210 protein-coding genes, 2 tRNA genes, 1 other RNA gene and 1 pseudogene are annotated in these 226393 nt (G+C 63.8%); 115 read left to right on the top strand and 99 right to left on the bottom strand.

Translation table 11 applies throughout. From position 1 onward, the window contains the following. Positions 1–117: 117 nt before the first annotated feature. A complete protein-coding gene (locus tag AC07Y0_RS18905) occupies positions 118–627 on the top strand; it encodes a hypothetical protein (RefSeq protein ID WP_498679238.1) in 510 nt (169 codons plus the stop codon). A 28-nt stretch (positions 628–655) separates the two neighbouring features. Next, positions 656–1815 (top strand): IS3 family transposase gene (locus AC07Y0_RS18900; protein WP_498679237.1). Its coding sequence is split into 2 segments (ribosomal slippage): positions 656–935 and positions 935–1815, totalling 1161 coding nucleotides; the frame shifts between segments, so codons are not numbered across the junction. Positions 1816–1873: 58 nt separating this feature from the next. Here the strand turns inward: AC07Y0_RS18900 and AC07Y0_RS18895 are convergent. After that, positions 1874–2134 (bottom strand): annotated as a pseudogene (locus tag AC07Y0_RS18895) (IS3 family transposase); the annotation flags it as partial. Between the two features lie 255 nt (positions 2135–2389). On the opposite strand from AC07Y0_RS18895, the gene AC07Y0_RS18890 reads away from it, so the two are divergent. Then, positions 2390–3568, top strand: coding sequence for a TMEM43 family protein (locus AC07Y0_RS18890; RefSeq protein WP_498679236.1), 1179 nt, complete (start codon positions 2390–2392; stop codon positions 3566–3568). On the opposite strand, the gene AC07Y0_RS18885 is transcribed toward AC07Y0_RS18890, so the two are convergent. Beyond that, positions 3562–3756 carry a hypothetical protein gene (locus AC07Y0_RS18885; RefSeq protein ID WP_028737461.1) on the bottom strand — a complete coding sequence of 65 codons (195 nt, stop codon included), beginning with the start codon at positions 3754–3756 and terminating at the stop codon, positions 3562–3564. The genes AC07Y0_RS18890 and AC07Y0_RS18885 overlap by 7 nt on opposite strands. A 152-nt stretch (positions 3757–3908) precedes the next feature. Here AC07Y0_RS18885 and AC07Y0_RS18880 point away from each other — a divergent pair, with 152 nt between their 5' ends. Then, entirely contained in the window at positions 3909–4700 is a 792-nt protein-coding gene (locus AC07Y0_RS18880; protein ID WP_498679235.1) for a YdcF family protein, read from the top strand. A gap of 20 nt (positions 4701–4720) precedes the next feature. Here AC07Y0_RS18880 and AC07Y0_RS18875 read toward each other — a convergent pair whose 3' ends face one another. Beyond that, a complete protein-coding gene (locus AC07Y0_RS18875; RefSeq protein WP_498679234.1) occupies positions 4721–5194 on the bottom strand; it encodes a hypothetical protein in 474 nt (157 codons plus the stop codon). A 109-nt stretch (positions 5195–5303) separates the two neighbouring features. Here AC07Y0_RS18875 and AC07Y0_RS18870 point away from each other — a divergent pair, with 109 nt between their 5' ends. Beyond that, positions 5304–5939, top strand: a complete 636-nt coding sequence (locus AC07Y0_RS18870; protein WP_498679233.1) for a trimeric intracellular cation channel family protein — start codon at positions 5304–5306, stop codon at positions 5937–5939. A gap of 16 nt (positions 5940–5955) precedes the next feature. On the opposite strand, the gene irrA is transcribed toward AC07Y0_RS18870, so the two are convergent. After that, positions 5956–6381 (bottom strand): iron response transcriptional regulator IrrA, encoded by a 426-nt coding sequence (gene irrA, locus AC07Y0_RS18865; protein ID WP_498679232.1) that lies wholly within the window; start codon positions 6379–6381, stop codon positions 5956–5958. Between the two features lie 306 nt (positions 6382–6687). Here irrA and fabA point away from each other — a divergent pair, with 306 nt between their 5' ends. The 3 genes from fabA to fabI are packed head-to-tail and all read left to right on the top strand — an operon-like array spanning position 6688 to position 9279. Further along, complete coding sequence (gene fabA / locus AC07Y0_RS18860; RefSeq protein ID WP_498679231.1) at positions 6688–7203, top strand: 3-hydroxyacyl-[acyl-carrier-protein] dehydratase FabA; 516 nt, start codon at positions 6688–6690, stop codon at positions 7201–7203. A gap of 41 nt (positions 7204–7244) precedes the next feature. After that, positions 7245–8468, top strand: coding sequence for a beta-ketoacyl-ACP synthase I (fabB, locus tag AC07Y0_RS18855; protein ID WP_498679230.1), 1224 nt, complete (start codon positions 7245–7247; stop codon positions 8466–8468). 4 nt (positions 8469–8472) lie between these two features. Further along, complete coding sequence (gene fabI / locus AC07Y0_RS18850; protein WP_498679229.1) at positions 8473–9279, top strand: enoyl-ACP reductase FabI; 807 nt, start codon at positions 8473–8475, stop codon at positions 9277–9279. Between the two features lie 98 nt (positions 9280–9377). On the opposite strand, the gene AC07Y0_RS18845 is transcribed toward fabI, so the two are convergent. The 11 genes from AC07Y0_RS18845 to rimP form a co-directional block, all read right to left on the bottom strand. Beyond that, on the bottom strand, positions 9378–9590 hold the full coding sequence (locus tag AC07Y0_RS18845; protein WP_498679228.1) for a LuxR C-terminal-related transcriptional regulator: 213 nt from the start codon (positions 9588–9590) through the stop codon (positions 9378–9380). A gap of 305 nt (positions 9591–9895) precedes the next feature. Next, positions 9896–10924, bottom strand: a complete 1029-nt coding sequence (locus AC07Y0_RS18840; RefSeq protein ID WP_498679227.1) for an AraC family transcriptional regulator — start codon at positions 10922–10924, stop codon at positions 9896–9898. A gap of 137 nt (positions 10925–11061) precedes the next feature. Next, positions 11062–12078 (bottom strand): class I SAM-dependent methyltransferase, encoded by a 1017-nt coding sequence (locus AC07Y0_RS18835; RefSeq protein ID WP_498679226.1) that lies wholly within the window; start codon positions 12076–12078, stop codon positions 11062–11064. A gap of 72 nt (positions 12079–12150) precedes the next feature. Further along, positions 12151–14295, bottom strand: a complete 2145-nt coding sequence (gene pnp / locus AC07Y0_RS18830) for a polyribonucleotide nucleotidyltransferase (RefSeq protein ID WP_454748461.1) — start codon at positions 14293–14295, stop codon at positions 12151–12153. Between the two features lie 381 nt (positions 14296–14676). After that, positions 14677–14946, bottom strand: coding sequence for a 30S ribosomal protein S15 (rpsO, locus tag AC07Y0_RS18825; protein WP_028737450.1), 270 nt, complete (start codon positions 14944–14946; stop codon positions 14677–14679). Between the two features lie 152 nt (positions 14947–15098). Next, the gene (truB, locus tag AC07Y0_RS18820; RefSeq protein WP_498679225.1) at positions 15099–16031 is read right to left on the bottom strand and encodes a tRNA pseudouridine(55) synthase TruB; all 933 of its coding nucleotides are present in this window, start codon (positions 16029–16031) and stop codon (positions 15099–15101) included. A 6-nt stretch (positions 16032–16037) separates the two neighbouring features. Continuing rightward, the gene (gene rbfA, locus AC07Y0_RS18815; RefSeq protein ID WP_498679224.1) at positions 16038–16451 is read right to left on the bottom strand and encodes a 30S ribosome-binding factor RbfA; all 414 of its coding nucleotides are present in this window, start codon (positions 16449–16451) and stop codon (positions 16038–16040) included. Between the two features lie 72 nt (positions 16452–16523). After that, positions 16524–19193 carry a translation initiation factor IF-2 gene (gene infB / locus AC07Y0_RS18810; RefSeq protein ID WP_498679223.1) on the bottom strand — a complete coding sequence of 890 codons (2670 nt, stop codon included), beginning with the start codon at positions 19191–19193 and terminating at the stop codon, positions 16524–16526. 99 nt (positions 19194–19292) lie between these two features. Continuing rightward, a complete protein-coding gene (locus AC07Y0_RS18805; RefSeq protein WP_498679222.1) occupies positions 19293–19982 on the bottom strand; it encodes an RNA-binding protein in 690 nt (229 codons plus the stop codon). After that, complete coding sequence (gene nusA / locus AC07Y0_RS18800; protein WP_498679221.1) at positions 19979–21583, bottom strand: transcription termination factor NusA; 1605 nt, start codon at positions 21581–21583, stop codon at positions 19979–19981. The genes AC07Y0_RS18805 and nusA overlap by 4 nt, the downstream gene beginning before the upstream one ends. 58 nt (positions 21584–21641) lie before the next feature. Beyond that, positions 21642–22238: a ribosome maturation factor RimP gene (gene rimP, locus AC07Y0_RS18795; RefSeq protein WP_498680280.1), complete on the bottom strand. Its 597-nt coding sequence runs from the start codon at positions 22236–22238 to the stop codon at positions 21642–21644. Between the two features lie 258 nt (positions 22239–22496). Between rimP and AC07Y0_RS18790 the strand changes: the two genes are divergently transcribed. Continuing rightward, positions 22497–24125: an MFS transporter gene (locus AC07Y0_RS18790; protein ID WP_498679220.1), complete on the top strand. Its 1629-nt coding sequence runs from the start codon at positions 22497–22499 to the stop codon at positions 24123–24125. A gap of 33 nt (positions 24126–24158) precedes the next feature. On the opposite strand, the gene AC07Y0_RS18785 is transcribed toward AC07Y0_RS18790, so the two are convergent. Both AC07Y0_RS18785 and recR read right to left on the bottom strand, forming a co-directional pair. Continuing rightward, positions 24159–25457 (bottom strand): lytic murein transglycosylase, encoded by a 1299-nt coding sequence (locus AC07Y0_RS18785; RefSeq protein WP_498679219.1) that lies wholly within the window; start codon positions 25455–25457, stop codon positions 24159–24161. A gap of 28 nt (positions 25458–25485) precedes the next feature. Further along, positions 25486–26091 (bottom strand): recombination mediator RecR, encoded by a 606-nt coding sequence (recR, locus tag AC07Y0_RS18780; protein ID WP_498679218.1) that lies wholly within the window; start codon positions 26089–26091, stop codon positions 25486–25488. Between the two features lie 57 nt (positions 26092–26148). Here recR and AC07Y0_RS18775 point away from each other — a divergent pair, with 57 nt between their 5' ends. Continuing rightward, complete coding sequence (locus AC07Y0_RS18775; protein ID WP_498679217.1) at positions 26149–26760, top strand: MOSC domain-containing protein; 612 nt, start codon at positions 26149–26151, stop codon at positions 26758–26760. Between the two features lie 55 nt (positions 26761–26815). On the opposite strand, the gene AC07Y0_RS18770 is transcribed toward AC07Y0_RS18775, so the two are convergent. From AC07Y0_RS18770 to ffs, 3 genes are all read right to left on the bottom strand, one after another. Beyond that, on the bottom strand, positions 26816–27139 hold the full coding sequence (locus AC07Y0_RS18770) for a YbaB/EbfC family nucleoid-associated protein (protein ID WP_028737439.1): 324 nt from the start codon (positions 27137–27139) through the stop codon (positions 26816–26818). A 40-nt stretch (positions 27140–27179) separates the two neighbouring features. After that, positions 27180–29054 (bottom strand): DNA polymerase III subunit gamma/tau, encoded by a 1875-nt coding sequence (locus tag AC07Y0_RS18765; protein ID WP_498679216.1) that lies wholly within the window; start codon positions 29052–29054, stop codon positions 27180–27182. Positions 29055–29133: 79 nt separating this feature from the next. Further along, an RNA gene (ffs, locus tag AC07Y0_RS18760) (signal recognition particle sRNA small type) lies at positions 29134–29230 on the bottom strand. Between the two features lie 87 nt (positions 29231–29317). Here ffs and AC07Y0_RS18755 point away from each other — a divergent pair. Beyond that, a complete protein-coding gene (locus AC07Y0_RS18755; protein WP_498679215.1) occupies positions 29318–29728 on the top strand; it encodes an HIT family protein in 411 nt (136 codons plus the stop codon). Further along, on the top strand, positions 29725–30684 hold the full coding sequence (gene nudC, locus AC07Y0_RS18750) for an NAD(+) diphosphatase (protein ID WP_498679214.1): 960 nt from the start codon (positions 29725–29727) through the stop codon (positions 30682–30684). Before AC07Y0_RS18755 ends, nudC begins: the two co-directional genes overlap by 4 nt. Before the next feature lie 11 nt (positions 30685–30695). Here nudC and AC07Y0_RS18745 read toward each other — a convergent pair whose 3' ends face one another. Both AC07Y0_RS18745 and AC07Y0_RS18740 read right to left on the bottom strand, forming a co-directional pair. Beyond that, complete coding sequence (locus AC07Y0_RS18745) at positions 30696–31556, bottom strand: prephenate dehydratase (RefSeq protein ID WP_498679213.1); 861 nt, start codon at positions 31554–31556, stop codon at positions 30696–30698. A gap of 14 nt (positions 31557–31570) precedes the next feature. Then, entirely contained in the window at positions 31571–32326 is a 756-nt protein-coding gene (locus tag AC07Y0_RS18740) for a 3-deoxy-manno-octulosonate cytidylyltransferase (protein WP_498680279.1), read from the bottom strand. Positions 32327–32479: 153 nt separating this feature from the next. On the opposite strand from AC07Y0_RS18740, the gene AC07Y0_RS18735 reads away from it, so the two are divergent. Then, the gene (locus AC07Y0_RS18735) at positions 32480–33184 is read left to right on the top strand and encodes a c-type cytochrome (protein WP_498679212.1); all 705 of its coding nucleotides are present in this window, start codon (positions 32480–32482) and stop codon (positions 33182–33184) included. 78 nt (positions 33185–33262) lie between these two features. Here AC07Y0_RS18735 and AC07Y0_RS18730 read toward each other — a convergent pair whose 3' ends face one another. Further along, on the bottom strand, positions 33263–34207 hold the full coding sequence (locus AC07Y0_RS18730) for an AEC family transporter (protein ID WP_498679211.1): 945 nt from the start codon (positions 34205–34207) through the stop codon (positions 33263–33265). A 406-nt stretch (positions 34208–34613) separates the two neighbouring features. Here AC07Y0_RS18730 and AC07Y0_RS18725 point away from each other — a divergent pair, with 406 nt between their 5' ends. After that, positions 34614–35606, top strand: coding sequence for an adenosine kinase (locus AC07Y0_RS18725; RefSeq protein ID WP_498679210.1), 993 nt, complete (start codon positions 34614–34616; stop codon positions 35604–35606). On the opposite strand, the gene AC07Y0_RS18720 is transcribed toward AC07Y0_RS18725, so the two are convergent. Further along, on the bottom strand, positions 35599–36135 hold the full coding sequence (locus tag AC07Y0_RS18720; protein WP_454748481.1) for an SH3 domain-containing protein: 537 nt from the start codon (positions 36133–36135) through the stop codon (positions 35599–35601). The two genes, AC07Y0_RS18725 and AC07Y0_RS18720, sit on opposite strands and share 8 nt — an antisense overlap. A 197-nt stretch (positions 36136–36332) precedes the next feature. Here AC07Y0_RS18720 and AC07Y0_RS18715 point away from each other — a divergent pair, with 197 nt between their 5' ends. After that, positions 36333–37337, top strand: a complete 1005-nt coding sequence (locus AC07Y0_RS18715; protein WP_028737430.1) for a 2-hydroxyacid dehydrogenase — start codon at positions 36333–36335, stop codon at positions 37335–37337. Between the two features lie 10 nt (positions 37338–37347). On the opposite strand, the gene AC07Y0_RS18710 is transcribed toward AC07Y0_RS18715, so the two are convergent. From AC07Y0_RS18710 to recF, 3 genes are read right to left on the bottom strand one after another with little or no spacing between them, the layout of a single operon-like run. Continuing rightward, positions 37348–37818 (bottom strand): GNAT family N-acetyltransferase, encoded by a 471-nt coding sequence (locus AC07Y0_RS18710; protein ID WP_498680278.1) that lies wholly within the window; start codon positions 37816–37818, stop codon positions 37348–37350. Between the two features lie 2 nt (positions 37819–37820). Beyond that, complete coding sequence (locus AC07Y0_RS18705; protein ID WP_498679209.1) at positions 37821–38588, bottom strand: molybdopterin-synthase adenylyltransferase MoeB; 768 nt, start codon at positions 38586–38588, stop codon at positions 37821–37823. A 41-nt stretch (positions 38589–38629) separates the two neighbouring features. Continuing rightward, the gene (gene recF, locus AC07Y0_RS18700; protein WP_498679208.1) at positions 38630–39751 is read right to left on the bottom strand and encodes a DNA replication/repair protein RecF; all 1122 of its coding nucleotides are present in this window, start codon (positions 39749–39751) and stop codon (positions 38630–38632) included. Positions 39752–39929: 178 nt separating this feature from the next. On the opposite strand from recF, the gene AC07Y0_RS18695 reads away from it, so the two are divergent. Both AC07Y0_RS18695 and AC07Y0_RS18690 read left to right on the top strand, forming a co-directional pair. Further along, entirely contained in the window at positions 39930–40217 is a 288-nt protein-coding gene (locus AC07Y0_RS18695; RefSeq protein ID WP_498679207.1) for a hypothetical protein, read from the top strand. An 83-nt stretch (positions 40218–40300) separates the two neighbouring features. Next, the gene (locus AC07Y0_RS18690) at positions 40301–40510 is read left to right on the top strand and encodes a SlyX family protein (protein ID WP_498679206.1); all 210 of its coding nucleotides are present in this window, start codon (positions 40301–40303) and stop codon (positions 40508–40510) included. A gap of 4 nt (positions 40511–40514) precedes the next feature. On the opposite strand, the gene AC07Y0_RS18685 is transcribed toward AC07Y0_RS18690, so the two are convergent. Then, positions 40515–41144: a TetR/AcrR family transcriptional regulator gene (locus AC07Y0_RS18685; protein WP_498679205.1), complete on the bottom strand. Its 630-nt coding sequence runs from the start codon at positions 41142–41144 to the stop codon at positions 40515–40517. A 73-nt stretch (positions 41145–41217) separates the two neighbouring features. Between AC07Y0_RS18685 and AC07Y0_RS18680 the strand changes: the two genes are divergently transcribed. Continuing rightward, positions 41218–41472, top strand: a complete 255-nt coding sequence (locus AC07Y0_RS18680) for a putative antibiotic biosynthesis monooxygenase (protein ID WP_498679204.1) — start codon at positions 41218–41220, stop codon at positions 41470–41472. 75 nt (positions 41473–41547) lie between these two features. Here AC07Y0_RS18680 and dnaJ read toward each other — a convergent pair whose 3' ends face one another. From dnaJ to AC07Y0_RS18645, 7 genes are all read right to left on the bottom strand, one after another. Further along, a complete protein-coding gene (dnaJ, locus tag AC07Y0_RS18675; protein WP_454748488.1) occupies positions 41548–42696 on the bottom strand; it encodes a molecular chaperone DnaJ in 1149 nt (382 codons plus the stop codon). A gap of 4 nt (positions 42697–42700) precedes the next feature. After that, positions 42701–43174: a hypothetical protein gene (locus AC07Y0_RS18670; protein ID WP_454748489.1), complete on the bottom strand. Its 474-nt coding sequence runs from the start codon at positions 43172–43174 to the stop codon at positions 42701–42703. After that, a complete protein-coding gene (gene dnaK / locus AC07Y0_RS18665; RefSeq protein ID WP_498679203.1) occupies positions 43174–45087 on the bottom strand; it encodes a molecular chaperone DnaK in 1914 nt (637 codons plus the stop codon). The genes AC07Y0_RS18670 and dnaK overlap by 1 nt, the downstream gene beginning before the upstream one ends. A 312-nt stretch (positions 45088–45399) precedes the next feature. Then, positions 45400–47679 (bottom strand): transglycosylase domain-containing protein, encoded by a 2280-nt coding sequence (locus tag AC07Y0_RS18660; RefSeq protein WP_498679202.1) that lies wholly within the window; start codon positions 47677–47679, stop codon positions 45400–45402. 231 nt (positions 47680–47910) lie between these two features. Continuing rightward, positions 47911–48369, bottom strand: coding sequence for a YbaK/EbsC family protein (locus AC07Y0_RS18655; protein ID WP_498679201.1), 459 nt, complete (start codon positions 48367–48369; stop codon positions 47911–47913). Between the two features lie 382 nt (positions 48370–48751). After that, positions 48752–50143: a M20/M25/M40 family metallo-hydrolase gene (locus AC07Y0_RS18650; protein WP_498679200.1), complete on the bottom strand. Its 1392-nt coding sequence runs from the start codon at positions 50141–50143 to the stop codon at positions 48752–48754. A gap of 108 nt (positions 50144–50251) precedes the next feature. Beyond that, positions 50252–50683 carry a MarR family winged helix-turn-helix transcriptional regulator gene (locus AC07Y0_RS18645; protein ID WP_498679199.1) on the bottom strand — a complete coding sequence of 144 codons (432 nt, stop codon included), beginning with the start codon at positions 50681–50683 and terminating at the stop codon, positions 50252–50254. 393 nt (positions 50684–51076) lie between these two features. Between AC07Y0_RS18645 and polA the strand changes: the two genes are divergently transcribed. After that, complete coding sequence (polA, locus tag AC07Y0_RS18640) at positions 51077–54070, top strand: DNA polymerase I (protein WP_498679198.1); 2994 nt, start codon at positions 51077–51079, stop codon at positions 54068–54070. A gap of 8 nt (positions 54071–54078) precedes the next feature. On the opposite strand, the gene pcaQ is transcribed toward polA, so the two are convergent. After that, entirely contained in the window at positions 54079–55005 is a 927-nt protein-coding gene (gene pcaQ, locus AC07Y0_RS18635; protein ID WP_498680277.1) for a pca operon transcription factor PcaQ, read from the bottom strand. Positions 55006–55094: 89 nt separating this feature from the next. Here pcaQ and pcaD point away from each other — a divergent pair, with 89 nt between their 5' ends. The 4 genes from pcaD to pcaG are packed head-to-tail and all read left to right on the top strand — an operon-like array spanning position 55095 to position 57665. Beyond that, positions 55095–55883, top strand: coding sequence for a 3-oxoadipate enol-lactonase (gene pcaD, locus AC07Y0_RS18630; protein ID WP_498679197.1), 789 nt, complete (start codon positions 55095–55097; stop codon positions 55881–55883). A 9-nt stretch (positions 55884–55892) separates the two neighbouring features. Continuing rightward, complete coding sequence (gene pcaC, locus AC07Y0_RS18625) at positions 55893–56309, top strand: 4-carboxymuconolactone decarboxylase (protein ID WP_498679196.1); 417 nt, start codon at positions 55893–55895, stop codon at positions 56307–56309. Beyond that, a complete protein-coding gene (pcaH, locus tag AC07Y0_RS18620) occupies positions 56306–57046 on the top strand; it encodes a protocatechuate 3,4-dioxygenase subunit beta (RefSeq protein WP_498679195.1) in 741 nt (246 codons plus the stop codon). Before pcaC ends, pcaH begins: the two co-directional genes overlap by 4 nt. A gap of 1 nt (position 57047) precedes the next feature. Further along, a complete protein-coding gene (gene pcaG, locus AC07Y0_RS18615) occupies positions 57048–57665 on the top strand; it encodes a protocatechuate 3,4-dioxygenase subunit alpha (protein WP_498679194.1) in 618 nt (205 codons plus the stop codon). A 125-nt stretch (positions 57666–57790) separates the two neighbouring features. On the opposite strand, the gene AC07Y0_RS18610 is transcribed toward pcaG, so the two are convergent. Next, positions 57791–58549 carry an IclR family transcriptional regulator domain-containing protein gene (locus AC07Y0_RS18610; protein WP_498679193.1) on the bottom strand — a complete coding sequence of 253 codons (759 nt, stop codon included), beginning with the start codon at positions 58547–58549 and terminating at the stop codon, positions 57791–57793. 150 nt (positions 58550–58699) lie between these two features. On the opposite strand from AC07Y0_RS18610, the gene AC07Y0_RS18605 reads away from it, so the two are divergent. The 4 genes from AC07Y0_RS18605 to AC07Y0_RS18590 are packed head-to-tail and all read left to right on the top strand — an operon-like array spanning position 58700 to position 62371. Further along, on the top strand, positions 58700–59407 hold the full coding sequence (locus AC07Y0_RS18605) for a 3-oxoacid CoA-transferase subunit A (protein WP_498679192.1): 708 nt from the start codon (positions 58700–58702) through the stop codon (positions 59405–59407). Further along, positions 59404–60099, top strand: coding sequence for a CoA transferase subunit B (locus AC07Y0_RS18600; protein ID WP_498679191.1), 696 nt, complete (start codon positions 59404–59406; stop codon positions 60097–60099). The genes AC07Y0_RS18605 and AC07Y0_RS18600 overlap by 4 nt, the downstream gene beginning before the upstream one ends. Positions 60100–60103: 4 nt before the next feature. Beyond that, the gene (gene pcaF / locus AC07Y0_RS18595) at positions 60104–61309 is read left to right on the top strand and encodes a 3-oxoadipyl-CoA thiolase (protein ID WP_498679190.1); all 1206 of its coding nucleotides are present in this window, start codon (positions 60104–60106) and stop codon (positions 61307–61309) included. A 3-nt stretch (positions 61310–61312) separates the two neighbouring features. Beyond that, on the top strand, positions 61313–62371 hold the full coding sequence (locus tag AC07Y0_RS18590; protein ID WP_498679189.1) for a 3-carboxy-cis,cis-muconate cycloisomerase: 1059 nt from the start codon (positions 61313–61315) through the stop codon (positions 62369–62371). Between the two features lie 10 nt (positions 62372–62381). On the opposite strand, the gene phnN is transcribed toward AC07Y0_RS18590, so the two are convergent. The 14 genes from phnN to phnG all read right to left on the bottom strand — a co-directional run bounded on the left by phnN (position 62382) and on the right by phnG (position 74857). Then, a complete protein-coding gene (gene phnN / locus AC07Y0_RS18585; RefSeq protein ID WP_498679188.1) occupies positions 62382–62984 on the bottom strand; it encodes a phosphonate metabolism protein/1,5-bisphosphokinase (PRPP-forming) PhnN in 603 nt (200 codons plus the stop codon). Beyond that, positions 62984–64123 carry an alpha-D-ribose 1-methylphosphonate 5-triphosphate diphosphatase gene (locus tag AC07Y0_RS18580; protein WP_498679187.1) on the bottom strand — a complete coding sequence of 380 codons (1140 nt, stop codon included), beginning with the start codon at positions 64121–64123 and terminating at the stop codon, positions 62984–62986. The genes phnN and AC07Y0_RS18580 overlap by 1 nt, the downstream gene beginning before the upstream one ends. A 19-nt stretch (positions 64124–64142) precedes the next feature. Continuing rightward, complete coding sequence (locus AC07Y0_RS18575; protein ID WP_498679186.1) at positions 64143–64832, bottom strand: DUF1045 domain-containing protein; 690 nt, start codon at positions 64830–64832, stop codon at positions 64143–64145. 125 nt (positions 64833–64957) lie between these two features. Next, positions 64958–66472 (bottom strand): phosphonate ABC transporter, permease protein PhnE, encoded by a 1515-nt coding sequence (gene phnE, locus AC07Y0_RS18570; RefSeq protein ID WP_498679185.1) that lies wholly within the window; start codon positions 66470–66472, stop codon positions 64958–64960. Positions 66473–66483: 11 nt separating this feature from the next. Continuing rightward, positions 66484–67443 carry a phosphonate ABC transporter, permease protein PhnE gene (gene phnE, locus AC07Y0_RS18565; protein WP_498679184.1) on the bottom strand — a complete coding sequence of 320 codons (960 nt, stop codon included), beginning with the start codon at positions 67441–67443 and terminating at the stop codon, positions 66484–66486. 94 nt (positions 67444–67537) lie between these two features. Continuing rightward, the gene (phnD, locus tag AC07Y0_RS18560) at positions 67538–68443 is read right to left on the bottom strand and encodes a phosphonate ABC transporter substrate-binding protein (RefSeq protein ID WP_498679183.1); all 906 of its coding nucleotides are present in this window, start codon (positions 68441–68443) and stop codon (positions 67538–67540) included. 85 nt (positions 68444–68528) lie between these two features. Further along, positions 68529–69386: a phosphonate ABC transporter ATP-binding protein gene (gene phnC / locus AC07Y0_RS18555; protein ID WP_498679182.1), complete on the bottom strand. Its 858-nt coding sequence runs from the start codon at positions 69384–69386 to the stop codon at positions 68529–68531. Positions 69387–69509: 123 nt separating this feature from the next. Further along, positions 69510–70124, bottom strand: a complete 615-nt coding sequence (locus tag AC07Y0_RS18550) for a DapH/DapD/GlmU-related protein (RefSeq protein WP_498679181.1) — start codon at positions 70122–70124, stop codon at positions 69510–69512. Beyond that, the gene (gene phnL / locus AC07Y0_RS18545; protein ID WP_498679180.1) at positions 70121–70828 is read right to left on the bottom strand and encodes a phosphonate C-P lyase system protein PhnL; all 708 of its coding nucleotides are present in this window, start codon (positions 70826–70828) and stop codon (positions 70121–70123) included. Before phnL ends, AC07Y0_RS18550 begins: the two co-directional genes overlap by 4 nt. A 21-nt stretch (positions 70829–70849) precedes the next feature. Further along, the gene (phnK, locus tag AC07Y0_RS18540; protein WP_498679179.1) at positions 70850–71626 is read right to left on the bottom strand and encodes a phosphonate C-P lyase system protein PhnK; all 777 of its coding nucleotides are present in this window, start codon (positions 71624–71626) and stop codon (positions 70850–70852) included. Then, positions 71623–72522 carry an alpha-D-ribose 1-methylphosphonate 5-phosphate C-P-lyase PhnJ gene (locus AC07Y0_RS18535; RefSeq protein WP_498679178.1) on the bottom strand — a complete coding sequence of 300 codons (900 nt, stop codon included), beginning with the start codon at positions 72520–72522 and terminating at the stop codon, positions 71623–71625. Before AC07Y0_RS18535 ends, phnK begins: the two co-directional genes overlap by 4 nt. 142 nt (positions 72523–72664) lie before the next feature. Continuing rightward, the gene (locus tag AC07Y0_RS18530; RefSeq protein WP_498679177.1) at positions 72665–73774 is read right to left on the bottom strand and encodes a carbon-phosphorus lyase complex subunit; all 1110 of its coding nucleotides are present in this window, start codon (positions 73772–73774) and stop codon (positions 72665–72667) included. A 4-nt stretch (positions 73775–73778) separates the two neighbouring features. Beyond that, positions 73779–74387, bottom strand: coding sequence for a phosphonate C-P lyase system protein PhnH (phnH, locus tag AC07Y0_RS18525; RefSeq protein WP_498679176.1), 609 nt, complete (start codon positions 74385–74387; stop codon positions 73779–73781). After that, positions 74387–74857 carry a phosphonate C-P lyase system protein PhnG gene (phnG, locus tag AC07Y0_RS18520; protein WP_498679175.1) on the bottom strand — a complete coding sequence of 157 codons (471 nt, stop codon included), beginning with the start codon at positions 74855–74857 and terminating at the stop codon, positions 74387–74389. The genes phnH and phnG overlap by 1 nt, the downstream gene beginning before the upstream one ends. A gap of 83 nt (positions 74858–74940) precedes the next feature. Here phnG and phnF point away from each other — a divergent pair, with 83 nt between their 5' ends. Then, positions 74941–75678 carry a phosphonate metabolism transcriptional regulator PhnF gene (phnF, locus tag AC07Y0_RS18515; RefSeq protein WP_498679174.1) on the top strand — a complete coding sequence of 246 codons (738 nt, stop codon included), beginning with the start codon at positions 74941–74943 and terminating at the stop codon, positions 75676–75678. A 15-nt stretch (positions 75679–75693) separates the two neighbouring features. Here phnF and AC07Y0_RS18510 read toward each other — a convergent pair whose 3' ends face one another. The 6 genes from AC07Y0_RS18510 to mepA all read right to left on the bottom strand — a co-directional run bounded on the left by AC07Y0_RS18510 (position 75694) and on the right by mepA (position 81695). Next, on the bottom strand, positions 75694–76329 hold the full coding sequence (locus AC07Y0_RS18510) for a 2,3-bisphosphoglycerate-dependent phosphoglycerate mutase (RefSeq protein ID WP_498679173.1): 636 nt from the start codon (positions 76327–76329) through the stop codon (positions 75694–75696). Between the two features lie 22 nt (positions 76330–76351). Beyond that, positions 76352–77176: a 4-hydroxy-tetrahydrodipicolinate reductase gene (gene dapB, locus AC07Y0_RS18505; RefSeq protein ID WP_498679172.1), complete on the bottom strand. Its 825-nt coding sequence runs from the start codon at positions 77174–77176 to the stop codon at positions 76352–76354. Between the two features lie 15 nt (positions 77177–77191). Continuing rightward, a complete protein-coding gene (locus AC07Y0_RS18500) occupies positions 77192–79027 on the bottom strand; it encodes an ABC transporter ATP-binding protein (RefSeq protein WP_498679171.1) in 1836 nt (611 codons plus the stop codon). 74 nt (positions 79028–79101) lie between these two features. Then, positions 79102–80124, bottom strand: coding sequence for a glucokinase (locus tag AC07Y0_RS18495; protein WP_498679170.1), 1023 nt, complete (start codon positions 80122–80124; stop codon positions 79102–79104). Positions 80125–80164: 40 nt separating this feature from the next. Continuing rightward, on the bottom strand, positions 80165–80539 hold the full coding sequence (locus AC07Y0_RS18490) for a methylglyoxal synthase (RefSeq protein ID WP_498679169.1): 375 nt from the start codon (positions 80537–80539) through the stop codon (positions 80165–80167). 91 nt (positions 80540–80630) lie between these two features. After that, a complete protein-coding gene (gene mepA / locus AC07Y0_RS18485; protein WP_498680276.1) occupies positions 80631–81695 on the bottom strand; it encodes a penicillin-insensitive murein endopeptidase in 1065 nt (354 codons plus the stop codon). A 194-nt stretch (positions 81696–81889) separates the two neighbouring features. Between mepA and AC07Y0_RS18480 the strand changes: the two genes are divergently transcribed. The 9 genes from AC07Y0_RS18480 (at position 81890) to AC07Y0_RS18440 (ending at position 91347) form a co-directional block, all read left to right on the top strand. After that, complete coding sequence (locus AC07Y0_RS18480) at positions 81890–83722, top strand: extracellular solute-binding protein (RefSeq protein ID WP_498679168.1); 1833 nt, start codon at positions 81890–81892, stop codon at positions 83720–83722. A gap of 139 nt (positions 83723–83861) precedes the next feature. Then, positions 83862–84956: a microcin C ABC transporter permease YejB gene (locus AC07Y0_RS18475; protein ID WP_498679167.1), complete on the top strand. Its 1095-nt coding sequence runs from the start codon at positions 83862–83864 to the stop codon at positions 84954–84956. A 1-nt stretch (position 84957) separates the two neighbouring features. Continuing rightward, a complete protein-coding gene (locus tag AC07Y0_RS18470; RefSeq protein WP_498680275.1) occupies positions 84958–86103 on the top strand; it encodes an ABC transporter permease in 1146 nt (381 codons plus the stop codon). After that, entirely contained in the window at positions 86100–87728 is a 1629-nt protein-coding gene (locus tag AC07Y0_RS18465; RefSeq protein WP_498679166.1) for an ABC transporter ATP-binding protein, read from the top strand. Before AC07Y0_RS18470 ends, AC07Y0_RS18465 begins: the two co-directional genes overlap by 4 nt. A 13-nt stretch (positions 87729–87741) precedes the next feature. Then, positions 87742–88704: a 2-hydroxyacid dehydrogenase gene (locus tag AC07Y0_RS18460; protein WP_498679165.1), complete on the top strand. Its 963-nt coding sequence runs from the start codon at positions 87742–87744 to the stop codon at positions 88702–88704. Positions 88705–88806: 102 nt separating this feature from the next. Then, entirely contained in the window at positions 88807–89070 is a 264-nt protein-coding gene (locus AC07Y0_RS18455; protein ID WP_498679164.1) for a hypothetical protein, read from the top strand. A gap of 111 nt (positions 89071–89181) precedes the next feature. Next, entirely contained in the window at positions 89182–90486 is a 1305-nt protein-coding gene (pncB, locus tag AC07Y0_RS18450; RefSeq protein WP_498679163.1) for a nicotinate phosphoribosyltransferase, read from the top strand. 125 nt (positions 90487–90611) lie between these two features. After that, a complete protein-coding gene (locus AC07Y0_RS18445) occupies positions 90612–91076 on the top strand; it encodes an SRPBCC family protein (RefSeq protein WP_498679162.1) in 465 nt (154 codons plus the stop codon). A gap of 112 nt (positions 91077–91188) precedes the next feature. Next, the gene (locus tag AC07Y0_RS18440) at positions 91189–91347 is read left to right on the top strand and encodes a hypothetical protein (protein ID WP_454748530.1); all 159 of its coding nucleotides are present in this window, start codon (positions 91189–91191) and stop codon (positions 91345–91347) included. Positions 91348–91359: 12 nt separating this feature from the next. Here the strand turns inward: AC07Y0_RS18440 and AC07Y0_RS18435 are convergent, their stop codons facing one another. Further along, a complete protein-coding gene (locus AC07Y0_RS18435; protein ID WP_498679161.1) occupies positions 91360–91962 on the bottom strand; it encodes an IMPACT family protein in 603 nt (200 codons plus the stop codon). A 150-nt stretch (positions 91963–92112) separates the two neighbouring features. After that, on the bottom strand, positions 92113–93012 hold the full coding sequence (locus AC07Y0_RS18430) for a LysR family transcriptional regulator (RefSeq protein WP_498679160.1): 900 nt from the start codon (positions 93010–93012) through the stop codon (positions 92113–92115). A 256-nt stretch (positions 93013–93268) separates the two neighbouring features. On the opposite strand from AC07Y0_RS18430, the gene AC07Y0_RS18425 reads away from it, so the two are divergent. The 8 genes from AC07Y0_RS18425 to AC07Y0_RS18390 all read left to right on the top strand — a co-directional run bounded on the left by AC07Y0_RS18425 (position 93269) and on the right by AC07Y0_RS18390 (position 101268). Continuing rightward, on the top strand, positions 93269–94069 hold the full coding sequence (locus AC07Y0_RS18425; RefSeq protein WP_498679159.1) for a 5-oxoprolinase subunit PxpA: 801 nt from the start codon (positions 93269–93271) through the stop codon (positions 94067–94069). 12 nt (positions 94070–94081) lie between these two features. Then, complete coding sequence (locus AC07Y0_RS18420; protein WP_498679158.1) at positions 94082–94321, top strand: acetyl-CoA carboxylase; 240 nt, start codon at positions 94082–94084, stop codon at positions 94319–94321. Beyond that, entirely contained in the window at positions 94318–95700 is a 1383-nt protein-coding gene (locus AC07Y0_RS18415) for an acetyl-CoA carboxylase biotin carboxylase subunit (RefSeq protein ID WP_498679157.1), read from the top strand. The genes AC07Y0_RS18420 and AC07Y0_RS18415 overlap by 4 nt, the downstream gene beginning before the upstream one ends. Then, positions 95700–96575: a 5-oxoprolinase subunit B family protein gene (locus tag AC07Y0_RS18410; RefSeq protein WP_498679156.1), complete on the top strand. Its 876-nt coding sequence runs from the start codon at positions 95700–95702 to the stop codon at positions 96573–96575. The genes AC07Y0_RS18415 and AC07Y0_RS18410 overlap by 1 nt, the downstream gene beginning before the upstream one ends. Further along, positions 96565–97533: a 5-oxoprolinase subunit C family protein gene (locus tag AC07Y0_RS18405; protein ID WP_498679155.1), complete on the top strand. Its 969-nt coding sequence runs from the start codon at positions 96565–96567 to the stop codon at positions 97531–97533. The genes AC07Y0_RS18410 and AC07Y0_RS18405 overlap by 11 nt, the downstream gene beginning before the upstream one ends. Positions 97534–97568: 35 nt before the next feature. After that, a complete protein-coding gene (torT, locus tag AC07Y0_RS18400) occupies positions 97569–98642 on the top strand; it encodes a TMAO reductase system periplasmic protein TorT (RefSeq protein ID WP_498679154.1) in 1074 nt (357 codons plus the stop codon). A 77-nt stretch (positions 98643–98719) separates the two neighbouring features. Beyond that, positions 98720–100234: a sugar ABC transporter ATP-binding protein gene (locus AC07Y0_RS18395; protein WP_498679153.1), complete on the top strand. Its 1515-nt coding sequence runs from the start codon at positions 98720–98722 to the stop codon at positions 100232–100234. Then, positions 100231–101268 (top strand): ABC transporter permease, encoded by a 1038-nt coding sequence (locus AC07Y0_RS18390; protein WP_498679152.1) that lies wholly within the window; start codon positions 100231–100233, stop codon positions 101266–101268. Before AC07Y0_RS18395 ends, AC07Y0_RS18390 begins: the two co-directional genes overlap by 4 nt. Here AC07Y0_RS18390 and AC07Y0_RS18385 read toward each other — a convergent pair. The 3 genes from AC07Y0_RS18385 to AC07Y0_RS18375 form a co-directional block, all read right to left on the bottom strand. Beyond that, the gene (locus AC07Y0_RS18385; protein WP_498679151.1) at positions 101252–101812 is read right to left on the bottom strand and encodes an NADPH-dependent FMN reductase; all 561 of its coding nucleotides are present in this window, start codon (positions 101810–101812) and stop codon (positions 101252–101254) included. The genes AC07Y0_RS18390 and AC07Y0_RS18385 overlap by 17 nt on opposite strands. A gap of 138 nt (positions 101813–101950) precedes the next feature. Continuing rightward, complete coding sequence (locus tag AC07Y0_RS18380; protein WP_498679150.1) at positions 101951–102556, bottom strand: alpha/beta hydrolase; 606 nt, start codon at positions 102554–102556, stop codon at positions 101951–101953. A gap of 63 nt (positions 102557–102619) precedes the next feature. Next, positions 102620–103552, bottom strand: coding sequence for a VOC family protein (locus tag AC07Y0_RS18375; protein ID WP_498679149.1), 933 nt, complete (start codon positions 103550–103552; stop codon positions 102620–102622). 125 nt (positions 103553–103677) lie between these two features. Here AC07Y0_RS18375 and AC07Y0_RS18370 point away from each other — a divergent pair, with 125 nt between their 5' ends. Both AC07Y0_RS18370 and AC07Y0_RS18365 read left to right on the top strand, forming a co-directional pair. Next, on the top strand, positions 103678–104589 hold the full coding sequence (locus AC07Y0_RS18370; protein WP_498679148.1) for a LysR family transcriptional regulator: 912 nt from the start codon (positions 103678–103680) through the stop codon (positions 104587–104589). Positions 104590–104753: 164 nt separating this feature from the next. Then, the gene (locus AC07Y0_RS18365; RefSeq protein ID WP_498679147.1) at positions 104754–106454 is read left to right on the top strand and encodes an O-linked N-acetylglucosamine transferase, SPINDLY family protein; all 1701 of its coding nucleotides are present in this window, start codon (positions 104754–104756) and stop codon (positions 106452–106454) included. Between the two features lie 125 nt (positions 106455–106579). Here AC07Y0_RS18365 and AC07Y0_RS18360 read toward each other — a convergent pair whose 3' ends face one another. After that, complete coding sequence (locus tag AC07Y0_RS18360) at positions 106580–106843, bottom strand: hypothetical protein (protein WP_498679146.1); 264 nt, start codon at positions 106841–106843, stop codon at positions 106580–106582. Between the two features lie 439 nt (positions 106844–107282). On the opposite strand from AC07Y0_RS18360, the gene AC07Y0_RS18355 reads away from it, so the two are divergent. Together AC07Y0_RS18355 and AC07Y0_RS18350 are read left to right on the top strand one after the other, a co-directional pair. Further along, positions 107283–108476 (top strand): DegT/DnrJ/EryC1/StrS family aminotransferase, encoded by a 1194-nt coding sequence (locus AC07Y0_RS18355; RefSeq protein WP_498679145.1) that lies wholly within the window; start codon positions 107283–107285, stop codon positions 108474–108476. Positions 108477–108479: 3 nt separating this feature from the next. Beyond that, positions 108480–109298: a 4'-phosphopantetheinyl transferase family protein gene (locus tag AC07Y0_RS18350; protein ID WP_498679144.1), complete on the top strand. Its 819-nt coding sequence runs from the start codon at positions 108480–108482 to the stop codon at positions 109296–109298. On the opposite strand, the gene AC07Y0_RS18345 is transcribed toward AC07Y0_RS18350, so the two are convergent. The 5 genes from AC07Y0_RS18345 to AC07Y0_RS18325 form a co-directional block, all read right to left on the bottom strand. Continuing rightward, positions 109219–110736, bottom strand: coding sequence for a glucosamine inositolphosphorylceramide transferase family protein (locus tag AC07Y0_RS18345; protein WP_498679143.1), 1518 nt, complete (start codon positions 110734–110736; stop codon positions 109219–109221). The two genes, AC07Y0_RS18350 and AC07Y0_RS18345, sit on opposite strands and share 80 nt — an antisense overlap. A 127-nt stretch (positions 110737–110863) precedes the next feature. Beyond that, positions 110864–113407: a condensation domain-containing protein gene (locus AC07Y0_RS18340; RefSeq protein ID WP_498679142.1), complete on the bottom strand. Its 2544-nt coding sequence runs from the start codon at positions 113405–113407 to the stop codon at positions 110864–110866. Next, the gene (locus AC07Y0_RS18335; RefSeq protein ID WP_498679141.1) at positions 113404–121491 is read right to left on the bottom strand and encodes an amino acid adenylation domain-containing protein; all 8088 of its coding nucleotides are present in this window, start codon (positions 121489–121491) and stop codon (positions 113404–113406) included. The genes AC07Y0_RS18340 and AC07Y0_RS18335 overlap by 4 nt, the downstream gene beginning before the upstream one ends. Beyond that, entirely contained in the window at positions 121488–123407 is a 1920-nt protein-coding gene (locus tag AC07Y0_RS18330) for an amino acid adenylation domain-containing protein (protein ID WP_498679140.1), read from the bottom strand. The genes AC07Y0_RS18335 and AC07Y0_RS18330 overlap by 4 nt, the downstream gene beginning before the upstream one ends. Before the next feature lie 304 nt (positions 123408–123711). Continuing rightward, entirely contained in the window at positions 123712–124569 is an 858-nt protein-coding gene (locus tag AC07Y0_RS18325) for a glycoside hydrolase family 16 protein (RefSeq protein ID WP_498679139.1), read from the bottom strand. Between the two features lie 212 nt (positions 124570–124781). Here AC07Y0_RS18325 and AC07Y0_RS18320 point away from each other — a divergent pair, with 212 nt between their 5' ends. From AC07Y0_RS18320 to AC07Y0_RS18305, 4 genes are all read left to right on the top strand, one after another. Next, complete coding sequence (locus AC07Y0_RS18320) at positions 124782–126221, top strand: hypothetical protein (RefSeq protein WP_498679138.1); 1440 nt, start codon at positions 124782–124784, stop codon at positions 126219–126221. Next, positions 126218–127462, top strand: a complete 1245-nt coding sequence (locus AC07Y0_RS18315; protein WP_498679137.1) for a polysaccharide pyruvyl transferase family protein — start codon at positions 126218–126220, stop codon at positions 127460–127462. The genes AC07Y0_RS18320 and AC07Y0_RS18315 overlap by 4 nt, the downstream gene beginning before the upstream one ends. Positions 127463–127679: 217 nt before the next feature. Beyond that, positions 127680–128384 (top strand): Crp/Fnr family transcriptional regulator, encoded by a 705-nt coding sequence (locus tag AC07Y0_RS18310; RefSeq protein WP_498679136.1) that lies wholly within the window; start codon positions 127680–127682, stop codon positions 128382–128384. A 425-nt stretch (positions 128385–128809) separates the two neighbouring features. Next, complete coding sequence (locus AC07Y0_RS18305; RefSeq protein WP_498679135.1) at positions 128810–129562, top strand: response regulator transcription factor; 753 nt, start codon at positions 128810–128812, stop codon at positions 129560–129562. Positions 129563–130057: 495 nt separating this feature from the next. On the opposite strand, the gene AC07Y0_RS18300 is transcribed toward AC07Y0_RS18305, so the two are convergent. Then, positions 130058–131233 (bottom strand): glycosyltransferase, encoded by a 1176-nt coding sequence (locus AC07Y0_RS18300; protein WP_498679134.1) that lies wholly within the window; start codon positions 131231–131233, stop codon positions 130058–130060. A 408-nt stretch (positions 131234–131641) separates the two neighbouring features. Between AC07Y0_RS18300 and AC07Y0_RS18295 the strand changes: the two genes are divergently transcribed. The 4 genes from AC07Y0_RS18295 to AC07Y0_RS18280 are packed head-to-tail and all read left to right on the top strand — an operon-like array spanning position 131642 to position 137480. Continuing rightward, positions 131642–132904 carry a polysaccharide biosynthesis/export family protein gene (locus AC07Y0_RS18295; protein WP_498679133.1) on the top strand — a complete coding sequence of 421 codons (1263 nt, stop codon included), beginning with the start codon at positions 131642–131644 and terminating at the stop codon, positions 132902–132904. 38 nt (positions 132905–132942) lie between these two features. Beyond that, positions 132943–135282, top strand: a complete 2340-nt coding sequence (locus tag AC07Y0_RS18290) for a GumC family protein (RefSeq protein ID WP_498679132.1) — start codon at positions 132943–132945, stop codon at positions 135280–135282. Further along, positions 135279–136223 (top strand): glycosyltransferase family 2 protein, encoded by a 945-nt coding sequence (locus AC07Y0_RS18285; protein ID WP_498679131.1) that lies wholly within the window; start codon positions 135279–135281, stop codon positions 136221–136223. Before AC07Y0_RS18290 ends, AC07Y0_RS18285 begins: the two co-directional genes overlap by 4 nt. A gap of 3 nt (positions 136224–136226) precedes the next feature. After that, positions 136227–137480 (top strand): glycosyltransferase family 4 protein, encoded by a 1254-nt coding sequence (locus AC07Y0_RS18280; protein ID WP_498679130.1) that lies wholly within the window; start codon positions 136227–136229, stop codon positions 137478–137480. Between the two features lie 43 nt (positions 137481–137523). Here the strand turns inward: AC07Y0_RS18280 and AC07Y0_RS18275 are convergent, their stop codons facing one another. The 5 genes from AC07Y0_RS18275 to AC07Y0_RS18255 all read right to left on the bottom strand — a co-directional run bounded on the left by AC07Y0_RS18275 (position 137524) and on the right by AC07Y0_RS18255 (position 142514). Then, complete coding sequence (locus AC07Y0_RS18275) at positions 137524–138372, bottom strand: methyltransferase, TIGR04325 family (RefSeq protein WP_498679128.1); 849 nt, start codon at positions 138370–138372, stop codon at positions 137524–137526. A 38-nt stretch (positions 138373–138410) separates the two neighbouring features. Beyond that, positions 138411–140108, bottom strand: coding sequence for an oligosaccharide flippase family protein (locus AC07Y0_RS18270; RefSeq protein WP_498679127.1), 1698 nt, complete (start codon positions 140106–140108; stop codon positions 138411–138413). 186 nt (positions 140109–140294) lie between these two features. Beyond that, the gene (locus AC07Y0_RS18265; protein ID WP_498679126.1) at positions 140295–140969 is read right to left on the bottom strand and encodes a sugar transferase; all 675 of its coding nucleotides are present in this window, start codon (positions 140967–140969) and stop codon (positions 140295–140297) included. A gap of 251 nt (positions 140970–141220) precedes the next feature. Next, on the bottom strand, positions 141221–141703 hold the full coding sequence (locus AC07Y0_RS18260) for a hypothetical protein (protein ID WP_498679125.1): 483 nt from the start codon (positions 141701–141703) through the stop codon (positions 141221–141223). After that, positions 141696–142514 (bottom strand): helix-turn-helix transcriptional regulator, encoded by an 819-nt coding sequence (locus AC07Y0_RS18255; protein ID WP_498679124.1) that lies wholly within the window; start codon positions 142512–142514, stop codon positions 141696–141698. The genes AC07Y0_RS18260 and AC07Y0_RS18255 overlap by 8 nt, the downstream gene beginning before the upstream one ends. 749 nt (positions 142515–143263) lie before the next feature. Here AC07Y0_RS18255 and AC07Y0_RS18250 point away from each other — a divergent pair. The 6 genes from AC07Y0_RS18250 (at position 143264) to galE (ending at position 154052) form a co-directional block, all read left to right on the top strand. Next, positions 143264–145057: a hypothetical protein gene (locus tag AC07Y0_RS18250; protein WP_498679123.1), complete on the top strand. Its 1794-nt coding sequence runs from the start codon at positions 143264–143266 to the stop codon at positions 145055–145057. A 127-nt stretch (positions 145058–145184) separates the two neighbouring features. Continuing rightward, positions 145185–147161, top strand: coding sequence for a hypothetical protein (locus AC07Y0_RS18245; protein WP_498679122.1), 1977 nt, complete (start codon positions 145185–145187; stop codon positions 147159–147161). Positions 147162–147171: 10 nt separating this feature from the next. Then, positions 147172–149355 (top strand): type I secretion system permease/ATPase, encoded by a 2184-nt coding sequence (locus tag AC07Y0_RS18240; protein WP_498679121.1) that lies wholly within the window; start codon positions 147172–147174, stop codon positions 149353–149355. A gap of 11 nt (positions 149356–149366) precedes the next feature. Next, on the top strand, positions 149367–150707 hold the full coding sequence (locus AC07Y0_RS18235; protein WP_498679120.1) for an HlyD family type I secretion periplasmic adaptor subunit: 1341 nt from the start codon (positions 149367–149369) through the stop codon (positions 150705–150707). A 446-nt stretch (positions 150708–151153) separates the two neighbouring features. Further along, positions 151154–152869 carry a GMC oxidoreductase gene (locus AC07Y0_RS18230; RefSeq protein WP_498679119.1) on the top strand — a complete coding sequence of 572 codons (1716 nt, stop codon included), beginning with the start codon at positions 151154–151156 and terminating at the stop codon, positions 152867–152869. 202 nt (positions 152870–153071) lie between these two features. Beyond that, the gene (gene galE / locus AC07Y0_RS18225; protein WP_498679118.1) at positions 153072–154052 is read left to right on the top strand and encodes a UDP-glucose 4-epimerase GalE; all 981 of its coding nucleotides are present in this window, start codon (positions 153072–153074) and stop codon (positions 154050–154052) included. A gap of 196 nt (positions 154053–154248) precedes the next feature. Here the strand turns inward: galE and AC07Y0_RS18220 are convergent. After that, positions 154249–154338, bottom strand: a tRNA-Ser gene (locus tag AC07Y0_RS18220). Between the two features lie 200 nt (positions 154339–154538). Here AC07Y0_RS18220 and AC07Y0_RS18215 point away from each other — a divergent pair. From AC07Y0_RS18215 to deoA, 10 genes are all read left to right on the top strand, one after another. Continuing rightward, the gene (locus AC07Y0_RS18215) at positions 154539–154856 is read left to right on the top strand and encodes a hypothetical protein (RefSeq protein ID WP_498680274.1); all 318 of its coding nucleotides are present in this window, start codon (positions 154539–154541) and stop codon (positions 154854–154856) included. A gap of 55 nt (positions 154857–154911) precedes the next feature. After that, a complete protein-coding gene (msrA, locus tag AC07Y0_RS18210) occupies positions 154912–155571 on the top strand; it encodes a peptide-methionine (S)-S-oxide reductase MsrA (protein ID WP_498679117.1) in 660 nt (219 codons plus the stop codon). A 248-nt stretch (positions 155572–155819) separates the two neighbouring features. Beyond that, positions 155820–156812 (top strand): BMP family lipoprotein, encoded by a 993-nt coding sequence (locus AC07Y0_RS18205; RefSeq protein WP_498679116.1) that lies wholly within the window; start codon positions 155820–155822, stop codon positions 156810–156812. A gap of 74 nt (positions 156813–156886) precedes the next feature. Continuing rightward, the gene (locus tag AC07Y0_RS18200; protein WP_498680273.1) at positions 156887–158398 is read left to right on the top strand and encodes an ABC transporter ATP-binding protein; all 1512 of its coding nucleotides are present in this window, start codon (positions 156887–156889) and stop codon (positions 158396–158398) included. Positions 158399–158405: 7 nt separating this feature from the next. After that, positions 158406–159509: an ABC transporter permease gene (locus AC07Y0_RS18195; RefSeq protein WP_028738420.1), complete on the top strand. Its 1104-nt coding sequence runs from the start codon at positions 158406–158408 to the stop codon at positions 159507–159509. A gap of 10 nt (positions 159510–159519) precedes the next feature. Continuing rightward, on the top strand, positions 159520–160491 hold the full coding sequence (locus tag AC07Y0_RS18190; protein WP_498679115.1) for an ABC transporter permease: 972 nt from the start codon (positions 159520–159522) through the stop codon (positions 160489–160491). 5 nt (positions 160492–160496) lie between these two features. After that, on the top strand, positions 160497–160889 hold the full coding sequence (locus tag AC07Y0_RS18185; RefSeq protein WP_498679114.1) for a cytidine deaminase: 393 nt from the start codon (positions 160497–160499) through the stop codon (positions 160887–160889). Then, a complete protein-coding gene (locus tag AC07Y0_RS18180) occupies positions 160886–161695 on the top strand; it encodes a purine-nucleoside phosphorylase (RefSeq protein ID WP_498679113.1) in 810 nt (269 codons plus the stop codon). The genes AC07Y0_RS18185 and AC07Y0_RS18180 overlap by 4 nt, the downstream gene beginning before the upstream one ends. Beyond that, the gene (gene deoC, locus AC07Y0_RS18175) at positions 161688–162461 is read left to right on the top strand and encodes a deoxyribose-phosphate aldolase (protein WP_498679112.1); all 774 of its coding nucleotides are present in this window, start codon (positions 161688–161690) and stop codon (positions 162459–162461) included. The genes AC07Y0_RS18180 and deoC overlap by 8 nt, the downstream gene beginning before the upstream one ends. A gap of 3 nt (positions 162462–162464) precedes the next feature. Further along, complete coding sequence (gene deoA / locus AC07Y0_RS18170) at positions 162465–163775, top strand: thymidine phosphorylase (RefSeq protein ID WP_498679111.1); 1311 nt, start codon at positions 162465–162467, stop codon at positions 163773–163775. Between the two features lie 32 nt (positions 163776–163807). Here deoA and AC07Y0_RS18165 read toward each other — a convergent pair whose 3' ends face one another. The 7 genes from AC07Y0_RS18165 to AC07Y0_RS18135 form a co-directional block, all read right to left on the bottom strand. Next, entirely contained in the window at positions 163808–164323 is a 516-nt protein-coding gene (locus AC07Y0_RS18165) for a TIGR02281 family clan AA aspartic protease (RefSeq protein WP_498679110.1), read from the bottom strand. A gap of 131 nt (positions 164324–164454) precedes the next feature. Continuing rightward, positions 164455–165084 carry a uracil phosphoribosyltransferase gene (upp, locus tag AC07Y0_RS18160; protein WP_028738427.1) on the bottom strand — a complete coding sequence of 210 codons (630 nt, stop codon included), beginning with the start codon at positions 165082–165084 and terminating at the stop codon, positions 164455–164457. Between the two features lie 109 nt (positions 165085–165193). Then, complete coding sequence (locus AC07Y0_RS18155; protein ID WP_498679109.1) at positions 165194–166162, bottom strand: adenosine deaminase; 969 nt, start codon at positions 166160–166162, stop codon at positions 165194–165196. Next, positions 166159–167379 (bottom strand): phosphopentomutase, encoded by a 1221-nt coding sequence (locus tag AC07Y0_RS18150; RefSeq protein ID WP_498679108.1) that lies wholly within the window; start codon positions 167377–167379, stop codon positions 166159–166161. The genes AC07Y0_RS18155 and AC07Y0_RS18150 overlap by 4 nt, the downstream gene beginning before the upstream one ends. Before the next feature lie 156 nt (positions 167380–167535). Beyond that, complete coding sequence (locus AC07Y0_RS18145) at positions 167536–168036, bottom strand: TadE/TadG family type IV pilus assembly protein (protein ID WP_498679107.1); 501 nt, start codon at positions 168034–168036, stop codon at positions 167536–167538. 119 nt (positions 168037–168155) lie between these two features. Continuing rightward, positions 168156–168785, bottom strand: a complete 630-nt coding sequence (locus tag AC07Y0_RS18140; protein WP_498679106.1) for a TadE/TadG family type IV pilus assembly protein — start codon at positions 168783–168785, stop codon at positions 168156–168158. Between the two features lie 130 nt (positions 168786–168915). Continuing rightward, complete coding sequence (locus tag AC07Y0_RS18135; RefSeq protein ID WP_498679105.1) at positions 168916–169329, bottom strand: pilus assembly protein N-terminal domain-containing protein; 414 nt, start codon at positions 169327–169329, stop codon at positions 168916–168918. 569 nt (positions 169330–169898) lie between these two features. On the opposite strand from AC07Y0_RS18135, the gene AC07Y0_RS18130 reads away from it, so the two are divergent. The 10 genes from AC07Y0_RS18130 (at position 169899) to AC07Y0_RS18085 (ending at position 179700) form a co-directional block, all read left to right on the top strand. Continuing rightward, a complete protein-coding gene (locus AC07Y0_RS18130; protein ID WP_498679104.1) occupies positions 169899–170069 on the top strand; it encodes a Flp family type IVb pilin in 171 nt (56 codons plus the stop codon). A 198-nt stretch (positions 170070–170267) separates the two neighbouring features. Then, on the top strand, positions 170268–170780 hold the full coding sequence (locus AC07Y0_RS18125) for an A24 family peptidase (protein WP_498679103.1): 513 nt from the start codon (positions 170268–170270) through the stop codon (positions 170778–170780). 125 nt (positions 170781–170905) lie between these two features. Further along, a complete protein-coding gene (gene cpaB, locus AC07Y0_RS18120) occupies positions 170906–171715 on the top strand; it encodes a Flp pilus assembly protein CpaB (RefSeq protein WP_498679102.1) in 810 nt (269 codons plus the stop codon). An 11-nt stretch (positions 171716–171726) separates the two neighbouring features. Then, entirely contained in the window at positions 171727–173301 is a 1575-nt protein-coding gene (locus tag AC07Y0_RS18115; RefSeq protein WP_498679101.1) for a type II and III secretion system protein family protein, read from the top strand. 62 nt (positions 173302–173363) lie between these two features. Further along, positions 173364–174056: a CpaD family pilus assembly protein gene (locus AC07Y0_RS18110; RefSeq protein WP_498680272.1), complete on the top strand. Its 693-nt coding sequence runs from the start codon at positions 173364–173366 to the stop codon at positions 174054–174056. 34 nt (positions 174057–174090) lie between these two features. Next, positions 174091–175380: a CtpF protein gene (locus AC07Y0_RS18105; RefSeq protein ID WP_498679100.1), complete on the top strand. Its 1290-nt coding sequence runs from the start codon at positions 174091–174093 to the stop codon at positions 175378–175380. 28 nt (positions 175381–175408) lie between these two features. Next, the gene (locus AC07Y0_RS18100) at positions 175409–176905 is read left to right on the top strand and encodes a TadA family conjugal transfer-associated ATPase (protein WP_498679099.1); all 1497 of its coding nucleotides are present in this window, start codon (positions 175409–175411) and stop codon (positions 176903–176905) included. Positions 176906–176910: 5 nt separating this feature from the next. Then, the gene (locus AC07Y0_RS18095; RefSeq protein ID WP_498679098.1) at positions 176911–177924 is read left to right on the top strand and encodes a type II secretion system F family protein; all 1014 of its coding nucleotides are present in this window, start codon (positions 176911–176913) and stop codon (positions 177922–177924) included. Positions 177925–177936: 12 nt separating this feature from the next. Then, on the top strand, positions 177937–178920 hold the full coding sequence (locus tag AC07Y0_RS18090) for a type II secretion system F family protein (protein ID WP_498679097.1): 984 nt from the start codon (positions 177937–177939) through the stop codon (positions 178918–178920). Positions 178921–179055: 135 nt separating this feature from the next. Beyond that, positions 179056–179700: a LysE family translocator gene (locus AC07Y0_RS18085; protein WP_498679096.1), complete on the top strand. Its 645-nt coding sequence runs from the start codon at positions 179056–179058 to the stop codon at positions 179698–179700. Positions 179701–179743: 43 nt separating this feature from the next. Here AC07Y0_RS18085 and AC07Y0_RS18080 read toward each other — a convergent pair whose 3' ends face one another. Continuing rightward, positions 179744–180514: a tetratricopeptide repeat protein gene (locus tag AC07Y0_RS18080; protein WP_498680271.1), complete on the bottom strand. Its 771-nt coding sequence runs from the start codon at positions 180512–180514 to the stop codon at positions 179744–179746. Positions 180515–180718: 204 nt separating this feature from the next. On the opposite strand from AC07Y0_RS18080, the gene AC07Y0_RS18075 reads away from it, so the two are divergent. From AC07Y0_RS18075 to AC07Y0_RS18060, 4 genes are all read left to right on the top strand, one after another. After that, entirely contained in the window at positions 180719–182110 is a 1392-nt protein-coding gene (locus tag AC07Y0_RS18075; protein WP_498679095.1) for a leucyl aminopeptidase family protein, read from the top strand. Between the two features lie 98 nt (positions 182111–182208). After that, positions 182209–182559, top strand: coding sequence for a MarR family transcriptional regulator (locus tag AC07Y0_RS18070; protein ID WP_498679094.1), 351 nt, complete (start codon positions 182209–182211; stop codon positions 182557–182559). Positions 182560–182671: 112 nt separating this feature from the next. Next, a complete protein-coding gene (locus AC07Y0_RS18065) occupies positions 182672–183526 on the top strand; it encodes a C40 family peptidase (RefSeq protein ID WP_498679093.1) in 855 nt (284 codons plus the stop codon). Positions 183527–183682: 156 nt separating this feature from the next. After that, on the top strand, positions 183683–184015 hold the full coding sequence (locus tag AC07Y0_RS18060; protein ID WP_498679092.1) for a hypothetical protein: 333 nt from the start codon (positions 183683–183685) through the stop codon (positions 184013–184015). A 124-nt stretch (positions 184016–184139) separates the two neighbouring features. On the opposite strand, the gene AC07Y0_RS18055 is transcribed toward AC07Y0_RS18060, so the two are convergent. After that, positions 184140–184226: transfer RNA gene (locus tag AC07Y0_RS18055), tRNA-Leu, on the bottom strand. Positions 184227–184555: 329 nt separating this feature from the next. Between AC07Y0_RS18055 and AC07Y0_RS18050 the strand changes: the two genes are divergently transcribed. Further along, positions 184556–185023: a BA14K family protein gene (locus AC07Y0_RS18050; protein ID WP_498679091.1), complete on the top strand. Its 468-nt coding sequence runs from the start codon at positions 184556–184558 to the stop codon at positions 185021–185023. Positions 185024–185074: 51 nt separating this feature from the next. Here the strand turns inward: AC07Y0_RS18050 and AC07Y0_RS18045 are convergent, their stop codons facing one another. Beyond that, entirely contained in the window at positions 185075–185380 is a 306-nt protein-coding gene (locus AC07Y0_RS18045; protein ID WP_498679090.1) for an Rdx family protein, read from the bottom strand. Positions 185381–185510: 130 nt separating this feature from the next. Here AC07Y0_RS18045 and AC07Y0_RS18040 point away from each other — a divergent pair, with 130 nt between their 5' ends. The 7 genes from AC07Y0_RS18040 (at position 185511) to AC07Y0_RS18010 (ending at position 190473) form a co-directional block, all read left to right on the top strand. Next, the gene (locus AC07Y0_RS18040) at positions 185511–185957 is read left to right on the top strand and encodes a DoxX family protein (protein ID WP_498679089.1); all 447 of its coding nucleotides are present in this window, start codon (positions 185511–185513) and stop codon (positions 185955–185957) included. A gap of 109 nt (positions 185958–186066) precedes the next feature. Continuing rightward, the gene (locus AC07Y0_RS18035; protein ID WP_498680270.1) at positions 186067–186768 is read left to right on the top strand and encodes a type 1 glutamine amidotransferase; all 702 of its coding nucleotides are present in this window, start codon (positions 186067–186069) and stop codon (positions 186766–186768) included. 50 nt (positions 186769–186818) lie between these two features. Then, a complete protein-coding gene (locus tag AC07Y0_RS18030; protein ID WP_498679088.1) occupies positions 186819–187376 on the top strand; it encodes a sugar O-acetyltransferase in 558 nt (185 codons plus the stop codon). Between the two features lie 88 nt (positions 187377–187464). Further along, positions 187465–188040, top strand: a complete 576-nt coding sequence (locus AC07Y0_RS18025) for a LysE family translocator (RefSeq protein ID WP_498679087.1) — start codon at positions 187465–187467, stop codon at positions 188038–188040. A 1076-nt stretch (positions 188041–189116) separates the two neighbouring features. After that, entirely contained in the window at positions 189117–189608 is a 492-nt protein-coding gene (locus AC07Y0_RS18020) for an acyl-CoA thioesterase (RefSeq protein ID WP_498679086.1), read from the top strand. Between the two features lie 47 nt (positions 189609–189655). Next, positions 189656–189856 carry a hypothetical protein gene (locus AC07Y0_RS18015; protein ID WP_498679085.1) on the top strand — a complete coding sequence of 67 codons (201 nt, stop codon included), beginning with the start codon at positions 189656–189658 and terminating at the stop codon, positions 189854–189856. Beyond that, positions 189856–190473, top strand: coding sequence for a hypothetical protein (locus AC07Y0_RS18010; RefSeq protein ID WP_498679084.1), 618 nt, complete (start codon positions 189856–189858; stop codon positions 190471–190473). The genes AC07Y0_RS18015 and AC07Y0_RS18010 overlap by 1 nt, the downstream gene beginning before the upstream one ends. Positions 190474–190556: 83 nt before the next feature. Here the strand turns inward: AC07Y0_RS18010 and lepA are convergent, their stop codons facing one another. The 3 genes from lepA to AC07Y0_RS17995 form a co-directional block, all read right to left on the bottom strand. Further along, positions 190557–192380, bottom strand: a complete 1824-nt coding sequence (gene lepA / locus AC07Y0_RS18005) for a translation elongation factor 4 (RefSeq protein WP_498679083.1) — start codon at positions 192378–192380, stop codon at positions 190557–190559. 94 nt (positions 192381–192474) lie between these two features. Next, positions 192475–193737 (bottom strand): MFS transporter, encoded by a 1263-nt coding sequence (locus AC07Y0_RS18000; RefSeq protein WP_498679082.1) that lies wholly within the window; start codon positions 193735–193737, stop codon positions 192475–192477. 245 nt (positions 193738–193982) lie between these two features. After that, entirely contained in the window at positions 193983–194546 is a 564-nt protein-coding gene (locus AC07Y0_RS17995; RefSeq protein WP_498679081.1) for a TetR/AcrR family transcriptional regulator, read from the bottom strand. Between the two features lie 51 nt (positions 194547–194597). Between AC07Y0_RS17995 and AC07Y0_RS17990 the strand changes: the two genes are divergently transcribed. The 7 genes from AC07Y0_RS17990 (at position 194598) to AC07Y0_RS17960 (ending at position 201814) form a co-directional block, all read left to right on the top strand. Next, positions 194598–195137, top strand: coding sequence for a dihydrofolate reductase family protein (locus AC07Y0_RS17990; RefSeq protein WP_498679080.1), 540 nt, complete (start codon positions 194598–194600; stop codon positions 195135–195137). Positions 195138–195177: 40 nt separating this feature from the next. Then, complete coding sequence (locus AC07Y0_RS17985; protein WP_498679079.1) at positions 195178–195747, top strand: helix-turn-helix domain-containing protein; 570 nt, start codon at positions 195178–195180, stop codon at positions 195745–195747. A 23-nt stretch (positions 195748–195770) separates the two neighbouring features. Beyond that, positions 195771–196304 carry a GNAT family N-acetyltransferase gene (locus AC07Y0_RS17980; protein WP_498679078.1) on the top strand — a complete coding sequence of 178 codons (534 nt, stop codon included), beginning with the start codon at positions 195771–195773 and terminating at the stop codon, positions 196302–196304. A gap of 136 nt (positions 196305–196440) precedes the next feature. Further along, positions 196441–196806, top strand: coding sequence for a hypothetical protein (locus AC07Y0_RS17975; protein WP_498680269.1), 366 nt, complete (start codon positions 196441–196443; stop codon positions 196804–196806). Positions 196807–196927: 121 nt separating this feature from the next. Further along, a complete protein-coding gene (locus AC07Y0_RS17970) occupies positions 196928–197953 on the top strand; it encodes a histone deacetylase family protein (RefSeq protein ID WP_498679077.1) in 1026 nt (341 codons plus the stop codon). Between the two features lie 208 nt (positions 197954–198161). Next, the gene (locus tag AC07Y0_RS17965) at positions 198162–200261 is read left to right on the top strand and encodes an SH3 domain-containing protein (RefSeq protein WP_498679076.1); all 2100 of its coding nucleotides are present in this window, start codon (positions 198162–198164) and stop codon (positions 200259–200261) included. After that, on the top strand, positions 200258–201814 hold the full coding sequence (locus AC07Y0_RS17960) for a hypothetical protein (protein ID WP_498679075.1): 1557 nt from the start codon (positions 200258–200260) through the stop codon (positions 201812–201814). The genes AC07Y0_RS17965 and AC07Y0_RS17960 overlap by 4 nt, the downstream gene beginning before the upstream one ends. Before the next feature lie 81 nt (positions 201815–201895). Here AC07Y0_RS17960 and AC07Y0_RS17955 read toward each other — a convergent pair whose 3' ends face one another. The 4 genes from AC07Y0_RS17955 to AC07Y0_RS17940 all read right to left on the bottom strand — a co-directional run bounded on the left by AC07Y0_RS17955 (position 201896) and on the right by AC07Y0_RS17940 (position 207793). Next, positions 201896–204706: an EAL domain-containing protein gene (locus tag AC07Y0_RS17955; protein ID WP_498679074.1), complete on the bottom strand. Its 2811-nt coding sequence runs from the start codon at positions 204704–204706 to the stop codon at positions 201896–201898. Between the two features lie 54 nt (positions 204707–204760). Beyond that, on the bottom strand, positions 204761–205831 hold the full coding sequence (locus tag AC07Y0_RS17950) for a FecR domain-containing protein (protein WP_498679073.1): 1071 nt from the start codon (positions 205829–205831) through the stop codon (positions 204761–204763). Positions 205832–206010: 179 nt separating this feature from the next. Beyond that, a complete protein-coding gene (locus AC07Y0_RS17945) occupies positions 206011–207117 on the bottom strand; it encodes a TRAP transporter substrate-binding protein (protein WP_498679072.1) in 1107 nt (368 codons plus the stop codon). Between the two features lie 199 nt (positions 207118–207316). After that, positions 207317–207793: a group III truncated hemoglobin gene (locus AC07Y0_RS17940; protein ID WP_498679070.1), complete on the bottom strand. Its 477-nt coding sequence runs from the start codon at positions 207791–207793 to the stop codon at positions 207317–207319. Between the two features lie 200 nt (positions 207794–207993). Here AC07Y0_RS17940 and mbfA point away from each other — a divergent pair, with 200 nt between their 5' ends. Together mbfA and AC07Y0_RS17930 are read left to right on the top strand one after the other, a co-directional pair. Next, complete coding sequence (mbfA, locus tag AC07Y0_RS17935; RefSeq protein ID WP_498679069.1) at positions 207994–208977, top strand: iron exporter MbfA; 984 nt, start codon at positions 207994–207996, stop codon at positions 208975–208977. Positions 208978–209021: 44 nt separating this feature from the next. Continuing rightward, entirely contained in the window at positions 209022–210230 is a 1209-nt protein-coding gene (locus AC07Y0_RS17930; protein WP_498679068.1) for an MFS transporter, read from the top strand. Positions 210231–210246: 16 nt separating this feature from the next. Here AC07Y0_RS17930 and AC07Y0_RS17925 read toward each other — a convergent pair whose 3' ends face one another. Together AC07Y0_RS17925 and AC07Y0_RS17920 are read right to left on the bottom strand one after the other, a co-directional pair. After that, complete coding sequence (locus AC07Y0_RS17925; RefSeq protein ID WP_498679067.1) at positions 210247–210864, bottom strand: transglutaminase-like cysteine peptidase; 618 nt, start codon at positions 210862–210864, stop codon at positions 210247–210249. Between the two features lie 105 nt (positions 210865–210969). Further along, on the bottom strand, positions 210970–211797 hold the full coding sequence (locus AC07Y0_RS17920) for an alpha/beta hydrolase (protein WP_498679066.1): 828 nt from the start codon (positions 211795–211797) through the stop codon (positions 210970–210972). A gap of 183 nt (positions 211798–211980) precedes the next feature. Here AC07Y0_RS17920 and infC point away from each other — a divergent pair, with 183 nt between their 5' ends. The 10 genes from infC to AC07Y0_RS17870 all read left to right on the top strand — a co-directional run bounded on the left by infC (position 211981) and on the right by AC07Y0_RS17870 (position 221985). Then, the gene (gene infC, locus AC07Y0_RS17915; RefSeq protein ID WP_454748901.1) at positions 211981–212517 is read left to right on the top strand and encodes a translation initiation factor IF-3; all 537 of its coding nucleotides are present in this window, start codon (positions 211981–211983) and stop codon (positions 212515–212517) included. An 83-nt stretch (positions 212518–212600) separates the two neighbouring features. Next, entirely contained in the window at positions 212601–213251 is a 651-nt protein-coding gene (locus tag AC07Y0_RS17910) for a hypothetical protein (RefSeq protein ID WP_498679065.1), read from the top strand. Positions 213252–213408: 157 nt separating this feature from the next. Then, positions 213409–213885: a PepSY domain-containing protein gene (locus AC07Y0_RS17905; protein ID WP_498679064.1), complete on the top strand. Its 477-nt coding sequence runs from the start codon at positions 213409–213411 to the stop codon at positions 213883–213885. Between the two features lie 4 nt (positions 213886–213889). Then, a complete protein-coding gene (locus AC07Y0_RS17900; RefSeq protein ID WP_498679063.1) occupies positions 213890–214555 on the top strand; it encodes a response regulator transcription factor in 666 nt (221 codons plus the stop codon). After that, positions 214552–215877 carry a sensor histidine kinase gene (locus tag AC07Y0_RS17895; RefSeq protein WP_498679062.1) on the top strand — a complete coding sequence of 442 codons (1326 nt, stop codon included), beginning with the start codon at positions 214552–214554 and terminating at the stop codon, positions 215875–215877. The genes AC07Y0_RS17900 and AC07Y0_RS17895 overlap by 4 nt, the downstream gene beginning before the upstream one ends. Before the next feature lie 177 nt (positions 215878–216054). Beyond that, the gene (gene rpmI / locus AC07Y0_RS17890) at positions 216055–216258 is read left to right on the top strand and encodes a 50S ribosomal protein L35 (protein WP_028738670.1); all 204 of its coding nucleotides are present in this window, start codon (positions 216055–216057) and stop codon (positions 216256–216258) included. Between the two features lie 38 nt (positions 216259–216296). Continuing rightward, positions 216297–216701 (top strand): 50S ribosomal protein L20, encoded by a 405-nt coding sequence (gene rplT, locus AC07Y0_RS17885; RefSeq protein ID WP_115668749.1) that lies wholly within the window; start codon positions 216297–216299, stop codon positions 216699–216701. Positions 216702–216835: 134 nt separating this feature from the next. Further along, positions 216836–217921: a phenylalanine--tRNA ligase subunit alpha gene (pheS, locus tag AC07Y0_RS17880; protein ID WP_498679061.1), complete on the top strand. Its 1086-nt coding sequence runs from the start codon at positions 216836–216838 to the stop codon at positions 217919–217921. A 13-nt stretch (positions 217922–217934) separates the two neighbouring features. Next, complete coding sequence (gene pheT, locus AC07Y0_RS17875) at positions 217935–220358, top strand: phenylalanine--tRNA ligase subunit beta (RefSeq protein ID WP_498679060.1); 2424 nt, start codon at positions 217935–217937, stop codon at positions 220356–220358. A 166-nt stretch (positions 220359–220524) separates the two neighbouring features. After that, the gene (locus AC07Y0_RS17870; RefSeq protein ID WP_498679059.1) at positions 220525–221985 is read left to right on the top strand and encodes a sensor domain-containing diguanylate cyclase; all 1461 of its coding nucleotides are present in this window, start codon (positions 220525–220527) and stop codon (positions 221983–221985) included. 25 nt (positions 221986–222010) lie between these two features. On the opposite strand, the gene AC07Y0_RS17865 is transcribed toward AC07Y0_RS17870, so the two are convergent. Beyond that, positions 222011–223009 carry an aldo/keto reductase gene (locus AC07Y0_RS17865; RefSeq protein WP_498679058.1) on the bottom strand — a complete coding sequence of 333 codons (999 nt, stop codon included), beginning with the start codon at positions 223007–223009 and terminating at the stop codon, positions 222011–222013. Positions 223010–223137: 128 nt separating this feature from the next. On the opposite strand from AC07Y0_RS17865, the gene AC07Y0_RS17860 reads away from it, so the two are divergent. Beyond that, positions 223138–224028 carry a LysR family transcriptional regulator gene (locus tag AC07Y0_RS17860; RefSeq protein WP_498679057.1) on the top strand — a complete coding sequence of 297 codons (891 nt, stop codon included), beginning with the start codon at positions 223138–223140 and terminating at the stop codon, positions 224026–224028. 39 nt (positions 224029–224067) lie between these two features. Here AC07Y0_RS17860 and AC07Y0_RS17855 read toward each other — a convergent pair whose 3' ends face one another. From AC07Y0_RS17855 to AC07Y0_RS17840, 4 genes are all read right to left on the bottom strand, one after another. Continuing rightward, entirely contained in the window at positions 224068–224412 is a 345-nt protein-coding gene (locus tag AC07Y0_RS17855) for a hypothetical protein (RefSeq protein WP_498679056.1), read from the bottom strand. Between the two features lie 167 nt (positions 224413–224579). Further along, positions 224580–224924, bottom strand: coding sequence for a hypothetical protein (locus AC07Y0_RS17850; RefSeq protein ID WP_498679055.1), 345 nt, complete (start codon positions 224922–224924; stop codon positions 224580–224582). A gap of 63 nt (positions 224925–224987) precedes the next feature. Then, positions 224988–225434: a GNAT family N-acetyltransferase gene (locus AC07Y0_RS17845; protein WP_498679054.1), complete on the bottom strand. Its 447-nt coding sequence runs from the start codon at positions 225432–225434 to the stop codon at positions 224988–224990. Positions 225435–225441: 7 nt separating this feature from the next. Continuing rightward, the gene (locus AC07Y0_RS17840) at positions 225442–226392 is read right to left on the bottom strand and encodes an aldo/keto reductase (RefSeq protein WP_498679053.1); all 951 of its coding nucleotides are present in this window, start codon (positions 226390–226392) and stop codon (positions 225442–225444) included. Position 226393 lies beyond the last annotated feature (1 nt).

Genomic DNA, 226393 nt, shown 5'->3' with positions numbered 1-226393 from the left:
CAACCCGACAGAAACATCAATACCGGAGACGTCAGCGCGGGCAGGGATGCGCGCTGACGGTGACGCCGGCGGCCCCGCATCTGGGCCCATCTCTCTTTAACCAAAAGGACATCAATCATGGATCGCGCGGTTTTCTTCGCGGCGTTGCGGCGTCGCGGATCGGGTGTCTTTGGAAGATCGATTTCACAGCAGCAGGTCAACGGCATCACGGGCATTCCTGATGGCTTTGCCACGCACGGCGATGGTCGAGACAAGACGCTCGCCTATGCTCTGGCAACCGCTTACCAAGAAACCGGGCGGTGGATGGTTCCGGTTCGCGAAGGCTTCGCCAAGGATGATGCGACCGCCCGCCGGATCGTCGCCAAGCGGGACTATGGCAAGCCGGCCGGCAAGTATGGCCATGTCCATTGCAGGCACGGGCAAGTGCAGATCACCTGGATCGACAACTACGATCGCTCCTCGGCCGACGCCGGCTACGACCTCGTCGCCTATCCCGACAAGATGCTCGATCCGGTGATCTCGGCGCGCGTGCTCTTAAGCGGTCTGCTGGACGGGCGCTGGAACGGCAAGGGGAAGGGGGTCGCCTTCTACAATAGCTGGCTCGGGAAAACTGCACAGCGAGGGTAAGTGGAATTTCTGCCTGACTTCGGCTCAGATGCCGGGAACAGGAGATACCCTGACGAGACGACCGCGCGGGAACCATAGCCCGGCTTTCAAGGCGAAAGTGGCACTTGCCGCCATCCGAGGCGAGCAGACGCTGGTGGAACTGTCCCAGCAGTTCGACGTGCACGCCAATCAGATCAAGCAGTGGAAAGACCAGCTCCTTGAGGGGGCCACAGGCGTTTTCGGCGATGAAGCGAAGGCGGAGCCGGCGGGGCCAACCGTCGATGTCAAAACGCTACACGCCAAAATCGGGGAGCTGACGTTGGAAAACGATTTTTTAGCCGGAGCGCTCGGCAAGGTGGGATTGCTGGGCGGAAAGAAATGATCGACCGCGCACACAAACTGTCGGTCGCACGCCAGGCGAAGCTCCTCGGCTTCAGCCGTGGCACTGTCTATTATCTGCCTCGTCCAGTGTCCGACGGCGATCTGGCCCTGATGCGCCGGATCGACGAGCTGCATCTCGACTACCCATTTGCCGGAAGTCGGATGTTGCAGGGGCTCTTGCGAGGAGAAGGGCCGGAAGCCGGGCGGATGCACGTCGCCACTCTGATGAAGAAGATGGGCATCGAGGCGATCTATCGCCGCCCGAACACATCCAAACCGGCACCAGGTCACAAAATCTATCCCTACCTCCTGCGCAAGCTGGCGGTCACCAGATCCAACCAGGTCTGGGCGATGGACCTGACATATATTCCGATGGCTCGCGGCTTTGTCTATCGCTGCGCCGTCGTGGACTGGTTCAGCCGGAGTGTTCTGTCGTGGCGGCTGTCTATCACAATGGAAGCCGCTTTCTGCATCGAAGCGGTCGAGGAGGCACTTGCCCGTCATGGCAAGCCTGACATCTTCAACACCGATCAGGGTTCGCAGTTCGCCTCCATGGACTTCATTGCCGTGCTGAAGAAGGCCGAAATCGCCATCTCCATGGATGGCAAGGGAGCCTGGCGGGACAACGTCTTCGTCGAGCGGCTTTGGCGGTCGATCAAATATGAGGAGGTTTACCTCCACGCCGACAAGACCGTGTCCGACGCCCGCGCCGGCATCAGCCGCTATCTGACCTTCTACAACACCAGACGCCCACATTCATCCCCTGACCGGCAGACGCCGGATCAGGCCTACTTCAACGCGCCGACACCTATGAGGGTGGAAGCATAATCGAGGCGGAAATCCACTGAGTAGAACGCCCGAAACTGTTCAGACAAACCGAGCCAGCTCTATCCTCTACGAAGTCGTCTGACCAGACATGGTTGGGGTATTCCGGCCGGAGCCGGACACACGAGCTATCGTTCAGCCACAGCCGGCCGCGCTTGGGTTGCTTGTGAGGTACTTTCAGCCCCTCCCGTCGCCAGATGCGTTCGATCCGCTTGACGGTCACAATCCAGCCCGCCTGATGCAGCATCGCCGTGATGCGGCGATAGCCATAGCGGCCGTACTGGAGAGCGAGCGCCGTGATGTCGACGGTCAACGCCGCTTCGTGATGATCTCTTCTGCCTTGTGTCTTTTCCCTGCCATTTCAATGTCCTTCCTCGGCTCATAAGCCATACTTCAAGAAGGATCACTTTTCAGGGGGCAGGCCATGGTCGACCGATCGACGTTTATCGGTCCGATCCATCGCTTTGCCAAAACAAGTCAGGCGGCGGGCCGTGCTGCCGCTTGATGCGCTCTCGCGATTCCCCTAGGGAATCGGACATGGGCAGGCCGGAACGTAAGGCTGAAGGGCGAGGGTGACATGAGCTTCACGGAAACGACACGGACATCGTGGCTGACGCGGTTGAAGAACGCATTGGTCGGCGCCGTCATCGGCATCGTCCTGGTCGTCGTGGCCATCTGGGCGCTTGTCTGGAACGAAGGCCGGTCGATCAAGGCCTATCGGGCGCTGACCGAAGGCGCCGGCGTCGTGGTCACGGTCAGTGCGGACGAGATCGCTCCTTTAAACGAAGGAAAGCTGATCCACATCATCGGCAAGGTGACGCCGGACGGCATCCCGACCGATACCGAATTCGGCATTTCCGCCGACGGCGCCGTGGCGATCCGGCGCGAGGTCGAAATGTACCAGTGGGTGGAGAAGAGCGAATCACGCTCCGAAACCAAGCTGGGCGGCAGCGAAGAAACCGTCACCACCTACACCTACACGAAGGAATGGAAGTCGGGCCGCGAAAACTCCGGCGAGTTCCGCCAGCCGGAGGGTCACGAGAATCCGGATCTGGTCGTCGACGACGGGTCCTTTGCGGTGGACAGCGCAAAGGTCGGGACCTTTGCCGTGTCGGGTGAAAACGTCGCCGGTCTCGGCAAGCAGACCGATCTGAAGCTGACGGAAGAGGACGCCGCCCGCGCCGAACAGGTTCTGTCCGGAACCGTGCAACTCGATCGTGGGGGCTTCTATGTCGGCTTGAGCCCGACCCAGCCGCTGGTCGGCGATCTCCGCATCCAATACAGCCGGGCCGACCTTTCCGAGGCGAGCTTCGTGGCGGCCCAGAGCGACGGCTGGCTGAAGCCCTTCACCGCGTCGAACGGCCGGGAGATCTTCCTCAGCGAATCCGGAAAGGCGAGTGCTGCGGAAATGTTTGATGCCGCGCAGGCGGAGAACACCATGATCATGTGGCTGATCCGCGTCGGCGGCATGATCGGCCTCATGGTCGGATTCAGCCTGTTCTTCTCGATCCTCGGCGTCATCGCCGATGTCGTTCCGATCGCCGGCTCGCTGGTGCGCTTCGGCACCGGGATGATCGCCTTCGTGCTGACCGTGCTGGTCGGGCCGCTGGTCATCGCCATCGGCTGGTTTGCCTATCGACCGCTTCTGTCGCTCGGTCTGCTTGTGGTGGGCGGGCTCATCGCCTTTGGCGTCGTCTGGTTCCGTCGGCGTTCGGTCGGCCGGGCAAGCCCGACCGCGCCGTCGACTGCTCAGTAGAACAGCTCGCCGCGATCCTGGCGTGACGTCTGGTCGATCTGGAACCAGTCCGTGATACGGTCGATGTCGAGTTCGGCTTCGCCGTTGCGGAGCTGGACGCGCAGTTTGTCGCCCGAACGGCCGAGAGGCACGCCGATATAGATCCGGCTGTTGCCAGCGTCGTCCAGAGTATCGATCGCGAAGCGCATAAGGCCCCCAAATACAAGCGCGTAAAATCTTTATTTTCGAGTGCTGGAGGCTTAAGGGACGTGCCTTGAGCGAAACTGTTGCGGAATGAACATCCCTCCTTTTCGCGGGGCGCTCCGGCTCTCCCGGGGCCATGCGAAGCGAGTGAAGAAGCATGTTCCTGGTCTCCAAGCTGTTCTGGATGTTTGCCCAGCCCTTGTCGCTGGCCTTCCTCGCCATCCTGATCGCCGTTGTCGCCCTGCTCGCCGGCCTGCGCCGTTGGGGTCTTGCGTTGAGTGCTCTTGGCGGTGCCATCCTGTTCGTGACGCTCTACACGACGACCGGCTCCTTCGTGCTGCAGGGGCTCGAGGCACGCTTTCCCAAGCCCGCGGCGGACCCGCAGACACTCTCCTGCATGATCGTGCTCGGTGGCGCGTTCGAGACCGAGGTCACGACGACACTCGGTGGCATCGAGATGAACCAGGCCGCCGATCGCTTCATCGAGGCTCTGCGACTGGCCCGGCGTTTCCCGCAGTCGGCGATCCTCGTCTCCGGTGGGGATGGATCGCTCAGCGGCGCCTACGAGGGTGATGCGGTCGCCTCCGAGCGGTTCTTCGAAACCTTCGGCATCCCGGCCGGCCGCCTCGTGCGCGAGACGCAATCGCGCACCACCTCCGAGAACGTCGCCAATAGCCGAACCATACTGGCCGAGAGAGGATTGGAGAATTGCCTGCTGATCACCTCGGCCTTTCACATGCCGCGGGCCGTGGGTCTGTTCCGGGAGGCCGGCATTCCGGTCACGCCCTGGCCGACGGATTTCCGCACCAGCGGAAAGGTGAAGTTCGGCCTGGATTTCACCCAGCCGACGCTGAACGCGCAGCAGACGGCGACGGCGGTGCGCGAGTGGATCGGGCTCGCCGCCTATTTCCTCACGGGCCGCATGGCAGCCCTCTATCCGGCGCCCTGAACGCGGCCTGTGCGGGGCGCCTACTTCTTCGAGATCGTCAGGAACTTGGTGCCGCGCACGCGCACGGTGATTTCGCAGGCGACCTCGTCGGTGCGTTCGCAGAAGCGCGGGTTCATCTTCATCACGAAGACCATGTTGCCGAAGCGCTTGATGAAGTCGTAGCCGTACATCTTGGCGGAGGCGATCATGAAATAACCGCCTTCCTTGACCTGCAGGTAGAAATTGTAGGGACAGCCGTCGTCGGTGCAATCGGGGCCGCGCATGCTGTCGCAGAGGATCTCGCCCTCGTTGACCACGGCATCGATGATGCCGTCATTGTTGATGTCGAGGCGGGTAATGAAGTTCGTGCCGAACTGAACGGTCTTGCAGCGCTTCTGGAAATGTTCCTTTTCGTATATCTCCGGATCGCTGATAAGCTGCTGCTGGCCAAAGGATGCTGAGGCGGGAGTGAGCAGAAACGCGATTTGCAGAAGGGCAAGGAGCAGGTATTTCACGGCGGTCTTCCCAGGAAAATGAAGTCTCTCCTTGCTATCATAGGTTCCACTGCTTGCGCGGCCCTGACGCCGTCACGGTTTCCAAAGGCTCTCGTCGGATGAGGTTGAAATGACACTGCTCGGATTTCTCGACTATGCGGGCGTTGCCGTGTTCGCTGCCACCGGCGCGCTCTCCGCCTCGCGCAAGGAGCTCGACGTGATCGGCTTCCTGTTTCTCGCCGCGGTCACCGGCATTGGGGGAGGAACGCTGAGGGACGTCGTTCTCGGCAGCCTGCCGGTCTTCTGGGTGCGCGATCCCGGCTATATCCTGGTCTGCGCCTCGGTCGGGGTTCTGGTCTTCTTCACCGCCCACCTGGTCGAGTCGCGCTACCGCCTGTTGATCTGGCTCGATGCCGTCGGGCTTGCGGCCTATTGCGTCATGGGGGCGGCCAAGGGCTATGCCGCGACCGGCTCGCCGACCGTGGCGATCGTCACCGGTACGCTGACGGCGGCCTGCGGCGGCATCCTGCGCGACATTATCGCCGGCGAGCCGTCGGTTCTTCTGCGTCCCGAGATCTACGTCACCGCAGCACTGGTCGGGGCCTGCGTTTTCACTGCGGCGACCGTATTCGGCCTTCCGCTCTATGCCGCCTCCGCATTCGGCGCGGCCACGGCCTTTGCCATCCGGGGCGGGGCGCTGCGTTTCGGCTGGAGTTTTCCGCGCTACAATTCTCGTCCGGGCAGGGCGCCCGACGACGTTCTCTGACCGTGTTGCGGCTGCCTCAGCCCTGACGCTTCTTCGGCCGCAGGCGAATTACCACGTCGACATGGGAGATTTCCAAGCCCTCGGGCGGGGTCGGAAGGTTGTCGATGACGATGTTGTTCAAGGGGATGTCGAGAACCTCGTTCTCGCCCTCGACAAAGAAATGGTGATGGTCCGACGTATTGGTGTCGAAATAGGTCTTGGCGCTTTCGACGGCAAGGACACGGATCAGGCCAGCCTCGGTGAACTGGTGCAGCGTGTTGTACACGGTTGCGAGAGACACCGGCACCTTGGCGGCGGTGGCTTCCTCGTGCAGTTCCTCCACTGTCAGGTGACGGTCGCCCTTGGCAAAAAGCAGGCTTGCGAGCGCGATGCGCTGACGCGTCGGACGAAGGCCCGACTGGCGCAATTTCAGTTCCGTACGTGAACGGTCTTCAGTCGTCATCAAGACGATCTCCGCTTTGCCTGTTGGTCGTTCGCAAACATCATCGGACGATATAACTTTTACGCGCTCCCCTTTCAATAGTTCCACCGGGCGGCGGCTCGACAAAGTGCCTAAAAAGCCGCGATTTGGCGGTTTTGGGTCTGGTCCTGACGGGGGGCTTCCTGTATGCGACGGCTAAAGTCACCGGATGGCGGCGGATCGGGAAGTCTCCCGCGATCTGATCTCGGCTATTGTGGGACTTCAATTTGTCCCTATCTTGCTCTAAGGGTCCGTGAACGCGAAGCCTGAGGGGGGAAGAAGAAGAAAATGGCACCAAGACAATCCAGCTATAACTATGAAGAGATCCTCGCCTGCGGTCGCGGCGAGCTGTTTGGCCCCGGCAATGCGCAGCTTCCCCTGCCGCCGATGCTGATGGTCCACCGGATCACGGACATTTCCGAGACGGGCGGCGCCTTCGACAAGGGTTACATTCGCGCAGAATACGACGTCCATCCGGATGACTGGTATTTTCCGTGCCACTTCCAGGGCAACCCGATCATGCCGGGATGTCTCGGCCTCGACGGCATGTGGCAACTGACCGGTTTCTTCCTCGGCTGGCTGGGCGAGCCCGGCCGCGGCATGGCTCTGTCCACGGGCGAAGTGAAGTTCAAGGGCATGGTTCGCCCGACCACCAAGCTGCTTGAGTACGGCATCGACTTCAAGCGCGTCATGCGCGGTCGTCTGGTGCTGGGTACCGCCGATGGCTGGCTGAAGGCCGACGGCGAAACCATTTATCAGGCAACCGACCTTCGCGTCGGTCTGTCCAAGGAAAAGACGGCCTGAACAGGGGCCGTCCAAACCACCATAATAAGAAGGTCTGAGAGATGAGACGGGTAGTTGTTACGGGACTTGGAATCGTGTCCTCCATCGGGAGCGACGCGGCAGAGGTGACGGCATCACTGCGCGAAGCGAAGTCGGGTATCCAGTTCTCGCCGGATTTCGCCGAATACGGCTTCCGCTGCCAGGTCTGGGGCAAACCTGCGCTCGATCCGACCGATCTCGTCGACCGTCGCGCCATGCGCTTCCTGTCGCAGGGCGGTGCCTGGAACCACGTCGCCATGAAGCAGGCGCTGGCGGATTCCGGTCTCGAGGAAAAAGACTACGCCCAGAACGAGCGGACCGGCATCATCATGGGCTCGGGCGGTCCGTCCACCCGCACCATCGTGGAAGCGGCCGACATCACCCGCAAGAACATGAGCCCGAAGCGCATCGGCCCGTTTGCCGTGCCGAAGGCGATGTCCTCCACCGCATCGGCAACGCTCGCCACCTGGTTCCAGATCCACGGCGTCAACTACTCGATCTCGTCGGCCTGCTCGACCTCGGCGCACTGCATCGGCAACGCGGCGGAGATGATCCAGTGGGGCAAGCAGGACGTGATGTTCGCCGGCGGCCACGAAGATCTCGACTGGTCGATGTCGAACCTGTTCGACGCCATGGGCGCCATGTCTTCCAAGTTCAACGATACGCCGGCAACCGCCTCGCGCGCCTATGACGTGTCGCGCGACGGTTTCGTCATCGCCGGCGGCGCGGGCGTGCTGGTGCTTGAGGAACTGGAACACGCCAAGGCCCGCGGCGCCAAGATCTATGCCGAACTCGTCGGCTACGGCGCGACCTCGGACGGCTACGACATGGTCGCCCCGTCGGGCGAAGGCGCCAAGCGGTGCATGCGCCAGGCGCTGTCGACCGTGAAGGGTGAGGTGGACTACATCAACACCCACGGCACATCGACGCCGGTCGGCGATTCGAAGGAGATCGGCGCGATCCGCGAAGTCTTCGGCGACAAGATCCCGCACATCCAGTCGACCAAGTCCCTGACCGGCCATTCGCTCGGCGCCGCCGGCGTGCAGGAATCGATCTACGCGCTGCTGATGATGCAGGAACGCTTCATCGGCGAAAGCGCACACATCACCGAACTCGACCCCGAGTTCGACGGCGTGCCGATCGTGCGCAAGCGCATCGACAATGCGAAGATGGACACCGTCCTATCCAATTCCTTTGGCTTCGGCGGCACCAACGCAACCCTCGTCTTCCAACGCCACAATGGATAGCCGCATGATCGCCTCTATGCAGGGAAAGCGCGGCCTCATCATGGGCGTCGCGAACAGTCACTCGATTGCCTGGGGGATCGCGCAGGCGCTGGCCGGCGCCGGCGCCGAGCTTGCCTTCACCTACCAGGGCGAGGCGCTCGGCAAGCGGGTGAAGCCGCTGGCGGCCGAACTCGGTTCGGACTTTCTCCTCCCCTGCGACGTGGAGGATATCGCCTCCGTCGATACAGTCATCGAGGCACTGAAGGAGCGCTGGGGCAAGCTCGATTTCATCGTGCATGCGATCGGCTTTTCCGACAAGAACGAGCTCAAGGGGCTCTACGCGGATACCACGCGCGACAACTTCACCCGCACCATGGTGATTTCGTGCTTCTCCTTCACCGAGATCGCCAAGCGGGCCGCAGAGCTGATGGTCGAAGGCGGTTCGATGCTGACGCTGACCTATGGCGGTTCGGTCCGCATCATGCCGAACTACAACGTCATGGGCGTCGCCAAGGCCGCCCTGGAGGCTTCGGTGCGGTATCTGGCGGGCGACTACGGTCCGCGGGGCATTCGCGTCAATGCCATCTCGGCCGGCCCGATCCGCACGCTCGCGGGCGCCGGAATCTCCGATGCGCGTGCCATGCTCTCTTGGCAGCAGAAGAACGCGCCCTTGCGCCGCACCGTGACGATCGAGGACGTCGGAAACTCGGCCCTCTACCTGCTCTCGGATCTTTCGCGCGGCGTCACGGGCGAAATCCACTACGTCGATTCCGGCTACAACATCACGTCCATGCCGACTCTCGACATGCTGCGCAGCTCCGACGCCGAGTAAGGCTCTCTTCTTGATGCCATGGACGAAAAATGCCTGGCGCGACCTCATATCGCGCCAGGCATGAACACGGAGTGGTCCGCAAGCCCGAAGCTTCGGGCTTACTCCGGTCTTTGGATGTGCTCGACCTCGATCGAGCCCATCAGCATCGCCATGCTGACCGCATGCAGCCGATTGCGCGCGCCGAGTTTGTTCTCGGCAGAGGACAGCAATCCCTCGACCTCGATCTCGGACAGTAGCAGGAGATTGCAGATGTCGAGCGGTCGCTTGCCCTCGGCGACCATCGTCAGGCACTTGACTTCCGCATCGGTCAATGCAGTTTTCGGGCCGGACGGCTGTCCGGCAGACTGATCGTTATTCGCCATGATGTTCTGAGATCGCCAAGATTAAATCTGTGCTTCGTCGCCGGTCATCTTTGACCGAGACGTCTGTCATCTCACATATATAAGGATCAGCGGAGCGATTGTAATTCGCGGCAGGCGCCAAAAGCTTAACATCGCCTACGAAAGGTTAACTTCCGCCTGCGTCGAGTGCCAGCAATATGTCAACATTTCTGCCTGTCGCGCGGAAATTGTCAATAGACAAAGTGCTGCGTGGATCTTGTCTGCCCGAACCGGTGTCAGGCGGACTTCCGTCGGCGCAGTTCGGTCGGCGTCTGGCCGAACCAGCGCGTGACGGATCGCGTAAAGGCGCTCGGTGCGGAATAGCCGAGCCGATAGCAGATCTCCGAGATTGCCAATTCGCTCTCGGTCAGCAGATTGAGGCTGAGTTCGCGCCTCAGGTTGTCACGGATCTCCGCCAGGCTCGTATGTTCCTCGGCGAGCCGGCGCTGGAAGGTTCGCTCCGATATGCCGAAATGCGGAGAGATGTCGCTCAGCGACGAGTTGGGCTCCGCCATGCGCAAGAGCAGGAACTTCCGCACCTGGTCGATGAAATTTCCCTCCTGATAGTCCGCATCGGGCCGCATGGACCGACACTGGATATCCATCAGCGAGAACAGCCTTGCGTCCGCCTTTGGGTTCTTCATGTCGAGGAGGCTGGCCGGGATACGCAAGCTATTCTCCCGGCAGCCGAAACGCAGCTTCTTCGTCAGGTAGTCGCGGAATACCTGCGGCGCCTTGGGGCGCGGCCGCTCGAGTTCGATCTCGACGAGATCCGTATGAATCCCGATGATGCCGCGCAACCGCTCCAGGGTGATGGCAATCCCCATGTCGACATACTGGTCGCGCTTGACGATCGCCGGGGCGAATGACCAGGAAATGGAAGCGCCGCGCTCGTCCATGGTGAAGCGCAGATTGCTGGCATAGGTGGCATATTGCATGTGAGCGGCAAGGAAGCGCACGAAGTCCCCCACGGTCGGCGCAGTCATCAGGCCGTATCCGAACGGTCCGGTCGAGCCGGCGATGAAGCGGTCGACGCATTTTAGTCCGAAGGCCTCGTCATCCGCCAGCAATGCGCAGGCTTCCAGCAGCCGGCAAAGCCGGTCGAGGCTGATGCGCGCCGTCAGGCTCTGGAATATGTCCGGGTCGATCTTGAGAGCGCTGCAAATGGGGCCGATGTCGATGCCATAGGACTTTGCATGCGCGGCGACTGCGGACGCGACGCCCGCAACGGCGGTCAGTTCGTCGGCAATCGATTTATTAGACATCGAATATATGGCGCCCAATGATAAGCCAGTGTCGTCGCAGGTTAAGTCCGATTGCGCGGCTTGTCGAGAGACCAGACATCCGGAAAATCCGGATGCCTTACACGAACCGATGCTGTTGGACGGTCGGCCCGCCTGACCTATTTCTTGGCCCAGAGAACCTTGAAGCGGGCGTTGCGGCAGGTCTCGCCGTGCTCGCGGAAGTCCTCGGCGAGGATCGCCTCGTAGGGCAGGCCGCGATTGGCCACCAGCAGCAGCTGGCCGCCGCTGCGCAGCGCGTGGGCTGCTGCCTTGATCATTGACTGGCCGAGGCCGGGTTCCGCCGCGTGGCCCTGGTGGAAGGGCGGGTTCATGATGACGAGATCGTATTTTTCCTTGGCCGGCTCGCGCGTCAGGTCCTGCCAGAAGAAGCGTGCCGTCAGGCTGGGGCAGTTCTCTGCTAGGTTCACCTTGGCATATTCCAGCGCGTCGAAATCGGCCTCGAACAGGTCGATGCGCGCGGTCCGCGGCGAGCGCGTGGCCAGCATGGTCGACAGATAGCCCCAGCCGGCGCCGAAGTCGGCGGCATTGCCGTCGAAATTCTCAGGCAGGCGGCTCGCCAGCAGCTCGGAGCCGTCGTCGATGCGGTCATGCGAAAACATGCCAGGACGGGTGTGGAAGCGCCCGTCCACCAGCGTCTCGCGCGCGGCAAGCTTGGCGACGGCCGCTCCGGCATCTTCCGGTGCGGTGAACCACAGGGCGACCCCGTGATATTTCGGCATGTGCTCGGCTTCGATCCCGAGCCCGGCCAGGCGCTTGCGCATCGGCTGCACGCCGTCTTCCTTGCCGCCGGCAACCACGATCAGGCCGCCCGCCTTCACCCGTCCAAGGGCTTCGGCGACGCGATTGTCGTTCTCGCCCCGGTGCTTGCCCAGCAGGATCAGCGCGCCGTCGAAACCCTCGCCCTCGATATGGGGGATCGGATTGAGGCGAGCAGCCTCGAGCTTCAGGAACTCGCCGCGATGGCCCTGTACGGGCACCAGCGAGGCGGTAAACTCGTCGGGCTTGGCAAAGCCCGCCTCGGCGCCGATGAACAGGAAGCGCTCGTCGGAGCGGGGAGCGGCAACCGTGCCGCTGGCAAAGGGATGGAACAGGGTCTTCAGCGTTTCGCGGCTCATGGCAGGGCTCTCCGGGCGAATAAAAAAGGCGCGGAAGGTTTCCGCGCCTCACTGTCAAAGGGAAGGGGCCGCTTATTCGGCGGCTTCGCCCTCGTCCTTCTTCTTCTCGGCGACGATTTCCTTGCCGGTCGTCTGGTCGACGGCCTTCATGGAGAGGCGAACCTTGCCGCGCTCGTCGAAGCCCATCAGCTTGACCCAGACCTTGTCGCCTTCCTTGACGACGTCCGAGGTCTTGGCAACGCGGTCCGAAGCGAGCTGCGAGATGTGGACGAGACCGTCGCGCGAACCGAAGAAGTTGACGAAGGCGCCGAAATCGGCGGTCTTCACAACGGTGCCTTCGTAGACCACGCCGACTTCCGGCTCGGCAACGATCGAGTGGATCCACTTGCGGGCCGCTTCGATTTCCTTGCCCGAGGACGAGGCGATCTTCACGGTGCCGTCGTCTTCGATGTTGATCTTCGCGCCGGTCTTTTCGACGATTTCGCGAATGACCTTGCCGCCGGAGCCGATGACTTCACGAATCTTGTCGACCGGGATGTTCATCACTTCGATGCGCGGGGCGAATTCGCCGAGCTGTCCGCGGCTTTCGGTGATGGCCTTGGCCATCTCGCCGAGGATGTGCTTGCGGCCGCCCTGTGCCTGGCTGAGCGCGACCTTCATGATCTCTTCGGTGATACCGGCGATCTTGATGTCCATCTGCAGCGAGGTGATGCCCTCGTTGGTGCCGGCAACCTTGAAGTCCATGTCGCCGAGGTGGTCTTCATCGCCGAGAATGTCGGAGAGAACGGCGAAGCGATCGCCTTCCAGGATCAGGCCCATGGCGATACCGGCAACGGGCTTGGCGAGCGGAACGCCGGCGTCCATCAGTGCGAGCGAGGTGCCGCAGACGGTTGCCATCGAGGACGAGCCGTTCGACTCGGTGATTTCCGATACGACGCGCAGCGTGTAGGGGAACTGTTCCGGGGTCGGCAGCATCGGGCGGATAGCGCGCCAGGCAAGTTTGCCATGGCCGATTTCGCGGCGGCCCGGGGAGCCCATGCGGCCCGTTTCACCGACCGAGTAGGGCGGGAAGTTATAGTGCAGCAGGAAGCGTTCCTTGTACATGCCGGTCAGCGAGTCGACATACTGCTCGTCTTCGCCGGTGCCGAGGGTCGCAACCACGATCGCCTGGGTCTCGCCGCGGGTGAACAGCGCCGAACCATGGGTGCGCGGCAGCAAGCCGACTTCCGAAACGATCGGGCGAACGGTTTCCAGGTCGCGGCCGTCGATGCGGCTCTTGGTGTCGAGGATGTTCCAGCGGACGATCTTCGCCTGCAGGGTCTTGAAGACCGAGCCGATGACTTCGGCCGTGTACTTGGCTTCGCCACCCTCGGGCAGGAAATGCGCCTTGACCTTCGCCTTCACAGCGTCGACGGCTGCGTAGCGTGCAGCCTTCTCGGTGATCTTGTAGGCGTTGCGCAGTTCGGTTTCGGCCATGGCCAGCATCTCGGCTTCGAGCGCGGAATAGTCTTCCGGATCGAAATCGCGCGGTTCCTTGGCGGCAACTTCGGCGAGCTTGATGATCGCGTCGATAACCGGCTGGAAGCCCTTGTGGCCGAACATGACGGCGCCGAGCATGATGTCTTCCGGAAGTTCCTTGGCTTCCGATTCAACCATCAGCACGGCGTCCTGGGTGCCGGCGACGACGAGGTCGAGAACCGACTCGTCCATCTCGTCGAGATGCGGGTTGAGGACGTATTCGCCGTTGATGTAGCCGACGCGTGCGCCGCCGACCGGGCCCATGAAGGGCACGCCCGACAACGTCAGGGCAGCCGAAGCGGCAACCATCGACAGGACGTCCGGATCGTTTTCAAGGTCATGCTGGATGACGGTGACGACGACCTGGGTGTCGTTCTTGTAGCCGTCCGGGAAGAGCGGGCGGATCGGGCGGTCGATCAGGCGGGAAACCAGCGTTTCCTTTTCCGACGGGCGGCCTTCGCGCTTGAAGTAGCCACCCGGGATCTTGCCGGCGGCATAGGTCTTTTCCTGGTAGTTGACGGTCAGCGGGAAGAAGTCCTGGCCCGGCTTCGGCGACTTGGCCGAGACGACGGTGGCGAGAACGACGGTTTCGCCGTAGGTGGCCATGACGGCGCCGTCGGCCTGACGGGCGACCTTGCCGGTTTCGAGCTTGAGCGGGCGGCCTGCCCACTCGATTTCCACGCTATGGATATCAAACATCTATCTTGTCCTTCTTCCACGACTGCCAGCCTTTGTGGCGGGACCCCGAAAGGGAGCCGGTGGCGGCCGTGGCTATGCTGACGCATCACGGGCAAGACAGCGGGAGGCTTTTCGTTTCGAGAGATATCCTCCGGTTCCGGAGGCTTAGGGCTTCTCGCGCAAGGGGAGGTGAGATCTCTTCCCTGCATGGCCGAATCCCTTCGGCGAAAGCATCCTGCAATCCTGCCCCATGACAGGTCATCGGTTGGTTTTGGCAGCGCCGGCCCATCCGGTCTGCCCTTCATTCGCGGCCAACGGATTTGATCGTCCGAATGGCCAGCCGGGACCTGGGTCCCGAAAGAGAGCCGGCGGACCTCGCGAGGATGGTCCGCCGGAAGATTTTTAGCGGCGAATGCCCAGGCTCGTGATGAGCTTGGTGTAACGGGCTTCGTCCTTCTTCTTGAGGTAGTCAAGAAGCGAGCGACGGCTCGACACCATCGTCAGCAGGCCACGGCGGGAATGGTTATCCTTCTTGTGGTCCTTGAAGTGTCCGGTGAGGTTGTTGATCCGCTCGGTCAGGATCGCAACCTGGACTTCCGGAGAACCGGTGTCGCCTTCGACGGTTGCGTATTCCTTGATGAGGGCAGCCTTGCGCTCTGCAGTGATCGACATCGGGAATCCTTTCTGAATATCAGGAGAAATAAGACGCCATATGCCGGGATGTCGTCCAGCAAAGGCCGTGAAAGCAGACGGCTAGCCGCCATGCTGGCGTGCCTATAGCTCATCCCGTGGCGAAATGGAAGCTTTGTTTGGGCGGCGCCCGCTCAGCCGAACACCCGTCTCGGGCGGAATTCGCCTTCGCCGATCTCGCCGATGGCGACCAGTTTGCCGAAGCAGGTGGCAAAGGCGTCCGCCTCGGCGACCGGCGCATTGCGGCCCCTCAGCAGGATCGGATTGCCCATCCGCAGGCGGTGTGCCTGGTCCTCGGTGATCGCGATGTGCGGCAGGCCGGAAAGCGCCTCTCCAGTATCGATCAGGAACGCATCGAGGGCGGCGAGCCGCTCCTGCTTGTCTTCGATCGCCTCCAGCGCGATGAGGTCGGCCAGCGGCACCATCGTTTCCTCGGCGAAAGGCGCGACGAAGGAGCGCCTGAGCGAGGAGATGTGGCCGTAGCAGCCGAGATCGCGGCCGAAATCGCGGGCAAGCGAGCGTACATAGGTACCCTTGCCGCATTCGACCTCGAAACGTGCGCTGTTCTCATCCGGGCAGCCGACCAGCGTCAGCCGGAAGATCTCGACCTCGCGGGACGGAATGTCGACGGTCTCGCCTTCGCGCGCCAGGTCGTAGGCACGCTCGCCGGCGATCTTGATCGCCGAGAACTGCGGCGGGATCTGCGAGATGACGCCGGCATAGGCCGGCAGCAGGGCGCGAATCTGTTCCTCGCTCGGGCGCTCCTGTGACGTCTGGGTCGCTTCGCCCTCGAGGTCGTCGGTCGTGCGCTCTTCACCCCAGGTCACGGTGAATTCGTAGATCTTGCGGCCGTCCATGACATAGGGAACGGTCTTGGTGGCGTCGCCGAGCGCGATCGGCAGCATGCCGGAGGCGAGCGGATCGAGCGTGCCGGCATGGCCGGCCTTCTGCGCGTCGAACAGCCACTTGATCTTGGAGACTGCCTCGGTCGAGCCGAAATCCACCGGCTTGTCGAGGATCAGCCAGCCGGAAACCGGCCGGCCCTTGGGTTTGCGGGGTTTGGACATGCGCCTCTATTCTTGTTCGTCGTCACTGTCGGTGTGACCCAGGTCGCGCTGGACCTCGGGCGAGCGCAACAGCGCGTCGATCTTCTGGTAATTGTCGAAACTGGTATCGTCGCGGAAGCGCACCTCGGGCATGTATTTCAGCTGCCGAAGCTGGGGGCCGAGCCGGCCGCGGATATATTTGGCATGGTGGTTCAGCGCGTCGATCACTGCCTGATGGTCGGCGACGCCGAGCGGCGTCACATAGGCGTTGGCGACCCTGAGGTCCGGCGACATGCGGACTTCGGAGATCGAGATCACCGTCTTTTCGATCAGTGGATTGCGCACTTCGCCACGCTGCAACACCTGCGAGATCGCGGCGCGCACCTGTTCGCCGACACGCAGCATGCGCTGGTTGGGCGCGGAAGTCGTTGGTCTGGTCATATCTTTTCGCCTCAAACGAAGCGAGCGCCGGATCGTCCGGCGCCCGTCCTGTTATCCCGTGCGGTGGTCGCCTCAGAGCGTGCGCGTGATATGTTCCACGCGGAAGCACTCGATCGTATCGCCGGCGCGGATGTCTTCGTAGTTCTCGAAGGCCATGCCACATTCCTGGCCCATCGGCACTTCTGCCACTTCGTCCTTGAAGCGCTTGAGTGTCTTGAGCTTGCCTTCGTGAATGACGACATTGTCGCGCACCAGGCGCACGCCGGCACCACGTTCGACCTTGCCTTCGATGACGCGGCAACCCGCGACCTTGCCGGTCTTGGTGATGTTGAACACCTCCAGGATTTCGGCATTGCCGAGGAAGGTTTCGCGACGCTCCGGAGAGAGCAGGCCCGACATCGCTGCCTTCACGTCATCCACCAGATCGTAGATGATGTTGTAGTAGCGGATCTCGGTTCCGGCGCGTTCGGCGGCGGCCCGAGCCTGGGCGTTGGCGCGAACGTTGAAGCCGATGATGGCGGCGTTCGACGCTTCGGCGAGCGAGATGTCCGACTCCGTGATGCCACCGGCACCCGAATGCACGATGCGGGCGCGAACCTCGTCCGTCCCCAGCTTGTCGAGAGCGCCGATGATGGCTTCGATCGAGCCCTGCACGTCGCCCTTGATCACCAGCGGGAATTCCTTGAAGCCGGTATTCTGCAGCTGGGTCATCATCTGTTCGAGCGAACCGCGCTGGCCAGACTGACGGGCAGCGGCCTTGTCGCGGGCCAGACGCTGGCGATATTCCGAGATCTCGCGCGCACGGGCTTCGTTCTCGACGACGGCGAACCGATCGCCGGCTGCCGGTGTGCCCGACAGGCCGAGCACTTCGACCGGCGTGGCAGGACCCGCTTCCTTGACATGGTCGCCCTTGTCGTTGACGAGCGCGCGTACACGGCCCCACTGGTCGCCGGCAACGATGATCTCGCCCGGACGAAGCGTACCCTTCTGGATCAGCACGGTGGCAACCGCGCCGCGACCGCGGTCGAGCTGCGCTTCGATGACCGTGCCTTCGGCGGTACGGCTCGGATCGGCCTTGAGGTCGAGAATCTCCGCCTGGAGCAGGACGGCTTCGAGCAGCTTGTCGAGGTTCAGCTTGTTCTTGGCAGAGACTTCGACGTCGAGCACTTCACCGCCCATGGATTCGACGAAGACCTCATGCTGCAGAAGCTGGTTGCGCACCTTCTGCGGGTCGGCCTCGTGCTTGTCGATCTTGTTGATCGCCACGATGATCGGCACGTTGGCGGCCTTGGCATGATTGATCGATTCGATCGTCTGCGGCATCACGCTGTCGTCGGCGGCGACCACCAGGATGGCGATGTCGGTTGCCTGCGCGCCGCGGGCACGCATGGCGGTGAACGCGGCGTGACCGGGCGTGTCGATGAAGGTGATCTTCTGGCCGTTGTGTTCGACCTGATACGCACCGATATGCTGGGTGATGCCGCCGGCTTCGCCGGAGACGACGCTGGTCTTGCGGATGGCGTCGAGAAGCGAGGTCTTGCCGTGGTCGACGTGGCCCATGATGGTGACGACCGGCGGACGGGAAACCAGTTCGCCCTCGTCGTCGGCGACGTTGAAGATGCCTTCTTCAACATCCGACTCGGAGACGCGCTTGACGGTGTGGCCGAATTCGGTGGCGATGAGTTCGGCGAGGTCGGCGTCGATGACGTCGCCCGGCTTCATCATCTGGCCTTCCTTCATCAGGTACTTGATGACGTCGACGGCGCGCTCGGACATGCGCTGCGACAGTTCCTGAATGGTGATGGTTTCCGGCAGGATGACTTCGCGCATGACCTTCTCGCGCGTTTCCTGCATCTGGCTGCGGCGGAACTTCTCCTGGCGACGGCGGGTCGCAGCCATCGAACGGCCACGGGCATTGCCGTCGTCGTCCGTGCTGACCGTGGTTACCGTCAGCTTGCCGCGGCGGCGTTCGTCTTCGGTCTTCGGGCGAGCCGGAACCTTGGCGGGAGCAGCGACGGGGACTCGGCCACGGCCGGGTGCGCCGCGGTTGACCGTGCGTTCTTCCTCTTCCTCGTCGCCGGCCTTGCGGCCGCGAACGAAGCCGGGTGCCACGGGAGCGGACGGAGCGGCGGCGGGCTTTGCCACCGTGCGTGCGTCGGCGGCCGCTGCCGCGGGCGCGGCTTCCGCCACGGGAGCCGGGGCCGGTTCTTCCGGCTGCGGCTCGTTGGCGCGGCGTTCGGCCTCCTCGGCGGCCAGACGGGCGCGTTCCGCGGCCTCGGCAACGCGACGGGCTTCGTCGATGACGCGCTGCTTGGCTTCCTCGACTTCACGGGCCTGGGCTTCGATCAGGGCGCGACGGCGCGCTTCCATCTCGCCGGCCGACAGGTCGTGCAGGACGGCGCCGCGCGGGCGTTCCTGGCGAACGGGCTGCTGCTGTGGCGGGCGCTGCGGCTGGGGAGTGGGCTGGTGCGTGCGGGTCTGCGGGGCAGGCGCTGCGGGACGAGCCTGGACAGCCGGGGCTGCCGCAGGTTCGGGCGCGCGCACGACAGGCGCTACCGGCGTTACGATCTTTTCGTCTTCGGGACGGGTCGGGCGGCGCTTGCGCGTCTCGACCACCACGGCCTTGGTCCGACCGCGACCCATGTCCTGGCGCACGGTACCCTGGGTCACGCCTGACGGTTTCAGGGTGAGGGTCTTCTTGCCCGGCGCACTGAGTGTCTTGTCGTCTTTGTTGTCGGTCATTCCGTTCCGTTCCTTGGACAAGGCCGGATGCGGAACATCAGACCTCGTCGTTCAATTCGTAAATTCCGATAATGCGTCCGGCTGAAGCCGTTGACCGCGTCATTGCTTCGGCATGTCTGCGACATCCTTTATCTGAGACAGCCCGCCTGTGCGGTACTGTTCAAGCAGGTTTGCGCGCTTCACTACACCTTCACCCGCCTGCCCTGCAAGCACTGCTGCATGGATAAACGCGTTCTGGCCCATCAGTTCGTCCATTTCTGCTCCGGAAAGCAGGTGGAACGCGGGAATCGCCGCGTCCGTTTCCATTCCGAGGTGCCAGGCCTTGCGGGCCTGGTCGATCTTTCTCACGCCGTCGGCCGCCGCATCCGTCGAATGGAAGACGGCAAGCGCCTCGCCACTGCGGACCGCCGCCTCGACCTTGGCCGATCCGGAGACGAACTGACCCGCCTTGCGGGCCAGGTTGATCATTCCGGCCAATTGCTGGGCCAGCAGCCGGTCGACCGTCTGGCCGAGCTCGGCATCCACCTTCACATCCCGCTTCAGGGCCCGGGCGAAGAGCTTCTTCGCCACGGCCTTGTCCACCAGATCACGACGCGGCGTCACCCAGCAGCCACGGCCGGGAAGCTGGCGCTTCAGGTCCGGCACGATGGTCCCGTCCGGGGCCGCGACGAAGCGGATCAGCGTCTCGGGCGAGCCGCCATCCCGCGTCACGATGCACATGCGGCCGTTCACTTCGCCCTCCGGACCATCGTCCTCGGGTTCATTTCCAGCCGCACCGGTCATTGTCATTCAGCCTGCCCGGCTTCTTCCGCCACTTCGTCTTCGGCAGGAGCCGCGAGGTCCTCTTCGGTGATCCAGCCGGCCGCAAGGCGGGCCTGGACGATCATGTTCTCGGCTTCGGCGCGCGAAACGTCGAACTTGCCGAAGAGACCTTCGAACTTCTTGGTCTCGCCGTCCTTGCGTTCGCTCCATCCGACCAGGTCGTCGGCGGCGCAGCCGGCAAAGTCCTCGATCGTCTTGATGCCGTCTTCGCCGAGCGCGACCATCATCTGCGAGGTCATGCCGTCGATCTGGCGCAGTTCGTCGGCCACGCCGAGCGCCTTGCGCTTGGCATCCATTTCCGCCTCGATCTTTTCCAGGTACTCGCGGGCGCGGGTCTGGATTTCCTGGGCAGTATCCTCGTCGAAGCCGTCGATCGAGGAAATTTCCTCGAGGTCGACGTAGGCGACTTCCTCGACCTGGGCGAAGCCTTCGGAGGCGAGCACCTGGCCGACCATCTCGTCGACGTCCAGCGCATCCATGAACAGGTTGGTGCGCTCGTTGAATTCCTTCTGGCGGCGCTCCGATTCCTCGGCTTCCGTCATGATGTCGATGTCCCAGCCGGTCAGCTGCGAGGCGAGACGCACGTTCTGGCCGCGACGGCCGATGGCGAGCGACAGCTGCTCGTCCGGAACGACCACTTCGATGCGTTCCGCATCTTCGTCGAGAACCACCTTGGCGACTTCAGCCGGCTGCAAGGCGTTGACGATGAAGGCGGCCGGATCGCTCGACCACGGAATGATGTCGATCTTTTCGCCCTGCAATTCGCCGACGACGGCCTGGACGCGCGAGCCGCGCATACCGACGCAGGCTCCGACCGGGTCGATCGAACTATCGTTCGAGATGACGGCGATCTTGGCGCGCGAACCCGGGTCGCGGGCGACCGACTTGATCTGGATGATGCCGTCGTAGATTTCCGGCACTTCCATGGTGAACAGCTTCACCATGAACTGCGGATGGGTGCGCGACAGGAAGATCTGCGGGCCGCGCTGCTCGCGGCGCACGTCGTAGACATAGGCGCGAACGCGGTCGCCGTAACGGAAGGCTTCGCGCGGGATCATCTCGTCGCGACGGATAATGCCTTCGCCGCGGCCGAGGTCGACGATGACGTTGCCGTATTCGACGCGCTTGACCGTGCCGTTGACGATTTCGCCGACGCGATCCTTGAACTCGTCATACTGGCGGTCACGCTCGGCTTCGCGCACCTTCTGCACGATGACCTGCTTGGCCGACTGCGCGGCGATGCGGCCGAAATCCATCGGCGGCAACGGATCGGCGATGAAGTCGCCGATCTTGGCTTCGATGTTGCGGTCGCGAGCGAGCTCGAGCGCGATCTGGGTCGAATAGTCCTCGACCTTCTCGACGACTTCCAGAAGACGCTGCAGGCGGATTTCGCCGGTCTTCGAGTTGATGTCGGCGCGGATGTTCGTTTCGGAGCCGTAGCGCGAGCGGGCGGCCTTCTGGATGGCGTCGGCCATCGCGGCAAGGACGATTTCGCGGTCGATGACTTTCTCACGGGCGACCGCATCAGCGATCTGCAAGAGCTCGAGCCGGTTAGCACTGACTGCCATTGTCTTAAGTCTCCGTCTTCCTGCCGGGGCCGCGGCCCACGAGGCGGTTAGTCAAACGTTATGCTTCGTCGCTGTCTTCGTCATTCTGGTTGGCGGCTTGCGCCTTGGCCAGCTTGTCGGCGCGCAGGGCGTCGCGAATGAGATCGTCGGTCAGGATCAGCTTCGCTTCGCTGAGCGCGTTGAACGGGATCTTGACCCGCGGCTCCTCGCCATAGGCGACCTGGTCGCGCTCGAGCGTGAAGCCTTCGCTGTCGACCTCGGTGATCTTGCCGCGAAAGCGCTTGCGGTTGTCGATCAGGATCGAGGTCTCGCACTTGACGATATGGCCGTTCCAGCGCTGGAAATCCGATTTGCGCACCATCGGCCGATCGATGCCCGGCGACGAAACTTCGAGGTGATAGGCCTTGTCGACCGGGTCTTCGACATCGAGGACCGGAGAGATCGCCATGGAGACCTCCTCGCAATCCGTCACGGTCATCGTTCCGTCGTTGCGTTCTGCCATCACCTGCAGCGTCAGGCCGTTCTGGTTCATCAACCGCGCCCGAACCAGCTTGAATCCCAACGCAACCAGAACCGGCTCGATAATCTCGGCGATGCGCCGGTCGAGACCCGTCTCGATGATGATACGCGCTTCGCCGTCCTGCGGCGTGGGCATGCTGTCAGACAATCGTAATACTCCCGGATGGACCCGATCGCCAACAAAAAAGAGCGGGTCCTTGCGGCCCCACCCTTCATCTGTCGATCAAGAATATGGGCGCTGTATACGCCTCGTCGGGCGCGATTGCAAGCTTTTCACGCTTCTCGGCCTGCTTATGCCTTCTGGCCATCCGATGTTAGTTCACGCGCAAGCTCATTGCTGCCACTGTATCGCGCAGAGTACCAGAGACGTGACCGCAGAAAAAGGTATGCCTGAATGCCCGAGCGCAGATCCTTCCTGTCCCCATTGAAGCATCCGGTCTATCGCAGCATATGGAGCGCCAGTATCGCCTCCAATCTCGGTGGGCTGATCCAGGGCGTCGGCGCGGCGTGGATGATGGCCTCGATCTCGCAGTCGGAGAATATGGTCGCGCTCGTCCAGGCTTCGACCACCCTGCCGCTGATGCTGTTCTCGCTGCTCTCGGGCGCCATCGCCGACAATTACGACCGCCGCCGCGTCATGCTGACGGCCCAGGTCTTCATGTTCTGCGTATCTGCGCTGCTGGCGCTTTTCGCCTATCTTGATCTCATCACGCCGTGGCTGCTGTTGCTCTTTACCTTCCTGCTCGGCAGCGGCACGGCCCTCAACAATCCGTCCTGGCAAGCATCGGTCGGCGACCTGGTGCCGCGCGAGGATCTCGCCGGCGCGGTCTCGCTGAACAGCGTCGGCTTCAACATCACCCGCAGTGTCGGCCCGGCGATCGGCGGCATGATCGTCGCCGGTGCCGGTGCGGCCGCTGCCTTCGCCGCCAATACGGTCAGCTATTTCACCCTGATCTTCGCCCTGTCCCGCTGGCAGCCGGACCTGCCGCAGCAGACGCTTCCGCGCGAGGCGCTCGGCCAGGCGATCGGCGCCGGGCTGCGCTATGTCGCCATGTCGCCGAACATCGGCAAGGTGCTGTTTCGCGGCTTTGTGTTCGGCCTGACCGCGAGCGCCGTGCTGGCGCTATTGCCGGTCGTCGTGCGCGATCTGGTTGGCGGCGGAGCTCTGACATACGGTGTGATGCTCGGCGCCTTCGGCGCAGGCGCAATCGCCGGGGCGCTGGCAAACTCCAGGCTGCGCGAAGTCCTGTCGAGCGAGGACATCGTGCGCTGCGCCTTCGCCGGTTTTGCGCTGAGCGCGACGATCATCGGCATCAGCCCCTATGCGGTCGTGACGAGCCTGGCCCTTCTGGTCGCCGGGGCCTGCTGGGTGCTGGCGCTGTCGCTCTTCAATACGGTCGTGCAACTGTCCACGCCGCGCTGGGTGGTGGGCCGCGCCCTGTCCCTCTACCAGACCGCCACCTTCGGCGGCATGGCGGGCGGCAGCTGGCTTTGGGGGCTGATGGCCGAGAGCCAGGGAGTCACCAATGCCTTTTTCGCCTCCAGCCTGTTGATGATCGTCGGCGTGGCGATCGGCCTTTGGCTGCCCATGCCGGCCTTCGCCTCCCTCGACCTCGATCCCCTGAACCGCTTCAACGAGCCGCCGCTGAAGCTGGACATCAGGCCGCGCAGCGGCCCGATCGTCGTCAACATCGACTATGAGATCGCCGACGAGGACCTTCAGGAATTCCTCGCGGTCATGGTCGAGCGCAGGCGCATCCGCATCCGCGACGGCGCGCGCAACTGGGCGCTGATGCGCGACCTGGAGAATCCGGACATCTGGACGGAAACCTATCACACGCCCACCTGGGTCGAATATGTCCGCCACAACCAGCGCCGCACCAAGGCGGACGCCGAGGCGACCGACCGGCTGCTCGCCCTGCACCGCGGAAAAGAGAAGCCGAGGGTGCACCGGATGATCGAGCGGCAGGCGATCCCGCCGGCCGGCGACATCTTCCACAAGACCCATATCGATCCCCACTGAACGTGAGGCCGTCGTGTTTTGGCAAGAAGCAGTCTAGCGCAGCTTGCCCTTCAGCGAGGCATCGGGAAAGCAGGTCGGCGCCAGCCCGTTCTTCTGCTGCCAGTCGCCGAGCGCGCGCCGGGTCTTGTAGCCGGGCAGGCCGTCGACATTGCCGACGTCGTAGCCCTTGGCGACCAGCGCCTTCTGCATGGCGAGCACATCCGAGCGCAGCATCTTGCCGACTTCGCCGAACGGCGCCTTGAACGCCCCGCCGCCATAGGCGATGCGGTCGGCGAGATTGCCGATGAAAAGGGCATAGAGGTCGGAATTGTTGTATTCCTTGAGCACGTAGAAGTTCGGGCTGACGAGGAATTCCGGTCCATGCGTGCCGGCCGGAACCAGCATCATCGTGGAGGCGGAAAGCTCCTTGGCCGGAAAGGCCTTGCCTGAGATGCGCTCTATGCCCTGTCCGGACCAGTCCGCCAGCGGTCTGGCCCTATCGGGACCTTCCTGCGCGCAGGAGACGCCGGCGGGAATGGAGACTTCGAAGCCCCAGCTGCGGCCGGCCTGCCAACCGCTCTTCTTCAGATAGTTGGCGATCGATGCGAGGCTGTCGGGGACCGAGTTCCAGATGTCGCGATGGCCGTCGCCGTCGAAGTCGACGGCATATTTCAGATAGCTGGTCGGCATGAATTGCGGCTGGCCGAGCGCGCCGGCCCAGGAGCCCTTCATCTGGCCCGCGCCGATATCGCCGCCCTCGATGATGTGCAGCGCCGAGATCAGTTCGCGGCGGAATAGATCCTTGCGGGTCGACATGAAGGCCTTGGTGGCCAGAACCTCGACGGCGGAATAGGGCAGCTTCGCACCGCCGAAGCCGGATTCCCGGCCCCAGATGGCGACGATGATCGAACCCGGAACGCCGTAGGCCGCCTCGACCTTCCGCAGCGTCGATGCATGGCGGTCGGCAAGGCTGCGGCCGGTCCCGGCCAGTCCCTGCAGCCGCTTCTCCGAGAAATAGGCGCCGGGCGAGGAAAACTCGGCCTGGCTCTGTTTCTGGTCCTTGGGCGGGGTGGTTCCCGGCGGTACCAGGTCCGGCAGGTCCCAGTTGAGCGTCAGGCCGGCGACGGCCTTGTCGAAGGCGGCGCGCGAGATGCCGGCACCCTTCGCCTCCGGCCACAGGTCGTTGGCAAGCCAGGCCTGGAACTGCTGTTCGACGGCGGCCTTGGACGGAGCGGCGAAGGTGGCAGGGACGCTCCACAGAAGGCAGGCCGACAGCGCCAACGCAAGCCTGCGGCGAATTCCCGTCTTTGGGATGGACTGCCCGACAGGGCGGAGGGGGCTAAGGCCGGTCATGACAGGTCTCCCGTCGTCGTGCAGAGAATCAGATGACTGTCCTGGCGCGCAAAGCGGCCGAAAGTGTGCCTTCGTCGAGATAATCCAGCTCGCCGCCGACGGGCACGCCATGCGCCAGCCGCGTGATCTTCACGTCCAGCCCGGCCAGGTGGTCGGTGATATAGTGTGCGGTGGTCTGCCCCTCGACGGTGGCGTTGACGGCGATGATGACCTCGCGGATCCCGCCCTTGGCGACGCGGTCGATCAGCCCCTTGATGTTGAGATCGTCCGGCCCAACGCCGTCCAATGGCGAGAGCGTTCCGCCGAGCACGTGATAGGCGGCGTTCATCGCGCCGGCCCGCTCCAGCGCCCACAGGTCGGACACGTCCTCGACGACGATGATCATCGACTGGTCGCGCCGCTCGTCGGTACAGACGGTGCAGGGATCGACGGTATCGACATTGCCGCAATGGGAGCAGATTTTCACCTTGTCGAAGGCGTCCCCCATGGCCTGCGCCAGGGGACCCATCAACTGGTCCTTCTTCTTGATCAGGTGCAGCGCGGCGCGGCGCGCCGAGCGGGGCCCGAGGCCCGGGACCTTTGCCAGCAACTGGATCAGTTTTTCGATTTCGGGACCGGTGACTCGCTTTGCCATTGGCCGCTTCTACCCCATATCCTCGTGGAACGGAATCGCCCAAAGGAGCGCTGCTGCATGAAAATCCTCGCCGTCTGCCGCGGCAGTGCCGAAACCCTGCCCGGCAAGAAATACAAGACCGGCATCAACAAGGTTCCGATCACCGGACCGGTCATGGTCGACGCCTACGGCATTGTCGGCGACGCGATCTGCAACGGCGACCATCATGGCGGCGAGGAGCAGGCGATCTATATCGAAGGTTCGGAGACGCTCGACTGGTGGGCGGAAGAGCTCGGCCATCCCCTGGAGCCCGGGGCCTTCGGGGAAAACCTGTTGATCTCAGGCATCGACAATCGCGGGATCGCCGTCGGCGATCGTTTCGTTGCCGCTGACGTGGTTCTGGAGGTGACCTCGACACGGATCCCCTGCGCCACCTTCGCGGCGAAGATGGGCGATCCGAAATTTCCCAGGCGCTACATGAAGGCCGGCCGCGCCGGCGCCTATGCGCGCGTCCTGGGGGGCGGCATGCTGGAGGCCGGACAGGCGGTCGAATACCGGCCCTTTACCGGGGACCGCATCACCATGCCCGACCTGATGGCGACCTACGGCCAGAAGCTTCACGGCACGGAGCGGGATCGCTATCTCGCCGCTCCCCTGCATGCCAAGCTCAGGGCGTTCCTGAGCGACTAGCGAAAACGGCCGCCAAAGGCGGCCGTCTTTGTCATTGTCGGATCAAGCCGAAACCTCAGAACGGCAGCTTCATGCCGGGCGGAATCGGCAGGCCGGCGGTCATTTCCTTGGTCTTCTCCGCCATCACCGCCTCGGCCTTGTCCTTGGCGTCCTTGTGGGCGGCGACGATCAGGTCCTCGAGGATTTCCACATCGTCTTCCTTGAAGAGCGACGGGTCGATCTTCAGGCCCTTGAGGTCGCCCTTGCCGGTCATGGTCACGGTCACCAGCCCGCCGCCGGACTTGCCTTCGACTTCGAGCGAGGCGATCTCCGCCTGCATCTTCTCCATCTTGGCCTGCATTTCCTTGACCTTGCCCATCATGCCCATGATGTCGCGCATCGTCGCTGTCTCCTTGGATCTCTGTGCTGAATCGGTTGCGTCAGAATTCGATGTCGTCGCCCGGCAGAATGTCGCCCTCGGAGGATTCCGCTGCGGCCGGCAGGCTCGGCGCGTCGTCCTCGACGACGGCCGTGCGGATGCGAACGTCGGTGATCTTGGCGCCCGGGAAACGCGAAAGGATCGCGGCCACATCCGGGTCCTGCCGGGCATCGACGAAACGCGCCTCGCGCGTCGAGGCATCCGCCTCGACCAGGGTCGGCTGTCCGGCCTCGCGGCTGAGGATGACCATCCAGCGGATCTCTGTCCATTCCTCCAGCCGCTTCTGCAGGTCGCTGACCAGCGACTTCGGCGCTTCCGCCGGCAGGTTGATTTCAAGCCGGCCCGGCTCGATGCGTACGAGGTGGACGAAATTGCGCAACAGGGCCCGCAGCTTCGGGTCGCGGTTCTTGGTGCAGAGTTCCGCAAGCTCTTCGAGCGAGTTGACGTGCACTTTCGGCTGCGGCTGCGCTTCGGCGGGCTTTGCCTCGGTGCGGCCCAAGGCGACCGGTGCATTCTCCGGCTGGGAAACACTGTGAAGCCGGGCGACCGGTTGGGCGGCCGAGGGCCGGGCCGAAGTCTCGACGGCCTGTTGCGAGACGACCGCCGTGCGATAGGCAGCGGACGCGCCGCCACCATTGCCGCCGCGCGGAGCGCTGCCGGCCTGCGCGCCTTCGCCGCCATTGCCAAGCTCGAGCAGCCGGCGCGCGGCGTCCTCGGGCGAGGGCAGGTGGGCGGCATGCGACAGGCGGATGATCACCATCTCGGCCGCCCCGGCGGGCCGCGAAGAGTTCTCCGCCTCGGGAATTCCCTTCAGAAGCATCTGCCACATCCGCGACAGGGTGGAAACCGATACGCTGTCGGCAAATTCCGCCCCGCGCACCCGCTCGACTTCGCTGAGCGAAGGGTCCTGGGAGGCGGACGGGATATATTTGAGCCGTGTCACGAGGTGGGTGAAGTCGGCGAGGTCGGTCAGTACGACGGTCGGATTGGCGCCCGCCTCGTACTGGCTGCCGAATTCGGCAAGGGCTGCCGCAACGTCGCCGCGCACGATATGGCCGAACAGGTCGACGATGCGGGCCCGGTCGGCAAGGCCGAGCATGCCGCGCACGGCGTCCGCCCGCACGATGCCGCCGCCATGGGCGATCGCCTGGTCCAGCAGCGACAGTCCGTCGCGCGCCGAGCCTTCTGCGGCCCGGGCGATCATGGCCAGCGCCTCCTCCTCGGCTTCGATGCCTTCCTTGGACGAAATCGTCGAGAACAGCCCGACCAGATCGCCGGCGCTGATGCGCCGCAGGTCGAAGCGCTGGCAACGCGACAGCACGGTGATCGGGACCTTGCGGATCTCCGTCGTGGCGAAGATGAACTTCACATGCTCGGGCGGTTCCTCGAGCGTCTTCAACAGGCCGTTGAAGGCCTGCGTCGACAGCATGTGCACTTCGTCGATGATGTAGACCTTGTAACGCGCCGAAACCGGGCGGTAGCGCACCTGCTCGATGATCTCGCGGATGTCGTCGATGCCGGTATGCGAGGCGGCGTCCATCTCGATCACGTCGACATGGCGGCCTTCCATGATCGCCTGGCAGTGCTCGCCGGGAATCTTGAGGTCGATCGTCGGCTTGTCGATCTCGGGCGTCTTGTAGTTCAGCGCGCGCGCCAGAATGCGGGCGGTCGTGGTCTTGCCCACGCCGCGGACCCCGGTCAGCATGTAGGCCTGCGCGATGCGTCCGGTCTCGAAGGCGTTGGTGAGGGTTCTCACCATCGGCTCCTGGCCGACCATCAGGTCGGTGAAATCCTTGGGGCGATATTTGCGGGCGAGAACCCGGTAGCCGGTGACGCTACCCTCGGAATTCGATGCTTTCGGCTCGAAATCGCTCATCGCCCTGCCAGCGTCTCTCGAAGACCCGATGCCCGGGCACGCACTGGCCAGCGTCGTGGCCGGCCAAATAAAACGGAAGGTGGGAGGCTGGCACGATGACCCGTGCCGCGCTCGTTAGGGCTGCTTCCTTCCGGACCTGACCCGGTTGGCGAGTGGCTCGTCCACCACCAACCTCCCGAGCCACATATCGGCAATTACGCGATCAAATGCAAGCCAAGCCCGCAAAAAACTGCTATGAAGGGAAAAAACGTCAGGAGGGACACTTGAGCAAATTCGTGCTGGACGAGCGGTTGGCGCGCGACAGTGGCCTCGTGGTCCATCTGGGCCTGTGCGAACTGCGCATGATGAACGACAGCCGGTGGCCCTGGCTCGTCCTGGTGCCCAAGCGTCCGGACATATCCGAAGTCTTCGACCTCACGCCGCTCGACCAGGCCGTGCTGACTTTCGAGCAGAACACCGTCGCCTCCGCCCTGAAAACCGTGACGGGCGCCACCAAGATCAATATCGCCGCGATCGGCAACATCGTCCGCCAGCTGCATGTCCATATCATCGCCCGCACCGAAGGCGATGCCAACTGGCCGGGTCCCGTCTGGGGCCATGGAATAGCCGTACCCTACGGCGAGGATGAACGCCGAACCCTCCAGCAGAAGATACTTGAAGCCATTCACTCATGAGAAAATCGATTTTCGACTTCAACGGCCCGCATCCCGAGCCAAGCGACCTGACCGCCTTTTCCCGCAATGCCCTGGCCCGCGACAGCGAGCACCGCGACGAGAACTCGCTTCAAAAAGCGCTCGCGGTGGAGGGAACCCACATCCTGGCCTTCTGCGATGCCAGGCTCGTGCTGAAGCACGACGGCGCCGTGCTCGATCCGCTCTTTGCACCGTATGAACTGGCGGAACTGGAACCCGACTTCGACAGTGCCGTGCTGCTCGGCTTCCAGCCGAGCGGCGAGCCGCGCATCGCCGTCCCGATCCAATGCCCGGCGGATGACCTTGCCGGCCAGTACAAGCCTGCGGATGCCCGCGCCCTGTTCCGCGACAGGCTGGTCGGCGAGGATTTGTTGGGGGAGGCGGCCCAGGCGCTGAGCCTTCTCCGCTGGAACGCCGACAACCGTTTCTGCGGTCGCTGCGGATCGGCGATGGAGAGCCGCATCGGCGGCTACAAGCGCGTCTGCTCCGGCTGCGGCCACGAGATCTTTCCGCGCACCGATCCGGTGGCGATCATGTTGGCGATCGACGAGAAGCGCGACCGCTGCCTGCTTGGCCGCAACCACCGTTTCCCCGACGGCATGTATTCCTCTCTCGCCGGTTTCGTCGAACCGGGCGAGACGATCGAGAATGCCGTGCGCCGCGAGACACGCGAGGAATCCGGCATCGAGATCGGCCGTGTGCGCTATCACGCATCGCAGCCCTGGCCGATGCCGCATCAGTTGATGATCGGCTGCTTTGCCGAGGCGATCTCGTTCGACATTCAAGCCGACGAGGCCGAGCTTGCCGATTGCCGCTGGTTCAGCCGCGACGAGACGGCGGAACTGATCGAACGGGGGCCGGTCAATGGCCGCAGCCTGCCGATCGAGGGGACGATCGCCCGGCGGCTGATCGTCGATTGGCTCGAATGGAAGCGCTGAGGCCCTGAGCCTCAGCCGCCGAGTTTGCCGCGCATCGGATGTCCCTTGTAGACGCCGAGGATGCGAACCTTTTCCGAGAAGAACCGCAGTTCCTCCAGTGCGCGTCGCACCGGCGCGTCCTCTGGATGGCCCTCGATGTCGGCGTAGAACTGGGTGGCCACGAACTTGCCGCCGATCTGGTAGCTCTCCAGCTTCGTCATGTTGATGCCGTTCGTGGCGAAGCCGCCCATCGCTTTGTAGAGCGCCGCCGGGATATTGCGGACGTTGAAGACGAAGGTGGTGACGAACAACTCGTCCGGGCTGGTGCGCTGGGCGATCGACTCCTCGCGCGACAGAACGACGAAACGCGTCACGTTGTTTTCGGTGTCCTCGACGTTTTCCGCGACGATGTCGAGGCCGTAGAGATCCGCCGCGAGGCGCGGCGCGAGCGCCGCCATCGTCCGGTCGCCGCGTTCGGCCACGAGCTTGGCGGCACCCGCCGTATCGCCGGCCACCACCGGCTTCCAGCCGTTGGCCCGCATGATCTTGCGGCACTGGCCGAGCGCATGGATGTGGCTGTGAACCGTGCGGATCTCGTCGATCGACACCCCCGGCAGCACCATCAGCTGGAAACGGATCGGCATGAAATACTCGCCGATGATGTGCAGCCGCGATTCCGGAAGCAGGTAGTGAATGTCGGCGACGCGTCCGGCGATGGTGTTCTCGATCGGGATCATGGCCAGGTCCGCCTCGCCGTTCTCCACCGCGACGAAGGCATCCTCGAAGGTCGGGCAGGGGAGCGGCTCCATCTGCGGGAACATGTCGCGGCAGGCCATGTCGGAATTCGCGCCGAACTCGCCCTGGAAGGCGATCCTGTTGGTTCTGGTCGTCATCGGATTTCCGTTCTTCACTTGGCCTGGAGGCTGAGGATCTGTCGTGCTTTATCGAGGTCGGCGGGGGTGTCGACCCCGAGCGGGATGGAATTGACGATCTCGACGTCGATGCGCATTCCGGCCTCGAGAGCGCGCAGCTGTTCCAGCGATTCCCGCTTTTCCAGGGGTGATGGCTGAAGGGCGACGAAGCGATCGAGGGCGGCACGGCGGTAGGCGTAAAGGCCGATGTGGTGGTAGAGCGGCCCCTTGCCGTGCGGTGCGGTCGCGCGGGTAAAATAGAGTGCCCGCAGCCGTGTGTCCGACAGGGGTGATCCGACGACCTTGACGACGTTCGGATTGGTCTTTTCTTCCTCGTCGGTGATCTCGACGGTCAGCGTCGCGATGTCGACCGCGGGATTTTCGAGCGGTCTCAACGCGGCGCGGATGGTTTCCGCCTCGATCGTCGGCAGGTCGCCCTGGACATTGATCACGGTCTCGACCACGCCGTTCGGGTCGGCCTTGGTCAAGGCCTCGTGGATGCGGTCCGAACCGGACTGGTGATCGACGCGCGTCATCACCACTTCGAAACCGGCGGCCGCCACCGCGTCGTAGACCCGCTGGTCGTCGACGGCGACAATGATTCGCCCGACATTCGCTTCGCGCGCCCGCATGGCGACCTGCACGATCATCGGCAGGCCGCAGATGTCGGCGAGCGGCTTTCCGGGCAGGCGGGTCGATGCCATTCGCGCCGGGATCAGCACGAGGGTCTTGCCCAATTCCTCATCGTTCATCATTAGCCCCTTCAAATCACGCCGGAAAAGTGTCAAAAAGTCCCGATTTGGGGATCACAATCGTGTTGCAACTGTCAAGCAAAAGACATAGGTTCCGCGCGATTTCAAGATCGTCCGGTTACTGATCCGCCGGCTGCATGGGAGCGTTTGCAGATGAACTCATATGTGAACATGGGCGTTGGTGCTCTACTTGGCACCGTTTTCGTCCTGATGACCGTATCCATCACGTCGGAAAGCATTTTCCATTCGGCGGTTCCGGAGAAGGAAGGTTACGCCATCGTCGCCGAGGCCGCGTCCGAAGGTGAAGCCGGCGCCGGTGCTGCAGCCGCCACGGAAACGCCGATTGCCACGCTCCTGGCAAGCGCCGACGCCGCTGCTGGCGAAGCCGTCTTCAAGAAGTGCACGAGCTGTCACACCGGGGACAAGGGCGGCGCCAACAAGGTTGGCCCGAACTTGTTCGGTGTCGTGGAACGTCCGATCGCATCGCATGAAGGCTTCGGCTATTCGGCTCCGATGAAGGACTTCTCGCAGGGCGGTTCCGTTACCTGGACCTTCGACAACCTCAACCACTTCCTCACCGCTCCGAAGAAGTTCATCGCCGGTACCGCCATGGGCTTCGCCGGCCTGAAGAAGGAAGAGGAACGCGCCAACCTGATCGCCTATCTGCGCTCGCTGGCCGATACGCCGGTTGCGCTTCCGGCTGCTGACGCCGCCGCCGCGCCTGCCGAGGCAGCTCCCGCGGCCGAGGCGGCTCCGGCCGCCGAAGCCGCACCTGCACCGGCCGCCGACGCGGCACCTGCAGATGCAGCCCCGGCTCCGGCAACCGATGCAGCTCCGGCTCCCGCCGCCAACAACTGATCCGACGGCTGATCAATTCCAGTTCATGAAAACGCCCGGCTCTGCCGGGCATTTTTCGTTTGGGGCTATGCTTGCCGGTTACTGCAGGATCCAGGCCCAGAGCGTGACGCTGAGCACGCCGACGGCGGTGCTGAGCGAGATCGCCGAGGCGGCGAGCCCGTGGCCGACGCCGAAGCGATTGGCGATCAGCCAGGCATTGATGCCGGTGGGGACGGAGGAGGTGAGCACAAGGGCCGCCGTCCAGTCTGCGCTCAATCCCAGAACGCGGCAGGCGAGCCAGACGCAGGCCGGCATCAGCAGCAGCTTGAGGGCTGAGATCACGGCCGCGATGCCGACATTCCCGTGGATGCCGTATTTGTTGAGCGCCATGCCGAGCGAGATCAGCGCGGCCGGTGCGGCCATCGAGGTGATCTGATCCACCACGCTTGCCAGCACGCCAGGGAGTGCAAGCCCGCTCATATGCAGGACAAGGCCCGCTGCAAGGCCGATGACCAGTGGATTGCGCATCAGATTGGCGCCCACCTGTCGTAGCACGTTCACCAGCCCCCGTGACTCGCCGCCATTGACCTTGTGCTCGGCGCGCTCCATCAGCACCGTCCCGATGACCATCATCAGCGGCAGGTGCACCGCAAGCAGGATCGACACGGCGACGATGCCGTCGCTGCCGACAGTACGTTCGACCAGCGGCAGGCCGATGAAGATGTTGTTGGCGAAGGCTGAGGACACCCCCGCCAGCACCCCGACCCGAGCATCTCGCCCAAAGATCCTCGTCGCCAGGATGTGTCCGACCGCCCAGGTGATCGCGACGCCGGAGAAATAGGCGATCCACAGCCGGAACGGCGACGCGCCGTGGAAGTCCGCCTGTGAGATCGTCCGGAAAAGCAGGACCGGAACCGCGACCTTGAACACGAATTCGCCCAATCCGTCGCCGATATCGGCATTCAGGATCCCGGTTTTGACCAGCCCCCAGCCGAACAGAATGAGGATGAAGATCGGAAAGACGTCCTGTGCAATGGCATACATCGGCGGAATGGCTCTCGGGAGGAGGAGAAGGCGAGCTCCCAAGGCTTATCGCGATGCGCCGGAATCGGCCAGAGCGGATTGATCATTGTCAGTACGCCAGCCGAAAAACGAAAAAAGCGGGGCCGCCCCCGCTTTCGCTGCCCGACGCGGGGTCGGGACCCGAAGCCGCATCGCCAGTACATCCGTGGTCGATGCGAGTTCTGATCGAGGACGGATCATGTCCTCCGCACGGATGGCGAGGCGCTGGAAGCGCTCCATGCCATCGTCACTTGAGGTCTGTGTAATCGGCCTGCGTGACAAACGAATGACGTCTACGCATTTCCTCCTAGGTCAGCGCTTTTTCCTTTTCTGCCGGCGAAAAACGGCTATGACCGGAAAAACCCAAACTATCGGAGATCCGGGATTTATGAGCAGGTTCGATGTTCTCACCGTCGGTAACGCCATCGTCGACATCATCTCGCGTTGCGAGGATGCCTTCCTCGTCGACAACGGCATCACCAAGGGCGCGATGAACCTGATCGATGCCGAACGCGCCGAGACGCTTTACGCCCTGATGGGTCCGGCGGTGGAAGCTTCCGGCGGCAGCGCCGGCAATACGGCCGCCGGCATCGCCAGCCTCGGCGGTAAGGCCGCCTATTTCGGCAAGGTGGCCGAGGACCAGCTCGGCAAGATCTTCGCCCACGACATCCGCGCCCAGGGCGTGCACTATGAGACCAGACCGGAAGGCACTTTCCCGCCGACAGCCCGCAGCATGATCTTCGTTACCGAGGACGGCGAGCGCTCGATGAACACCTATCTCGGTGCCTGCGTCGAGTTCGGCCCGGAGGACGTCGAGCCCGAGGTCGTCGCGCAGTCGAAGGTCACCTATTTCGAAGGCTATCTCTGGGATCCGCCGCGGGCCAAGCGGGCGATCCTCGACTGCGCCCGCATCGCCCACGAGAACGGCCGGGAAATGTCGATGACCCTGTCCGACAGCTTCTGCGTCGGCCGCTACCGCGACGAATTCCTCGATCTCATGCGCTCCGGCACGATAGACATCGTCTTTTCCAACAAACAGGAAGCGCTCTCCCTCTACGAGACCGAGGATTTCGATCTCGCGCTTACCAAGATGGCTGGCGACTGCAAGCTCGCCGCCGTGACGATGAGCGAGGAGGGGGCCGTGATCCTCAAGGGCGGGGAACGCATCCGCGTCGAAGCAACCGTCATCGGCCAGCTGGTCGACACGACGGGCGCCGGCGACCTGTTCGCTGCGGGCTTCCTCTATGGCTATACCCAGGGCCGCTCGCTCTACGACTGCGGCCGGATCGGCTGTCTCGCAGCCGGCATCGTCATCCAGCAGATCGGCCCGCGGCCGCTCGGTTCGCTGTCCAAGGCGGCAAGTGAGGCCGGGCTTATTTGAAGGCCTCGCCCGGATAGGCGCCCCAGATTTCGCTCTGCGCCACCCATCCGTTGACGCCGCCCGCTTCGGCCAGACACCAGTTGCCGGTGCACTCCTCTAGCCGCATGACCACGCCGGGCTCGAGCTTGGCGACGACGCTCGCCGTCGACTGCGAATCGGACCTGAGGTTCACATAGACGTCGTTGCCGCGCATCCACGGCGCGGCGACCGCGGTGCGCTCGCCGGACAACAGGGTCTGGCTCACCCACCCCTCCGTGCCGTCAGCGTCACGGATGCGCCGCCAGTTCTCGTATTCCTGGATGATCTCCACCGGCAGCCCGGATTTCAGGTAGAGCCAGGAGACGGCATAGTCGGTGCTCGGTCCGATCCTGAGATTGACCCGCTTGGCCTTCAGGCTGACGAAGCGCGGCAGCGGCAGACCGCTCGATCCCTTGGACACGCCCTGGGCCTCTGCTGCCGGCCCGCCCATTGCGCATAGCCCGAGGGCGATCCACGAAACGAGAGAGGCACGAAGCACGATGTGACGCATGGCGGTTCCGATCGCTCAAAGATTTCAAGGGTTTCTGCGCCATTCCGCCAATCGGTCCGCCGGTCTCGCCATAAAACGGGCGCCAACCTGCGAGGTTTTGTTTGTCTTCGCTGACGGGTTTGGTAGAAAATGCCCTGAACGGGGAAATTATCCCCCGTCTTGGTTAACGACCTCTGAACAAGGCATCGATTCTTCCCATGACGAACAGGAAAAGACCCAAGGTCTATATCACCCGGAAATTGCCGGACGCCGTGGAGACCCGCATGCGCGAACTGTTCGAGGCGGAGCTCAACATCGATGACAAGCCGCGCACCCAACCCGAACTCGTTGCTGCGATGAAAACGGCCGACGTTCTGGTGCCGACGGTGACGGACCGCATCGACGCGGCGCTGATCGAGCAGGCGGGACCCCAGCTGAAGCTGATCGCCAGCTTCTCCAACGGCATCGACCATATCGATGTCGACGCCGCGGCGAAGAAGGGCATCACGGTCACCAATACGCCCAACGTGCTGACCGAAGACACCGCCGACATGACCATGGCGCTCATTCTCGCCGTGCCGCGCCGCCTGGTCGAGGGCGCGCGCATCTTGATGGACAAGCCCGGCGAATGGACCGGCTGGTCGCCGACCTGGATGCTCGGTCGGCGCATCTGGGGCAAGCGGATCGGCATCATCGGCATGGGCCGCATCGGCACGGCCGTCGCCCGCCGCGCCAAGGCCTTCGGCCTGTCGATCCACTACCACAACCGCAAGCGCGTCAATCCGGCGACCGAGGACGAACTGGAGGCGACCTATTGGGACAGCCTCGACCAGATGCTCGCCCGCGTCGACATTGTCTCGGTCAACTGCCCGTCGACGCCGGCCACCTTCCATCTCCTGTCGGCGCGGCGTCTGGCGCTGATGCAGCCGAACAGCTACATCGTCAACACGGCGCGCGGCGACATCATCGACGAGGACGCCCTGATCCAGTGCCTGCGCGAAGGCCGGATCGCCGGTGCCGGGCTCGACGTGTTCGAGAAGGAGCCCGCGGTCAATCCCAAGCTGATCAAGCTCGCCAATGAGGGCAAGGTCGTGCTCCTGCCGCATACCGGTTCGGCCACCATCGAGGGCCGCATCGACATGGGCGACAAGGTGATCATCAACATCCGCACCTATTTCGACGGCCATCGTCCGCCGAACCGCGTGCTGCCGAGCCGGACCTGAGCAAGGTCGGTCAGGCGAGCGGCTTGCGCATCTCGATCGAGGTGGTTCGGTCATAACCGGCATGGCGGTTTTCCGCCGTCTTGCGAAAACCCCAAGCGGCAAAGAGCCGGTGGTTCTCGGTCAGTTCGACACGGGTCTCGAGCCGGAGACTGGAAAGCCCGAGTTCACGGGCCGTCGCTTCGGCGCGCGCCAGCAGCAAACGGCCTACGCCCTGACCTTGCGTTGCGGGATGGACGGCAAGCTTGCCGATATAGAGTGAGCTCTCCTCGGGCTTCAGGAAGACGCAGCCGACAATTCGTCCCTTGTCGATCGCGGCAAACGCGATCTCCTGTGCGGCCTTCTGCCGGAGCGTGGCCGGCGTCAGACGATGGGCGGAGGAGGGCGGGTCGATCCGCTCGTCCATGTACGCGAAGGCGGCCAGGATCACATCCAGCAGTTCCTCGTAGCGGTCGAAGCCCGCATCGATGCGCGGGACCTCGATCGTCATGACGAAGGCGAAGCCTTGCGCCGGCGGTAGCGGATCGTGTCGAACCGCGCCGAAAGAGCATCGTAGAGAAGCAGGCGGCCGACAAGGGGTTCGCCGACCCCGGTGATCAGCTTGATCGCCTCCATCGCCATCAGCGTGCCGATCACGCCGGTGAGAGCACCGACGATGCCGGCCTCGGCGCAGGCAGGCATCAGCCCGGCGGGCGGTGGCTCCGGAAAGAGGTCGCGATAGCGCGGATTGGGCTCTCCCTGCGCGTTGTCTTCATAGGGCTTCAAGACGGTCAGCGAGCCGTCGAACCGGCCGACGGCGCCCGTCACCAGCGGGACCTGCCGCGCTTCGGCGGCATCGGCCGCCGCATAGCGCGTGTCGAAATTGTCGGAACCGTCGATCAGCAGGTCGAAGCCGCGAAGATGGGAGGCGGCGAACGCTGTGTCGAAACGCTCCTCGAACCGCTTCACCCGGACATGCGGGTTGAGGCGGGCGATCGCGCGGGCAGCACTTTCCGTCTTCTCTTCGCCGATCGTGCCGCTGTCGTGGATCACCTGGCGCTGCAGGTTGGAGAGCGACACGCGATCGTCGTCGGCAATGCCGATCGTGCCGACGCCGGCGGCGGCGAGGTACATCAGGGTGGGCGCCCCAAGTCCCCCGGCACCGATCACCATGACGCGGGCGGCCTTCAGTTTCTGCTGGCCCTGCCCGCCGATCTCGGGGAGCAGGATATGCCGGTGATAGCGGGATATTTCGTCGGGGCTGAGCGGATCCATGGAGGCAATGATCGCACGGTTGGAGCGGTCGGGAAAGACCGTCAGGTGGAGAGCACGCTGTCGCGCACGGTGACGAACTGGGCACGCTCGCCGAGCGCCGAGAACATCGACCGGTCGGTGCCGGTCATGAAGGCCTGACCGCCGAGCGCATCGATCCGGTTGAACAGCGCGGCGCGCCGGCCCTCGTCGAAATGGGCGGCGATCTCGTCGAGCAGCAGGATGGGCGCATGCCCGGTCATGGTGGCGACGAGACTTGCATGGGCGAGCACCAGGCCGACGAGCAGGGCCTTCTGCTCGCCGGTCGAGCAACGCTCGGCCTCGATGTCCTTGTCGGCATGGCGAACCAGGAGATCGGCGCGGTGCGGCCCTTCCAGCGTCCGGCCGGCGGCCGCATCGCGATAGCGGCCACTGGCAAGCGCCGCGAGATATCGGTCCTCGATCTCGATGGCCGGCGCATCGCCTTCCTCGTCGAGAAAGCCGCTGAGGGCCAGTTGCGCCGAAGGGAAGCTCGAATCGTCCTGTCGGGCGGTCAGGCCGGCGAGCAGGCCGAGCATTTCGCGGCGCGCCAGCATCATCGCCACGCCGAGGCCGGCCATCTGCCGCTCGATGCCGGTCAGCCAGGCCGGATCGAACCGACCTTCCGACAAGAGCTTGTTGCGGCTGCGCATGGCGCGCTCGAAGTCGCTGGCGCGGCGTCCATGCGCCGGATCGAGCGACAGCACAAGCCGGTCGAGGAAGCGGCGGCGATCGGAGGCAGAGCCGGTGAAGAGGCCGTCCATGGCCGGCGTCAGCCAGAGAATGCGCAAATGGTCGGTGAGTTCGTCGACCGACTTGGCGGACGTGCCGTTGATCCGCAGGCGGCGGACCACGGCCTCGCCTTCGCCCTCCGAGCCCGTGCCGATCTCGACCTCGCCCTCCATCCCGTCGATCTCGGCAAAGACCGAGAAGCCGCCCGGCGCGCCAACGCGCGCCACGTCGGCCAGAACGGCCCGGCGTAGGCCCCGGCCCGGAGACAGGAAGGACACGGCCTCCATGAGATTGGTCTTGCCCGCGCCGTTCTCGCCCGTCAGCACGACGTGCCGCCCGTCGAGCGTCAATGCTGCGGTCGCGTAGTTGCGGAAATCCGTGAGCTTCAGCCGGTGGATCGAGGTCTTGTGCGTCATGGTGGTCCGGGTTCGGTGCATTCCTGAGCTAGGCTGAAAGGCCGCAGATGGCAAGGCGCGCTTGGGGTTTTCCCGGGCGAGCGCGGAACTGCCGGCGGACCCGGACGTTGCGACGCATGGACCGGCGCCCGGCGCGGGTGTATCTGGTCGTTCACGATGCGAATGCAGGGGTGCGCACATGAACTCCGATCGAGACGAACTGACGCCGGAAGAAGCCCGACGCGATCACTGGGAAATGCTGCGTTTCCTCGCGGTCAATGCGCTGTTCGGCATCGGCCTCGGCCTTGCCGTCGCTGCCACGCTGATCTGGCTCGATATCGGCGGGCTGGGTAGCCATCTTGCGCGCAGCCGTAATCCCTATCTGCCCGCGGCGATGATCGCCATCCCGCTGGCGCTCACGTTTGGCGCGGCCGTGGCGGCGTCTGCCATCATGCTGATGCCCTACAAGAAGAAGAAGCAGCGCTAGAAAGTGACAGAGCCGTTTCGTCGCCATTGACCGGGCGGCGGACATCCGCCAGAACCGCCTCGATCGAACAACGGGAGCAGATCATGACCGACCAGGAAGACCGTTTGCTGCGGCTCGAAGAGACGGTGGCACATCAGGCCCGTGTGATCGAGGAACTTTCCGACCAGCTCACCGAGCAGTGGAAGGTGGTCGAGCAGACGCGCGCCAAGCTCGATCGGCTGACTGAGCGTTTCCTGTCGCTGGAGGAACAGTCGCTGGAAGCGCCCGCCATCACCCGGCCGCCGCACTACTGAACGCCTATTTTCGAACGGCTACCCCGTCCACGACCGCCGAGACGATCTGCTCGATCTCCTCTTGGCTCACGTCCAGCCGGCTCGTCAGCAGCCGGTTCCAGGCAAAGCTCGAGAACAGCTCGATCAACAGTGCCGGATCGATATCCGCCCGAACTTCTCCACGCGCCTGTCCGCGCTGCAGGATAACCCCGCTCTGCCGGCATCTGGACATGGCATAGGCCTGCAGTGCCTGCAGCGCGGCGGGATCGTTCTGCGCCTCGGCGATGATCGAGCGGAAGATCGCCCCCCCGCCGTCGCGCCAGAAACCGAGGAGGCCGGCGAGGAACAGCGAGAGGTCCTTCCGGATATCCCCGGTGTCGGGATGGGGCACCCCGTCCTTCTGGCGATGATAGACATCCAGTAGCAGCGCGGCCTTGGACGGCCACCAGCGGTAGATGGTCGGCTTTCCGGCCTTGGCACGCCGGGCGACCGCCTCGATCGAAAAGGCGGGCAGGCCGCCTTCCAACAGAATGTCCTGCGCGGCCTTGAGGATGGCCTCCTCGCTTGCCGGGTTGCGCTGCGAGCCGATCGAGGTACGACGGTTCTCTGCCTTTTTCTCTACGATGACGCTGCCCTCCGCTTTTTTCATCGCCATAGCATGATTTCCTATTGAACGAAACGATCCGTTTCTATATAGAACGAAACGTACCGTTCTTATGGAGAAAATCATGCCCGATGCTTCCGCCCCCCGCCCCGTCCCCTCCAAGCTCCGGCTGTCGATGCTGATGCTCGCCGCCATCTACCCCTTTGTTACCGCAATCCTCTACGTGCTGATGCCGCTGACCGACGGCTGGCCGCTCTGGGAGCGCACGGCCATCCTGGCGCCCGTCATGGTGTTCAGCATCGTCTATGGGATCGCGCCGACCATTCAGCGCCGCTTTGCCTGGTTCATCCTTCGCCAGCCGCGTCCTGTCGCCGCCTGAGCCGAGAACGCAAAAAAGAAGCGAGCCGGAGAGGCCTCCGGCTCGCTCAATGTCCCTGGTATGCGACTGATCCGCTCAGTCGCTCAGCGTATCGAAGAAGTCCTTCATCCGGGCAAAGAAACCGGTCGATTCCGGGTTGTTTTCCTTCGACGAAAGCTGCTCGAACTCCTGCAGCAGCTCGCGCTGCCGCTTGGTGAGCTTCTGCGGCGTCTCGATCTGGATCTGGATGTAGAGATCGCCCGTCTGCGTCGAACGCAGGACCGGCATGCCCTTGCCCTTCAGGCGGAACTGCTTTCCGGGCTGGGTACCGTCCGGAACCGTCACGCGCGACTTGGCGCCGTCGAGCGTCACCACGTCGAAGGTCCCGCCAAGAGCCGCCGTCGTCATGGAGATCGGCACGGTGCAGTAGAGGTCCGCCCCGTCACGCTGGAAGAACTCGTGCGGCTTGACCGACAGGAAGATGTAGAGATCACCCGCCGGGCCGCCGCGCAGTCCGGCCTCGCCCTCTCCCTGAAGGCGGATACGGGTGCCGTCCTCGATGCCGGCCGGAATGTTGACCGAAAGTGAGCGCTCTTCGGTAACCCGGCCCTGGCCGTGGCACTTGCCGCAGGGGTCCGAGATCGTCTGGCCGCGACCGTGGCAGGTCGGGCAGGTCCGTTCGATCGAGAAGAAGCCCTGGGCGGCGCGGATGCGCCCCGTCCCCTGGCAAGTGGCGCAGGTGGTCGGCTTGGTGCCCGGCTTGGCGCCGGTCCCGGTGCAGACCTCGCAGGTGATCGAGGTCGGAACCCGGATCTGCGCGGTCTTGCCGGTGAAGGCTTCCTCGAGCGAGATTTCCATGTTGTAGCGCAGGTCGGCACCGCGTTCGCGACCACCGGTCGAACGCGCACGGCCTCCGCGGCCGCCGCCCATCATCTCGCCGAAGATGTCTTCGAAGATGTCGGAGAACCCGCCGCCGGCAAACCCGCCGCCGCCCGGATGGAAGCCGCCGCCACCGCCCTGTTCGAAGGCGGCATGGCCAAAACGGTCATAGGCCGCGCGCTTCTGCGGGTCCTTGAGCGTCTCATAGGCCTCGTTGATTTCCTTGAACTTCTTTTCGGCTTCCGCGTCGCCCGGGTTCTTGTCCGGGTGAAGTTTCATCGCCAGTTTGCGAAAGGCGCTTTTCAGCTCCTTTTCGTCGGCGGTCTTGGCGACCCCGAGGGTCTCGTAGAAATCTGCTTTTGCCATGGTCCTACAAAGCTCTCAAAGCTTTCTCCACGCTCGTGTGGCTGCCAGTCTTCTTGCCTGCCTGCTTTTCGCAGGCGGCCATGTCCTTCTGGAAGTCAGACGCCGCGGCGCGTGCATCTTCGATCAGCAGCTGGCGAGGCTCGCCTTTGTTGGCCAGTCCGTCCGCCGCCGAGACGGCGAGAAAGGCCAGCGAATGGGCCGCCATGTCGCAGGACGTCACGGTGCCGCCATCCTCGCGGCGCTTCAGCGCTGCCTCGATGATCCGGCCCAGTTCCGTGCCTGTCTTGGATAGCTGGCGGCTGTTGCCCGCACCGATCGCCTTGACGATGGTGACCTCGGCGGCGCTCACCTTGCGAAAGACCGCTTCCAGTTGACCATTGTCCTGCGCCGAAACGGCGCTCGCGCCAAGGGCCAATGAAAATGCGGCTGGCCCGAAGGCCAGCCTCTTGAAGGTGATACGTCGCTGCGGCCGCTGCATTAGGCCGACTTCTTCGCGTCGTCGTCCTTGACTTCCTCGTAATCGGCATCGACGACGTCGTCGTCCTTGCCGCCTTCCGAGGCACCAGCGCCCTCTTCGGCCTGCTGCGCTTCATAGATCGCCTGGCCGAGCTTCATGGAAACTTCCATGAGGGTCTGCGTCTTGGCCTGGATGTCCTCGGCGTTCGGCTCGGAGACGTCCATCGCGCCCTTCAGAGCGGCGATTGCGTCTTCGATGGCCTTGCGGTCGGTCTCCGAAACCTTGTCGCCATACTCCTTGAGAGACTTTTCCGTCGAATGGACGAGGCTCTCGGCATGGTTCTTGGCTTCGACCGCGGCGCGCCGCTTCTTGTCTTCCTCGGCATGCGCCTCGGCATCCTTGACCATCTTCTCGATGTCGGCGTCAGACAGACCACCGGAAGCCTGGATGCGAATCTGCTGCTCCTTGCCGGTACCCTTGTCCTTGGCCGAGACCTGGACGATGCCGTTGGCGTCGATGTCGAAGGTCACTTCGATCTGCGGGACGCCGCGGGGAGCCGGCGGCAGGCCGACGAGGTCGAACTGGCCGAGCAGCTTGTTGTCCTGCGCCATTTCGCGTTCGCCTTGGCTGACGCGGATGGTCACGGCATTCTGGTTGTCTTCGGCGGTCGAGAAGGTCTGGCTCTTCTTGGTCGGGATCGTCGTGTTGCGATCGATCAGACGGGTGAACACGCCACCGAGGGTCTCGATGCCGAGCGACAGCGGGGTCACGTCGAGCAGCAGGACGTCCTTGACGTCGCCCTGCAGAACGCCGGCCTGAATGGCGGCGCCCATGGCGACCACTTCATCCGGGTTGACGCCCTTGTGCGGTTCCTTGCCGAACAGCTGCTTGACGATTTCCTGTACCTTCGGCATGCGGCTCATGCCGCCGACCAGAACCACTTCCTCGATTTCCGAGGCGGTGAGGCCGGCATCCTTGAGGGCTGCCTTGCAAGGTGCCACGGTGCGCTGGACCAGGTCGTCGACCAGGCTTTCGAACTTGGCGCGCGTCAGCTTCATCGTCAGGTGCTTCGGACCGGAAGCGTCCGCCGTGATGAACGGTAGGTTGATTTCGGTCTGCTGCGAGGACGAGAGTTCGATCTTCGCCTTTTCCGCAGCTTCCTTGAGGCGCTGCAGGGCCAGCTTGTCGTTCTTCAGGTCGATACCGTTGTCCTTCTTGAACTCGGCTGCGAGATATTCGACGAGACGCATGTCGAAGTCTTCACCGCCGAGGAAGGTGTCGCCGTTGGTCGACTTCACTTCGAAGACGCCATCGCCGATTTCCAGGATCGAGATGTCGAAGGTACCGCCGCCAAGGTCGTAGACGGCGATGGTCTTGCCTTCCTTCTTGTCGAGACCGTAGGCAAGCGCTGCCGCCGTCGGCTCGTTGATGATGCGCAGGACTTCGAGGCCGGCGATGCGGCCTGCGTCCTTGGTGGCCTGACGCTGGGCGTCGTTGAAGTAGGCCGGAACGGTGATGACGGCCTTTTCGACCTTCTCGCCGAGATAGGCTTCCGCCGTTTCCTTCATCTTCTGAAGGATCATGGCCGAGATCTGGGCCGGAGAATAACCCTTGCCCTGGGCTTCGACCCAGGCGTCGCCGTTATCGCCCTTGATGATGTGGAACGGAACGAGGCCCTTGTCCTTCTCGACGGTCGGATCTTCGTAGCGGCGGCCGATGAGGCGCTTGACGGCGAAGAGGGTGTTGGTCGGGTTGGTGACCGCCTGGCGCTTGGCCGGCTGGCCGACGAGACGCTCGCCATCGTCGCTGAAGGCGACCATGGAAGGCGTGGTGCGTGCGCCTTCGGAATTCTCGATGACCTTCGCGTCCTTGCCGTCCATGACGGAAACGCAGGAGTTGGTCGTTCCAAGGTCGATACCGATTACTTTAGCCATGTCATTCTCTCCTTGAAGCAGGCCGTCGGAACCCCCGAAAGGCATTCCCCTGACGGCCCCTCGACGTGGATGGTCTGGGATCTCGCAGCCTTCGCTGCGGTTATGTCGCGTATATAAGAAGCGGTTTTTCTGACTGCAAGGCTGGAAACGGGGCGTAACCCTGTAAAAAGAACAGATTGGCGTCCATTTGCCGGCCTTTTTGCGGCCCGAAATCTGCGGCCTGACTGGGCAAGACCGATAGCGGTCAAGCCTTGCGCCGGGCTGCATCCGAAAAGATGGTTCCTGCCATGCGCCGATACAAGACGCAGACGCTCATTGACCCATGATGATGTCCATGAGCGTGGTGCGCCTAGCCGCCGGCTGGACCGGTGACGGAGCGCCGACATCGGCCGGCGGAATAGGCCCGCCCGCGCCCTGCTGATAGGGATCCGCCTGCGGGATCTCTGCCTGCGGCATGTCGGCCTGCGGAATATTGCCCTGCCTGCCGGCGGGGGTACCGGGCGCGGTCGGATAGCGCTTTTCGCCGCCGGAGAACACGTCGGAGAGAATGGTGCCGATGGTCATCGGCTGTGCCTGCGGTTCCACATAGCCTTCGCCGGCGAGCGGCACAGGCGTCAGCCCCGCATGGGCGGCCGTCATGAAGTCGTGCCAGGCCTTGGCGGGAAGCCCGCCGCCCGTCACCTTCTTCATCGACTGGCCGTCGTCATTGCCGAACCACACGCCGGTCGTCAGGTTGCTGGTGTAGCCGACGAACAGCGCGTCGCGGAAGGACTGGGTCGTACCGGACTTGCCCGCCGCTTCCCAGCGGTCGAGGCGCGCCTTCTTCCCGGTGCCGTCCGTGATGACGCCCTTCAACATGCGGTTCATGGCGGCGACCACCGGTTCGCCGAGAACGCGCGGTGGTTCGGCATAGTCGTTCTCGTAGAGCACCTTGCCCTCGGCGGTGGAGATGCGCCGGATGATGTGCGGCGTCGCCTTGTAGCCGCCGTTCATGAACGGAGCATAGGCGGCCGTCAGTTCGAGCAGCGAGACTTCCGACGTGCCGAGCGCGATCGAGGCATTGGATTGCAGCTCCGATTCGATGCCGAGCCGGTGGGCGAGCTTGATGACATGGTCCGGTCCGACCTCCATCACCAGCTGCGCGGCGATGGTGTTCAGCGAATTGGCCAGTGCATGGGAAATGGTCACTGGTCCGCGGTATTTTTCGTCGTAATTCTCCGGCGTCCAGTTGCCGATCCTGACCGGCGCGTCGTTGCGGGTCGAATCGGGGCGCACGCCCGTTTCCAGCGCCGCCGCGTAGACGAACGGCTTGAAGGCCGAGCCCGGCTGGCGCTTGGCCTTGACCGCGCGGTTGAACTGGCTCTCGGCATAGTCCTTACCGCCGACCAGCGCGCGGATCGCGCCCGTGCCGTCGATCGACACGAGAGCGGCCTGCGATGCCTTGAGCTTGTCGCCCTCGGCCTCGAGGCTATCGACGATCACCGCCTCGGCCTTCTTCTCCAGGGTCATGTCGATCGTCGTTTCGACGAGCAGGTCTTCGCTGATCGTGCCGATGAGCCGCTTGGTCTCGTCGAGCACCATGTCGGCCACGTATTGGCCGGCGCCGGTCCAATAGCGCTTGGCCGTGGTCGGGGGCTGCGACATCGCCGTCTTGATCTCGTCTTCGGAGATGAAGCCTTCCTCGCGCATAGTGCCGAGCACGACCTGCGCGCGGGCTTCCGCCGCCTGCGGGTCGCGCGCCGGGGAAAGGCGCGACGGCGCCTTCAGCAGGCCGGCCAGCAGCGCGGCCTCGCCGAGATTGACGTCGCGGGCCGACTTGGAGAAATAGCGCCGCGATGCCGCCTCCACGCCATAGGCGTTCGAGCCGAAATAGACGCGGTTGAGATACATGGCCAGGATCTGGTCCTTGGTGAACTTGTGTTCGAGCCAGAAGGACAGGAGCACTTCCTGGATCTTGCGTTCGACCGTGCGCTCGGGCGAGAGAAAGAGGTTCTTCGCCAACTGCTGCGTCAGCGTCGAGCCGCCCTGAACCGTGCGGCCGCTGACGATATTGGTGACCACCGCGCGGGCCAGGCCGAACGGATCCACGCCGAAATGCGAGTAGAAGCGCCGGTCCTCGATGGCGATGACAGCCTGCGGGATGAACGGCGACATGTCTTCGAGCGCCAGCGCCTCGCCGCCGGTTGCGCCGCGATTGGCGATGACCGTGCCTTCGACCGAAACGACCTTGAGATTCGGCGGCCGCTCGGGGATCGACCAGGAACTGGCGCTCGGCATGCGCGCGCCGTAATACATGACGATGCCGCCGACGCCGATGGCGCCCCAGATGCCGAGCACGATGCACCAGTAGATCAGCCGGCCGAGCAGGCCCGACAGCCCGCCGGAACTGCGCTTCGCCTTGCCCTTGCCGCGCCCCGACGAACGCGGCTTGGACGCGGCCTTTGCCGTCTTGCCGGTCTTTGCCTTGGCGCCGCGGCCCGTGCGCTTGCCGCCGATGCGGTCGCCGGCATCGACGCGAAATTCGTCATCGCGCTCCTCCTCCTCCTCGAAGGTCGGCTCGACGCGTTCACGGGATTTGCCTCTGCTTGCCATGGCCGGCGATCTAGCTCCAGAAACCTGTGCGCCTGCGTCCGGCCGTCGCCGGGACACGCTTTGCGCTGTGTGTTGCAGCCGCATGACAAGCAGGAAAGCGCGGCCGGAGGATTGGAGTCTAAATGCGGCGATTTAAGGGGGGGTTAACACGCGGTAAACATTCCCCTATCGCGTTGCCTCGGCGGCGCGGCGATGGCCCCGCGCCGCTCCGGCGCCTCGATGCATGTCGTCCTACTGGCAGAGATCGGCCCACTCGGCATTGGTCAGTTCCGCCATTCGCTCCGGCGTGATGTGAACCGCCGAATTGGTGGCACCCGCGGCCGGCACGACCTGGTCGAACGCCTTCAGCGATACGTCGCAATAGACCTTGAGGGGCGAGGGCAGGCCGAACGGGCAGACGCCGCCGACCGGATGGCTGGTGAGCTCGACCACCTCTTCAGGCCCCAGCATGCGCGGCTTGACGCCGAAGCGGTCCTTGAACTTGCGATTGTCGAGCCGCTTGGTGCCGGCGGTCACCACCAGCACGGCCTCGTCGCCGATCCTCAGGCAGATCGTCTTGGCAATCTGGTCCGGCTCGACCCCATGGGCTTCCGCCGCCAGCGCGACCGTCGCCGAACTCGCATCGGTGACGATGACCGCGATGTCGGGGGCATTTTCGGCGAAGAAGGTGCGGACGGACTGGAGGCTCATGGGTCTTTTCTATCCGCAGTTTTCGTCGTCAGGCAAGCCTCGTTCGAGGAAGTCCCTTGATATCGGCGACCGGGCTTCCCACTTAAGGTTCAACCAATGCAGCTTGCACCGCAAGATGCGTTGCAGCGTTTTGGATCAAGGAAGTTGCCGTCATTAACCACTGGTTAATCACTTGGCCGCATTCTTCTGATCACGGGACGAGGGCCAAGCCGAAAGGCAGACCCAGATCCGGAAATGCGCATTGCACGTTTCCGCCCCTGACCACGGATGTACTGGCACGGGCGTCGAAACGGCAGAGGAAAGGTCGGGTAACTCCCGGCCTTTTTGCGTTTTTGGCCTAGGCCACTTGGAATGGCGGTATCGCCAGGAGGCACCGGCTCCCTCAGGAGGAAGCCAGCGCGTCGAGAATGCGGATCCACGACCGGATGCCCTTGTGGAAGGAATTTAGGTCGTATTTCTCGTTCGGCGAATGAATGCGATCGTCGGTGAGGCCGAACCCCACCAACAGCGAATCCATGCCGAGCATCTTCTGGAAATCGCCGACGATCGGGATCGACCCGCCCATGCCGATGACGACGGCCGGCTTCGGCCATTCGTCCGACAGGGCGTTCTTGGCCTTGGTCAGCACCGGAGAATCATAAGACAGCTGGATTGCCGGCGAGCCGCCGTGTTCGTGGAAATCGACCGAGCAGTCGGCCGGAATCTTCGAGCGTACGTAGGCGCGGAAGCTCTCGCGGATCTGTGCCGGGTTCTGGTCGCCGACCAGGCGGAACGATACCTTGGCGGACGCCTTGGCGGCGATCACCGTCTTGAAACCTTCGCCGGTATAGCCGCCAGTGATGCCGTTGACCTCCGCCGTCGGCCGCGCCCAGGTGAGTTCGAGCACCGAGCGGCCCTTTTCACCGGACGGGATCGACAGACCGACCTCGCCGAGGAAGCTTTCCGCCGTACGGCCGAGCGTTTCCCAGGATGCCTTGATGTTGGCAGGTGTCTCCTCGACCCCGTCGTAGAAACCCGGCAGGGTGATGCGCCCGGCCTCGTCATGCAGGCCGGCCAGGATGTCGACCAGGATGTGGATCGGGTTGGCGGCGGCACCGCCGAACAGGCCCGAATGCAGGTCGCGGTCGGCGGCGGTGATGGTGATTTCCTCGCCGACCAGGCCGCGCAGCGCAGCTGCGATCGCCGGCGTTTCCGTGTTCCACATGCTGGTGTCGCAGACCAGCGCATAGTCGGCCTTCAGCTCTTCGGCATTGGCCGAGAGAAAGGGCTTCAGCGACGGCGAACCGGATTCTTCCTCGCCTTCGAACAGGATGGTGATCTCGATCGGCAGGCTGCCATGCACCGCCTTGTAGGCGCGGCAGGCTTCGACGAAGGTCAGCAGCTGGCCCTTGTCGTCGGACGTGCCGCGGCCGGTGATGACCTTGCGGCCGCCGTCGAGCTCCTTGATCGCCGGGGCGAAGGGATCGTTTTCCCAGAGGTTCAGCGGATCGACCGGCTGGACGTCGTAGTGGCCGTAGAAGAGCGCGTGCGGCGCGTTTGCGGTCGCGCCGGCGTGGTGGGCGACGACCATCGGGTGGCCGGGCGTGTCGCGCACCGAAGCCGTAAAGCCGAGCGCGGTCAACTCCTTGACCAGCCATTCGGCGGCCTTGCGGCACTCGGCCTTGTAGGCGGGATCGGTCGAGATCGAGCGGATACGGACGAGGTCGAACAGGCGGTCGAGGCTCTGTGGCAGGGCCTTGTCGGCGCTGTCGAGTACGGCGGAAATATCGGTCATGGCATCCATCCTGGACATTGCAAATCGCCGGGACGATAGACCAAAGGCTTTGAGGTTTCGAGGCCGGACGAAACTAAATTTCGTCAGTTGCGGAGATGAATGCTGTGCTCAGAGCTTACGGGCGTTGTCGATCGCCCAGCGGATATATTCGAGCATCAGCTCCTTCTCGAAGCGGCGAAAACCGGCGAAAAGCGCCTGGTCCGCGGCATCGGCCGCGGCAAGCGCCTCGTCCTTGAGGCCGCGGCCCTTCTCGGTCAGGAAGATGAGTTGCGCGCGCCGGTCGGAGGGATGCGGTCGGCGCTCGATCAGGCCGTCGCGCTCCATGCGCGACAGCGTATTGGCCATCGTCGCCTGTTCGATGTCGACCCGGTCGAGAAGCTGTTTCTGGGTCAGCCCCTCTTCATTCCAAAGCTCGATGAGAATGGGCAGCTGGCCGGCCGAAAACCCCAGTTTCGCCGCACGCACCTGCAGGGCGCGGGCAAATCCCTTGGCCAGTTGGCCGGCGAGATAGGTGGCGGAATCGGAACGATTTTGGGCCATGCCAATGGATAAGCCTGTTCAAGGCTTCTCTCAAGAATAAATCGCAGGCGATCCAGTTTCGGTTCGGGTCTTTTTGGGCTGTGGAGGCGGGCGAACCATGGCCCGGACATCAAGAAGCCGCCATGGCTTGGAGGCGGACGCCATGGCGGCTTCGAAATGGAGGACAAAGGCCCGGAGAGGGGGATAAGGCCTTTGTCCAGTCTGAAGCGGCGGGGGACGAGCCTCTTTCAGACTGCGGCGTGATCAGGCGCCGGTGACTATCAAATGTGCGGTGAAATATGGTTTTTCAAGGGAAGGCAGGATTACAAATTCGTAACGTTTTCGTGTTTGCGACCTGCCTCTTGTGGCAAGTTTGTATGGACGCCTCGAACGCCCCGCGCTATCCATGCCGACATGAAAAAAGGCGATCATCTCTTCCTCGTCGACGGCTCGGGCTTCATCTTTCGTGCCTTCCACGCTCTTCCTCCGCTGACCCGGAAGTCCGATGGGCTGCCGGTCGGCGCCGTCTCCGGATTCTGCAACATGCTGTGGAAGTTGCTGACGGAAGCGCGCGACACGAATGTCGGAGTGACGCCCACCCATTTCGCCGTCATCTTCGACTATTCGTCGAAGACCTTCCGCAAGGAGCTCTATCCGCTCTACAAGGCCAACCGTTCCGCACCGCCGGAGGAGCTGGTCCCGCAATTCGGCCTGATCCGCCAGGCGACCCGCGCCTTCAATCTTCCCTGCATCGAGACAGAAGGCTTCGAGGCCGACGACCTGATCGCGACCTATGCCCGCCAGGCCGAGGCGATCGGGGCCGACGTCACCATCATCTCGTCCGACAAGGACCTGATGCAGCTCGTCACCCCGATGGTCCACATGTATGACAGCATGAAGGACAAGCAGATCGGCATTCCCGACGTCATCGAGAAATGGGGCGTCCCGCCGGAAAAGATGATCGACCTGCAGTCGCTCACCGGCGATTCCACCGACAATGTCCCCGGCGTCCCGGGCATCGGCCCGAAAACGGCGGCGCAGCTGCTGGAGGAATTCGGCGATCTCGACACGCTGCTGGCGCGTGCCGGCGAGATCAAGCAGGTCAAGCGCCGCGAGAACATCGTGGCCAATGCGGATCTCGTCCGCCTGTCGCGCCAGCTTGTAACGCTGAAGACCGACGTGCCTGTCGACATGCCGCTCGATGCCCTGGTTCTGGAGCAGCAGGACGGGCCGAAGCTGATCGGCTTCTTGAAGACGATGGAATTCACCACGCTGACGCGCCGAGTCGCCGACGCCTGCGGTTGCGATGCCTCCGCCATCGAACCGGTTCCGGTGACCGTCGAGTGGGGGCCTGCCGCCCACGGACCGGACCTCGACGCCGCCGCACCGGCAAATGGTGAGGCCTCGGCATCGTCCGCCGCTCCGGCCGACAAGACAGCCCCGGCTTCCGCTGCTGCGACCGGTGATCCGACGCCGGCGGATCTCGCAGCCGCGCGCGCCGCCGCGTTCCACGGACAGAAGATCGACACGGTCGCCTACCAGACGATCCGCGACATCGACGCGCTCAACGCCTGGATCGATGCGGCGCGCGAGACGGGTCTCGTCGCCTTCGATACCGAGACGACCTCCATCGATCCGATGCTGGCCGAACTGGTCGGCTTCTCGCTGGCCATCGCCGACAATGGCCAGCAGTCCGGCTCGACCGACATTCGCGCCGCCTATGTGCCGCTCGGCCACAAGACCGGCCGCGACGACCTGTTCAGCGACGGTCTGAAGCTCGCCGAAGGGCAGATCCCCATGGACGCGGCGCTTGCGGCGCTGAAAGGCCTGCTGGAAGACCCGTCGATCCTCAAGGTCGCCCAGAACCTCAAATACGACTACCTGCTGATGAAGCGCTACGGCGTCGTCATCAAGGGCTTCGACGACACCATGCTGATGTCCTACGTGCTGGACGCCGGCAAGGGCAATCACGGTATGGACGGCCTCTCGGAGCGCTGGCTGGGGCACACGCCGATCGCCTACAAGGATGTCGCCGGCACCGGCAAGTCGTCGGTCACCTTCGACCATGTCGATATCGACAAGGCGACCGCCTATGCGGCGGAAGACGCCGATGTGACGCTGCGCCTGTGGATGGTGCTCAAGCCCCGCCTTGCGGCGGAAAACCTGACACGCATCTACGAGCGCCTGGAGCGTCCGCTGGTCCCGGTACTGGCCGACATGGAAGAGCGCGGCATCTCGATCGACCGCCAGATCCTGTCGCGCCTTTCCGGTGAACTCGGCCAGAAGGCCGCCGCCTTCGAGGACGAGATCTATGAACTCGCCGGCGAGCGCTTCAACATCGGCTCCCCCAAGCAGCTCGGCGACATCCTGTTCGGTCGCATGGGCCTTCCCGGCGGATCGAAGACCAAGACCGGCCAATGGTCGACCTCGGCCCAGGTGCTCGAGGATCTTGCCGCCGAAGGTGCGCCCCTGCCGCGCAAGATCGTCGACTGGCGACAGCTGACCAAGCTGAAATCCACCTATACGGATGCGTTGCCCAGCTTCGTCCACCCTGAGACCAAGCGGGTCCACACCAGCTATTCGCTCGCTTCCACCACGACCGGCCGCCTGTCGTCCTCCGAGCCGAACCTGCAGAACATTCCGGTGCGCACCGCCGAGGGCCGCAAGATCCGCACCGCCTTCGTCTCCACGCCCGGTCACAAACTCCTGTCGGCCGACTACAGCCAGATCGAACTGCGCGTGCTCGCCCATGTGGCCGAGATCCCGCAGCTACGCCAGGCCTTCGCCGACGGTATCGACATTCATGCGATGACCGCCTCGGAAATGTTCGGTGTTCCGGTCGAGGGGATGCCGTCGGAAGTCCGCCGCCGCGCCAAGGCGATCAACTTCGGCATCATCTACGGCATTTCCGCCTTCGGTCTCGCCAACCAGCTCGGCATCGAGCGGTCGGAGGCCGGCGACTATATCAAGAAGTATTTCGAGCGCTTCCCGGGTATCAAGGACTACATGGAGAGCACCAAGGCCTTCGCCCGCGAAAACGGCTATGTCGAAACGATCTTCGGCCGTCGCGCCCACTATCCGGAAATCAAGTCGTCCAACCCTTCGATGCGCGCCTTCAACGAGCGGGCCGCCATCAACGCTCCGATCCAGGGCTCGGCCGCCGACATCATCCGCCGGGCCATGATCAAGGTCGAGCCGGCGCTCGAAGTGGCTGGTCTTCGCGAAAAGGCGCGCATGCTTCTGCAGGTGCATGACGAATTGATCTTCGAGGTCGAAGACGAGGCGATCGACGCGGCCATGCCGATCATCGTCCGGACAATGGAGCATGCGGCCATGCCGGCCGTTTCCATGCGCGTGCCGCTCAAGGTCGATGCCCGCGCCGCCCACAACTGGGACGAGGCGCACTGAGTAGACGATCAGATCAGGGCGGTCCGTGCCGCCACATGATTGCGGATCGTCTGTTTGAGCAGCGTGAGTGCGGCACTCGGTTCGACACCGGCCTGGGTCGTCAACCCGACCGCGCCGCGTGTCTCGCTCATGTCGATTGCGAGCTCGGCCAGCCGGCCGCTCTGCAACTCTTCGGCGACAACGCCGCGCGAGATGAACCACACGGCCTGATGCCGGGTGACGAAGGCGCGTCCGAACGAGTCCGAAACGGTCTCCACGGTGTTCGGCAGGTCCGGAATGCCGTTGGTCAGCAGCAGCCGGTCGACATAGGGGCGGATGACCGAGCCCTTGTTCGGCATCAACACAGTGTAGTTGGCAAGCGAGCCGAGCGTGAAATTGCGCCGGGCCAGAAGCGGATGGTCGGGCGCCACGATGATCGCCACTTCCTCGCTATAGAGCGGCTCGAAGTACAGGCCGGTCATGCGCTCCGGTGCGGCCAGGCGCCCCACCACCAGGTCCAGTTCGCCGAGGCGCAGCGAATTCAGCAGCGCGCGGTTCTCGCCGCTTTCGATCGTCACCTGGCTGCCGGTGCCGCTCGCCAGGAAATCGGCCACCGCATCCGGCATGAAGGTCGCGGAGGCGGTGGGCAATGTGCCGATGCGGATCGGCGGCCCTTCCGACTTCATCGCCTGGGCAAGCGAGTCCATGCCCCGCTGCACCGCCGCCAGGCTCTCGGCCGCATGTTTCAGGAACACCTCGCCGAAATGGGAGATCCGGATGCCGCGACCATCCTTTTCAAGAAGCGCCACGCCGAGGATCTCCTCGAGCTCGCGCATCGTCCTCGTGACCGCTGGCTGGGTGATGGCCAGTGCGTCGGCGGCCTTGCCGACGCTGCGCTGGCGTGCGACCTCAAGAAAGGTCTGCAGGTGCCGAAACTTGATCCTCTGATCCATGATTCATGCCAATTTGGTTATGAATTTGAGAGGAAATATCATTTTACCCGCCAAAATGCATCGAATAACTTTCACCTCGTGAGGAGAATCCCATGGCTTTCGCCACCATCAACGGAATTACGGTCCACTACGAATTGCTCGGCGAGCCGGACGCGAAGAATCTCGTCGTCTTTTCCAACTCGCTCGGCACCGACTTCCGCATCTGGCTGCCGCTGTTCGACGAGATCAGCGACGACATCTCCGTCCTGCTCTACGACAGCCGCGGCCATGGCCTGACCGGTGGCGCCGACAAGCCCTTCGGCATGGCCGACCTCGTCGATGACCTGATCGCGCTCGTCGAGCATGTCGGCATCAAGCGGGCGGTGTTCTGCGGCCTCTCGGTCGGCGGCCTCATCTGTCAGGGCGTGTGGCTGAAGCGCCCGGAGCTCGTGAAGAAACTGGTACTGTGCGACACCGCGGCCAGGATCGGCACGGCCGACGTCTGGAACGCGCGCATCGACGCCATAGCCAAGGGTGGTCTGGAAAGCATCGCCGACAACGTCATGCAGCGCTGGTTTACGCCGGACTTCCATGGCGAGCGCGCTGAGGATCTCGCCGGCTACCGGACCATGATGTGCCGCCAGTCCGCCACCGGCTATGTCTCGACCTGTGAAGCGATCCGCGACGCGGACTTCACCGATGGACTGGCAACCATCTCGGTGCCCGTTCTCTGCGTCGTCGGCGACCAGGACGGCTCGACTCCGCCCGAACTGGTCGAGGCGATGGCTGCCGCAATCCCGAACGCCCGCTTCGAGATCATCGGGAACTGCGGCCATATTCCCTGCGTCGAGCAGCCGGAAGCGCTGGCCGAACTGCTGCAATCCTTTCTCAAGAAGGCATGAAATCTGGACATGAGTGAAGCCCCCGAAAAGTCTCCGCGTTACCATCAGGGCATGGCGACCCGCCGCAGCGTGTTGGGCGACAGCTATGTGGACCAGGCGCTGAAATCGAAGACCGCCTTCGACGAGCCGTTCCAGGACCTGATCACGGAGGCAGCCTGGGGCCATGTCTGGTCGCGGCCGAACTGGACCAAGCGCGAGCGTTCGATGGTGACCATCGCCTTGCTCGCGGCGCTTGGCCACCACGACGAGGTGGCCATGCACGTACGCGCGACGAAGAACACCGGAGCAACGCCCGATGACATCATGGAGGCGCTGCTTCATGTGGCGATCTATGCCGGGGTGCCGGCCGCGAACCATGCGATCAAGATTGCTAGGAGTGCGCTCCAGCAGATGGACGCCGACAGCGAGAGGGAGGAAGGACGATGATCAACACCAAGCCCGAGACGGGGGTATTCTTCCCCCGCGACCGTGACATGCATCCGCCCGCTTACACGCCCTGGTACAAGACCAGCGTGCTGCGCTCGCCGCAGCGCGCGCTTATCTCCCTCGAAGGAACAAAGAGCGAGATCACCGGCCCGGTATTCGGCCACAACATGCTGAACGAGTTCGACAACGACCTGATCGTCAACTACGCCAAGCCCGGCGAAAGCCCGATCGGCCAGCGCATTCTGGTGCATGGCCGCGTGGTGGACGAGCGCGGCAAGGGTGTCGCCGGCGCGCTGGTCGAGTTCTGGCAGGCCAATGCCGGCGGCCGCTATCGCCACAAGAAGGACACCTATCTCGCGCCGCTGGATCCGAATTTCGGCGGCGTTGGCCGGACCATTGCCGATGAGGACGGCTATTACTGGTTCAAGACCATCAAGCCGGGCCCCTATCCCTGGCCGAACGGCGTCAACGACTGGCGCCCCGCACACATCCATTTCTCGATCTTCGGCCACGGCTTCGCCCAGCGGTTGATCACCCAGATGTATTTCGAGGGTGATCCGCTGATCTGGATCTGCCCGATCGTCAAGACGATCCCCGACAAGGCGGCGATCGAGCGCCTCATAGCCCCGCTCGACATGAACGCGACCATGCCGCACGACATGCGGGCCTACAAGTTCGACATCGTGCTGCGCGGCCGCCGCTCGACGCTGTTCGAGAACCGGAAGGAGGGAAACTGACATGGTACAGCCGCTTAACTACCTGAAGGAATCCCCGTCGCAGACGGCCGGTCCCTATGTCCATATCGGTTGCACGCCGAACTTCACCGGCATTCACGGCGTCTATGAGAAGGACCTCGGCTCCGGCCCGCTCTACGACGACAAGACCCGCGGCGAGCGCATAACCATTCGTGGCCGTGTCATTGACGGCTCGGGCACGCCGCTCAAGGACGCCATGGTCGAGATCTGGCAGGCCGATGCCGATGGCTTCTACAACAGCCCGTCGGAGACGCGCGGCAAGGCCGATCCACACTTCCTCGGCTGGGGCCGCTGCCCGGCCGATATGGAGACCGGCGAATACGAATTTCACACGATCAAGCCGGGTCGCGTGCCATCCGCGGACGGTCGGCCTATGGCGCCGCACATCACCGTCTGGATCGTGGCGCGCGGCATCAATATCGGCCTGCATACCCGCCTGTACTTTGCCGACGAGGCGGAGGCCAATGCGGCCGATCCGGTGCTGGCGCGCATCGAGCACAAGGTGCGCGTGCCGACCCTGATCGCGGCGCGGGATGGCGATGCCTACAGGTTCGACATTCATCTGCAGGGCGAGAGCGAGACGGTGTTCTTTGACATCTGACGACAGTCTTTCAAGACCGCGGGGCGCCTTCTCCGGTGCACCGCGAGGCTCTTTCGACCTGTTCGTGTGGCCTCGCAGAGTTTGGCTGCCGGTCATTGCGGTCGCGAACGCCGCCCGCCCTTGAGTTAGGTTAGCACCTGAGAAAGCTCCGCCTGGACCTTGCGCAAGGCCGGCAGATAGCGCGCCGCGAGCGACGACATGGATTCGGCGCCGGCGCCAAGCCCGACGTTCAGCGCGGCCACGGTCTGGCCGCGTACCGTGGTCAGCGGCACGGCGATGGAGCGCAAGCCCAGTTCGACCTCCTGGTCGATCAGCGCATAGCCCTGCTTGCGCGTCTCCTCCAGTATGGCCATCAGCGCGTCGAGATTGGTCACCGTCCGCTCCGTCCGTGCTGTCCGGGTGGATGCCTGCAGCACCTGCCTTGCCTCCGCGGGATCCAGTGCCGCCAGCAGAACGCGGCCCATCGACGTGCAGTAGGCGGGCAGGCGCGAACCCGGCATCAGCGCGATCGACATCACCCGCCGCTGGGCGGCCCGCGCGACATAGACGATTTCGCTCTCGTCGAGGATCGAAACGGACGTGCTCTCGCCGATCTCCTGGGACAGGCGGTCGAGAACCGGCTGCACGATGCGCGGCAAGGGCATGGCGGCCAGGCAACCCGTTCCGAGTCTCAGAACGCGGGGCGTCAGCGTGAAGAACTTCCCGTCATAGGCCGCGTAGCCCATCTCTGACAACGTCAGCAGGCAGCGGCGCGTCGTGGCGCGATCGAGGCCCGCGGCTTCGGCGGCTTCGGTGATCGACAGCCGTGGTCGCTCGGCGCTGAAGGCCTCGATCACCTTGAGGCCCTTCATCAAGCCTCCCATGATGTCGCGCTCCTTGATCATTCCGCTTCCCTGTCTGTTCTTCTAAAGCGTGCGATATACGAACAAATGTCATATAACGCACAAACTGGTTGCCGTCGAGCCTTGGTCCGCTTACTTCTTTTGCCGATGTCGTCGGCGGGCATGGCTCGCCGAGCCGCTACGGAGGTGCACATGGACAAGACAGTTTCAGACGCGGCTGCGGCCGTGGCCGATATCGGCGATGGAGCGACCGTGATGATCGGCGGCTTCGGCGGGTCCGGCGCGCCGATCGAGCTGATCCATGCCCTGATCGACAAGGGGCCAAAGGATCTGACCGTCATCAACAACAATGCCGGCAACGGACGCATCGGCATCGCCGCGATGATCGATGCGGGCATGGTCCGCAAGATGGTCTGCTCGTTTCCGCGCTCGTCCGATCCGCGGGCATTCACCGACCGCTATCTCGTCGGCGAGATCGAACTCGAACTTGTCCCCCAGGGAACGCTCGCCGAGCGGATCAGGGCGGGTGGTGCCGGCATTCCGGCTTTCTATACGCCGACCGCCTACGGCACGGAGCTCGCCGAGGGCAAGCCGATCGCCGAGTTCGATGGCCGTCCCTATGTGCAGGAGCGCTGGCTGAAAGCCGACTTCGCCATCGTCAAGGGCGAGATCGGCGATACCCATGGCAACCTCACCTACAACAAGGCCGGTCGCAATTTCAATCCGCTGATGTGCATGGCCGCCGCCAGGACGATCGCCCAGGTATCGAGGCTGGTGCCCGCCGGAGGCATCGATCCGGAACATGTCATCACACCCGGGATCTTCGTGAATTCGGTCGTGGAGATCCCGCATCCGCAGCAGGAAGAAGAGCTCATTCGAGCCGGAGTGGCCTACGTATGACCGTCGACACGCGCGAAGACATCAAGCTCTCCAACGCCCAGATCGCCTGGCGTGCCGCCCAGGACATTGCCGACGGCGCCTATGTCAATCTCGGCATCGGATTTCCCGAAATGGTCGCCCGCTACCAGCCTCCGGGCCGCGAGGCGATCTTCCATACGGAAAACGGCATCCTCAATTTCGGCGAGCCGCCACCGCCCGGAGAAGAGGACTGGGACCTGATCAATGCCGGCAAGAAGGCCGTGACGCTGAAGCCCGGCGCCTCCTTCTTCCATCATGCCGACAGCTTCGCCATGGTCCGCGGCGGACACCTCGACGTCGCCATCCTCGGCGCCTACCAGGTGGCCCAGAACGGCGATCTGGCCAATTGGCGCGTCGGCTCCAAGGGTGTGCCCGCCGTCGGCGGAGCGATGGACCTCGTGCATGGCGCAAAGCAGGTCTTCGTCATCACCGAGCATGTCACGAAGAAGGGCGAACCCAAGCTCGTGGAGAAATGCGCCTTCCCGCTGACCGGTGTCGGCTGTATCACGCGTGTCTATACGAGCCACGCGGTCATCGATATCGTGAAGGGCCGCTTCGTGGTGCGCGAGAAGCTCGCCGGCATGTCGATGGAGGAGCTTCAGGCGATGACGGGCGCAGGGCTGCATGTCGACGGTCCGGTGGCCGAGCTCGTCGTACCCGAACTGCAAGGATGATCTGATGACCGAAGCCTTCATCTGCGATTATGTCCGCACCCCGATCGGCCGGTTCGGCGGTTCGCTCTCGTCGGTGCGCGCTGACGATCTCGGCGCGGTGCCGCTGAGAGCCTTGATGGCCCGGCATGGCGGCCTCGATTTCGAAGCCGTTGACGATGTCATCTTCGGCTGCGCCAACCAGGCAGGCGAGGACAATCGCAACGTCGCCCGCATGTCGCTGCTGCTCGCCGGGTTGCCGGTCAGTCTCGGCGGAACCACGATCAACCGCCTGTGCGGCTCGGGCATGGATGCCGTGATCACCGCAGCACGCGCCATCAAGGCGGGCGAGGCGGAGCTGATGATCGCCGGGGGCGTTGAAAGCATGTCGCGCGCGCCCTTCGTCATGCCCAAGGCCGAGACCGCCTTTTCACGCCATGCCGAGATCCACGACACGACCATCGGCTGGCGCTTCGTCAACCCTTTGATGAAGAAGCAGTACGGTGTCGACTCGATGCCCGAGACCGGCGAGAACGTTGCGGAAGACTATCATGTCAGCCGCGAGGACCAGGACGCCTTTGCCGTCCGCTCCCAGGCCAGGGCCTCGGCTGCCCAGCAGAACGGGCGGCTGGCAAAGGAGATAACCCCGGTGACCATTCCCCAGCGCAAGGGCGACGCCGTCGTCGTCGATCGCGATGAACATCCGCGCGCGACCACCATCGAGACGCTTGCCAAGCTCGGCACCCCGTTCAAGCGGGAAGGCGGCACGGTGACGGCCGGCAATGCCTCGGGCGTGAACGATGGCGCGGCTGCGCTGATCGTTGCATCGGAAGCAGCGGCGAAAAGGCATGGCCTGACCCCGATCGCCCGGGTTCTCGGCGGCGCCGTTGCCGGCGTCCCGCCGCGGATCATGGGCATCGGCCCGGCGCCGGCATCGCAGAAGCTGCTGGCCCGCCTCGGCCTGCGCCAAGAACAGTTCGACGTCATCGAACTCAACGAGGCCTTCGCCTCCCAGGGCCTGGCGACCCTGCGGCTGCTGGGCATCGCAGACGACGACCCGCGGGTTAACAGGAATGGTGGGGCGATCGCCCTTGGCCATCCGCTCGGCATGTCTGGCGCCCGCATCACCGGCACGGCGGCGCTCGAACTGTCGCTTACCGGCGGCCGCTATTCTCTGTCCACCATGTGCATCGGCGTCGGCCAGGGCATTGCCGTAGCGCTGGAGCGAGTCTGAGCCATGGCGCTGACATTCCTGCCTTACCATGCCCGTCTGCTCGGCGACGCCGAGATCGCCGACATACTCGGGGAGAAGGCGGATCTCGCCGCAATGCTCGCCTTCGAGGTGGCGCTCGCTCGTGTCGAAGCTTCTCATGGGTTGATCGATGCGAAGGACGCCGCCGCGATCGGCACGTCACTCGGGCAATTCGCGCCCGACATGGCGCGCCTGACCCAGGCGACGCTCAGGGACGGTGTCCCTGTCCCCGATCTGGTCGCGCAGATGCGCGAAGCGATCGGCGGCAACGCGGCATCCGCGCTCCACTTCGGCGCGACGACGCAGGATGTGATCGACACTGCCCTCGCATTGAAGCTGAAGCCGGTCTTCGCGATGCTGCAACGCCGGTTCGAACTGGTCGACAGCTGTCTCGCCGATCTCATCGAACGCTTCGGAGACCGGCCGCTGATGGCGCGGTCCCGTATGCAGGCGGCGATCGTGATCGACGTCGGCGACAGGCTCCTGGTCTGGCGCAAGGCCGTGGTGCAGCTTGCGGCGGCCCTTCCTGCCATGGCCGATCGGTTGCTCATCCTGTCTTTGGCGGGAGCTGCCGGCACGGCGGAAAAATTCGGTGACAGGATCGACCCGGTTCGGGCGAGCCTTGCGACGGAACTCGGGCTTGCGGTGCCGTCCTACGTGCCCCACACGGATCGCGACCGGATCGCCGACTTCGCATCCTTCCTGTCGCGCATCACCGGCGCACTCGGCAAGATGGGCATGGACATCGCCCTGATGGCTCAGAACGGTGTCGACCAGATCGAGCTGTCCGGCGGCGGCGGATCCTCGGCCATGCCGCACAAGCGCAATCCGGTTCTGGCCGAGGTGCTGGTGACGCTGGCGCGCTACAACGCCATCCAGGTCGCCTGCCTGCATCAGGCGCTGGTGCATGAGCAGGAGCGCTCCGGCAGCGCCTGGACGCTCGAATGGCTGATCCTGCCGCAGATGATCGAGGCGGCGACGACGGCCCTGTCGCATGCCGCCGCGCTGCTCGCCTCGGTCGAGCGCATCGGCGAAGCCGGCTGAGATTTTGGGATCAGGCGCTGGCGCGGCGCACCAGGGCTGCTTCGAGCGTCGAGATGAACCTCGCGCCTGCGTCTGCCAGTGAACCGCTATTGTCGATGTCGACCACGTCGTAGTCGCCCTCGACGGTCAGCGAACCGCGCTTCAGCCGCTCGAGGATCTCCTCGCGGCTTTCACGACCGCGGGCGACCAGCCGTTCGGCGAGCACTTCCGGCGACGCCGTGACGTTGATGACCAGCAACGAGGGAAAGGCCTTGGCCCAGTGCGGCAGCGCCGAACGCGAGCCGTTGGCGATCACCAGATGGCCGAGCGCCAGCTTCTCATGCACCGAGGCCGGAATGCCGTAGCTCAGCCCATGCGCGTCCCAATCCACCGAGAACGCGCCCTGCTCACGCATGGCCTTGAACTCCTCGGACGAGACGCCGAGGTGCTGCTCTCCGCCCGCGTCGGCGGGCCGGGTGATCACCCGCTGGACGAAGTCCACGTCGGGACGTCCGGCAAAATGCGTCATGGCGATATGGATGAGGCTGTCCTTGCCGGCGCCGCTTGGGCCGACGACCGCCACCATGGTGCCGGTCTTGCTCTTCTTTCGCGCTATTGCGGGATCGTTGTCCATCAGGCGACCCTGCGCCCTTCGCGCCAGACCGACCGCACCACCGGAACGCCGTCGTCGCGCCGCACGCGAACGAGGTCGGCGCGAAGGCCCGGGGCGATACGGCCGCGATCATTAAGGCCGACGGTCCGCGCCGGCGTCGAGGTGACCATGGCAAGCGCCTGCGGCAGGCTGATGCCGTCGAAATCATCCGCCAGCACGAAGGGTGCATGCAGCAGGCTGAGCGGCACGTAGTCGGAGGACAGCACGTCCAGCACGCCACGGCTGGCGAGATCGCGCGCGGCGATATTGCCGGAATGCGACTTGCCGCGCACCACGTTCGGCGCACCCATCAGCACGCTCATGCCGGCCTGGTGGGAGGCATCCGCCGCCTCGAGGCTGGTCGGGAACTCGGCGAGCCGCACCCCATAGCCCTTGGCCTCCTCGACATGGTCGAGTGTCGCGTCGTCATGGCTGGCGACCGTGATGCCGCGCGCGGCACAGACGCGTGCCAGGGCATCGCGGTGGGGGGCCGCGTATTTCGCCGAGGATTCCTGTCGGCGGGCGACGAAATGGGCGAAGGCCTCTTCCGACAGGCCGCGCTTCGTCTTGTAGTAGAGCGTGTACTGGTCCATCGTTTGGAACTGCCGCTGCCCCGGCGCATGGTCCATCAGCGAGACCAGTCGCACATAGGGATCGGTTTCGAAATCGGCGAAATGGTCGAGCACGTCGGCGGCCGAAACCTCGCAGCGCAGATGGATCAGATGTTCCGCCCTCAGGCGGTCCTCGCGCTCGGCCGCCTGGATGGCGTCGGCCATCTCGCGCATCTCGCCCTGGCTGAAGCCGCCGTCCTCGTCCGAGCCCATGCGCAGGCAGTCGAACACGGTGGTAATGCCGGCGGTGGCCACCTGGGCGTCATGCGCCTGGATCGCCGAGGTCTTGTTCCACCGCACGCCCGGGCGTGGCGAGTAGTGCGATTCGAGGTGGTCGGTGTGAAGCTCGACAAGACCGGCGATCAGGTAGTCGCCGCCGAAATCCTCGCCGGTGCGCATCGGGCCCTCCGAAATGTCGACGATCCGGCCGTCGCGGATCTGGACGGAGCCTTCGACGACTTGGTTTTCAAGAACGATGCGGGCATTGGAAAGAATGGTCTCGGCGGACATGCGATCGACTTTCGATGGTTCAGGCGCCGGTGAGCGGCTGCCAGGCGTGGACGGTGAAGGGCGCGCCCCGTTCCCGCTCAACGAAGAGCGCGAGGCCGGAAATGCGGAGCGGTTTGTCGGTGAAGGCGGCGAAGCGCGCGGTGGTCAGCTGGCGCATCGTCTCCGCCTGCGTGGGCTCGATCGGGCCGGTCAGCGTCATGTGGAAGCGGAATTCCTCCATGACGTAAGGATAGCCCCAGCGCAGCAGGTGCGCGCGCTGCGCCTCGCTGAGCCGCTCGGGCTTGCGCCGGGCAATGTCGGCCTCGCTGAGCGGCGCACGGAATGGTTCGAAGGCCTCGACCACGGCAGCGGCAAAGTCCTGCAGCGGCGGGTGCGTCTCGGCAGGGATCAGTGCAAAGAACGGACCGAGCTGACCGACCACGATCGAGGGTATGTCGAAGGCTGCACGGGAGGCGCAAAATTCATGGTAGCGTTCGATCAGCATGTCTTCGGTCTGGTCTTGGGCCAGTTCGAAGGGCGCCTTGATCGTCGCATGAAATCCGTAGCGCCGGGGATCCTCGGTCAGCGCGCCAAACGTCTCTGCCGGGAAGGGTCCCGTCTCCTCGACCGCGAGGGTCTCGCCGGAGAAGGCGTCGCGGCCGAGCCAGGCCGCAGCGCTTCGTGTCAGGAGATCACCGGCGGGGGGCGTGAAATAGAGCGCGTAGCGCAAGACGGCAAATCCTCGATTTTCTTGTTCGCCCCACCATGATGCGGCAGCGGGGCAAACTGCAAGTCGGTGTCGCTAGCCGAACACCATGACAGATTGATGATGCGGCTAGGCTGTGGCCTTCGAAATCAGTGCCGCGTCCCCATCAGGCGCGAGCGCAGCGCATTCGAGATGCCGTCGAAGACGAAGACGACGATCAGGATCAGGACGACCATATAGGCGACATTCTCCCAGTCGGAATTCGTCCGCATGGCTTCCCAGAGCTTCAGGCCGATACCGCCGGCGCCGACGGCGCCGATGATGGTGGCCGAGCGAGTGTTGGATTCCCAGAAATACAGTGCCTGCGATGCAAAGAGCGGCAGGACCTGCGGCAGAACGCCAAAGCGCTGCACGGCGAGCGGCGCCGCGCCGACGGACTTGACGCCTTCACGCTGCTTGTCGTCGATGTTCTCCAGCGCCTCCGAATAGAGTTTGCCGAGCGTCCCGGTGTCGGTGAAGAAGATCGCCGACATGCCGGCGAGCGGCCCCGGACCGAACGCGCGGGTGAAGAACAGCGCCCAGATCAGCATGTCGACCGAGCGCTGGAAGTCGAAGAACCGCTTGGTCAGCTGGTTCACGAAGCCGTTGCGCAGGATGTTGCGCGCGGCGATGAAGGACAGCGGAAAAGCGACGATCGAGGCGAAGAGCGTGCCGATGAACGCCATGACGATGGTCTGCAGCATCTTCGTCCAGACGTCGAGATGCTGCCACGACGGATTGTAGAGAATGTCGTTCCAGGCGAGCGAGAGATTGCTGCGTGCCGGATCGAGCCGTTCGCCGGAGAAGACCAATCCTGCGACTTCGCCGAGGCTCTTGTCGAAGAAGGCGGAGTTGGTGTCGAAGAAGAAATTCTCCCAGCCGAAGAAGCGCTTGCGGATCTTGACCTTGTCCGCCTGGATCTCGACCCAGCCTGACATGCCGAAGCTTGCGACCACCTTTGCCCCGGGCTGGCGCTGTTCGGCCCAGTCGGGAAGCGCCGCCGTGGCAACGACGGTATCGCGAGCTCCGTCGAGATCCAGCATGACGGTCTCGCCGTCCCGCACCAGCACGACCCGGTCGGGCATGATCTCGACCGTGCGGGCAGTGCCCATCTCCACCAGGGCCTGGGTGACGATCTCTTCCTGCCGGACTTGCGGAGCGATCGCTTCCTGTGCGTCCGCGTCGGCCTTGGCTGTGGTCGCCGCCGGCGCCATGAAGCTGAAACTCGAGGACTTTGCCGGTGCCGCGGCTGCGGCGCTGGGAGCCGCAGGTGCAGCCGCAGTGCGGCTCACGGTTTCCCGCGTGGCCTTCAGCCAGTCCGGATTGGCATTGGGGCCGAGCGGGTCGAAGCGGGGATAGGTGATCTCCATCGCCCCGTCTTCGGCGATCGAAATGTCCGGGCGGACCTCATAGGAAACCCAGTCGGCGAGGTAGGAGCCGGCGATCGACCAGTTGGCGTTGGAAACGACCTTGCCGATCGAAAAGAACCACCAGGCGAAGACGAGATAGAGAATGACGCCGCCGGCGATGAAGCCGATCTTGAAACGCTGCCAGACGGACCGCTGCAGGATGCCGGGATGGCGGGCGGCGATCGCCTCCAGGTCGTTCATGTTCATGGTTTGCATGGACGTGGCCCTCACTGGATGGTCTGGAAGGCCTGCTCGCCGACAAGCTTGCGGCGCAGCCAGGCGGAAAACTGGTCGACGGCGATGATGGTGCACAGAAGCAGCAGCACGATCGCCAGGGTCTTGGCTTCATGGCCCTGGCCGATCGAAAGCCGAAGCAGCTCGCCGATGCCGCCGCCGCCGACCGCGCCGATGATGGTCGAGGCGCGCACGTTGATCTCGAGCCGCAGCAGGAAATAGCTCATGAAGTTCGGCATGACCTGCGGCACCATGCCGAACCAGACGCGCTCGAACCAGTTGGCACCAACCGCCTTCAGCCCTTCATCCGGTTTCATGTCGGCATTCTCGATGACCTCGAAGAACATCTTGCCGAGCGCGCCGATCGTGTGGATCGACACGGCGATGATCGCCGGGATGGGCCCGAGCGAGAAGACGGCCAGGAAGAAGCCGGCGATGACGACCTCGGGAAAGGCGCGCAGCAGTTCCATGATGCGCCGGGCGGTGCCACGGATCCACGGGTTCGTCATCATGTTGCGGGCGGCGAGAAACGACAGGCAGAAACCGATCAGCAGGCCGATCAGGGTCGACAGGATGGCGATGTTGACCGTCTCGACCATCTTGTGAATGTATTCGGGTATGTAGAGGGCCTCGGTGATGTAGAGACGGCCCTCCGGATAGTTGTATTTCATGCTGCCGTCGTCATAGGGCGAGGGCAGGTCGAAAAGAGCGCGGAAAACCTCCATGCCGTCGCGCGGCAGGAGGTCTTCGATGAAATCGAAGAAATACGGGATACGGTCGAAAAACTTGCCGGAATTGGTCTCGTTGGCGAACCAGAGCGAGCCGCTGACCACGACAAGAAACAGCCCCAGGCCGAAGAGGGAATAGAGGCGACGCTTCGCCGCGAGCTGTTGCCAGTGGCGCTCGACGAGCGAACCGTTCTCGCCCAGCAAAGGCGTTGTCGAAAACGTCATGTCTTTCCCCTTGCGGCAGGACAGGCGAGCCGGCTCGCCCCAAGAAAAACGCCGGACGATCAGTCGTCCGGCGTTTCCCGTTCATGGATGCGGATCAGCCGCCGATGGTGGCCTTGCGGGCGTCGATGATGGGCTTGTAGAAGTCGACGTTGACTTCCGTGAAGCCGGTGAAGTCACCGCCCTGGATGGCCGAGAAGCAGGCCGGGTCGGACTTCGGCAGTTCCATCATGAAGGTCTTGAACTTGGTCTTCATGTCTTCGTTCATCGAAGCGCGGACGACGACCGGGCCGTTCGGGATCAGCGGGGACTTCCAGAGTTCGACGAGGTCGTCCATGTTCAGGATGCCCTTGTCGACCATCTTCTTCAGGTTGCCCGAGGTATAGCCGTCCTTGAACTCGCCAACGCCCGAACCCCAGGTGGTGCCGGCAACGAAGGTGCCCTTGAGCACTTCGAGGACGAGGTTCTCATGGCCGCCGCCGAAACCGGTCTCGCCGAAGAATTCCTTGACCGGGCCGCCGACGGCTTCGGGAAGGGTGACCAGCGGTACGAGGTAGCCGGAGGTGGAGTCCGGGTCGGCGAAGCCGAGCTTCTTGCCCTTCATGTCTTCGAGCTTGGTGATGCCCGAGTCCTTGCGGGCGACCATGATCGAGTAGTAGCCGGTCGAACCGTCGGTCTGAACCGTGGTCAGGATCGGCTCGACGGCGTCGGCCTTGGCGAGATAGACCTTGGCGAAAGCCGAGGCGCCGAGTTCGGCATAGTCGAGCGTGCCGCCAAGGAGGCCCTGGACGACGCCGTCATAGTCGGCGGCCGGGAACAGCGAGACCTTTTCGACGCCGAGAACCGACGGCAGCTTTTCGGTCATGCACTGGAAGTTGCGCAGGCGGTCGGCTTCGTTTTCGCCGCCCAGAATGCCGATGCGGAATTCCTTGAGGTCTTCGGCTGCGGCGACGCCGGCGAGCGACACGAGCGCCACGGCGGCAAGAAGGGTCTTCTTCAGCATGAGTTTCTCTCCTGTTGTCCGGGCGGGCCGGAACCTTTTCTGATCAATGAAGTGCCCTTCACGCGGGCGGTCGATCGTCGTGATCTCAGGCTTCGGCGACGGCCAGGGTCCTGAAACCGGGGGATGCGGGAACGCCGGACAGGGCCGCGGCGCTGGGGATTCGGATGCTCGTCGAGGTCATGCTCTCGTCGATGCCGGCGCCATGGCTGTCGGAGCCGTAGATTTCCTGGACCGTTTCGGCGGTCAGCCGGTCCGGCGTGCCGTCAAACACGACGCGGCCCTGTGCCATGCCGATGATGCGCGAGCAGTAGTTGCGCGCCGTGTCGAGCGTATGCAGGTTGGTGACGACGGTGATGCCGTCGCGCTCGTTGATGTCGCGCAGAGCGTCCATGACGATCTTGGCGTTGAGCGGATCGAGCGAGGCGATCGGCTCGTCGGCCAGCACGACCTTGGGGCCCTGCATCAGGGCGCGGGCGATCGCGACGCGCTGCTGCTGGCCGCCCGACAACGTGCCGGCCGGCTGAAGCGCCGTCTGCTCGATGCCGAGGCGCTCGAGCGCGGCGATCGCCATGATGCGCTCCTCGCGGGAGAAGATGTTGAGGATGCTGAGCGCGGTCGGGCGATGGTTGAGGCGGCCGAGCAGCACATTGGTCAGGACGTCGAGACGCGGCACAAGGTTGAACTGCTGGAAGATCATCGCGCAGTCGCGCTGCCAGTTGCGCAGGCCCGCACCCTTGAGGGCCGAGACCTCGACGTCGCCGAAATGGATCGAGCCGGATGTTGGATCGACAAGCCGGTTGATCATCCGCAGCAGGGTGGACTTGCCCGCGCCGGAGCGGCCGATGACGCCGACCATCTCGCCCCGTTCGATGTCGACATTCACGCCATCGACGGCGAGATGCTGGCCGAACTTGCGGGTGACATTCTTCAGCTGGAATTTCATGTCTGTTCTTTCGACGTCATGTCCGTGGGGTCGAAACAGGCTTTAGCGAGCACCCATGAAGCACGAATGTCAGATTTGTGTAGGAAATGTAAAATCGTGTAAGGCACTGAAGAGAAACGACGATCAGGAATATTTCTCGACGAACTCCTCCGCCTCCAAGGCACGGAAATCGGCGAGCGCGGCAAACAGCCGGTCGTGGTCCCAGTCCCACCAGGAGAGGCTTTCCATGCGGGCGGCCGTCTCCGCCGCAAAGCGTTCGCGGATCAGCCTAGCCGGAACCCCGCCGACGATCGTGTAGGGGGCGACGTCCTTCGACACGACGGCGCCGGCGCCGATCACCGCGCCGTTGCCGACCGCGACGCCGGGCAGCACCGTCGCGCCATGGCCGATCCACACGTCATGGCCGATCGTGACGCGGTTCTCCCGGCGCCATTCGAAGAAGTCGTGATCGTTCTCGGCGCCCTCGAAATAGTCCGCGGCGCGATAGGTGAAATGGTGCAGGGTCGCGCGCCAGGTCGGGTGGTTGGTGGCGTTGATGCGCACGGCCGCCGCGATATTGGCGAACTTACCGATCTGCGCGCACCACACCGAGCCGTCCTGCATGATGTAGGAATAGTCGCCCATGACGACCTCCTCGAGACGGCAGCGCTCGGAAACCTCGGTATAGCGGCCGAGCGTCGAATTCGACACGCTGGCGCTTTCGTGGATGTATGGCTCAAGCCCGAGTTTCCGGGTCATGCGGCAACCTTCCGGGGTGAGAACTGCGAGACGTCGAGAACGCGGTCGGCGACAGCCTCGCGCACTTCCTCGTCGTGGAAGATGCCGAGCAACGCCACGCCCGCCGCCTTCTTGGCGCGGATCATCTCGACCACGACGGCGCGGTTGGCGGCATCGAGCGAGGCTGTCGGTTCATCGAGCAGCAGGATGCGGTGATCGGTGATGAAGCCGCGGGCGATGTTGACGCGCTGCTGCTCGCCGCCGGAGAAGGTGGCGGGCGGCAGCTGCCAGAGATCACGCGGCAGATTGAGATTTTCCAGCAGTTCTGCGGCGCGCTCGCGCGCCTGTTCTGCTGCAATGCCGCGGGCGACCAGCGGCTCGGCAACCACGTCGATGGTGGCGACGCGCGGCACGGTGCGCAGGAACTGGCTGACATAACCGAGCGTGGCGCGGCGGACTTCCAGCACGGAGCGCGGGTCGGCGCTGGCAATGTCGATGATACGGTCCTTGTGCTCGATCAGGATCTGGCCGGCATCCACGGCATAGTTGCCGTAGAGCATTTTCAGGATCGAGCTCTTGCCGATGCCCGACGGACCGCCGAGCACGACGCATTCGCCCGAGGCGACCGAGAAGGAGACGTTGGCGACCACCGGAAGGCGGAGGCCGTCGCGCAGGTGCATGGTGAAGCTCTTGGAGACTTCCGAGACGACGAGGGGCGTGGCCATGGGGATTTCCTCTTGAAGGCTTCAGACTTGCAGGATCGAAGAGACGAGCAGCTGGGTATAGGGCTCGCGCGGGTCGTCGAGCACGCGGTCGGTCAGGCCCTGCTCGATCACGTAGCCATCCTTCATCACCATCATCCGGTGCGACAGTAGGCGTGCCACCGCGAGATCGTGGGTGACGACGATGGCCGACAGGCCAAGATCGTTGACAAGGCCGCGCACCAGGTCGAGCAGGCGCGCCTGCACCGAAACGTCGAGACCGCCGGTCGGCTCGTCCATGAAGACCAGGCGCGGGCCGGTCACCAGGTTGCGGGCGATCTGCAGGCGCTGGCGCATGCCGCCGGAAAAGGCGCGCGGCTGGTCGTCGATGCGGTCGGTGCTGATCTCCACCCGTTCCAGCCAGTCGCTGGCCGTGCGGCGGATATTGCCGTAGTGCCGGTTCCCGATGGCCATCAGCCGCTCGCCGACGTTGGCGCCGGCCGACACCGTCATGCGCAGGCCGTCGGCCGGGTTCTGGTGGACGAAGCCCCAGTCGGTGCGCATCAGGAAGCGCCGCTCGGCCTCGCTCATGTGATAGAGGTCGCGGTAGCCGCCGTCACGCATGTGGTATTCGACGCTGCCGGTGGTCGGCATCAGCCGGGTGGACAGGCAATTCAGCAGCGTCGTCTTGCCGGAGCCCGACTCGCCGACGATCGCCAGCACCTCGCCGGGCCAGAGTTCGAAGGCGACATTGCTGCAGCCGATGCGCTTGCCGTAGAATTTTGAAAGGTCGCGGACCTTGAGAAGCGGCGTGTCGCTCATTCGGCGGCCTCCTTTGCCACGCCCAGATGGCCCACATGGCCATGCTCGCGGCGTTCCTCGCAGTGATCGGTGTCGGAGCAGACGAACATGCGCCCGCCCTTGTCGTCGAGAATGACTTCGTCGAGATAGACCTGCTCGGCGCCGCAGAGCGCGCAGGGCTTGTCGAAGGTCTGGATCTCGAAGGGATGGTCTTCGAAATCGAGGCTCACCACTTCGGTGAAGGGCGGGACCGCGTAGATGCGCTTCTCGCGGCCCGCGCCGAACAGCTGCAGCGCCTCCGACATGTGCATCTTCGGATTGTCGAATTTCGGCGTCGGCGAGGGGTCCATGACGTAGCGGCCGGCGACCTTCACCGGATAGGCATAGGTCGTGGCGATGCGGCCGTTCTTGGCGATGTCCTCGTAGAGCTTGACGTGCATGAGGCCGTATTCCTCGAGCGCATGCATCTTGCGCGTCTCGGTCTCGCGCGGCTCCAGGAAGCGCAGGGGTTCCGGGATCGGCACCTGGTAGACCAGCACCTGGTTTTCCCTGAGCTTTTCTTCCGGGATGCGGTGGCGTGTCTGGATGATCGTCGCGTCCCGCGTGTGGGTGGTCACGGCGACGTTGGCGACCTTCTGGAAGAAAGCGCGGATGGAGACGGCATTGGTCGTGTCGTCGGCCCCCTGGTCGATCACCTTCAGCACGTCTTCCTGGCCGATGATCGAGGCGGTCACCTGCACACCGCCCGTACCCCAGCCATAGGGCATGGGCATTTCACGGGATGCGAAGGGCACCTGGTAGCCGGGAATGGCGATCGCCTTCAGGATCGCGCGGCGGATCATCCGCTTGGTCTGTTCGTCCAGATAGGCGAAATTATAGCTCGCCAGACCTGAATACTGCGAAACTTCCTGCGTCATCGGGCGTTGTCCTGGATCAGAAGGAGGTACTGGATATGGAAGTCAGTGTCATGCTCACGATCATCGTTACGGTCATGATCGCTTCGACCGTCGGCAGCGCTTACTGGTTCAGCGCGCAGCACCGCGATTGAGTGAAACCGTGTCATTCCGCCGCCTCGGCCTGGTTCATCTGGCCATTGCGACGGGACGTCTCGAATTCGCCGCGCATGCGGCGCACGAGATCGAGTTCGGCCTGGAAGTCGACATAGTGCGGAAGCTTCAGGTGCTCGACGAAGCCGGTCGCCTGCACGTTGTCGGAATGTGAAATGACGAACTCCTCGTCCTGTGCCGGGGCGACGATGTCCTCGCCGAACTCCGTGGCGCGCAGGGCCCGGTCGACCAGCGACATGGCCATCGCCTTGCGTTCGCTCTGCCCGAACACCAGGCCGTAGCCGCGCGTGAACTGCGGCGGCGCCTTGGCCGATCCCTTGAACTGGTTGACCATCTGGCATTCGGTGACGCGGATGTCGCCGAGAGAAACGGCAAACCCGAGTTCCGCAACCTCCAGTTCCACTTCGACTTCGCCGATGCGGATTTCGCCGACGAAGGGATGGGTCCGGCCATAGCCGCGCTGGGTCGAATAGGCGAGCGCCAGCAGAAAACCCTCGTCGCCGCGGGCAAGCGCCTGCAGCCGCGTGTCACGTTCCATCGGAAACTCAATCGGCTCGCGGGTGATGTCGCCGGCGAGGTGATCCTCGGGCATGTCGCCGTCCGCCTCGATCAAGCCTTCCTCGGCCAGAATCTCGGAGACGCGCATCACCGCCTCGCCGAGCGGCTCCTTATGTGCCGGCTGGGCAACCGCGCCGTCTTCGAGCAGCGACGTGTCGAGCAGACGGTGGGTATAGTCGAAGGTCGGCCCCAGCAGCTGGCCGCCGGGCAGGTCCTTGTAGGTCGCCGAAATCCGCCGGTCGATCTGCATGCGGCCGGTGTCGAGCGGCACGCTATAGCCGAAACGCGGCAGGGTGGTGCGATAGGCGCGCAGCAGGAAGATCGCCTCGATCATGTCGCCGCGCGCCTGCTTGACGGCGAGCGCTGCCAGCGCCCGGTCGAACAGCGAGGCTTCCGCCATGACGCGATCGACGGCGAGGCCGAGTTGTTCGACGATCTGGTCGATGGTCAGCGCCGGCAACGAACGGTCGCCGCGCCGACGGTCGGCCAGCAGTCGATGTGCATTGTCGATGGCGGCTTCCCCGCCCTTGACGGCAACATACATGGTCTCAAACCTCCTTGGGCGTGATCTTGCAGGTGCGCGGCAGGCCGAGCATCTGGTGCCCGGCCGTCAGCACGACGTCGACGCCGCGCGGAAAATGGGCGCGATTGTCGGCCCATTGCCTGAGAAACATCTCGGGCAGGCCGAGCGGTGCGATGGTCGCGCTGTGCCGGATGCCGGGACCGGAGAGTGTGAGAGCCTGCCCCTTTTCGAGGCTCGTCACCTCCAGCACGATGGTCGTCGAGCGGTCGGGATATTCCTGGGTGCCGGTGGCGAAAAGGCCGAAGGAGGAGAACGCCGCGCCGGCCTCGGCGAAGGCAAAGCGTGCTTCCGATTTCTCCCGGGTGAACGGGGCGCCGGTGTGGAAGCCGATCCACTCCGCCACTGCCGACTTGGCAAGGCCGGGCGTCAGCCAGACCGGAGTGTCGTGGTCAAGGAGCGTCAGCGCGATCGCACCGGCGGCGACGCCCAACGGCTTCGGCGGTTCGACTTCCGGCAGGATGGACTGGATTGTTCCTGGCCGCGACAGGCAGTCCATCATCATGCGGAACACGCTCTGGGCGTGACGCACGGGTTCGGCGAAACCGCCGGTCAGGGCTTCGATCTTCGGGTTCATCAGTCCTCTCCCCGCACCATGGTGAAGAAGTCGACGCGTGTCGCGGCCACTTCTTCCGATTTCTTCCGCTTCTCTTCGGCAATCCGTGCCGCAACCGGCTGCAGGAGCTGCGCCTCGATCAGGGGGCGATGCGCCGGGTCCTGCCAGAGCGCGTCGAAGACGGCCGCGAGTTTGGCGCGCTTGAGATTGGCGCCGAGCACATGGCCATGCCCCACCAGGCCATTGTCCAGCCGCACGGTCGCCCGGCTCACCGTGGCTTCGCCAAGGTTGAAGGGCGCGCCGCCGCCGCCGATCCGTCCGCGCACCATGACGAGCCCGATCTCCGGCCCGCGCAGCATCTGCATCTCGGGCTGTTGCGGCAGGCCGTCCCACACGCGGGTCAGGTCCTGGATTTCGGTGCGCGCCAGCAGGTCCACGACACGCTTGCGCTCGGGCTTCTGGATTTCTGCGTTTTCCCGTCTAGCTTCCATTGTCAGGCCTCAAAATGTCTAGTAATATAGACAACCATACAAGTTACTCTATGGCTAGCAATCGGGCGTGACAAGCGTGTGACATGACTGAGCAGAAATCGATGGAACGACAAAAGGGCGTGGCGCTGTGGCGGCAGATTGCCGACCGCATCCGTGCCTCCATTGCGCAAGGGGACTTTGACGCGACGGGCATGGTGCCGCCCGAGACGCAGCTTGCCGAGCAGTTCGGGGTCAACCGTCACACGGTGCGAAGCGCGCTCGCGGCGCTCGGCCAGGAAGGGATCGTACGCGCCGTGCAGGGGCGTGGCACGATGATCGACCGGAAGGACAAGTTCACCTTCCCGATCGCCAAGCGCACACGCTTCACCGAAGGCATCGGCGACCAGGCGAGGGGGCTGGAAGGGCTGCTGCTATCGTCGGCCCTCGAGGCGGCCGGAACCGAGGTGGCGAAACGGCTGGCGCTGGAGCCGCAGGCTCCGGTCATCCGGCTTGAGGTGCTGCGCAAGGCCGACGGGCGCGCGTTGTCGCGCTCGACCAGCTGGTTCCCCGCCGAACGGTTCGAGCGGATCGACGAGGCGTTTCGCCGGGCGGGCTCGGTCACCCGCGCATTGCGCGAATACGGCGTGGATGACTATCTGCGGGCGGTCACGGAAGTCTCGGCCACCCATGCAGAGCCCGACGACGTCGCGCAACTGGCGCTGACGCCGGGCGCGATCGTGCTCGTGACCCGCGCGCTCAATACCGACATGCAGGGTGTGCCGATACAATACGCGGTCACACGGTTTCCCGCGGACCGCGTCGAGTTCACCATCACGAACTGATGGAGTGAGGGCGCCTCAGTGCGCGCCGGACATGTCGCCCAACACTTCCTTCGACGCCACGGTGGAGTCGGCCTTGAGCTTGTAGACCATCGGCACGCCGGTTGCGAGGTTGAGCTTGAGGATCTCTTCCTTCGACAGGCGGTCGAGCACCATGACCAGCGCGCGCAGAGAATTGCCGTGCGCGGCGACCAGCACGGTTTCGCCCCTGAGCACGCGCGGCAGGATTTCGGTCATGTAATAGGGCCAGACGCGGGCGCCGGTGTCGCGCAGGCTTTCGCCGCCCGGCGGCGGAACGTCGTAGGAGCGGCGCCAGATATGCACCTGTTCCTCACCCCACTTGGCGCGGGCGTCGTCCTTGTTGAGGCCCGACAGATCGCCGTAGTCGCGCTCGTTGAGCGCTTCGTCGCGGATCGTCTCGAGGTTCGGCTGGCCGACATTGTCGAGCACGATCTGGCAGGTCTTCTGGGCCCGCGACAGCGCCGAGGTGAAAGCGATGTCGAACTTGATGCCGTAGTCGGCAAGCGCCTTGCCACCGGCATTGGCTTCCTGGACGCCGAGCTCGGTCAGACCGGGGTCCTTCCAGCCGGTGAACAGGTTCTTCAAATTCCATTCGCTCTGGCCGTGGCGCACGAGCACAAGGGTACCACTCATCGGAAAATCCTCCGCATTGATGTCAGATGGAAGAAGAGAGCCCGAGCACGTCGAGCATCGAATAGAGACCGGGTTTCTGGTCGCGCGCCCAGAGCGCAGCCTTGACCGCGCCGCGCGCGAAGATCGAGCGGTCGCCGGCGCTGTGGCTGAGCGTCACCAACTCGCCCTCGCCGGCGAGAATGATCGAGTGTTCGCCGACCACCGAGCCGCCGCGCAGCGTGGCAAAGCCGATCGAGCCGGGTTCGCGCGCTCCGGTGTGGCCGTCGCGTACCCGAACCGAATGGGAGGAGAGATCCACGCCGCGGCCGCGCGCGGCCGCCTCGCCGAGAAGAAGCGCCGTGCCGGAGGGCGCATCGACCTTGTGCTTATGATGCATCTCCAGCACCTCGATGTCCCAGCCCGCGGCATCGAGCGCGCGGGCGGCCTGCTGCACGAGCACGGAGAGCAGGTTGACGCCGAGGCTCATATTGCCGGATTTGACGATCCGCGCATGGCGGGAAGCCGCCTCGATCTTCGCATCGTGCTCCGGCAGGCAGCCGGTGGTACCGAGCACGTGGACGATGCGCGCCTGCGCCGCGAGCCCGGCATATTCCGTTGACGTCTGCGGCGAGGTGAAGTCGATGACGCCATCGGCATCGAGGAAGGCTGAAAGCGGGTCGTCGGTGATCGCAACCCCGATCGGGCCGAGGCCGGCGATCTCGCCGGCGTCGCGGCCGATCAGGTTCGAGCCCCGCCGCGCGACGGCAGCATGCAGGACGACGCCTTCGCTCGCATGGATGACGCGGGCGAGCGTCTGGCCCATTCGGCCCCCGGCTCCCACCACGACAAGTTTCATAGCATCCTGCATGGCGATCGGCTGTCCTTAGATGAAGTCGTCCGTGGTGGCGGTGGGTTGCAGCTGGTTCAGGCGAGCGTAAAGCCCGTCCGGACGCTGTGCAAGCTCGTCATGCGAGCCTTCTTCGGCGATCGTTCCGGCCTGCATGACGATGATCTTGTCGGCGCGTCGGATGGTCGACAGCCGGTGCGCGATGACGACCACGGTGCGGCCGGTCATGGCCTCGTCGAGCGCTTTCTGGACGGCGGCCTCGGATTCCGTGTCGAGCGCCGAGGTCGCTTCGTCGAGCAGCAGGATCGGCGCATTGCGCACCAGCGCGCGGGCGATCGACAGCCGCTGGCGCTGGCCGCCGGAGAGTGTCACGCCGTTCTCACCGACGGGGGTGTCGTAACCCATGGGCTGGGCGAGGATGAAGTCGTGGGCATAGGCGAGGCGGGCGGCTTCCTCGATCTCGGCGTCGGTCGCTTCCGGCCGGCCGTAGCGGATGTTGTCGCGGATCGTGCCTTCGAACAGATAGGGCTGCTGCGAGACATAGGCGAGGTGCTTGCGCAGCGACGCCTTGGTGACGTCGGCGATGTTCTGCCCGTCGATCAGGATCTCGCCCTCGAGAGGGTCGTAGAAGCGCGGGATGAGCGTGATCACCGTCGACTTGCCGGCGCCCGATGGCCCGACCAGCGCCGTCGTCTTGCCGCCCTCGGCGACGAAGTCGATGCCCTTGAGCACCGCCTCGCCATTGCCATAGGCGAACTTGACGCCGCGGAATTCGATACGCGCCTCGGTCACCTTGAGGTCGCCGGCGCCGGTCTTGTCGCGCTGGTGGGTCTGCATGTCGAGGATTTCGTAGATCATCCGCGCATTGACCACGGCGCGTTCCATCTGCACCTGCAACTTGGCAAGCCGCTTGGCCGGCTCGTAGGCCATGAGCAGCGCCGCCACGAAGGAGAAGAAGGCGCCCGGCAGCACGCCGCCATAGATCGAGCGGAAGGCGGCATAGGCCAGCACGCTGGAGATCGCCAGGCCGGCAAAGGTTTCCGTCAGCGGCGAGGTGCGTTCGCTGAGCCGCGCGATCCGGTTGGAGCGCTTTTCGGCAGCCGCGATCGTCGCCTGGACCTTGCGCTCCAGCTCCTCTTCCATGGTGAAGGCCTTGACGATGGCGATCCCCTGGACGGTCTCCTGCATGGCGCCCAGCACGTGGCTGTTGAAGATGACCGATTCCCGGGTGGCGCTGCGCAGCCGCTTCGACAGGTAGCGCAGGGCGTAGAGCAGGGGCGGGGCCACGACGAAGACGATCAGGGTGAGCACCGGATCCTTGAACAGCATGACCCCGACCAGCGCCACGAGCGTCAGCAGGTCGCGCGCCATCGAGGTGACGGTGAGGTTCAGAACGTCGCGGATACCGTTGATGTTCTGGCTGATCTGGGCAGCGAGGTGGGCCGAGCGCGATTCCGTGAAATAGCCGAGCGACAGCGTCATCAGGTGCGAGAACAGCCGGCGCTGGTAGCGCGCCACGATATTGTTGCCGATCTTCGACAGCGTGACGGCCTGGCCGTAGCCGGCAAATCCGCGCAGGATGAAGGCGGCGAGGATGGAGCCGCAGATCAGCAGGACGACGTCGGCCCGCTGCTTGGCGAAGGCCTCGTTGACCACCGCTTCCATGATCCAGGCGGTAAACGCGGTCGTCAGCGCAACCGTCGCCAGACAGAGGATGGCAAAGGCATAGCCGCGCACGTGATCGCGGCCGTTCTCCGCGATGATGCGTTTGAGTACCGATGTTACGCTTGTCGAGCTGACCGGTATCTTGTGGGTCCTGCTGGCGTTCAAGAAAGGACATTCCCCGTGGAAATGGGCCGTGGCGGGCGCCATTGGCCCGCGCTGGCCGCTCTATAGCCAGTCGGACGCCGTTTGGCCATAGTCAATGCGAGCGCGGGCGGCGGCCGTCAGCGGCGCCAGCGCCGTCCCTCGGTGGCGAGGCCGAAATTGCTCGGGGTCCGCGCAAAGGCGGCAAGGCCCGACAGGGCGGCGAGCGGGTGGGTGACGACAAAGGTCGGGATCGCCTTCATCAGTCCGTTATGGGGCGCCTTGTCCTCGAAGGCCTGGCGAAATTCCGGACGCTTCAGGGCAGGGATGATCTTCTGCGAAATGCCGCCGGAGAGGAAAACGCCGCCGCGCGCCATGAAGATCAGCGCGAGGTCGCCGGCAAGCCTGCCGAGATAGGTGACGAACAGGCTCATCGTCTGCTCGGCCTGGGTATCGGCCCCCGAAAGGCCGGTGGCGGTGATGTCGGCGGGGATGGTGAACTTCGGCTCGATACCGTCAGCGAGACAGACCGCGTGGTAGATGTTGACGATGCCGCGGCCGCACAGCAGCTGCTCGGCCGAGATGCGTCCCTCGATCGGCGTCAGGTGCGGGAAGATGGCGAAGTCGCGTTCGCTGCGCGGGCCGATATCGACATGGCCGCCTTCGCCGGGAACCGGAAACCAGGTATGCTGGGCGTGTACCAGGCCGGCGACACCGAGCCCGGTGCCGGGTCCGAGCACGACGCGCGATGCGATCGGGCTTGTCCTGCCGGCGCCGATCGGCTCGCGGTCCTCCTCGGAAAGCGATGCGACGGCCAGCGCCTGCGCCTCGAAGTCGTTGACCACCATGACGTCGCCGAAGCCGAGATCGGCGATCATCGCCTTCGGCCTGACCACCCAGTCGCAATTGGTGAGCGGGATCTCGTCGCCCTTGATCGGTCCGGCAATGGCGAGGATCGCCGAGCGCGGCTGTACCGAGGTCTTGTCGAGCACGGTCGTCTGGATCGCCTCGTCGATCGTGGCGAAATCGGCGGTATGCACGATCGGAAAGGCCTTCGGCTCGGCATAGGCGTCGATGAGGATCGAGAAACGGGCATTCGTGCCCCCGATGTCGCCGATCAGGATCGGAAAGGTCAGCTGGTCGTTGTCGTTGGGCTTGGGCATGTCCGGTTCCGTTCGAGGCCGCGGCGGTCGGGCGGTTCGCTCAGTTGGCGTGGGTGGTCATCAGGATTTCGGCCGTGGCACGGTTGAGCGCCATCGGTATGTCGTAGACTGTCGCCAGCCGCATCAGTGCTTTTACATCGACATCATGCGGCATGGATGTCAAAGGATCGACAAAGAAAATCAGCATGTCGACCTCGCCGGTGGCGATCATCGCACCGATCTGCTGGTCGCCGCCGAGCGGGCCGCTTTTCAGCCGGGTGACATCGAGATGGGGGCAGGCCGCCTGGATGCGGCCGCCGGTCGTGCCTGTGGCGACGATCCGCCACTGGGCCAGAACCGACTGGTGACGATCGGCGAAATCCGCCATGTCGTCCTTCTTCTGGTCATGCGCAATCAAGGCGATGCATCGGGTCATGGTCGGTACCGGCCTGATTTAAATCGATTTGATTGCCTTCTAACCCAGGACGCTTCGCTTGAAAAGCCTGTCGGCTGCGCGTTTGTCGGCCTCAGTAGCCGGCGGGACGCGGAAGCGGGATCGGCACGACGTCCGGCAGTTCGGGCATCTGCGCGGCGATGGCGGGAACGGCGTCGTTGGCGCTCGCCGGCATGGCGGCCAGGGCGGCCACGGCGGTCGTGTTGCCGAAGGTCGCGGCCATTTCGCTGTCGGGTGCCGGCGCCTGCAGCACTGCGGCGCAGGCCTTCGGCATGTCGGAGAGCTGCATGGGCCGTGGCGGCTTCGGCGGCTTGACGTTCGGGTCCTTCTTCGGCTTGGCCCAGGGTTCGTCGGTGAACCACCAGGCGAGCGACTTGTCGCAGCCGTCCCCGGCCCCGACGGCTGCCTGGGACTTGCAGCCAGTTGCTCCGTCCGGGCACCCCATGCGGATATGGAAATGCGCGTCGTGGCCATAGATCGGCCTGACCTTGCCGAGCGCCGAGCGGTCGCCGGTCCAGGTGTCGCATAGCTTCTTCTTGATCGCCGGATTGACGAAGATGCGCTCGACCTCAGGATAGCTCGCCGCCAGCATGATCAGCTTTGCATGGGCAGGCGTCCAGCGCTTGGTGTCGACGGTGAGAAACTTGTTCTCCTTCAGCATCGAGGTGAAGGGCATGTCCTCGCGCTCCTTGGCCGAGAGCCTGCGGTCGGGCATGGGCGTCAGCCAGATGTCGGCATCGAGGCCGATCTGGTGCGAGGCATGGCCGGTCAGCATCGGTCCGCCCCGCGGCTGTGACACGTCACCGATCAGGATGCCTGGCCATCCGACGCTCGGCGCATCCCTGGACAGTCGCTCGAGCAGCGAGATCATCTGCGGATGGCCCCACCGACGGTTGCGCGAAAGGCGCATCGCCTGCCAGGTGGGCCCGTCCACGGGAATGGCGACCGCACCGGCGATGCAGCCTTTGGAATAGAAACCGTAAGGCGTGGGCGCCGCGCGCGACGGCAGTTTCATGCCGCCGAACAGCTGCTTGGCCGCCGCGCCCTCCGCCGAGGCTCCCCCCGTCGTCGCCGCCACGAGCCCCGCCGTAAGCGCCAACCCCTGTGCCAGAGCCCTGAAACCTCTACCCATCATCATCGTCATGCCGTCTTCCGCCGCCTCGGGGATCGCCCGTCTCGTCCGGGTGATTTGCCGTAACGATACTCTGGAACGGGATTTTGGTGAATCCGTGTTTTCCGGCAACCTGATTGCGCCTTGCATGAGGCCGGTCTGTTTTTTGCCGCGGTTTGGCTTATGTTCTTCGTATCCATAAAAAAAGAGGGGTGATTTGCATGGGGTTGGCGAGAATGCGGGTTGGGATCCTTCTGTCATGTCTGGCTTTCATCATCGGCCAGCCGGCGCAATCCGCCGAGCCCTTGCGCCATGGGGTCGCCCTTTCCGGCGAGGTGAAGTATCCCGCCGGTTTCCCGCACTTCGATTATGTCAATCCGGCCGCGCCGAAGGGAGGCACCCTTAAGCTCGCCGCCACCGGCACCTACGACACCTTCAATCCGATCCTCGAAAAGGGAGAGGCCGCACCCGGGCTCGGCCTGGTGTTCGACACCCTGATGAAGGATGCGGACGACGAGATCTCGACCTCCTACGGCCTCCTGGCCGAAGGGGTCTCCTATCCGGAGGACGTGTCGTCGGCGACCTTCAGGCTGCGTGCCGAGGCAAAGTGGGCGGACGGAAAGGCGGTCAGGCCGGAAGACGTCATTTTCAGTTTCGAGAAATCGAAAGAGCTCAATCCCCTCTACATGAGCTACTATCGCCATGTGGTGGCGGTGGAGAAGACGGGGGAGCGCGACGTAACATTCCGCTTTGACGAGAAGAACAATCACGAGCTGCCTATGATCCTTGGCCAGTTCCTCATCCTGCCCAGGCACTGGTGGGAGGGCGCCGGCCCCGACGGCAAGCCGCGCGACATCAATCGCACGACGCTCGAACCTGTCATGGGATCGGGACCCTACAGGATCGCCGACTTCAAGGCTGGCGCGACCGTTCGCTACCAACTGCGCGACGACTATTGGGGCAAGGACCTCAACGTGAATGTCGGGCAGAACAATTTTTCCACGCTCAGCTACACCATGTTCGGCGACCTCGACGTGCAGTTCGAGGCTTTCCGCTCCGGCAATTTCGACTACTGGATGGAGACGAAAGCGGCGCGCTGGGCGACGGCCTATGATTTCCCAGCCGTCAAGGATGGCCGCGTCAAGCGGGAGGAACTGCCCAATCCCTACCGCGCCACCGGCATCATGCAAGCCTTGGTGCCCAACATGCGGCGCGAAATGTTCAAGGACCAGCGAGTGCGCGAGGCACTGAACTACGCGCTCGATTTCGAAGAGCTGAACCGCACTGCGTTCTACGGCGCCTACAAGCGGGTCGACAGTTTCTTCTTCGGTACGGAACTCGCCTCGAAGGATCTTCCGCAAGGCCGTGAGCTGGCGATTCTCGAAGAGATCAAGGACAAGGTGCCGGCCGAGGTCTTTGTCGCGCCTTACGCCAATCCCGTCGGTGGCAACCCACAAGCGCAGCGCGACAACCTGCGCAAGGCCGTCGCCCTGCTCAAGGAAGCCGGTTATGAGATCACAGGCGGGTGGATGGTCAATGCGGCAACCGGCACCCCGCTCGGCTTCGAGATCCTGCTGTCGAACCCGATGCTCGAGGTCGTGGCCGTGCCTTACAGCGAAGCGCTGCGCAAGATCGGCATCGACGCCCGCGTCCGTACCGTCGATGACTCGCAATATGCCAATCGCACCCGCAGCTTCGACTACGACATGACCTGGGTGGTCTGGGCCCAGACGCTCAATCCCGGCAACGAGCAGCGCGATTTCTGGGGCACCAGTGCGAAGGATCGCGAAGGCTCGCGCAACTATGCCGGCATCGCCGATCCCGGCGTCGATGCGCTGATCGACAAGGTGATCTTCTCCAAGGGGCGAGAGGATCTCGTGGCGGCGACCAAGGCGCTCGATCGCGTGCTGCTCGCCCACGACTACGTCATCCCGCTCTACTACGGCGGCACGGCGCGCATCGCCTATTGGGACAAGTTCGAGCATCCGGCAGAATTGCCGACTTATGCAATCGGCTTCCCGACCATCTGGTGGGCGAAAGCCGAAGCGAAATGAGCCCTGGGCTTTGCGCCCGGGCCTCGAACGGCTAGGAATACAGGAACGAATCGGTGACACCGGAAGGGATCGACGGATTGATCGAAGCTAGGACGACCATGCTTGGAGCACGCGCGCTTCTGGCGGGAGCGAATGCCTGATGGGCGCCTATATCCTCAGGCGCCTGCTGCTGATGATCCCGACCATTGTCGGCATCATGGCGATTTCCTTCCTTGTCATTCAGTTCGCGCCGGGCGGCCCGGTCGAGCAGGTGATCGCCCAGCTGACCGGCCAGGGCGACGGCGCCGACCAGCGGCTCTCCGGCGGCGGCGACATGCTCAACCAGCAATTCGCCGGCGACGAGATGAACGCCAAATATCGCGGCGCGCAGGGGCTCGATCCCGAACTGATCGCCAAGCTGGAAAAACAGTTCGGCTTCGACAAGCCGCCGCTCACCCGCTTCCTCGACATGATGTGGAACTATATCCGCTTCGATTTCGGCGAGAGCTTCTTCCGCAATACCAGCGTCATCGACCTGATCGTCGAGAAGATGCCGGTCTCGATCTCGCTCGGCGTGTGGATTCTCCTCATTTCCTATGCCATCTCCATTCCGCTCGGCATCAAGAAGGCGGTGGAGGACGGCTCCCCCTTCGACGTCTGGACGTCGGGCGTCATCGTCATCGGCTATGCCGTTCCGAGCTTCCTGTTCGGCATCCTGCTGATCGTGCTGTTTGCCGGCGGATCCTTCTTCGACTGGTTCCCGCTGCGCGGCCTGATCTCCGACAATTTCGCCGAGCTTACCTGGTGGGAGAAGATCCTCGACTACTTCTGGCATCTGGCGCTGCCGCTGACGGCGCTCTTGCTATCCGCCTTCGCCACCACCACGCTTCTCACCAAGAACTCCTTCATCGACGAGATCAAGAAACAGTATGTGGTCACCGCCCGCGCCAAGGGGCTGGGCGAGCGGCAGGTGCTGTACGGTCATGTCTTCCGCAACGCCATGCTGATCGTGATCGCCGGCATTCCGGGCGCCTTCATTTCCGCCTTCTTCACCGGCTCGCTGCTGATCGAGAACATCTTCTCGCTCGACGGCCTCGGCCGCCTCGGCTATCTCGCCGTCGTCAACCGCGACTATCCGATCGTCTTTGCCACGCTCTATATCTTCTCGCTCATGGGCCTTGTCGTCAGCCTGGTCTCCGACCTGATCTACACCTGGATCGATCCGCGCATCGATTTCGAGCGGAGGGATGTCTGACATGACCTCGCTCGACGTCACCCGCACCGAAACCGTCGCCCCGGTCAGGAAACCGTGGCTCTCGCCGACCAACAAGCGGCGGCTGGAGAACTTCCGGGCCAACAAGCGCGGCTACTGGTCGTTCTGGCTGTTCATGCTGCTCTTCGTGCTGTCGCTGTTTGCCGAACTCATCGCCAACGACCGTCCGCTGATCGCCTCCTACAAGGGAGAGATCCTGTTTCCCGTCGCCGTCGACTATCCGGAGGAGAAGTTCGGCGGCTTCCTCGCGGTCACCGACTATCGCTCGCCCTTCATCGCCGACGAGATCAACGCCAATGGCTGGATGGTGTGGCCGCCGATCCGCTATTCCTACCGCACTGTGAATTCCGAGATCCCCCATTCCGCGCCCACCGCGCCCTTCTGGCTGATGGACAAGGAAGAGCGTTGCACCGCCTATCCGCTGAAGGACGAGGATCCGAACTGCGTCATCGGCAACCTCAACTGGCTCGGTACTGACGACCAGGCCCGCGACGTCGCCGCCCGGATGATCTACGGCTTCCGCATCTCGGTCCTGTTCGGCCTGATCCTGACGATCTGCTCGGCGCTGGTGGGTGTCACCGCAGGCGCGATCCAGGGCTATTTCGGCGGCTGGACCGATCTGCTGATGCAGCGCTTCATCGAGATCTGGTCGTCCATGCCGGTCCTCTACATCCTGCTGATCATCGCCGCCATCCTGCCGCCCGGCTTCTTCGTCCTGCTCGGCATCATGCTGCTGTTCTCGTGGGTCAGTTTCGTCGGCATCGTCCGCGCCGAGTTCCTGCGCGCGCGCAATTTCGAATATGTGAACGCGGCCCGCGCGCTCGGCGTCGGCAGCTGGACCATCATGTTCCGGCACCTGCTGCCGAACGCCATGGTGGCGACGCTCACCTTCCTGCCCTTCATCCTGTCGGGCTCGATCACCACGCTGACCTCGCTCGACTTCCTCGGCTTCGGCATGCCGCCCGGCTCGCCTTCGCTCGGCGAACTGATCGCGCAGGGCAAGCGCAATCTCCAGGCCCCCTGGCTCGGCCTCACCGCCTTCTTCACCATGTCGATCATGCTCTCGCTGCTGATCTTCGTCGGCGAGGCCGTGCGCGATGCGTTCGATCCGAGAAAGACGTTCCGATGACCGCTCCCCTTCTCTCCGTTCGGGATCTCTCGGTCGCCTTCCACCAGGGCGGCAAGGAGACGCTCGCCGTCGACCGCGTCTCCTTCGACATCGCGCCGGGCGAGGTCGTGGCTCTGGTCGGCGAGTCCGGTTCGGGCAAGTCGGTCACCGCCTCGTCGATCCTGAAGCTGCTGCCCTATCCGGCGGCCAGCCACCCCTCGGGCGAGATCCTGTTCGAAGGCCGCGACCTGATGACGGCGCCGGAGCGCGAGCTGCGCGCCGTGCGTGGTAACGACATCACGATGATCTTCCAGGAGCCGATGACCTCGCTCAATCCGCTCCACAACATCGAAAAGCAGATCGGCGAGATTCTGGCGCTGCATCAGGCGCTCGCGGGCCAGACGGCGCGCGAGCGCACGCTGGAGCTCCTGCGCCAGGTCGGCATCCGCGATCCGGAGAAGCGCCTTTCCGCCTATCCGCACGAACTGTCGGGTGGCCAACGCCAGCGCGTGATGATCGCCATGGCGCTTGCCAACCGGCCGAAGCTCCTGATCGCCGACGAGCCGACCACCGCGCTCGACGTGACCGTCCAGGCACAGATCCTCGATCTTCTGCGCCAGCTCAAGGCCGATCACGGCATGTCCATGCTGTTCATCACCCACGACCTCGGCATCGTGCGCAAGTTCGCCGACAAGGTCTGCGTCATGACCAGGGGCAAGATCGTCGAAAGCGGCCCGGTCGAGGACATCTTCTCCAACCCGCAGCACGACTACACGAAGAAGCTGCTGGCCTCCGAGCCGCGCGGCGAACCGCCTCCACTCGACGAGACCAAGCCGGTGGTCATGCAGGGCGACGACATCCGCGTCTGGTTCCCCATCAAGTCCGGCTTCCTGCGCAAGGTGGTCGACCACGTGAAGGCGGTCGACGGGGTGGACATGGTGCTGCGCGCCGGCCAGACGCTTGGCGTCGTCGGCGAATCCGGCTCGGGCAAGACGACGCTCGGCCTGGCGCTCGCCCGCCTCATCTCGTCCAAGGGCCGCATCAGCTTCATCGGCCAGGACATCGACGGCTATTCCTTTGCCGAGATGCGTCCGCTGCGCGACCGGCTTCAGATCGTTTTCCAGGATCCCTTTGGCTCGCTCAGCCCCCGCATGTCGGTCGGCGAGATTATTGCCGAAGGGCTGAAGGTGCATGAGCGGGCGCTGTCGGCCGCCGAGCGCGACGCCCGCGTCTGCTGGGCGCTCGACGAGGTCGGCCTCGACACGGCCACCCGCTGGCGTTATCCGCACGAGTTTTCCGGTGGCCAGCGCCAGCGCATCGCCATCGCCCGCGCCATGGTGCTGAAGCCCCGCTTCGTCATGCTCGACGAGCCGACCTCGGCGCTCGACATGACGGTGCAGGCCCAGGTGGTCGACCTGCTGCGCGACCTGCAGAAGAAGCACGATCTCGCCTACCTGTTCATCAGCCACGACCTGCGCGTGGTAAAAGCATTGGCCAACGAAGTGATCGTCCTGCGCTCCGGCAAGGTGGTGGAGCAGGGCCCCGCGACCGAGATCTTTCAGGCACCCAAGGCCGACTATACGCGCGCGCTGATGGCCGCAGCCTTCAACCTCGAAGCCGTCGAGATCGGCGGCGTCAGCCAGTAACGGATCTTCCTTCATGCCCGATCAGAACGCCGTCGTCATCGACCTCAAATTCGCGCGCAGCGGCGTCGTCGAAGCGCTGAAGGGAGCCTTTCCCGGCCGGCCGGTGATCGACATGGGCGATCCGGAAAATGCCGGCCGTGATCTCTCCGGCGTCCCGTATGCCGTTGTGTGGAAGCCCGATCCGTCGCTGTTCGATCGCGCGCGCGACCTCAAGGTGATCTTCTCCGGGGGCGCCGGCGTCGACCACATCCTCTCGGCCTACACCTTGCCGGATCTGCCGGTCGTGCGTTTCGTCGACCGCAGCCTGACCGACCGCATGAGCGAATGGGTGGTGCTGCAATGCCTCGCCCACCTGCGCGGCGTTCTTGCCTATGCCCGCCAGCAGCGCGAGCGCGTCTGGAACGAATTCTCGCCGCAGCCGGAAGCCCGCGACGTGACGGTCGGCGTGATGGGCCTCGGCGTGCTCGGGGAGGATGCTGTGCGCAAGCTGAAGGTGATGGGCTTCGACGTGATCGGCTGGTCGCGGCGCAAGCGGCAGATCGACGGCGTCGGGACCTTCGACGCCAGCGGAATCGACGCCTTTCTCGGTCGGACCGACATCCTCGTCGGTCTCTTGCCGCTGACGCCGGACACGCGTGGCCTTTACAACGCGTCCCTCTTTGCCAGGCTCCGCCAGGGTGGGGCCCTCGGCAGACCGGTGTTCGTCAATGCCGGCCGCGGTGGTAGTCAGGTCGAAGCTGACATCGTCGCGGCGCTGGAGAAGGGCGTGTTGGGCGGGGCTTCGCTTGATGTCTTCGAGCAGGAGCCGCTGTCGCCGGAAAGCCCGCTCTGGGGCTTCGACAATGTCGTGATCACACCGCATGCCGCCGCGGCCTCGGATGTCGGCGCGCTCTTCCGCCATGTCGAGCGGCAGATGGCCCGGTTCGAGTCGAGCGAAGCGCTTGAGCACGTCGTGGATCGCACCGCCGGCTACTGATCGACGCTGACGGGGAACGGAACCTTCGGCCTCTCCCTCCGTTTGACCTGGGACTGCGGCGCGCACAAGCGGCCGCTCTTAGGTACAACAGGGAGAAATCCGATGAACAGCCGAATTGATCTGCCCGACAGCACCGATCGCCATACGCGGGGCATGCGGCCCGAGACGGTGACGGCGACCGAGGCCCGCCAGGGCTTTCGCGGTCGCCCCGTGCTGATCGTCCTTCTGGCCGGCATCGTCCTTGCAATGGTGGTTTGGATCCCGGCCGAATGGTGGGGCAACTCCATTGCGCCCGAAAACCCGTCCAACCAGCCGGTTCAAGAGACGGCTCCCTCGCCAGCGGACAACACGCCGGTCCAGCGCTGATCCCCCTATGGACTTTGCCGGTCGGATTCCCGATAAGTGACGGCGAAAACGGTCGGGGCGAGTCCCGACAGGGCGGTCTGACCCGGCCGCGTCTTGCAGGGCAGTCACTCGATGACCAAGACCGACATCGCGACGAGAGTCTTCAATCACAGCTGGAAGCTCGATCCGATCGTCCGCAGCCTGATCGACACGGACTTCTACAAGCTCCTCATGCTGCAGATGATCTGGAAGCTCTATCCGGAAGTCGACGCGACCTTCACCCTGATCAACCGCACCACGACCGTCCGTCTTGCCGAGGAAATCGACGAGGGCGAATTGCGCGAGCAGCTCGATTTTGCCCGCTCGCTTCGCCTCACCAAGAAGGAAGCGATATGGCTGGCGGGTAACACCTTCTACGGCACCAAGCAGATCTTCGAGCCGGAATTCTTGAGCTGGCTCGCCAAGTTCCAGCTGCCCGAATACGAGCTGTCGAAGAAGGACGGCCAGTTTAGCCTGCATTTCTACGGCAAGTGGATGGAAACCACGATGTGGGAGATCCCGGCCCTTGCCATCATCAACGAATTGCGGTCGCGATCCGTCGCCAAGACCATGGGGCTCTTCACCCTCGACGTGCTCTATGCCCGCGCTAAGGCCAAGATGTGGGCCAAGGTCGAACGGCTGCGGGAACTCCCTGGATTGCGCATCTCCGATTTCGGCACCCGTCGTCGTCACAGCTTCCTGTGGCAGCGCTGGTGTGTGGAAGCGCTCAAGGAGGGCATCGGCCCGGCCTTCACCGGCACCAGCAACGTGCTGCTCGCCATGGATTCGGACCTCGAGGCGGTGGGCACGAACGCCCACGAATTGCCGATGGTCACCGCCGCGCTCGCCAGGACGGATGAGGAACTGCTCGCCGCGAACTACAACGTCATGCGTGACTGGAACCGCCTCTACGGCGGCAATCTGCTGATCGTGCTGCCGGACACCTACGGCACGGCCGCCTTTCTGCGCAATGCGCCGGAGTGGGTCGCCGACTGGACCGGCTTCCGCCCCGACAGCGCCCCGCCGATCGAGGGCGGCGAGAAGATCATCGACTGGTGGAGGAAGATGGGACGCGATCCGCGCCAGAAACTGCTGATCTTCTCCGACGGCCTCGACGTCGACGCGATCATCGACACCTATCGCCATTTCGAGGGCCGGGTGCGCATGAGCTTCGGTTGGGGCACCAACCTCACCAACGACTTCGCCGGCTGCGCGCCGCGCGAGATCGAGGGCCTGAAGCCGATTTCGCTGGTCTGCAAGGTCAGCGAGGCCAATGGCCGGCCGGCGGTGAAGCTCTCCGACAATCCGAAGAAGGCGACCGGCGATCCGGCCGAGGTCGAACGCTACCTGAAGTTCTTCGGCACCGAAGACCGCGTCGAACAGGCCGTCGTCGTCTGATCGCCGAAACATCCCGACGCGGCGCTTGCCATCTGCCCCTTGCCCTGTAAGCTCTTTTGTCCACGGCCGCGCTCGGGGAGGGGTGCGCCCGTGTCGGACAGGCGCTGAACGGGAGGAGCACAGACATGGACATGAGTGGCAGCGAACGCATCGAAGCACCGGTGGAGACCGTCTGGCAGGCCTTGAACGACCCGGAGATCCTGCGCCAGGCGATCCCCGGCTGCGAGAGCCTGGACAAGACCTCCGACACCACCATGACGGCCAAGGTCGTGCTGAAGGTCGGGCCGATCAAGGCGAAGTTCGAGGGTGCGGTCGAGCTGCAGAACCTCAACCCGCCGCATTCCTATACCATTGCCGGAGAGGGAAAAGGCGGGCTTGCCGGCTTTGCCAAGGGCGGCGCCGACGTGTCGCTTGCAGCCGAAGGGCCGGATGCGACGATCCTCACCTACACGGTGAAGGCCGAGGTCGGCGGCAAGATCGCCCAGCTGGGCAGCCGGTTGATCGATTCGACCTCGAAGAAGCTCGCCGGCGAGTTCTTCGCCAAGTTCGGCACGATCGTCGCCGGAGGCGGGGAACCGGCAGGCGCGTGACATCGTTGCTGGCCTATGGACGCCGCCGGGCGTGAAAGCCCGGCGCAAGCCAGCCGGCGTTTAACAGTCCTGAACGATGCAGACGAATCGGCACCATGAAGGGACTGATGAAATGACGAATGAACCGGATCACTTCTTCGAGCAGCAGGACGCCGCGATCCAGGCCATGCTGGTCGAGAGCAAGGGCGACGAACTGACCGATATCCTGGTCGCGGCCCTCACCGATGCATTGCATCTGCTGCGGGACGAATCGCCGGATACCATTCACTGATTCTTGCCTGGACTAGGACGGGTTCTCACCCTCGCCGAAGCGGACGAAGGCCCGCCCGCTGGTGAGGTCCGTCACCAGCCGGTTGGCCTGAGCGGCCGTCGCCTCGGGCAGTGCCACGGTGAGCACCGCGCCGGTCGCGGTGAATTCCTCGCTGATGACGATGAGATCGGGCAGGGCGCCGAGCCGCGCCTTGAGCATGGCGAGGTCGGAGAAACCGGCGACGATTTCGCCCTCGATCCGCTGAATGATCTCGCTCTTTGCTGCCGCTTTGAGGCAGGCCGCCGCCGTGCCGCCATAGGCGCGCATCAGCCCGCCGCTGCCCAGCAGGATCCCGCCGAACCAGCGCGTGACCAAGACCGCGACGCGATCCAGCGCCTGTCCGTCGATGGCCTGCAGCATAGGTTTGCCGGCCGTCCCGCTCGGCTCCCCGTCGTCGCTGAAGCGATAGGCCTGCCCCACCCGCCAGGCCCAGCAGTTGTGATTGGCGGAAGGGTCGCTCACCGCGGCGATGAAAGACCTGGCCTCGTCCTCGCTCGCGACCGGGGTGGCATGGGCGACGAACCGGCTTTTCTTGATGTCCTGGCTAAATGTTTCGGTGCGCTCGAGGGTATACATGAGGATGCTCCTGGGTGTCCTCATAGCGGTCATCCCTATGCCTGCCAAGTCCGCGAGCCGCCCGGTTTCGGCGAGTCCTTCCGGCACACCGACCGGCCTTGCGCAAGTCTGCCGCGCCAGCAACAGGCGCAGGCGGAAAGGTCCCGACGCCTATTCTGGAACGTTGAAGGAACGCCGGAAATAGGAGCGCACGGCTGCCATGGCAGGCGAAAAATCGGCATTCCGCCGCCAGGCGAGACCGACATCCATGGAAGGGATCGGGTCGACGAGCGAGATCGTCTCGATCCTCCGGCCTTCGAGCGACCAGGGGCGATGCACCATGTCGGACAGGATGGCTACCCCCTGGCTGTTCGCCACCAATGAGCGCACGGCCTCGACCGAGGACGTGCGAAGCGTGATCTTCGGCAGATAGGGAGTCTGGCTCCAGTATTTGAGCGAGCTGTGCGACGCCTCGTCCACGGTCAGCATGATGTAGTCCTCCTCGGCCACTTCCTTCAGGCCGACGTTTTCCTCGGCAAGCAACCGATGACGTGCCGGCACCCAGAGGCGGCGCTGCGAGCTCAGCAGCTTCTCGGTCGTCAGTTCCGGGTTGAGGATGTTGGACGTCAGCATCACCGCGATGTCGTAGCGGTTGGCCAGCAATCCTTCCTCGACGGATTCCCGGTTGAGTTCGAACAGCTGGATGTCGATGCCGGGAAACTGCCGCTTCATCCGCTCGATATGGAACGGCAGGAAATAGCCGATGACGGTATAGGTCGTGGCGATGCTGAGCGTACCCGTCACCGCGTCCGTGACGAGATTGAGCTTGGTCGCCTCGTCGACCTTCTGCAGGATCTCGTAGGCTTGCGACAGGAAGCGCCGGCCCGCCGCCGTCAGCTCCATGCCGTGCGGTGTGCGTTCGAACAGCCCCGCGCCGACGGTCTCCTCCAGATCCTTGATGGCCGTCGTGACGGCTGACTGCGAGATCGAAAGGTTCACGGCGGCCTGCGAGACCTGCCCGGCCTCCGCCGTCGCGATGAAATAGCGGATCTGTCTGAGGCTTAGGGACATGCATCCATCATTCTGAATCGGGAATAGCCAGTATCTGAAAATACGAACGAAAAGCGCCAAGATTGCAGGATCGGGAAATTCTCCTTTTCGGATGCGCGCCAATGGCTTGATTCGCAGACGAAAATTCCAGTCTCACGACAATGCGCTATCATATAAATATCAGATAATGGCCTTCTGAAAATAGAATTTTTCAAATGAAAAAATTCTTCCTACGGTTTTCTGACAAATAGGCAGGCATCGCGCTGCGGTGCACAAAATGCAGGCAGAACAGGGAAGAAAAGTGGCACTCGAGGTCGTAGACATCAATTGTGATCTGGGCGAGGCCTTCGGCCGCTGGCGTGTCGGCGACACCGAAGACAGCGCCCTGATGGGACTGATCAGTTCCGCCAACATCGCCGCCGGTTTCCATGCCGGCGATCCGAACCTGATGGACCGTACCGTGCGTGTCGCCGTCGAGCACGGCGTCGGCATCGGCGCCCATCCGGGCTACAACGACCTGCAGGGTTTCGGCCGCCGCAAGATCAACGGCACGGCGCGCGAACTGGTCAACGACATCGTCTACCAGGTCGGCGCGATCCGCGAATTCGCCCGACGCCACGGCGCCACCCTCCAGCATGTGAAGCCGCATGGCGCGCTCTACATGGAAATGGCGGTCAATCCGGAATTCGCCCAGCTCTTCGTCCACTACATGCGCACCGTCGCCCCCAATGCCTATGTGTTCTGCATGGCGGGCTCCGCCACCGAGACCGCGGCGCTCGAGGTCGGCCAACCGCTGGTGCGCGAATTCTACGCCGACCGCGACTACGACGAGAGCGGTTCGATCGTCTTCACCCGCGACGTCGGCCGCCCCGACCCGATGGCGATCGCCCGCAAGGTGGTGCGCGCCTGCCGGGAAGGTCTCGTCACCACGGTCAGCGGCAAGGACATCGAAGTGCCCTTCGAGTCGATCTGCTTCCATTCCGACACGCTCGGCGCCTTGGACATCGTGCGCAACATGCGTGAAGCGCTGATCGCCGAGGGCATCCGCATCGCCCCCATTTCAGAAATCGTCAGATAACCGGAGACCCCCATGAGCAAGCTCGAGATTAGATCGCCTCTCCCCGGCACCTTCTACCGCAAGCCCTCGCCGGATGCCGCTCCCTACAAGGCCGATGGCGACAGCGTGGCTGTCGGTGACGTGATCGGCCTGATCGAGGTGATGAAGACCTTCCACGAGGTCCATGCTGACGCCGCCGGCAAGATCACCTTCGTTGCCGACGATCAGGAACCGATCATGGCCGGCCAGCCGGTTGCCGAGGTCGAGGCATGACCATCCGCTCGATCCTCATTGCCAATCGGGGCGAGATCGCGGTGAGGATCATCCGCGCCGCCCAGGCGCTCGGCATCCGGACCGTTCAGGTCCACTCGGCCGCCGACCGCGACATGCTGGCCGTCAGGCTTGCCGACCAGTCGGTCGAGATTGGTCCGCCGTCCGCCGCCAAGTCCTATCTCAACATAGAAGCCGTCCTCAAGGCTGCCAGGGAAACCGGCGTCGATGCCGTCCATCCGGGCTACGGTTTCCTCTCGGAAAACGCCGCCTTCGCGAAGGCCGTCGAGGATGCCGGCCTGATCTTCATCGGCCCGAAGCCCGAGGCGATCAGCCTGCTCGGCGACAAGGTCGAGGCCCGCAAGGTCGCCAAGCGCGCCGGCGTGCCCACCGTGCCGGGTTCGGACGGACGCATCGACGACCTCGAGACGGCCTGCGCCATCGTCGAGCAGATCGGCTTTCCGGTCATGATCAAGGCCGCTGCCGGCGGCGGTGGCCGAGGCATCCGCATTGCCGAGACGATGGCCGATTTCGAGCGCCATTTCCCCCAGGCCTCGGCCGAGGCGCTTGCCGCCTTCGGTGACGGCGGCCTCTATGTCGAAAAGGTTATCACCCGTGCCCGTCACGTCGAGGTGCAGATCCTCGGTGACGGCGAGGACGCCGTCCATTGCTTCGAGCGCGAGTGCTCGCTGCAGCGTCGCCGCCAGAAGGTCTGGGAAGAAGCGCCCTCCTTCCGTCTGCCGGAAGACGTGCGCCAGGAACTCTGCGCCAGCGCCGTGGCGCTCGCCCGCGAGGTCAACTACCGCGGCGCCGGCACGGTCGAATATCTCTACGACGAGGTGAGCGGCGAGTTCTATTTCATCGAGGTCAATACCCGCATCCAGGTCGAGCATCCGGTCACCGAGATGATCACCGGCATCGACCTCGTGCAGGAGATGATCAGGGTCGCCGGCGGTGCGAAGCTGTCGGTACGCCAGGAAGACATCCGTGTCGCCGGCCATGCGATCGAGTGCCGGATCAATGCCGAGGACCCGGCGCGCGGCTTCCTGCCGGGCCCCGGCACGATCGAGACGCTCGGCGTCCCGACCGGCGAGGGCGTTCGTTTCGACACCATGCTCTACGAGGGCTACACGGTCCCGCCCTTCTACGACTCGCTGCTCGGCAAGCTGATCGTCTGGGGCGAGACCCGCGACGCCTGCATCGCCAGGCTGGCCGATGCGCTCGACAATCTCGAGATTCGTGGCCTTGCCACCACCATTCCGCTCCACCAGGCCCTTGCCGCCGACCCGTCGGTCGCCTCGGGCGATGTCCACACCCGGTTCCTCGAACCCTGGCTGGAGACGGATTTCCAGGCCTTTGTCGCATCCAAGGAGGTTGCCTGATGCCCATGCGCTATACATTCGGGGGTGACGAACACCTCTTCGTCGAATGCTCGGAGGAAATGTCGCTCGAGGCCTTCTTCAACTCGCTGTCGATGACCACGGGCATCAAGGAAGCGAAGATCAAGGGCGTGACCGAAATCTGCCCGGCCAACGCCTCCTTCCAGATCAAGTTCGACCCCGACGTCATTCACCCGAACGACATCCTGAAGGAAGTCCAGGCGATCGAAGTGGCGGCCGCCAAGTCCGAGCCGGTGATCACCACCCGCATCGTCGAGATCCCGGTTTTCTACAACGACCCGTGGACCCACGAGACGCTGATGCGCTTCCGCGAGCGTCACCAGGAGCCGACCGGCACCGATCTCGAATACGCCGCCCGCATCAACGACTACGGCTCGGTCGACGACTTCGTCGCCGCCCATTCCGGCTCGCCCTGGTTCGTCTCGATGGTCGGCTTCGTCTCGGGCCTGCCCTTCATGTACCAGATGGTCGAGCGCCAAAGGCAGATCCAGGTGCCGAAATACCTGCGTCCCCGCACCGACACGCCGCGCCTGACCGTCGGCCACGGCGGCTGCTTCGGCTGCATCTATTCGGTGCGCGGTGCCGGCGGCTACCAGATGTTCGGCATCACCCCCATGCCGATCTACGACCCGACCCAGACCACCTCCTACCTCAAGGACTTCATGGTGTTCTTCCGTCCGGGCGACATCGTCAAGTTCAAGCCGATCGATCGCGAAGCCTATGACCAGGCCGTCGAGGATGTCGACCAGGGCCGGTTCGCCCCGCCGATCCGCGAGGTGAAGTTCGATCTGCGTGAATTCCAGAAAGACATCGACGGCTACAACGCGAAGCTGGAGGGCGTTCTCCATGGCCATTAAGGTTCTCCATCAGGGACTTGCCACTTCCGTCCAGGATCTCGGCCGCCCCGGTTACTTTCATCTCGGCATTCCGCTCGGCGGCGCCATGGACCGGCTGGCGCTGAAGGCCGCCAACCTGCTCGTCGGCAATGACGAAGGGGCCGCCGGCCTCGAAGCCGTGTTCATCGGCCCGAAGCTGGAATTCACCGAAGACGCCATGGTCGCCGTCACTGGCGCCGACATGCCGATCAAGGTCGACGGCGAGGAAAAGCCGGGCTGGACCGCCTTCAAGGTCAAGGCCGGCCAGGTTCTGACCTTCGATTTCCTGAAGACCGGCGCACGCATCTATATCGCCGTCTCCGGCGGCATCGACGTACCGCTGGCGCTCGGTTCGCGCTCGACCTATGCCATCGGCGCGCTCGGCGGTTTCAAGGGCCGGCCGATCGCCGTCGGCGACGAACTGCCGGTCGGCACCGCCGGCGAGGCGGTCGAGGGCAAGTCCATTCCCGAAAACCTGCGCCGCCGGCCGGGCATGCCGGCCGAACTGCGCGTGCTACCGGGCCTCTACTGGCACCGCCTCACCGACGAGGCGGGCAGGAACTTCTTCGAGGACACCTGGAAGGTGGCGCCCGAGGCCGACCGCATGGGTTACCGCTTCCGCGGCGGCCGCAAGCTCGACTTCGTCGATCGCGTCCCGCCCTTCGGCGCGGGCTCGGATCCTTCGAACATCGTTGACGCCTGCTACCCTTACGGCTCCATCCAGGTGCCGGGCGGCACCGAGCCGATCATCCTGCATCGCGATGCCGTCTCCGGCGGCGGCTATTTCATGCTCGGCACGGTGATCTCCGCCGACATGGATCTGATCGGCCAGCTGCAGCCGCATACGCCAACCCGTTTCGTCAAGGTGGACATGGAAACCGCCCTGACCGCCCGGAAGGACCGGGCCGCGCTGGTCGACCAGATCCGCGCGCTTTTCTGACCACGCAGCCAAAGACTTCAAACAGGGGAACGATCATGAAACACAAGATCCTAATGACGCTTGCAAGCTCCGCTCTGGCGCTTGCCGTTGCCAGCCCGGTGCTTGCCGAGGCCTGGTATCCTTACCCGGCCCAGGCGATCGAGCCGGCCTTCGCCGCCGACGGCAAGTCGGTCGACGTGTCCTACTCGCCGCTCGAGAAGGCGGAGAAGCCGTGGAACATCTGCGTCTCCTTCCCGCACATGAAGGACGCCTACTGGCTCGGCGTCGACTATGGCGTCGCCGAACAGGCCAAGGACCTCGGCGTCAAGATGAACCTCGTCGAGGCCGGCGGCTACACCGAGCTCAACAAGCAGATCAGCCAGATCGAAGACTGCGTTTCCGGTGGCGCCCAGGCCGTGGTCATCGGCGCGATCTCGTTTGACGGGTTGAACAACCTCGTCAGCGAAATCAAGAAGAAGAACATCCCGGTCATCGACGTCATCAACGGCATGTCCTCGCCGGACCTGACCGCCAAGTCGCTCGTCTCCTTCTACACCATGGGTTACGAGACCGGCGCCTATCTCGCCAAGAAGCATCCGGCCGGTTCCGAAGAAGTGAAGGTCGGCTGGTTCCCGGGCCCGGCCGGCGCCGGCTGGGTCGAGGCCGCCAACAAGGGCTTCCTCGAAGCGATCAAGGGTTCGGCCGTCAAGGCGCTCGAGCCGAAATACGGCGACACCGGCAAGGAAGCCCAGCTGAAGCTCGTCGAAGACGTGCTCCAGGCCGAGCCTGACGTGCGCTACGTCGCCGGCACTGCCGTCACCGCCGAAGCGGCCCAGGGCCTGATCCGCGAACGCGGCCTCAAGGGCAAGGTCGACCTGCTCGCCTTCTACATGACGCCCGGCGTCTACGAAGGCATCAAGCGCGGCTTCATCCTGGCGGCTCCGGCCGATTCCATGGTCATCCAGGGCCGCATCGCCATCGATCAGGCCGTGCGCGCCCTTGAAGGCAAGGAACTGGTGAAGCACGTCGGCCCGAAGATCTTCGTCGTCGATCCGTCGAATGTCGAAAGCGTGCCGCAGGCCAACATCCTGCCGCCGGACGGCTTCAAGCCGGTCTTTTCGGTCAACTGATACTCCAGGGATCCGGCGCGCGAATGCGCCGGATCCGCCCCATTTTTCAGGCAATATGACTTCACGGATCGATGCGGATGGCCTTGAGCTCACCTCTTGTCGAAATGACCGGCATCGCCAAGTCCTATCCGGGCGTGCGCGCGCTGGACGGCGTCGACTTCTCGCTCGAACGCGGCGAAGTGCACGTGCTGTTCGGCGAGAACGGAGCCGGAAAATCGACACTGATCTCCATCCTTGCCGGCGTCACCACGCCGACCGAGGGGGTGATCCGCATCGACGGTGAAGAGAAGCACTTTTCTTCGGTCAAGGACGCGCGGGCAGCCGGCATCGGCGCCGTGTTCCAGGAATTTTCCCTGGTCCCGACCATGACCGTGGCGGAAAACATCTTCCTCGGCCAGGAACCGCGCAAGATGGGCCTGGTCGACCGCCGCGGCATGGTCGAGGAAGCCCGTGCGCTCTTTGCCGGCCTTGGCTTCGCCATCGACGTTCGCCGTTCGGTGATCTCGCTGTCGCGCGCCGAACAGCAGATGGTGGAGATCGCCAAGGCGCTGCACCAGGAAGCCCGCATCCTGATCCTCGACGAGCCGACCGCCTCGCTGACCGAACGCGAGACGGAGAAGCTGTTCGAATTCATCGGTCAGGCCAAGGCCAAGGGCGTCGGCATCGTCTACATTTCCCACCGCATCCAGGAATTCAAGGCGATCGCCAACCGCATCACCGTGCTGCGCGACGGCCGGCTGATCGGCACGATCAGCGCCGAGAACCTGTCGGAAACGGTACTGGTCGAAATGATGACCGGGCGAAAGATGGACGAGATCTATCCGCATATCGAACGCAAGACGCAGGCCGAGCCGGTGCTGTCGATCCGCGGCCTGAAGGCCTGGGGCGTTGACGGCGTCGACATCGATGTCCGGCGCGGCGAAGTTCTCGGCGTGGCCGGCCTCGTCGGCTCCGGCAAGTCGCGCACCTTCCGCGCCGTCATGGGCCTGCTGCCGGTCGAAGGCGGCACGGTGAGTGTCCATGGCCATGACCGCACCGGCGCACCGACGCGCAGGCTGCTGCAGGACGGCGTCTTCTTCCTGCCCTCCGACCGCAAGGAGGAAGGCCTGCTGCTCGGCGCCTCCGCCCGCACCAACATCGCCCTTTCGGTGCTCAACCGTCGCGAAACCAATGCCGGCCTCGGCCTGATCTCGCCCGGCGGCGTCAAGTCCCTGACCAGCGGGATCGGCCGCAAGGTCGATCTCAGCGAGGCCTTCCTCGAGCGCACCGCTTCGAAGCTCTCCGGCGGCAACCAGCAGAAGATCCTGTTCGGCAAGAGTTTCGGCGAGGACTACGACATCTACATCTTCGACGAACCGACCGTCGGCGTCGACGTCGGCACGCGTGCCGCGCTCTATCGCATCATCAAGGCGATCGCCGAGGCCGGCAAGGCCGTCGTGGTGATCTCCTCCGACCTCCCCGAGGCCATGCATCTCGCCCATCGCCTGATCGTCTTCCGCAACGGCCGGATCTCGGCGGAGTTCGAAGGTGATGCCATTCAGGAACAGGCGGTTCTCGGCGCCTTCTTCGACCAGGAAAGAAAATCAGCATGAACACCCAGCTGGACACCGCGTCGACTGCCGACGCCAAGCCAACCTTCTCCGCTCTTTCGGCGCTCAAGGCCGTCTTCATCAAGCTCGGCGTGCTGCCTTTCTTCCTCGTGGCGGCCCTCATCCTCTTCACGCTCGCCTCGAAACAGTTCCTGACGCTCGACAACCTCACCAACGTGGCGCGCCAGTCGGTCTATCTCGTGCTTGTCTCGCTGGGGCAGATGCTGGTCCTGGTCACCGGCGGCTTCGATCTGGCGGTCGGCACGTCGATCGCGCTCACCTCCGTCGTCGCCGCATCGGTCATGGTCTACTTCGCCGCCCAGTTTCCCGACATGGTCTGGCTCGTCATCCTGCTCGGCGTGCTCTCGGGCTTCCTCGCCGCGCTCGCGATCGGTTCGCTGAACGGCCTCGGCATCGCCCAGTTCGGCGTCTCGCCCTTCATCATGACGCTGGGCGCGCAGTCGGTCGGCGCGGGCATCGCGCTCTACCTGACCGGCGGTGTGCCGATCGGCAATCTGCCTTACGAATTCGGCGATTTCTTCGGCTTCGGCCGCATCTTCGGCGTGCCGGTCCCGGTCCTGGTGGCGATCGTTGCCATCGTCGGCATGTGGATCCTGATGAACCGCACCCGAAGCGGCGCCCGCATCTATGCCATCGGCGGCAACATCAAGGCCGCCAACCTCTCCGGCATCAACACCAAGCGCACGCTGTTCCTCGCCTATATCCTCTGCGCCCTTTTGGCATCGGTCGCCGGCGTGCTGCTCACCGCCCGCGTCGAGAGTGGTGAGACCAATCTGGGCGGCACGATCGCGCTGGAATCGATTGCGGCTTGCGTCATCGCCGGCGTGTCGTTGCGCGGCGGTATCGGCCGGGTGGAAAGCGTCGTGCTGGGCGCCTTCTTCATCGTGCTGGTGCAGAACGGCATGAACCTCATGCAGATCGGCTCCTACATGCAGATGGTGCTGCTGGGTTCGCTGCTCATCCTCGCCGTCGTCATCGACCAGTTCCGCTATCGCATGCTCATCGGGAACCGGTAGAGCCGGCGAAGTCGGCAAAGCCCTTCAGGAACGTCTGCAGCTGTTCCTGGATCTTCGGATCGGTGAGGTTGCCGTCCGCATCGAAGACGCCCGATGCGCGCGACACCAACAGCCGGCCGGACCAGAGCTCGGTTCCGAGCGTGCGCAGCACCGGCAGCCACGCATTCTGCGAGAGGATGGTGCCGAACCCGCCCGGCGAGGCACCCATCAGCGCCACGGGCTTGCCGCCGAAGATGCGCTCGATGTCGGACGACGGCCGCGACAGCCAGTCGATGGCGTTCTTGAACACGCCGGGGATCGAATTGTTGTATTCCGGCGTGACGAGAACCAGGCCGTCGGCGGCCGCGATCGCGTCTTTCAGGGCGGTGACCGCCTCCGGAATGCCGTGCTCCGCCTCCAGGTCGCCGTCATAGAGCGGGATGCCCCGGATCGTGCCGATGGCAAGCTCCGCGCCGTCCGGCACCAGGCCGGCTGCCGCCCGCAGCAGCGAGGCGTTGAGCGAACCCTTCCGGAGGCTGCCCGAAATACCGATCAGTTTCGTCATGTGGTTCTCCTCGTGCTTTGGCGCCGGTGGCGCGGATGCCTTGCCGTGTGATGTCAGGAAAGAGGCTCGCGGCCCAGCCGTCAATGGTCAGGGGGCAACGAGCGGACGGCCGGATGCGTTCCACCCGGCCGGACTGTATCAGGCCTGCAGGAAGCGAGCGACCGCGTCGACTTCCGCCGCCGGCACGTCGTGCCCGCCCGGATGGACGAAGGTCTCGACCCTGGCGCCCTGGGCTTCGAAATAGCCAATCAGCGCCCGCGTGCCCGGCATCGGGCAGATCGGATCGCGCTCGCCGGCGGTCACCAGGATGTCCTTGCCCGCAAGGCCTGGCTGGGCGGCCGGCGTCCAGGGGATCAGCGGATGCATCAGCACGACGCGATCGAACAGTTCCGGCGCCTTGAACAGGGCGGAGGCCAGGATGTTCGCGCCGTTCGAATAGCCGAGCGCATAGGTGGGCGCGCCGGGATGGCGTTCCTTCTGTGCGCGGATGAAGCCGATCATCGCCTCGGTGCGAAGGGCAAGATCGTCCATGTCGTAGACGCCCTCGGCCTTGCGGCGGAAGAAGCGGTTCGCCCCGAATTCCGAGACATCGCCGCGCGGCGAGACGATGCCGGCTTTCGGCAGGATCTGCGAAACGAGCCCGGCGAACTGCTGCTCGTCGCTGCCCGTGCCGTGAAAGGTGAATACGACCGGCGCATCGCCCTCGGGCGCGCGGTAGAGATGATGGTAGCTCTGAAGGGACACGATGGGGCCTCCTTGAAGGGTGAAAATGCGTGGGGCCGACCGGAAGAGCCGGCCCCTGAAGCGTCAATCCTTGATCGCCGGCAGGTGCGCCTCAATCTGCGACCGGTACTGCTGGTAGCGGGTCGGCAATTTCAGCGCCTCGCCGAGATGGGCGGTATCCTCGTCGCGGTTGAAGCCCGGCTCGTTGGTGGCGATCTCGAACAACACGCCGCCTGGCGTGCGGAAATAGATCGCCCAGAAGTAGTCGCGGTCGATGACCGGCGTGACATTGTAGCCGGTGTCGAGCAGCGCCTTGCGGACTTCGAGCTGGGCCGCGCGGTCCTCGACCGAGAAGGCCACATGGTGCACGGAGCCTGCCCCCTGGAAGGCGCGGGCGGCGCCCGGAATGACTTCGAGGTCGACGGTGTCGGCGCCGTTGCCGCCGGGAATGGCGTAGCGGATCATGTCGCCATGGCGATCGACCGGCTGGTAGCCCATGAAGGTCAGCAGTTCGCCCGTCGCCCCTTCGTCGCGCAGCCGCATGGTCACGCCGCGAAAGCCGTGAATGCCTTCGTCCTTCGACACCGTGCCGCCGTCGAACGGCGTGCGGTTGTCACCGTCCACCTCGGCCAGCGAAAAGCCGTCGCCGTCGGGGCCGGCAAAGCGCAGCCGCTTTTCGCCGAACAGCTCATAGGTTCCGAGCCCCTGCACGCCTTCCTTGGTCAGACGTTCCTGCCAGTAGGGCAGCGTGCCCCGCGGCACGGAAAAGACCGTCTCGGCCACTTCGCCGGCGCCGCGTGCGCCGCGGTTCATGTCGGGGAAGGGGAAATAGGTCATCACCGAGCCGGCATTGCCGACTTCGTCGCCGTAATAGAGGTGATAGACGTCGGGGGCGTCGAAGTTCACCGTCTTCTTGACGCGGCGAAGGCCGAGCGTCTTGGTGAAGAAATCGTTGTTTTCCTGGGCATTGGCGGCCATCGACGTGACGTGGTGCAGTCCCTTGATCTGGGTAAGCATGGCTTTGCTCCTTTCCATCCCCGCAACCGGGGTTCATCTGTTGGGACGAATATGGGGGATGGATAATCGGTACGGAATAAGCATAATTCGGCAAAGACTATTGCGATTTTCGTAAAGGTGATGCCGTGGGCGAACTGGAATCCATCCGCACCTTCCTCGCGGTTGCCGAACAGCGCAGCTTCAGCGGCGCGGCGCGGCTGCTCGGTACCACGCCGGCCTCCGTCACCCGGACGATCGCGGCACTCGAAGACCGCCTCGGCGTCCAGCTTCTGCTGCGCACCACGCGCCAGGTGTCGCTGACCTCCGCCGGCGCGGTCTATGCGGCGCGCGTCGCGCCCTTGGCGGAGGGGCTCGCCCGGGCGACCGAGGAAACCCGCGACATGCAGAAGGTGACGACCGGCTCGCTCAAGGTGTCGGCGCCGATGTCGCTCGGCGTCAAGGTCCTGCCCGCGGTGCTCAGCCAGTTCGCGCTCATCCACCCGAAGACCCGCGTCGCCATCGATCTCTCCGACCGCTTCGTCGATATAGTCGAGGAGGATTATGACCTGGCGATCCGCATTTCAGGACCCCCGAGCGACAAGTCCACCATCTGGCGCAAGATCTGCCCGGTGCCGCGCGCGCTCGTCGCCTCGCCGCAATTCCTCGCCGCCTATGGCACGCTCGAGCTGCCGGAGGACCTCACCAAGATCGAGTGCCTGAGCTACCAGGACCAGACGCGAACGGAAGTCTGGGAACTCAGCAAGGCGGGCGCCACCCGCAGCATCGAGGCGAGGGGCCGCTTCAGCGTCAACAACGGCGACTTCCTCGCCGCCCTTGCCATGGCCGGCGAGGGCGTCGCTCTCCTGCCGTTGTTCATCGTCGAGGACGCGTTGAAGGACGGACGGCTGGTGCAGGTGCTCGACCAGTGGTCGCCGCCGGAAATCTGGCTGACGCTCTACTATCCGCCCTACGAGCATCTGCCGCTGCGCGTCGCCACCTTCTCCGATTTCTTCGAAACCTACATCCGCGAAAGCTGGGGCGGCCGCGCGGCACGATAGGCCGGGGGGCTGCCTGCGCCCATTGTGCCGGCCTCCGGGCACCTGCACGCACGTCCACGATTTCTTGAATGCGCGCGACACACAAGCCACGCGCATCCTTGCCACGCCATACAACCAATATATTACACGCTCTGATTGGCATGATGAAAAATTAGGAGCTACTTATGATTGGCGTTTCCACCTTGGCATTGGAAAAGCATAAATCAAGTGACTTCGCCGGGGTGATCGAAATCCTGCAGCCGCTCGCCGACAAGGGTGACACGCTTGATGCGGCCTCTTTGGTGCGGCTGGCGCAGAGCCTTTACCGAGTCGGCCGTCGACAGGAAGCCGCTCTCCGCTATCGCCAGGCCGCCGTTCTTCCCGGCGCGCCTCGCCAACACCTGCTGGAGCTCGCATTTGCCCTCCTTCAGCAAGGGAAAGACCGGGAACTGACATTCAGCGCTGCCCGCGACGTCCTCGAATGCCATCCCCGTCATGAGGGCGCTGAGACCTACTTCCGCCATCACGTCCACTATCGCCTCGACATGGAAGAGCTTGAGCGCTCCGATGCGGAAGCTCTTGAGAAGATCCGGGCCGGCGACGCGTTTCAGATCCGGACCGAATTGCTGCTCGATCACATCGCCTGGTGCGGCGACGAAGCTTTGAATGCGCTGATCCAGACCCAGAACGGCAAGACCTTCAGTCCGGAAGCGCGGGCCCGCCGTCGCGCCCGCCCGCATCAGTTCGCCGACAAGATCCGCCTGGGCTATCTGTCGAACGATTGGTCGGATGCGCATGCGACCATGAAGCTGCTTCAGCGTGTGCTGGAACTGCATGACGAAGACGCATTCGAGATCACCCTGTTCTGCTATACCGAGGACAATTTCGTCGCCGCCGACCGGGTTTTCAGGAAGCGCTTTGGCGACAAGCTCGTGCCGATCGGCCATCTTTCGACGGAAGACGCGGCGCAACAGATCCGAGCCCGCGGTATCGACATCCTTGTCGATTTGAAAGGGCATACCAACAAGGCCTGGATCGACCTCGTCAATGCGGGTCCTGCACCCGTCCAGGTGGCCTACCTCGGCTATCCCGGATCGGGCGTCGGCATCGACTGCGACTACATCATCGGCGATCGTATCGTTTGCCCGGAGACAAGCACACCCTTCTTCCATGAGACGTTCTGCTGGCTACCGGATAGCTATCAGCCGAACGACGACACCTACCGGGCTTTGCCCCCTCCACCGAGCAGAAGCGAGCTCGGACTGCCGGATGGGGCGACCGTACTTGTCTCCGCCAACAATGTGCGGAAGATTTCGCTGGAAACCTTCCGCCTCTGGATGTCCATCCTGGCCCGTGCGCCCCATACCGTGCTCTGGATGGTGTGCGATGACCCCCTGGCCCGGGGCAATTTCAGCCATGCTGTCGCGAAAGCCGGCATCGCACCGGAACGCGTCATCTACGCGAACTCCGTAAGCTATCCGATCCATATCGCGCGTCTGCGGGCGGCCGACATCGGACTCGATACATTCCCGTGCAACGGTCATACCACGACGTCGGACAAGCTCTGGGCCGGCCTGCCTGTCGTGACCAAGAAGGGCAGCAACTTTTCCTCAAGGGTTTCGGAAAGCCTGCTGCGGGCGATGCAACTGCCGGAACTGGTTGCCGAGGACGGGGACCGCTATGTGGATCTCTGCGTCGAACTCGCGTCCAATGGCGAAAGGCTGCGCGCGCTCAGAGCGCGAATCGAAGCCAGCAGAGCCACAGCGGCACTCTTCGACAGCAGGCGCTATACACGCAACCTGGAGAGAGCATTTCAGCTCATTTATGAGCGCGCACGGCAAGGGCTCGATCCGGAAAGGATCGAAGTCTACGATCAGCCCCTGTGAGTTGGGACGTTCATCGGATTCGATACCTGTCCAGGGACGAATGGCGGACAGGGAGCCTGCTACTGCAGGGATCCCATTTCATGAAATCAAATATGTATTTGTAAATTAAGTGTTTTCGTCGACATTCAAGCGTTCAGCCGCAGCTGATAATAGCCTTTCATGACATTGGATCTCGCCTCTTGTGGCGGGCCAGGACGTGCCATCAACAAGATGATGGACACCACATCGATTCGTGATGCCCGCGCCAAGGCCTTCGAAGCGCGGCTAGAAAAATAGGAAACCGGCGAAGGTTTGATTTTCGCTTCGCGATCAAACACCCGGATAAGCGATATGGCGCTGACCAAGTCTCTTCGAGACAACAAGGCCATGAGGGACACGTCGGGACGCATTGCCAATGCCCATGGATTCCGCTCAGGCTTCCGCGACTGGGCATCTGAGAACTGCGACCCTCGGGACGTTGCGCAGTGCGCCTTGGCCCACACAGTCAAGAATGCAGTCGGGGCTGCCTGTCACCGGACCGGTCTTCTCGAACAGCGACGAACCATGATGCTGGAATGGCAGCGGTATCGCCTCGCGTTAGCGGCGGCGGTCTGAGGGCAGCCCTATCGGTTCGGTGTCCCTCGATGTTCCCGCCCGCAGTCGTTATCTGGCTCCAAGTATGCCTACCGTCCAATGTGAGTAGAAGCGAGCGCGATGTACCGCTTTCGTGGGGCGCGGGGGTAACGGATTGGATTCGAGCACGGCCGGATGTCCGTTTTGAACGCTCGACTGTGAGCGTTTACGCTCAAGCCGCAGCTTGCATTGCTCGCACGAACGGAGAAAAAGGTCATGGCGCGGGTCGGTTTAAGGGAATGGCTGGCGATTGCCCCGGTCATCGCATCCGGCAGGCTTTCGCGCTACGGCGGCGGGCAGGGCGGACCGCTCGCGCGGTTCGAGGCGGATTTCTCCAAGGTCTTCGACATCCGCCACACGCTCACCGTCAGCAACGGCACGGCGGCGCTGATTGCGGCCCTGGTTGCGGCCGGCATCGGCCCCTCGGACGAGGTCTTGGTGCCCGCCTATACCTGGATCGCGACGGCGGGCGCCGTTCTCGCCGCCGGCGCCGTCCCGGTCCTTGTCGACATCGACGAGACCCTGACCATCGACCCCCTGGACATCGAGCGAAAGATCACGCCGCGGACGCGGGCGATCATACCGGTGCACATGGCCAACATGGTCTGCGACATGGACAGCATCATGCGCATCGCCCGCCGACACGGCCTTGTGGTGGTCGAGGATGCCTGCCAGGCGGTGGGCGCGACCTACAAGGGGCGTCGCGTCGGGACGATCGGCGATGCGGGCGCTTTCAGCTTCAACCAGTTCAAGAACATCAGCATCGGAGAAGGCGGCGCGATCGTCACCAACGACGACCATCTCTTTGCGCGAGCCCGGATGTATCACGACATCGGCTCCGTGTTTCGCGGTCATCTCGACAACGCCAACGAGCCTCCTTTCTGCGGTATCAACCTGAAGGCCAGCCAGATCCAGGGGGCGATGCTTAATGTCCAGCTGAAGAAGCTCGACCCGATGATCGCCCGCATGCGCCGGCGCTACGACGCCATCGCCCCGATCCTCTCGTCCGCGACCGGCCTGCGCGTGGGACCGCATAACGACCGGGCGAATGCCATCGGCCTTCACGTCATCTTCGAGACCGAGAAGGAGGCGCAGGCCTTCGCGGCGGAAAACCCGCGCGGGGTTCACCGGGTCCACGACTCGAGCCGGCACGTCTACACCTTCTGGCAGCCCATCTTGCAGCAGCGCGCCGCCCATCCCCGCATGAACCCATTTGCCTGGGCCGCACGCCCATTGGACTACTCGCCGAACGCCTGCGCCCGGTCCCTGGATATCCTGAAGCGCACATGTCGCATCAGCCTGGGCGAGAACTATCCGCTTCCGATCATGACCTTTCTCGCCCGCCGGATGGTGCGCCAGCGCAAGGCACCCGTCCACGCTTACGTCGCGACCCCGGACTACGGAGCCTGATCGATGGAAAGCTGCGTGTCGACTCCCGCTCCGGACGCCATCGATGTCTGGGCCTGGCGCCTCGACAGGCCGCCCGCCGAAGTCGCCGGTCTCGCTTCGTTGCTTTCTCCCGACGAGACCGACCGGGCATCCCGCTTCGTGACCGCGCGCGACGCCAACCGCTATGTCGTCGCACGGGCCAACATGCGCATCGTTCTCGGCAACCGCCTCGGAACGCCGCCTTGCGATTTGACGTTCGCCTATAATGATTTCGGCAAGCCGCGACTCGTGCTGAAAGGTGCTGCGCCCCCGCATTTCAATCTGAGCCATAGCGGGGCATTGGCAATGCTGGCGATCTCCGACCGTTTTCCCCTGGGCATCGACATCGAGGAGATGAAGCCGGTCGAGGAGGATATCGCAGGCTATTTCTTCTCCGTTCGCGAGCGCGCGTCCCTCGTGCGAGTACCGCAGAGCGACTATCTGCAGGCGTTCTATCGTTGTTGGACCCGCAAGGAAGCCCTGGTCAAGGCGCGCGGCGAGGGATTGACGATCGCCCTCGATTCCTTCGATGTGTCGGTGGGGGAACGAGCGACGCTCGACCTCTCGCGTCTTGAGGACGAACCGACGGGGCATGGCTGCTGGGAGCTCCGCAATCTCGATGTCCCTCCGGGTTTCCAAGGCGCCGTCGCCGCCCTGACGGATGGAGCGCCGGTGTGGTTGCGCCACCATGGCGATCCACGCGTCGACAGGGACTTAACGAACCTCAGAAGCGCAGCCGCGCATCCAGAATGTAACGGTCGCCGGCCGCATCGAAGTGATGACATCCGATCAGCTTCGGCTTGAAATCGGGAACGATCGTTCTCACGCACCGCTCGCAGTAGTTCTTCCGATCGAGTTGCTCGACCAGCATGATGTTCAGCCCGTACCCGTAGATCCCGTATTCGTTGCGCTGGGAGGGGCGATAGAGACGCCCGTTGCGCTCGAACATTCGCCCTGCATTGCGGGCGGTCGTGCTACCCAGCACGACCGGATTGTGCCTGTGCGGCAAGACCCATGACAGGTTCGGACCATCGACCTCGAAGACGTGCAACTCGCTGCAATGATCCTCGTAGGCATGGAAGTCGGACAGGTTGGTGAAGAGCCACCAGCGATCCCGGTAGCGCGTAAGCACGCTGTCGGCGGGGGAGAGACCGTGAAGGGCTGTGGCATGGAGTTCCCATTTCAGCGGAAACTCGACGCAACGCCAGATCTCCAGCCTGCACGCCTGGTTGGTCTCCGGCATCATGAAGAGGTCTTCGCCATGATGGAAGACGAAGGGATAGGAGAGATGGTAGTCGCGTTCGAGCGCGACCCCGATCCGCTCGAGCTTGTCGCCGTCCATCCGCGCCACGGCGATGTGAGCCTTGGCGTCCCCGTTCGCATAGGCCTCGTAGAAGAGGTAGCACTTGCCGTCGTGTTGCAGCATGAACGGATCGGCGCGAATTTCGTCCCGGTCCGGCGCGATTTCCACCGACTGCCGCGGTTCGAAGTTTTCGATATCGCCCTTGCCCGTGCAGAGGGTCCAGACCGCCGATCCGCCGCCCACCTTTCGGTGCAACGCCTTGCCGGCGCGGAAGAGCAGTTGGCCGGACAGCGCGCCAACATAGCGCAGCAGGTCTGCGCTCGAGGGTGGCGTCGGGGGATGGCCGGCCTCGGGCACGCCCGCGACGGCGCCCAGATTGCCCGTGTCCGCAACGCGGGAGAGTTCCCGAAGGAGCAGCGTGACGGCACGCTCCTTGATGAAGCCGGCGTTGCGCGCGGCGCTGAACTTGGTGCTGAAGGCCGATGACGCCATGCATTGGGTCTCGGGGCCGTCACCATGCCTCACATTCAAAGACAGAAGGCAGGAGGGCGCGCGACGCACCACGCTGTCATAGCCGAACCAGTCGGCCGTATTGCTGCGCTCGTCGGATAAGGAAAGACTCCATTCACCGAACGGAAGCGCCCGAACGGCCTCGTCTGGCAGACCGACCGCGGTCAGGCGGACGACGAGGTCGAGCCCGAGGTCGGACAAGAGCCGAACCGTTCGCTCGGCGTCGCTGTTGTCGACATCGACCGCCGGTGGCAATTGCTCGAAGCGCTGCCTGCTGGCATCGAACCTGGTGCAGACATAGGCCGGCTCGCGCGCCAGGATTGCCTGCTCCAGCCGCGCGAGCGGTCCGAACAGCGGGGAAATCGGCTGGAGCCTGAACGGCTGGGGATGAACCAGGAAACCCGCGAGCGCGAGGCCGGCAGCTGCCATGACGCGGTCGAAAACGCGAAGCTCCCAGTTCTCGAACCCATGGTTCGCCGCAACGAGAAATCCGATCCGCAATGGATCCGTTGCGGACGACCTCCTCTCGTCCCGAGGCGTGGCGAGCGTTTCCATCTCAGTCCTGGCTGATCTGCAGCCGCTCCTCGATCGAGGCGGCAAGCCGGCGGATGCCGTCGAACGTCAGAGAATTCTCGTGCCAACCCTCGAGGTCGATCACGCCGGCGTTGCCATCGAGGGCATCTTCCCAGCCGAACCGCAAAGTGCCCGCGCGGCGATGGTTGGCCTGGCTGCGGAAGAGCTGCAGGTCTCGCGCCTCCGCCACCCGGTAGTTCCGTGCCGCCCGGACGAGGATTTCCGTCGCGTCCGCGTTCGCCTGTTCTTCCCTGGACGCCTCGGCGGCTCTGGCACCCAGCATCCGCATGAGCCCGAGCGTGACATTGAATTCCTTGAGGAAGGCGACGGGCCGCATGCGCCCGGTCAAGAGCCGGCCCGTGAAATGGCCGATGCGCCGGATGCGCTTTTCCGTATTCCACCAACGCTGCCGAACCTTCGGCAGCGAGCGGAAATAGCCCGGAGCCCAGGAATCGATGACGGCAGTGAACGCCACGTCTGCGCCGGCCGCCCTGAGCTGTCGCGCGACCTCGACCGCGAGCACACCGTTGACGCAGAGACCGACGACCGCTATCGGCCCCTTCGCGTCGTCGAGCGGCATCGCCGCGATCGCGTCCCCGGCGATCCGCTCGAGGGACGACAGGTCCGTGCCGGAATATGGCGCCCCCTGGAGCAGGTTGACGTTGTAGACGGACACCGTGTCGGCGAGCTCGCTCGCGAGACGGTAGTAGAGGAAGGGATGGTTCAGCGTGAAGACTGTGCACCGGCCAGTCCCTCTCTTGTAGAGGGTCGCTTTCCAGGCGCCGGACGCCGCCGGAACCGTTGCTTCCAGGGTGTCGTCGCCGAAGGCCGCGCGCGCGAAGCCGCCGAGGGTCGGTGCCCGGAAAAGGAGCTCGAGATTGGGTCTGACGTCAAATCGCTCCTTCACCGCCGAAAGCATCCTCAGCGCCAGCAGCGAATGCCCACCGAGCGCGAAGAAATCGTCTTCCGGTCGGACAGATTTAGCATCCAGGATCCGGGCCCAGATCTCCGCGAGCGCCGCGACACGATCGGCGGAAGACATCGGCGCGCGCATGTCGGCCGCCGTGGTCTCGCCGGCTTCGGCACGGCGCGCGTCGGAGAGATCGATGACCGGCGCGGCCTCGACCCGCACGCCGGCCGGGTCGGGAGACTCGCGCGGCCCGGGGGCGACGAGCGATGACAGCGGCGCCGTCGGCTGGCCGAGCGCGAGCTCGTAGGCATCCTGCCACATCTGGAGAAGCCGTTCGATGGTCCCGCGGTCGAAGAGATCCGTATTGTACTCGATCGACATCCGCCAGCCGGACGGCCGGCCGATCATGATGAAGCTCAGGTCGTAAATGACGCCCGGCGATTGCGACGGCGCGCTGATGAGTTCGAACGAACCGTAGCGGCGATCCTCGAGGAAGGCCTTCTGCAGGTTGAAGTTGACCGAAATCAGCGGATTGCGCGAGGGGTCCCGGGGCGGATTGACCACTTCGACCAGCTTGTTGAACGGCATGCGCTGATGGTTGAGCGCGGCCGCCACGACCTCGCCCGAGACGCGCAGGTGGTCGAGAAAGGATGCATCCGGCGCGACATGGAAGCGAAGCACCAGGTTGTTGATGAAGACGCCGATCAGGTTTTCCAGGTCGGAATGGTCGCGCCCGGCGATCTGCGTGCCGAACAGGACGTCGGTGGCGCCCGTAAAGCGGTGAAGCATCGCGCTCATCACCGCCGCGCCGTAGCTGTAGAGCGACACGCGGTTCGCGCGGGCAGCGTTCTCGATCCGCTCGCCGAATTCCAGCGGCTTCGCGACCGACATGATATTCCCGTTATTCGTCTTCTGCGCCTTGCGCGGATGATCCGACGGCACTTCGAAATAGGGCGCGCCGACCAGTTGTTCCCGCCAGAAGGTCTTCTCGGTCTCGAAACCGTAGCTGTCCAGATACGCCTTCTGCCACAGCGCGAAGTCGCCGTATTGCAGCGGAAGCTCGGGCAGGTCCGGGGCCCGCCCCGCATCGATTGCCGCCGCGATTTCTCCGACCTCCCTGCCCAGCACGCGGATCGACCATCCGTCGAAGCAGCTCTGGTGCGCGGTGATCAGGATGAAGGCGCGTTCGTTCTCGACGATCAGCAGCGACACGCGAATGAGGCCGGGTTGGCTAAGATCGAAGGGGGCGGAAGCCGTCTCCTCCCCGATGGAGAGGATCCGCTGCTCGCGCTGCTCGGCCGGCATGTTCCTGAGATCGATGACCGACAGCCTGAAGTCGATACTCTCGACGACTTGCTGATAGGGGCTGCCGTCGCGTTCGATGAAGCGCGTGCGCAGGATCTCATGACGCTGGATGATCCTGCGCAGTGCCGCCTCGATCGTCGATGCCTTGAAAACCCCGCGGATCTCCCAGCGCACGGCAACGTTCAGTGCCGGGTTCCCCGGATTCAGCTGATCAAGCACCCAGCAACGCAGCTGGGTCTGGGTGCAGGGAAATTCGCCGACGATTGCCGTGGTTGCATCGGGAGCTGGGGTGATACTTCCCATCTGGTTCATAGCACGGCTCCCATTCCACGACGCGCGCCGTTGCGAAAATCAGCCAGCGACGGGATCTGGTGGGCCATTTCCTCCACGTCCGTCTGCTCCAGTTCCTCCGCAAAGACCGCCAGTTCCGCGATCGATGGATGACGCAGCAGGTGCTTGGCCTCGAGTGGAAGACCTTCGTCCAGCATGCGCGCGGCGATGCGGAAGATCGTCAGCGAGTCCGCGCCGAGCGCATAGAGGTTGTCCTCGACTCCGATGTCGTCCATGTTGAGCACGGCCTTCCATATCCCGGCGAGCCTCTTCTCCATCTCGGTACGCGGCGCGACTTTGACAGCCACCGTTTCGCGATGTGGCAGGCCGCGCTTCACCAGAGCGTTGCGGTCGAGCTTGCCGTTTCCGGTCTGCGGCAGAGCCTGCTCGAGCTGCCAGTAGGCCGGCACCATGTAGGTCGGAAGCTGCGATCGCGCATGGGCCGCGAGGCTTTCCACCGACGGAGCCGGAACGCCCGGCTCGGTGACGAAATAGCAGACCAGAGCCGGGTCGCCCTTGCCGTTGCGGACACCGATCACCGCGCATTGGCGCACGCCGGCGACCTGGGCGACGACGGACTCTATGTCTCCCAGCTCGATGCGGAAGCCGCGCAGCTTGATCTGGTTGTCGCGGCGACCCAGCAATTGCAGCGAGCCGTCGGCCAACCGTTTTCCAACGTCGCCCGTCCTGTAGAGCCGGCGAACGCTGCCCGATCCTATGTCGCATGCGACGAAGGCTCTCTCGGTCAGGTCCGGCCGTTCGAAATAGCCGCGGGCAAGGCCGTCTCCACCGATATGCAGCTCCCCGGCGACGCCAATCGGCGCCAGCCGACCCGTGCCATCGATGATGTGGAGTTCGGTGTTTGCGATCGGATGACCGATCGTGATCGGAGCATCGTCGTCGAGAACACGCTGCACGGAGGACCAGATCGTCGTCTCGGTCGGGCCGTACATGTTCCACAGTTCCGCGCCAATGCCGACGAGCGCCTTCGCCAGGTCCTTCGGAAGCGGCTCACCCCCGCACAGCATCTTCAGTTTGCCGCCCACCTTGCCGATGCCCGCCTCGACCAGCATCTGCCAGAGTGTAGGCGTCGCCTGCAGCACCGTGGCGCGGCTTTCCTCGACGAGCCGAACGAGTGCAAACCCGTCCTGAACCTGCGCGCGATCGGCTATGACCACCTTGCCGCCGGTCACGAGCGGCAGGTAGAGTTCGAGCCCGGCGATGTCGAAGGAGACCGTCGTCACCGCGACGATCGTGTCGTCCTTCGTGAAGCCCGGTTCGCGCGCCATGGATGTCAGGAAATTGACGAGCGCCCGGTGGGAGACCTCCACTCCCTTGGGCGTACCCGTGGAGCCGGACGTGAAGATCACATAGGCAGGCGCTTCCGTATCGGACGGCAGGTCCTCCAGCGGAGCGTCGGAATGCTCCTTGATCGCGTCTCCGTCCGTGTCGAGACGGATGACGCGAACCTCCTCGCCGGCGTGCCCGGCCAGAGCATTGCTGTCGCAGACGATGGCGGCCGGATGCGCGGTTTCCAGCGTCTGGTGCAGGCGGGCTTCGGGGTGCTCCGGATCGAGCGGCACATAGGCGTGCCCGGCCTTCATCACGGCCAGAAGCGTTGTGAGCATGTCGAGCGAGCGCTCGACAAGTACGGCGATGCGCTGTCCGCGTTCCGGCACGACGGCCAGGATGTAACGGGCGAGTTGGTTGGAACGCGCTTCGAGTTCGCCATAGGTGATCGCCTTGCCCTGATGGATCGCGGCGACGACGTCGGGCTGCTCGGCGACCTTCCTCGCGAAGACCGAGACCACCGTCTGGTCGCGTTCGTAGTCGGCGGCGCTCAGGTTCAGGCCGTTGGCCAGCCAGTCCAGTTCGGCCTCCGACAGAAGCGGCAGTTCAGCGACCGGTCGTTCCATGCTGTCGGCCAACGCCGTGACGAGCGTGGTGAAATGGCCGATCCAGCGCTCGACCGTCTCCTGGTCAAGCACGTCGGCGTTGTAGTCGACGTCGATGCGTATGCCCTCGGGGCCTTCGATCATGTTCAGGAACATGTCGAAGTTGGAGAAAGCCTTCGCGTTGGGCTCGATATTCGCCGTTAGGCCCGGAAATTCTGCGTTGGAGGCGACCCGTTCGAGATTGAACTGGATGCCCGTCAGCGGCAGCCGATGGGGATCGCGACGAATGCCGAGCGTCCGCACGAGGGTGCCGTAGGTGTAGTCCTGGTGTTCGAAGGCCTTCAGCACCAGCTGTTGCGTGGCCTTGAGATGCTCTTCGAAGGACGACGAGGCCTGAACGGACTGGCGCAGCGGCAGAAGGTTGACGCAGTGCCCGACGAGGATCTGGTCATCGAGCAGGCTCTGGCCAGCCGACGGAACCGCGATGACCACGTCCGACTGTCCGGCGAGGCGCGACACCATGACCTGGAGCGCCGCAAGCAGGGTGGAGAAGAGCGTCGCGCCCGCTCCCGCCCCGCGCTTCTTCAGCCTCTTGTATACCTCCTTGCCGATCGTCCTGGTGCAGGTGCCGCCCGCGAAGGTCCTGCGCTCGGGATGCGGCCGGTCGAACGGCATCTCCAGGATCTCGGGGATGTCCTTGAACTGGTCCAGCCAGAAGCGCGCGGTTTCTCCCGTCGGCTCAGATTTCGGCGCAAACTCGGTCGCGTAGGCCGCGAAGGAAAGCGCCGGCTCGAACCGGGCTGCCTCGCCGCGAACGGCAGCCGAATAGGCGGCGGACAGTTCCTCAATGATCACGTTCATCGACCAGCCATCGCAGACGATGTGATGGGCGGTGAAGACGAAGGCATGCCTGTCGCCGGAAAGCCGCACGAGCGTGGCCCGGGCCAGCGGTCCGTTGACCAGGTCGAAGGGAATGCGCGCCTCGGTCGCGATGATATCCCGGAGGATGGCGTCGCCGTCCTCCTCCGGGGTCAGATCAAGGACCGGCAGGTCGAGGCTGAAATCGGGAATGAAGCTGAACGTTTCGCCGGACCGGCCGAAGCGGATATGCAGGGCGTCGTGGCGACCGATGACCGCCTTGACGGCGCCGATGAACGCCGCCTCGTCCAGAGTACCCTCCAGCCTGAGTGTGAAGGACTCGTTGAAGGAGCAGGAGGCCTCGTCGCCGGCCTGCGCCGCGAGCCAGATCTCGGCCTGCGCTTCCGTCAATGGCGCCGTGTCCGGTCTGCTCGGCTTCTCGTTCGTCGTCGCAGGCGCCGACACCTGTAGGGTCGCACTTCCTTCCGCGCCCTTCGGAGAGAGGATGCCCACCGCCTGCAGCACGTCGACGCCATCCCGGAAGGCCTTGGCGATGAATCGGAAGTCCTCCTCGCTGTGCGCCGTGGTGAGGAAGCACGGATAACCGTCCTGGATATGCACGCCATTGAGGCGCAGATACGGATAAAGAAGTCCGCCGAGCGGATCATGGGCGCTGAAATCGGTCACGAACCAGCTCTTGTATCCCTGGATGTGAGGCGCGATCCCGCGCTTCTCGAGATCGGCGTTGATCTCGCTGACAAGCGCCTCCGTGCGCTCGGCGACGCGGCCGTAGAGTGCGGCTCCATCGCCCTTGATGTGCCGGAGCACCGCCCGGGCGGCCGACAGGACGACCGGATGGCGCACGAAGGTTCCCGCGAAGAAGGTCGGCGCCACCATCGGCACGGAATCGTCGCCATAGTTCCAGTGGCCGCCGTCGAGCGCGTCCATGAACCGCGCTTCGCCGGCAAGCACGCCGATCGGCATGCCCCCGCCGATCACCTTGCCGTAGGTCGCCATGTCCCCCTTGATGCCCCAGATGGCCTGCATGCCGCCCGGATGGACGCGGAACCCCGTCACGACCTCGTCGAAGACCAGCGCGAATTCCGATTGCGTGGCGATTTCCCTGAGGCTGCGGACGAACTGCTCCGGCCGCAACTCCGGATGGCGGCTCTGCACCGGCTCGATGATGACGGCCGCGATATCGCTTGCATTGGAACGGATCCAGTCGAGGCTTTCGGGCTCGCCGTAGCGAAGCACCATCATGTTCGAGACCGAGCTGGACGGAATTCCGGCGGCGATCGGCAGCGCGACGGGCTTGGCGGACCGATTGCGGCCCTTCACCAGCACCTCGTCGAATTGCCCGTGATAATCGTTGGCGAACACAACGATATAGTCGCGCCCCGTCACGGTGCGTGCCACGCGCATGGCCGCCATGACGGCTTCCGAGCCCGTGTTGCAGAAGGTCACACGCTGATGGCCGGTGGTGGCGCAGAGCATCTCCGCGACCTCGCCCGCTAGAGGTGTCTGCGGTCCGATGGCGAAACCGGCGTCGATCTGTGCCTTCATCGCCTCAACGATGAAGTCCGGCGCGTGGCCGAAGGCGGTCTGGCCGAAGCCGTTGACCAGATCGACATATTCATGGCCGTCGATGTCCCATATGCGCGCGCCCTTCGACCGGTCGGAGACGATCGGGAAGACCATTTCCTTCCAATCGGCGCGGAAGCCGGAAGCCGTCCTGGGATCGGCGAGGCGCCGCCGGTTTTTCTCGGTGAACTCCTTCGACCTCCGGTTCTTCGCGGCGTAGGCGGCGATGAGATCCGAGACGAACCGCTGCTTCTCAGGCGTGAGTTCGGGAGCCGCCGCCTTGGCGCCGGGTCGGTAGAGGCGAATTCGCTCTCCTCCGATCTCGGCTTGATCCTCAGTGCTGCTCCCAGGCACGGGGGCCATGGGAGCAGCCTCTGGAGCCACAGGCACCTCGGCGTCGCGGGGGGACGGCGGGTGGGACGACGAGGCGGCCTGAAGCACTTGAAGCTGATGCGTGAAAAGGGCCTGTGCCATCTGCAGCTGGGACTGAAGGATGGCCTCAATGCCGGTGCCGCCCTCCGCCCGCGCGACCGGCGCGACTGCCGAGATCGGAGGAGGAGCGGCCGACACCGGCGCGGAGACCGCCGCTGCTCCTGCGGCGGGCGTCGCCGCGGCCATCGGTATGGCCGCCTGGGCCGGCGCTTCGGCGGGTTTCGCCGGAGGCGGCATCTGCCGGTCCAGGTGCCGGGCGAGGTCGGCGATGCTCGGGATATTGCTCAGCAGTTCGCGAAACGACAGTTTCACCCTGAACTGCTTTTCGACCTTCTGGGCGAACTGGCCGATAAAAAGGGAATCGAAGCCGAGCTCGAGGAACGTGCTCGTCCTGCTGTCGGCATCGAGTGCCTCTCCCGACATGTCGGCGAGGAGCGTGATGAGTGCACCCTCCAGTTCCGGAATACGACTTGTAGTGGGGAAGGGATTCACGGCGTTCATCGTTTCAATCTCGCCTGCTGGTTTCGCTTCGGGAATTTGGGATTGGACGCGGCTCGCGCTCGCCCCTCGCCGCACGGGCGAGGGCGCGTCGATCCAGTGACGCTGACGCTGGAATGGATAGGTGGGCAGGGGCACGACGCGTTCGGCGGCAACGGGCAAAGGCGGCCACGCGAGCTCGCAACCGCTCGCCCAGAGCCTGCCGTGCGCTTCCGCCAGGATGACGGCGGCCGCGTTGGCGCGATCATGTTCCGGCATCGACTGCACGATGGCCGCCGCGCCGCCGCGACTGATCGTCTGCGCTGCGAAAGTCGATAGCGTGCGGCCCGGCCCGACCTCAAGCAGGACGGGCTTCTGTTCGCTGCAGAGCGTGACGAGGCCATCGGCGAAACGCACGGCCTCCCGGCAATGCCGCGCCCAGTAGTCGGGCGAGGATCCGGCCTCGTCGGTCTGCCATCCGCCCGTGACGCAGGAGATGTACGGAACGGTCGCCGTGCCATAGGTCACCTTCGCCGCCTGTTCGCGCAGGTCATCAATGCACGGCTCCATCATCGCGGAGTGGAACGCATGGGAGGTGTGCAGCCGGCTGAAGGCGATCCCGGCCTTTTCCAGAGCGGCGCAGACCGCGTCGATATCCTCGAACGGCCCGGAGATTACGCACAGTTTCGGCGCGTTTATCGCCGCGATTTCGGCAGAGCCGCGCAGATGGCGCTGTGCCGTTTCCGGATCGCAGCGAACCGATACCATCGCGCCGGGCAACTGCTTCTGCATCAACCGGCCGCGCGTCGCGACGAGCCGGAGCGCATCCTCGAAGGAGATGGCGTTGGCGATCGTCGCTGCCACGAATTCTCCGACGCTGTGGCCGATCATCGCAGTCGGCATCAGGCCGCGGTTCATCCACAGCCGCGCCATGGCATGCTCGACCAGATAGAGGCAGGGCTGGGCAATGCGCGTCTCGCGCTGTTCCTGCGCCATCGTCTCGGTGACCTGGCCGGTGTGGCAGATGTAGTCGCGCACGTCGATGCTGTAGCTCATCTTCAGCACTTCGGCGCCGCGATCGATCCAGCGCGCGAATTCCGGCTCCCGTTGATAGAGCTCGGCGCCCATGCCGACATATTGCGATCCCTGTCCCGGGAACATGAAGACGACGGGCGGAGCCACGTCCTCGGCTTGGCTGATGTTCATCCGATCGGCGCTCAAGAGGTCGATGGCCTCCGCAGTCGTGCTCGCCACCACCGCGGTGCGGTGCTTGAACGCGTGGCGGCCGGTCTGCAGGGTGCGCGCGACCAGGGGCAGGACTATTTTGGAATTCGCCCGCAGGTGGGCGGCGAGATTGTGGCGAACCGCCGTCAGCGCATCCTCCGTGCGGGCCGACAACGGCAGGATGAAGGGACCCTCGACATGGCTGGCCGCGACGGGTTGGGGTGGAGGCGCTTCCTCCAGCACGACGTGGACATTCGTGCCGCCGACCCCGAACGAGCTGACCCCGGCCCGCCGGGGCGCCGATGCATCCGGCCATGCCGAGGTGCTCGTCGGTATGTAGAAGGCGCTGTCGTTCAGATAGATGCGCGGATTGGGCTCCGCGTAGTTGGCCATGGCCGGGATTTTCGCGTAGTGAAGCGCGAGCGCGGCCTTGATCAGCCCGCCCACGCCCGCAGCCGCGTCCATATGGCCGACATTGCCCTTGAGCGAACCGAGCGCGCAACGCCCCCTCTTCTCGGCGATCGAGGAGAAGGCGAGCTGCAGGCCGGCGAATTCGATGGGATCGCCCAGTGGCGTCGCCGTCCCGTGGCATTCTACATAGCCGATCGTGTTCGGCTCGATACCAGCATTGGCGAGCGCCACGGAAATTGCCTCGGCCTGTCCCTCCGCGCTCGGCGCTGTGAACCCGACCTTGTCGGAGCCGTCGTTGTTCACCCCGTAACCGCGGATGACCGCATAGATGCGGTCGCGATCCCGAAGGGCATCGTCGAGCCGCTTGAGCAACACTACGCCGGCACCGCTCGCGAACACGGTTCCGCTCGCGCCGGCGTCGAAGGGGCGGCAAATCCCGTCGCGGGATACCATGCCGCCTTCCTGGTAGATGTAACCGCGCTTCTGCGGGATCGTGACGGACACGCCGCCCGCCAGCGCCATGTCGCAGCTATATGTCAGCAGGTTCTGGCAGGCCTGCGAAACCGCGAGCAGCGACGTCGAACACGCCGAGTGGATCGTGAAGGCCGGCCCGCGCAGGTTGAACTTGTAAGCGACGCGGGTAGCGAGCGCGTCGGTGATCGAGCCGACGATCTGGTTGAAGCAGCCGATCTGGTAGTTCGAGGTGAACTCCTCGACCTTGGCGCGGTCGCCCAGCACGTTGTTGAGAAGATAGGTCGGCATCGAGCAGCCGGCGAAGACACCCACCATTTCCGAGCGGCGATAGGGATCGTAGCCCGCGCCTTCCAGCGCTTCCCAGCAGATCTCGAGGAAGACGCGGTGCTGCGGATCGGTGACCGCCGCCTCGCGCGGGAACATCCCGAAGAACTCGGCATCGAACATCTCGATATCGCTGAGACAGGGGCGCGAAGCGACATAATCCGCACCGGCGCGCTCCTCGTCGGTAAAGGCATCCTCAATCTCGGTCGGGGAAAAGGACCTGAAGCTGTTGCCCCCTCGCTCGACGAGCGACCACAGCGCCTCCACCGAGGGTGCACCCGGAAACCGGCCGGACATGCCGATGATCGCAATGCCGTCCGCTGCGCTGGGTTCGTCCGATTCCAGGCCGCCGGCCAGAACCTGCACGAGCTTGCCGTTCCCCGTCATGATGTGCTCCTGCGGAATTGGGACATGCTCTTTCTCTGCAAAGCCGCCCTTTGATCGGTGGTCATCGACCGCGCGGCCTTCGGTATTTTTCCGTCGAGAAACCGTGCCAGTTCACGGACGGTCGGATGCTTGAAGAGGACGAAAACGTCCACGTTTCGCCCGAGTTCGGCGAGAATGCCGGCCTGCACCCTTAGCAATTGGAGCGATGTACCCCCGAGATCGAAGAAATTGCGGTCGAGCGGTATGTCCTCGATGCCAAGCACGTTTCGCCAGAGGCCGGTCAGCAACTCCTCGCTGCGGCTTTTGGGCGCCGCGGGCTTGGCGACCTCGAGCGGCGGCGGTAGCTTGGCGCGGTCGACCTTTCCGGCCGGCGTCAACGGCAGCTCGGCAAGCACGATCGCCGCGCTCGGGATCATGTAGGCGGGCAACGCATGGCGCAGCCGCTCCATGAAGGCCGGCACGAAGTTGGGATTGCCGATGTCGCTTTCCTGCCGTGGCCGCAGATAGGCGACGATCCTCTTGATGGAAGGACCCTGCGAATGGCAGATAACCACGCCGTCCAGCAGGCGGGGATCGCGACGGATCGCGGCCTCGATCTCGTCCAGTTCGATACGCTTGCCGTTGATCTTGATCTGCCTGTCGCTACGACCCTTGAAGAAGACGGTTCCATTCTCGTCCATCACGGCGAGATCTCCCGTCAGGTAGCAGCGCAGTGGCCCCTCGGGCGTCTCGATCATGACGAACTTCTCCTCGGTGAGGTCCGGCCGATGTGTGTAGCCGACGGCCAGTCCGTCCCCGGCGAGCGCCAGCTGACCGTCGACGCCCGCGGGGACGGGGCGCAGTTCTTCGTCGAGGATCAGGATGCTTGTATTGGCGATCGCCTCGCCAATGGGCAGTTCCAGGCCGTCGAAGTCCTCGGGGACCGTGTAGGCGGTCGCGATGCAGGAGCATTCCGTTGGCCCATAGGCGTTGGTCAAAATGCAATCGGGGTGAGCCATCTGAAACCGCTTCACATGCTCGGACGACGCTGCTTCCCCGCCGAACAGGACCTGGCGCAGGCCCGGTAGCGGTTCGGTGGCGAAATCGGCGAAGAGGTTGAACATGCCGGTTGTCAGCAATGCGACGCTCACATCGTTCTCGCGGATCACCTCGCGGAGATCCCCGAGCGAGAAGCTCGGTTTCGGCATGCCGATGAGGGCCGCTCCGTTGAGCAGGGCGCTCCAGATCTCGAATGTCGAGGCGTCGAAGGATATCGTCGCGGTGTGTAGCACCGCGTCGTCGCGGCCGAGAGCGATGAAGTTCTGGTCGAGCACCAGCCGCGTGATCCCGCGATGGGGGATGGCCACGCCCTTCGGTCGTCCGGTCGATCCGGACGTGTACATGACGTAGGCGATGTCGCCACCGTCGACGACGGGCAACTGCATCGAAGCATCGACGGCAAGGGTCGGAAGCAGCGCGTCGAGATTGACCGTGGCGCCCCGTACCTCGGGAAGCGCGCGCACATGCTCGCCATGGATGTCGTCGATGAAGATGACCTTCGGCGCGCATTCACCGATCACATAGTTGAGGTGCTCGAGAGGGAAGGCCGGATCAATGGGCAGGTAGGCGCCGCCCGCCTTCAGGATCGCGAGCTTGGCGACGACCGTGGAAAGGCTGCGCGGCAAGGCAAGGCCGACGATGTCGCCCTTTCGTATGCCGAGCTTCACAAGATAGGTGGCCAGCGCGTGCGACAGACGATCGAGTTCGCCATAGGTCAGCAACTGAGCGCCGAACGCAACCGCCTTGGAATAGGGATTGGCTCTCGCCTGCTGGCCGAAGACGTCGTGAACGCTTCGTTCCCTGTCATAGGGGAGCGCCCCCTGCCTGCGCGACGCGGCACTGGCGCGATTACCCCTATGGCCCATGGAATAGTTCATCGCCCCCCCCCTTGCATCCGGATCGTAGAAACAGAGTCCAACGAGCCTGGCACCGCGCCGTCACGACTTGGACTGCTGTCGCTGAAGTCTCAGAATTCCATGATCGGAAGAAATGAATAGATGCTCATTGGGCTGAACCGATTTAGCGATCGTACCCGCCACGTAATCCCTTTGACCGATACGGTTGGGGGACCTGCACCTACATTTGTCCGGCCGGGTCACGTACGGGACTCGGCCAAAGGTCCCCAAAACGGCGCCGCTCCGCGACATGCCGGCGATGCGTCAACACAGCATGATCGCGCCGTCACTTGAAGCTGTAGGCGCGGACGTAATCCACGAACATGTAGGAGGGATCGGAGGCAGCGTTCTTGCTCTCCTTCTCGACGAGCGCGAGATTCAAAAGGACATACATCGGCTGGCGATGCTCGACCTGTGTCGGTGTCTTCCACACCAGTTTGCGATCGAAATATATCCGTATCTGCGACGCATCGATTTTCACACCATAGGTGTGGAACTCGCTTGCATCGGCCTCACGGAAGACGTCGATGCGCTTGCCTTGCGAATAGTGCCGTCCGTCGCGGTGCCAGACATGGACAACGGACGAAAAAGCGTCCGGTCTGTCACCATAGTATTCGAGCACGTCGATCTCCGCGGTGTATTGCGATCGATCGAGGCCTACCAGCCAGAAGGCAGGCCAGACGCCCGGCCCGGTCGGCAGGCGTGCGCGCATCTCGAAATATCCGTATTGCTGAGCAAATCCCTGGCCCTTCGTGTCGACGGATGCGAGCAGCCCCGAGCGCCATTCTCCCCGCTCGTCCCGTCTTGCCTCGATACGCAGGACGCCATCCTCCAGGGTGAAGGGGAAATCAGGGCGCGGTGCGGCGAAACGCGCTCCGCCGAAATCTCCCGACCAGGGGGTGTGCGCAATCCAGCGCGTTCCCGGTCCCCATTCCGATACGTCCAGTTGCGAGAACTCCTCGCTGAATGCGAGCCTCATCCGCTCGGTATCGAGCAGATCACCCGTATCGCCTTCGTCATCACCGTTCGCGTTCACGGCATGGCTCAGCAGCAGCGCGACCGCAAGCAGAGACGCCAGCCCTGGACGGCGATGAAAGCCGCTGCCCCGTGGGACGCGGTCATGGCTCTTATGTGAAGCGAACATCCCATTTTCGTAGTCGGTACGGCTAGCGACGGGATAGAGCTGAATTCGTTTCGCCCGCTACCGCAAAAGGCTTAGCTGCGGAGTATGAATATGGTCAGCTTTCCCTTTCCCCTGATTTTTGTTGGAATGACAATAGGATCCGAAGGGAGAAGGGGCAGTGGGGCCAGCCCATCCGATAGTGGCCTACCTGTACCGCCCGGGGGGGCCGGATCATGAATCTCGAGTTGATGGGAATAATCACGATCGTGACCGGCGTTGTCATTCTGACCGCGCCGATCCACTGGTCCTTTTCCGTGATGGTGTTGTCGACGTTGTTCGGCGCCGCTGCGGCATTGAGCTTGCCGATGCTCGGAGGCGCTACCGTTCTCGTGCCGAGCCTCTTTCTGCCTTTCTTCGCCCTGCGTCTGTTCATGGCCGCCGGCGAGAATTATTTCCTCGCGGCCCTTCAGCCACCCCGAGCCGGCTTCTGGCTTCTGCTGCTTACCGCTTTCGGCTTGCTGACGGCGATCTTTTTCCCTCGCATATTCCAGGGCATCACGGAGACGATGACGGTCGAGCGGGTCGCGAACGGGCGAAATTTCATCACGCTTACGCCGCTGCGCTTCTCGTCGAACAATATCACTCAATCGGTCTATTCTGTCGGAGGAGTGGTCGCGTTCGCCGCCGCTTTCGCCTATTTCCGCCGAGCCGGTACGCCAAGGCACCTCATTGGGGCGATCGTACTTCTGGCCGCGATAAACCTGGTCTTCGCGATCGTTGACGTCATAACGTACTTCACGCGGACCGAACATATCATGAGCTTCTTCAGGACAGCGAACTACGCTCTACTGACAGGATCGGAAAAGGGTGGTCTCAAACGCATCTCGGGAACCTTCCCAGAGGCGTCGACCTTTGCTGGCTACACGCTGGTGCTTTTTGCCGCGACTGCCAGCTTGTGGCTCGACCGCGTGCGATCGTGGACGACGGGAACGCTCGCGGCGCTCTCGCTGGCGGCTCTACTGCTATCCACTTCGGCGACCGCCCTGGTCGGGATCATCGTCGTGGTTCCATTTCTTTGGCTTCGGGCGCTTGCGACCGGTCTTCGAAAGCCCTCAATGGCCCGGCCGGCGTTTCTGGTCGTGGCGGTCGCGGTCGTTCCATCGTTGCTTCTCATTCTTGTCGTCCTTTTTCCGGGCATCACGGAAAGCATGCAGGATTTCCTGGACGAGATGCTGCTTTCGAAGGCTGACAGCCAGTCGGGCCGCGAGCGCACTCTCTGGAACACAATGGCGTACAAGACTTTCCTCGACACTTACGGACTTGGCGCCGGACTGGGAAGCGCCCGTGCCTCCAGCTATGTCCTGGTTCTGCTCTCCAATGTCGGTGTTCTCGGTTTTCTCCTCTTCCTGATCTTCGTGCTTGCCGTGCTGGGCGCGCGGACGCACCTGTCTGCGGACAGCGAATTGCTCTGCGTCGTCCGCGCCTGCAAGGCCGGTGTGCTGGCGATGGTCGCGACGTCAGCGATTTCCGGCACAGTCTATGACATGGGCACAATGTTCTACGTTCTGACCGGCAGCCTCGCCGCCTTTGCCGTGCCTTCATCCGTGGCCGGTCCTGCGAAGTGGCAGCAGCGTCAGTTGCGGCGGACCGCCTCCATGGAGGTCTTGTCATGAAGATTGTAGTTTTCAATGTGAAATTCAGCGAAAATCTGGGGGACGGCATTCTGGCGCAGTGTCTGGAAGAGGTGCTGTGTCGCGACGGCGGCATTGAGGTGGAGACCATTGATCTAGCGGGGCGCGTACGCTTCGGCGCGACTACCCCGCATCGACGGTCCGCCGTCCGGGCGCTGCATGTCCTGCCATCCTTCGCCCGCCGTTTAGCCGTAACATATGCCCTCCGCTCCAAGCTGCGCGCACTGGGCGATGAATGGGACAGAAAGATTGCCGACGCCGATGCTGTTGTTCTCGGCGGTGGCAATTTATTCCAGGATGATGACCTCAATTTTCCGCTCAAGATCGGCACATTGCTGGACAGGGTCCGCAGCAACGGCAAACCGTTCGCGGTCTATGCCGTCGGTGTCAGCGGGGCTTGGTCGCCGCGCGCGCTTCAGCTGTTTGAGCAGATCCAAAACACCAATCTCATCTACTTGTCGGTCCGTGACACTGCGTCGCGCGACAACTGGCAGCGGCATTTCCCCGGCGGACAAGTGCCGTTGGTCGTGCCTGACCCCGGCCTGTTCGCTCGCGATCTCTTGGCCACAAGCGCCGTGGCTTCTGTGAGTGGTGGCGAGCGCGTCGTCGGTATCTGCGTTACCGACCCCATGATCCTGGCGCGCCATTCCGGCAGGCGGCCCCACCGCATTTGCTTCCGCACGGTCGGGGAATACGTCGAACTCGTTCGAATGCTCGTCCTGCGTGGTGACCGTGTTCACCTCTTTTCGAACGGCGCGCGCGAAGACCAGGCTTTCGCCGAGCGGGTTTTCTGCGACAGCCGGATCGCACCCAGTCGTGCCGTCGGGATGCTGCACCTGGCGGCGCGCTCCCGCACGCCCCGGGAACTCCTGGAGATGCTTCGATCGAACTCAGTTGTTCTCGCCCATCGGCTGCATGCCTGCATCGCGGCCTACGCCCTCGGAATTCCGCATGTCGGCCTTGGCTGGGACCCGAAAGTTGCAAGCTTCTTTCGGTCGGTGGGGCGGGAACGCTATTTCGCCGATGGACCGGCGATCACGCCGGAGCGCGTTGCCTTACTTCTCGCAGAGGCCGCGGAGAGCGGGATCGACGAGACCACACAAGCGGCAGGTTTGGCCGCCGGAACTGATGCGGTTCGGGCGCTGAGAGATCGGTTACGGGCGTCGGAAACGACGGCGGATGAGCCGATGAGCTGGAGCCGCCATCGTCTGGCGCAACCGTGAGCGAATGGCCGTCATGCAAGGCAAGCAAAAAAAACCTACAGGAGTACGTGTCGCTTGGAAAGGTAGGCGAATTTTGACAACGATCAACGAAATCGTTTTCAAACTCGAACAAATAGTGTTGAATTAGCGCAGTGTGAAATAACCGACGTTATGACGGAGAGAGTGTTGTTAAGGATGACTTAGTGTCCATTGAGTTGGACGGGGGTGGGGCAATCGCATGCGAATAGATGATCTGCCGAAACACATGCTGGCGGCGGACAGCCAGCATGGTCATACAGCCAACGAATTGGCCGGGGCGTGTTTGCGCCAATATCCCGCCGGGGCCACAATTTTCGAGCCCGGCGATAAGGAATCATCGATCCTCTTCATCAATACGGGCTGGGCGATCTGCGCCAAGATCCTGCCAAACGGCACCCGGATCGTCACCGAGTTCGCTCTTCGCGGCGACTTGATTTCCACGACATCCTCTGCCCTTGCGCAGGAGACGATCCGGGCTCTGTCTCCGGTCAGTCTCTATGAATTTCCGGGCCGTCTTTTCGGACGTGGATCGGACCTCACCCCGCAGTTCGCCAAGATTGTCATTACGGAGATGATCAAGCGTCTGGCGCGTCTGTCCGAGCGTATCGCAAACATCGGCCGGCGCGATGGGCTTGAACGAACGGGGCACTTGCTTCTGGAGCTGGCTGCTCGTGCAAGCGAGAACGCAAGAGCGGACTTCGACGGCTTCGTCTGTCCTCTGAAGCAGTCCGACATCGGCGATGCTGTGGGCCTATCGACGGTGCACATTAATCGCGTGCTTAAGGACATGAGGACCAGCGGTCTTCTGTCTTTTCGCAACGGGATTGTCGAATTCCTGGATCGCAGGAGACTGATCGAACTGGTGGACTTCGACCCAGGGTACCTGGTTAGCCACATCGACTAAGCGCTGTCTTCCCTCTCTTCAACCTGGGTCAGCGCCGCAGCATCCCGCCAGCGTCGACCAGAAGGGCGCACTGCACATCCAGAGCCCCGGCCCAGACCCCACGTGCGGCGCCAGTGATGCGCCCACGTCAATGTCGAGGGGTATGCCTATCGTCCAACCTGTGCAATCGACGTAGTGCGCGACTGTATCATCTAAGCGGAAAAGTCAATGTCGCACAGGATCAGATAATAATTATCAACCGATTAACTTAGGTTAATGCATATATAATCAAACTTTGAAATACTGACCTTAATTGCAAACGCCCATCAACTAAAATCGATGATTGTCTTCGCCAAAGGCGGAGGATGCGTATCCTTTTGCAAGATTTCTGGGGAGCCCGCAGAAGAGACGATATAAACATGCGGAGCTAGGGTAGGGAGAGTACTATGAACGTGGACAACTTTGGGTATAGTAATATTTCTCCACTTCAGAGCGAGAAGTTTCGAGCGAGCCATACAGTCGCTAGTAACTACGCTATCGATGATATCGATGACATCGATGATGAAGACGGAGGCTATGTGCTGATCATCGATCCTCGCAGACTCGACAGGGAGTGCCTGTCGCAATGTCTGTCGTTGTACAATCCTGCGATGAATATCCGAATGGCTGAGTCGATCGACGACTGGGGCAAGCAGCAGCTAGCGGAGAATCCTTCCGCCATACTTCTCGTCTTCAGCGGTACCAAGGTCAGCGATCCGGGAACCTGTGAGAAGATCTCGAATGTGGTGGTGGCCTTCAAACGCGTTCCGGTTATTGTGATCGCGGATTCGGATGATCTAGGCGAGATCATGAAGGCGGTGGAGATGGGCGCGCGCGGCTACATCCCCACCAGCGTACATGTCAATGTCGCCGCCCAGGCCATTGCGCTGGCGCGCGCGGGGGGTGTTTTCATTCCCGCGAGCAGCATTCTTGCGGCAAAGGACACGATCAGCTCCGCATTCAGCGGAACAAATTGCCGCTCGGACATCTTTACGCCCCGCGAGATCGAAGTGGCGGAGGCGCTTCGCCGCGGAAAGGCGAACAAGATCATCGCCTATGAGATGAATCTATGCGAAAGCACAGTGAAGGTGCACATTCGCAACATTATGAAGAAGCTGCATGCGACCAACCGCACGGAAGTGGCCTTCAAGCTGAAGTAGTACGGCTGCGAAGCCGGGAAGGGGCACCGCGTCCCTTTCCGGACTCCTGCCTCGGCCCGGTGCGCAAGCACGATCGTTCATACGAACGCCCAAACCTGTGGGAAGCGACGCCGGAAACAACGCGGGCATCCGGAAGGCAGAGTGGGGTCGGTCAGGCGAACAGGATTGTGCGGATCCTGCCGGCCGGCACCCATGTCAGGATAGCCGGTTCGATGCCAGGCCATCTGTAGGGATATGCCTTCTTATCCGTAGGAATCGTCTTGGCCCCGGTCAACGCCCAGGAGCCAGCCAGTGAGCATCAGCAGCACGACTGTCGCCAAGAGCGCAAGGCCGAATGCAAGAAAGACCGCGTATTCCAGGCGATGGAACGCGAACAGTAGTGGCCGCCTCGGTCCCTTCGGCAGTCTGTCCCATGGAATCGGTCCGTGTTGGTCGAACCGGCTGTAACACGCCATGATCGGGTTCATTCCCTGCGTCCTCGGGTTCGGCCCGCCGTCAGTGGAGGGGGACCGGTAGTTCGCCATTGTAGTTGCGGGGCAGCGCCAGCAAGCCCGCATCCCCGGAAAAGCCGGAGCGCCTTGCTGCCAGTTCCTCTTCGATGATCTCTCGCATGCTCGTCTGGAAGTTCTGGACGCTGAATCGCGATGCGTGCGCGCGGATGGCTTCCGGTTGAAAAAGGAGCGCGCTCTCTTCGAACTGGCGCACGGCGTCGATGAGCGCCCCAACCGACTGTTCGTTGAACAGCAGGCCGGTATGCCCGTGTACGACGGTTTCCAGGGCGCCGCCCCGGCCGAAGGCAATCACGGGCCGCCCGCTTGCCATCGCCTCGACAGGCACGATGCCGAAGTCTTCCTCGCCGGGAAAAATCAATGCCCGGCAACGCGCGAGATTGGCCTTGAGGACCGGAAAGGAAGTACGGCCCAGGAAACGCACCGTGGGTCCGGCCAAGCGTTTCAGCGCTTCGATATCCCGCTTCGCTCCGTCGCCTATGACGACCAGGTTTCGTCCCATTTCGGTGAAGGCACGGACCGCGAGATCGATCCGCTTGTAGGGAACAATTTGTCCCGCGCAGAGATAGAAGTCTCCCGGATCTGCAGCCAGCGCGAACTCGCCGACCGATACCGGTGGCGGCACGACCGAGGTCGATCTGCGATAGTATTTGCGCACGCGCTCGCCGACGTGATGCGAATTGACCACGAAACGATCGACGCGCAGGCTCGAACTGACGTCCCAGGAGCGCAGGATCGGCGCGAGGACCGGCATCATCATCCGTGCGGCAAGTCCCGCCGTCGACCGATAGATGTGGTAGTGGTCCCAGAGATACCGCATGGGTGAGTGGCAGTAGCAGATGTGTACGGCATGCGGAGGCGGGATGATGCCCTTCGCTGGGCCGGACTCGCTCGAAATGATCAGGTCGTAGCCCCTCAGGTCCAGACTCTCGAGTGCGAACGGCATCAGGGGGAGCAACGACTGATAGTGGGAGACCGCGCCCGGAATGCGTTGAAGGAACGAGGTGATGATGCGGTGGCGACGGATCTTCTCGGATGTCCGTTCCGCGTCGTAGACCAACGTGAAGATGTCGGCGTCCGGATACATGTCGCACAGGGCTTCGACGACCTTCTCGCCGCCGCGCATAGATACAAGCCAATAGTGAACGATCGCTACCCGCATTTTGCTTCCCCTGCCAGCGCACAAGGGTTCCAGACTAGGTCTGGCCGGAGCCCGAACACAGGACCCACTTCGGTCTGAGGCGGCATCCAAAGGGAGGAGTACGGTAGACCGGCGATGGCAAAACGCGCCGCATGGCGGGAGAAGGCCGGCGAAGGGGCAGAAAGGCTCATCCAATCGGAGCGTTGGTTTAGGCGGTCTCCCTAAAAGGGACTAGATCGGACGGACGGACTGGGAATTTACTCGTTCCGTCTTCGGCCGATGATTGATGTGTGTGCGTCTCCGACCAACCGCCGGACGAGAGCGTGCCACGGACGCCAGAAACGCGAGACCAGATCGATGTCATTCTCGTTACTTCGAACAAGACCATCCGCCCCCGGATCTCGGAAGCCGCTTCTATGGTGCGTCCGGATGGCGCTCAGCGGCCTGCTCGTCCTTGGCGCCGCCGCGTCGGCCAGTGGGGACGACACGTATCCCCTTCGACCTCAGACCCGCCTGAAGGTCATGATTGTGGAATGGATCGCCACCACGGGCGAATACAAGGAGTGGAGTGCCCTGTCCGGCGAGTATCTTGTTTCGCCTGCGGGAACGATCTCTGTCCCACTTCTCGGCGAGATTGTCGTCGCGAACGATACGACCCGGCAAGTCGGGGATCGGATCGCGACGTTGTTGAAAGAGAAGACCGGCCTCGCCACACCGCCGACCGCCACGGTCGAAGTTGTCAAATACCCTGCAATCTATATCACCGGGACCGTTGATCGCCCTGGCGAACTGGAGTTTCGCCCGGGACTGACCGTCATGCAGGCGGTCGCGATGGCTGGCGGGCGCCAGCGTGAGACGAACCCGATGGGCTTTTCGGAGCTTGAACAGATCCGTTACGTGGGAGAGCTGAGCCGCGGCGATCTCCTCCTCAAGCAGCTTCTGGCTCGGCGCGCGCGGCTGGCGGCCGAAGCGGGCGGTGCCTCGGCGATAGAAATGCCGCCAGAACTGTCGACCCAGGCCGAGGACTTCGCCACCCAGCGAATCATACAAAGGGAGCTGAGCCTCTTTGCCGCCCGGGCGGAGGCGCTGAAGCGCCAACTGGACTCCCTCGACGAACTGCAGACCCTCCTCGAAAACGAGATCAAGGTTCTGGAGGAAAAAACGGCCGTTCAGGACCGTCAGATCGAAATTGCGCAGACGGAGCTTTCAAACATTTCCTCGCTTGTCGACCGCGGGACCTTGGCGAAGTCTCGCGAAACATCGCTCGAAAGAGTCGTCGCCGACCTGAGCAGTAACAAGTTGGATCTTGTGGTTGCGACGATGCGGGCACGGCAGAAGGTAAGCGAGACGCAGCGCGATGCCCTCACGCTTCAGGGCCAGTATCGGACGGAAGCGGGGCGCGACCTGCAACTTGTCGAAGCCGAAATCGAGGACACCAAGCTGAAACGCAATACGACAGTGCAGCTCTTGGAGGCAACCGGCGCCTCGCTGTCGCAATACCATGCACTGAAGACCAGGGAACTGCAGCCGGTTGAATACTGGCTGACCCGCAAAGGCGACCTGCGCTCGCCACTCAAGGTGCAACAGACAACGGAGCTCGAGCCCGGCGACTTGCTGAGCGTTCGGTACGACATTTCCGCCGGTATCGCGGACCCGTTGCAGGTATCCGCCAACTCGGAACCGCCTCGGTAGATAGACGCTGACCAGCCAGAGCATTCAAGGGGACGCAAATGGGCCTGCACGAATTTGCAAATATTTCAGTCGGTTCGCACTCCGAGCGAAAGGGCGACAGCGAAAAGGAATACCTGTCCTTTCTCGACGTATTCGCGTTCCTTCGCCGAAACACCCTCGTCATCGGGGCGTTCACGGTCGCCGGAATCACGCTGGGCGGCGTCTATCTTGTAAAGGCTCAGCCGATATACCAAGCCACGACACGGCTGGTGATGGACCCCGAACAGGGACGTATTATTTCGCAGGACGTCTCCAGCGGCACCGTGATCATCGAGGCTGCGGAAATCGCGAGCCAGGTGGAGATCGTCAAATCCGAGGCGATCGCGCTCGACGTAATTCGGCGGCTCGACCTCGTCAACGATCCTGAGCTCGTCAACACCAGCTCGTTCCGTGCCATCGTCATGGGCTTCCTGGCCTCGACCGCCGACATCTTATCCGGGACAACGCAGGAGGACGCTGCAACGGCGGTCAGCGAAGAGGAACAGCTGAGGCGTGTAATGGGCCGCTTCCTTTCGCGCGTGACCGTCCAGCGCGTGGGGCAGTCCTACGTGCTCCAGATCGGATACAGCTCCAGCGATCCGCAAAAGGCAGCCAGGACCGCGAACGCTCTGGCCGAAGCCTATATTCGCAACGGCATGAACGAGCGCGCGGAGGCTGCGAAGCGCGGCGCGACGTGGCTCGAGAGCCGGTTGGCCGAAATCGGCATCAAGGCGAGAGAAGCCGCGATTGCAGCAGAGGAGTTTCGTAATCGTCACGGCATCACTGCGGTCGGCAATATCTCGACTCTCGACCAGCAGCAGCTTTCCGAGATCAGCAGCCAGGTACTTGCCGCAAAGGCCGCGACGGCTTCGGAATCTGCCAAGCTGACGATCCTGACGAAGTTGATCGAGGGGAAAGAGGCCATCGAGGGCGATCTGGTAGAAATCGCGAACAACCCGCAGATCCAGAAGCTTCGCGAGGACATTCGGGCGGCCCGTACCCGACTTGAGGGGTTGAAGAGCCGCTACAGCGATGGCAATCCGGCGATCGCCTCGACCCAGGCAGAGATCGCGCGTCTGGAAGCGGAGGTCGGGTCCGAGTTGCGACGGATCGCATCCGTCTACCGCGCCAATCTTGACGTGGCCCGCATGCGGGAAAAGCTGGTCGAGGAGCAGTTTGCGGCGGCGAGCCGCATTGGGGAGGACAAGAACATCGCCCGCGTCGAACTCGCGGAGATGGAGAGCAATGCCAATACCTATCGTCGCCTCTACGAAAGCATCCTGCAGCAGCTGTCCGGCACGTTGCAGACGCTTTCGTTTCCCTCGGCCCAGGCTCGCGTCGTTTCCGCGGCCACGGCGCCCTTCGGCAAAAGCTGGCCGAAGACCTCGATCATCCTGCCATTTTCGGCCATGCTCGGTCTTGCGAGTGGTCTGCTGGTCGCCGTTTTGCGCAGCAGTCTTGACCGCCGGACCAGCTCGAGCGAGCGCCTCGAACGGGAGCTGGGTATCGGTTCATTGGGACGCATCCCGGTTTACCGGCCAAACCTCCGTCTTGATAAGGGTAAGCCCACGCTGCCGGAACAGGTGCAGCCGCTGCGATCCATCCTGGACGCGCCCTATTCCCGCTTCTCCGAAGCGCTACGCGGCGTCAAGAATTCTCTCGACGCCGTCATACCTGCCAACGGCTCGATCGTGGTCGGCATCACGTCGGTCGGCTCGGGAGAAGGCAAGACCACGATCGCGACGAACCTTGCGCAGCTCTATCAGAACGAAGGGCAGTCGGTTCTTCTCATAGATGCCGATTTCGTGAGCGCGCGGCTGACGCGTCTGGCGGCGAGTTCCGCCACGGAACTTGGATTGAGGCCGATTGAACTGGTCGAGCCGGACATCATGCCCGCCTTCTCCCGTACCACACAGCGACGCGACACGGTTGAGCTCGCGACCGCCCCAAGCGAGATGCAGAAAGAGCTTGTTCGTGCCGAAAAGCTTTTCGGCGAGGCGGGCACGATCCCGGTTCCCCTTCTGACGACCAGCGAGACGAGGCAGATCGCCGCGTCCCATCAGAGGTACGGCCATCTTCCGGCCCTTAAGGAGTCCATCGAGAAGCTGCGCAGGCGCTACAAGGTCGTCATCGTCGACATGTCCGGCTTCGAGAACTCGGCCGACACGCGCACGATCTGTACCTATCTCGACGGCGTCATTCTGGTGCTCGGGAACTCGAACAAGATGACGATTGAACGCCTTGCCGATGCCCTCGCCTCGTTCGGGCGGTCGCGCCTTGCACTTCTCGGCGTTGTCGCTAATCGCAGTGGTGCAGAAGACTGGTTCCAGACTCGCGTTGGCGGCGGAGGCATGGGATGAACGTCTCCGGCGTGTCCCATGCGCGTGGGCAAATGGCTTCATCGGCCGGTGCGCTCCGTCTTGTGGTCGGCATACCCAGCACCGGAAGGAAGGAAGTCCTGGCAGCGACACTTCGCCATCTGGTGCGCCAGAAGCGGCAACCGGATGAGGTCGTCGTGTGCGTCTGGTCGCCGAACGATATCGACCAGAGTTGCCTGGCGGATCTCACCTGTCCCTCCCGCGTTCTGATGTCGCCGCGCGGTAGCTGCCGTCAACGCAATTGCATTCTCGATGCCGTTTCGCAAGCCGACGTCGTCATCTTCCTCGACGACGATTTTCTCATGACCGCGTCCTACCTGGAGCAGGTTGAACAACTCTTTGCCGAAAATCCCGACGTGGTGATCGCCACCGGAACCGTATTAGCCGACGGCATCATCGGGCCGGGCATCCCCATTGAAGAAGGGATCAGCCGGATCATGGCCGCAGAGATGAGGGCGGATTGTGACCCGGACCCGTTGCGCACCGTCTATTGTGGCTACGGATGCAACATGGCCGTGCGCATGTCTGCGGTCTGGAGCGGAAACCTGCGCTTCGACGAGGATCTGCCGCTCTACGGCTGGCTGGAAGACGTTGACTTCAGTCGCATGGCGGCGCGCCATGGCCGCGTGGTCAAGTCCCCTAGGCTGACGGGCGTCCATCTCGGCACAAAGGTCGGACGCACCTCCGGCACCCGGTTCGGCTACTCGCAGATCGCAAATCCGGTCCACCTGGTCCGCAAGGGAACCATGACCGTCCGTCATGCCGGCCTTCAGATGGCGCGCAATATGGTCGCCAACACCGTGAAAGTCTGGCGACCGGAACCATGGGTCGACCGAAAGGGGCGCGTCAGGGGAAATCTGCGCGCCTTGGCGGATTTCTTCTCTGGCCGCCTGGCTCCTCGCAATGTCGAAAGAATGGATTAGATCATGCCGGATCGGCACGTCGATCACGTCGTCGTCATCAATGACCGCTCAAGTCGTGTCGGCGGGGCTTCGAACCTGGCGGTCCTTTCCGCACAGATGCTCGAACATGGCGGCGTCGGGGTGACCTACTTTGCCGGTGACTGCCCGCCACGCGAAAAGCCCGTTGCCGATACGATGAATCTTGACGGCATGCCGCTCTTCAATCAGGCCAGGCTATCGGCATTCGCCAGCGGCATCTACAATGCGCAAGCCTACGCGGCCCTGCGCGATCTGGTCCTGGCGAAAGACACGCCGTCGACGATCTATCACGTGCACGGATGGTCGAAGATTCTGTCTCCTTCGATCTTTCGGGCATTGGCGCCGGTGCGGCAAAGGACGATCCTCCACGCGCATGACTACTTTCTGGCATGCCCGAATGGAGGTTTTGCGAACTACCGCTCCCACCAGGTGTGCCGGCTGCGGCCGATGTCCGCGCAGTGCCTCGGCACCCAGTGCGACAAGCGCGGATACCACGAGAAGATCTGGCGCACAGTGCGGCATATGCTCCGGGAACACTTCTATCCCACCCGCGACGTGCCCGCCAACATCGTCATCGTTCACGAACGGATGCAGGAATATTTCGCGCGCGCGCAACTGAATGGGGCGTACATAGACACGATCCGCAATCCCGTGGAGCCCTTCCTGACGGAGCCCGGATCCCCGTGGCGAAACAGAACGTTTTTCTTCATCGGCAGGTTGGAGCCGGAAAAGGGTTTCGATGATGCGGCACGAGCCGCTCGCCTTGCGAACGTCACGCTTCACGTGATTGGGGACGGAGCGGGGCGCCAGATGCTTGAGGAGCTCTATCCCGAGGTTGTGCTTCACGGGTGGCAGGAACGCGGCCACATACGCACGATCGTCAGAGATGCCCGTGCCATCGTGGTCTCGTCACGCGTTCCCGAGCCTTTCGGGTTGGCCGCGCTGGAAGCGGTTTCCAGCGGGATACCCGTTGTCATGCCGGATTCCGCCCTGCTCGGAAGAGAGATCGCGTCACGCGGCTGCGGAATGACGTTCCGAGCTGGTGACATCGAAGGCTTTGCCGACGCGCTGCGTATCATCGCGAGCGACGATCAACTCGTTAGATCCATGAGCGTTCGCTGCCTGAGGGAAGCGCCGACGATGGCGCATACCGAGGCGTCTTGGGGCGAGGCATTGATGGATCTTTACGAACGCGTGCTTGCCCGGGCCGGGCAGGACAGCTCAGCCGGCGTCGCATGACCGCCGGGACGATTTCGCAGCGATCAACGGGGGCGCACTCGCGCTATTGGGCTCCTGCTGGCGATCGCTCGTTGTCCCTGCGGAGATAGAATCCCGCGCTTTCACTTGGCCCGAGTTCGGGATGCGTCTCGATGACATGCGACAATTCAGGGATCGCCCAGCGGTCGACCAGTCGATAGCCCATCCGTTCCATCTCCCGCAGGAAAGCGCCTTCGTCGCGCATCTGGTAGGGCACATAGGCCTCCCCTATACGCTCGAGAGTGACGAGCAGGCCGCTCTTGTGAAAGGCTACCTTGTTGAGCAATAGGTGCCGGGGCAGTGACTGCATGCCACCTAGCAAGGTGGCCAGAGGTATGTCGAGATATTGCAGCAAGCCGGAGCCGAGAAATACGCAGGTTTCAGGCGCCTCTTCGATGCTATTGATGAAGGACAGTTGCGACAGACCGTCCTCGGCGGCCCTTTTGCGTCCGGCCGCAACGATCGCCGGTACGTCGTAGACGATCCAGGTGAAGGCCGCATCGAGCGGCAGCAAGCCGCGAAACGCGCGATACTTCGTCCCCATGTGCCCGCCCGCATCGACCACGCCGTCGATTTCGTCCAGAAGGCTGCGCAGCCAGAACAGTACCGGATAGTCCCAAGGCATGACCCGGCACATCTGTTCGAAGGCAACAGTTGAAATCGCATCATGGTCATAGCCCACCAGTGAATCGGTTCCCGCTGCGGCGACGGCCTCCTCAAATGAGGCGTAGGCGCCTGTGAATCGACGCGGAAAGGGGGAGAGATAGCGAAGCCGCCCTCCCACGACACGCAACGGCACCAGCGATTGGCCGAGCCCGGCCATCGTGCTCTTCAGGAGGGACCGTGTCGTTTTTCTGATATTGGCGGTATTCATGATCTCGACTCCGATATGACTATTGTCCGGAAGTACTTTCAGTTTGGACGTGTGGGGTGGGCGAAGGCGAAGATCGGCGCAGATCCCCCTTTGATCCTCTGCAGCGCCACCAGCACGACGATATAGGCCGCGATTCCGGCTATGGCTTGTAGAGCATTGACCGACAGGTCGCTTGCTGCAGACGCTGCCGCGACGTCACCAATGAGGGCGACGGCCGTTACCATGGCGATGACGCCAAGGAGGGGATTGAGAGAACGACGCAATACCCCGCTCCAGTCCACGGCGCCATAGCGGCTCTGCAGACGCATGGAGATGGCGAATGAAAACACGGCGGCGGCGCATTGTCCGATTGCCGCTGCGAGCATGCCGAAAGGCGTGAACGCCAGGATGAACGCCAGTGACACCAGGCTGTTGAGCAATACCGCGCCGGGCATCTTCTTTATGGTTCCCGCGAGCGAAAGCAGCGGCTCGGTCAGATATCCCGGGATGAGCAGGATCTGCTTGACCGACAGCAGGGAGATCAGGATCGCCGCTGGCGCCCAGGAGTCGCCGAGCACAATGTGGACGAGGCTGCCAGACATCAGCGCCAGACCGATATAGACGGGCACGGATATTGCCATGGCCGACACCAAGAAAGCCGTTGCCGCCGCTCCCATTTCTTTCGAGAGGTTGCGCTCCCCGGCAGGTAGATTGTTGACCCGCCGCAATACGACCCACGCCAGGAGGCGGACCGGCTCGCCGATCATTTCGGAAAATGCGGCGACGATCCGTTCCGCGGCTCGGTAGTAACCCGCCTCCGCAAGTCCGAGGAAGCTGCCGACGACGAGGGTCCCCGAATAGGAACGGACGAACACGATGAGACGGTTCGCCACGATGTGGCGAGAGAATTCCAGCAACTCGCGCAGCAGCGGCTGTGTCAGGCGCGGCCTGGGAAACCAGCGCACTACGACTATGCAAGCCGCCAGCATCGTCATCTGCATCGCCAAGCGTCCGGCAACGAGGGCGAGCACACTCCATCCTGCGAGCAGCCCTGCGACTGTCACACCCAGGCCGCAGGCATCGGCCAGGATCCTGATGACCGCATGCGCACGTAACCGACCTGCGGCAATCATGATTCCCTCGTAGACGACGACGAGCGAGGCCGGCAGAAGCCAAATGCTAAACAGCGCGACAAGCATCGCTTCCTGAGCCTGTCCGAAATAGAGGCCGACGACGGCCGCGCCGCACAATCCGAGCGTCATGGAAAGCAAGCCCGCCAGAATGGAGACGCTGGCAACCTGATCCAGCCGATCGGGGTTGTTAGACGTCTTCATGACGAATTCCCCCCACCCTCCTTCGGCAAAGATGACGAGGAGCACCGCGAACGCCGCGCTGTAAGCGAAGAGACCGAACTCGGCGGAATTAAGAACTCGGGCGGCCACGATGAAGGCTGCCAACTGCGCCACCTGGGAAAAGCCCTTGGCGCCGAATGTCCAGACCGCAGACTTGACTAGCGATGGCGACATAAGCGCTAAGCACAACCGCTTCCAGCTTTCGCTCAGTTTCACAGCGAAGGAACGGCGCGACACCCGCGCTCCAGTCTCTCCCTCCGCCTCGGCTACCGAGCGTGGCTGCCGGCAGGCCGCGCCTTGCGGATCAAATTCTGCGCACATTTGCGTACTATCTCGTATGAGTGATGGGAAATGATGGGCGGTCTTGGCCTGTCCTGCCGTCCAGGCAACCAGCTTGTCGGCCATGATGTAAAGCCAGAAGGTGCGTCGGCACTGCGCCGGATTCGCAGCTGGGGAGAGGAAACCGGGGGGAGCCTTCTATGCGTCATCGCGCAGTCTGGAATGCGAAGTTCATACTGCGTTGGCTCGTCATACTCGGCAGCCTCGTCTTCTGGATTGTCTTGATCGTCTGGTTGATTTCTTGAGCCGGCCTCATCTTTCGTTCTGGGCGAAGAGAACGACCCCCAAAGTCTTCCAGATGATTGCGAAATCCTTCGCCAGAGAACCTCTGTGGAAATACTCGACATCAAGGTGGACGCGTTCATCGTACGAGGCGTTCTTGCTCCGCGAGATCTGCCAGAGCCCCGTGATTCCCGGCGTCATTGCGAGGTAGCAGCTCATGTGGGGGCCATAGCGGCTCAGTTCTTCCAGCATGATCGGCCGCGGCCCGACGATGCTCATCGTCCCTTTGAGGACATTGATGAGTTGGGGAAGTTCGTCGGCACTGCTGACGCGTAGATACCTGCCGAGCCAGTGCACTCGCGGGTCGTCCATGAGCTTTTGTGTCCGTGTCCATTCCGCCAACCTGGCTGGGTCGCGCTCCAGCAATTCCGCCAGCACCTTGTCAGCGTCCTTCCGCATCGTACGGAACTTGAGACAGGCGAACGGTTGTCCGTTCCTGCCGATGCGTTGATGGCGGTAGATGATCGGCCTGCCATCAACGATCAGGAGGGCGATGGCGATCAAGGCCAGGGCGGGAGCGAGAAATATCAGCGAGGTGAGGGAGAAGAAGACGTCAAAAACGCGTTTTCCGCGATGGCGTTTACTGGTCCCTGCCGACCTGACGGTGCGGTGATGTCGTGAAACGTTATCGGAAATCAAAGACATTTTTCTTACCTCCCAGATCTTCAAGGCTGCCTGTCCACACCGGGAAATACAATTTCAATAGATGGGCAGCCGCTAGTTCAAAGGAGGTAGCTTCATCCTCCCCTCTTTGATCGCGGGGCAGGCGAACAGCTGATTCCGACGGGGAGACCCTGTCGAAGCCGGGTTCGGATTCTGCTTGATTGAAAGGTGTTGAATGTCCAAACGCGCCTGCGGAGAAGGTTCGTCCTTGCGAACGGACCGGCATCAAACGGCTACCGTGGAAACCCGTATTTTTCGGTAATGCGCCAGAAGTCCTGGTTTATCTTGACCAGGGTTCTGATGCTCTGCCTGATGCGTTCCATTTCCTGATCGTCGAGCGCTTCGATCTTGCCGTACTTGATGTCGTCTCTGCCCTCGAAGATGCGCATCGACTGCGTGATCCCCCGGCCGCTGTCCGGATCGAAGGAATAGATGCAATGATTGTACTTATTGCGCAGCTTGGCCTCCTCTGAAAGGCGCCTGCTGGCGTCAAGAACCTCGGCTCGGCACTGCGCCGGCGTCTTCTGCATCTTCGCCAGGCGCTCAACCAGATCTATCCGCGCGCGCGGCGTGTTGAGCGTAAGGAAGATGACGATCGCCGTCTCCTTGTCCGACATGGCGAGCCCGGCGATCATGTGAATGAGGAGGCTCTCTGTATTGGTCCAAGTGTAGTTCAACTGGCCGAGCAGGAGAAGAACATCTTGAAATCTAGGCATCGCCGCGCCGCGCCGCGCCGTTCGAGCGGACGTGGTCCTCTGGCGGCACGTCATCGACATTCTTGTCCTTGCGCTCAAAATAGAACGCGACGGCTTCGGTGCGATTGTGGACGCCGAGCTTGGTAATGATGTTGTGGATGTGAATCTTGACGGTGTGCTCGGACAGCCCCAAGGCGGCGGCAATGATCTTGTTCTGGTTGCCCAGCGCAATGCGGGCCAAAATCTCGTTTTCGCGTTTCGTGAGTTGGTGCATTGTCTTGCCTTGCATAGCTGGCGCGAGCTGGAGGGGCGACTCATGCGGCAGATGGGCGCCGTTGGTCTCTGCCGATACGCTCCCTTGGTCGCGATGGGCGATGGATGCGTAGTAAGTTCCGCCCCTGAGAATGATCCTCAGCATCGACAACAGAACATCGAGGCTTACATTCATGGGCAGGATGCCGCGAACGATGCGCGTATCGATTGCGTGAAGACGTTCGACGCTTCCTCCCAGATCGCTGTCGGTGACGATGGCGAAGGTGCTTGTGGGATGTCGCCTCAGCACCTCACCGCCGAAACTGCTCAGCTCGTTTGCGAGGTGCAGATCGACCAGCAGGAGGCGCAGGGGTATCTCGAATTCGTCCAGCGCGGATCTGAGGCTGGCGGCGTGCTCCACCCTTAGAAAGGGGAACTCCTTCTCTATGGCCGCTGCCATGGCTCCCGACACCAGATTCGGAGGGCCGACAAACAGAAGCGTGCGCATGTAAGAGATGGCCTCGGAGGACGCCACCAAATCCGCGCGGCCGCCTCGAGCGTGAAATGCTTCTTGTTTCATTCTAGCAAGCCTCCCCGAATTCTGCATCGCGGAGTGCGCTAGTAGATACCCTCTCCGCTCTCTCTTTTAGGAAACGGTAAACCAAGAAATCTCGGATGGAAATAGTCCGAAGGAGCTACTGGCGGGGCCGCTTGACGGCCCGCGCGACAGCGGGAAGACAAGATATCCTTCTGAAAAATAAGCGCAAAATCGGATTCTTGGCTCAAGTAAGGATCAACTACACAATAAGACGTCGGTCGCGAATACCGGCTACCTCTTTCGGCGGGTAGTGCGACCGAAGCTGGCTCAGGCGATCCGTCCTTTCATCGTCCCGCAGTCCGGAGGCATGAGCAGGAGGATCTGTCTGCATCACGCGCGGTCCGGACCTTGTGACGCGCCGGCGGTCCTGTGGACACCGGGTACCCTAGCTCGATGAGCGCCCGCGACAGCCCCGCCGCAAACACGGTCACGGAGCCGCGCATGGACTAGTACTGGGCCATCGGAACTAGCTCCATTTGTCAGCTTATCTTCCTTGCATAAGACGCAGACACTTCCCTGGCTGCTTCGAACAGGCTGACTGCATGTAGGGCCGACGCGTCCAGCGTAAAGCAGTCGGCGCCGAGCGAGCCTTCAACGACAAACAGGGAGGACACGAATTTTCCACAACACGGCAATGCAAGCAGGAATGAGCGGACCTGCGATTTCCGTCCGCTTTCGACGTGAAGCATCAAGATCAACCTTCCGCATGGCCAAGACCGTATAGAAGATGAATGACGGTCAAGCTGTCGCGGAGCCAGAACCGGAGGTCCACGACTATGTCGGGCAAATCCAAGCACGTCTTTGATCCGTTCAACAACGACGATCAGGAACAACAGCAGCAGCAACAGCAGCAGGAGCAGCAAGCCCAGCAGCAGGCCCAACAGGCCGCGCAAAACCAGGCCCAAGCCCAAGCCAGCCTGTCGGAAAACTACAACGGCAATGGAAACGGCAACCTGAACGGCAACGGTAACGGGAACCTGAATGGTAACGGCAACGGCAACCTGAATGGTAACGGCAATGCCAACCTGAACGGCAACGGCAACCTGAACCTCAATGGCAACCACAATGCCAGCGAGAACATCAACCACAACACCTCGACCGTCGACGTCGGCGTCACCGTTGACGTCGGCCTCGAAGGCTACATGCCGACCGACGACGACTTCGCTGACATCGATGTCAGCGGAGGCAGTTCCGTCGAGGGCCTGTTCAACGTGCAGTTCGACAACATCTTGAACGACGCGCTGAACGGTGACGGCAATGACGTCGGCAACGTCTTCAACCAGATCGCCAACCTCCAGGACAACGACCACTTGGACAACGCCCAGGTGACGAACGACGGCGATTTCTGGGTTGACGCCACTGCCCACGGCGGCATGGCTCATTCCGATGACGGTATCAGCGGAGGCGGATCCGGCGGCGACGGCGGCAATGGCGCGGATGCCGACGGCGGTGACGGCGGTATCGGCGGCGGCGCCATTGGCGGTTCGGGTCTCGCTGGCTCTGGCTTCGGCGGTCTCGCGGGCAGCATGGCTGCTGGCGGCACGGGTGAAGGCGGCGCTGCGACAGGTGGAAATGGCGCGTCCGGCAATGCTACGAGCGGCGCCGCCACCGGCGGCACCGGCGACGGTGGTCGCGGCGGCAACGGCGCGGAAGGGCTTGGCGTGGGTCTTGGCCTCGGTCTGGGCCTTGGCGCCGGGCTCGCCTTTGCCGGCGACGGCAGCAGTGGCGGCAGCAACTCTGCCGGAAACGGTGATGCCGGCGGCGACGGTGGAAGTGCCGATGGTGGCGATGCCGCCGACGGCGGCGATGCCGGCGATGCGATCGGCGGGGCAGCCAATGCAGGCGTTGGCGCTGTCCTCGGGCTCGTCAATCCCGTCCTTGTCGGCAGTGATGGCGGCGATGCCACGAGCGGCGACGGTGGAGCCAGCAATGGCGGCGCTGGCGGCGGCGCTGGCGCTGGCGGCGCTGGCGGTGCCGGTGGAAACGCCTCGAATGCGGGCGATGGTGGTGACGGTGGCGGCGCGCTTGCCGGGGGCACAGGCTTCGGCGCAGGCGGCGGCATCGGTCTTGGTGTCGGCGGCGATGGTGGCGACGGGGCTGCCGGCATCGGCGGCGCAGCTGCCACGGGCAGCGCCTCAACCGGCGCCGGCTATGGCGGAGACGGTTGGGCCGAAGGCGGTGAAGGTGGGGCAGCTCTCAGCGGCGCCTGGGCGGACGGCACGGGCGGCGACGCCTTTGGCGGCTGGGCCCTTGGCGGTGATGCTGGTGCCGGCGGAATGGGTGGAACGGCTACGACGGGCTATGGCGGAGCCGGCGATGGCGGTTCGTGGGGCTCCGGCAATGGCGATGATGGCTATGTAACGGGCTCGAGTTCGTCCAGCGCCGATGGCTTGATCAACACCAACGCCTTCAACCAGGAGATCGTGCTGGGTGCCAACCTGCAACAGAATGCGATCGACATGACCGTCGTCGGCGGGGATCTCACCAGTTCCGTTGTCGGCGAAGACACCAGCGACGGGACCTGAGTTCGAGCGATTGCTCGCCTGAACTTTGGTACCAAAGCTACTGGGCTGCGCAGGTCTCTGCGCAGCCCGCTCAAGCCGCCCAGCAACGATACAGGGGCGGATTCGGGACAGGGAGCATACCTTCACCATGCTTGACAAGATCACCGAGGAAATAGCCCATTTCGTTGGATTCTTTCACATGAGCGTCGAGGATGCGCGCATGAGGGAGGCCTACAGGGAATTTTCATACGAGACTCCAGACAAAACCCTCGACACGCCGCCAGTACATCTGTCGGAATTCTCCGCACCTTACGAATTTGTCGGTTTCGATCCCGGTTTGAGGTATCAATCTCCACCGCCAGACCTTTGGCCCGCTCATGGTAGACCGGGCAGGACCGACGGTGTTTCTGCCGACAACAGCGATTCGGTGAGCTCGGTTCAGGCGATCATTCACCCGACGGCTCACTCTGGTCTTGTCGTCACCTCCTCCCCGACGAAATTTGTACCACCTGAGGTCGCCCCCCCGGGTTCGGTGGCCAATTACTTCAACCAGGGCATTGTGCTCTCCGACAACGATTATGTCAGTGTCGGCGGACACGGGCTCAGGTTCGACCCAGTCCCGATCGACAGCAATGATGTGCTCGACGCTGCGCTTGAGGTTGCCGCTCACTCGCCGCTGGGAGAGTTGGAGCGGCCGGGAACTACGGGCGAGATCATTTCGGTCGTCGACACCGTGATTGAGCAGTTGAGCGGGGCCTCCGGTGACGGCGAACATGTTCAGCTCTTCATGAACGACGAGAACATCGATGGCATCTACGTCAACGGTCAACTCGCCGATGAAGCGCCGGACATTGGGGATCACTATTCCTTCGATCGGAGTGAGAACGAAAACGCCTCCGGTTCGAACGTCCAGATTGGCGAGGATGGCACTGTCAGCGTCGATATTTCGGTCGAGATCGAGGCCGGCGGAAACACTCTCGTGAACGACGCCGTGCTGACGAGCATATGGACCGGTGGCACGGTTACTGCCGTGGTCGGTGACCATGTGGAGGTAAACGCAATCATTCAGACGAACGCTATTTGGGATTGTGACGCGGTCGCTCCGTCCGCCCAGCGGTGGGTAGAGGACTGCGGAAACGAACTTTTCAACATCGCGACATTCGAGCGCATTGACGCAGCGGACGAGGAAGCCGCGGCGTCCGATCAGTTTCCGTCATTCTGGTCGGTGGCCGAGATCCAAGGAGATCTCATGATCGTGAACTGGTTGGAGCAGTTCACCTTCATGAGCGACAATGATGTGGGGATCTTCTCAGCCTCCGGCAGTACCTCAAGCATTATTACCGGCGACAACCTCGGCATGAACCATGTGTCAGCCTTTGAACTCGGTTTTGCCTATGATCTGATCATTGTTGGCGGGTCAGTCTACGACGGCAATATCATCAACCAGACGAACGTCCTGTTTGACAACGACCGGGTCGGTGCAACGGACGGCTTTCAGACGACCGGAGAGGCGACGATCTCCTCCGGCGGCAACCTGCTTTGGAACCAGGCGTACATCAGCAATATTGGCGGTGGAGACCGGTTCGACAGCCTGCCGCAATGTTATCTCGACGCCGCCAATGCCTTTGCGGACGACGAGACAGGCCTGCCGCGCCAGGTGCTATCGGACGATGCGTTTGCCGGCCTGCAGGGACTGCGTGTGCTCTACATCAGCGGAGACCTGCTCAGCCTGAACTATATCCGCCAGACCAACATCCTGGGCGACAGCGACCAAATCGCACTCGCTATGGACGCGATCGCTCCGCAACTGGGGGCTAACTGGTCTGTTTTGACAGGCGCCAACGCGCTCATGAACAACGCTAGTATTGTTGATCTTGACTCGCTCGGAAGAACGTATGTGGGCGGTGAACAATACTCCCAGGAAACGCTCTATCAGGCCGAGTTCATATCACAGCAGCCGGACTTCGGTCCTCCCGGCCCGGGCGCGCTCGCCAATGAGGCGGTGCTTTTCTTGGACGATGAGATGCTCGCCCCGCCCGATCTTGGGGCGGAATCGGCCGGGTACACCCCTGCCGAATATGATGGGCACGCAAACGACGGGTTGAACGGCCTGATCGGATACTGAAGGGGGACTTATGTTGGAAATCGGTACACGTCTCGAAGGCCCCGCCAATCAGGTGGAGATCGAGCCAGACAACCACAGACTGCGGCGAAACCGCGACAATGCGGCGGACGATGTCTACGCAATGTTAGAAAAGGCTGTCGATGAATTCTTGAAGATCGAAGCGCCTACCGACGCCGTGTGCGATACCGAGCCGCGTCAACCACCGGCCCCCCCGCGGCCCGCTGCCCCCCAGTATGACCTTCGCTTAGGCGCGCCAAATCAACGAGCCTCTGAAGCTTCCGCAAGCGAAACGCGCGATGATCGGCGTGACGGTCCGTCTGGGCGCAATGCGCCTCATGCCAAGGTCGTCGAGGGCATGAAGACGATCGAAAGCGATTGCGGCCCGGTGGAGGCGCGTCCCGCCAAGGGCGATGCACTCGGGGGGCGCGTAGGCAAGGGACCGGCTGACGCCGGCGCTACATTTCACAAGCGGCTCGGTCCAGTCGATTTCAATGCCAGCCTTCAGGCGGGCATCAAAGCCGTAAGGAAGAATCTGTTCGTGGTCATGTTGTTTACGCTTGCGAGCAACGTGCTCGTCCTGGCGATACCGATCTACCTGTTCCAGATTTCCGATCGCGTCCTTACGAGCCGGTCGATCGACACCTTGATCATGCTGACGCTGGTTATCGTCGGAGCCATCATTCTGCAGGCGATGTTCGACGCCTTGCGGCGCTTCATCCTCATGCGCACCGCAGTGGAAGTCGCCGCCCAACTCGGCGCACCGATCTTAAGCGCGGCTGCCCGCGCATCGCTGCAAAGCAACGGTCGCGAATACCAGATGCTGGGCGACCTCCAGCAAGTTCGCTCCTTCCTGGTGTCCAGAACGCTGCTGGCGTTTCTCGACGCCCCGACCGCACCGATCTTCCTGCTCGCCGTGTTCCTCATTCATCCGCATCTCGGTTTCATCGTCGTTGTGACCGCAATTCTCTTGCTGGTCTTGACGCAGATAAACCAGCGACTGACGGCCGCTCCATTCGCGGAGGCCAACACTGCCCAGGTGAAAGCCAATCTCTATCTGGATTCGATGACACGCAATTCGCAGATCATCAATGCTCTGGCGATGATACCGGAAGCAGTCCACATATGGGGCAAGGACACGGCCACATCATTGAAGTCGCAAGTGATCGCGCAGGATAGGAACATAGCCATTGCGGCCATTTCCAAGGGTACCCGCCTCCTGACCCAGGTGACGATGCTCGGTTGGGGTGCCTATCTGGCGATCGAGGGCGAATTGACCGGAGGCATGGTCATCGCTTCCTCCATCATCGCCGGCCGCGCGCTTGCTCCCATCGAGGGTGCGATTGAGGGATGGAACCAGTACAGCCAGTCGCGCGCGGCCTACGGACGAATTTCCGCCCTGCTCAGAAGTTCTCCCTTCAATTTCGAACGTCTCAACCTGCCGAAACCCGAAGGGCGCCTCGACGTCGAGCGCCTGCTCTACGTACCGCAAGGGACGAAGCGGGTGGTGCTCAACGGCATCTCCTTCGCGCTCCAGCCGGGTGATTCCCTGGCCATCATCGGAAACTCGGGCGCCGGAAAGACCACATTGGGCAAGATGCTGGTGGGCTCAATCCTTCCCACATCCGGAAATGTCCGGCTGGACCTGATGGACCTGCGCAATTGGGACCAGCGGCAGTTCGGCGAGAATATCGGCTACTTGCCTCAAGACGTGCAACTGTTTCCGGGTACGATCAAAGATAACATTGCCCGCATGCGCCCCGACGCCACCGACGAACAGATCTACCGGGCGGCATCGCTGGCGGATGTGCATGAGATGATTGCGACCCTGCCGCACGGCTATGAAACCCTGGTCGCCTCCGATGGCTCGCCCCTGTCAGGGGGGCAGAAACAGCGCATCGCGCTTGCGCGCGCGTTCTTCGGCGACCCACACCTGGTCGTTCTGGACGAACCGAACTCCAACCTCGACGGTGCAGGCGACGCCGCACTCCTTCGGGCCTTGCAACATGCCAAGGAGCAGAAGATCACGATGATCACTATCACCCAACGTCCCTCTCTGCTCACGAGCGTCGACAAGATACTGCTGCTCGTCAATGGCACGGTGGCGCTCTTCGGCATGCGAACAGATGTGCTGAAAGCCATGGAAGCCCGCGGAATCAGCATTGAAGGCGGTGCCTTCGGTCATCAACTGCAATAGGAGCCGCGAATATGACGGACATAGCCAAGGTCCACGATATCGAATGGTACATAGATGTTCCGCGGTCGATATGGAAGCAAACGACGATCGGCCTCGTCCTGATGGGCGCGGCGTTCGGAGGGTTCGGAACTTGGGCCGCAACCGCGCCGCTGGCCGCGGCCGTCATCTCGCAGGGCAGCTTCGTCGCTACGGGACAGAACAAGATCGTCCAACATCTTGAAGGCGGCATAATCGAGGAAATTCTCGTGAACGAAGGGGATCAGGTCATCGAAGGCCAGCCCCTCGTGCATCTCGATGAGACCGCTGCAGAGGCAAAACGAAGGGAGCTGTTTCTCCGCCGCATGAGATTGGAAGTGACTGCAACCCGCCTGACGGCGCAGTTCGAAGGTGTCGAAAATCTCGATCTATCGAGGCTGCTCGAGGGATATCAGGACGATGCCGATGTATGGTCGATCGTCGTCAGCCAGCAGTTGAATTTCCGTGCCCAGCAGCAAAAGCTCTCCGGCGACCTTTCTCTGCTCGAACAGAACATTCAGGCGCTGCAATTTCGCGAAGTCGGCTATACCCGCCAACGCAATGCCACCGTGCGACAACTGGAACTGCTCATGCAAGAGCACCAAAACAAGAAGACCCTGCTGTCCAAGGGTCTGATACGGGCCAACGAGGTGAGGTCCATCGAAAGAGCGATCGCCGAGACGGAAGGGCAGATCGGGCGGCTTGAGGCCGAGGTTTCGGAAACGAAAGCCCAACTGGTGAAGGGAAAACAGGAAATCCTGCGGACGCGGGGCACCTATCGCGAGGAGGCACTGGAGCGGTTGCAATCGATACAGAGCGAACGAGACACCGTTCGCGAACAGCTGCGCGAAGCGGACAACATTCTTGCACGTGCCACAATTGATGCGCCGACTACCGGCACCGTCATCCGCATTTATTATCATACCACGGGCGGCGTCATCGAGAGCGGCAAACCCATTCTCGAAATACTCCCTGCCGGAGTACCTCTGATCATCGAAACGCAGGTGCCGCGCAACGACATCGACAGCGTGAAGGTTGGCCAGATCGCGACCATCCGTCTAATTGCGCTCAACCAGCGAACGACACCGGTGCTCAAGGGCGAAGTTTTCTACGTTTCGGCTGACGCCCTGCAAGATAGAAATCCTGCTGGTGCCAGTCGCGACGCCTATCTCGCGCGCATCAATGTTTCCCCGACCGAGCTGGCGAAAGTCCACAACTTCGCACCAACGCCTGGCATGCCGGCGGAGGTGTTGATCCAAACCAACGAAAGAACATTCTTCAGCTATATCGCAAAGCCGGTCACGGACAGCATGTCGCGGGCCTTTTCCGAACAGTGAACGGGCCTTCCGCTGCTGTCGCGCAGCACTGGAGAACATGGTCGATGCGGTCAGAAGCTGCAGGGCATGGTTGCTGGTGTCGCGGTTCTTCATGGTTCACTGCGCACAGTGGTGCCCCACCGCAACCAAGACATTGATCGCTTCTGTTTCCGGGGAGTTCGATTCATGCCTCGGAACGGCCGATGCGGTTTTCCTTGGCGTTCTGCGGCGGTCGTTTCACATCGGACTGATAGCAGGGTCTCCGTCGCGTATGAGAAGCCGCCTGCGCCGCCGCGCGCGCTCTGGATGACCGTGCGCTACTCCTTTGGTTCACGCAACAATAGCCAGAATCGCTAGGACTTAGACGCCTGGTACTCCTTGGCAACCAAGCGGGAAATTCGGAAACATGGGGGGATCGAAATCGGCTGCGACGTGCCGCCTGTGGCAGCGGGGGAACCGGATTTGCAATGAAGATCGAGTATTTGGCCGAACTTGAGGACAATTCGGTCATCGCGGTGGATCTTGTGGTCGTCGGTGCGGGCCCTGCAGGTCTGACGATCGCCGCACAGTGCGCGCGCACTGGGAAGCGGGTTCTAGTCGCTGAAAGTGGGCTCGAATTTGAGGATCCGGAGCATTCGGCGCTCAACGAGGTCGAGAATGTGGGCGAACCACGCACGGACGCGCAATTCAGCAAACGCAAGGAGTTTCACGGCTCGCAAGCTGGTTTCTGGTCGCACGAGACACAGCCCTTCGGCGTGCGCTGTCGGGCGCTGGGGGGATCGACGCATGCTTGGGCGGGGAAATCCGCCCCGTTCGACGCGATAGACTTCCAGGTACGTCCTTGGGTGACCCATTCCGGCTGGCCCGTTGATCGGAGCCAAATCGATGCGTATGTCGAGCGCGCGATGGAGGTTCTGAACCTTAGCCCCATTGCACCGCCCGGCCGTTTCGACAGGGAGGGGCTCCAGTCCTTCTACTGGCAGTTCGCCCGCTCGCGAATTGATCGGCTGGACGTCATGCGTTTCGGCAGGGAATTGCTCGCGCAAAGGCCGCAGAACACGCGTGTTCTTCTCGATGCATCGGTCACGCATATCGGCCTCAGCGCCGACGGATCACGGTTCTCACACGTCGATGTGACAAGCATCAAAGGCAAGCGTGCCAGGATCGAGGCCAGGATGTGTGTCGTGGCCGCAAGTGGCATCGAGAACGCGCGGCTCCTGCTGGCGTCCAACGATGTCCATGCGCAAGGAATCGGCAATCAGTACGATGTCGTCGGGCGATATCTGATTGACCATGCGGCCGCACGGGTCGGACGGTTTCCGAGCGAGCGGATGGCTAGCGTGGCCAAGCTCTTTGGCTTCTTCGGCGTGTCCCACAAAGGCCGCGCACACATGTTCATGCACGGCCTGGCGCTGACGCCCGAGATACAGCAGCGCGAAGGGCTACTGAATGCCGCGGTCTATTTCGCCACGGAGCGGGCTCCGGACGATCCATGGGACGCCCTCAAGAATCTGTTGCGCCGGCGCAGCAAGAACCCGGGACGCGACCTTCGGTCGGTCGCGGCCGGCTCAGGTTTGATCGTCAGGGGGACCGGAATGCGGATCCTCTCGGACGAGCGGACACCCAAGGTCGTCAAGGATCTCGTGGTCAATACCGCGATCAGGTTCTCGCCGAACATGGTTGCTGACGAATTCCAGAACCGGGGCCTCCCGCACAAGCTGGTAGGTCTGCGAATGGAGGCAATCTGCGAGCAAGCCCCGGACCCCGACAGCAGAATCAGCCTAAGCACGCGACGGGACAGGTTCGGCGTCCCGCTCGCCAGGGCCGATTGGCGCATCAATGGCCGCGAACGCCAGACGCTTTTGAGGATCGCAGAGCTCTCACGCGACGCCCTGGCGAGTGCCGCTCTCCCGACGCCGGAACTCGAGGACTGGGCAGTTGAACGGCGGCCGCAGGATATCGTCATCATCGACATGGCGCATACGCTCGGCACGACGAGAATGTCGGTCAGCCCGAAGACCGGCGCGGTCGATGAGAACTGCAAGGTTCATGGCCTGCCCAATCTCTACATTGCCGGTGGATCAGTCTTCCCCACAAGCGGTCACGCCAACCCGACGCTGATGATCCTGGCGTTTGCGATCAGGCTCGCCGATCACCTCAGCGGTCAACTGGCAAGGCTCTGAACCGTTCGCTGAGTAAAGAGCTTCGCTTCCGACATCGGGTACCCGGCGGATAGCAGGACACATCAGGCTAAACACGCCTCCTGTGCAGACAGAAAGAAAGGCCAAGGAAGTCGCGGCTTTGTTGGCCATCGAGCGAACCATAGAGCAACGAAATTGCCGGTTGTTCCCTCTCGGTCCCGTCGGCATCAATGAGGATTGATGAATGTCAGACAAAACGGTCCTCGTCGTAGGCGGTGCCGGCTATATCGGATCGCATACCTGCCTCGCTCTTGCGGAGAGGGGCTACACCCCTTTGGTCTACGACAACTTCTCCAGCGGTCATCCCGAATGCGTCAAATGGGGGCCAGTGGAGGAAGGTGACATCCGAGATCGCGACACCTTGGACGACGTACTCAAGCGCCACAAACCGATCGCCGCGCTTCATTTCGCCGGCTTGATCGAGGTCGGGCAGTCGTTCAAGGATCCCGAAGCCTTCTACGACGTGAACGTCTCGGGTGCGCTGAATCTTCTCGGTGCCCTGATCAAAGCGGACATACGCTCCTTTGTCTTCTCGTCGTCCTGCGCCACCTATGGCATGCCCGAAACGCTTCCATTGGATGAGCGGCATCCGCAAAGGCCGATCAATCCGTATGGGCGAACGAAGTTCGTGCTCGAACAAGCGCTATGGGACTACGCAACGTGCAATCGTCTGCGCTCGGTGATGCTGCGCTATTTCAATGCCGCAGGCGCAGACTTCGAAGCGCGGATCGGCGAATGGCATTCTCCGGAGACTCATGCGATCCCGCTTGCCATCGACGCTGCGCTCGGGCGCCGCCCGTCGTTCTCGATCTACGGATCGGACTACGAAACCCGCGACGGGACCTGTATCCGTGACTACATTCATGTGAACGATCTTGCCGACGCTCATGTCAAGGCGCTGGACTATCTTCTCAAGGGTGGGGAGACAACCGCGATCAATCTCGGCACGGGAACCGGGACCAGTGTCAAGGAGCTGATCGGTGCGATCGAAACTCTTACCCGCCGGCCGCTCCAGGTCGTTCACTCGGAACGCCGTCCGGGCGACCCGCCGTCGCTGGTAGCCAGCAACGAGGTCGCGCGCGCGGTGCTCCGCTGGGAGCCTCGATATGGCATCGAAGATATTGTCCACTCCGCCTGGAACTGGCATTCGCGGCTCAACGGTTGAGAAGGGTCTTCCTGACTGGCTGAATAACCGGTCGAATAGAGGGGCCAACGAAGACAAGCGGCAAACTATTCTCTGAAACACAGAACCTAGTTCGCGACGGTCCAAGGTTTGAGCTCAGTGCAGCACAGGTGAATTTGTGGGGCGCCGTACATATCTCCCGCCCTAATGGCGTTAAATCAATATGTTGAGCGACGAATGGCGGACAGAGAGGGATTCGAACCCTCGGTACGCTTTCACGTACACACGCGTTCCAGGCGTGCGCCTTAAACCACTCGGCCACCTGTCCGTAAGATCCGGCGCATCGTTTGGGTGAAGCGGCCGGTCGGGCGCGATATATAACGAGGATTTCCCGGCGATCAACCGAAATCTGACGGTTTTTTGACTTGCCCGGTCAAAAGCCTATCTATTAGCTGGTTCGCGGCGATGCGCGGGTGCATGTGAGGGGCATGCGGCCTGAGCGCATGGCGTGAAAGTGGGGATGGGATGGTGCGGTTCGTGTTCCGTATGGGGAGTTTTGTTGCTCTGTGCCTTGCGGTGATCGCCGGCGTCATGGATTCGATTGCCTCGGTCTCCGCCTCGCAATTCGTCGTAACCCCGCTTCGCCTGGCCTGGGTGGAGATCGGTCCGACCTCGCTGGTCCGGTTCCGCGCCGTGGTGGAAGACAGGGTCGGTGCCGCCGTCTGGCAGATGTTCGACGCCTGGTTGTTGCCGCAGCCCGCCTTTGCCGTGCTTCTCAGCCTTGCGCTGATACTCTGGATGATCGGCTACAAGAAGCCGTCGCCTGCCGGACGTTTCGCTGCCTGATGCCGTTCGGGTCGTCATATCCGAAGGCGCGGCCCGCCTTCGCAAGGAGAGCCTGATGTTCCTGATCGACATGTTCAACAAGAAGATGACCATGCCGACCGCCGAGACGGCGCTTCCCGGCCGGGCCGAGCCGTTGGCGACGGCCGAGACCCACTTCGTCTCCGGTCGTCCCCTGAAAGGGCCTTACCCCGAAGGCCTCCGGATCATCTATCTCGGCATGGGCTGCTTCTGGGGCGCCGAGCGCCTGCTGTGGAAGGTGCCCGGCGTCCATGTCACTGCCGTGGGTTACCAGGGCGGCGTTACTCCGAACCCCACCTACCAGGAGACGATCACGGGACTGACCGGTCACGCCGAGGTGGTCAAGGTCGTCTATGATCCGAAGATCGTGACGCTCGAGGGCCTGCTCCGGGTCTTCTTCGAGGCGCACGACCCGACCCAGGGCATGCGCCAGGGCAATGATATCGGCACCACCTACCGCTCTGCGATCTATGCCGAGACCGCCGACGATATCGACGCGGCGCTGAGGGTCCGCGATGCCTTTCAGCAGGCGCTGGTCGCGGCGGGCCGCAAGCAGACGGTGACGACGCAGATCGCGCCGGCCGGCCCGTTCTACTATGCCGAGGACTATCATCAGCAGTATCTGGCGAAGAATCCGGGTGGCCATTGCGCGCTTCGCGGCCTCGGCGTGGCCTGCCCGCTTCCCGCCGCCGACTGAGTGCGATGTGCCTGCGCGAGCGGCAGCGAGCCCTTTGATCTGGCTGAATTTTCGGCGCGGTGGGCGAAAAAATCGCCCGTTCGACTATTCTTTACCAGTTGAAAAAAATCGGGTGAATTTTTCCAAAAGCCATGCAAGGATGCGTCCAGCCAGGCCCCTGGAAAAGGGGTCGGTGGTTCCGCAGACATGCGTGTCAAAGCGCTTGCGGGAGGACCCAACAAGATCAATAGCAACAACAGGGCTGCAAAATGAAGAAAACCCTTTTGAGTCTCTTTGCCTTGGCCGCGATGTCGGCAACGGCGCTCGCCGCCGACGTCAAGCCGGCGCTCGTCTATGGCACGGGCGGCAAGTTCGACAAGTCGTTCAACGAAGCAGCCTACGCCGGAGCGGAAAAGTTCAAGGCCGAGACCGGCATCGACTATCGCGACTTCGAACCGACCGGCGATACGCAGGGCGAGCAGGCGATCCGCAACTTCGCCTCCAAGGGCTATAACCCGGTCGTGGCCGTGTCCTTCGCCTGGACCTCGGCGATCGAAAAGGTTGCCGCCGAATTCCCCGACACCCAGTTCGTCATCGTCGACTCCGTCGTCGATCTGCCGAACGTCCGCTCGGTCGTCTACAAGGAAGAGGAAGGGTCCTATCTCGTCGGCGTTCTCGCCGGCATGGCGTCGAAGACCGGCAAGGTCGGCTTCGTCGGCGGCATGGACATCCCGCTGATCCGCAAGTTCGAATGCGGCTACGAGCAGGGCGCCCGCGCAGCCAAGGCCGACATCCAGGTCTTCCAGAACATGACCGGCACGACCGGTGCGGCCTGGAACGACCCGGTTCGTGGCGGCGAACTCACCAAGAACCAGATCGACCAGGGCGCCGACGTCATCTACGCGGCAGCCGGTGCGACCGGTCTCGGCGTGCTGCAGACCGCTGCCGACAACGGCAAGCTGTCGATCGGCGTCGATTCGAACCAGAACCACCTGCATCCGGGCTCGGTGCTGACCTCGATGGTCAAGCGTGTCGACCTCGCCGTCTACAACGCCTATGCCGACAGCAAGGGTGACAAGTTCACCCCCGGCGTCCAGGCGCTCGGCGTCAAGGAAGACGGCGTCGGCTACGCGCTCGACGACAACAACGCCAAGCTCATCACCGATGACATGAAGGCAGCCGTCGAAAAGGCCAAGGCCGACATCATTGCCGGAACCATCAAGGTTCACGACTATATGTCGGACAATTCCTGCCCGAAGTGATCTGATGCGGGCGCAAGGCGGTCGTTTTATCCGCCTTGCGCCCTTTCCATGTCTGGGGGACCGGAATGAGTGATATGAGCCAGGCACCGGCGATCGAGCTGATCGGCATAGACAAGAAGTTCGGTGCGGTGCACGCTAACAAGAACATCAACCTCACCGTGGCCAAGGGCTCGATCCACGGCATAATCGGCGAAAACGGTGCCGGGAAGTCGACGCTGATGTCGATCCTCTACGGCTTCTACCATGCCGACAGCGGCGAGATCCGCATCGACGGCAAGCCGGTCGCCATCCGCGACAGCCAGTCGGCGATCGCCGCCGGCATCGGCATGGTGCACCAGCACTTCATGCTGGTCGAGAATTTCACCGTGCTGGAAAACCTGATGCTCGGTGCCGAGGGCGGCCCCCTGCTCGGCAAGGGCACGGATGCGGCGCGCGACGCCTTGAAGAAACTCGAGGCCGACTATGAACTCGAGGTCGACCCGGATGCGGTGGTAGAGGAGCTTCCCGTCGGCTTGCAGCAGCGCGTGGAAATCTTGAAAGCCATGTATCGCGGCGCCGAGATCCTGATCCTCGACGAGCCGACCGGCGTGCTCACCCCCGCCGAAGCCGACCACCTGTTCAAGATCCTGCGCGTGCTGCGTGACCAGGGCAAGACGGTCATCCTCATCACCCATAAACTGCGCGAGATCATGGCGATCACCGACACGGTGTCGGTCATGCGCCGCGGCGAGATCGTCGCGACCCGCACGACGTCCGAGACGACGGTCGAGGAACTGGCCGAACTGATGGTCGGACGCCGCGTGTTGCTGCATGTGGACAAGGGCGATTCCAATCCCGGCGAGGTCTTCCTTTCGGTGCGCAACCTGACGGTGAAGGACAATCGCGGCGTCACCATGGTCGACAACGTCTCCTTCGATGTGCGCTCCGGCGAGATCCTTGGTATTGCCGGCGTCGCGGGCAACGGCCAGAGCGAACTGCTGGAGGCCATCACCGGTATCCGCAAGCCGACCTCCGGCGAGATCCTGTTCTGCGGCCAGCCCGTGACGGGCTTCGACCCGGCGCGGCTGCGCGGCTTGGGCCTCGCCCATATCCCGGAAGACCGCCATCACATGGGCCTCGTACTGGCCTTTGAGGAGGCGGAGAACGCCATTCTCGGCTATCATCGTGACGCCCGCTACGGCAAGGGCGCATGGCTCAATCCGGATGCGGTGCGCAAGGCGGCCGTCGACGAGATCGAGAAATATGACATCCGCCCGCCCAATCCGCGGCTGAAGACCGCCAATTTCTCCGGCGGCAACCAGCAGAAGATTGTGGTCGCCCGCGAGATCGAGCGCGACCCGAAGCTTCTGGTCGTCGGCCAGCCGACCCGCGGCGTCGACATCGGCGCCATCGAATTCATCCATCGCCGGATCATCGAGACGCGCGACGCCGGCAAGGCGGTGCTGCTGGTGTCGGTCGAGCTCGACGAGATCCGCTCGCTCTCCGACCGCGTCCTGGTGATGTTCGCCGGCAAGATCGTCGGCGAGAAGAGCCCGGAAACCGGTGAACAGACGCTCGGCCTGATGATGGCCGGTATTGCCGCATGAGGTTTTGATGAGCACCGCTTCCGTACCGCTGCCGAATTGGATCAACTATGCGCTGATCCCGCTGATCAACCTCGTCCTCGCCTTCCTGGTCTCCGGTCTCGTGGTCTGGATCATCGGCGAGGACCCCTATGAAGCCCTGAAGCTGATGCTGGCCGGCGCGCTCGGACGCGGCGAAGGCATCGGCTTCACCCTGTTCTACGCCACCAACTTCATCTTCACCGGGCTATCCGTCGCGGTCGCCTATCATGCCGGCCTGTTCAACATCGGCTCCGAAGGCCAGGCCTATCTCGGCGGCCTCGGCGCAGCCCTGGTCGCCCTGTCGCTCGACCACTACGTGCCGTGGTACGTGACCATGCCGCTTGCCATCTGTGCCGCAGCCCTGTTCGGCGCTGCGGGCGCCGCCATCCCCGCCTGGCTGCAGGCCAAGCGCAACAGCCACATCGTCATCACGACGATCATGTTCAACTACATCATCTCGTCACTGATGAACTATGTGCTGGTGCATGTGCTGATCGTGCCCGGCAAGATGGCGCCGGAAACCCGCACCTTCCTCGAAGGCGGACAGCTGCCCAAGCTCGACTGGCTGATGGCCATGTTCGGCCTGAAGCTCGGCCCCGCGCCCCTCAACGTCTCCTTCCTGATCGCGCTCGTCATGTGCGTGCTCGTATGGGTGCTGATCTGGCGCACCAAGCTCGGCTACGAGATGCGCACCCTCGGCATCAGCCGTTCGGTCGCCGCCTATGCCGGCATTCCCTATGTGAAGATCGTCATCATCACCATGCTGATCTCCGGCGGCCTTGCCGGGATGATGGCGCTCAATCCGGTGATGGGTGCGTCTGCCCGCCTGCAGGTCGAGTTCGTCAGCGGCGCCGGCTTCGTCGGCATTGCCGTCTCGCTGATGGGCCGCAACCATCCGATCGGCATCGTGCTCGCCGCGATCCTGTTCGGCGTGCTCTACCAGGGAGGTGCGGAACTGTCCTTCGACATGCCCACCATCACCCGTGACATGATCATGGTGATCCAGGGTCTGGTGATCCTGTTCGCCGGCGCGCTCGAATACATGTTCCGGCCGACGATCGTGCGCATCTACCAGCAAATCGTCAAAGCGTGAGGTGAGCGACATGGATTACTTCGACATTCTCGTCAGCATCCTCGGCTCCACCGTCCGCCTGTCGATCCCGCTGATCTTCACCGCGCTGGCCGGCCTGTTTTCCGAACGCTCCGGCATCTTCGACATCGGGCTCGAGGGCAAGATGCTGGCCGCGGCCTTCGCCGCCGCCACCGCCGCCTACATGACCGGCTCGCCGTGGCTCGGGCTTGCCTCCGGCATCGGCGTGTCGCTCGCCTTCTCGCTGGTCCACGGCTTCGCCTCGATCACCAATCGCGGCAACCAGATCGTCTCCGGCGTGGCGATCAACTTCGCCGCCGCCGGTCTCACCGCCGTGCTCGGCCATGCCTGGTTCCGCCAGGGCGGCCGCACCCCCGGTCTTACCGCCGATGCGCGTTTCTCGCCGATCACGCTTCCAGGCGTCGACCTGATCCGCGACGTGCCGATCGTCGGCCCGCTCTATGCCAACGTCATCTCCGGCAACAATCTGCTGACCTATCTCGCCTTCCTCGCCGTGCCGATCTCCTGGTGGGTGCTCTATCGCACCCGTTTCGGCCTTCGCCTGCGCGCCGTCGGCGAAAATCCGGGCGCCGTCGACACCGCCGGCATCTCGGTCACCTGGCTGCGCTATCGCGCCGTTCTGGTCGCCGGTTTCCTCTGCGGCTTCTCGGGCACTTATCTGGCGATCGCCCAGTCGGCGGCCTTCATCAACAACATGTCCGCCGGCAAGGGCTATATCGCGCTCGCCGCGCTGATCTTCGCCAAGTGGCGGCCGGTTCCGGTGCTGCTTGCCTGCCTGCTGTTCGGCTTCCTCGATGCGCTGGCCAATTTCATGCAGGGCAAGACGGTTCCCGGCATCGGCGAGGTGCCGGTACAGATCTTCCAGGCGCTGCCCTACATCCTCACCTGCATCCTGCTGGCCGGCCTGATCGGCTCCGCCAACCCGCCCAAGGCCGGTGGCGTGCCCTATGTGAAGGAGCGTTGACCCATATGTCCCATGACCTGTTCGAGGCCGCGCGCGACGCCATGCGCTTCGCCCACGCGCCCTATTCGAAGTTCCCGGTCGGGGCGGCCATCCGCGCCGACGACGGCCGGATCTACACCGGCGCCAACATCGAGAACCTGTCCTTCCCGCAGGGCTGGTGCGCCGAACCGACGGCGATCGGCTGCATGATCATGGGTGGGGCGAAGAAGATCGTCGAAATGGCGGTGATCGCCGAGAAGATGGCGCTCTGCCCGCCGTGCGGCGGCTGCCGCCAGAAGATCGCCGAGTTCGCAGAGGCTGGCACGAAGATCTATTTGTGCGACGAGGTCGGCGTGCAGAAGACGATGACCATGGACGAACTGCTGCCCTTCTCCTTCAAGACGGATATCCTCGGATGAGGGAGGCGATCAACTTCCTCGTCGACCGGCTGGACGGCCTTCTGCCGCGCTACGGCATCGTGCTCGGATCGGGCCTCGGCTCGCTGGTCGAGGAGATCCGCGATCCGATCCGCGTCTCCTACCATGATCTGCCCGGCTTTCCGGTGAGCGGCGTGTCCGGGCACGCCGGCGAACTGGTGGCGGGCTATCTCGACCAAGAGCCGGTGATCATGCTGGCCGGCCGCATCCATTACTACGAACACGGCGACGCGAATGCCATGCGCGTGCCGATCGAAGTGCTGCGCGGGCTTGGCGTGCAGTCGCTGATTCTCACCAATTCCGCCGGATCGCTACGCGACGACCTGCCGCCGGGCTCGGTCATGCAGATCAGCGACCACATCAATTTTTCAGGCGTCAACCCGCTGATCGGCGAGGGGAGCGACAGCCGTTTCGTCGGCATGACCTCCGCCTACGATGCCGATCTCGCGGCCGCCATGCAGCGGGCGGCGTCGGAGGAGGGCATCCCATTGTCCTCCGGAGTCTATATGTGGTTCTCCGGCCCGAGCTTCGAAACGCCGGCCGAGATCCGCATGGCGCGTATCCTCGGGGCCGATGCCGTCGGCATGTCGACGGTGCCGGAAGTCATCCTCGCGCGCTTTTTCGGGCTGCGCGTCGCGGCCGCATCGGTTATCACCAATTACGGGGCGGGAATGACCGGGGCCGAACTCAGTCATGCCGAGACCAAGGACATGGCTCCCATCGGTGGCAAGCGATTGGCCGCCATCCTCAAGAGGATGATTGCGGGCGGAGGGACGGAACTTGGATAGTCACGAAGCGCGGGCAACCGCGGCCCGGGCACTGGCCCTGGTCGATCTCACCAATCTCAAGGACGACTGCACGCCGCAGCAGATCGACGCGCTGTGCGCCCGGGCGGTAACGCCCTATGGCCATACTGCCGCGATCTGCATCTGGCCGCGTTTCATCGCCCGCGCCCGCACGCTGCTCGGGCCGGAAAGCCCGGTCCGCATCGCAACCGTGGTCAATTTTCCCTCCGGCGACCTGAAGCTCGAGGACGTGCTGGCCGAAACCCGCGAAGCGATCGCCGACGGCGCCGATGAGATCGATCTGGTCATCCCCTACCGGGCTCTCATCGCCGGCGACGAAGCGGCCGTGACGGCGATGGTCGAGGCGGTGCGTGCCGCGTGTCCGGAACCTGTCGTGCTCAAGACCATCCTTGAGACCGGCGAGATCAAGGACACGGGTCTCATCCGCCGCGCTTCCGAACTGGCGATCGCCGCGGGCGCCGACTTCATCAAGACCTCCACCGGCAAGGTCGCCGTCAATGCGACGCTCGAGGCGGCCGACATCATGCTCCAGGCCATTCGCGACAGCCGCCGGAAAGTCGGATTCAAGCCGGCCGGCGGCATTGCGAGCGTCGCCGATGCTGGCCTCTACCTGCGGCTTGCCGATACCATCCTCGGCGAGGACTGGGTCATGCCGTCCACCTTCCGCTTCGGCGCCTCCGGGCTGCTCGACGATATTCTCACGGTGCTCGGCGGTGGCCGGTCGACCGCCGACAATACGGGATACTGATCCATGCTCCCCCAGGAAATCATCCGCCGCAAGCGTGACGGCGGCGTGCTCACCGCAGCCGAGATCGCCGCCTTCGTCGAGGGGCTCAGCCAGGAAACCATCTCGGAAGGGCAGGTCGCGGCCTTTGCCATGGCGGTGTTCTTCAAGGGCATGACGCCGGAGGAAATCGTCGCGCTGACGATCGCCATGCGCGATTCCGGCGAGGTCCTGTCCTGGGCAGGCGTCGGCAAGCCGATCGCCGACAAGCATTCGACCGGCGGCGTCGGCGACAATGTCTCGCTGATGCTCGCGCCGATCGTTGCCGCCTGCGGGCTTGCCGTGCCGATGATCTCCGGCCGCGGCCTCGGCCATACTGGCGGCACGCTCGACAAGTTGCAGTCGATCCCCGGCTATGACGTGATGCCCGATGCCGCGACCTTCCGCAGGGTGGTGGATGAGGTCGGCTGCGCTATCATCGGCCAGACGGGCGACCTCGCGCCGGCCGACAAGCGCCTCTATGCCATCCGCGACGTCACCGCGACCGTGGAATCCATTCCGCTCATCACTGCCTCCATCCTGTCGAAGAAGCTGGCTGCGGGCCTCGAAAGCCTGGTCCTCGACGTCAAGGTCGGCAACGGCGCCTTCATGGCCAAGGCCGAGGATGCCGAGGCGCTGGCCCGTTCGCTGGTGGCCGTCGCCAATGGCGCCGGCGTGCGCACCACGGCCCTTCTGACCGACATGAACGAGCCGCTTGCCGATGCGGCGGGCAATGCCGTCGAAGTGCAGAACGCAGTCGACTTCCTCCGCGGCGCCAAGGCCGGCACGCGGCTCGAGGAAGTGACGCTGGCGCTCGGCGCCGAGATGCTGGTGAATGCCGGTGCCGTCGCCGATCTCAAGACCGGCCTGACCCGGTGCCGTGATGTACTCGCCTCGGGCAAGGCTGCCGAACTGTTCGGCCGCATGGTGCATACGCTGGGCGGCCCGGTCGACTTCATGGACCGTGCGGATCGTTACCTGCAGAAGGCCGCGATCGAGATTCCGGTGCTTGCCAAGTCCGACGGCTATATCGCTTCGGCCGATACCCGCGGCCTCGGTCTCTGCGTCGTCGCCCTTGGCGGCGGACGCCAGCGGCCGACGGATTCCATCGACCATCGCGTCGGCCTGACGGGTCTCGTTCCGCTCGGCACGGCCGTGTCGAAGGGCGATCTGATCGCCACCGTGCATGCCAATGACCGAGACAGCGGCGAGCGCGCCGCGCAGATGGTGACGGCAAGCTATGGCATTGCCGACGAGAAGCCGGTTCTGCGTCCAGTCATCGGCAAGCGCATCAGCTGAATCTTGAGGCGAGAGGCGGGGGCGCTCGCCTTTCACCGCTCCAGTCGCAGGCGGTCGCCTTCGGCGGAGTAGGCGCCCAGGCGCTTGAGGAAACTCATGCCGATCAACGTGCCGGACAGCGCCTTGTCGCGCAGCACGAAGGCGTCGACATCCTCGACCCGGACCGAGCCGATCTCGACGCGCTGCAGGCGGATATGCGCGGCGCGGGTCTCGCCGTTGGCCGTGCTGATCGGATATTTGAAGTCGAGCGAGGCGATGCTGACCCCGATGCGCCGCGCGGTCGTCTCGTTGATCGCCACCAGCGATGCCCCGGTGTCGACCATGGCTTCCGTTGCCTTGCCGTTGAGCCTGAACGTGCCACGATAGTGGCCCGTTGCGTCGGCTTCCAGGATCGTCGTTCCCGCCGGAGCGACCGCCACGGGCGTCGGGGCAGGGGTTTCGCCGGTGCCGCCCTGGGAGACGGGTTTCTGCCAGGCCTCGAAGGCACCCGGCACTTGCGTCGCCAGAACCGTCGCCACGAAAACCAGCCCGATTGCGCGCATCAGCATGGCATGTCTCCCGTCTGTCTCAGCCTCTTGGAGTCTGTTAGCCCATCCCGGTTGAAAAGCCGCTAAAGCGCAAACGAAAACGGCCCGGAACTGCCGTTCCGGGCCGTGATCTCGGCAAACTGGTTAAGGTTTCATTTCGTCCCGTACATGCGGTCGCCGGCATCGCCGAGGCCAGGCATGATATAGCCCTTCTCGTTGAGATGGCTGTCGATCGCCGCGGTGAAGACCGGCACATCCGGATGCGCCTCGCGGAAATGCTTGATGCCTTCAGGCGCCGCGAGCAGGCAGAGGAAGCGGATGTTCTTCGCGCCGCGCTCCTTGAGCTTGTCGACCGCGGCAATCGACGAATTGCCAGTGGCGAGCATCGGGTCGACGACGATGATCAGGCGCTCGTCCAGCGCATCGGGCGCCTTGAAGTAATACTCGACCGGCTGCAGTGTTTCGTGGTCGCGATAGACGCCGATATGCGAGACGCGAGCGGCGGGAACTAGCTCCAGCATACCTTCCAGAAGGCCGTTGCCGGCCCGCAGGATCGAGGCGAAGACCAGCTTCTTGCCCTCGAGCACCGGCGACTGCATGGTCGTCAGCGGCGTCTCGATCGTCTCCATGGTCAGTTCCAGGTCACGCGTCACCTCGTAGCAGAGCAGCGTGGAGATTTCCCTAAGCAGCCGGCGGAAGCTCGACGTCGAGGTTTCTTTGCGGCGCATGATGGTGAGCTTGTGCTGTACCAGCGGGTGATTGATGACTGTGACGCCGTCCATGGTCGGGCCCTTCTATTCTTCTTTTGTGACAGGAAATGTTTTCCACATTCCCTCGGGCGCCCGCAAGGGCGTCGTTGAATTTTGCCCGCTCATCCCCAGGCGCGGACGTTCAAAGCCGGGCGAGCAGCGCCTGCCGGGTCGGTTCGTCGACGAAGGCCGCCTCGATCGCCGTCCGCGTCATCGCGTTGATCTCCGCGTCGGAGAAACCCATCACCTTCGACGCCGTCGCGTATTCGGCGGCAAGCGACGTGTGGAAGAACGGCGGATCGTCGGAATTGAGCGTCACACGCACCCCGGCCTCGACGAAACGCCGGAGCGGATGGCTGGCATAGTCGGGAAAGACCTTGAGCGCGATGTTCGATCCTGGGCAGACCTCCAGCACCGTGCCGAGGTCGGCCAGACGCTTCACCAGATCCACGTCCTCGATCGCCCGCACGCCGTGGCCGATGCGGCTCGGCTTCACCAGATCCAGCGCATCGGCGACGGAGAAGGCCCCGCACAACTCGCCGGCATGGATGGTGAGGCCGAGGCCCGCCTCGCGCACGATGTCGAAGGCCGGCGCATAGTCGGCCACCCGGTTCATCCGCTCCTCGCCGGCCATGTTGAAACCGGTCACCAGCGGATGGTCGAACTTCGCCGCCCATTTGGCGCGGGCAAGCACGTTTCCCGGCCCCAGATGCCGTTCGCCGATGATCACCATGCGGCATTCGATACCGGTCTTTTGCTTGGCCGACAGGATACCCGCCGCAAGTCCGCCGACATAGTCGTCGGGCGACAGGCCGACGGCCTCGCCATGGTCCGGCGAAATGAACAGCTCACTATAGATCGTATTGGCGGCCGCAAGCTCGAGAAGATAGGCCTCGGCCAGCGCCGCATAGTCCTCGGCCGTGCGAAAGACCGAGGCGACGAAATCATAGCATGCGATGAAGCTGGTGAAATCGTTCCACACATAGGCGCCGTCCTTGACAAAGCCGTCGGTTTCCACGCCGTATTTCTCCGCCTGCGCGATCGTCAGTGCCGGCGGTGCAGCGCCCTCCACGTGGCAGTGGAGTTCGGCCTTCTTCAGATGTGCCGTCAAAGGAAGCTCCGTCCGTGACGCCCGGCCGGAATACCGAGATGGGCGGCAACCGTCTCGCCGATATCGGCATAGGTGTTGCGAATCCCGATCATGCGCGACTTGATGCCGGGGCCGAAGGCCATGATCGGCACGCGCTCGCGCGTATGGTCCGTGCCGCGCCAGGTCGGGTCGCAGCCATGGTCGGCGGTCATCAGCACCATGTCGCCGGGCTTGAGCTTGCGATGCACCTCGGGCAGCCGCCGGTCGAAGGCCTCGAGCGCCGCGGCATAGCCCGGCACGTCGCGGCGGTGGCCGTAGAGCATGTCGAAATCGACGAAATTGCTGAACACCAGGTCGCCGTCCGCTGCCTCGTCCATGACCTTCAGCGTCGCATCCATCAGCGCCATGTTGCCGTTCGCCTTGATGACGCGGGACACGCCCTGGTGGGCGAAGATGTCGCCGATCTTGCCGACGCCGTGCACCGAGCGTCCGGCCTCGACGAGGCGGTCGAGCAATGTCGGCTCCGGCGGCAGCACGGAATAATCGCGGCGGTTGCCGGTGCGCTGGAAGGTGGCGGGCGTCTCGCCGACGAAGGGCCTTGCGATGACCCGGCCGATATTGAGCGGATCGATCAGGCGGCGCACGATCTGACACAACGACAGCAGACGCTCGAGCCCGAAATGCGTCTCGTGGGCGGCGATCTGGAAGACCGAATCCGAGGACGTGTAGCAGATTGGCTTGCCGGTCCGGATATGCTCCTCGCCGAACCTGGCGATGACCTCCGTGCCCGATGCGTGGCAGTTGCCGAGAATGCCGGGAAGCTCCGCCTCGCGGCAGATCGCCTCGACCAGTTCGGGGGAAAACGCCTCGCCCTCGGCCGGGAAGTAACCCCAGTCGAACATCACCGGCGTGCCGGCGATCTCCCAGTGGCCGGACGGCGTGTCCTTGCCGTGGGAAACCTCGTTTGCCGCGCCGTGCAGGCCGAACACCCGCTCGGGAAGCGGCATGCCGGCCGGCACGCGGCCTGTCGCGAGCCTGGCGATGGCGATCAGCCCGAGCGCCGACATGTTGGGAAGCGAAAGCGGTCCGGACCGGAGGCCCTTGCGGTCGCCCGCACCTGCTGCGCAGAACTCGGCGATATGGCCGAACGTATCGGAACCGTCATCGCCATAGGCGGGTGCATCGGGCGCGCCGCCGATGCCGAAGGAATCAAGAACGAAGAGAAATGCTCGTGCCATGGCTCACCTGCGCCGCGGGACATGGCCGTCATGGCCTCTTGTCTACCGGGCGGTCGAAGCGGCATGTTTAGCGCCAAGCGCTCGGCTTGGCAAACCCGCCTCCGGGTGGTGGTCGCTTTGAACTTCGCGTGGGAACGCCGCCGGAAAGGCGGCCGGTCAGCAGTCGGTGCAGGTGACGTCGGTGTTGATGCGCTGCCGGAAGAAGAACTCGCGCCGGATCGTGATATCCTTGATCTCCGAGCCGGAAAGGGCGGGGAGATACATCAGCAGCTCGTGATCGACGCTCAGTTCCGATCGGACAAGGAACGTCTCCTCGCTCAGCATGTCCTCGGGCACGGTGACCGTCGCTCCGACCGCATAGGGCGCCGCCCCGGAATTCGACCACGACCAGGCCACCTTGGCCTGCTTGGCGCTGTCGATGGAGACGCCGGTGATCTTCAGCGAGAGGTTGTCGACGCCGTAGGGGGCGAAAACGGCGTTGGTGACATCGACCATGCCTTCGAGGTCGGTCTTGGAGACCTTGTCTGCCCGGCTCACGAGGTCGGCGACCGTGCTCGCGGCCATCGAAACCTTCTTCGACACGCTGAACCCTGTCATCAGTTCGAAGGCGCAGAGGTAGAGCACGATCAGCACCGGTGCGAGTAGGGCGAACTCCACCCCGCCGATCCCGTCCCGCGCCGCCAGGAACCGCCGTAGCAGCGCGGCCGGGCGCGCAAAGAAGTCCAGGCGACCGTTGCTGCGTGCATTCTTCCGTCTGTCTGAGGGGGCGGGACGCGTCACGGGTAGTCCTCGCTCCTGAACGCGGTCGTCGCGATGATGAGGAACTGCTGGGTGTCGCTGTCCGGCCGGATGTGCGTGATGGCGCGGATCAGGTCGAAGGTGACGTTCCAACGGTAATAGGCGCGCAACAGGTTGATGGTGTCGGGTCCGCCCGGGGTGAAGTGAAAGGCGGAGGTGTCGAGGTCGGAATACGCGCCGCCGGTTCGCGGGATGCTCGCCTTGTCCGCGATCGCCTTGAAGGTCGGCAGGGTTTCCACGTCGAGATAGAGCTTCTCCGGCGTGTCCGGTTCGCTCGCGGAGCAGGCGATCATGATCGCCACCTCTTCGCAGAACGCGGCGCGGAACTGCGTCTCGGTCATGTCTGTTGAGCGGCCCAGATTATAGGTGATGTTGCCGGTGCGCAGTTCCCGCGCCATGGTGTTGACGGCGTTCGTCACCAGTTGCTCGGCGGTATAGGCCGCGAAGGTTTCGAAGATCGCGAAGACGATGATGAAATAGGGGACGGAGAGGATGGCGAACTCGATCGCCGCCGCACCGTCGCGGGAGCGCAGGAGACGCTTCCAGGCGCGGCGTTTGCGCCGGCTGGCCTTCGTTTGCCCGTCATGGTGCTGCAAGTTCGCGCTCATCGCCCGTTTTCCGATGTCCGGATATGGCTAGACGTTAAGAGCGAAGTATTGATTTTCCGTTTCGGCTCTATTTACAGTTTTAGCTTCCGCCGTCTCGTTTGGAGCGGGGCCGCCGAAGCCCGGTTTCGGCTCAGTTGGTGCTGGCCGCGGTGCCTGTTGCGGCATGTTCCTCGCAATTGGGCGAGCAGGACAGGACGGTGCGCGCCGTCGCCTTGAACACCCGCACCGTATTGCCCTCGTCGATCGACACGAGGATGCGTTCATCGACGATCGCGTTGCCGTCCGCGTCGAGCAGAACGAGATTGGTGGTGCCGAAAGCCCGGCCGGTGAGTACGATGGTCTTGGCGTCGGCCACGGTGGCATCCGCCACGTCCGAATTGCCGACGATCACCTTGCTGACGGGGCGGTCGAGCTTGAGCACGCGCGCGCTGTTCATGTAGACGCGCAGCACGGTGTCGTCCTCGGCCCGGCCCGGACCTGCGGCAAGAACTCCGCTCAGCGCCAGGGCGCCGGCAAGCGAGAAGATAGCGCTGCGAGACAACATACGTGCCAGCCTTTTGAACCGCCTGTAATAGTGACTGGTTTCAGAGCATGGGCAGGAATGGTGAATGAACCGTTAAGTTGCCGGGCAAAACGCCTACGACGGCGGTGCGGCGGCAAATTCCGTCGCGCGCGTGGCCGGCGGGCGGTGGATCGGCGGTTTCTCTGCGTCGGTTGAAAAAATGCCATTCGCCGTTTCGCCCGGCTCGGACGGCCCCGGGTACCGAAACGGCGCAACCATGCCTTCGTTAAGACCCCAGCCGGCGGCCGCGGGCCGACAATGTCTGCACCGGGTCGGGCCGGACATAGGACGCCGTGCTTTCCGGTGGTCCAGGCAAAGCGCTGATAACAATGGAGATTCTTTCAAGGACTCGAGGCATATGCCGCATTGGATCGAATACCGCAGGAACCGTTCCCCATTCGTTTACCACACTGCGCGCATTCCGGCCTTCAGGACTCGCTAACCCTCTTTGTTAAGCCGATGGCAATGGCCGCTGTGTAGTTTGCAGTCATCCGAGCAACGGCAAACAGTTGCCGGAAGTGCTGAACAACTTCGTGGAGTAGGAGAGTAACATGACCAAGATTTTCGCACGTTTCTTCAAGGATGAATCCGGCGCAACCGCGATCGAGTACGGCCTGATCGCCGCTCTCATCTCCGTCGCCCTCATCACCGGTGCTTCGACCCTCGGCAACGCTCTGGACGACCAGTTCAACGACCTGGCAACCAAGCTGAACGACAACTGATACATCGCTTGCCGATTGTATCGGCATCGGCGACCCGAGACCGCTCTCAACCAGGGGGCGGTCTCTCTCATTATGCGAGAGGGGACTTCTGCAGGCGCGCAGGGCCAGGCCGGCGATGCACTGCGAGGACGGCTCCGCGATTTGCATTTCCTTAAGCCAAGCCCGTTAGGGTCAAAGGGTCTTAGTCGGAAGCATACCATGCTTGAAGCCGCGATATTCGTCATATTCCCGATGTGCCTCGTTCTCGCGGCCCTGACGGATCTTCTCGAAATGACGATCCCTAACCGGATCCCGGTGATCCTGCTGGTGGCCTTTCTCGTCGTGGCGCCGTTCGTCGGCCTCAGCTGGACCGGCTTCGGCCTGCATCTTCTCGCCGGCCTTATCGTCTTTTCCGTCGGCTTCGCGCTCTTCGCGCTGAACGTCATGGGCGGCGGTGACGCCAAGCTGCTGATGGCCGCAGCCGTGTGGTACGGGCTCGACCCCTCGCTCCTGTCCTTCTTGATCCATGTCGCCTATCTGGGCGGTATCCTGACCATCGCCATCCTGCTCTTGCGCGCCCGCGCCAACACCGTGCTGGCCATGGGTCTTCCGCTGCCCCATTCGCTGCTCGGCGCCAAGAAGGTGCCCTATGCCATCGGCATCGGCCTGGCCGGCCTGATGACCTATCCCCAGTCGCCGCTGGTGCTGGCAGCGCTCGAGAACATCCGGTGAGGCATTTCGTCGGCGCAAAAGAAAGCGATCGTTAACCAAGATCGTAAGCGGCTTATTAACCATAATTACACCAATTGCTGACCATTCTGCGAGGCACAGAGCTTTGTGTCCCTCAAGGAACGATCATGAAACCCGCGCGTATCATCATTCTCGCAGTGGCTATCGTCGCCGCCGGCATGGCCGGGCTGCTGGCCATGCGGCTCAGCGGCTCGAAATCCGTCGTGCTGCAGCAGGCCGAGTCGGTGATGAAGAGGGAACCGACGGTCAACGTCCTGGTTTCCGCTGCAAACCTTCCCGTCGGCTCCCGGCTTGACGACAAGTCGATGCGCTGGATGGCCTGGCCCGAAGGCAGTATTGTCGATGGGTTCATCACCGAAAGCACCCGCCCGGACGCCATGACCGAACTCACGGGCGTCGTCGTCCGCCTGCCCATGTTCGAGGGTGAGCCGGTGCGGCGCGAAAAGATTGCCGACTCGTCTGGCCGTGTCATGTCGTCGCTGCTGCCGTCCGGCAAGCGCGCGGTATCGACGGAGATCTCGGTCGCCACCGGCGCCGGCGGTTTCATTCTGCCGAACGATCGCGTCGACGTGATCATGGTGCGCCGTGGCGCCGAGGATACCTTCCTGACCGAGACAGTGCTTTCGAATGTGCGCGTGCTGGCGATCGACCAGCAGATCCAGGAAAAGCCGGACGGCGAGAAGTCGGTGGTCGGTACCACCGCGACGCTCGAGCTGACGCCGGACCAGGCCAAGGTCATCACCGTCGCCCAGCAGATGGCCGAGCGCATCTCCCTGGCGCTTCGTTCGGTTGCCGATGCGCAGGAGGAGGACACGTCCGCCGCAGACTACCTGCTGAGCGGCGGATCCGGGGGGCCGATGATCCAGGTCATCAAGTCGGGTTCGGTGGTCAAGGCCTCCGACGCCAAGTCGGAATGAGTGGGGATGTCATGAACAGCTTGAAACAGAAATTCCGCTCGTCGATCGCCACCACCCTGGCGTTGGGCCTCGCCTGCTCTGGCATGCCAGGCGGCTATGCGCCGCATATCCTCGCCGTTCCGGCGGCCGAAGCGGCGGCAAGCCAGAGCGTGCTGCGCATCGCCGAGGCCGGTCCGGGTGCTCGCCGCACCGTCAAGCTTGGCCTCAACAAGGCGCTGGTCGTCGACCTGCCGCAGGATGCCCACGATATTCTCGTCGCCGATCCCGAAATGGCCGATGCGGTCACCCGCACCTCGCGCCGCATCTATCTCTTCGGCAAGGCCGTCGGTCAGACCAATATCTTCATCTTCGGCGAGAACGGCGAGGAGATCGTCAGCCTCGACATCGAGATCGAGCGCGACATTGCCGGCCTGGAGGCCAATCTCCGCCGGTTCATCCCCGAATCGGACATCACCGTCGAAATCGTCTCCGACAACATCGTGCTAACCGGAACGGTGCGCACCCCCCAGGATGCGGCGCGCGCCGAAAACCTCGCCTCCGCCTTCCTCAAGGGCGGTGAGGCGACCACGCGCAACGAAACCGCGTCCGGCGGCGACAATGGCGGCGACGTCGCGATCTTTGCCGAAGAACGCCAGGTCTCCTCGATCGTCAACCTCTTGACCATCGAAGGCGAGGACCAGGTCTCGCTCAAGGTCACGGTCGCCGAAGTGAGCCGCCAAGTGCTGAAGCAGCTCGGCTTCAACGGCCGCGTCTCGGACGGCTCGAGCGGCATCACCTTCCAGAATCCGTCGAACCTCGGCAACGCCGCCGGCGTCACCAATGCGCTCGGCGGCGTCCTGCCCACCGCGGTGGGCTCGATCGCGGGCTATACAGTCAGTAGCTACATCAACGCCATGGAACAGGCCGGCGTCATGCGCACGCTGGCGGAGCCGAGCCTGACCGCGATCTCCGGCGAGCAGGCCAAGTTCTATGTCGGCGGCGAGTTCCGCCTGGCCGCCGAGCAGGAGATTGCCTACGACAGCGACACCGGAGCGCCGTCCGTCACCCGCACCACGGAAACTGTCAATTACGGCATCGAGCTGAACTTCCGCCCCGTCGTGCTGGCTCCTGGCCGCATCAGCCTGAAGATCGAAACCAATGTTTCTGAACCGACCTGGGAAGGATCGGTTGTGACCGGGAATACCGCGAACGGCATTCCCGGCTCGACCTACATGTCGATCCGCAAGCGCGAGGCCTCGACCACCGTTGAACTGCCGTCGGGCGGCTCGATCGTCATCGCCGGCCTCGTCCAGGACAATATCCGTCAGGCCATGTCCGGCGTCCCGGGCCTCGCCAAGGTGCCGATCCTCGGCACGCTCTTCCGCAGCAAGGATTTCCAGCGCAACGAGACCGAACTGGTCATCATCGCCACGCCCTATCTGGTTCGGCCGGTGGCGCGCAACCAGCTGCAGCGGCCCGATGACAACTTCAATCCCGAAAACGACGCAGCGACCTTCTTCCTGAACAAGGTCAACAAGGTCTACGGCCGACGCGAGGCGGATGCCTCCGGCCGCTACCACGGCGCCGTCGGGTTCATCTACAAGTGAGTGGGGAGGTCAGGATGAACAAGCACGAGACCTCTCCCGGCAACAGCGAAAGCCGCAGCACCATGCCCGTCAAGAGATCGAATTTCGCCGCGCCGCGTTTTGCCCGCACGGCACTCGCCGCGACCATCCTCGGGGCGACGGTTGTCCTTTCCGGCTGCGGCACGAACCGCGACGACCTGAAGACCGGCTCGATCCCGGACGACTATCGCACCCGCCACCCGATCACGCTGACCGAGGTCGAGCACACGCTGGACGTGCCGATCGCCTCGGGCGATCGCGAAATGACGATCGGCATGTCGGATGCGGTCGGCGGCTTTGCGTCCGACTACCTGTCGAGCTCCTCCGGCACGATCCAGATCCTCATTCCGCAGGGCTCCCCCAACTCCGCCGCCGCATCCCATATGCGCAGGCAGATCCGTGCGACCCTCATCGACCGCGGCGTGCCCGGTCCCCGCATCATCGAAACGAGCTACCAGGCCGACGCAAGCGGCGACGCGGCGCCCGTGCGCCTGAGCTACGTGGCGATCACCGCGGTGACCAACCCGTGCGGCCAGTGGCCTGAAGATCTGCAGGACAATACTTTCTCCAACAAGAACTGGGCGAATTTCGGCTGCGCCACCCAGGCCAATCTGGCGGCGCAGATCGCCAATCCGATGGATCTCGTGACCCCGCGCGCCCAGGCACCCATCGATGCCACGCGGCGCGCGACGGTCATCGGGCTCTATCGCCAAGGCAAGAATCCCTCGACGAACTAGGATGGCCGAAGTCATTCGAAGGCAGGATGAAAGCATGAGTGCGATCGACTACGAATTCGACACGAGGTCCGCAGACGACCTGCTTCCCGAGGGCAGGGTCGCCAGCGGCGATCTCGAAAACCTGCGGCCGCTGCCGCGCATCTCGGTGCATGCCTTCTGCGTCTCGCAGGGCGTGCAGCGCATAATGGAGCAATGCAGCCAGGACCGGCGCATGGCGAAGGTCAGCATGCGGATCACCGGCGGCAACATCGCCGCGGCCGCGGCCATGTTCTCCTCCACCCCCACACCCAATCTGATCATCCTCGAGACCGAGGCCACCCCGCAGACCCTGCTGCAGGAACTGGCGCCGCTCGCCGAAGTCTGCGACCCGAGCTCGCGCGTCATCGTCATCGGCCGCCACAACGACATCGCGCTCTATCGCGAGCTGATCCGCAACGGCATTTCCGAATACATCGTCGCCCCGGTCGGCATGGCCGAGGTGATGGCCGCCATCTCGGCGATCTTCGTCGATCCGGAATCCGAGCCGCTGGGCCGCATCATCGCCTTCATCGGTGCCAAGGGCGGCGTCGGCTCCTCGACCATCGCCCACAACTGCGCCTTCGGCATTTCCAGCCTGTTTTCCACCGAGACCATCCTCGCCGATCTCGATCTCGCCTATGGCACCGCCAACATCGACTTCGACCAGGATCCGGCCCAGGGCATCGCTGAGGCGGTCTTCTCCCCGGACCGGCTGGACGAGGTCTTCCTCGATCGCCTGCTGACCACCTGCTCGCAGAACCTGTCCCTGCTCGCCGCGCCCTCGCTGCTCGATCGCCCCTACGACTTCGATCGCGGCACCTTCCAGCCGCTGCTCGAGCTGCTGCAGCGGTCCGCGCCTGTCACCGTGCTCGACGTGCCGCATGCCTGGTCCGACTGGACGCGGGCGGTGCTCTCCGAAGCCGACGAGGTGGTCATCACCTGCGCGCCGGATCTCGCCAACCTGCGCAACGCCAAGAACATGCTCGACGCGCTGAAGAAGCTGAGGCCGAACGACAAGGCGCCGCATCTCCTGCTCAACCAGGTCGGCATGCCGAAGCGCCCGGAGATTGCGCCCCTCGACTTCTTCGAGCCGCTGGAAATCGAACCGGCCGCCATCATCCCGTTCGATGCGGCGCTGTTCGGCAATGCCGCCAACAGCGGCCGGATGATCTCGGAAATCGACGCGAAGTCGCCGATGGCGGAAACCTTCGCGCAGATCGCCCATCTGGTGACTGGACGGGCCACCGTGAAGAAGCCGAAGAAGGGCGGGCTCGGCAAGGTGCTGGGACTGCTCGGCCGGAAATAGTGTCTTCGACAGAAACAGGTAATCAGTGATGTTTGGCAGACGCGGAAGCGAAGGATTTGGCAAGGGCGGGGCGGGGGCCGGAACGGTATCTCCGGCTCCGCTGCCGGCTGCCGTTCAGCCGCAGCGTGCGTCCTTGCTCGAACCCGCCGGCGAAGAGCCGGTGGTGCGCCAGCAGGTCGCCCCGCCGCCGCTCCAGGCGCCCGCTGCCGGCGGGCCGCGCAAGCGTCCGCCGCGCACCCAGGACTACTACGACACCAAGAGCCAGGTCTTCTCGGCGCTGATCGACACGATCGACCTTTCACAGCTCGCCAAGCTCGACGGCGAAAGCGCGCGCGAGGAAATCCGCGACATCGTCAACGACATCATCACGATCAAGAACTTCGCGATGTCGATCTCCGAGCAGGAGGAACTGCTCGAGGACATCTGCAACGACGTTCTCGGCTACGGCCCGCTCGAGCCGCTCCTGGCGCGCGACGACATCGCCGACATCATGGTCAACGGCGCCGGCCAGACCTTCATCGAAGTCAACGGCAAGACGATCGAATCGGAAATCCGCTTCCGCGACAATTCCCAGCTCCTGTCGATCTGCCAGCGCATCGTCAGCCAGGTCGGCCGCCGCGTCGACGAAAGCTCGCCGATCTGCGACGCGCGTCTTCCCGACGGCAGCCGCGTCAACGTCATCGCCCCGCCGCTTGCCATCGACGGCCCGGCGCTCACCATTCGTAAGTTCAAGAAGGACAAGCTCAACCTCGACCAGCTGGTCAAGTTCGGGGCGATCACGCCGGAGGGCGCGCAGGTCCTGCAGATCATCGGCCGGGTCCGCTGCAACGTGGTCATTTCCGGCGGTACCGGTTCGGGTAAGACGACGCTTCTCAACTGCCTCACCGGCTATATAGACAAGGAAGAGCGCGTCATCACCTGCGAGGACACGGCGGAACTGCAACTGCAGCAGCCGCATGTGGTTCGTCTCGAAACCCGCCCGCCGAACATCGAGGGCGAAGGTGAGATCACCATGCGCGATCTCGTCAAGAACTGCCTGCGTATGCGGCCCGAACGCATCATCGTCGGCGAAGTGCGCGGACCGGAAGTCTTCGACCTTCTGCAGGCAATGAACACCGGCCACGACGGCTCCATGGGCACGATCCACGCCAACACGCCGCGCGAATGCCTGAGCCGTATGGAGTCGATGATCGCCATGGGCGGTTTCAGCCTGCCGGCCAAGACGGTGCGCGAGATCATTTCCGGCTCGATCGACGTCATCATCCAGGCCGCCCGCCTGCGCGACGGTTCGCGCCGCATCACGCACATCACCGAGGTGATCGGCATGGAAGGCGACGTCATCGTCACCCAGGACCTGATGCGCTACGAGATGGACGGGGAGGACCTCAACGGCAGGATCATCGGCCGGCATGTCTCGACCGGCATCGGCAAGCCGCATTTCTGGGACCGTGCGCGTTACTACAACGAGGAGCGTCGCCTCGCCGCCGCGCTCGACGCCATGGAAAAGAACAACAAGGAGATCTAGGCGCGATGTTCGGTTTCGATCCCATGGTGCTCGCCATCATCGCCCTTGCGGCCGTCGCGACGGCCGGCATCGCCTATGGGATCCTGTATTCCCGCATCGAGGTCGAGAAGAAGACCGCCAACCGCATCAGCCGGGTGAAGGCCGCCGAAACCGACACCGCCAAGGTCAAGGCGGCCCGCGACCGGGTGCAGGAAATTTCCAAGCGGCGCAAATCGGTTCAGGATTCGCTGAAGGACATCGAGCGCAAGCAGGAAGAGAAGACGAAGAAGATCGCCAGCGCCAGCCTGAAATCGAGGCTGGTGCAGGCCGGGCTGACGGCGACGCCCAGCCAGTATTACATCGCCAGCGTCGCGCTCGGTCTGGTCGTGCTGGTTTTCGCCTTTCTCGGCGGCGTGCCGCTGATCGTGACGCTGGGCATGGCCTTCGTCGCCGGTTTCGGCCTTCCGCGCTGGATTCTCGGCTTCCTGATCGGGCGGCGGCAGAAGAAGTTCCTCGGCGAGTTCCCCAATGCGCTCGACGTCATGGTCCGTTCGATCCGCTCCGGCCTGCCGCTCAATGACGCGCTCCGGCTGATTGCCGCCGACGGGCAGGATCCGGTCAAGACGGAATTCCGACGTGTCGTCGAATCCCAGCAGGTCGGCCTCAGCGTGCCGGAGGCCTGCACCCGCATGATGCTGACCATGCCCCTGTCGGAAGTGAACTTCTTCGCCATCGTCATCGCCATCCAGGCCCAGGCCGGCGGCAATCTGTCGGAATCGCTGTCGAACCTGTCGCGCGTTCTGCGTGACCGCAAGAAGATGCGCTCCAAGGTCCAGGCGCTCTCGATGGAAGCCAAGGCCTCGGCCGCCATCATCGGCGCGCTGCCGTTCATCGTCGCGTTTCTCGTCTACATGACCTCGCCGAACTACATCATGATCCTGTTCACCGATCCGCGCGGGCATCTGATCCTCGGCGCCTCGGGGGTGTGGATGTCAATCGGCATCCTCGTCATGCGCAACATGATCCAGTTCGACATCTAGGAAGGGACCGTCATGGAAGAGCTGGCCGCAAGACTGACAGACCCCGCCATGGTGGTCGCCGTGCTTGTCGCGATCGCGGTGTTCGCGACGCTTTACACCATTGCCATCCCCTATCTGGAGCGCGGCGACCTCAACAAGCGGATGAAGGCCGTCTCGACCGAGCGCGATCTGATCCGCGCCCGGGAGCGGACCCGCCTCAATGCCGAGGGCAGCCATGGCAAGACGAGCCTGCGCGCCAGCAACAACCGATCGGTCCGCCAGATCGTCGAGAAGTTCAACCTGCGCCAGGCGCTCGTCGACGACGCGACGATGGACAAGCTCAAGGCCGCTGGCTTCCGCTCGCAGAACGCACTCAACATCTTCCTGGTGGCGCGCTTCCTTCTGCCCTTCCTGACGCTGACGCTCACCGCCGTATGGATCTTCGGCCTCGGCAATATGGCCGACAAGGCCTTCCCCGTCCGCATGCTGGTGACGATCGTCGGTGGGTATGTCGGCTTCTACCTGCCGAACATCTACGTCACCAACCGCATGAAGAAGCGCCAGCATTCGATCCGCCGCGCCTGGCCGGATGCGCTCGACCTCATGCTGATCTGCGTCGAATCGGGCATCTCGATCGAGGCCGCCATGCGCCGCGTCGCCGAGGAAATCGCCACCCAGTCGACCGAACTGGCCGAGGAGATGGTGCTGACCACGGCCGAGCTCTCCTTCCTGCAGGACCGCCGCACGGCGCTCGAAAACCTCGGCAACCGCACCCAGCTTGGTGGCGTCAAAGCCGTCACCCAGGCGCTGATCCAGGCCGAACGCTACGGCACGCCGATCTCGCAGGCGCTGCGCGTGCTGGCCCAGGAAGGCCGCGACGAGCGCATGAACGAGGCCGAGAAGAAGGCCGCCGCCCTGCCGCCGAAGCTCACCGTGCCGATGATCCTGTTCTTCCTGCCCGTGCTCGTCGCCGTCATTCTAGGCCCGGCCGGCATCCAGGTCTCCGACCGATTCTAGTGATTCCATAATCCGCGCCCGATTGCCGCCAGCAACCACGTCGGCTAACACTCGGCGACCGGGCCTCGTCGTCGTCACCCGGCGGTGCGGACGCGGCCCCTGCCGGCTGGCACCCCCTCGGGAACGGAGAACCGCATGTCGTCCATCGCAATCTTGCTCAGCATCGTCGGCACCGTCCTGATCGGCGCCATGAGCCCGGGGCCGAGCTTCGTGCTCGTCTCCCACACCGCGATCATCCGCTCGCGCAGGGCTGGCCTTGCCGCCGCGCTCGGCATGGGCATCGGCGGTGCGATCTTCGCCCTTCTGGCTCTGGCCGGTCTCCACGCGCTGCTGGTTCGGGTCGAATGGGCCTATCTGCTGTTCAAGCTGCTCGGCGGAGCCTATCTCGCCTATCTCGGCGTGCGCATCTGGCGCGGCGCGAGCCTGCCCCTGCCGCCGGAGCGGGCAGGGGGCACGGATCGGGGCACGGCCGCCTGGAAGAGTTTTGCCGTCGGCCTTGCCACCCAGCTCAGCAATCCGAAGACCGCGCTGGTCTATGGCAGCATCTTCGCCGCCTTCCTCCCGGCCGCGCCGGAACGCGGGCTGTTCACGGCGCTGCCGCTCGGCGTGTTCATCGTCGAGGCGGGCTGGTATGCGCTGGTGGCCCTGGTCTTTTCGGCCGAGCGGCCGCGCGCGGCCTATGGCCGGGCGAAGCACGTCGTCGATCGCATGGCCGGTGCGGTGCTGGTCGGGCTCGGCGTGCGGCTGATCCTCGATGCGGTCAGGATGCGTCCGGTCTGACGGCAGCCGTCCGGCCGCGTCCCCGACTGATCTCGACCAGGTCTCAGTTGGTGTTCTGGTCGGTCTTGCTGTCCTTGGCGGCCAGCTGCTTCCAGGAATTCTGCTGGCTCATCATCGAGCGCAGGTAGGCGACGTTTGCATCCGCTTGCTGCGGGTCGAGTTCCTGGCGGGCGATCTGCTCGGCCTCGGGGAAGCGTCCCTGCAGGCCGACGACCAACGCCAGGTTCTGCCGCACGCGGCTGTCGGCGCCGGGCTGCTGCGAGGCCGACTTGAGATAGGTCTCGGCGGTTCTCAGATCCCCGCCCAGCACGTAGGACATGCCGAGATTGGACAGGATGGTCGGATCGTTCGGCTTGAGATCCAGCGCCATGCGGTAGCGGTCGCGGGCTTCCGAGGAACGGCCGAGCTGGTCGAGCACGGCACCTTCCGCCGAGTAGAGACGCCAGTCGGGGCGGTCGGGCGTCTGCGCCCGTCCGATGGTCGCGAGCGCCTGTTCCAGCTGGCCGGCTGCCGCCTGCGCTTTGCCGAAGGCGGAGAGTACCTCGCGGTCGGACGGATTGGCGATCGCCACCTGCTGCATGACGGCGAGCGCCTGGGAGTTGCGTCCGGTCATCATCAGGATGTTGGCGTAGGCGAGGCCGTTGTTGCGGTCCTTCGGGTTGCGCGCATAGGCGGAACCGATGCTGTCTGCCGCCCGCGTCAGCTCCGGCGCCGTCATGGTTTCCACCGGCTTCGACAGCTTGGGGATCGATCCGGTGGTGAGCTCCTTCTTCGTCGTCGAACAGCCACCGAGCGCGGCCGCGGCGACCAGCATGCAGACGCTGCCGAAGAAGCCGATGCGATGACGTGTCGAAGTCTGCCGAAGAGCCATGTCGCTTATCCTGGATCGGTTTGCCGGCGCCGCGGCGACGTCCCGGCGGACGAAGGCGGCGCAACCTCCACTCAAGCAATAATCTGTTAACCCTAACGGAGTGTTAATAGCCCCAACCCGAGTTGATTCTCTCCCAGAAGGCAGGCCATGGTCCCGTATCAGTACATCGAAAGACGCACCCCCTTCAGCACGAAGGGCGGGCACACGCTTCCCGTCTTCGCGGTGACCCCTGCCCATATCGAGACCGGCACGATCGATCCGATCGCGCTCGACTGGGCACGCAAGGCCGGGTTCAAGGCCGATGCGGGCTCCGTGCTGTTGATCCCGACCGGCGACGGCCATCTCGGCGGCGCGCTCTTTGGTCTCGGCAGCAATCCGTCGGACAGCCCCTTCCTGTCCGGCAAGCTCGCCCGCAGCCTTCCCGCCGGCGAGTGGCACATCGAGACCGCGCCGCTGACCGCCAATCGCCTGCTGCTGGGCTATGGCCTCGGCGCCTATCGCTTCGGCCGCTACCGTTCGGAAAAGCCGGTCGAACCGACGCTGATGATCCCGCAGGACGCCGACGCCGCCGACATCAAGCGCCAGCTCGCCGGCGTCTATCTCGCCCGCGACCTGATCAACACGCCAACCAACGACATGGGGCCGGCCGATCTCGAAAGGGCCTTCCGGGCGCTCGCCGACCATTACAAGGCCGAGGTTTCTGTCGTCGTCGGCGACGGCCTGATCGAGCGCAATTTCCCGCTGGTGCACACCGTTGGCCGGGCCAGCGCCCAGGCGCCGCGCCTGCTCGAGTTGCGCTGGGGCAAGAAGGGCCATCCCAAGGTGACCCTGGTCGGCAAGGGCGTGTGCTTCGATACGGGCGGCCTCGACATCAAGGGCTCGGCCAACATGCTGCTGATGAAGAAGGACATGGGCGGCGCGGCCAATGTCATGGGCCTCGCGTTGATGATCATGGACGCCAAGCTGAAGATCGACCTTCGCGTCATCGTCCCGGCCGTGGAAAACTCCATAGCCGGCAACGCGTTCCGCCCGGGCGACATCTATCGCAGCCGTAAGGGCCTGACGGTCCAGATCGACAATACCGACGCCGAAGGCCGGCTGATCCTCGCCGATGCGCTTGCCTATGCCGACGAAGACAAGCCGGATCTGCTGATCGACATGGCGACGCTCACCGGCGCGGCACGGGTCGCGCTGGGTCCCGACCTGCCGCCTTTCTTCACCGACGACGAGGACCTCGCCGAGTATCTGCTCGATGCGAGCGTCGAAACCGACGACCCCTTGTGGCGCATGCCGCTCTTTAAGGGCTACGAGAAGAACATCCGTGCCCAGATCGCCGACCTGACCAATGCGCCCGCGGGCGGTATGGCCGGTTCGATCACCGCAGCCCTGTTCCTCAAGCGCTTCGTCGACAAGTCCACCCGGTGGGTGCATTTCGACATCTTCGGCTGGTCGCTCTCCGAGCGCCCGCATTCGCCGGTCGGCGGCGAGGCCCAGGCCATTCGAGCGCTCTACCGCTATCTGCGCACCAATCTGCGCTGAGGTGGGTCCGGGCGGCGCGCCGGCTCAGGTCGGCGCGCTTGCAATGCCGCGCCGATTGCCGGAAAAGAAGAAGCGACAACGACGTTCCGGATCGGTGCATGAGTGTTGAACTGACCGCCAGTGAGGCTCTGGGCCTTTGGCACAAGGTGACCCTGCAACAGGTGCAGCAGGACAAGCGCGACCTGACGCTTCGGCAGATGGCGATCCTGTTGCAGATCTATCTCGTGCCGCCGCCGCACACCGTGCGCGGCCTTGCCGCGACGCTCGGGGTCACCAAGCCGGTGATCACCCGCGCGCTCGACACCATGGGCGAGATGGGCCTCGTCGACCGCGTCCGCGACGAACGCGACCGTCGCAGCGTCGTCGTCAAGCGCACCGTCGGCGGTGCGCTCTTCCTCGAGAAATTCGGCGACCTGATCATCGATCAGGGCCGCAGACTGGGTTACTAGGGCGGGTCCGCCTTGCTTCAGGCGGGCACATGCCCCGGCATTTGTTTTTAACGTCATTCCGGCGCCAAGACCGCTTCGCGCTTTTGCCGGATGAGCTTCTTGAGAGAGTTTCATGGCGCTGGACCGCAGACTGCATGCCTTCCGCGACGACCTGGCCGACGTGGCGCTGGAGGGGCAGGTGAACGCCGCCCGTTTCGCCTCCGGCGCGCCGGCCCGCATTGCCGTGCCGGTGACCGGCCTTCGGCCGAAGCCGGATGCCGCAAGCGGCATCGACACCGAACTCCTGTTCGGTGAGGACGTCACCGTTTTCGATCGGGCTGGCGGCTGGGCCTGGGTCCAGGCGAAGTCGGACGGCTATGTCGGCTACCTGCCCGAGCGCGTGCTGGCCGCCGAGGGAGATCGGCCCACCCATCACGTGACCGTGCCGCGCACCTTTGTCTATCCCGGCGCCGACCTGCGTTTCCCGGTCAATGCCGCGCTGTCGATGGGCAGCCGCATTGCGGTTGCCGGCGAGGCCGAGACGCGCGGCACCCGCTACTTCCTGCTGGCCGATGGCCGCGCTGTGGTGGCCGGCCACTGCCTGCCGCTTGGCACCTACGCCACCGACGACTATGTGGCGGTCGCCGCGCGCTTCCTCGAGACGCCCTATCTCTGGGGTGGCCGGTCCGGCTTCGGCATCGACTGTTCGGGCCTCGTCCAGCTGGCGCTGCAAATGACCGGGCGGGCCGCGCCACGCGATTCCGACATGCAGGCGGCAGGTCTTGGCACGGTCATCGCCCGCGAGGAGCTGCGGCGCGGCGATCTGGTGTTCTGGAAGGGCCATGCCGGCATCATGGCCGACGACAGGACCCTGCTGCATGCCAACGGCCATACCATGACCGTGGCGCTCGAGGATTTCGAAGCCGCCGTCCAGCGCATCGGCTGGCTCTACGAAATGCCGACCGGCTATCGCCGGCCGGTCGCCTGAAGCGGACCATGGGGCCCGATGCATCCGGCAAGGACTTCCATCGCCGCGATCGCCACCCCATATGGACCGGGACTGGATTTTGATCTGCTAGGGATGGGTGCCGTGGACGAAGCAAGGACGGGCAGGGCAGGGGCGAAGCGGCAAGGCCGAGTGCACATGGCGATCTGCGCGGCTTCCGCAGTCCTCTTCGCCGCGGCCGCCGGCCATGCCGCCGAGACCAAGCCGCCGAAGCTGGTCGCCCCTCCGGAAACCTTCCAGGACCTGCCCGGCGTCAAGCCTCAGGGCGAAATGCAGTTCGGCTCCCCCTACAGCTGCGAGACGGTCACCCGTATGGTCCGGTCGCGCAACGAAATCGGCTTTCACGGCGACGGCATGCCGGTCACGGTCTATCGCTGCACCCGCGACGGGGTGGTCTACGAAAGCCGTCAGCCGCCCAATCCCTCCGGCGGCTGGTACCCGGGCGTCAATCCGCGGATCATCGACCGCTGATCGGCACATGCCTGCACGGATCGAAGACCCAGATTCGAGCGGAATTCACGGCAACAAAAAAGCCCGGCGAACCGGGCTTTTTGCTTTGCTTCTGAACCGTCTAGGACGGTCTGAAACGGGAATTTGGTGCCCAGAAGAGGACTCGAACCTCCACACCCTTTCGAGTACCAGCACCTGAAGCTGGCGCGTCTACCAATTCCGCCATCTGGGCGACGAGGAGCCGTGTAAAGGCAGCGACTCCGGCTGTCAACTGGCTTTTTGAAGTTTTCGTGTCGGAGAACCGGAGCCGCCCCGGAAAGCCCGGTAATCGTCGTTTTCGGGACGAAAGAATTTATTCGGCGTGCGACGGAATGTGCAGACGCAAGCGCTTTACGCGGCGTCTTGGAAAAGCCATCATCGCTCTGAACATCTTGGATGTTTCGCCTTTCCGGACAAGGCCGGCTCTCGCCGGCTCCGCAAGGGTGATGTTGCAGGACATGCGGCAGGGAAGGAGGATGGTCCTCCGCCAAGGCCGGATGCTCCGTTCTCTGGAGGAGCGCCATGAACAAATTGGCCCATATGCTGCTCGGCTCGCTGCTCGGCCTTGCCGGCTTCCTTGCCGGTCCGGCCCAGGCGGCGCCCGGTCTTACCCCGACCATGCGGCCGGCCGCCGGTCCGTCGGACGTGGTCAACGTCGAGGTCGTCTGCGATCGTTACGGCTGCTACGACACCTATCGCCGCCGTCCGCCACCGCCGGTCTGGGATGACGGCTATCGTCGCCCGCCACCGCCACCGCCGATCTACCGCCGCCCGCCGCCACCACCGTGGTGGGATGACGGCTACCGTCGGCCCCCACCGCCGCCGATCTATCGCCGGCCACCGCCGCCTCCGCCGCCGGTCTATGGTGGCCGCAACTGGAGCCGGCACGTCGAATGGTGCCTCAATCGCTACCGTTCGTACAATCCGCAGACCAACCGCTTCCTGTCGACGAGCGGTTATTTCAAGGTCTGCCGCTCGCCCTATTATTGAGCGGGACGGCCAGCCGGTTCGGGCGGGGAGCGATCCCCGCCCTTTTTCGTTTCAAGTGTCGCCGCCGGGGCTGTTCGTCTGACGGTCGACATGGCCAAGGTCACGCTCCGGCTCGATCACGTCGCGCACCTTCTGCTTCAGCTCCTTCGGGCCGGGAAAGCCGCCGTCGCGCTTGCGCTCCCAAATAAGGTTGCCGTCTACGCGGATCTCGAAATTGCCGCCGCTGCCGGGAATGAGCGCCACCTCGCCGAGTGCGTCGCCGAAGGTCTGCAGCAGTTCCTGTGCCATCCAGCCGGCACGCAGCAGCCAGTTGCACTGGGTGCAGTAGAGAATGGTGATCCGCGGTTTCTCGTTCATGCCTCTTTCCCGTCCATCGGTTCATCTTCACGATAAAGTCAACTTAAGTTATCATGTTTTCATGGTGCTGCCCTTGAGCCGGCTCGCCGTTGCGGCCATGACTGCGCAAAATGCAGCAAGGAGCAATAGCATGTCCCACCCCATCGACCGCAACCGCCTGATCCTCCCGCAGGTCGCCCCGCTCTATGGCGCCAGTCACGAGGCCGTGGAGACCGTCCTGAGGCTCGTGGCCGGCGTCCTGCTGGTCACCCACGGCTATGGCAAGATCATAAACCCGTTCGGCGCCGTGGGCATGGTCGAGGGCCTCGGTTTTTATCCGGGCGCCTTCTGGTCTCCGCTGCTGGCCGCGACTGAATTCTTCGGCGGCATTCTGGTGGCCATCGGCCTGTTCACCCGCCCGGCCGCCGTCGCCGCCATGATCGTCCTGCTGGTCACCGTCTATTTCCACGGCGTGGTGCAGGCGCAGGGCCTTGCCGGCGCCGAGAAGTCCATTCTCTGGGCCGCGATCTTCCTGTTCTTCGCGGTTCGCGGCGGCAACCGGCATTCGGTCGATGCGCGGCTGGGGAAGACCTTCTGAGCTGCGTCCGACCGACCGAGCGGCGGCGCCTTGCTGCGCCGCCGCCTCTTGAAGACGAAGGCGGCGCGTGGTCATCTCCGAAGTCGAACGAGTCGGCAAGGGACAGGCAATGCGCGTCGCCATCATCGAGAACACCCGCTATTCGGACCCGGGGCAGGTGGGCGTTGCGCTCGCCGAGGCGGGCGCCAAGGTCCAGGTGATCCGGGCCTATGCCGGCGAGCCGCTGCCGGGCTCGACCGACGATCACGATGCACTGGTCGTGTTCGGCGGCGAGCAGAACGCCCGCGACGATGCCAAGCATCCCTATCTGCCGGCGCTGGCCGAGGTGATGCGCGGCTATGGCGAGGCGGGCAGGGCGGTGCTCGGCATCTGTCTCGGCAGCCAGCTTTTGGCCCGCGCCTTCGGCGGGGAGAACCTGATCGGGGCCGCCCCCGAATTCGGCTGGCAGGCGATCGAGCCGACCGAAGCCGGCCTTGCCGATCCGGTGCTGTCGGCGGTCAACGACAGCCGGTTTCTCTCCTTCCAGTGGCACGACGACACCTTCACCCTGCCGCCGGACGCCATCCATCTCGCCCGCAACGATGCTGCCCACCACCAGGCCTTCCGGGTCGGGCGTGCCGCCTATGGCATGCAGTTTCATTTCGAGGCGAACCGCGGCGTGGTCGAGCAGTGGAACCGTATGTTTCCCGAACTGGTCGAGAAGAAGCATCCCGGCTGGCTCGAGCGCCACCCGGACTATGCGGCGACCAAAGGGGTGGAGGCCGAAGCCGCCGGACTGGCGATCGCCCGGGCCTGGGTGGCGCTGATCTGAGCCTTGGGACGGGTGGGCCGCCACCAAGCGGCCGAGCGGGGGGAACAGTGATGGGCGCGAGCGAGCGGGAGAAGATGGCAGCCGGGCAGTGGTACAGCTGCATCGATCCGGAACTCGACCGGCTGCGGATCGCCGCCCGCGAGGCGGTGCATCGCCACAATACGCTCCCGCCGGCCGACCGCGGCGCGGCGGCGCCGGAACTGATCCGCCTGTTTGCCGGCTTCGGTACCGGCGCCTTCATCGAGGCGCCGTTCCACTGCGCCTACGGCTTCAACCTGACGCTGGGCGACCATGTCTATCTCAATGCCGGCTGCGTGATCCTCGACACCGCGACTGTGACCATCGGCGATCGCTCCATGCTCGGCCCCGCCGTGCAGATCTACTGTGCCGAGCATCACAAGGACCGGCGCCTGCGCTCCGAGGGGCAGGAGATCGCCCGCCCGGTTTCGATCGGCACGGACGTGTGGATCGGCGGTGCGGCGGTGATCCTCGCCGGCGTGACCATCGGCGACGGGGCGATCGTCGGCGCCGGCGCCGTGGTGACGCGCGACGTGCCGGCCGGGGCGACCGTGACCGGCAATCCGGCGCGGGTGCTGTCGCCGAAATGAGCGCCGCGCCTTCCCGACTTGACCGGGGTCAAATCGCCGTCGTCCGGATCCTGTATGGTCCGGGCAGACAGACCGCCGGAGACCTGCCTTGACCCTTGCCGCCTTCACGCTTGCCCTTGCGCTCCTGCTGCTGACGCCGGGGCCAACCAACACGCTGCTGGCCGTCGCCGGCGCCTCCATGGGCTTTCGCCGATCCTGGCCGCTGATGGGTGCGGAACTCGCCGGCTATCTGACCACCATCCTGCCGCTCGTCAGCTTTGCCGGGCCCTTCCTTGAAGGCCAGCCGGTGATCGCCAATGCGGTCAAGCTGTGCTCCGCCGCCTGGGTGCTGTCGCTGGCGATCAAGCTGTGGACGGCGCCGGCGCCGAACGCGGCGGACACCTGCGTCAAGGGCCGCTGCGTCTACTGGACGACGGTGATGAACCCGAAGGCGCTGATCATCGGCCTGGCGCTGATCCCGGCGGGCGGCATGGCCGCGACCATGCCCTATCTCGCCGTGCTCTGCGTGACGGTCGTCGTCGTCGCGAGCCTCTGGCTGGCGCTCGGCGCCGCCGTGATCCGCTCGGTCAGCCGGCGCCACCCGGCCCTCGTCGGCCGTGTCGCCGCCTGCTTCCTGCTGTTCTTCGCCGCAAGCCTCGCCGGCCGGGCGGTCGGCTGGGTATGACGCGGCGGGGCTTCGCGCGCGCCTTTCGACCGATGACCGGACACGGCTTCGCCTTCACACCGGCGGCTCCGCCCCGTGGCTTGATCTCTTTCAGTTTCCCTTCGGCCTTTAGCCTCAAGGGTTCGGACGGGGCGCTGCAAGCTGCCTCGTAAGTTAAAAAATATATGGCACCCTGCGGCGCCCCGTTCGGTGTTTTTCGGCCCTGAAATTCGCCCTCTCTACACGGACCTCCACCCTTTCGGGATGGCGTTTGTGGTCCGCTTGGGTGCCGCACAGGCACGTCGCTTGTTCAGCGAGGGAGGCCCTGATCTCGCCCCGGAAATGAAAAGCCTGCGATCGCTCCCAATCCCGGCACCGGCCCCGCCTCGCCGGGTTCGCATGACCCGATGCATCCGATGGCGGAACGGGGGCATTGTAGCCTTGGCCCGCGGGGGCGGGGAAATTTTCCGAATGCCGGCATTGATTTTTCTGCGCAATCGGCTCTCGTCGTCCCCGTTTTTGGCGGACGCGCGTGGCCGGATGCTTCGAGGTCCCGCCTTGCTCGGCTATCCTGGCTTGCCGGGAGAGATCGCGACGCAGCCTTGCTGTCACACACTTGCAGGTGCGCGAACGCCAGACCCGCCGTAAAGGCTGACGGAGAACACCACATCGACAAGTACAACGGCCGTCTTCACGCCGGATGCACAACGTGAGCCCTCACCCTGAGGTGGGAGCGCCAGCGACCCTCGAAGGGCGAGGGCGTGCGGCTGGCGCGCCTACCCGTGGCCGGATGCTTCGAGGCTTGGCCTGTCGGCCAAGCACCTCAGCATGAGGGGGAGATCGGGGACGCCATGTTGTCCCCACCGTCATCCTCGGGCTTGACCCGAGGATCCGAAAACAAGCGATGCCCCGCCACCCGCCACCCGCCACCCGCCACCCGCCACCCGCCACCCGCCACCCGCCACCAGTCTCAGTCTCTGCTACAGCCTGAGCCGTCAGCCACACAGCCACGGCAGCACTGCAAGCCGCCGGCCCCCTTTTCACCGCCGCGCCTGATCCCTAGACTGGCCCCGGACCCGCCGCCGAAAGGACACCGCATGAACCGCGCCCACGATCCAAGCCAGCTCGACATGGTCGTGCTGATGACGCCGGACATGGCGAATTTTTCCGGCAAGGTGCATGGCGGCGCGCTGTTGAACCTGCTCGACCGGGTCGCCTATTCCTGCGCCTCGCGGTTTTCCCAGCAATATGCGGTGACCCTGTCTGTCGACCAGGTGGTGTTCCGCCAGCCGATCCATGTCGGCGAGCTCGTCACCTTCCTCGCCTCGGTCAACTATGCCGGCCGCACCTCGATGGAGATCGGCATCCGCGTTGAGGCCGAAGACATCCGCAGCGGCGAACGCCGCCACACCAATTCCTGCTATTTCACCATGGTCGCCGTCGACGAGGCCGGCAAGCCGACCACGGTGCCGGAACTCGTCGTCGACACTGAGATGAAGGCCAGGCGCAAGCGCGCCGCGGAAGAACGCCGGGCGCTCAGGCGCGAATTCGAGGCGCGCTTCGAGAGGGCCAAGGCGGGGGCGGAGTGAGCACTGCTGGCTTTGCGTCACTTGCAAAAGTCAGGAATTGCGCCAATATGCATGGCATGAGCAAGGCCGGTTCCAAAATTCAGCAAGTGAAACGCGAGGCGTCTGGAGCCCGTGGTGTGATCGGCTACGCATCGGACGGAACGCCCATCATGAAGCCGCCGTTCAAGCCGAAGAGCTTTACCGTCCGGGAACTCAACCAGGTCATTCGCGAGATTCACCGCGAAGAAGCGATGAAGCGAGCCGGTTAGTGGCTCGCGGCAAAACGCCGGTCTTCATCAATTGCCCGTTCGACGGCGCCTATCTTCCATTCTTTCACGCGATCGTATTTGCCGTCTATCGATGCGGCTTCACGCCGCGTTGTGCTCTTGAGGTGATCGACGGCGGCGGGACCCGGATTGCCAAGATCGAGACGCTGATCGAGGAATGTCCGCTCGGCATTCATGACATCTCCCGTACGGAACTGGACGGTGTGAACAAGCTTCCCCGGTTCAACATGCCGCTGGAGCTCGGCCTGTTTCTCGGTGCGAAGCGCTACGGCGACACTGTACAGAAACGCAAGAAATGCCTTGTTCTCGACTGCGAGCGCTACCGCTACCAGAAATTCATCTCAGACATTGCCGGTCAGGATGTCGATTCTCACGAAGGCAAGGTCGAGATACTCATCGACAAGGTCCGTTCGTTTCTCAACTCCGCGGTGCGCAGCCGGCCGCTCCTGTCAGGTGCTGCGATTCGAGACGACTACCAGCGCTTCAATGAGGCTCTGCCGGAGATATGCAGCCGCCTGCGCATTGACGCAGACAGTCTCGACTACCGCGATTTCGCATGGATCGCGGCAGACTATGTGTCAAAGGATGGGAAGCTCTAGGCACAGCGTTCCCGTTAGGCGAACGGAATTGCCCCCTCATCCGGCCCTTCGGGCCACCTTCTCCCCGAGGGGAGAAGGGAGGATCACTCGTCGCTCATCTTCAGTGCGGCGATGAAGGCTTCCTGCGGGATATCCACCTTGCCGAACTGGCGCATGCGCTTCTTGCCGGCCTTCTGCTTGTCCAGGAGCTTGCGCTTGCGGCTGGCGTCGCCGCCGTAGCACTTGGCGGTGACGTCCTTGCGCATGGCGGAGATCGTTTCGCGGGCAATCACGTTGCCGCCGATGGCCGCCTGGATCGGGATCTTGAACATGTGGCGTGGGATCAGGTCCTTGAGCTTCTCGCACATGTCGCGGCCGCGCTTTTCCGCCGCCGAGCGGTGGACCAGCATGGAGAGCGCGTCGACCGGTTCGCCATTTACCATGATCGACATCTTGACGAGGTTGCCCTCGCGATAGCCGTTCAGGTGGTAGTCGAACGAGGCATAGCCCTTGGAGATCGACTTCAGGCGGTCGTAGAAGTCGAACACCACTTCGTTGAGCGGCAGCTCATAGGTGAGCATGGCGCGCTTGCCGACATAGGTGAGTTCGGTCTGGATGCCGCGGCGGTCCTGGCAGAGTTTCAGGATGCCGCCGAGATAGTCGTCCGGGGTCAGGATCGTCGCCTTGATCCACGGTTCGCGGATTTCGGCGATCTTGACGACGTCCGGCATGTCGGCCGGATTGTGCAGTTCCCGCTCGGTGCCGTCGGTCATGCTTAGCTGGTAGACGACGGAAGGAGCGGTGGCGATCAGGTCGAGGTCGAACTCGCGCTCGAGGCGTTCCTGGATGATCTCGAGATGCAGGAGGCCGAGGAAGCCGCAGCGGAAGCCGAAGCCGAGCGCGGCGGAGGATTCCATCTCGAAGGAGAAGGAGGCGTCGTTGAGGCGAAGCTTGCCCATGGCGGCGCGCAGATCCTCGAAATCGGCCGCATCGACCGGGAAGAGGCCGCAGAACACCACGGGTTGAGCCGGCTTGAAGCCCGGCAGGGCCTTGGCGGTCGGGCGCTTGTCCTCGGTGATGGTATCGCCGACACGGGTATCGGCCACTTCCTTGATCGAGCCGGTGAAGAAGCCGATCTCGCCGGGGCCGAGGCTTTCGACAGCCAGCATCTTCGGGGTCAAGACGCCGACGCGCTCGATCTGGTACTTGGCGTCGGTGCCCATCATGCGGATGGTCTGGCCCTTGGTCAGCACGCCGTCGATGACGCGCACCAGGACCATGACGCCGAGATAGGTGTCGTACCAGCTGTCGACCAGCAGCGCTTTCAGCGGGCCCTTTTCGCCAAGTTCGCTCTTCGGCGGCGGCAGCTTGTGGACGATGGCTTCCAGCACGTCGGGAATGCCCAGGCCCGTCTTGGCGGAAATCAGCACGGCTTCCGAGGCGTCGATGCCGATCACTTCCTCGATCTGTTCCTTGATGCGGTCGGGTTCGGCCGCCGGCAGGTCGATCTTGTTGAGGACGGTGACGATCTCGTGGTTGTTGTCGATCGCCTGATAGACATTGGCGAGCGTCTGGGCTTCCACCCCCTGGCTGGCGTCGACGACCAGCAGCGAGCCTTCGCAGGCGGAAAGCGAGCGCGACACCTCATAGGCGAAGTCGACATGGCCGGGCGTGTCGATCAGGTTGAGGATATAGGTCTCGCCATTGTTGGCCTTGTAGTGCAGGCGCACCGTCTGGGCCTTGATGGTGATGCCGCGTTCGCGCTCGATGTCCATCGAGTCCAGCACCTGTTCCGACATCTCGCGCTCGGCAAGGCCGCCGGTCGTCTGGATCAGACGGTCGGCCAGCGTCGACTTGCCGTGGTCGATATGGGCCACGATCGAGAAGTTGCGGATATGGTCGAGGGGCGTGCGGGTTTCTGTGCTCATGGCTTGCGCATATAGCAGCGGCGCTTGAGCCCGCAAAGCGGAAAAGCAGGGTTTTGTTCACCCTGACGGCGGGTTTTGTCCGCTTGAAGGCCCGTCAGCGGGGTCTGTCGGGGCGTCTGTCTTCCGGCTCGGTGATGACGGTGGCGTTCGGCACCTGGGCGCTCAGCATTTCGAAGCCGTCGCGCCGGTCCCCCGGCACAGGCTTGCGGCCGAGCAGGCGGACGATGACGAAGGCGCCATAGGCGAGGGCGACCGCCATGGCGGCATAGATGAAGGTCTGCGGCCCGAGCCCCGGCGTCACCAGCGTGACGAACAGCGGCACCAACGTCGCCGAGGCCGACCAGGCGACCAGCATGGTCGAGGCGAGCGGCACGAAATCCTCGGGCCTGGTGCGGTCGTTGGCATGGGCATTGGCGATCGAATAGACGGTTTCCACCGCGCCGGCCCAGATGGCGAAGACGATCATCAGCAGCATGAGGTGGGTAAACGAGGCAAATAGCGCGACCACGGCCATGACGGCGATCAGGCCGCAGGTGAAGACCAGAACCAGGCGGCGGTCCATGCGGTCGGAGAGCGCGCCGAGCGGATACTGGATGAACAGCATGCCGAGCTGCATCACGAACATCAAAAGTGCGATGTCGCCCTGCGACACCTGGTTGCCGGCGGCGTAGATCGGCGTGAAGCCCTGCACCATCATGGAGAGCCCGCCGGCGGCGAGTACGCCGATGAAGCCGACCGGGGAATTGCGCCAGGCCATCCTGATGTCGACGCTGACATTGGCCGGGGCCGGCGGGGTCGGCAGGCGCGTCAGGCTGATCGGCAGGATGGCGAGCGCGGTGAAGAAGATGGTGACGAGGGGGGCGAGGTTTCCCTCCGCCGGCATCTGGCCGAAGGCCCAGGCGCCGGTGCCCAGCCCGATGACGTAGGCCATGTAGAAGAAGGACATGGCCCTGCCGCGCCATGCGTTCGAGGCGGCATGGTTGAGCCAGCTCTGGGCGATGATGAAATTGGTATTGCCGGCGGCACCATAGAGCAGGCGGCCGATGATCCACAGGATCGGGTTGACACCAAGCGCGATCAGCAGCGCGCCAAGGATGACGAGCGCCATGGAGGAAGCAAAGAGCCGCGCATGGCCGACCCGGCGGATCAGCGGGCCGGCGACGACGCAGCCGAGCAGTCCGCCGAAGGCGACCGCCGTGACCGCCCCGCCGGCCGCCCAGGAGGGGCTTCCCGAACGGGAGAGAACGAAGGGCACATAGGCCGACATCACCCCGTTGCCGAGCGCGACCGCCGTCATCGAGACGACGATGCTGGCGACGGAGAGCGGCGAATTCGCCCGGGCGTCCACAGAGGTCATCGGGTCATCCTGGAGAATGGCGGCGCCGGATCGGTGTCCGGCAAGGCAGTGGATCGCGGAAACGCTCGCCGGGAGACGTGCGTTCCTGCGTTTCTAGCCGAATGAGAATCGCCGCGATAGCGTCTGCGCGACATGGCGGCGCTTTCTCCCGCGCGGCGCGTATTTCTCCGCGATCGCCTGCCGGTGAGCCTGGAAGATTGACGCGCCCGGCATGAAGCGGACGGAGAAGGCGGCCGGTGGGCGGGTCACATGACGCCGGCCGTGCGGCACCAGTCCTGCAGCGCCTGCCGCAGCGCGGCTTCGGCAGGCTTGTCCCGCGTGAAGGCCCACCAGATATGGGCACCCTGCCAGACGCTGGCCATCTGCCAGCCCAGGCGTTCCGCCTCGTCCGCATGGGTGGTCAGCCGCCGTCCGAGGGCGGTCGCGAGCTGGCGGCCCCAGACGGCGCCGCGGGCCCGCAGCAAGGGATTGCGGATGTCTTCCCGCAACAGCAAGAGACCGTTGGTGGCGTTCTCCTCCGCCTTTTCAGTCGGCATCAGACCCATCAGCAGGTCGATGGCGCCGGCCGGGCTCAACGGCAGATCGCGGTCGGCCGCGGCGGTGGCGGCTTCGAGCTGATGCCAGGCGCGGAGCAGGATCGCCTCGATCATCGCGTCCCGCGTGCCGAACCGCTGCACGAGCGTCGAGCCCGAAAGCCCGACCGCCTTTGCGCCATTGGCAAAGGTCAGCCCTGCGGGTCCGAGCTCCATGAGCACGCCTAGCAAGCGGTCCAGCAATGCGTCGTCCGTTATCGTCTTGATCCTGGCCATGGGCTAATTTATAAATGATCGTTCATTTATTTATCAAGAGGAGAATGTCGAATGGCGAAGATTGTCGGTTATATCGCGGCGAGCCTGGACGGCTACATCGCTACCCAGGACGATTCGCTGGAATGGCTCTTCGAATATGACGGCATGGATCTCGGCGAACACGACTATCGGACGTTCATCAAGGGCATCAGGACCGTCGTGATGGGTCGCGGCACCTATGACTTTCTCGCCAAGGACCCGTCGCCCTGGGCCTATGGCGAACAGCGGGCGATCGTCGTCACCTCGCGTCCGATCGAGCATCCGAAGGGGGCGTTGCAGACCCGGAGCGACGTGCCGGCGCTGATCAAGGAGTTGCGGTTGCTGGACGACGGCGACGTCTGGATGCTCGGTGGCGGGCAGCTGCAGATGGCATTCATGGAGAACGGGGCGCTGGACGAAATCGAGATCTATGTGATTCCCGAACTGCTGGGCGGCGGCCGGCCGCTTTTCCCGGCGACAGGATTTCGTGCCAGCCCAAGGTTGATCAGTGCCAAGGCGATGGACCGCGGCTGCGTGCGCCTCCACTACGCATTGACGGATCGGCCGGCTTGACTCCATCATAAGATACTGCAATTCTTCTATAATGGAATCGATGGACGAGCAGTTTGAAAAGACAGTGGCGGTGCGCCTGAAGACGCTGCGCGCCGAGCGCGGCCTGACGCTCGACCAGCTGGCCGAGCTGTCCGGCGTCAGCCGGGCGATGATTTCGCGGGTCGAGCGCGGCGAGGCGAGCCCGACGGCAGCACTTCTCGCACGGCTCTGCTCGGCGCTCGGCGTGTCGCTGTCGGTCTTTTTCGCGACCGCCGGCAAGGAGGCGTCACCGCTGGCCCGCCGCGCCGACCAGCCGGTCTGGCGCGATCCGGAAAGCGGCTATCTGCGGCGGGTGGTTTCGCCGGGCGGACTTGGTGCACGGGTCGACGTCGTCGAGGTCGAGTTTCCCGCCGGCGCCGAGGTGCGCTTTCCCGGCCAGCAGGCGAGCCGCAACCAGTCGCAGCATGTCTGGCTGTTCGACGGCGAGATGGAACTGACCGTCGGCGAGACCGTGCACCGCCTTTCTGCCGGCGATTGCCTCTTCATGAATGTCGGCGACGTCCACGGGTTCCGAAACACGACGGACAAGTCCGCCCGCTATGCCGTGATCATCGATCTCGGTCACCGCTGAACCGCCTGCCTCTGGAGCCCCCGATGACCGCCATCCGCCTGCTGAACGAACAACAGACCCTCGCGGCCTTGCCCGATCTCTGCGAGGTGCTTGCCGACTGCGTCGAGGGCGGCGCATCGCTCGGCTTCATGTCGCCCTACAGGCCGGACGATGCCATTCCCTTCTGGCAGGGCGTGGCCGCCGCGGTCGGGCGGGGAGAGGTTCTGTTGGTGGTGGCGGAGGACGGAGAGGGCCGCGTTCTCGGCACGGTGCAGGTCGGTTTCGCGACGAAGCCCAACCAGCCTCATCGCGGCGACCTGATGAAACTGCTCGTCCATCGCCGTGCGCGCGGGCTCGGCCTGTCGCGGCTTTTGATGGAAGCCGCTGAAGAGGCGGCGGCCGAAGCCGGCCGCACGCTTTTGGTGCTCGATACCGCGACGGGTGAACCGGCGGAAAGAATCTACGAGCGGTTCGGCTGGAGTCGCACGGGCGTGATCCCCAACTACGCGCTCTTTCCCGACGGGCGCTATTGCGATACGACGATCTTCTACAAAGAGATCGGCCGGATGGCAGGGTGATTGCGCCCAAAAAACGTCCGCACCGCCGGGCCTGACCCCCTCCCGCGATCCCCGGCAGCCGTGCTAGCAATGGCGAGGCCCGGCGTTCCGGGCCTTCACGAACTGGGGGTATTCCATGTCATCGCTTGCTACCGGGATGCGCCGTGCCGCAGCCCTTTTCTTCCTCGCCGGCACGGTTGCCGGATCCGTCCTGCCGGCTGCCGCCGCCGACGTGACCTTCGTGATGCGCAACGAGCATCCGAACGCCGTCGAGGTCGAGCTCTACAGCCAGGACCGCAATCACATCTGGCCGGGCGACAACAAGGTCTTCTATCTCGACGACGGTGAGACCAAGCAGATCCCGCTGTCCTGCAACGAGGGCGAACAGATCTGTTACGGCGCCTGGGTTTCCGGCGACAAGGGCACCTATTGGGGCACCGGCCCGGACAATGGCGAAACCTGCGAGGACTGCTGCTATACCTGCACCGGCGGCGAGACCGAGGAAATCAACCTCGTCGAGTAAGCGCTTCCCGGTCGGATGAAAATTGGTCATCCGACCGGAAATCCCCCTCCGGCCGTCTTGCCGAGGCCGTGAGGTTGACGCTACGTTCCCCGCAGAAGCATCAAGGGGAACATCGACGATCATGCGCGTTATCTATTCCGAAAAGCACAAGCTCAGGGACGCCAAGACCGAGCTGCACGGCGGCATCCTGGTGAAGCCGTTCGAGGGCCCGTTCCGCGCCGAGTGGATCCTGGCCGCGGTCAAGGAGGCGGGCTTCTCCGATGTCGTCGCGCCCGAGGAACATGGGCTCGAGACCGCCCTCAAGGTGCACGGCGCCGACTATCTCGAATTCCTGCGCACCTGCTGGGACCGCTGGAGCGCCCAGGGTTTTCCGGGCGAGGCCATCCCGACCGCCTTTGCCTATCGCCGCAGCCGCAATCGCGTGCCCAACAACATCGACGGCGCCGTCGGCTACTATGCCAATTCGGTCGAGACGGCGATTTCCAAGGGCACCTACGAGGCGGCGATCGCCTCGATGGACGTGGCGATCGCCGGCGCCGACTGGCTGAATGCCGGCAACCGCTTCGCCTTCTCGCTCTGCCGCCCGCCCGGCCATCACGCCGGCATCGATCTCTACGGCGGCTACTGCTTCATCAACAATGCTGCGGTCGCCGCCCAGCGCCTGCTCGATCACGGCGCGAAGAAGGTCGCGATCCTCGACGTCGACTTCCACCACGGCAACGGCACGCAGGACATCACCTACAATCGCGGCGACATCTTCTTCGCCTCGCTGCACGGCGATCCGGTCGATGCCTTCCCGTACTTCCTCGGCTATGCCGACGAAACCGGCGAGGGCGAAGGCGAGGGGCTGAATGCCAACTATCCGATGCCGGCGGGCACGCCCTGGGAGGTCTGGTCGGCGGCGCTTGCCGATGCGCTGAAGCGCATAAGGGCCTATGGCGCGGAGGCGATCGTCGTCTCGCTCGGGGTCGACACCTTCGAGCAGGACCCCATCAGCTTCTTCAAGCTGAAGAGCCCGGATTATATCCGCATGGGCGAGATCATCGCCGCGACCGGCCTGCCGATCCTCACGGTCATGGAGGGTGGCTACGGCGTGCCGGAAATCGGCCTCAACGTCGCAAACGTGCTGAAGGGCCTCGAAGCCTGAGGGACGCGCCCGCCATCCGCATCCTTGGGCGATCCCGGTGATATTTCCGCCGGAATCGTGCCGCGGGGTCGCCAGTTGACTTGTGTCAATAAGCTTTGACCGCAAGGGCGCATAGTTCCGAAAGAGATTTGGGGCTTGCGCGGGGCGCTTCAGCGGTCCGGCGTCGATTGACGTCGGCGCGGCGCACGGCTGGCGGGGGAGGTATCGCGTGGATCGGCATCGGAAGCTCTGGCTTGGAACTGTGCTCCTCCTGTCGCTGGCGGCCCTGCCGGCAAGGGCGGACTATGTCGGCGGGCTCAATCCCGCCGGCGACAATTTCCTCGCGCTCCGAACCGGCCCCGGCTCAGGCTATGCGATGATCCTGCCCATGGGGCCGGGAACCTTCGTCACGGTCCTGCGGCGCAACGGCAAATGGCTGTTCGTCGAGCTGGAGGACGGCACGCGCGGCTGGGCCTATGGCTCCTACATCTTCGGAGGCGGGGCACCCGGCGGGTTCGATGCTCCGCCGCCGCTCGATCCTTCCGAAGTTTCGCCTCCGGGCCTCGCGCCGCCCGACCTCGGCCCTCCGGGCATCGAACCCATCGATCCGGGCAGCCAGCCTCCGCCGCTCGACCTTGGCGAGGAGGCGCCGCCCTCCGACATGGGCGGCGACCCGCTGCCGGTCGAACCCGCCGACCGGACGCAGCCGTCGGACGTGGCCGAACCCGATGCCGGCGCGGCGGACGTCGGCGAAACGGATGAGGGTGCGGCGGATACTGCCGACGTTCCGGCCGACCCGATGGCCAGCAACTGGATCACCTATCGCAACGACCGCTTCGGCACGCGGATCGACTATTCGGCGCCGATGTTCCGCATGTTACCGCCACCGGACAATGATGACGGACGGACGTTCGAGGCAAGGGACGGCTCTGCCCGCTTCATGGTCTTTGGCGCGCACAACGTCTTCGACAGCACGCTCGACGAGCTGATCGAGGAAAACCTGGCGAGCCTCGGCGAGGACGAGAAGGTGACCCGGAAGCGCCGGGGCGAGAACTGGTATCTGCATTCAGGCTTCCGCGGCGGCGACTTCTTCCTGCGCAAGGTGCTGCTGAGTGACGACGGCGGAGTGATCCACACCTTCGAGATCAGCTATGCCAAGAGCCTGAAGGCGAAGCTCGATCCGATGGCCGCCCGCATGGCGGACTCGCTGCGGACGGCAGACGAGGCGGCGAAGAACCCGAGCCAGACGCCGGGCGCCGATAGCGATGGCGCAAATGCCGATACGGCGCAGGACGCCGGCACGGTCGAGTCTTCGGACACCGGTGTCGACGGCTGGAAGGCACATGCCTTCGAGGGGTTTGCCTTGCAGGCGCCGGCGGACTGGACCGTCTCGGTCGATGGGGACACGCTGACCCTCAAGGCGCCCGACGGCCAGCGCAGCCTGATGGTCTGGTGGTGGTTTCCCGACGAGCCGCTGCTCGGCTATTCCGACATCGTTTCCAATCACAAAATCGAGGTAGCCGGCGAACCGGCCCTGTGGATCCATTCGAAGACGGGTGACGTCGAAACGCTGAGCGTGACGCTCGACGAGGGCAGGGTCGACAAGAAGCGCCTGCATTTCCTCTTCGAGGCGACGGGCGGCATCCGCCTCGGTGGCGGCGAGCCCGACTTCGATCGCATCCTCAAGAGCGTGACGATCGGTGGCGCGAAGACGAAGGCCGAGGCAGGCGACGGCGAAGTGCAGCCGGCGGTTTCGGTGCAGGAGAGCCCGGCGGCCGTGCCGGATGTCACGCCGGCGAAAGCCGCGGCGATCAATGGCGTCATGGAGGAGGACGTGGCGGACGACGACGAGGATCGCCGCGCCTGGGTCGGCCGCACCTCGGTCGCGGTGCCGACCGACTGGCAGGTCAAGCCGGATGAGGACATCGCCGGCGGGATCGTCATGACCCGGCCGGACGAAGGGGCGCAGATTACCCTTTCCTTCTGGCCGAAGGACAAGCCGATGCCGAGCGAGGAGGTCGCCGCGCAGGACTTCACCGTCCTGCTGGGACGACCGGCAACCGTGCTGGAACTGAGCGAGGGGCGCATGCGCGGCCGGCAGGTGTTCTTCGACGAACCGCGGGGCGACGGCGCGCGGTTGACGCTCGCCTACCGTGCCTTCGGCGAGGACCCGGCTGACGGCCTGCCGCTGTTCGAAATGGTGCTGGGCAGCCTCGACGAGACGCTTGATCCGCCGCAGGGCACCGAGGTTCCGGCTGCGGCGCCGGCGAGCGGAACCGATCCCTTTGCCGATATCGACCTGAGCGACCTGGAGGTGGACCCGAGATGAGACCGTTGCGACCCTTCGATCTGCTGGCCATGGTCCTTGCTGGCGCATTCGTGCTTTCGCCTCCGGCGGTCTTCGCCCAGGCGCCGACCACCTGGCAGGAGGATGCCAAGAAGGCTGCGATCGGCTATGCCGACGAAAAGGCCAAGGAGGTGATCAAGTCGCAGTCGCAGGCGGCGATCACCGCGCTCTACCAGAAGCTCTACAAGTCCGGGGCGAACAAGGCGCTGGTGCGCCAGCTCGGCACGGTGGCGCTGTCGGCCAACGAGATCAACAAGTTCGCCGAGAACGCAGCGAACGCGATGACCAGCGGCGATCCGGAAAAGGCCAAGGCCGCCTCGGAAGAGGTCGCCGTCGCGCTCGGCAAGACGCTGGCGAACGGCATCAAGGATCCGGCGCTGCGCCAGCAGATGGCGGGCGCGCTCGGCAATATCGACAAGGTCAACGAGGCGGCCGACGTTCTGGGCAAGGCGGCGGGCGGCGATCCGCAGGCGGCCTATGAATATCTCGGCCGCGCCTTCATCGCCGCGACCCCGGCGGCGGCCGCCTTCACCGCGGTCGAGACGGCGGCGGGCGTGGTGTCCTACACCAAGGGCAAGTTCGTCGACGGCACGATCGAGGAGCTCTACCAGGAATATGCCAAGGGCGACGCGCAGACACGCGAGGCGATCCGCGAGCGGCTGGAGACCCTGCCGCTCTATTCCTCGATCATCCGCGACCGCAAGATCGAGCTGGCCGACCAGCGCGCCGACGACATTTCTCAGGCCACGGCGGAACCGAGCGACGCGATCCGCGAGCGCCTGACCTCCGCCAGCGACGAGGAAGTGATCGACGACATCTTCCAGACCTTTGCCGCGCGCACCAAGCAGGAACAGTCGGCAGCGGCGGTGGAGAAGGCCCGCGCCGCTGCGCAGGCGGAAGCCGGCCTGATGATGGAGGCGCTCGACACGGCGGCCTACGGCAAATACGGGCGAGACTGGTATGCCAAGCATCCCTACAATCTCGAGCGCTTCACCCAGATGATCCGCGACAAGCTGAAGAGGGACGGGGTTCTTGATCCGCACAATGCGATCCATATCAAGGCCATGGCGAACCTCCTGTCGACCGGGCTGGTGCACGGCACCAACTCGAAGGCCTATCAGGACCAACTGGCCAAATTCGAAGAGTATCGCACCGCCGTCGCGAGCCACAGCGGGCTGACCGTTGAGCCGCAGCAACCCGCGGCGGATCTTGCCGGCCAGTACAAAGGCCGCATTTCCGGCCAGGCGTCGGGTTCGATGACTCTCGTCGTTTCCGGCTCTTCGGTCTCCGGCTCCATATCGGGCACGTTCGAAGGGGACGGCTTTAACGCGCGGTTCTCCGGCACGCTTAACGCGGATGGTTCGTTCAGCGCGCCGACCACAGGCGTGCTGCAGGGCAAACTGTTCGACGAGGTCAAGCCCTATCCGTTCAACGGCACGGTGAGCGGCCGCATCGACGGGCGCTCGGGCTCCGGCCAATGGTCGGGCAAGAACCAATGGGGCGGCGGCAGCGGCGGCTGGGAGGCGTCGAAATAGCGAAGGCGTGCGGACGCCTGCCAAGGGCTTGCAGGAACGGATACTTGCAGCACGGTTCACCAGGCGCGCCAAGCTGCCGGTTCAGGCGCGGGCGGCTTCGGCGCCGGGGGCGGCGTCTTCTTGCTCCGCCATCCGGATCAGATCGTCCGTGGTCTGCGGCTTGCCGAAGAGATAGCCCTGGCCCTGCTCGCAGCCGATCAGGCGGAGGAACTTGAGCTCCTCCTCGGTTTCGACGCCCTCGCAGATCATGGCGATGCCGAGACCCTGGCACAAAGCCCGCACCGAATTGACGATCGCCTGGCTGGCCGTGCTCTGGACCAGGCTCCGCACGAACATCTGGTCGACCTTGATCTTGTCGAGCGGGAAGCGGGCGAGATAGCCGAACGACGAATAGCCGGTGCCGAAATCGTCAAGCGCGACCGAGACCCCGAGCGCCTTGAGCGCCGACAGCCGGTCGAACAGTTCCGGCGACGGGTTGAGGAAGGTCGATTCGGTGATTTCGATGTGTAGCCGTTTCGGCGGCAGGCCGGTGAGGTCCAGCACGTCCCTGACCGCGCCGATGATGTCGCCGCGCTGGAACTGCAACGGCGAGACGTTGACCGCGACGGTCAGGTCCTCGGGCCAGGTCAGCGCGTCGCGGCAGGCCTGCTCGAGCGCCCAGCGGCCCAGCTGCTCGATGAAGCCGTTGGCTTCGGCGATTTCGATGAAGACCTGGGGGGAGATGAAGCCCAGTTCCGGATGCTGCCAGCGCAGCAGCGCCTCGGCGCCGATCAGTCGCCGGTCCCTCAGCAGGACCTGCGGCTGATAGAGCACGCGCATTTCGCCCCTGTCCAGCGCATGCCAGAGCTCGGTTTCGATCCGCCGCGCGGCCGCGTGGCGGGCGCCGCTTTCCGGGTCGAACTGCACGAGCCCGCTGCCGTTCGTCCGCCGCGCCTCGTCGAGCGCCAGTTCGGCCTCGGCGACCAGCGCCGCCCCTTGGCCGTCGGCTGCCTCGGTGCGGAGTACCATGCCGATATGCACGCCGAGCTGGGCCTTGGCATCGGTCACGTCGAAGGGCGCAGATACCGTGCTGACGATCGCCTCGGCGATCGAGCGCGCCTCGGCCTCGCTGACGGGGATGGTGGTGAAGGCGGCAAAGGTGTCGCCGCCGAGCCGGCCGATGGCCGAGAGCCGGCCGTCGAGCCGCGACAGCCGCCGCACGACGGCCTTGAGCAACGCGTCGCCCTTCTCGCGGCCGAGCGTGGCGTTGATCGTCTTGAAGCGGTGCAGGTTGACCGCATAGACGGCGTGGCCGGTCCCCGGCGGCGGCGTGACCGTCATCCTGTCGTCGATCTCCGTCACGAAAGCCGAGCTTCGCAGCGCGCCGGTCAACACGTCGTGGCGGGACAGGAAGCCGATGCGCTCTTCCTGCCGCCTGCGCTCGGTGATGTCGCGGGCGGTGATGCAAGCGACGAAGACATGGTCGTCGCCCTGTCGGCTCTTGCCGGCCGCGAGCGCCAGCCGCGACGCGGTGATCGTATATTCGATGATCCGGCCTTGGCCGTCGGAGCCGTCCAGTTCAAGCTCGCTCAGCGCCGCCGGCCTGTTCTGGCCGTCGCGCAGATCCTGGATCGAGCGGGCGATTTCCGCACGCCAACGTTCGGGCAGCAGGGACTGGACGTTCGCGCCGTTTTGCGCCGCGGCGACACCCGGAAGCACGTCGGCGAGCCGTGCGCTGTGTTCGACGAGAAGGCCGTCCTCGTCCACGACGAGAATGGCATCGGCACTGTCGCTGATCACCTGGCCGAGCAGGTTTCGGCTGTTGTCGGCCTCGACCGAGGCGAGGCGCAGCAGCCAGGTCCTCAGGTCGAGTTCCTCCAGCACGCGCACCGTGACGACCAGACCGAGCAGGGCATGGGCCGACACGGTCGGCAGCAGCAGGCCCTTGGTGGACTGGAGCCAGAAGGCAGCACCTTCCAGGCCGATGACGGTCGTGCCGATCAGCAGCGACTGAAGGCGCAGGCTGCGTCGTGGCGACAGCGCGACGAACCCGACAAGACCGACCGCCAGCAGAAGCGGAAAGGCGTTGAGCGGCGTCAGTCCGCGGTTCTGCAGCAGGGTTTCCGTGGCGATGATCTGGACCATCGGACCCGACATCAACCCGTGAACGGGCACGAAGAAATTGTCCTTGAGCTCGATCGCGGTCGCGCCGACCACGACGATCTTGTCGGCGAAGGCGGAGGGATCGATCCGCCCCGAGACGACGTCGATCGCGGAGAAGCTAGGAACGCTCGCGGGATCGATGGAGAAATCGATGACGAACGGCGCCGAGCGCGTGTCGGCAACCCCGGCGAGCGTCGCTGGCGCCGACATGACGAATTCGCTCCCCTGCATCTCGCCATAGGGGAATTTTCGGATGATGCCGTCACTGTCGGCCTGCACGCTGACGCTGGCGGTCCACGCATGGTCGGCGAAGATCTCGTTCGGCGAAGTGACGCCGGTGGCGTCGGAACTGCCGTTGGTGGAGTGGTACTGGGTAAAGGACGGCAGCAGCACCCCGCCACCGGCCGTCTCGAGCGCTTGGGCCAGCGCCGCGTCGCCGCTTGGCGACGAACGCGAGCTGAAATCGATGTCGAGCAGGATGTCGCGCGCCTGCGCGCCGGCCAGGGTGTCGATCAGGCGGGCATAGACGGTCCTGTCCCAGGGCCAGACGCCGATCTCGTCCAGGCTGTACTTGTCGATGGCGACGAAGACCACGTCGCCGGTGGCGACACGCGGGTCCCAGGCCATGCGCCGTGCCGTCAGTGCGGCGTCGAAACGGGTAAAGACGCCGAAACCCGCCAGGCTGGCGACCACGCACAGCAAGGAGGCCAGCACGAGGCTCCGACGAATCGGGATTGCAGCTTTCACCATGCCGGACTTTCTGCCCGCGATACAAAATCACGACGGCTTGAAGAACGACCTTGATCAGTCATCGTTCCCGTTCCCGTTCCCGTTCCCGTTCCCGTTCCCGTTCCCGTTCCCGTTGCCGTTCCCGTTGCCGTTGCCGTTGCCGTTGCCGTTGCCGTTGCCGTTCCCGTTGCCGTTGCCGTTGCCGTTGCCGTTCCCGTTGCCGTTGCCGTTCCCGTTCCCGTTCCCGTTCCCGTTGCCGTTGCCGTTCCCGTTGCCGTTCCCGTTGCCGTTGCCGTTGCCGTTGCCGTTCCCGTTGCCGTTGCCGTTGCCGTTCCCGTTCCCGTTTCCGTTTCCGCTGCCGTTTCCGTTTCCGTTGCCGTTTCCGTTCCCGTTGCCGTTGCCGTTCCCGTTCCCGTTCCCGCTACCGTTTCCGTTGCCATTCCCGTTCCCGTTCCCGGCAGACGCGGACTGTCCGCTATCGCTGTTGCTGCCGGCCGTCGCGCTCTTGCCCTTGGTACCGGTCGCTGGCTGGGAAAGACTCGGGACGGCAGGGCTGGTGACGGCCACGTTGACCACCGGAGCCTTGGGACCCGGGCCGACCACGCTGAGGGATCCGGTCGTGGTTGATGACACTGCGACCGACTGCCCGGGGCGTACGTCGACCGCCTGGCCGCGGCGGGGATCGGTGACGCCGACGACACCGCGCGCAACACCGAGATTGGCGCCCTGGCGGTCGACCCGCACGGTAAACTGGGTCCCCTTCACCACGGCCGCAAGAAAAGGGGTCTGGACGGAGAGACTGCGTCCGTCGCGCTTTTCGAAGTCGACGAGCACTTCCCCAATTTGCTGGGCGATCTCGAATTTCTTGCCCATGCGGTCCTTGGCGAAGATTGCCGTCAGCGTGCCGGGCTGGACCGTGACCATGTCTTCGTCATGGACGAGCACGACGCGCCCACGCGGGCCGGTGCTGATCCAGGCGCCTGCAGGCACTTCCATGCCCTGGTTGAGACGCATCCAGGTGTACTTGTCCAAGGTGTAGTTGACTGGCTGCTTGATCTTGGAAACGGTCCATCCTTCGGCCCATGCGCCGGCGGCTTGGAACAATGTCAGAACGATCGCGGAAATGGCGATGGATACGCGGTACATGAGTGCCCCCCGGCGAGAAAATCAGCCGGAAGCGTAAAACATTCAAAATAACAAATGCCTAACGTCTAAAATGACAATTCCGAAGGAATATGCGGGCCAGCTCGCAAAGGTGTTCAAAAGGAAACACCCCGGCCATGGCTGGCCGGGGTGGCGCTTGGTCTGAATTGTACGAAGGGCGCTTAGAGCGTGCCCTGGCGCTGCTGAATCATCATATAGGTGTCGAAACCGTATTCGGCGACCTGAGCCCACAGATAGGCGTCCTTCTTGAAGGCCTGCTGGCTGTCGTAGAGCTTCTTGAAGTTCTCGTTCTTGGCGCTGAGATCGGCATACGTTTCCAGTGCCGCCTTGTGGCATACGTCGAGGATGTCCGAGCCGAAGGCGCGAAGCTCGGTGCCCTGCGCCACCAGCTGCCGAAGGGCTGCGGCATTCGAGGCGTCGTAGCGGGCCAGCATGCGGGCGTTTGCCGCGGCGCAGGCATCGGTCAGGATGCGCTTGTAGTTGGCCGGCAGCTCGTTGAACTTGTCGGAATTGAAGAAGGCGTGGACGGCCGGGCCGCCTTCCCACCAGGCCGGATAGTAATAGTACCTGGCGACCTTGTGAAAGCCGAGCTTCAGGTCGTCATAGGGGCCGACGAATTCGGTGGCGTCGATCGTGCCCTTCTCGAGCGCTGCATAGACGTCCGATCCGGCGATCTGCTGCGGCGTGACGCCGACCTTGCTCATCACTTCGCCGGCGAGACCGGCAATGCGCATCTTGAGCCCCTTGAGATCGTCGATCGTCCTGATTTCCTTGCGGTACCAGCCGCCCATCTGGGCGCCGGTATTGCCGGCCGGCAGCGCGTAGAGCTTGTGGCCGGCGAGGAATTCGTTGAGCAGTTCGTTGCCGCCGCCGGCGGTGAACCAGGCATTGGTCATGCGGGCATTGAGGCCGAACGGAATGGCCGTGCCGAGCGCGAAGGCCGGATCCTTGCCGATATAGTAGTAGCAGCAGGTGTGCGCCATCTCGACCGTGCCGGCGGCGACCGCATCGGCGGCCTGCAGCGGTGGCACGATTTCGCCGGCGGCGAAGGGCGTGATGGTGAAGTTGCCGTCGGTCGCCTCCGACACGCTCTGGGCGATGTCGGTGGCCGCGCCGAAAATGATGTCGAGGCTCTTCGGAAAGGACGAGGTCAGGCGCCAATTGAGCTTTGGATTTTCCTGGGCGATGGCGGGTGCGGCAAGCGCTACGGAGGCGGCAGCACCCAGGCCGGCGGCGCCGGCCTGCTGGAAGAATTTACGGCGGTTCATGATCTCTAGCCTTGGTTGTTTCCTATAATGGTCGCATCCTCCTCCGGCCGCGGGTCTAGCCATCATGGCCCGTTCGTGCAAGCCCGGAAGCTGCGGGAATGGCGTGCTGGGGCGGTGATGCTTGCGGAAAATTTCGCTGATGGCGTGAAAGGCTTGCGAAAACTGCGCAAATGCCTCTTCGCGAGGGAACGTGGCCCGCTCAGGCCGATGGTTGGACGCGGCGGGCCGGGTCGTCGAGCGCCGGATTGTAGAACAGCGCAAGCACGAGGCTGCGGGCAATCCGCTCGGCCGTCGCCATGAACCAGGCGCGGGCTTCGTCCGTCGCCTGCATGTCGACGAGGGTCTGGTCGAACAGCGCCAGCCATTCGACAAACAGGCCCTCGGTGATGCCGGCGACGCCAAGATGCGCCTGGACCGGCTTGCCGCCATAGGCACCGTTCCTGAAGGCGACCGAAGCCCAGAAGGCCTTCATCTTGGCGAGGTGCGCCGGCCAGCGCCCGGAGAGACGGCTGTCGAAGACGGGGCCAAGGTTCGGGTGGGCCTGGATGCGGGCGTAGAAGGTTTCGACCAGGCGGTCGACAAAGGACGTATCGACGCCCATCGCGGCCATCTGCGCCTCGGCGCGGGCCGTGATTTCCGCCCGGTGTGCGGCGCGGCCGATCAGATCATCCTGCATCGCCATCTCCTTTTATCGTCCCTGGGCAACAGGATGCTTTTCGCCCATCGTGGTGAAGTCGTCAAACCGGCGGGTTCGGACCCATCGTCGCATCGGCCGCTTCGCTATCGCCATGGGCCTGCTGTGGCATCGCGACGGCTTGACCTGGAAAACGCGAGGCAATAAGTTTAGAACAATTATAAAGAACAGGATAGACACTGATGCTCGCACGCTTTTTTTCTTCGTCGAAACGCCCGTTTTCTAGCTTGAGCGAACAGGAAATCCTGGCACTGGCGATTTCCTCGGAAGAGGACGATGCGCGCATCTATCTGGCCTATGCGGACCAGTTGCGCGAACAGTATCCGCAGTCGGCCAAGGTGTTCGAGGACATGGCCGAGGTCGAGCACACCCATCGCAACCAGCTGATCGAGATGCACCGCCACCGCTTCGGCGAACGCATTCCGCTGATCCGCCGCGAGCATGTCAGCGACTTCTACGACCGCAAGCCCGACTGGCTGCGCGCCAACCAGAGCCTGGATCAGATTCGCGCCGAGGCGGAGACGATGGAGCAGGGCGCCTATCGTTTTTACATGGCCGCGGCGCAGCGCACGACGGACGCCCAGACGCGCAAGCTGCTCGGCGACCTGGCGCTGGCCGAGCAGGGCCATGAGGAAATCGCCTCCATGCTCGGCGAGCGCCACACGCCGGAGGACGTCAAGGCGGAAGAGGATGCGAGCGCGCACCGCCAGTTCGTACTGACCTATGTGCAGCCGGGTCTTGCAGGGCTGATGGACGGCTCGGTCTCGACGTTGGCGCCGATCTTCGCCGCCGCCTTCGCCACCGGCGATACTTGGCAGACTTTCCTCGTCGGTCTGTCCGCCTCGGTCGGTGCCGGCATTTCCATGGGTTTCACCGAGGCGGCCCACGACGACGGCAAGCTGTCGGGCCGCGGCTCGCCGATCAAGCGCGGGCTTGCCTCGGGCCTCATGACCGCGCTCGGCGGCCTCGGCCATGCGCTGCCCTATCTGATCCCGCATTTCTGGACGGCGACGCTGACCGCCGCGGTGGTCGTCTTCATCGAACTCTGGGCCATTGCCTTCATCCAGAACAAGTATATGGAGACGCCCTTCCTGCGCGCCGCCATGCAGGTCGTGCTCGGCGGCTCGCTGGTTCTGGCGGCCGGCATCCTGATCGGCAACGGCTGACGCTTGTCATGACGCCGCAACACGAATAGCTTAGCGGCGTCATCATGAAACCTTCCCCGGCCACCCTCGGCATGGGCGTTTCCATGACCGTCGGTTATGGCACGCTCTACTATTCCTTCTCCATCCTGGCTCCCGAAATCGCCCGCGAATTCGGCTGGTCGCAGAGCTTTGTCTTTGCGGTCTTCTCGATCGGCCTGCTGGGCGGCGCTGTCTCCGCGCCGATCATCGGGCGGCTGATCGACCGTTTCGGCGCGCGCCCCGTGCTGACCTTCGGGTCGATCCTCGCGGCCGCCGCGCTCGCGGGCCTCTCCATGGTCCAGAATGGCTGGCAATTCGCCGCCGTGACGCTGGCAGCCGAGTTCGTGTCGATCGCCGTGCAATACGACGCGGGCTTCGCCGCGCTCGCCCAGCGCCACGGCCAGGAGGCGCGCAGCCAGATCACCCTGGTGACGCTGGTCGCGGGCTTTGCATCGACGGTGTTCTGGCCGCTGATCCAATGGCTGTTGACGATGATGACCTGGCGCGAGGTCTATCTCGTGCTTGCCGGCCTCAATCTGGTGCTCGCCCTTCCGGTGCACGCGCTCTGGCCGTCCTATCGGCGCGAGGTCGTCGCCCCGGCAAAGCCATCGGCGGAAGCCGGCGCGCCCGCGCTCGTCAGCCGCCGGCCGCATCTCGCCCTGATGGCCATCAGCCTTTCGGCCGGCGGTTTCGTGCTTTCGGCCATGGGCGCTTCGCTGCTGGTGCTGCTCGGCGATGCCGGCTTCACCCCGGCGATCGCCACCCTGGCCGGCAGTCTGATCGGACCCTCGCAGGTTACTGCCCGCGTCATCGAATATGCCCGCCGGGGCGTGCTGTCCCCGCCGGTGACGGGGCTGATCGCCACGGGGGCGATCTTCCTCGCGCTGACCTTGCTGTTTGCTGCGGCCCTTTTCCCGGCCGTCGCCATCGTGCTGGTCTTTGCCGTCTTCTTCGGCATCGGGCAGGGACTGACCTCGATCATCCGCGGCGTCCTGCCGCTGCACTTCTTTGGCACGGCCGGCTATGGGCGCACCATGGGCACGCTGTCAGGTATCCGCATGGTCCTGTCGGCCGCAGCCCCGGTGACGATCATCTTCGTCAACGAGAAACTGGGTGTGGCGACTGCGATCAGCTGCCTGCTTCTGATGGGGGCGGTCGGTCTTCTGGCGATGATCGGGCTTTCCCGCCTGCCGCCGGTGCGCCTCGAGGCGGAACGCCGGGGCCAGCCGTCCTAAAGCATTCGGGATTATCTCAGTCGAGCGCGCCGACCATGACGTCGGTGGTGCCGTTCTCGATCGTCACCCAGCGACCGGTGTCGAAGCTCGCCTGGCGCTTGAGATAGGTATAGGGCGTCTCGGTCCAGAGCTTGACGTCGTTGACGAGGTTGTCGAGGACGAAATCGCCCTGGGCGCTGCGCAGCGTCAGGACGGCGTGGCCTTCGCCGTCGGGCTTGCGCACCACGGTGATCAGCAGGTCGGCGGGAGAGAAGCCTGCGTCCATCAGCTTTTCGCGCTTCAGCAGGACGAAGTCCTCGCAGTCGCCGGCGTCGACCGGATAGCTCCAGACCTCTTCGCGGCCGTAGGCATCGGCATCGGTGACCGGCGTGATGGCGGAATTGACGGACAGGTTGATCTCGCGCACCACGTCCCAGCCGTGCGGCGTCAGCCGCGGCAGGGCGCCCGGCTTGCTCTTCACGCTGCATTCGTCGCGATGCAGGCGGCAGAAATCATAGTGGCCGATCGGCTGTGACGTGACGCTGCCCGTCGTCATCGACAGGAGTGTCTTGGGCGCTGTGAAGCCGGTGTCGGCCGGCGCCGAGACGCCAAGCACCACAAGCAACGCGGCGAAAGCGCGCGATCGGTTCATCATGAACTCGTCCCTTTAATCCTTAACAAAACGTTAAGGTCCAAGCGGGTTTCGAGTCAATCGCGGTGAGGTCTGCGCGTTAGGGATTTGTCAACTATGGTTAAAATGCTACAGGTCCGGCGCGCCGTCCGCCGTGGCCATGGACAGGATCGCCGCCTTCATCCGCGCGATGTCCTCGGGACGGGACAGCCGATGATCGCCGTCGCGCACCAGGGTGAGGACGACGTCGTCGGCCGGCAGGAACTCGACCAGCTTTAGTGCATGTGCATAGGGAACGTCGGGATCGGCCATGCCCTGCAGGATATGCACCGGGCAACCGGTTTCGATGATGCCGGTCAGCACGCGGTTGAGGCGGCCGTCCTCGATCAGGGCACGGGTGAAGATGTTGGGCTCGGGGCTGTATTCGGACGGCTCCTCGAAATAGCCGCGCTCGGCCAGCGACTCCCGCTCGGCGTCCGAGAGGTTCGGCTCGATCAGGTCGATGGTGAAGTCCGGCGCCGGCGCGATCAGCACCATGCCGGCCACGCGTGGTCCCAAGCCGCGACGCGCCAGCGCCTGCACGAGCCTGAGCGCGATCCAGCCGCCCATGGACGAACCGACCAGCACGACGCTCTGCGGCGCGACATGGTCGAGGACGGCAAGCGCTTCTTCGAGCCAGCGAGTGATGGTGCCGGAGCGGAACGCGCCGCCAGAGGCGCCGTGGCCGGAATAGTCGAAACGGATCGCCGCCAGGCCCTTCTCCGCCGCCAGCGCATCCATCTCGATCGCCTTCGTGCCGCTCATGTCCGACCGGTAGCCGCCGAGCCAGACGAGCGCAGGACCGGACGGCGCGCGCGCGGGATCGGAGGAGCGGACGAGGAGCGCGATGTCTCGGGCGTCGTCGCCCTTTCCCACCGTGATTGTCTCGGCGCGTGGGGCGGAATTGATCGAGGTCATGCAGGGCTCCCTGGGCGTGAACGACCCTGTAAAACAGATTCGCGAAGTGACGGACAGCAGGTGATTTTCCATCCGAAGCGTGTTATTGACTTGCCGAGCGGCAATAGCCAAATAGCTGAAACGCTAGAAGCCGGCGCTTGAAGCGCGTTGCCGCAAGGTTCAACAGTTCAGGAGAATACGACCATTCGCAGACCTTTCAAAGCCGATGCCCCTGTCAAGGAAGGGCCGCGCTCCAATCGGGAGATCCGGATTCCCCGGGTCCAGCTTATCAATGACGAAGGCCAGAACCTCGGCATCGTGCCGACGGATGAGGCGCTCAGGATGGCGGAAGAGGCGGGTCTCGATCTCGTCGAGATTTCCCCCAATGCCGAGCCGCCGGTCTGCAAGATCCTGGACCTCGGCAAGCTGAAATTCGCCAACCAGAAGAAGGCGGCCGAAGCGCGCAGGAAGCAGAAGATCGTCGAGGTCAAGGAAATCAAGATGCGTCCCAACATCGACACCCATGACTATGAGGTGAAGATGAGGGCGATGAACCGCTTCTTCGAAGAGGGCGACAAGGTCAAGGTGACGCTGAAGTTCCGCGGCCGCGAAATGGCCCACCAGGAACTCGGCATGAAGCTTCTGCAGCAGGTGAAGGAAGATACCGTCACCATCGCCAAGGTCGAGGCCGAGCCGAAGCTCGAAGGCCGGCAGATGATGATGGTGCTTGCACCGAAGTGAGTCTGCTAAACACGCTGCGAAAAAAGCCGCCTTCGAGGCGGCTTTTTTCATGGACCATTGCTGACATTTCCCTGACAGCCCCGTTGGGCAACCTGTCAGCCTCCCGGATGCATGATGCTCGTCATAGAGTTCAACGCAACATACCGGAGGAAAAAATGATCAACCTTTTTCGCAGACACCTTCTCGTTTCGACCACCGCCCTCTTCTCGCTGACCCTTGCGCCGGCGCTTGTTTCCGCGCTGTCGGCACCCCTCGGCGCCTCGATCGTCTCGGTCGCGCTCGCCGACGACGACGGCGGCAATGACGACGGCGGCAACGATGACGGCGGCAACGACGACGGCGGCAACGACGACGGCGGCAACGACGACGGCGGCAACGACGACGGCGGCAACGACGACGGCGGCAACGACGACGGCGGCAATGACGACGGCGGCAATGACAACGGTACCGATGACAACGACAACGGTACCGATGACGATTCGACGGATGATAACGGCGTCGATGACAACGGTACCGATGACGACTCCGCCGGTGCGAATGCAGATGGCGACCGCACCAGCCTCGTGGTCAACGACGCCCAGCTGCGTGGGCTGAAGAACGGTTCGATGGTTGCAGTTGACCAGAACGGTCGCCGCCTCGCCCTCGAAATCGAGCGGAACCGCAACCGGACCGAAGTTAAGATAAACGCGCCGCGCAATTCGGTGACTGCCGTGACCATCGTCCCGGCCAACTGAGGTCCGTCGAAACGGATGCGGCGCAGCCGCCGGTGCCGCAGCCGTTTCACCCCGCCCGCAACCCGGGCGGGGTCTTCTCGTTGCAGTGGCGCATCGGCCCGACAGTCGCTAGTCTCAATGGTGATCGACCGGCGAAGAGAACGACGAAATCGTGAAAATGATGAACAGGCGAGATTTCCTGCTGTTGTTGCTGGCGGCGCTGCCCGGCGCCGGCGCAATGCTGCATGTCAATCCGGCGTTGGCGGACGACAATAATGACGATGACGGCGGCGACGATGGTGGAGACGACGGCGGCGATGACGGCGGCGACGATGGCGGCGATGATAGTGGAGACGATGGCGGTGACGACCGCAGCGACGACGACGGCGGCAAGGACAGCGCCGACAAAGGCGGCGACGCGGACGACCACGTCGAGGCGCGAGACGCCGTTCGCAACGGCCGCATCCTGCCGCTTCGCGACATTCTGCGCCGGGTGAAAGCCATGCGTGCCGGGCGTGTCCTGTCGGTCGATCTGGCGCTGGGCGGCAGGACGCCGGTCTACATCCTCAAGGTCGAGAACAACACGGGAAGCGTGCGTACGCTTCGCCTCAATGCCGAGACGGGTCGCGCGCTGGGCCCGTTCGGGTGGTGGTGACGACATGCGGCTGCTGCTTGCCGAAGACGATCGCGATATCGCGGAACATACGAAAGCCAAGCTCGAGGCGGAAGGCTATCTTGTCGACCATCTCGCGACCGGCCCCGAGGTCTGGGAGGAGGGTGAGACCGGCGACTATGCCGCCATCATTCTCGATCTCGGCCTGCCGGGCATGGACGGCCTGTCGATCCTCAAGCGCTGGCGGGCAAGCGGCCTCGATACGCCGATCCTCGTCCTCACGGCGCGCGGCTCCTGGATGGAACGGGTCGACGGCTTCGAGGCCGGTGCGGATGACTACCTGCCTAAGCCGTTTCGCAGCGAGGAACTGATCGCCCGTCTCAAGGCCTTGCTGCGCCGCTCCCGCAAGCGCCCGTCGCCGATCAAGTCGGCGGGGCGTTTCGTGGTTGACGATCAGACGCGGCGGGTCACCTATGACGGCCAGCCGCTGGAACTGACCGCGCTTGAATATCGCCTCGTGCAAATGCTTGTCAGCGAGCCGGGCCGCGTCTTCGATCCGATCGAGATCGCCCGACGCGTACAGGGGCGGGACGACGACACGGCCAAGAACTCGGTCGAGGCGATGATCGCCCGGCTTCGGCGCAAGACCGATCCGGAAGCGATCGAGACGCGCCGGGGCTTCGGCTATGTGCTGCCGGATCAAGACGCATGATCCATTCGCTCCGGATCCGGGTCGTCATCGGAGCCTTCGCCGCCATCGTCTTCATTCTTCTCGTGCTGGGCTACGGCTTGAGCCGTGTCTTTTCCGGCTATGTCGCCGAGCGCTATCGGGTGGAGATGGCGGGCATCGTCGATCAGCTGGCCGCAGGTCTGGAACTGCGCAACGGCAAGGTGGTTCTCGAAAAGACGCCGACCGACCCCCGCTTCACGCTTCCCGGCAGTGGACGGTACTGGCAGGTGGTTCCTCAGCCGGGCGAGGTGCTGCGCTCGCGGTCGCTGTGGGATGTCGACCTGCCGGCCGATGCGCTGCTTCCGGCGGATTACGGGTTCCTGGCGGCGGAGGGGCCCGACGGTGCCGACCTTCTTGTCTATCAGCGCGCGATTTCCCTCGACGGGCCGAATGGCTCGCGGCGGTTTACGCTGTCGGCCGCCTTCGATCGTTTCGAGTTCGACGATGCGGTTGCCCAGTTTCACAGCGCCATGGCCCTGATGCTGACCCTCAGCGCCACAGTCCTGGTGGCCGCCGCGATCTTTCAGGTGGGCGTCGGGCTCGCGCCTCTCGTGCGCCTTCAGCAGCGGGTGGGGCTGGTGCGCTCCGGACAGGCGAATTCGGTCGACGACGTCGGCGTCTCGGAACTGCGGCCGCTCGTTTCCGAGCTCAACCTGCTGCTCCAGGAACGCGAGACGGCCGTCGAACGGGCGCGAGCCCGTGCCAGCGATCTGGCGCACGGCCTGAAGACGCCCTTGACCGTCCTTCTCCATCTCGCCGACCAGCTTCCGCCCGAAGAGAAGGAGCAGGCGCGCCAACAGGTGGATCTCATTCGCCAGCGCTCCGACCGCCAGCTGCAATCGGCACGGCTGGGCGTCGAGCAGATGAGCCTGACCGAACTCGGCTCGCTGGTCGGCAAGCTGGTCATGGTGCTGAGGCCGATCACCGAGCCGCGCGGCATCGAATGGCAGATCCGCGTTCCGGCCGGACTTGCCGTGGACATGGATGCTGCGGATTTCGCCGAGGCGCTCGGCAACGTGCTCGACAACGCGACCCGGTTTGCCCAGGGCGAAATCCGCATCACGGCCACCGCCGAGGACAAGGCAGCGGTGGTGACCGTCGAGGACGACGGTCCGGGCGCATCGGAAGCGGACCTGGCCATCCTTCCGTCGCGGGGCGTGCATCTGGGGGATGACGACGGCGGTTCCGGCCTCGGGCTCTCCATCACGGCGGAGATTCTGTCGGCCTATGGCGGTGCGCTGGAGCTCGGCCGTGCGGAGCTCGGCGGACTGTCGGTGCGGCTGTCGGTGCCGCTTCGCGGGTAGCGGGCTCGCATCGTCGGCGACCGTTCGAGATTCCCGATGCGACCCGTTGCGCTTTTGTCCGTCAGCGGTTATAAGCGCGCGTCCGAACGGTCCGGCAGGGCATGCCGTGGCCGTTCTTTATGCTTGAAAACGGGCATTCGTCTGCCCGTTTCGATACAAGAACAATGGAGTAGCAAAATGCCCAAGATGAAGACGAAATCCTCCGCCAAGAAGCGGTTCAAGATCACTGCCACCGGCAAGGTCCTCGCGGCTGCCGCCGGCAAGCGTCACGGCATGATCAAGCGGTCCAACAAGTTCATCCGCGATGCTCGCGGCACGATGGTTCTTTCCGAAGCAGACGGCAAGAAGGTCATCAAGAACTACCTGCCGAACGGTCTCTGAGACCCTTTCGCTTTTTGGATCATTAAGGAGATCATGACATGGCACGCGTAAAACGTGGCGTAACTTCCCGCGCCAAGCACAACAAGGTATTCAAGGCAGCCAAGGGCTTCTACGGCCGCCGCAAGAACACGATCCGCGCCGCAAAGGCCGCTGTGGATCGTTCGAAGGCATTCGCCTACCGCGACCGCAAGGTCAACAAGCGCAACTTCCGCGCCCTGTGGATCCAGCGTATCAACGCTGCTGTGCGCGAACACGGCCTGACCTATGGCCGCTTCATCGACGGTCTGAACAAGGCCGGCATCGAAGTCGACCGCAAGGTTCTGTCCGACATGGCCATCCACGAACCGGCAGCCTTCGGCTCGCTGGTCGCGGCTGCCAAGAAGGCACTGGCCTACCTCAAGGACGCCGGTACGGCGAACGAGTTTGAAAGCGCGGTCAAGTAAGCCAGCGCTTCCCAAGCTTTTGTAAAAAGAAATTGTTGGGAAACCCGCGCTGGCAGGGCTAGCGCGGGTTTTTCATTTTGTCGTCATGCCGGGGCGTTAGGGACCCGCGGTGTATCTAGGGGCAGGAAACGGACATGTCCGATCTCGACAGTTTGAAAACGGCGCTTCTCGCCGACATCGCCGCGGCGGACAACGAAGCCGATATCGAAGCGGTGCGCGTCGCCGCGCTGGGCAAGAAGGGTTCGGTCTCCGAACTCCTGAAGACGCTGGGCTCGATGACGCCCGACGAGCGACAGACGCGCGGTGCCGCGATCAACGCGCTGAAGAACGAAGTCACCGAAAAGATCACCGCCCGCAAGACCGAGCTGAAGGACGCCGCCATCACCGCGCGGCTGAAGGCCGAGACCGTCGACGTCTCGCTGCCCGTCCGTTCCTCGCCGGCCGAGCGCGGCCGCATCCATCCGATCAGCCAGATCGTCGACGAGATCACCGCGATCTTCGCCGACATGGGTTTCTCGATCGCCGAAGGCCCGGATATCGAGACCGACTACTACAATTTCACCGCGCTGAACTTCCCCGAAGGCCATCCGGCCCGCGAGATGCACGACACCTTCTTCCTGGAACCGGACGACAACGGCGACCGCAAGGTGCTGCGCACCCATACCTCGCCGGTGCAGGTGCGCACCATGGAAGCGCAGAAGCCGCCGATCCGCATCGTCATTCCCGGCAAGACCTATCGCCAGGACAGTGATGCCACCCATTCGCCGATGTTCCATCAGGTCGAAGGCCTGGTGATCGACAAGACCGCCCATGTCGGCCATCTGCGCTGGATCCTGGAAGAGTTCTGCAAGGCCTTCTTCGAGGTCGACAATGTCGTGATGCGCTTCCGCCCGTCCTTCTTCCCCTTCACCGAACCGAGCTTCGAGGTCGACATCCAGTGCGACCGCTCGTCGGGTCCGATCGTCAAGTTCGGCGAGGGCACGGACTGGATGGAGATCCTCGGTTGCGGCATGGTTCATCCGAACGTGCTGCGCGCCGGCGGTCTCGATCCCGACGAATACCAGGGCTTTGCCTGGGGCATGGGCCTCGACCGTATCGCCATGCTGAAATACGGCATGCCGGACCTGCGCGACTTCTTCAACGCCGACGTGCGCTGGATGAGCCATTACGGTTTCCGCCCGCTCGACGTGCCGACATTGTTCGGCGGCCTGAGCGCGTAAGGAGGACAGACCCATGAAATTCACACTCTCCTGGCTGAAGGATCACCTGGAAACCGACGCCACGCTCGACGAGATCTGCGAGCGGCTGACCGCGATCGGCCTCGAGGTCGAGGATGTCGACGACAAGGCGGCCTACAAGCCCTTCGTCATCGCCAAGGTCCTGACCGCCGAAAAGCACCCCGAGGCCGACCGGCTGAAGGTGCTGACGGTCGATGCCGGCGACGGCAACCCGGTGCAGATCGTCTGCGGCGCTCCGAATGCGCGGGCCGGCCTGGTCGGCGCGCTCGCGCGGCCCGGCACCTATGTGCCCGGCATTGACGTGACGCTCGCCGTCGGCAAGATCCGCGGCGTCGAAAGCCACGGCATGATGTGCTCCGAAAAGGAGCTCAACATGTCGGACAATCACGACGGCATCATCGACCTGCCGGACGACGCGCCGGTCGGCACGTCGTTTGCGTCTTACGCCGGGCTCGACGATCCGGTCATCGAGATCAACCTCACGCCGAACCGCCCGGACTGCACGAGCGTCTTCGGCATCGCCCGCGACCTCGCCGCCTCCGGCCTCGGCAAGCTCAAGCAGCCGAAGGCGCCAGAGTTCAAGACCGATGGCGAGACGCCGATCGAAGTGAAGATCGTGCTCGACGACGAGAAGCTCTGCCCGGGCTTTGCCTATCGCCTGGTGCGCGGCGTGAAGAACGGTCCGAGCCCGCGCTGGATGCAGCAGCGACTGCTGGCGATCGGCCTTCGTCCGATCTCGGCGCTGGTTGACGTCACCAACTACATGACCTTCGACCAGGGCCGGCCGATGCACGTCTTCGACGCCGCCAAGGTCAAGGGCGCCCTGATCGTGCGCCGCGCCCGCGAGGGTGAGGAAATCCTGGCGCTCGACACCCGGACCTACAAGCTCAACCCGGCCAATGTCATCATCGCCGACGACAACGGCCCGGAATCGATCGGCGGCATCATGGGCGGCGAACATTCCGGCTGCGGTGAGAACACCACCGAGGTCCTGATCGAGTCCGCGCTGTGGGATCCGATCAACATCGCCAAGACCGGTCGCAGCCACGGCATCATCACCGATGCGCGCTATCGCTTCGAGCGCGGCGTCGACCCGGAATACATGATGCCCGGCCTGGAGCGCACCACCGAACTGGTTCTCTCCATGTGCGGCGGCACGGCGGCCAAGGCCAAGGTGGTCGGCTACAAGGGTTTCGACCGCAAGGTCGTCGACTTCCCCTTCTCGGAAGTGAAGCGCCTCACGGGCCTCACCGTATCCAACGACGAAGCCCGCCAGATCCTGACCGGCCTCGGCTTCGAGGTCTCGGGCAAGGGCGAGACGGTTTCCGTCACCGTTCCCTCCTGGCGCCCGGATGTCGACGGCAAGGCGGACCTGGTTGAAGAGGTCATGCGGGTGTTCGGCGTCGACAAGATCAAGCCCGAGCCGTTGGCGCCGAGCGGTTCGGTCAACGCCAAGATCCTTACGCCCCTGCAGATCCGTACCCGCACCGCCAAGCGGGCGCTGGCCTCGCGCGACATGCTGGAGGCCGTCACCTGGTCCTTCATCCCGGAAGCGCACGCCAAGCTCTTCGGCGGCGGAAGCCGCGCGCTGAAGCTCGCCAATCCGATTGCCGCCGACATGTCGGATATGCGCCCCTCGCTGCTGCCCGGCCTTTTGACGGCTGCCCAGCGCAATGCCGACCGTGGTTTCGGCGACGTGGCGATCTTCGAGGTCTCGGGCACCTATGAGAGCGACAAGCCGGAAGGCCAGCGTCGCGTCGCCGGCGGCATCCGCCGCGGCACCGCATCGCTTGCCGGCGCCGGCCGCATGTGGTCGAACGCCATCAAGGGCGGCGGCAAGCCGGTCGACGTCTATGACGCCAAGGCCGATGCGCTCGCCGTCCTGGAGGCCTGCGGCCTGCCGATGGGCAATGTCCAGGTCGAGCAGGGTGGTCCGGCTTGGTATCATCCGGGCCGGTCCGGCACGATCAAGATGGGTCCGAAGGTGGTGATCGGCCATTTCGGTGAATTCCATCCGAAGACGCTGGAAGCCCTCGACGTGTCCGGCGCGCTGTGCGGCTTCGAGGTCTATCTCGACGTCGTGCCGGAACCGAAGCGGAAGGCGACCCGTACCAAGCCGGCGCTCGACCTCTCGCCCTTCCAGATGGTGAAGCGCGACTTCGCCTTCGTGGTCGAGAAGGCGGTCGAGGCGGGCGTGATCATCAAGGCGGCGGCCAGCGCCGACCGCAAGCTGATCACCGGCGTCAACGTCTTCGACATCTTCGAGGGGGCCTCGCTCGGCGAGGGCCGGAAGTCGGTGGCGATCGAGGTGCTGATCCAGCCGGCCGACAAGACGCTGACCGACGAGGACTTCGACGCGCTGACCAAGAAGATCGTCGGCAATGTCGAAAAGACCACCGGCGGCAGCCTGCGCGCCTGAGTGGAGAAACTGCCCGGGAGCGTCGTCGAGTACGCCGCTCCCGTCCGGCGCAAACTTCGACAGCGACCGATCAATAGAGATTTAATCAATAATGAATATTCTGTCTCGATATCCCGAGGGTCAGAAGTTCTTTTGACGCGATTTTTCTCAGGCGGGCGATACTCCAATGAGCGGTTCTGTTGACGCGAATATTTTCGAACTCGCTCCGATTGCAATGTGGATCGAGGATTTCAGCGAGGTCAAAGCGCAGTTCGACGCCTGGCGCGCTGAGGGCGTGACAGATCTTCGCGCCTTTCTCAAAGAGGACCGCAGACGCGTGGCGGAGTGTTCCGCCAAGATCCGCATCCTGCAGGTCAACCGCAAGACGCTCGAACTGTTCGAGGCGCAAGACCTCGAACAGCTTGCAGGCAATCTCGGCAAGGTCTTCTGTGGCGACATGTGGGAGACCCACATCAACGAGCTGACGGATCTCTGGGAAGGCAGGACGGAATTCGCCGGGAGCGCGGTCAACTACACGCTGACCGGTCGCAGGCTCGATATTCAGCTGCGCGGCTCCGTCTTTCCCGGCCATGAGCAAACGCTCGGCCAACTGCTGGTGACGACAGAGGACGTGACGGAACGGGAAGACGCCCGGCGCGCGGAGCTGGAAAACCGGCGCTATGCCGAAGGCGTCTTCGAGCACTCGCCCGTCTCGCTGTGGATTGAGGATTTCAGTGGTATCTGTAACCTGCTCGAGGATGTGCGGTCACGCGGCATCGTCGATTTCCGCGTCTTCACCGACGTTCATCCCGAGTTCGTGCGCCAATGCATGTCGGAGATCCGGGTGCTCGACGTCAACCAGGCGACGCTCGACCTTTTCGGTGCGCCCGACCGCCAGACGCTGCTGCTTCGCCAGGGCGACATCTTCCGCGACGAGATGGAAAAGCCGTTCCGTGAACAACTGATCGATCTCTGGGACAACCGGCTCTATCATAGCCGCGAGGTGGTGAACTACGCGCTCGACGGCAGCGTTCGCCATATCCTCCTCAACTTCGCGGTCTTCCCCGGCCATGAGCGCGATTGGTCGCGGGTGCAGGTTGCGCTGACGGACATCACCGCCCGCAAGAAGGCCGAGGCCTATCTCGAATATCTCGGCAAGCACGACATCCTGACCAAGCTGCACAACCGCGCCTTCTATACCGACGAGTTGAACAGGCTCGAGCGAAAGTCGCTCAGGCCGGTTTCGGCCATCGTCATCGACCTCAACGGCCTGAAGGAGGCCAACGATCAGCGCGGCCACGATGCCGGCGATGCGCTGCTTCGGCGCTTCGGCGAGGTCCTGAACAGCGTCGTCAAGCCGCCCCACCATGCAACGCGCATCGGCGGCGACGAATTTGCGGTCCTGATGCCGGGCGCGGACCGGCAGGTCGCTCAGGGCATGGTGGACACGATCCACGAGATCCTGAAGATCAACAACCAGTTCTATTCCGATGCGCTGCTCAGCATATCGCTCGGCTGCGCGACCAGCGAGCCGGGCGAGAGCATGGAAGCGCTGATGAAACGCGCCGACGACTTGATGTACGAAAACAAGCGCCTGCACTATGCAGGTACGTCCGCCGGCGCGAAGGCAAGGCGCGCCAAGGCCTGATGCCACGCGGGTCGCACGGAGGGGCTCAACGCCCCGCCATCTTTGCCATGCGTTCCGGATAGCGCGCACCGGCGACCTTCTGCGGCGAAAGCATGTCGCCGAGCGTGCTCACTTCATCGGCCGAGAGCACGATGTCGGCGGCCGTGACGTTCTTTTCCAGATTGGTGATCTTGGTCGTGCCGGGGATCGGCACGATGAAATCGCCCTGGGCCAGAACCCAGGCCAGCGCCAGCTGGCCGGGCGTCACGTCCTTTTCCGCCGCCATTGCTTCCAGTGCCGAGACCAGCGCCAGATTGGCGTCGAAATTCTCCTGCGAGAAGCGCGGCAGCGTGCGGCGGAAGTCGTTCTCCGCCATGCCGTCGAGCGTCTTCAGTGCGCCGGTCAGCACGCCGCGGCCGAGCGGCGAAAAGGGCACGAAGCCGATGCCGAGTTCCCGGCAGGTGTCGAGCACACCGTTTTCTTCCGGGTCGCGGGTCCATAGCGAATATTCGCTCTGGATGGCGGCGATCGGATGCACGGCATGGGCGCGCCGCAGCGTCGCGGCGCTCGCCTCGGACAGACCGATCGCCTTGACCTTACCCTGGCGGACGAGGTCGGCCATGGCGCCGACCGTCTCCTCGATCGGCACGTCCGGGTCGACGCGGTGCTGGTAGAACAGGTCGATGACCTCGACGCCGAGCCGCTTCAGCGAGGCCTCGGCGACTTCGCGCACATGCTCAGGGCGCGAATCCGTGCCGCCGGCGCTCGCGTCGTTGGGATTTTCCGTGTTGATGCGAAAGCCGAACTTGGTGGCGATCTTTACCTGGTCGCGATAGGGCTTGAGCCCCTTGCCGACGAGGATCTCATTGGTGAAGGGCCCGTATATCTCGGCGGTGTCGAACAGGGTGACGCCGAGCTCGACGGCACGGGCAAGCGTTGCCAGCGATCCCGCCTCGTCGCCGGTCTGGGTATAGCCATGGCTCATGCCCATGCAGCCGAGGCCGAGCGAGGAAACGGTGAGGGGGCCAAGTGTGCGTGTTCTCATGAAATCGTACCTCTGATGTTCGATCACCGTCCGTTAGTATAGACGGAGGTGACAGCGGCAAGATAGCGCGGCATCAGCCCGTCGATAGTGCATGCAATCTGTCGCGGCTTGTTCTATCAGATAGAACAATGAACAGGATACAACTCTCGCAGCTCGCCGTTCTGGCCGCCGTTGCCGAAGGCCGCAGCTTTCGCAGGGCCGCCGAGGAACTGGGCATCGCCCCTTCCGCCGTCAGCCATGCGGTGACCGCGCTGGAGGCGAGCCTCGGCGTACGCCTGCTCGCCCGCACGACCCGCAGCGTCGCGCCGACGGAGGAGGGGCGCATGCTGTTGGAAACGCTGTCGCCGGCGCTGGCCGACATCGGTGCCGTGCTGGAGGGGCTGGCCGACCGCAGAGGCACGCCGGCTGGGCCGTTGCGCGTGACCATGCCGATGCTCGCCGCCGAAGACCTGATCGTTCCGCGCCTCGGCGCCTTCCTCAGCGCCTATCCGGAGATCGAACTGGACGTCGTCACCAATGACCGCTTCGAGGACATCGTCGCCGAGGGTTTTGACGCCGGTCTGAGGCTCGGCGAACATTTGGAGGCCGATATGATCGCGGTGCGCGCCAGCGGCCCGCAGCGCGGCCGGATCGTAGCATCGCCGGCCTACATCGCCGCCCATGGTCGACCGCAGGCGCCGGACGACCTCATCCGTCACCGCTGCATCCGGCGGCGCTTTTCGAGCGGGCGCATCTATCGCTGGGAACTGGAAAAGGCGGGAAAGACGCTGGCCGTCGACGTGTCCGGGCCGCTGATCCTCTCCGACCAGCGGCTGATACGCCGCGCCGCGATCGACGGCGTGGGGCTTGCCTACCTGTTCGACGGGCGGGTCGATGCCGATGTCGCCGCCGGACGCCTGGTCCCCGTGCTCGACGACTGGTGCCCGCCCTTCGAAGGCTTCTTCATCTATTATCCCTCGCGCCGCCAGATGCGTCCGGCGCTGCGCGCCTTCGTGGATTTCTTTCGGCACCGGGGCTGAAGGATCAGCGCCGTTCAAGATCTGGTGGGGTGCCTGGAACTAACGAAGGCGAAGAATGTTTGCGACGTTCGGCGACAGCCTGTCCTTCGTCAGTGCGACGTAGTCGTCATAGCCGATACGTCCATCGGCGATGCCGTTGGCAATGCGCGTGCAGGCCGCCTCCGGCCCAAGCCTTACCGAAATCCTGGCAAGCTCGGCGTCGGTCTTGCGTCGTTCCGACGGATTAGTCTTGTATTCCTTAACGCACCTGCGGATCATCTCTTCCTTGAGCTTCGGACTTCCCTCGATCGCGGTCTGAATCGCAGCATATTTGGGCTCCGATACGGCACAACCGACCAGTCCCAGACCGATCAGGGCAAGAAGAACCGGGTTTCTGAGGTTCATTGTAATTCCTTTCTGGCCAAGCACCGACGTGCCGCGGGCTCGTCGGTGTCAGGCTATGGCCGCACAACGCCGCGCGCCCGGTCTGCAAGGAGACCAGGCTGCTGCCTGGCTTCCCTTGTGAAAGGGCGCGGGCGGTTCAAAGCCGAACCGGGTCCGTTGGGCGGGGCTTATCGGCCCTGGATGATCTTGATGGCGGCCGGAGTGGGGTTGCCTGTCACGCCGGACTTGTAGTCCTGATAGGTCAGGCGTCCGTTGGCCCATGCATTGTAGACTCGCGTGCACAGCACCTGGGGGACTGCCGCAGTCGATGTATTCGCCAGCATCGCCATGACCTTCAACTTTTCGGTCGACTTGGACTTGGTGTCCTTGATGCACAGCCTGACAGCTTCTTGCTTCAGCTTCGGGCTTCCCTCCAGCGCAGTACGTCCGGCCTCGTAACGCTGCTCGGATACGGCACACCCGCTCAAGGACAGTACGGCTGCGAGAAAGGGCAGAGAATATTTGATTGTCATGTGTAAAGGTCCGATTGAAATCAAGTGCACTTGATAGTTGTTTCGCCATTGCCAGGCAATAGCTTACGCCAGCGCCATCCGATAGCGGACATGCCCGTCTTCGGGTGCATAGGTGTCGTAGAGCTTGCGGGCCGTCGCGTTGTCGTGGTTGGTGTGCCAGTAGAGGCGGGACCAGCCCTTCTGCTTCGCCAGGGTGATCAGGTCGTCGATCAGGGCCCGGCCGAGGCCCTGGCCGCGGAATCTCTCGTCGAGATAGAGGTCTTCCAGATAGCAGTCCGGGGTCAGTGCCCAGGTGGAATCATGGAAGTGGTGGATGGCAAAGCCCGCCATCTCACCGTCGACCAGCGCCACCCGCATGGCGACGCGGGACGAGGGATCGAGGATACGCGCCCAGGTGTGGTTAGTGATCTCGTCGGGCAGGTCGACCTTGTAGAAGGTGAGATATCCCTTCCACAGGCGCCGCCAGGCGGCTTCGTCGGCGGGCTCGGTATACCGTATTTCGATGGTCATGGAATTCTTACGCTCCGGCTTCGGTGAGGCGGGCCATCTGGGCTTCGGAAAGCGCAAGCTTGCCGGCGGCGATCAGACTATCGAGTTGGCGAAGGCTGGTGGCGGAGGCGATCGGCGCGGTGATGCCGGGACGCGCGGCGACCCAGGCGATCGCGACCGTCGCGGGCGTCGTACCGGTCTCGGCGGCCACCTCGTCGAGCGCGGCGAGGATCTTCAGCCCCTTGTCGTCGAGATAATTGCCGACGCGGTAGCTGCGCGCCGCACCTTCCGTGTCCTTCAAGTTGCGATACTTGCCGGTGAGGAAGCCGGCGGCGAGCGCGTAATAGCTGATGACGCCGATCTCTTCCCGCATGCAGACGTCGGCCAACGGCCCTTCGAACCTGTCACGGGTATAGAGATTGTATTCCGGCTGCACGACATCATAGCGCGGCAGGTTGTTCTTCGCCGCGGCGTCGAGCGAAGCCTGCAACTGGTCGGCCTCGTAGTTCGAGCAACCGATCGCGCGCACCTTGCCCTGCTGCTTGAGCCGGGCAAAGGCCTCGAGCGTCTCCTCGATCGGCACGTCCTCGTCCGGCTTGTGGGCGAGATAGAGGTCGATATAGTCGGTGCCGAGCCGCTTCAGCGAGGCCTCGGCTGCCTCGGCGATCCACTTGGCCGAAAGCCCGGTCTTGCGGCCCTGGCTGTCGAAGCCGACCTTGGTGACGATCACCGCCTTGTCGCGGGCGACATGGCCGCGCTTCAGCCACTGGCCGATGATTTCCTCGCTCTCGCCGCCCTTGTGGCCGTCGACCCAGGAGGAATAGACGTCGGCCGTATCGATCGCATTGTAGCCGGCGTCGAAGAAGGCATCGAGCAGGTCGAACGAGATCTTTTCGTCGGCGGTCCAGCCGAACACATTGCCGCCGAAGACGACGGGCGCGATGGAAAGGCCGGTACGGCCGAGCGAACGCTTCTGCATG

The sequence above is a fragment of the Allorhizobium sp. GW101-3B10 genome, from assembly GCF_059424725.1.
Note: the sequence above shows the minus strand (reverse complement) of the source record. Positions and strands in the feature narration are given on the sequence as shown.

Coding starts and splice junctions, on each gene's coding strand:
- AC07Y0_RS18250 (WP_498679123.1), top strand. CDS start 143,264: ATGACGGTCAAGCTGTCGCGGAGCCAGAACCGGAGGTCCACGACTATG.
- AC07Y0_RS18475 (WP_498679167.1), top strand. CDS start 83,862: ATGGGCGCCTATATCCTCAGGCGCCTGCTGCTGATGATCCCGACCATT.
- AC07Y0_RS18300 (WP_498679134.1), bottom strand. CDS start 131,233: ATGCGGGTAGCGATCGTTCACTATTGGCTTGTATCTATGCGCGGCGGC.
- AC07Y0_RS18580 (WP_498679187.1), bottom strand. CDS start 64,123: ATGTCCGCCGAGACCATTCTTTCCAATGCCCGCATCGTTCTTGAAAAC.
- AC07Y0_RS18180 (WP_498679113.1), top strand. CDS start 160,886: ATGAGGGAGGCGATCAACTTCCTCGTCGACCGGCTGGACGGCCTTCTG.
- AC07Y0_RS17855 (WP_498679056.1), bottom strand. CDS start 224,412: ATGAACCTCAGAAACCCGGTTCTTCTTGCCCTGATCGGTCTGGGACTG.
- AC07Y0_RS18265 (WP_498679126.1), bottom strand. CDS start 140,969: ATGTCTTTGATTTCCGATAACGTTTCACGACATCACCGCACCGTCAGG.
- AC07Y0_RS18290 (WP_498679132.1), top strand. CDS start 132,943: ATGGGCCTGCACGAATTTGCAAATATTTCAGTCGGTTCGCACTCCGAG.
- AC07Y0_RS18320 (WP_498679138.1), top strand. CDS start 124,782: ATGAATCTCGAGTTGATGGGAATAATCACGATCGTGACCGGCGTTGTC.
- AC07Y0_RS18230 (WP_498679119.1), top strand. CDS start 151,154: ATGAAGATCGAGTATTTGGCCGAACTTGAGGACAATTCGGTCATCGCG.
- rpsO (WP_028737450.1), bottom strand. CDS start 14,946: ATGTCGATCACTGCAGAGCGCAAGGCTGCCCTCATCAAGGAATACGCA.
- AC07Y0_RS17905 (WP_498679064.1), top strand. CDS start 213,409: ATGATGAACAGGCGAGATTTCCTGCTGTTGTTGCTGGCGGCGCTGCCC.
- AC07Y0_RS18255 (WP_498679124.1), bottom strand. CDS start 142,514: ATGAAACAAGAAGCATTTCACGCTCGAGGCGGCCGCGCGGATTTGGTG.
- AC07Y0_RS18090 (WP_498679097.1), top strand. CDS start 177,937: ATGGAAGAGCTGGCCGCAAGACTGACAGACCCCGCCATGGTGGTCGCC.
- AC07Y0_RS18840 (WP_498679227.1), bottom strand. CDS start 10,924: ATGTCTAATAAATCGATTGCCGACGAACTGACCGCCGTTGCGGGCGTC.
- AC07Y0_RS18280 (WP_498679130.1), top strand. CDS start 136,227: ATGCCGGATCGGCACGTCGATCACGTCGTCGTCATCAATGACCGCTCA.
- AC07Y0_RS18660 (WP_498679202.1), bottom strand. CDS start 47,679: ATGGCAAGCAGAGGCAAATCCCGTGAACGCGTCGAGCCGACCTTCGAG.
- AC07Y0_RS18605 (WP_498679192.1), top strand. CDS start 58,700: ATGGACAAGACAGTTTCAGACGCGGCTGCGGCCGTGGCCGATATCGGC.
- phnH (WP_498679176.1), bottom strand. CDS start 74,387: ATGAACCCGAAGATCGAAGCCCTGACCGGCGGTTTCGCCGAACCCGTG.
- AC07Y0_RS18415 (WP_498679157.1), top strand. CDS start 94,318: ATGACCATCCGCTCGATCCTCATTGCCAATCGGGGCGAGATCGCGGTG.
- AC07Y0_RS18695 (WP_498679207.1), top strand. CDS start 39,930: ATGAACTCCGATCGAGACGAACTGACGCCGGAAGAAGCCCGACGCGAT.
- AC07Y0_RS18690 (WP_498679206.1), top strand. CDS start 40,301: ATGACCGACCAGGAAGACCGTTTGCTGCGGCTCGAAGAGACGGTGGCA.
- AC07Y0_RS18135 (WP_498679105.1), bottom strand. CDS start 169,329: ATGTTGTCTCGCAGCGCTATCTTCTCGCTTGCCGGCGCCCTGGCGCTG.
- pncB (WP_498679163.1), top strand. CDS start 89,182: ATGACCAAGACCGACATCGCGACGAGAGTCTTCAATCACAGCTGGAAG.
- pcaC (WP_498679196.1), top strand. CDS start 55,893: ATGAGTGAAGCCCCCGAAAAGTCTCCGCGTTACCATCAGGGCATGGCG.
- AC07Y0_RS18785 (WP_498679219.1), bottom strand. CDS start 25,457: ATGACCGGCCTTAGCCCCCTCCGCCCTGTCGGGCAGTCCATCCCAAAG.
- AC07Y0_RS18080 (WP_498680271.1), bottom strand. CDS start 180,514: ATGCTGGTCGCCGCGGCCGCGCTCGGTGGCTGTTCGACGACGAAGAAG.
- AC07Y0_RS18330 (WP_498679140.1), bottom strand. CDS start 123,407: ATGAACTATTCCATGGGCCATAGGGGTAATCGCGCCAGTGCCGCGTCG.
- deoA (WP_498679111.1), top strand. CDS start 162,465: ATGCTCCCCCAGGAAATCATCCGCCGCAAGCGTGACGGCGGCGTGCTC.
- phnK (WP_498679179.1), bottom strand. CDS start 71,626: ATGAGCGACACGCCGCTTCTCAAGGTCCGCGACCTTTCAAAATTCTAC.
- cpaB (WP_498679102.1), top strand. CDS start 170,906: ATGAAACCCGCGCGTATCATCATTCTCGCAGTGGCTATCGTCGCCGCC.
- AC07Y0_RS18395 (WP_498679153.1), top strand. CDS start 98,720: ATGGCCTTGAGCTCACCTCTTGTCGAAATGACCGGCATCGCCAAGTCC.
- AC07Y0_RS18590 (WP_498679189.1), top strand. CDS start 61,313: ATGGCGCTGACATTCCTGCCTTACCATGCCCGTCTGCTCGGCGACGCC.
- AC07Y0_RS17970 (WP_498679077.1), top strand. CDS start 196,928: ATGCGCGTTATCTATTCCGAAAAGCACAAGCTCAGGGACGCCAAGACC.
- recF (WP_498679208.1), bottom strand. CDS start 39,751: ATGACGCACAAGACCTCGATCCACCGGCTGAAGCTCACGGATTTCCGC.
- AC07Y0_RS18065 (WP_498679093.1), top strand. CDS start 182,672: ATGGCGCTGGACCGCAGACTGCATGCCTTCCGCGACGACCTGGCCGAC.
- AC07Y0_RS18495 (WP_498679170.1), bottom strand. CDS start 80,124: ATGCCCAAGCCCAACGACAACGACCAGCTGACCTTTCCGATCCTGATC.
- AC07Y0_RS18385 (WP_498679151.1), bottom strand. CDS start 101,812: ATGACGAAACTGATCGGTATTTCGGGCAGCCTCCGGAAGGGTTCGCTC.
- AC07Y0_RS18195 (WP_028738420.1), top strand. CDS start 158,406: ATGAGCACCGCTTCCGTACCGCTGCCGAATTGGATCAACTATGCGCTG.
- AC07Y0_RS18365 (WP_498679147.1), top strand. CDS start 104,754: ATGATTGGCGTTTCCACCTTGGCATTGGAAAAGCATAAATCAAGTGAC.
- AC07Y0_RS18735 (WP_498679212.1), top strand. CDS start 32,480: ATGAACTCATATGTGAACATGGGCGTTGGTGCTCTACTTGGCACCGTT.
- AC07Y0_RS17960 (WP_498679075.1), top strand. CDS start 200,258: ATGAGACCGTTGCGACCCTTCGATCTGCTGGCCATGGTCCTTGCTGGC.
- AC07Y0_RS18490 (WP_498679169.1), bottom strand. CDS start 80,539: ATGACCCGATGCATCGCCTTGATTGCGCATGACCAGAAGAAGGACGAC.
- AC07Y0_RS18885 (WP_028737461.1), bottom strand. CDS start 3,756: ATGCGCTTCGCGATCGATACTCTGGACGACGCTGGCAACAGCCGGATC.
- AC07Y0_RS18035 (WP_498680270.1), top strand. CDS start 186,067: ATGCGCGTCGCCATCATCGAGAACACCCGCTATTCGGACCCGGGGCAG.
- pnp (WP_454748461.1), bottom strand. CDS start 14,295: ATGTTTGATATCCATAGCGTGGAAATCGAGTGGGCAGGCCGCCCGCTC.
- AC07Y0_RS18110 (WP_498680272.1), top strand. CDS start 173,364: ATGCCCGTCAAGAGATCGAATTTCGCCGCGCCGCGTTTTGCCCGCACG.
- AC07Y0_RS17940 (WP_498679070.1), bottom strand. CDS start 207,793: ATGCAGGATGATCTGATCGGCCGCGCCGCACACCGGGCGGAAATCACG.
- AC07Y0_RS18270 (WP_498679127.1), bottom strand. CDS start 140,108: ATGGCCGACAAGCTGGTTGCCTGGACGGCAGGACAGGCCAAGACCGCC.
- AC07Y0_RS18790 (WP_498679220.1), top strand. CDS start 22,497: ATGCCCGAGCGCAGATCCTTCCTGTCCCCATTGAAGCATCCGGTCTAT.
- AC07Y0_RS18465 (WP_498679166.1), top strand. CDS start 86,100: ATGACCGCTCCCCTTCTCTCCGTTCGGGATCTCTCGGTCGCCTTCCAC.
- AC07Y0_RS18870 (WP_498679233.1), top strand. CDS start 5,304: ATGACACTGCTCGGATTTCTCGACTATGCGGGCGTTGCCGTGTTCGCT.
- AC07Y0_RS18765 (WP_498679216.1), bottom strand. CDS start 29,054: ATGAGCGATTTCGAGCCGAAAGCATCGAATTCCGAGGGTAGCGTCACC.
- AC07Y0_RS18890 (WP_498679236.1), top strand. CDS start 2,390: ATGAGCTTCACGGAAACGACACGGACATCGTGGCTGACGCGGTTGAAG.
- AC07Y0_RS18350 (WP_498679144.1), top strand. CDS start 108,480: ATGGAAAGCTGCGTGTCGACTCCCGCTCCGGACGCCATCGATGTCTGG.
- AC07Y0_RS18190 (WP_498679115.1), top strand. CDS start 159,520: ATGGATTACTTCGACATTCTCGTCAGCATCCTCGGCTCCACCGTCCGC.
- pcaG (WP_498679194.1), top strand. CDS start 57,048: ATGGTACAGCCGCTTAACTACCTGAAGGAATCCCCGTCGCAGACGGCC.
- AC07Y0_RS18725 (WP_498679210.1), top strand. CDS start 34,614: ATGAGCAGGTTCGATGTTCTCACCGTCGGTAACGCCATCGTCGACATC.
- AC07Y0_RS18880 (WP_498679235.1), top strand. CDS start 3,909: ATGTTCCTGGTCTCCAAGCTGTTCTGGATGTTTGCCCAGCCCTTGTCG.
- AC07Y0_RS18295 (WP_498679133.1), top strand. CDS start 131,642: ATGGCGCTCAGCGGCCTGCTCGTCCTTGGCGCCGCCGCGTCGGCCAGT.
- AC07Y0_RS17845 (WP_498679054.1), bottom strand. CDS start 225,434: ATGACCATCGAAATACGGTATACCGAGCCCGCCGACGAAGCCGCCTGG.
- AC07Y0_RS18670 (WP_454748489.1), bottom strand. CDS start 43,174: ATGCAGCGGCCGCAGCGACGTATCACCTTCAAGAGGCTGGCCTTCGGG.
- AC07Y0_RS17895 (WP_498679062.1), top strand. CDS start 214,552: ATGATCCATTCGCTCCGGATCCGGGTCGTCATCGGAGCCTTCGCCGCC.
- fabB (WP_498679230.1), top strand. CDS start 7,245: ATGAGACGGGTAGTTGTTACGGGACTTGGAATCGTGTCCTCCATCGGG.
- AC07Y0_RS17980 (WP_498679078.1), top strand. CDS start 195,771: ATGACCGCCATCCGCCTGCTGAACGAACAACAGACCCTCGCGGCCTTG.
- AC07Y0_RS18445 (WP_498679162.1), top strand. CDS start 90,612: ATGGACATGAGTGGCAGCGAACGCATCGAAGCACCGGTGGAGACCGTC.
- AC07Y0_RS17985 (WP_498679079.1), top strand. CDS start 195,178: ATGGACGAGCAGTTTGAAAAGACAGTGGCGGTGCGCCTGAAGACGCTG.
- AC07Y0_RS18530 (WP_498679177.1), bottom strand. CDS start 73,774: ATGTATGTTGCCGTCAAGGGCGGGGAAGCCGCCATCGACAATGCACAT.
- recR (WP_498679218.1), bottom strand. CDS start 26,091: ATGGCAAAGCGAGTCACCGGTCCCGAAATCGAAAAACTGATCCAGTTG.
- AC07Y0_RS18015 (WP_498679085.1), top strand. CDS start 189,656: ATGCATGGCATGAGCAAGGCCGGTTCCAAAATTCAGCAAGTGAAACGC.
- AC07Y0_RS18275 (WP_498679128.1), bottom strand. CDS start 138,372: ATGAATACCGCCAATATCAGAAAAACGACACGGTCCCTCCTGAAGAGC.
- AC07Y0_RS18000 (WP_498679082.1), bottom strand. CDS start 193,737: ATGACCTCTGTGGACGCCCGGGCGAATTCGCCGCTCTCCGTCGCCAGC.
- AC07Y0_RS17990 (WP_498679080.1), top strand. CDS start 194,598: ATGGCGAAGATTGTCGGTTATATCGCGGCGAGCCTGGACGGCTACATC.
- AC07Y0_RS18020 (WP_498679086.1), top strand. CDS start 189,117: ATGAACCGCGCCCACGATCCAAGCCAGCTCGACATGGTCGTGCTGATG.
- AC07Y0_RS18720 (WP_454748481.1), bottom strand. CDS start 36,135: ATGCGTCACATCGTGCTTCGTGCCTCTCTCGTTTCGTGGATCGCCCTC.
- AC07Y0_RS18105 (WP_498679100.1), top strand. CDS start 174,091: ATGAGTGCGATCGACTACGAATTCGACACGAGGTCCGCAGACGACCTG.
- dapB (WP_498679172.1), bottom strand. CDS start 77,176: ATGCAGGATGCTATGAAACTTGTCGTGGTGGGAGCCGGGGGCCGAATG.
- AC07Y0_RS17925 (WP_498679067.1), bottom strand. CDS start 210,864: ATGATGAACCGATCGCGCGCTTTCGCCGCGTTGCTTGTGGTGCTTGGC.
- AC07Y0_RS17860 (WP_498679057.1), top strand. CDS start 223,138: ATGAACAGGATACAACTCTCGCAGCTCGCCGTTCTGGCCGCCGTTGCC.
- AC07Y0_RS18100 (WP_498679099.1), top strand. CDS start 175,409: ATGTTTGGCAGACGCGGAAGCGAAGGATTTGGCAAGGGCGGGGCGGGG.
- phnL (WP_498679180.1), bottom strand. CDS start 70,828: ATGGCCACGCCCCTCGTCGTCTCGGAAGTCTCCAAGAGCTTCACCATG.
- AC07Y0_RS18460 (WP_498679165.1), top strand. CDS start 87,742: ATGCCCGATCAGAACGCCGTCGTCATCGACCTCAAATTCGCGCGCAGC.
- AC07Y0_RS18205 (WP_498679116.1), top strand. CDS start 155,820: ATGAAGAAAACCCTTTTGAGTCTCTTTGCCTTGGCCGCGATGTCGGCA.
- nudC (WP_498679214.1), top strand. CDS start 29,725: ATGAGAAAATCGATTTTCGACTTCAACGGCCCGCATCCCGAGCCAAGC.
- AC07Y0_RS18050 (WP_498679091.1), top strand. CDS start 184,556: ATGAACAAATTGGCCCATATGCTGCTCGGCTCGCTGCTCGGCCTTGCC.
- AC07Y0_RS18040 (WP_498679089.1), top strand. CDS start 185,511: ATGTCCCACCCCATCGACCGCAACCGCCTGATCCTCCCGCAGGTCGCC.
- AC07Y0_RS18030 (WP_498679088.1), top strand. CDS start 186,819: ATGGGCGCGAGCGAGCGGGAGAAGATGGCAGCCGGGCAGTGGTACAGC.
- AC07Y0_RS17865 (WP_498679058.1), bottom strand. CDS start 223,009: ATGAGAACACGCACACTTGGCCCCCTCACCGTTTCCTCGCTCGGCCTC.
- AC07Y0_RS18125 (WP_498679103.1), top strand. CDS start 170,268: ATGCTTGAAGCCGCGATATTCGTCATATTCCCGATGTGCCTCGTTCTC.
- AC07Y0_RS18480 (WP_498679168.1), top strand. CDS start 81,890: ATGGGGTTGGCGAGAATGCGGGTTGGGATCCTTCTGTCATGTCTGGCT.
- truB (WP_498679225.1), bottom strand. CDS start 16,031: ATGTCCAAACCCCGCAAACCCAAGGGCCGGCCGGTTTCCGGCTGGCTG.
- nusA (WP_498679221.1), bottom strand. CDS start 21,583: ATGGCAGTCAGTGCTAACCGGCTCGAGCTCTTGCAGATCGCTGATGCG.
- pheT (WP_498679060.1), top strand. CDS start 217,935: ATGAAATTCACACTCTCCTGGCTGAAGGATCACCTGGAAACCGACGCC.
- AC07Y0_RS18410 (WP_498679156.1), top strand. CDS start 95,700: ATGCCCATGCGCTATACATTCGGGGGTGACGAACACCTCTTCGTCGAA.
- pcaD (WP_498679197.1), top strand. CDS start 55,095: ATGGCTTTCGCCACCATCAACGGAATTACGGTCCACTACGAATTGCTC.
- AC07Y0_RS18310 (WP_498679136.1), top strand. CDS start 127,680: ATGCGAATAGATGATCTGCCGAAACACATGCTGGCGGCGGACAGCCAG.
- polA (WP_498679198.1), top strand. CDS start 51,077: ATGAAAAAAGGCGATCATCTCTTCCTCGTCGACGGCTCGGGCTTCATC.
- phnE (WP_498679184.1), bottom strand. CDS start 67,443: ATGACGTTTTCGACAACGCCTTTGCTGGGCGAGAACGGTTCGCTCGTC.
- AC07Y0_RS18070 (WP_498679094.1), top strand. CDS start 182,209: ATGAGTGTTGAACTGACCGCCAGTGAGGCTCTGGGCCTTTGGCACAAG.
- AC07Y0_RS18435 (WP_498679161.1), bottom strand. CDS start 91,962: ATGTATACCCTCGAGCGCACCGAAACATTTAGCCAGGACATCAAGAAA.
- AC07Y0_RS18600 (WP_498679191.1), top strand. CDS start 59,404: ATGACCGTCGACACGCGCGAAGACATCAAGCTCTCCAACGCCCAGATC.
- pcaH (WP_498679195.1), top strand. CDS start 56,306: ATGATCAACACCAAGCCCGAGACGGGGGTATTCTTCCCCCGCGACCGT.
- msrA (WP_498679117.1), top strand. CDS start 154,912: ATGTTCCTGATCGACATGTTCAACAAGAAGATGACCATGCCGACCGCC.
- AC07Y0_RS18285 (WP_498679131.1), top strand. CDS start 135,279: ATGAACGTCTCCGGCGTGTCCCATGCGCGTGGGCAAATGGCTTCATCG.
- AC07Y0_RS18805 (WP_498679222.1), bottom strand. CDS start 19,982: ATGACAATGACCGGTGCGGCTGGAAATGAACCCGAGGACGATGGTCCG.
- AC07Y0_RS18500 (WP_498679171.1), bottom strand. CDS start 79,027: ATGGCGCCCGCCACGGCCCATTTCCACGGGGAATGTCCTTTCTTGAAC.
- AC07Y0_RS17920 (WP_498679066.1), bottom strand. CDS start 211,797: ATGACCTCGATCAATTCCGCCCCACGCGCCGAGACAATCACGGTGGGA.
- AC07Y0_RS18325 (WP_498679139.1), bottom strand. CDS start 124,569: ATGTTCGCTTCACATAAGAGCCATGACCGCGTCCCACGGGGCAGCGGC.
- AC07Y0_RS18650 (WP_498679200.1), bottom strand. CDS start 50,143: ATGACCGATATTTCCGCCGTACTCGACAGCGCCGACAAGGCCCTGCCA.
- mbfA (WP_498679069.1), top strand. CDS start 207,994: ATGCTCGCACGCTTTTTTTCTTCGTCGAAACGCCCGTTTTCTAGCTTG.
- phnF (WP_498679174.1), top strand. CDS start 74,941: ATGACTGAGCAGAAATCGATGGAACGACAAAAGGGCGTGGCGCTGTGG.
- fabI (WP_498679229.1), top strand. CDS start 8,473: ATGATCGCCTCTATGCAGGGAAAGCGCGGCCTCATCATGGGCGTCGCG.
- AC07Y0_RS18420 (WP_498679158.1), top strand. CDS start 94,082: ATGAGCAAGCTCGAGATTAGATCGCCTCTCCCCGGCACCTTCTACCGC.
- AC07Y0_RS18165 (WP_498679110.1), bottom strand. CDS start 164,323: ATGCTGATGCGCGCAATCGGGCTGGTTTTCGTGGCGACGGTTCTGGCG.
- AC07Y0_RS18355 (WP_498679145.1), top strand. CDS start 107,283: ATGGCGCGGGTCGGTTTAAGGGAATGGCTGGCGATTGCCCCGGTCATC.
- phnE (WP_498679185.1), bottom strand. CDS start 66,472: ATGCAAACCATGAACATGAACGACCTGGAGGCGATCGCCGCCCGCCAT.
- AC07Y0_RS18550 (WP_498679181.1), bottom strand. CDS start 70,124: ATGACCCGGAAACTCGGGCTTGAGCCATACATCCACGAAAGCGCCAGC.
- rbfA (WP_498679224.1), bottom strand. CDS start 16,451: ATGACCAGACCAACGACTTCCGCGCCCAACCAGCGCATGCTGCGTGTC.
- dnaK (WP_498679203.1), bottom strand. CDS start 45,087: ATGGCTAAAGTAATCGGTATCGACCTTGGAACGACCAACTCCTGCGTT.
- phnC (WP_498679182.1), bottom strand. CDS start 69,386: ATGAAATTCCAGCTGAAGAATGTCACCCGCAAGTTCGGCCAGCATCTC.
- mepA (WP_498680276.1), bottom strand. CDS start 81,695: ATGATGATGGGTAGAGGTTTCAGGGCTCTGGCACAGGGGTTGGCGCTT.
- pheS (WP_498679061.1), top strand. CDS start 216,836: ATGTCCGATCTCGACAGTTTGAAAACGGCGCTTCTCGCCGACATCGCC.
- torT (WP_498679154.1), top strand. CDS start 97,569: ATGAAACACAAGATCCTAATGACGCTTGCAAGCTCCGCTCTGGCGCTT.
- AC07Y0_RS18425 (WP_498679159.1), top strand. CDS start 93,269: ATGCAGGCAGAACAGGGAAGAAAAGTGGCACTCGAGGTCGTAGACATC.
- AC07Y0_RS18610 (WP_498679193.1), bottom strand. CDS start 58,549: ATGATCAAGGAGCGCGACATCATGGGAGGCTTGATGAAGGGCCTCAAG.
- AC07Y0_RS18685 (WP_498679205.1), bottom strand. CDS start 41,144: ATGGCGATGAAAAAAGCGGAGGGCAGCGTCATCGTAGAGAAAAAGGCA.
- AC07Y0_RS18060 (WP_498679092.1), top strand. CDS start 183,683: ATGGCGATCTGCGCGGCTTCCGCAGTCCTCTTCGCCGCGGCCGCCGGC.
- rimP (WP_498680280.1), bottom strand. CDS start 22,238: ATGCCCACGCCGCAGGACGGCGAAGCGCGTATCATCATCGAGACGGGT.
- AC07Y0_RS18045 (WP_498679090.1), bottom strand. CDS start 185,380: ATGAACGAGAAACCGCGGATCACCATTCTCTACTGCACCCAGTGCAAC.
- AC07Y0_RS17900 (WP_498679063.1), top strand. CDS start 213,890: ATGCGGCTGCTGCTTGCCGAAGACGATCGCGATATCGCGGAACATACG.
- AC07Y0_RS17995 (WP_498679081.1), bottom strand. CDS start 194,546: ATGGCCAGGATCAAGACGATAACGGACGACGCATTGCTGGACCGCTTG.
- infB (WP_498679223.1), bottom strand. CDS start 19,193: ATGACCGACAACAAAGACGACAAGACACTCAGTGCGCCGGGCAAGAAG.
- AC07Y0_RS17955 (WP_498679074.1), bottom strand. CDS start 204,706: ATGGTGAAAGCTGCAATCCCGATTCGTCGGAGCCTCGTGCTGGCCTCC.
- AC07Y0_RS18705 (WP_498679209.1), bottom strand. CDS start 38,588: ATGGATCCGCTCAGCCCCGACGAAATATCCCGCTATCACCGGCATATC.
- AC07Y0_RS18510 (WP_498679173.1), bottom strand. CDS start 76,329: ATGAGTGGTACCCTTGTGCTCGTGCGCCACGGCCAGAGCGAATGGAAT.
- AC07Y0_RS18245 (WP_498679122.1), top strand. CDS start 145,185: ATGCTTGACAAGATCACCGAGGAAATAGCCCATTTCGTTGGATTCTTT.
- AC07Y0_RS17930 (WP_498679068.1), top strand. CDS start 209,022: ATGAAACCTTCCCCGGCCACCCTCGGCATGGGCGTTTCCATGACCGTC.
- AC07Y0_RS17950 (WP_498679073.1), bottom strand. CDS start 205,831: ATGTACCGCGTATCCATCGCCATTTCCGCGATCGTTCTGACATTGTTC.
- phnG (WP_498679175.1), bottom strand. CDS start 74,857: ATGGAAGCTAGACGGGAAAACGCAGAAATCCAGAAGCCCGAGCGCAAG.
- galE (WP_498679118.1), top strand. CDS start 153,072: ATGTCAGACAAAACGGTCCTCGTCGTAGGCGGTGCCGGCTATATCGGA.
- AC07Y0_RS18405 (WP_498679155.1), top strand. CDS start 96,565: ATGGCCATTAAGGTTCTCCATCAGGGACTTGCCACTTCCGTCCAGGAT.
- AC07Y0_RS18730 (WP_498679211.1), bottom strand. CDS start 34,207: ATGTATGCCATTGCACAGGACGTCTTTCCGATCTTCATCCTCATTCTG.
- rplT (WP_115668749.1), top strand. CDS start 216,297: ATGGCACGCGTAAAACGTGGCGTAACTTCCCGCGCCAAGCACAACAAG.
- AC07Y0_RS18260 (WP_498679125.1), bottom strand. CDS start 141,703: ATGCCTAGATTTCAAGATGTTCTTCTCCTGCTCGGCCAGTTGAACTAC.
- AC07Y0_RS17945 (WP_498679072.1), bottom strand. CDS start 207,117: ATGAACCGCCGTAAATTCTTCCAGCAGGCCGGCGCCGCCGGCCTGGGT.
- AC07Y0_RS17850 (WP_498679055.1), bottom strand. CDS start 224,924: ATGACAATCAAATATTCTCTGCCCTTTCTCGCAGCCGTACTGTCCTTG.
- AC07Y0_RS18835 (WP_498679226.1), bottom strand. CDS start 12,078: ATGAGCCGCGAAACGCTGAAGACCCTGTTCCATCCCTTTGCCAGCGGC.
- AC07Y0_RS18775 (WP_498679217.1), top strand. CDS start 26,149: ATGAAAATCCTCGCCGTCTGCCGCGGCAGTGCCGAAACCCTGCCCGGC.
- pcaF (WP_498679190.1), top strand. CDS start 60,104: ATGACCGAAGCCTTCATCTGCGATTATGTCCGCACCCCGATCGGCCGG.
- phnN (WP_498679188.1), bottom strand. CDS start 62,984: ATGGACAACGATCCCGCAATAGCGCGAAAGAAGAGCAAGACCGGCACC.
- irrA (WP_498679232.1), bottom strand. CDS start 6,381: ATGACGACTGAAGACCGTTCACGTACGGAACTGAAATTGCGCCAGTCG.
- AC07Y0_RS18745 (WP_498679213.1), bottom strand. CDS start 31,556: ATGACGACCAGAACCAACAGGATCGCCTTCCAGGGCGAGTTCGGCGCG.
- AC07Y0_RS18150 (WP_498679108.1), bottom strand. CDS start 167,379: ATGGCACGAGCATTTCTCTTCGTTCTTGATTCCTTCGGCATCGGCGGC.
- AC07Y0_RS17975 (WP_498680269.1), top strand. CDS start 196,441: ATGCGCCGTGCCGCAGCCCTTTTCTTCCTCGCCGGCACGGTTGCCGGA.
- AC07Y0_RS18905 (WP_498679238.1), top strand. CDS start 118: ATGGATCGCGCGGTTTTCTTCGCGGCGTTGCGGCGTCGCGGATCGGGT.
- rpmI (WP_028738670.1), top strand. CDS start 216,055: ATGCCCAAGATGAAGACGAAATCCTCCGCCAAGAAGCGGTTCAAGATC.
- AC07Y0_RS18715 (WP_028737430.1), top strand. CDS start 36,333: ATGACGAACAGGAAAAGACCCAAGGTCTATATCACCCGGAAATTGCCG.
- AC07Y0_RS18340 (WP_498679142.1), bottom strand. CDS start 113,407: ATGAACCAGATGGGAAGTATCACCCCAGCTCCCGATGCAACCACGGCA.
- AC07Y0_RS18375 (WP_498679149.1), bottom strand. CDS start 103,552: ATGCTTACCCAGATCAAGGGACTGCACCACGTCACGTCGATGGCCGCC.
- AC07Y0_RS18130 (WP_498679104.1), top strand. CDS start 169,899: ATGACCAAGATTTTCGCACGTTTCTTCAAGGATGAATCCGGCGCAACC.
- AC07Y0_RS18455 (WP_498679164.1), top strand. CDS start 88,807: ATGAACAGCCGAATTGATCTGCCCGACAGCACCGATCGCCATACGCGG.
- AC07Y0_RS18360 (WP_498679146.1), bottom strand. CDS start 106,843: ATGCGTCCCGACGTGTCCCTCATGGCCTTGTTGTCTCGAAGAGACTTG.
- AC07Y0_RS18440 (WP_454748530.1), top strand. CDS start 91,189: ATGACGAATGAACCGGATCACTTCTTCGAGCAGCAGGACGCCGCGATC.
- AC07Y0_RS18770 (WP_028737439.1), bottom strand. CDS start 27,139: ATGCGCGACATCATGGGCATGATGGGCAAGGTCAAGGAAATGCAGGCC.
- fabA (WP_498679231.1), top strand. CDS start 6,688: ATGGCACCAAGACAATCCAGCTATAACTATGAAGAGATCCTCGCCTGC.
- AC07Y0_RS18185 (WP_498679114.1), top strand. CDS start 160,497: ATGTCCCATGACCTGTTCGAGGCCGCGCGCGACGCCATGCGCTTCGCC.
- AC07Y0_RS18680 (WP_498679204.1), top strand. CDS start 41,218: ATGCCCGATGCTTCCGCCCCCCGCCCCGTCCCCTCCAAGCTCCGGCTG.
- phnD (WP_498679183.1), bottom strand. CDS start 68,443: ATGCTGAAGAAGACCCTTCTTGCCGCCGTGGCGCTCGTGTCGCTCGCC.
- AC07Y0_RS18240 (WP_498679121.1), top strand. CDS start 147,172: ATGTTGGAAATCGGTACACGTCTCGAAGGCCCCGCCAATCAGGTGGAG.
- AC07Y0_RS18345 (WP_498679143.1), bottom strand. CDS start 110,736: ATGGCAGCTGCCGGCCTCGCGCTCGCGGGTTTCCTGGTTCATCCCCAG.
- AC07Y0_RS18200 (WP_498680273.1), top strand. CDS start 156,887: ATGAGCCAGGCACCGGCGATCGAGCTGATCGGCATAGACAAGAAGTTC.
- AC07Y0_RS18740 (WP_498680279.1), bottom strand. CDS start 32,326: ATGAACGATGAGGAATTGGGCAAGACCCTCGTGCTGATCCCGGCGCGA.
- AC07Y0_RS18390 (WP_498679152.1), top strand. CDS start 100,231: ATGAACACCCAGCTGGACACCGCGTCGACTGCCGACGCCAAGCCAACC.
- AC07Y0_RS18430 (WP_498679160.1), bottom strand. CDS start 93,012: ATGTCCCTAAGCCTCAGACAGATCCGCTATTTCATCGCGACGGCGGAG.
- AC07Y0_RS18095 (WP_498679098.1), top strand. CDS start 176,911: ATGTTCGGTTTCGATCCCATGGTGCTCGCCATCATCGCCCTTGCGGCC.
- AC07Y0_RS18140 (WP_498679106.1), bottom strand. CDS start 168,785: ATGAGCGCGAACTTGCAGCACCATGACGGGCAAACGAAGGCCAGCCGG.
- AC07Y0_RS18470 (WP_498680275.1), top strand. CDS start 84,958: ATGACCTCGCTCGACGTCACCCGCACCGAAACCGTCGCCCCGGTCAGG.
- lepA (WP_498679083.1), bottom strand. CDS start 192,380: ATGAGCACAGAAACCCGCACGCCCCTCGACCATATCCGCAACTTCTCG.
- AC07Y0_RS18655 (WP_498679201.1), bottom strand. CDS start 48,369: ATGAGCCTCCAGTCCGTCCGCACCTTCTTCGCCGAAAATGCCCCCGAC.
- upp (WP_028738427.1), bottom strand. CDS start 165,084: ATGGACGGCGTCACAGTCATCAATCACCCGCTGGTACAGCACAAGCTC.
- AC07Y0_RS17840 (WP_498679053.1), bottom strand. CDS start 226,392: ATGCAGAAGCGTTCGCTCGGCCGTACCGGCCTTTCCATCGCGCCCGTC.
- AC07Y0_RS18115 (WP_498679101.1), top strand. CDS start 171,727: ATGAACAGCTTGAAACAGAAATTCCGCTCGTCGATCGCCACCACCCTG.
- AC07Y0_RS18235 (WP_498679120.1), top strand. CDS start 149,367: ATGACGGACATAGCCAAGGTCCACGATATCGAATGGTACATAGATGTT.
- AC07Y0_RS18535 (WP_498679178.1), bottom strand. CDS start 72,522: ATGACGCAGGAAGTTTCGCAGTATTCAGGTCTGGCGAGCTATAATTTC.
- dnaJ (WP_454748488.1), bottom strand. CDS start 42,696: ATGGCAAAAGCAGATTTCTACGAGACCCTCGGGGTCGCCAAGACCGCC.
- AC07Y0_RS18305 (WP_498679135.1), top strand. CDS start 128,810: ATGAACGTGGACAACTTTGGGTATAGTAATATTTCTCCACTTCAGAGC.
- AC07Y0_RS18645 (WP_498679199.1), bottom strand. CDS start 50,683: ATGGCCCAAAATCGTTCCGATTCCGCCACCTATCTCGCCGGCCAACTG.
- AC07Y0_RS18315 (WP_498679137.1), top strand. CDS start 126,218: ATGAAGATTGTAGTTTTCAATGTGAAATTCAGCGAAAATCTGGGGGAC.
- AC07Y0_RS18335 (WP_498679141.1), bottom strand. CDS start 121,491: ATGACGGGGAACGGCAAGCTCGTGCAGGTTCTGGCCGGCGGCCTGGAA.
- AC07Y0_RS17870 (WP_498679059.1), top strand. CDS start 220,525: ATGAGCGGTTCTGTTGACGCGAATATTTTCGAACTCGCTCCGATTGCA.
- AC07Y0_RS18075 (WP_498679095.1), top strand. CDS start 180,719: ATGGTCCCGTATCAGTACATCGAAAGACGCACCCCCTTCAGCACGAAG.
- AC07Y0_RS18085 (WP_498679096.1), top strand. CDS start 179,056: ATGTCGTCCATCGCAATCTTGCTCAGCATCGTCGGCACCGTCCTGATC.